We start from the raw sequence: 221,601 nt of genomic DNA, 5'->3' as shown, positions 1-221,601 counted from the left end.
TTTGTGGATGCGATGGAGGCCGGCGCCGCGAGCAAACAAGCCACAGCAAATCAGCAATCACATCCACCAGCCTGTACGAAACTATAAATTCGAACTTCCAGCTTCAGCGGTTAGGGTAACTGACCTTAGTAAATAGAAGGCAGACAAGCGTTCCTAGCCAGCGGTCCAATGCCTTCTAAACACTCTTTGCTTTCCCATCATCAGTGTAATAGTTATAGATCCAATCACTCAGGAAGTACTCACCTTTATAGTAACCAACATCCAAATGCTTTCTAAAACGCTTTCGACTAGTTTTCCAATAAATAAAGGCATGCGTTAACATCAGGATAGCTTCGGTAGGCTCCAAAAAGGCGTTTCTGAAAATGAGGATCACCCCGTGACCGAACAACAGCACGACGAAAGCAAGCTCGAGCGGGTCATCCGCAAGATCAAGCGCTGCCTGGCCCTATCCAAAAGCTCGAACGAAAACGAGGCCGCCACTGCTATGCACCAGGCCCAAGCGCTGATGCGCGAGTATCGTCTGACCGAGCTGGATGTGCGCCTGAGCGATGTGGATGAGGTCCAGTCGGAGAAGTCCAGAGCGAACCGCCGGCCTGGGACCGGCACCTGAGCAGCATAGTGGCCCAAGTGTTTGGGGTCAGGCCTCTGTCGTACCGGCACTGGTGCGAAACGTACGGCCGCAGAGTTGATCGGGCGCTGTTTGTTGGGGTTTCACCAGCCCCGCAGATGGCGATGTATGCCTACGAGGCTCTGCTGGTAAAGCTGACCTTAGCACGCCGTGAGTACGTGGCACTTGTCCGTTCAGGCAAGCGCCGCAGCGACTACTCGGCCGAGACCGCCGGTGATCATTTCGCTCTCGCCTGGGTGTCGGCGGTTCAAGGCAAGCTCCATGAGCTGCTACCTCGCGGAGAGGAAGATCCAGCCCTCACCCATTGCTCGGATGGTCGCAACCTAGTCGCTGTTGAGGCGCAGGACCAGGCATTAATAGAGCAGTACCTGGCAGGTCAGGAGATCGGCAAAGCCCGGAAGGCACTGAAGGTTGAGCTGGATCTAACCGCACAGATCGCCGGACTACTCGCTGGCCAGCGTGTTGAACTCAACCCCGGGCTTGCCACAGCTGGCCAGGATCAATTCAGGCTAGAAAGCGCATGACCATGAACCCCTAGGTATTAAGGAACATGGCGTTCACCGCGTTGATGCGATCCTTCACACCGGGGTTCTTTGAGTCGACCACAACGGTGAAACCAGCCTTCTTGAGCAGCGACAGGTCCGACTCGCTGGCGTTCTTGCTGCTGGTGTTCTGTCCGCTGGCGTCTGGGTACACGGAGACGCTGTGCCCTGAGAAACGCACCTTTATCTTCTCGATCATCTCAGGCGTGTCGCGCACCGAGTGGAACTCGTCCAGCGCCAGCGGCAAGCCGTCACGGACCACGTATACAACCGCGGCCATCTTCATGACGTTGAAGTCCATACCGATGTGTATGGCCTCACCCGGCTTGATGCGCTCGCTGGTGTGGCACTCAGCCCGGTCGAAGGTGGAGTAGACGACCCCGGCATAGTTCTCGAACCCGGCCTCATACTCCTGGCGGAACGTGCGCGGGTCCATCTTGCGCCGAGCGGCGTCCAGCTCAACGGCCGGAACGTTGCCGCCCTGCAGTGAGGTGTATTGCCAGCTCTTGTGGTCAGGCTCTCCGCCCGGCTGCCCGTCGCGGTAGGTGTCGTAGCAGTGGTTGAACCCTTTCGGCGTGCCGATGCGCAGCGCATGCCCGCCTTTACGCGACTCCCCGGTCTGGGGAATCGTGTATTGGCAGGTCGAGAGCATCGGCCTGAGCACTTCTTCCCAGGCTGCCCACGAGCAGTCTGCCCATTCATCCACCAGGACGAAGAACAGGCCGGAGCCCCGCAGGTTGTCGTAGTTGTCCAGGCCGACCACACGCATGATGTGGCCAGACTTTAGAGTGATCGAACACTCCGTCTCGTTCGGTCGGGCGGCGCGCCATGCCTCGGGGATGGCCTGCTTTAGCCGGCGCCAGAAGACCCGCTTGGCCTGCTTGAACGTCGGAGCGCCATACCAGATCTCATCCTCGACACTCACGCCCCACTCAGCAGCCAGCCGGGCCGCGCGGCGCATTTCTGCCTTGCCGAGGAAGGTTTTGCCGAATCGTCGCCCGCACACCGCATCACGGAAGCGCGCCTCAGGCTGGAAGCCCCAGACGTAAATGTTCGCCTGTTTCGGCGTCAACTTCACCGGTGGGTCAAAGGTACGGGGTAGTCGGGACACCTTCATCTGGCTCCAGCTTGTACTCAGCAACGGCGTGCTGCTGGTCCGCCTGGGAGCCCAGGGGCTTGTCGGGTTCGATCTTGCGGTTGACGTACATGTCGCCGCATTCCTTGGCCGCCTGCTCGTACAGCTGGGCAGTCAGCGCTAGGTTGCGCATGTTCTCGGCCTTCTCAGCCATTCGCCCTAGGCCGCGAAGCCGGAAAGCTCTGTTCGCGATGGGAATCTCGGCTGTTTCCTCGCGGAACCGCTTGCGTGTGTCCTCGAACAAGGCCACCCAGCGCTTGGCTAGGCCCTTGCCGGAGTACTTCGTGGGATCGTGCGTCTCCACCTGCTGGCGGGTCACTGCGATGCTGAATTCTTTCTGGACGGCCTCTACCACCTGTGAAGGCTGTCGAAGCACGCCAAGGCCTGAACAATAAAGGCCTTCACGTCGTTGCTGAGGGCTGCCATAGGCTTTCAGGGTTATGGATGCTGCCGGTGTCGGCAAGAATCTCGGCCTTAAGCCAAGCCCATATTTCAGGGGCAGGAGCCAAGCGGATACTGAAGTCGGATAGCTCGGACAGTTCAAGCAGTGACGATGGAGGATACGGCCTATCCATAGGTCACCTTGTGCTTGAAATGATGTTGCGGTGCCGGGACGGCAGCAGTCTATTCAGTGCAGGAGGGAGTACTAAGCCAAAAGGCGATTGGCTCAACGCAAGCTATGCATGGTGATTGCCCCATCTGCCTGCCATGCGGCATTCCACTTCAAGCGCTCGCACGAGAGGCCGACCCGATTAACTCTTATCATCATGCACAGTGACCCTCACTCCCGTAGCCACGATCTCGTACTCAGTTTCGGAAATCTTGTTCACGGCACCACCCATTTGCATTTCGAAATGCTTCAAGCCTTCATGTCGAACCATTCCGCTCGAAGAGCGCTCAACGGTCTCGTCTTGGTAGATGTAGATGACGTACTCCACATTATCCGTGCCAAGCCCAACTATTCTTCCAACATATTTATCTGCCATGTCCGGACTCCTCGCGTGAAGCCTCAAGGTAGCGGGTGCCAACAGATCAATCCACTGTATTGGAGCGTTAATCATGAATATGATGCTGGTCTGAGCGTGAGCACGCTCATGCAGCAAGGGGCGACCCGGCACGGTAGGCTCGTTCCATCGCCTCCCAGTCGGGTTGCTTGGTGGTCATGGATAGATCCTGATACTTGAAATGGTAGCGCGTTGAAGGTATTGGTTGAGATCAGCTCTCCCGAAAGGCCAATCATGCAGCTTCGCTTCAGGCATCTCAGCGACGTTTCCACCGAAGACATCATCGCGCTCAACAACAACCCAGATGTCTTACGCCAAATGCCCTTGGGGCGTCCCGACTTTGACGAAAGCAAGTGCAAGGCATGGGTCGCTCAAAAAGAGGCCCAATGGGCTCTTGATGGATACGGTCCCTGGGCTTTTTTCGTGGAAGATAAATTCGCCGGCTGGGGTGGCCTGCAGCAGGAAGACGGTGACGCTGATCTTGCTTTAGTGCTTCACCCAGATTACTGGGGGCTGGGCAGAGTAATTTTCGATGAGATAGTGCGGCGCGCTTTCCAAGAGTTGGGCCTGGACTCGATTACCATACTGCTCCCACCCACCAGAACTCGTATCAAAGGTGTACTTCGTCTAGGTTTTGTTCACGACGGAGACGTTGATATCGACGGTACGCCCTTCGCACGCTATCGACTCCTCGCAAGCACTAGCGCAAAAATCTCGTAACCTGTTTTACCTGGCGACCATCCTGTGCGTCTCGGCATGGGCATGACCGTGCAGCAGGCCGACCAACAGACCTTGGGGAAGGCCAGCTTCTTTGGCTGCGTCGATAGCCTTCACGATGGCCGTATCGAATTCGGCTACCGCATGGACGATATCCATGCTGGCCGGCAGCTCATGGCGTATGCGGGTTACGTTACTCATGTTCACTCCCGCGCCACGAAACGGCGCATCTCGAATTGGTGGCGCCCCTACCCCGGCTGGAACACATGGCCGCGCCGGGCAACCGCGTACAGGACGATCCCCAGCTTGAGGATCACGCCGTACAGGGTGGGAACATGGCCGTTCATGGCCAGGACGAACGAGCCGAACGCTCCAATGGCCACTAGGTAGAACGCGACGGCCAGTAGCGGCGCATCCGTTGGTCTGATCCGGCGCAGGTAGTCGCACGCAGCGATCACCACCAGCACGCTCAGAAAAGCATTCGCGCCGATCAGAACTGAAATCAGGGTCGAGCTCATCAGGTAGCTCCTTTGGCTCCGAACGACCCCACGAGCGACTTCAGCACCGGGATGATGTTCATTGCCAGAAGGCCTATCAGAAAGGCCACGCCGTATTGGGTTTCTCCGCTCGCGCCAAGGCTGAAATAGCTGATGGCGAGCGGGGTGCAGAAGACTGCCGAAGCGAAACCGGTGAAGAAGGCGGCGACCGCCTGGCCCCGGGTGAGGCCTCGCAGAAAGGTCAGCGAGAGGATCGCTCCTGCGAAGCCGCCAATGATCACGCCGTACTTACCAGCAGGACGCCGGCAGTCGTGCTTGCTGGTTCGGCCATGTGTGGATCCTAGAAGAAAAGGCCCGGCGAGGCCCTATTCAGGGACCGGGCAAACGTGCGGAGCAGCACATAACGAAAAGCCCCGGAAGTTCCGAAGCTTAGGATGGTAAGCGTACATCCGTTGATCTGATGGGGAGCTAATTCACCTGAACAAAAAACCGCCCGAAGGCGGCTAGCTAGTGATTATTAGCGCTATCCCAATCAATCGGGCGCGTCAATCAGCTCAAATGTTCTATTTCATGACTTTCGCGGATCACTTTTAAGATCTTTGTCAGCAACCTTGTCGTGCCGACTGTAGAGCTCTGCCTTTGAAGCCCGCTCGGTGTTGGCACCCTTACTTCCCTCCGCCCTTGAGCCTTGGGAAGATGTATTTGCACCAGAACTTCTTTCCCCCTGGCGCGATGTTTTATCTGTCATATAAACCTCTGATGAGCCCGATTATCCGAGCTCAGATAAATGAATTACTCAGCGAGTGATCCATCATTTGTACGCATCTGCCTACGGTCACTCTCCGGACCTTTTTCAAGGCCTAGCTCGTCATCATCTGGGTGTAGCCCAGTGGATCATCAGCTTCGAGGAGCGTATGTGGCGAAAGAGCCGTACTTGGTTGGGCGCTTCTACCAACGGCGCCCAGGATAAGTCCAGCCGGCCTGCTGACTACTGAACTTTTCCGAATTTGAAGCTTTTGGACGCTCATAAAACTCAGGTTCTAGTTCAGGCGTAGCGTCGGGATCGATATAGTCGTCTCTATCCTCTGGGCTAGATTTTTCCAACCCCTCACGCTTTTCTGTACCTGACCCGACTTCCAATTCAAGTCCCGGAGATCCATCTGGCTTGGAAATGTCACTAGACATAAGTACCTCTCATTAACTCAGAAATTCTGAGCTAAAGCGAGTATGCGCCCTAAGGTTGCCATAAGGTGGAATACCAGACCACCGGGGTAATTAAAAAGACCGGCGCAATTATGGAAATTTTGAGGGCCTATTTCGGGCAATAAAAAACCCGGCGCGGTGGCCGGGTTCTGTGTGTCACTCCTCAACACGCGCATGAATGACAGGATGAAGCAAAATTACGACATGGCGACATGATATTGCAAGCCCTTTTGAGGCCCTTTCACGCGGCCTCGTCGAATAGCACGCCAATCGCTTCAAGCATGTGCTGAGCCTCGGCCAGCGCCTCGTTTACCAGAGACTCCAGAGCGCCCTTGATGGCCCGATTCCAACGCTGATAGGTGCGCTCGGTCAGGCCCTGGGAATCCCAGTTAGTCATGTCGTAATTCGACTCGGCCAGGACGATCATCTCCCCCGGCTTCACCTCGGCCACGGCACGGGCGTGCTTGTTGGCGCGCTCAACGGCGGCGGCGGCAGCCTTGTTGCGCCAGTCCCACTGCCCTTCCTCCTCGTTCTCGCGTGGTTCGGGCGCCTTGAACTGAGGCACCTTGCGCTGAATCCCCTTCGTTTGCTGCGGAACCGCCCAGACCAGCACGGCCTGCTGAGTGAAGCGCTTAGGCGCCGGGGTTGGCACGATGGCAATGAGCCGTCCAATTGAATCGATCTTGCGCCCCTTGTGCGTGCTGTACTTCGCCACCAGCGCATTCCAGTGTCGCGGGCTGAGCTGACCGATCCCACCGTCAGGCCTGATGACAAGGTTAGCGCCACCACCCACGGCATCGACCGCATGGTCGACTGGGCCAACACCGCGCGCGGCGGCCGCCAGTTTGACATGGTTGATCTAATCGCTCGGACTGACAGCCAGAACAGATGCTCATCGGCCTACGGCCTCTGCGAATAACCCTTTCCATTTAAAACTTCACGCCGCTTTGGCGAGGACCACCCATGTCTGCGTATTACAACGAAATCGACCAATACGCTGCGCAGTGGCTCCGAAATCTGATCGCAGCGGGCCACATCGCGCCAGGTGACGTTGACGATCGATCGAGGATGTTCACCCAGATGACCTCAAGCCCTACACCCAATGCCACCTCTTCGCCGGCGTCGGCGTTTGGTCCTACGCCTGCGGGCGTCAGTGCTCCGCATATCCGAGACCGCACGTACTGGGTGGCCCACGCCAACAGCTATGGACGCAAATCGCGGGGCAAAGGACGCTCGACCGTGGGATACCGGGCGACCGCTGAATCAGATCGCAGCGCTGGCCGGCTGGGTCACCCCGACCACCAGGGACGGAAGGACACGCCGGGAAAGACAGCTCAGCGGAATGGAACGGACCGAGTGGACCAGCTTCCGCGGCAAGCGTACCTGTGCGGCTGGCCAACCCCTCTGGCAACGGATGGGGACAAAGCGGACGCAACTCTTCCTGTGGTTCTCAAGCGCATTGAGCAGATGGGCCACATGGCAGCTTTCATGCGCGCTGAATGCTCGGCGGAGCACATTTGTACTCCGCCAGGCATTGACCTCTCTTCCCACTAGTTCGAGCAGGCGACCTGGTCAAATTTTGGTTGGGGATCAGTGGCGATCCGGCGAGCCCGACCAACACCCCAGGCCAAAGCCCTGGTCATGGATTCACCGGGGCGGGAGTCGAACGCCTCTTCATGCAGAGCCATACCGCTTGCGGCATATACCCCAATGAACATCTGCGTGTTACCTGTCCGAGACAGTCGCACCTGTACATCTATAAGTGTTCCATCAACGAGCGTTTCGTCATGAGTCCTATGGTGAAGCGTCGGGTCAGCCCAAGACCAAAAAACATCACCGCGAATTCTCATGTCGACCTCCTACGACTTTGGTTGTATGTGATGGCGAACCTTCACCTTAGCGAAAGCGAGGCGAGACGCAATCGCGGTTCCCAAGATTGAGAACTGAATCGGACCACCGGCCGATTTTCTTGTACAAAAACAGAATGTTGTACAACTTACTGCCGCGATATGGCGGTCAAGGACGAAGTCATGCCCGTAGAAAAGAAACCGGCTTGGCCGGACCACTTCCGCTACATCGATTCCATCGGCCCCCGAAGGCGTCACGATCGCGTGCCGGCGCTACGTGGTGGTCCGCGAGAGGCAGCGAGGGTTATGCCATGGCGCGCCAGGAAGCCACCGGGAAAGTTTGGGGCAACGCCAAACGAGTATCGAAAAACTCCTGGCGCCGGTTCGCCTACCCCCGCAAAGAGGAGGCGCTGAGCAGTTACAAGGCCAGAAAACGCCAACAGCTAAGCCATGCCGAGCTGGCTCTAGAGCGGGCCAAGGCCGCCCTGGCAGACATCAAGGATCTGGAAGCGATCAACGACGAGCACCTGTGCGCCGGCGGCGATTACATCAGAGAACTCAACTGGGTGGACTGCTGATGACCCGCCTCGCCCTCTGCCTCCTGTTGCTGGCCACCGGCGCCAGCGCAGAACAGTTCACCCCCAATGTCGAGGTCATCCACGACGACAAGCGCGCCGTCACCTGCTGGGTCTACAGCGGCCACTACTACAAGGGCGGCATCAGTTGGATCCCCGACAGCCAGCTGCAGGCCGGCAACGAGCGCCAGCTCTCCCCGCACGAAACACAACCCGAACCTACACCCGCACTGGCGCCTGGGCGCTGGACTGATGAGAGGTATCAGCCATCGCAAGGTCTCGCCCCTTTTCCTTGAGCCGCCCGGATACAACGGGGTGCCCTGGCGCGTGTTCGCCCGGTACCAGGGCCAGGCCATCGAGCACACCAAACGCTACAACCCGTGGGAAGACTGGGCGCTGGGCGGGCCCCTGGCTGTGAAATATCAGGTCTCGCTCATCCCAGAAGCCCATGAAGGGCCCGAGGGCACTGAGATGTCGGAGCGCTGGCCGGCCAGTGTTTACTACAAGGCCGGCGAGCACTACGGCACGGACTATTGTGGCACGGCCCTGATTGCGGCGTGTCAGGCAGTGGTCGCAACTGAGTTCGGCGATACCGTCCAGGTGCCGAAGGAGCTGATGCCATGAGGAGGCTGGTCTATCGCATCAACCGCTGGCTGCCGTTCGGCGGCCTGCCGATCGCCCGCGTTTGCCAGGGCAGGAACACCTGCACCCTCTACAAGAACGGGTGGGTGCTGATCAGCGACGGAAAGAGCACCGACGCTCTCCCGATCAACTTCACCAGTCAGGCGCTGGTCGACGCGTTCGCCGCCGAATTCGCCTAACCCTCCCTCCACTACTCAAGCCCGCCGACCTGCGCGGGCGAGGATGACCTATGTCCGATATCACCGTGAAGTGCTGCCGTTGCCGCAACAAGCACAAGGAGAGCGAGCGGATTCCAGCCCCATGCAAATGGGCGGAAGGCCTCAGCACCATGGTCTGCCCGCGCTGCAGGGCAACCGAGTACTACCGCGTCGAGCCTGCGCCAGCAGCCTGACCACCAACCTACCGCCACCGGCGGTGTGGAGACACACATGGCGAATGCCACAGCAGCAAAGCCCACAAGCATTCAGCCGCGGTTCATCCGGTTCGGCGATGCACCTGGATATCTCGGCATGTGCCGGGATGAGTTCAACAAGACGGTCAGGCCGAACGTGCGGGAATTCCCTATCGGAAAACAGGGCGTGGCCTTTGACCGCCAGGAGCTTGATGAGTGGGCGGACGCCTACATCGAAGCCAAGGCGATTGAAAAAGCCACCGGACAGGACAACAATCGGCCCCGCAGCGAGCGCCGAGGAGATGATACATGGCGCGAAAAACGATCACTGGCCTCTACGAGAAGGGCGGTGTCTGGCAAATCGATAAAGTCTACAAAGGGGAGCGAATTCGAGAAAGTACTGGAACTGGTGACCGGGAAGAAGCAGAGCAGTACCTGATCCACAAGCTCGAGCAACTGCGTCAAAGGAAGGTGTATGGCGTTCGGCAGGTGCATACCTGGGAGGAGGCGGCATGCGCTACCTCCTTGAGGTCAAGGATCAGCCATCCATCCACCTGACTGCCTTGTGCATGAAGCAGCTTCATCCATACCTGGGCCATCTGCCGCTGACGCACATCGATGACCAGGCGCTGGAGCCGTTTATCAGGGACCGGCAGACAGAAAAGGTTCTGCCGGATGGGACCATTGAAAAGGCCGTAAGCAACCGGACGATTAACATCGCAATTGAGCGCGCGGTCCGGGTTTTGACGCTATGCGCCAGGAAGTGGCGAGACGACGATCGCCGGCCATGGCTGGACAGTGTGCCCATGCTGAGGAAGCTCGAAGAGAAGAAGTCGAGCCGTAAGCCCTACCCAATGTCATGGGAAGAGCAGTCGATCCTCTTCAACGAGTTACCGGGCCACCTACAAACGATGGCCCTGTTCAAGGTAAACACGGGCTGTCGGGAGCAAGAGGTGTGCAAGCTGAGGTGGGATTGGGAGATATCGGTGCCGGAACTGGGAACCAGTGTTTTCCTGATCCCTGCTGACTTCGGCGGGAGACACGCCCGGTCGGGCGTAAAGAATGGCGACGAGCGCCTGGTGGTGCTGAACAACGTAGCCAAGTCGATTATTGAATGGCAGCGTGGGATCAGCAAGGAATGGGTATTTCCATACAACGGCACCGCGATGCACCGGATGAACGACTCGGCATGGAAGAAGGCACGGGTGAGAGCGGCGAAACTCTGGCAGGAGGAAAACCTTCGCCCCGCTCACCCTAGATATGCCTCGATCAGGATTCACGACTTGAAGCACACCTTCGGTCGACGACTGCGGGCAGCAGGCGTTACTGAAGAGGATCGGAAGTCACTGCTCGGGCACAAGAACGGCAGCATCACCAGCCACTACTCCGGCGCTGAGCTGGGCAAGCTGATTGAGGCTGCGAACATGGTATCAACAACTGACTCTCGCGGGCCGGTGTTGACGATCTTGAAGAAGAAAAATCGGATGAAGTCCCGAAAAACTCCCCACATGCAAAAACGAAAAAGCCACCCGAAGGTGGCTAAGTCGTTGAAATATATGGTCGGGACGGAGTGATTCGAACACTCGACCCCTTGCACCCCATGCAAGTGCGCTACCGGGCTGCGCTACGCCCCGACTGGGCTTTGAAGCATGTTCTCAATCTTGCCGAGAACGTTGAAGAATGTACCCTAACCTCCTGATAAATGAAAGCTTTTTCTCAAAAAATTTTCCACTCATCAGAAACCCGGCTTACTTCTTCAAAACCACCAACACATCCTCCAATTCAACAATCATCTGCCGAATCAGCTGCTTGTACTGGCTGGATTCATCTTTAACCTCATCACTGGAGAGCCTCAACCGCGCCCCGCCAATGGTGAACCCCTGATCATACAGCAGCGCACGAATCTGGCGGATCATCAGCACATCCTGGCGCTGGTAATACCGCCGGTTCCCCCGCCGCTTCACAGGGTTCAGTTGGTCGAACTCCTGCTCCCAATACCGCAGCACGTGTGGCTTTACGGCACACAACTCGCTCACTTCACCAATGGTGAAGTAGCGCTTGCCCGGTATGGGGGGCAGTTCGTCGTTATGGCTTGGTTCCAGCATAGGCCTCAACCCGGGCCTTCAATTTCTGCCCTGGACGAAAGGTGACGACGCGCCGTGCGGTGATCGGGATCTCTTCCCCTGTCTTGGGGTTGCGGCCCGGCCGCTGGCGTTTGTCGCGAAGGTCGAAGTTGCCGAAACCGGACAGCTTGACCTGCTCGTTCTCTTCAAGTGCGTGCCGAATTTCTTCGAAAAACAGCTCGACCAGCTCCTTGGCCTCACGCTTGTTAAGCCCCAGCTCCTCGTACAGCCTTTCGGCCATCTCAGCTTTCGTCAGAGCACCCATGCCGTTATTTCCTTAACGTGGTGTTCAACCTTTGTTCGAGCGAGGTGAGGATGTTTTGCAGGGTAGTGTTCACCTCATCGTCGTTAAGAGTGCGCGATGGATGCTGCCAGGTCAAGCCGACGGCAAGGCTTTTTCTATCAGGATCAATGCCTTTACCTTGGTACACATCAAACAGCCTGAGGTCTGTGAGCCATTCGCCTGCATTGTCACGAATTAATTCAAGCACCGCGCTAGAAGCCACCTCACGTCCTGCGATCAAAGCCAGGTCGCGACGGGTTTCCGGGAACTTGGACAGTTCGCTGAATTTCGGCAGGCGGCCTTCGACCACGTCGCCCAGCACCAGCTCGAACAGGAACACCGGGCGGTCCAGGCCCAAGGCCTTGGCCAGCTCTGGGTGGATGGCGCCGAGGTAGCCGACCAGTTTGCCGTCACGCTCGATGGCAGCGGTCTGGCCTGGGTGCAGGGCTGGGTGTTTGCCGGCGCTGAAGGTGAAGTCGCTCAGGGCGCCGGAGTAACCCAGCAGGGCCTCCACGTCGGCTTTGACGTCGAAGAAGTCGACGCCGTCGCGGCCGTTGGCCCAGCCTTCTGGCAGGCGGCTGCCGGTGATTACGCCGGCAATCATTGGCTGCTGCTGCAGGTCACCCAGTTGGCCGACAAAGCGCAGGCCGCTTTCGAACAGGCGCACGCGGTCTTGCTGGCGGTTCAGGTTGTGCTGCAGTGCCTTGACCAGGCCCGGCCACAGCGAGGCGCGCATGGCGGCCATGTCGCTGGAGATGGGGTTGGCCAGCAGCAGCGGCTCTACGCCCGGGCTGAACAGTTCGAACAGTTTCGGATCGATGAAGCTGTAGGTGATGGCTTCCTGGTAGCCGCGGGCAACCAGCAGGCGGCGCAGGGTCGGCAGGTCACCGCGGGTTTCCGGCTTGCCCTGTGGGGCCAGGCGGGCTTGCGGGTAACGAACCGGCAGGTTGTTGTAGCCGTACAGACGGGCCAGCTCTTCGATCAGGTCCACTTCCAGGCTGATGTCGAAGCGGTGGCTTGGCACGCGGACGGTCCACTGCCCTTCCCCGCTCTTGGTCGTGGTCAGCTCGAGGGCGTTGAGCAGCTGCTCGACCTGGGCCGGCTCCATTTCCATGCCAAGCATCTGGGTGATGCGTTCGGCACGCAGGGTGACCGGGGCTACTTGTGGCAGGTGCTGTTCGCTGACCGCTTCGACCACAGGGCCGGCTTCGCCGCCAACGATGTCCAGCAGCAACTGGGTGGCGCGCTCCATGGCTTCGCGGGCCAGTTGCGAGTCGACGCCGCGCTCGTAGCGGTGCGAGGCATCGGTGTGCAGGCCGTAGGAACGGGCTTTACCGGCGACGGAAATCGGCTCGAAGAAGGCGCTTTCCAGGAACAGGTCGCGGGTTTTTTCGGTGTTCACACCGCTGTGCTCGCCACCCATGACGCCGGCGATGGCCAAGGCGCGGGTGTGGTCGGCAATGACCAGGGTGTCGGCACGCAGGGCAACTTCCTGGCCGTCGAGCAGGACGAGCTTTTCGCCCTCTTCGGCCATGCGCACGCGGATGCCACCGTTGATTTCTGCCAGGTCGAAGGCATGCATCGGCTGGCCGAGTTCGAGCATCACGTAGTTGGTGATGTCGACGGCGGCGTCGATGCTGCGAACGTCGCTGCGGCGCAGGCGTTCAACCATCCACAGTGGGGTTGGCTTGCTCAGGTCGACGTTACGGATAACGCGGCCCAGGTAGCGCGGGCAGGCAGCCGGGGCGCTGACTTCGACCGGGCGCACTTCGTCATGGGCGGCCGCTACGGCTGGCACCACCGGGCGGGTGACCGGGGTGTCGTACAGGGCGCTGACGTCGCGGGCCAGGCCGGCGATGGACAGGCAGTCGCCGCGGTTCGGGGTCAGGCCGATTTCGATGCTGGAATCATCCAGGCTCAGGTACGTGCGAATGTCTTCGCCAACCGGAGCGTCGGCAGCCAGTTCCAGCAGGCCGTCGTTTTCTTCGCTGATCTGCAGTTCGGCAGCCGAGCACAGCATGCCGAAGGACTCGACACCGCGCAGCTTGGCCTTCTTGATCTTGAAGTCGCCTGGCAGTTCGGCACCGATCATGGCGAACGGGATCTTGATGCCTGGGCGGGCGTTAGGGGCGCCGCACACAACCTGGAAGGTTTCCTGGCCGCTACTTACCTGGCAAACGCGCAGCTTGTCGGCGTCCGGGTGTTGCTCGGTGGCGAGAATTTCGCCCACGACGATGCCGCTGAACTGGCCGGCAGCGGGGGTAACGCTGTCAACTTCGAGGCCGGCCATGGACAGGCGGGCGACCAGTTCGTCACGGGAGACTTGCGGGTTGACCCAACCGCGCAGCCACTGTTCACTGAATTTCATGCTGTTCTCCTGAAAGTTGCGTCGATTGGGCCTAGCGGAATTGGGCTAGGAACCGCAGGTCGTTGTCGAAGAACAGACGCAAATCGTTGACGCCATAGCGCAGCATGGCCAGGCGCTCGGCACCCATGCCGAAGGCGAAGCCCTGGAACTCTTCTGGGTCGATGCCGGACATGCGCAACACATTCGGGTGCACCATGCCGCAGCCCATCACTTCCAGCCAGCCGGTTTGTTTGCACACACGGCAGCCGTTGCCGGAACACATCACGCACTGGATGTCGACTTCTGCAGACGGCTCGGTGAAGGGGAAGAACGATGGGCGGAAACGGACCGCCAGTTCTTTCTCGAAGAATACGCGCAGGAATTCTTCGATGGTGCCCTTGAGGTCGGCGAAGTTGATATCGCGATCGATCAGCAGGCCTTCGACCTGGTGGAACATCGGCGAGTGGGTGATATCCGAGTCGCAGCGGTATACGCGGCCCGGGCACACAATGCGGATGGGCGGCTGGGTGGACTCCATGGTCCGCACCTGCACCGGCGAGGTGTGGGTACGCAGCAGCATGTTGGCATTGAAGTAGAAGGTGTCGTGCATCGCCCGCGCCGGGTGGTGGCCAGGGATGTTGAGCGCTTCGAAGTTGTGGTAGTCGTCTTCCACCTCTGGGCCTTCGGCAATGCCGTAACCAATGTGGGTGAAGAACTGCTCGATGCGCTCGAGTGTACGGGTGATCGGGTGCAGGCCACCGGTGGCCTGGCCGCGGCCTGGCAGGGTGACGTCAATGCATTCGGCAGCCAGGCGAGCGCTGAGCTCAGCCTCTTCAAAGGCAGCCTTGCGGGCATTGAGCACAACGGTGACGCGCTCTTTGGCGTCGTTGATCAGCGCGCCGACTTTCGGCCGCTCTTCGGCTGGCAGGTTGCCCAGGGTCTTCATCACCTGGGTCAGTTCGCCCTTCTTGCCGAGATAATTAACCCGGATCTGTTCCAGGGCGTTGATGTCTTCAGCGCGTTCCACGGCCTCTAGGGCTTGGGAGACCAGCGCATCCAGGTTTTCCATGTACAGACTCCAGATACGAAAATAGGGGAAGAGCTTTGAAGGCTCTTCCCCTATCGATGACGTTCAATGCCCGGCAGCGCTAGCACCGCCGGGTGATTGTCGCGGGTACTTAAGCCAGAACGGCTTTAGCTTTCTCGACAATCGCAGCAAACGCCGCTTTTTCGTTCACTGCCAGATCAGCCAGAACCTTACGGTCGATTTCGATCGAAGCCTTTTTCAGGCCAGCAATCAGACGGCTGTAGGACAGACCGTTGGTGCGGGCACCGGCGTTGATACGAGCGATCCACAGTGCGCGGAACTGACGCTTCTTCTGGCGACGGTCGCGGTAGGCGTATTGGCCTGCCTTGATGACCGCTTGCTTGGCTACACGGAATACGCGCGAACGTGCACCGTAGTAACCTTTAGCCAGTTTCAGAATTTTTTTGTGACGCTTACGAGCGATAACGCCGCGCTTAACACGAGCCATGAGTAACTTCCTCTATCTTAACCAGAATTAACGAACGCGCAGCATGCGCTCGACTTTTGCGACGTCGGACGGGTGCAGCAAGCTGGCACCGCGCAGTTGACGCTTACGCTTGGTCGACATTTTGGTCAGGATGTGGCTCTTGAAAGCGTGCTTGTGCTTGAAGCCCGAAGCTGTCTTCAGGAAGCGCTTCGCAGCACCGCTCTTGGTTTTCATTTTTGGCATGTTGGAACTCCGCATTCGATAAAATTACACATAATCATCAGGCCTGCCGTGCCCGGGAGATTACTTCTTTTTCTTGGGGGCGATGACCATCATAAGCTGGCGTCCTTCCATCTTCGGATGCTGCTCAACGGTGCCGTATTCGGCGAGGTCGGCTTCGACCCGCTTCAACAGCTCCATGCCCAGCTCCTGGTGGGCCATCTCACGACCACGGAATCTCAGAGAGATCTTGGCCTTGTCCCCATCGGTAAGGAAACGTACCAGGTTGCGTAGTTTTACCTGGTAATCCCCATCCTCCGTCCCTGGACGAAACTTGATTTCTTTGATCTGGATCTGCTTCTGGTTTTTCTTGGCTTCGTTAGCCTGCTTCTTCTTCTCGAAGAGGTGCTTGCCGTAGTCCATGACCTTGCAAACGGGTGGTACCGCGTCTGCAGAGATTTCTACCAGGTCCAGCTTCGCTTCATCAGCGATACGCAGCGCTTCATCAATCGAGACGATGCCAACCTGCTCGCCGTCTGCGCCAATTAACCGAACCTCGCGGGCCGAGATATTCTCGTTGATCGGGGCCTTCGGTACAGCACGCTTATCGTTTCTCATTTCACGCTTAATAGTCATTACTCCGATTCTTGGCGACCACGCCGGGAAACCGCTTGTGTCAGCAGCTCAACGAATTGGGCGACGGGCATGGAGCCCAGGTCTGCGCCTTCGCGAGTACGCACAGCGACGGTTTGCGTTTCGACTTCGCGGTCCCCTATAACCAAAAGGTACGGGACCTTGAGCAAAGTATGCTCGCGGATTTTAAAGCCGATCTTCTCATTTCTCAAGTCCGACTTGGCACGGAAACCGCTTCCGTTCAGAGATTTCTCAACCTCAAGGGCGAAATCGGCCTGCTTGTCGGTGATATTCATGATCACCGCCTGGGTCGGCGCCAGCCACGCCGGGAATACGCCAGCGTAGTGCTCGATCAGCATGCCGATGAAGCGCTCGAACGAACCGAGGATAGCGCGGTGCAGCATGACCGGGCGAACTCGGCTGTTATCTTCGGCGATATAGCTGGCATCCAGACGCTCTGGCAGGTTCGGGTCGTACTGCAGGGTACCGCACTGCCAGTTACGGCCGAGGCAGTCGCGCAGGGTAAACTCGATTTTCGGGCCGTAGAAGGCCCCCTCGCCCGGCTGGTATTCCCACTCAAGGCCGGATTCGTTCAGGGCGTCGGCCAGTGCTGTTTCAGCACGGTCCCACAACTCTTCGGAACCGACACGCTTGGCCGGACGAGTGGACAGTTTCATGGCGATGTCGCTGAAACCGAAGTCCTTGTACACGTCCAAGGTCAGCTTGATGAAGTCGGCGGCTTCTTTCTTCACCTGATCTTCGGTGCAGAAAATGTGCGCATCGTCCTGTACGAAGCCACGCACGCGCATAATGCCGTGCAGTGCGCCGGACGGCTCGTTACGGTGGCAGGCACCGAACTCAGCCAGACGCAGTGGCAGGTCGCGGTAGCTTTTCAGGCCCTGGTTGAACACCTGCACGTGGCACGGGCAGTTCATCGGTTTTACCGCGTAGTCACGGCTTTCCGACGAAGTGGTGAACATGTTTTCGGCATAGTTGGACCAGTGGCCGGAACGCTCCCACAGGATGCGGTCGACAACCTGCGGGGTCTTGATTTCCTGGTAGCCGTTTTCGCGCTGCACGCCACGCATGTACTGCTCGAGTACCTGGTAGACGGTCCAGCCATTGGCGTGCCAGAACACCATGCCCGGGGCTTCTTCCTGCAGGTGGAACAGGTCGAGCTGCTTGCCGATCTTGCGGTGGTCGCGTTTTTCGGCTTCTTCGATGCGCTGGATGTACGCAGCCAGCTGCTTCTTGTCAGCCCAGGCCGTGCCGTACACACGCTGCAGTTGCTCGTTCTTGGCATCGCCACGCCAGTAGGCGCCGGACAGCTTGGTCAGCTTGAATGCCTTGAGGAAGCGGGTGTTCGGCACGTGCGGGCCGCGGCACATGTCGACGTATTCTTCGTGGTAGTACAGGCCCATGGCCTGTTCATCCGGCATATCTTCGACCAGACGCAGTTTGTAGTCTTCGCCACGGGCCTTGAACACATCGATGACTTCGGCGCGCGGGGTCATTTTCTTGACCACGTCGTAGTCTTTTTCGATCAGCTCCATCATGCGCTTTTCGATGGCGGCCATGTCTTCTGGGGTGAAGGGGCGTTCGTAGGCGATGTCGTAATAGAAGCCTTCGTCAATGACCGGGCCGATCACCATCTTGGCGGTCGGGTACAGCTGCTTCACGGCGTGGCCAACCAAGTGGGCGCACGAGTGACGAATGATCTCCAGTCCCTCTTCATCTTTAGGGGTGATGATCTGCAGGGTGGCGTCGTTGCTGATCAGGTCACACGCATCGACCAGCTTGCCGTCGACCTTGCCGGCAACGGTGGCCTTGGCCAGGCCAGCGCCGATGGAAGCGGCTACTTCGGCTACGGATACGGCGTGATCGAACGAACGTTGACTGCCATCGGGAAGAGTAATAACGGGCATGGCGCCTCCTCTCCTAGTGGTGACCCCTACCAAAGGTCACGTGGGTTGGGATGAGCCAGTACAAGATCCGACCTGCCTTCCGGTAAAAGGAAGCCTGCCCCACAGTGGCAGAAGCCTTTCGGCTTGTCAGGGACGAACCAGAGTGACTGGAAAGAAAAAGATAGCTGCAGCCGGCAACAGCGCGACCGCAAGCCGAGCATGCTAGCACGCGGGTTGCACCCCAGGCAGAAATATTTGGAAATTGCACCGCAGCGGTGAACTAACGCGGAAAAATACCGCTCAGACTTTGGGAAGCAACCTACTCTTGATGAGACCTAAACCCAAGGAGTAACTGGTGATGCGAGTTCCGTCTCTTCTGGCCCTGGCGGCCGCTGGCGCCCTGCTGCTGCCCGTGGCCGCGAACGCCGGCAACTTCCCAGCCGGGAAGGAGGCCGCCTACATGACCCAGTGCACGCAAGTGGCCAGCGGCCAGGGCGTTGACGCTGCCACCGCGAAAAAACACTGCGACTGCGGCGCGCAAGCCATCAAAAAGAACTTCACCGACGCCGAGATTGCCGACCTCGACAGCAAGGACGGCGTTGACGCCAAGCTGATGCAGAAGGCGCAGTCGGTGGTGAAACAGGCCTGCGCACCGAAGAGCTGAAACCTTAAAGCCGGTGATGGCCAGCCATTCTTTGAGCTGGATCAATATCCTGCGAAGGTAAAAGGCGCTAGATGCGCAGAATTAGACTATGATGTATCTCGTGCTCCGTAGCCTCGGCCGCATTGCACCACTGAAAAAACTAAATGTTCTGGAGATTCACCCATGTCCAATCGCCAACAAGGCACCGTCAAATGGTTCAATGATGAGAAAGGCTACGGCTTCATCACCCCAGCAGGCGGCGGCGACGACCTGTTCGTACATTTCAAAGCCATCGAATCTGACGGCTTCAAGAGCCTGAAAGAAGGCCAGACTGTTTCCTTCGTCGCCGAGCGCGGCCAGAAGGGCATGCAGGCTGCACAGGTTCGTCCGGAGTAATTCGGATAGCTGTAAAAAAACCCGCCCTTGTGGCGGGTTTTTTTATGGGTGATGCATCATCTGAGTGGGGCGGGATTGCCTGTGAAACAGATTGTAGGGTGAATGGCACGGGCTTTGCCCGGGTTCGCGGGCGAACCCGCTCCTACAGGCGACCGCGCAGGCTTTTCACATTTTGCGCAAGGCAGTTGCCCGCGCGTGCATCAACCGCAGTTGACGCGGGTTACCCTGCCCTGCTCGTCCACGTTCAGATTCAGGCGCTCGGAGCGGTACTCCAGGGTGACCACGTCGTGCGGCTTGAGAATGCGCGCCATCTGCGAGCCGCTGGCCTTGCGTGCCTGCTCCAGCAATTCAGCGCTGGCCTGCTTGCCCATGGCAAAGTCGGCACCACTGGCTTCGCAGCGGCCATCGTTGCCCACTGGCGCGGCCGGCGCAGCACCACCATCAGCATTGCCACCAGTGCTGCAACCCGCCAGGACAGCAGCCACAGCCAGAGTTGCCAGGTAAGCACGGGTACGGAACATGAAGCCTCCTAAATCGGTCCGGGAACTGCCTGATCCGACAGCTCCGCTCATCATTTGTTGCAAAACCGGTCAAGTCTGCCTGAACTGCAGCGGCGAGGCGAAAAGCAATCGTGACCGAATTTTGCACAACACGCTGCGTTTGCCATATGCTTAGCTCGCACGGTCACCGGCGCAAAGCCATGATTTGCTGCAAGAAGTGGAGCGCATCCCGCCTCCATCGAACACCAGGGTCAGGTGTTCCTCCTTCGTTCCGGGCCCCTAGCGAGAGCTTTTCATGAGCACCCACAGCATCGATGCCGATATCAAGGTCAAATGGGCCGAGGGCCAGAGCGCGTACAGCCCTGGCACACCGGAAGAGTTGCTGTTGATCGCCATCGACCTGTTGGTGCGCGACAACGGTGCCGAGGCGGCACGCAGCTTCATCGACCAGGTGTTCGAGCGCTACGCGCCGCACGCGGCTATTCCAATCGCGCCAGACGGTCACTGAGCAGGTCGAACAGCCCCTGGGCATCACCCTGCTCCACCCACAGCACATTTGCCGGCCGCTTGAGTACACCGTACCAGTCTGCGATTGTCTGGCCGAAAGTGGGCCCTTCGCGGCTGTCGATGCTCATGTGGATACGCCGGCCACTGAACAGTTCGGGCTTTAACAGGTAGGCGACGACGCTGGCGTCGTGAACGGGGCCGCCAGGTATGCCATACACGTCCATATCGTGGGTGATGTAGGCATTGAGGATATCCACCACGCGCTTGCTGGCCTGGTTGTTCACGGCTGCCAGTTGCTTCAGGCGGGCGTTACTGGTCAGCAGCTTGTGCGTGACATCCAGCGGCAGGTAGGTCAGCTGCACGCCGCTGGCCAGCACCACTTCGGCGGCGTGCGGGTCGGCGTAGAGGTTGAACTCCGCCACCGGGGTGATGTTGCCGCCGTTGAAATGCGCTCCCCCCATGACCACCACCTCCTTGATGCCTTTGGCGATGCTCGGGCGCTGGATCAGCGCCAGGGCCAGGTTGGTCTGCGGGCCGAGCATGGCGACGGTGATGCTGTGCGGTTTGGCTGCGCCGAGGGTATCGACCAGGTATTGCACGGCATTGCCCTGGGCCAGGGGCGCTTTCGGCTCGTGCACCTGTACGCCGGTGAGGCCTTCTTCGCCATGAACGTCGGCGGCGTAGATCGGCGTGCGCACCAATGGGCGGCCGGCACCAGCGTACACCGGGATGTCTTCACGCCCCGCCCATTCTCGGGCCAGGCGGGCATTGCGCGAGGTCTTGTCCAGGCGAACGTTGCCGGCCACGGTGGTGATGGCGCGGATACTGAGTTCGTTGGGCGAAGCCATGGCCAGAAACAGCGCCACCACATCGTCGGCGCCGGGATCGGTGTCGATGATCAGATCGATGGGTGCGGCCTGGAGGGTGGAGGCTGTGGCCATGAAGACGACTCCTTGTAGCAGGGACTTGAGCATGGGTGGCACTCCTGTTGCCTATGAATCATGCGTTTACACAGCCCGGCGTCCTTTGTGGAAGCGGCTAGAAGGTGACACCGGAGATGAGGGCGATATTGCTGTAGGGCTGGCACTCGCCTGTGCGCACCACCGCACGGGCACTGCGCGACAGCACTTTGAAATCCTCATGGGTCAGCCATTCGCGCTTGCCCAGCTTGCCCTTCAGTCGCTCGATTTCGACCAGCGCGGGTGGCACCACTTTCTGCATTTCTTCTGCCAGCACATGCCGCTCAACCTGCAGTTCGCTCAGCACCACCCGCAGCACGCTGGCGAAGTCCGGCAGGCCAGGCGTAATGGCCAGGTCGATCAGTTCCACACCCGGCGGCACCGGCAGCCCGGCATCGCCAATCACCAGGATATCGCCATGCCCCATACCGGCAATGACCCGCGACAGGGCAACGTTCAACAGCGGGGTTTTCTTCATGGCGTCAGCTCCGCCAGATAGGGAATCGACGGTTGGGCACCGGCACGGGTAACCGACAATGCTGCGGCACGCTGGCCAAAGGCGATCGCCTCCCCCTCCTCCAGCCCACGCACCAGGCCGGCAGCAAAGCCACCGATGAAGGTATCGCCGGCAGCGGTGGTGTCCAGCGGTTGCACGTGCGGCGCCGGATAGTGCTGATGACCTTGGGCAGTAACCAGCAAGGCACCTTGCGCACCCAAGGTGATGATCACTTTGCCTGCCCCCAGCTGCAGCAAGCGCTCGCCTGCGCGCCGGGCACTGTCCTGGTCGGTCACCGCCACACCGGTCAAGGCTTCGGCCTCACTTTCGTTAGGGGTAAGGTAATCGATATGCGCAAACCAGTCCGCTGGCAAGGGGCCGGTAGCGGGTGCCGGGTTCAGGATGACCTGCTTGCCCAGCTCACGCGCCCTGGCCAGTGTGCAAGCCACAGTCTCAGTGGGCACTTCCAGTTGGCAGATGACCACCTCGGCGGCCTGCAGCAGTGCATCGAAGTGCAGCACCGACTGCGGCGTAAGTAGGCCGTTGGCGCCGGGAATGATGACAATACAGTTCTGGCTGGCAGCATCCACCGTGATCAGCGCCACACCACTGGACGTGCCCGGGCAGGTGCTGACACCCTGACAGTCGATACCCTCGACATACAATGCCCGGTGCAGCTGCCGACCGTAATCATCATCCCCCACATTACCGATCATCGCCACGCTGCCCCCCAGCCGCGCTACCGCCACCGCCTGGTTGGCACCCTTGCCGCCCGGCACCGTGAAAAAGCTATCGCCGGGGAGGGTTTCGCCGGCCCGTGGCAGGCGCTGGGCGCGGACCACCAGGTCCATGTTGAGGCTGCCGACCACCACAACCTTGGCATTCATGACGTTTCCTTAGCGTTAGCGGTATTCATTGAACAGGTCCGGGCGCGGCCCGGTGGACTCACGCAAGACGATACGCGGGGCGACAATGCGCTGCTCCGCCGCGCCTTGCCGGGGCGTAGCGATACGCGTCAGCAGCAACGAGGCAGCGCTCTCGCCCAGTTCGCGGATCGACTGGCCCACGGTGGTCAGTGGTGGGTACACGTAGCGGCTCAGTTCGATGTCGTCGAAGCCGATCACCGACAGCTCGCCGGGTACGCTGATATTGCGTTCGGCTGCAGCGCGCAGCACACCAAAGCCGATCATGTCGTTGCCGGCAAAAATCGCCGAGGGCCGCTTGCCTTCCAGCACCTGCGCCGCCGCTGCATGGCCACCCGGGCTGGTGAAGTCGCAGTGCAGTACACGGCTGCCCGGTACGGGCGCACCGGCTTCGGCCATGGCACGGCGGAAGCCGCTCAGGCGCAGCTGGGTAACCCCGGTTTCGGCGGGGCCGCCGATATAGGCGACGTCGCGATGGCCAAGTTCCAGCAGATGCCGGGTGGCCAGGTACGCCCCCTGCTCGTGGTCAATGCGCACCAGGTCGGCATCGACGCCTTCCAGTTCACGGTCGACGATGACCATTGGCGTGCGCACACTGGCCAGGCTTTGCAGCAGGTCGTCGTCCTGGCCCACCGAGGCCACTACCAGGCCGTCGATGCGCTTTTCCAGCAGCACGCGCAGGTAGCTGCGCTGCTTCTGCGGGTTGTCGTCGGAGTTGCACAGGATTACGCAATAGCCGTTGCGCTCGCAGGCATCTTCGATACCCCGCGCCAGCTCGGCGAAGTACGGGTTGACGCTGTTGGGCACCAACAGGCCGATGGTGGCCGTGCTGCGCGCTTTCAGCGAGCGCGCCACCGCACTGGGCACGTAATCCAGTTCGATGATGGCGGCTTCCACTTTCAGCCGCACCTGCTCGCTGACCGGACGGGTCTTGTTGAGTACATGGGACACGGTGGTGTAGGAAATACCCGCCAGTGCCGCGACGTCTTTGATGGTTGCCATGTTGTCAGTTCCGCCGGCCTGCGCGCCGGCTACGGTAAGTGTCGAGCACCACGGCGATGACGATCACCGCCCCGGTGATGATGCGTTTGGTCGGCTCGCTGGCACCGATCTGCGCCAGCCCGGCGGCCAATACGGAAATGATCAGTACGCCAAAGAAGGTGCTGATGACCGAGCCACGCCCACCCATCAGGCTGGTGCCGCCGATCACGACGGCGGCAATGACCTGCAGCTCCAGGCCAGCGCCGGCATTGGGGTCGGCCGCTTCCAGCCGCGAGATCTGGAACAGCGCGGCCAGGCCGGCGAGCAGGCCCATCAGGGCGAACACCAGCACTTTGTAGGGGCGCGGATCGATACCGGCCAGGCGCACGGCCTCTTCGTTGGTGCCGATACCGATCAGGTAACGACCGAACACCGTGCGCGTCAGGACCAACTGGGCGAGCACGATCACCAGCAAGGCGATGATGAACGCTGGCGAAACACCAAAGGCGACCGGGTTGGAGAACCAGGCATAGGCGTCGCCGATATAGGCGGTGCGCGAGTCGGTGAACTGGTAGGCCAGGCCACGGGCCATCTCCAGCACACCAAGCGAAACGATGAACGACGGGATACGCCAGGCCACGGTGACGCCACCGGTAATGCTGCCGGCCAGTGCGGCCACAGCCATGCCCAGCAGCGCCGAGGGCAGCACGCCCCAGCCCCAGCCGAGTATCGCCACGCTCACCGTCGAGGCGGCCAGCGCCAGGACCGAGCCCACCGACAGGTCGATGCCGCCGATGATCAGCACGAAGGTCATGCCCACCGCCAGCACCATCAGGTCCGGGATCTGGTTGGCCAGCGTGCTGAAGGTGCCATACGACCAGAAGTGGCTGCTGAGGAACGAGAACAGCACGATCATCGCCAGCAAGGCGCCAGCCAGGCCCAGGTAGGTGCCCAGGCCAAAGTACGTACCGCTGCGGCGCACGGGGGCGGCTTCCTGATTGTTGAGCGGGGTGGTTTTCATGCATCCATCCTGGGGGCTGCATCATGCAGCAGCGCGTCACGTTTCTGATAACCAGCGAAGGCGGCGGCAAGCAACTGGTCCTGGCTCCAATGATCACGCGCGAAGGTGTCGATCAGGCGGCCGGCGGACAGCACGGCGATGCGGTCGCAAATCAGCATCAGTTCGCGCAGGTCACTGGACACCACTACCAAGGCTTTGCCTTGACGCGCCAGCTCGGCCAGCAGGCCATAAATGTCGAACTTGGCGCCCACGTCGATGCCACGCGTGGGTTCGTCGAACAGCAGCACCTGGCAATCGCGCTCCAGCCAGCGGCCAATCACCACCTTCTGCTGGTTACCGCCAGACAGCTCACCCACCACTTGCTGCGCGCCAGCACTGCGAATGCGCATGGCCTGGATCTGGCGTTCGGCCAAGGCCTTTTCCGCTTCGCCATCGAGCACACCGGCGCGCGATACCGCGCCCAGGTTGCCCAACGCAATGTTGGCGCTGATCGACTGCGTCAACAGCAGGCCCTCGCCTTTGCGGTCTTCGGTTATCAGCGCGATACCGGCCCGCACTGCAGCCTTGGGCGAGTCGATGTTTACCGCCTGCGGCGGCTGGCCCAGCGCGATACCGCCGCTGTCGGCGCGATCGGCACCGTAGATCAGGCGCAGCAGCTCGGTACGGCCGGCGCCGATCAGGCCGGAAATGCCAAAAATCTCCCCTGCCCTGACTTCGAACGACACCTCGCGCACCTTGTCGCCGCGGCACAACTTGTCGACCTTGAGCAGCGGTGCACCCAACTGCCGTCGGCCCAGGTCGATATGCTCGCCCAGCTCGCGGCCGACCATCAGGTTGACCAGCTCGGCGCTGCTGTAGCGTTGGATCGGCTCGTCGCACACCAGCTTGCCATCGCGCAGTACAACGATGCGTTGGGCCACACGCTGCAACTCTTCCAGGCGATGCGAGATATAGACGATGGCCACGCCGCGGGCGCGCAGGCGCTCGATCTGGGTGAACAGCAACGCCACCTCACGCGCAGTGAGCATGGCAGTGGGCTCGTCCAGGATCAGCACATGGCAGTCACCGATCAGGTTGCGGGCAATCTCGACCATTTGCTGATGGCCGATGCCCAGCTCGCCGACAGGGGTGTCCGGGTCGATGGCGTCGAGCCCGACCCGAGCCATCGCAGCCGTTGCCAGCTGGCGCAAGCGCTTGTGGCTGATCCAGCCGAAGCGGCTGGGCAGGTTGTCGAGAAACAGGTTTTCCGCCACGGTCAGCGTCGGCAGCAGGTTCAGCTCCTGCATGACCATGCGCACCCCAAGGCGTTCGGCCTCGCCGCGACTGCCGGGCGCGTAGGCCTGGCCGCGGTAGGTCATGTGCCCGGTGGTGGGCACCTCCAGGCCGCTGATGAGCTTGGACAACGTACTCTTGCCTGCGCCGTTCTCGCCGGTCAGGGCCAGCACTTCGCCGGCGCGCAGGTTCAGGCTGACCTCGCCGAGCACGGGCTGGGCGTAGGTCTTGCCCAGGCCGCTGGCGGCGAGCACCACTTCATTGGCCGATGCAGGCATGGCCGATTCTCCTGGCAGCATCAGGGCTTCTTGGTGATGAGTTCGACCGGGGTCTGAATGACGTTGTCGGCATTCACATCAGGCTTTTCGCCCTTGACCATTTTCAGCGCCGCCTGAATGCCATACACCGCCTGCTGGCTGGCCGCCTGGTCGAGGGTGGCAAGCACCCGACCGTCTTCAAGCATTGGCTTGATCGCATTGATGTTGTCATAGCCCACCACTTGCACCTGGCCGGTCTTGCCAGCGGCACGCACGGCGGACACAGCGCCCAGGGCCATGCTGTCGTTGCCGGCCAGCAAGGCCTTCAGGTCGGGGTATTCGTTGAGCATGGAAGCGGCGACGGCGTTGCCTTTGTCGATCTCCCAATTGCCGCTTTGTACCGAGACGATTTTCATCTGCGCGGCGTCCATGGCGTCCTTGAAGCCGGCGGTGCGCTGCTGGGCATTGGTGGTGGTCGACACGCCTTCGATAATGCCCACCTGGTCGCCGGCCTTGAGCTTCTGGCTGGCCAGGTAATCGCCAACCAGGCGCGCGCCCTTGCGGTTGTCGGGGCCGACGAAGGGAACGCTGATGCCTTTGCTCTTTAGCAGATCAGGGTCCAGACGGTTGTCGATGTTGATCACCACCACGCCCTGGTCCATGGCCTTCTTCACCGCCGACACAAGCGCCTTGGAATCAGCCGGGGCAATCACCAGCGCTTTGGCGCCGGCATTGACCATCTGCTCGACAATGCGGATCTGCTCGCCAGTGTCGGTTTCGTTCTTGATGCCGTTGGCGATCAGGTCGAACTCGTCGGCGTGGGTTTTCTGGTAGTCCTTGGCGCCGTCTTCCATGGTGCGGAAGAACTCGTTGGCCAGCGACTTCATGACAAGGGCGACCTTGGGCTTGTCTTCAGCGTGGGCGGCAGACAATGGCAAGGCGAGGCTAAGCGAGGAAATGACAGCGAGGGCCAGCAGACGACCGGCGAACGGCAGCTTCATGAACGATGACTCCGAATCTTGTGTTTTTTGTCGGATCGCAAACGTTTGCGTTGACCAACTATGGTAACAGGACCGTTGTTTGTCAAATCCGTTTGGCTTTCGGAGGCCAAAGTGCTGCTGGGGCCGATTATGCAGTCTTTTCCGAAAAACCGAACACCTTTTCCTTTATTTGTTCGGAATTACGAATGCAATGCCGCCTTTGGCAGGCGCGGCTCGGTGCAACATCACACATTGTCGGGGCTGCTACACAGCCCATTGCAACGCAAGGCCGCTCCAACCCGGGCAACGCGTGGTGCCTTGGTACGAAAAATGCCTATAGCCCTGCGCGACTCAATAACTAACTCACTAGGAAGCGAGAACAATAACGATGAATGCCGCACTGAAAACCTTCGCCCCAAGCGCACTCGCCCTGCTGCTGATCCTGCCATCCAGCGCCTCGGCCAAAGAAGCCGAAACCCAACAGAAGCTGGCCAATGTGGTCATCCTCGCCACCGGCGGCACCATTGCCGGCGCCGGTGCTAGCGCTGCCAACAGCGCCACTTACCAGGCTGCCAAGCTGGGCGTCGACAAGCTCATCGCCGGCGTGCCGGAACTGGCCGACATCGCCAACGTACGTGGCGAGCAAGTGATGCAGATCGCCTCCGAGAGCATCAGCAATGACGACCTGCTGAAGCTGGGCAAGCGCGTCGCCGAGCTGGCCGAAAGCAAGGATGTGGACGGCATCGTCATCACCCACGGCACCGACACCCTCGAAGAAACCGCCTACTTCCTCAACCTGGTAGAGAAGACCGACAAGCCAATCGTGGTGGTCGGCTCGATGCGCCCGGGCACCGCCATGTCCGCCGATGGCATGCTCAACCTGTACAACGCCGTGGCCGTAGCCAGCGACAAGCAGTCGCGTGGCAAGGGCGTGCTGGTGACCATGAACGACGAGATCCAGTCCGGCCGCGATGTGAGCAAGGCGGTCAACATCAAGACCGAAGCCTTCAAGAGCGCCTGGGGCCCGATGGGCATGGTAGTGGAAGGCAAATCGTACTGGTTCCGCCTGCCGGCAAAGCGCCATACGGTCAATTCCGAGTTCGATATCAAGCAGATCAGCAGCCTGCCGCAGGTGGACATTGCCTATGGCTATGGCAACGTCACGGACACCGCCTACAAGGCGTTGGCACAGAACGGCGCCAAGGCGCTGATCCATGCCGGTACCGGCAACGGTTCGGTATCGTCGCGGGTAGTCCCGGCGCTGCAAGAACTGCGCAAGAACGGCGTGCAGATCATCCGCTCGTCGCATGTCAACCAGGGTGGTTTCGTACTGCGTAACGCCGAACAGCCGGATGACAAGAATGACTGGGTCGTGGCTCACGACCTGAACCCGCAAAAAGCGCGGATCCTGGCGATGGTGGCAATGACCAAGACCCAGGACAGCAAAGAGCTGCAACGCATCTTCTGGGAGTACTGATCAACCACCCATGGCCGGTGCCCCACGTCACCGGCCATTCTTCCTTTCCAGATCAACCCCGCCCCGCCGCCACTCAACTGGTGCTCGCATCAGTGGGTTTCTTCTCAGGCTTGCACGAGTGGCTTTATTTGTAATCTCTCGGATCAACGCCCCACTTTTTGAGTCGAGACGCCAAGGTTGTGGGCTTCAACCCCAGCAATTGCGCAGCACCACCCTCGCCGGAGACTTTCCCCGCTGTTCGTTTGAGCACAGAGATCGCATTCAGCTTCATCTGCCGCTCCCAGTCTTTGTCGGCAGTCGGTTCAGGCTCGCATTGTGCAATTGAAGATACTGGGCCACTGGACGGAGCGCTTGGCGCCAGAACCTCATGAAAGCTCACGCGACCGTCTCGGGAGACTATGGTCTGTCGCTCAATCACATTTTGAAGCTCGCGAATGTTGCCTGGCCAGGCGTACTGCTGAAGCACCGCGACTTGGGTCAGCGACATGCGAATGCCCGGTTTGTTGAACGCCAGGCTAGCCCTTTCAAGAAAATGGCTGGCGAGCAACGGAATGTCCTCAAGTCGCTCCCGCAACGGCACCGAGCGTATAGGGAACACATTCAAACGGAAGTATAAATCTTCCCGGAACGCCCCTCGGGCGACCATATCGCGCAGGTCACGGTTCGTTGCGGCGATAACTCGCACATCAACGGCCCTGGTGCGATTGTCGCCTACAGGCTCAAACTGGCGGTCCTGTAGAACACGGAGCAACTTGCTTTGTAACTCCAGCGGAATCTCTCCCACCTCATCGAGAAACAAGGTTCCGCCGTCTGCCAATTCAAAGCGACCCACTCGGTTGCTGACCGCTCCGGTGAAGGCCCCTTTGAGGTGGCCGAAGAACTCGCTCTCGAACAATTCACGGGGCACCGCGGCGCAATTGACCCGAATCAGAGGGCGGTCGCGCCGGGGGCTGCTGGCATGAATAGCGCGAGCCACAAGCTCTTTACCCGTGCCTGACTCGCCGGTGACCAACACGTTGGCGTCGGTAGCTGCGACCAGCTCGATCTGCTGTAACAGATGCTTGACCGCTGGGCTTTCGCCGACGATCTCGTGGTGATTGCCGTGAGCGTTGATTTCCTCCTGCAGGTATTGGTTTTCCATCTCCAGCCGAGTCTTCAACTGCTCTACTTCACTTAGCGCATCGCGCAGGCGCGCTTCAGTGCGTTGTCGTTCGCGGATGTCCCGAAAAAGCACCACCGCCCCCACCAGCCTTCCCATCTCGAAGATTGGAGTGCTGGTGTACTCGACGGCGATTGGTTCGCCGCTCTTGTGCCAGAACACCTCGTGGTCCACGCGATGAACTTGTCCATCGCTGAACGAAGCATGGATGGGGCACTGATTGACCTCGAACGCACGTCCATCGCTATGGCTGTGGTGGAACAAATGGTGGGCATCCTGGCCAATCATGTCGACGGCACTCCACCCCAAGATACGCTCGGCGGCGGGGTTGATGAACGTGGTCTGGCCCCGGGTATCGAGCCCATAGATGCCCTCGCCAACTGCACCAAGAATCAGCCGGTTTTGCTGCTGGATGCGCTCGAACACCTGGCTGATCCGCTCCCACCCCACGTGGCCCAAACGGTGTTGCCGGCGCGCCTCAGCACGATTACGGCGCTGCTCCAGAAGATCCCGGCGCTGCACCGTCAGTACAATTTTCCCACCCTCAACCGCGCTAGCCGCAACCTCCACCGCTATTTGCCGCAGTTGCAGATCCACCAGCAGCAGGTCGTCCGACCACGCTTCGCCTTGAGTCAGTACCTCATCCGTAAAGCTCACCCACAGTGCGATTCCCCCTCGCAGAAAATGGCTAAAGGCATGACCGGGTAGCTCATTTACGGTGCAGCCCAGTAAATCAAGCGCGGCGTTGTTGGCTTGCAGTACCCGATCGTCTACCGGGTGGACTAACAGCATGGCAACGGCGGAGTCGGCCGCGAGTCCGAGGGCGACGGTGTCTGTCACTGATGCATATCCTTCAACCGTTTTTTACGAAATTTCGTAAACAATATTACGACAGTTCGTAATTCACGAAATTTCGTCAACCAAATTCGCTGTCAATAAAAAATAAACTAATAAAATCAGATAGTTAAAAAATAATGGAGGTTGGCACATCTCTCGCTATGGGTTTGTTCACTTTAAACCAACCTGCGGGAGCAGAAATAATGGACAAACTTGAAATGCATCACCTGATCATGGCCGCGAAAGCACGCAAGGGCCTGAGCTGGGATGATCTTGCCAACGCAGTGGGCAAGGCCCCGGTATGGCTTGCATCGGTCTGCTACGGCATGAACAGCGCGCCGCTGGAAGTGGCAACGCATCTTTGCGAGGTATTGGAGCTGGATGATCAAGTCGCCACCACCTTAACCGCTTTCCCAGTCAAGGGCTGGGACAAGTCCATCCCTCAAGACCCGCTGATCTATCGACTGTACGAAGTCGTGGGCGTCTATGGCCCGACCCTGAAAGACGTGATCCAGGAAAAATTTGGCGACGGCATCATGAGTGCCATCGACTTTTCCATGCATGTCGAGCGAATCGAAGATCCCAAAGGCGACCGGGTTCTGTTGACCCTCAATGGCAAGTTCTTGCCATACCGTTCCTGGTAAACCCATCCAACCCTCGGCATCCCTCCGGGGGTGCCGCCTATTACCCGCAGTTGAGGGAGCCGCCATGTCTTATCTGCTACCCACCGATTTTGTCACCAAGATGCTCGATGCCGGCGCATCAAAGGTCCACATGTCCACTCGCGACACGCTGATCCGCAGCTACATGGCCGGGGCAATTCTGGCCCTGGCAGCCGTCTTCGCAGTGACCATCGCAGTGCAGACAGGCTCAGCCCTGCTAGGCGCAGTCCTGTTTCCGGTTGGTTTTTCAATGCTCTACCTTATGGGCTTCGACCTGCTCACTGGGGTCTTCATGCTCACCCCGCTGGCATTACTGGACAAACGTCCCGGGGTCACCGTTAGGGGAATTCTGCGCAACTGGGGCCTGGTGTTCGTCGGCAACTTCGCCGGCGCCCTTACGGTCGCCTGCATGATGGCCTTCGTCTTTACCTATGGCTTCCATGCTTCCCCCGGTGCCGTGGGAGAGAAAATTGCCAGCATCGGTGAGGCCCGCACCTTGGGTTACGAGCAATACGGGCTGGCAGGCTGGCTGACGATCTTCCTGCGTGGCGTACTGTGCAACTGGATGGTGTCGATGGGCGTGGTCGGCGCGATGATCTCCACCTCTGTGAGCGGCAAGGTGATCGCCATGTGGATGCCGATCATGCTGTTTTTCTTCATGGGCTTCGAGCACTCGGTCGTGAATATGTTTCTGTTCCCTTCCGCAATGATCATGGGCGGCGATTTCTCGCTCATGGACTACCTGGTATGGAACGAAATCCCTACTGTACTGGGCAACTTGGTGGGCGGCCTGGCCTTTACAGGCCTGACGCTGTACGGCACCCACATCCGTACGGCCGCGAAGAAAGTTACCAGCGCAACAACCTGCTGAAGCGATAAAGAAGGCAGGCAACCTCAGTCGCCGCCTGTCTCCTTCATATCCAGGACAAAAAAGAGGTTTCGCTTTGCACTGCCTCTAACCCGAACATCGTTTACATTTCAGAACGGTGTCATGGCTTACAGACCAACGCTGGATTTCCCCTGACAAGCTGTTGCGAATTTACTTACAGTGAAATACTGTATGCACATACAGCAAAACAAGGAAACTCCTGTGTCCAGCACCGCCTCCGCCACCCCGAGCAGCTATGAACAGCTGGGTGTACGCATCCAGAAGATCATCAACAGCCCCACCGCCCAGCGCAGCCGTGCGGCGCTGATCTTCCGCCTGGAACAGGAAAGCCCGGATGACTGGGAGACCCTGCTTCAGGAGATCGCAGAAAACGACAACGTCACCCTCGCCCATCGCGACGATGGCGGTGTGCAGATTTTCTGGACCGTACCGAAAGAAGATTGACTGCGCATGAGAGTTTCGCTTTTCGCAGCAGCTTGCCTGTTACTGACCACTCCACTTGTTCAAGCCGACGCCCCGCGCACCTTCCAGGAGGCCAAGAAGGTCGCCTGGAAGCTCTATGCGCCGCAATCAACCGAATTTTATTGCGGCTGTAAATACAAAGGCAACAAGGTCGACCTGGCATCTTGCGGCTATACCCCACGCAAGAATGCCCAGCGCGCGTCGCGCATCGAGTGGGAGCACATCGTACCCGCCTGGCAGATCGGCCATCAGCGCCAGTGTTGGCAGAGCGGCGGGCGCAAGCAGTGCTCGCAGCATGACGAAGTGTACCAACGCGCCGAAGCCGACCTGCACAACCTGGTGCCAAGCATCGGCGAGGTCAACGGCGACCGCAGCAACTTCAGCTTCGGCTGGCTACCAGAACAACGCGGCCAGTATGGCCGCTGCCTGACCCAGGTCGACTTCAAGGCCAAGAAGGTAATGCCGCGGCCGTCGATCCGCGGCATGATCGCCCGCACCTACTTCTACATGAGCAAGCAGTACAACCTGCGCCTGTCCAAACAGGACCGCCAGCTTTTCGAGGCCTGGAACAAGACCTACCCGCCGCAAGCCTGGGAGCAGCAACGCAACCAACAGGTAGCCTGCGTGATGGGGCGGGGAAACGCGTTCGTGGGGCCGGTCAACCTCAAGGCGTGCGGTTGATCCTCAGGCCAGCGTTTGTAAGTAGGCGCTGGCTTCCCGGTAACGGGCCAGCCGCGCCAGGTCGGCGGGGCCCGGACAGGGGATGCGCGAGAGATCACTGTTGTCGGCCAGATCGGCCAGCTTGACGGTGCGCGCCAGCGGGTCGTCGCCCAGGCGCACTACGAAATCCTGGTAAGGCTCGCCTTCGCGGCGGCTAAGCGCCAGCAACGCAGCCAGGATTTTCAGCGCGAAACCCTCACGCGCCAGGTCGGACAGGGTCAGCGGGGTGTCTTCGATCACATCGTGAAGCACCGCCACAATCCGCTGTTCAGGTGTGGAAACCCGCATCATCACGCGTAACGGGTGGAGGATATAAGCCGCCCCACCCTTATCGTATTGCCCTTCATGCGCCCTGGCGGCCACGGCAATGGCCCGTTCCAGTGTAGACATGAGGCCCTCCCCGTTTGGCAGCTACCACCCCAAGCATAGCCAAACTTGTGTGAACGGCGCCTGACACAAGCCTTGGCTGCGGCGCCACTTTTACTGGTTTAGCGTGCTGCGCCGTGCTGGATGACCACCGAATCGGTACCCAGCTTGGCCATCACTTCGTCCCTGCGCGCCTGCGCTTCTTCACGGGTGGGGAACGGCCCCAGCAGCACCACCGGCTTGCCGTCGCGGTACTCCACCGAAGAGGGGATGCCCTTCTCGATCAGGCGCGCCGTCATGTCGCTGAGCGCGCCCATGTTGGCGCCCTGCACCACTTCCACGTCCCAACCCTGTGGCGCCGGCTGGTCTGCCAGCGCCTCGGCACGGCGCTGCAGGTCGGCCCCACCGCAGAGCTCACGGATACGCAGGTTGTTGCCGGTATCGTCGACGATGATGTCGTATTGGCCATCGCGCTTGATCGCCACGTAGCTGCGGTAGGCTTCGTACTGCCCGGCATCGTCCTTGCCGCGGACCTGACCGCAGATGGTGCCCTGGGTGTCGATCCGCACGTTGCCGAACTTGGCGGTCTTGGGGTTGTGCAGGTGTTCGGCCACCTGCTTGTGCACGCCTTCGACCTCGTTCTCACAGCCCGCCAGGGCGAGCACTGCCATTACCACAGCCAGTTTGCGCACGCGTGTACCTCCAGATTCGAAGGGGCGGATTCTAGCACGCCGGGGTATGCCCGAACCGCGACCAAACGTTACACGCTGCTTCGGGGGCAAATGCAAAAAGGGCGATCATTTCTGATCGCCCTTTTTCGATTTGGTAGGCACAATTGGACTCGAACCAACGACCCCCACCATGTCAAGGTGGTGCTCTAACCAACTGAGCTATGTGCCTGTCGTGTGGTGCGCATATTAGTGGTCCGATGCGTACCTGTAAAGCTTTTTTTTGAGAAAAATCAAAAACTTTCGAATGCAAGCGCTTCGCGTCCAGACCGCGGTTTTCCCGCACACGCGGCAATGGACAATGAAAAAAGGGGTGACCCTTTCGGATCACCCCTCTTTCGATTTGGTAGGCACAATTGGACTCGAACCAACGACCCCCACCATGTCAAGGTGGTGCTCTAACCAACTGAGCTATGTGCCTGTCGTGTGGTGCGCATTCTACGCATTACAAAAACCCTGTCAACACTTTTTTTCGCGCTAACCTACTGAATCTTAAACTCTTTATAGAGAGGCTGGCTGAGGGGGCCCCGTAAAGGATTTTCACCAGACGACTAGCGGGTGTTTATTATTATTGATAGCATCGGTACATTCGTTAAAAATATAAAACACGAGGTTCCTGCAGCATGGCTAACACCCCCTACCCCCAGTCCTACTACGCCGCCTCGGCCAACCCGGTGCCGCCACGTCCGGCGCTGCAGGGTGAGGTGGAAACCGATGTGTGCATCATCGGTGCTGGCTACACCGGCCTGTCCAGCGCCCTGTTCCTTCTGGAGAACGGCTTCAAGGTGAGCATCGTCGAAGCGGCCAAGGTCGGCTTCGGCGCATCGGGCCGCAACGGCGGCCAGATCGTCAACAGCTACAGCCGCGACATTGATGTCATCGAGCGCACCGTTGGCCCCAAGCAGGCACAGCTGCTGGGCCACATGGCCTTCGAGGGCGGGCGCATCATTCGTGAACGCGTAGCCAAGTACAACATTCAGTGCGACCTGAAAGATGGTGGCGTATTCGCCGCCCTTACCAGCAAGCAGATGGGCCACCTGGAATCGCAAAAGCGCCTGTGGGAACGCTTTGGCCATAATCAGCTGGAGCTGATGGACCAGAAGCGCATCCGCGAGGTGGTTGCCTGCGACAGCTACATCGGCGGCATGCTCGACATGAGCGGCGGCCACATCCACCCGCTGAACCTGGCCCTGGGCGAAGCTGCCGCGGTCGAGTCGCTGGGTGGCATCATCTATGAGCAAACCCCGGCCGTGCGCATCGAACGTGGTGCCAACCCGGTGGTGCATACCCCGCAGGGCAAGGTCCGCGCCAAGTTCATCATCGTTGCCGGCAACGCCTACCTGGGCAACCTGGTACCCGAGCTGGCCGCCAAGTCCATGCCATGCGGCACACAGGTGATCACCACCGAGCCACTGGGCGAAGAACTGGCTCGCACCCTGCTGCCGCAGGACTACTGCGTCGAGGACTGCAACTACCTGCTCGACTACTACCGCCTGACCAGCGACAAGCGCCTGATTTTCGGTGGCGGCGTGGTGTACGGCGCGCGTGACCCGGCCAACATTGAGGCGATCATCCGCCCGAAAATGCTCAAGGCCTTCCCGCAGCTGAAGAACGTGAAGATCGACTACGCCTGGACCGGTAACTTCCTGCTGACCCTGTCGCGACTGCCACAGGTTGGCCGGATCGGCGACAACATCTACTACTCGCAGGGTTGCTCGGGCCACGGCGTGACCTATACCCACCTGGCGGGCAAGGTGCTGGCCGAGGCCCTGCGTGGCCAGGCAGAGCGTTTCGACGCCTTTGCCGGCCTGCCGCACTACCCGTTCCCGGGTGGCCAGATGCTGCGCGTACCCTTCAGCGCCATCGGTGCCTGGTACTACAGCCTGCGCGATCGCCTGGGCTTCTGATTCAGGCGGCCCGCGCCCACAGGATTTGTGCTGCTTGCACAGTCCGTGTGGGCGCGGGCTTACCTGCGAAGGGCCGGCACTGGCAACGCTATTTGTTCAGGCTATTGACCGCCTGCTTCGCCGCACTCTCTTGCCCCGCCTTGGCCAGTTCATCCGCAGCGTGCAACCACCGCTGGCGATCAACCTGGGCCGGCAGTTGCCGAGGTGGCTGCACCAGCACCGCCCAACTCCCCTGCTTCTCCCACGCCGATGCAAATTCATCGAATGCCATCACCTGTCGCCGGTGCATGCCCGAGCGCAGCAGCACCCGCTGCTTGTAACGGTCATACCCCATCAACACCGCATAGCGCGGCTCGCTCCACCAGGCCGAACCTTCCTCGTAACGCAGCAGTACCGGGTTGCCCGCCGCCACCTGGGTCAGCAGCGCGTCCAGTTGCTTGTCCAGCGGGTACACCACCCTACCGTAATCCCGTGCCACACGGGGAATAGCGGTATCCAGCGTTTCGGCACCCTGAGGCAGGTTGAGCGGCTTATCCAGCAAGCCCGGCGTAATAGGCGCCCCCTGCTGCGACAGCACTGCCGCCAGCGCCATGGCCCCGCTGTGGTTGGCGTTGCCACGGTAGAACGGCACGCTGCTGATCTCGACTCGCTGCGGCAGGCCTTTGAGGTTGCCGGGCGGTGCGCTGGCGCAGCCGGCCAGGGTGGCAGCCAGCAGACAGGCAGCCAGTAGCCGCCGGGGGGCAGCCTTGAAGGAATGTTGCTCCATGGACACTCGCTTGTTCCAACGCCAGGCAGGCAGCGCCCGGCTCTGGCCACCGATCATAGGTCCGACAGCGGCGCGGGTATAGTCCGACAGCGCCTTGGAGCGAATCGGCCCTAGAGATAGACCATTGTTCGATGGAACGTCACAGACGAAGGGCTAGACTAAAGCAGTGTCTGGACGGTAAACGCGGCCCAATCAAGCGCTTGCCGCAAAGATGGAGGCACAGATGAGCCTGACCATGGCAATTCTCATGCTGGTAGGTATGTGGCTGAGCGTCGCAGCCGCCATGCTGTGGGGTGTACTGCGTATCGTGCGGCGTCATGCGCACCACCTGCCACCGCAGGCACCCGCCAAGCCACAGCCAGTAAGACGGCCGCGGCGGCATGCCGGGGTGAGCTAACCTCAGGATTTCCCGAAGCCCACTGACTGACAAGCCCGCTGCACAGGTATTCGCGTTGCCAGTGCCACGCGAATACCTGTGCAGCGGGCTTGTCCGCAAGAGGGGCGCGAAGCGCCCTTTTTTACATCAACCTTCAGCCGCCTCACGCTTCAAACGCGCTCGGCGGGCCAGGATGTTGAGGACCTCGATAGCCGTCGAGAACGCCATGGCCGCATATACATAGCCCTTGGGTACATGGGCGCCAAAGCCTTCGGCGATCAGCGTCATGCCGATCATGATGAGGAAGCCCAGCGCCAGCATGACCACAGTCGGGTTGTCGTTGATGAAATTGGCCAGCGGGTCGGCAGCCACCATCATCACGATCACAGCCGTGATAACGGCGATAATCATGATGGGCAGGTGCTCGGTCATGCCCACGGCGGTGATGATACTGTCGACCGAGAAGACGATGTCCAGCAGCAGGATCTGGAAGATCGCCGCAGCAAAGCCCAGGGTAACCGTGGAGGAGACTTTGGCTTCCTCCTTGGCGCCATGCGGGTCGACGTTTTCGTGAATTTCCTTGGTCGCCTTCCACAGCAGGAACAGACCACCGGCAATCAGGATCACATCCTTCCACGAGAAGGCGTTGCCGAACACTTCGAACACCGGGTCGGTCAACTGGACGATCCAGGCCACGGTGCTGAGCAAGGCCAGCCGCATGACCAAGGCCATGCTGATACCGATACGCCGCGCCTTGGAGCGGTACTCCACCGGCAATTTGTTGGTCAGGATCGAGATGAAGATCAGGTTGTCGATGCCCAGTACAACTTCCATGGCCACCAGCGTAGCCAGGGCAACCCAGGCGGTAGGGCTAGCGGCGAGTTCCAGCAAATATTCCATTGTTCAAATCCTGCAGCAGCGGTTGGGGTCAGATTTCCTGGGTTTCTTCTTTCTTCTCGGCATCCTTGGGCTTCTGCCCTTCGCCGCCGATGGCTTCGCTCAGCGCCTGCTGGGCAGCCTTGTTGGTGTCGTCGATGGCTTGTTTGGCCGACTGCGCGGCCTGGTCGAGCATCTGCTGGGCGGATTTCTCGGCCTGGTCGCAGCCTGCCAGGGTGAACAGGGCCAAAGCCAGCACCAATGGGGTGCCAATGGATTTGAGTTGCAGCATGGTGTCCTCGCTTGAAATAACCCGGCGGCGCATGGCGCCTGATAGCCGTGCATTCTAGAGACGGCAATAGTTCAGGAAAATTCGTATTTTCATGGCATATACTTCGGTTTTTACGAATCGGAACGACCGACGGTGCTTAATTATCGCCAGCTGCATTACTTCTGGGCCGTGGCCAAGACGGGCAGCATCACCCGCGCCAGCCAACAGCTGAACCTCACACCACAAACCATTAGCGGGCAGATCACCCTGTTCGAGCAAACCTACGGCCTGGAACTGTTCCAGCGCGCCGGCCGGCAGCTGGAACTGACAGAAACCGGCCGTCAGGCCCTGGTGTATGCAGAGCAGATGTTTCAGATCGGCAGCGAGCTTGAAGCCATGCTGCGTGCCGGCCCTCAAGAGCAGATCCTGTTCCGTGTGGGGGTGGCTGACGTGGTGCCCAAATCCATTGTCTACCGCCTGCTGGCACCGACCATGGACCTGGAGGAGGTGCTGCGCATCAACTGCCGCGAAGACAAACTTGAGCGGTTACTGGCAGACCTGGCTATTCAACGCCTGGACCTGGTGATTTCCGACAGCCCCATGCCTAACCACCTGGACATCAAGTGCTACAGCCAAAAGCTGGGCGAGTGCGGGCTGAGCTTCTTCGCCACCCCGGCGCTGGCACAACGGCTTGAAGGTCCTTTTCCAGCTTGCCTGCAGGATGCTCCGCTGCTGGTTCCCGGCCAGGAGACCGTGGTAAGCAGCCGCTTGCTGCGGTGGCTGGGCGAGCAGCAGGTGCAGCCACGGATCGTGGGGGAGTTCGATGACAGTGCCTTGATGCAAGCGTTCGGGCAGTCGGGCAGCGGCATTTTCGTTGCGCCCAGCGTAATCGCCGAGGAGGTGTGCCGTCAGTATGGCGTGCAACTGATCGGGCAGACCGAGGCCGTGCACGAGTCGTTCTATGCCATTTCGGTGGAGCGCAAGGTCAAGCACCCAGGGATCGTGGCGATTACCGAGGGGGCCCGGCGGGAGTTGTTTCACTGGTAGCCGCAAAAGCCTGATTGACAAAGAACACGGCCCGACATGCGCTATAGGTGCTCTATGGTAAAGTCCGCCCTTTCCAGATTCCGAGATACCGCTGCACATGACCCCTTTTCTCCGCTTCCTCAACCGCACCAGCCTGGTGACTCAGATCGTCATCGGCCTGCTCGCCGGCATCGCTCTCGCCCTGCTGGCACCTGCCATCGCCCGCGACCTGGCCTTTCTTGGCAAGGTGTTTGTCAGCGCCCTGAAGGCGGTTGCGCCCGTGCTGGTGTTCATCCTGGTCATGGCTTCGGTCGCCAACCATCGTCACGGCCAGGAAACCCACATTCGCCCGATCCTCTGGCTGTACCTGCTGGGCACCTTTGCCGCTGCAGTGGTGGCCGTGGTTGCCAGCATGCTGTTCCCCTCGCACCTGGCGCTAAGCACCAGCGAGGCCACGCTGAGCGCGCCAGGCGGCATCGCCGAAGTGCTGCAGAACCTGTTGCTGAACGCGGTAGACAACCCGGTCAATGCCCTGCTCAACGCCAACTTCATCGGCGTGCTGACATGGGCCATCGGCTTGGGCGTGGCCCTGCGCCATGCCGGCGAAACGACCCGTACCGTGGTCGAAGACCTGTCCAATGGTGTAACCCTGATCGTGCGCGTGGTCATCCGCTTCGCCCCGCTGGGCATCTTTGGCCTGGTCAGTTCCACCCTGGCCCAGTCGGGCCTGGACGCGCTGCTTGGCTACCTGCACCTGCTGGCGGTACTGATCGGCTGCATGCTGTTCGTGGCGCTGGTGATGAACCCACTGATCGTGTTCTGGAAGATTCGCCGCAACCCCTACCCGCTGACGCTGCTGTGCCTGCGCGAAAGCGGCATTACTGCGTTCTTCACCCGCAGCTCGGCCGCCAACATCCCGGTGAACCTGGCGTTGTCGGAACGCCTTGGCCTGCATGAAGACACCTACTCGGTGTCGATCCCGCTGGGCGCGACCATCAACATGGCCGGTGCGGCGATCACCATTACCGTGCTGACCCTGGCCGCAGTGCATACCCTGGGTATCCAGGTGGACCTGCCGACTGCCGTGCTGCTCAGCGTGGTGGCGGCAGTGTGCGCCTGCGGCGCCTCGGGCGTGGCCGGGGGTTCGCTGCTGCTGATTCCGCTGGCATGCAGCCTGTTTGGCATCCCAAGCGAAATTGCCATGCAGGTGGTTGCGGTGGGCTTCATCATCGGCGTGTTGCAGGATTCGGCCGAAACGGCGCTGAATTCTTCGACCGATGTGCTGTTCACTGCCGCGGCATGTCAGGCTCAAGAGCAGCGCCACGGCTAAGAGGGCCGGGGCCGCTTTGCGGCCCCAATTGCCTTACGCGATGGCATTACCTACCCTAGTGGCCTTTCCCCAGCCACGAGACAGGGCCATGTCAGAACACGAAACCGCAGGTGAAGGCCGCTTCAACAGCATCGAGATCCGCGTTCTCGGCTCGCTGATCGAAAAGCAGGCCACCAGCCCGGAAAGCTACCCGCTGACCCTCAATGCCCTGGTCCTGGCCTGCAACCAGAAGACCAGCCGCGAGCCGGTGATGAACCTCACCCAAGGCCAGGTCGGCCAAGCCTTGCGCGCCCTCGAAGGTCAGGGCATGACCCGCCTGCAGATGGGCAGCCGTGCCGACCGCTGGGAACATCGGGTAGACAAGGCACTGGAGCTGGTGCCAGCGCAGTTGGTGCTGATGGGCCTGATGTTCCTGCGAGGCCCGCAAACCCTCAACGAACTGTTGACCCGTAGCAACCGCCTGCACGACTTTGACGACACCGAGCAGATCCAGCATCAGCTGGAGCGCCTGATCACGCGGGACCTGGCCTTGCACCTGCCACGCCAGGCCGGCCAGCGTGAAGACCGCTACACCCATGCCTTGGGCGACCCGGCGGAAATCGAGGCGATTCTCGCTGCACGGCAGCAGGAAGGCGGCGTGCGCACCAGTGGCGGCAGTGTGTCAGAAGAACGCATCGAGGCCCTCGAAGCCCGCATTACGGCGCTGGAAGCACGCCTGGCCGAGCTGGAAGGCTGAGCCGTCACGGCTCGGGGTCAGGGAAATTGCGGCAGCTCTTGCGCTCGGCCAGCTCCCGGTCAGTGGGGCGCTGGTCGACGAACACAGCGCGACCGTCGGCGTAGATTTCCAGGTAGCCCCAGTGCAGGTCCTGCTCTTGCTGCCCGGGCTTTGGGGGGACTAGCCACCAGGGTTCGCGGCTGATCAGGGTCATGGGTGTGATTCCTGAGAGGTCTGCAGTAAGCATAGACACCTTCAGGTCCTGCTTTGCTTGCACCGGCCCTTTCGCGGGTAAACCCGCTCCTACGGCGGCCTGTGTCCAGCCTCCGATGTGTGTCTACCACCGATCTGTGCAGGAGCGGGTTTACCCGCGAATACGGTAGCGGCAGCAACGGTGAACGACTGGTGGAGATTGGCCAGCAGGCCCGGCCTCTTCGCGGGTGAACCCGCCCCTACGGCGGCCTGTGTCCAGCCTCCGATGTGTGTCTACCACCGATCTGCGTAGGAGCGGGTTTACCCGCGAATACGGTAGCGGCAGCAACGGTGAACGACTGGTGGAGATTGGCCAGCAGGCCCGGCCTCTTCGCGGGTGAACCCGCCCCTACGGGGATCTTCACAGTTTCAACAACTGCGCAGTCCTGTGAGAGCGGCTTCAACCGCGAAAGGGCCGTACAGGCTTACGCCGGTGCCGAAGTCCGAATCAGGTGGTCAAAGGCCGCGAGCGACGCCTTGGCCCCCTCACCCACCGCAATGACGATCTGCTTGTACGGCACGGTAGTCACGTCACCTGCGGCAAACACACCCGGGATACTGGTCTGGCCCTTGGCGTCGACAATGATTTCGCCACGCGGCGACAGCTCGACGGTGCCCTTCAGCCAGTCAGTGTTAGGCAGCAGGCCAATCTGTACGAAGATACCTTCCAGTGCCACTTCGTGCTGTTCATCCGTGGTGCGGTCCTTGTAGCGCAGGCCGGTCACCTTCTCGCCATTGCCCAGCACCTCGGTGGTCAGGGCGCTGGTGATCACGTTGACGTTCGGCAGGCTGCGCAGCTTGCGTTGCAACACCGCATCGGCACGCAACTGGCTGTCGAACTCGATCAGCGTCACCTGGGCGACGATACCGGCCAGGTCGATGGCCGCTTCCACACCCGAGTTGCCGCCGCCAATCACCGCCACGCGTTTGCCCTTGAACAGCGGGCCGTCACAGTGCGGGCAGTAGGCCACGCCGCGGCCACGGTACTCTTGCTCACCCGGCACGTTCATTTCGCGCCAGCGGGCGCCAGTGGCCAGGATCACGGTCTTGGCTTTCAGCGAAGCGCCCCCCGCCAGGCGCACTTCGTGCAGACCGCCCTCGGCGGCCGGAATCAGCGCTTCACCGCGCTGCAGGTTCATGATGTCGACGTCGTACTGTTTGACGTGCTCTTCCAGCGCCGTGGCCAGCTTCGGCCCTTCGGTTTCCTGCACCGAGATGAAGTTCTCGATGGCCAGAGTGTCCAGCACCTGGCCGCCGAAGCGCTCGGCGGCAACACCGGTGCGGATGCCCTTGCGGGCAGCGTAGATAGCAGCAGCGGCGCCAGCGGGGCCACCGCCGACAACCAGCACGTCAAAGGCTTCCTTGGCGTTGATCTTCTCGGCCTGGCGGGCGCCAGCGTTGGTGTCGATCTTGCCAATGATTTCTTCCAGGCCCATACGGCCCTGACCAAACACTTCACCGTTGAGGTAGATACTCGGTACCGCCATGATCTTGCGCGATTCCACTTCGTCCTGGAACAGCGCACCGTCGATGGCAACATGGCGCACGTTGGGGTTGAGTACCGCCATCAGGTTCAGTGCCTGGACGACGTCCGGGCAGTTCTGGCACGACAGCGAGAAGTAGGTTTCGAAGTTGAATTCACCTTCCAGGGCCTGGATCTGCTCGATCACTTCGGCACTGGCCTTGGACGGGTGGCCGCCGACTTGCAGCAGTGCCAGCACCAGCGAGGTGAACTCGTGGCCCATGGGGATGCCGGCGAAGCGCAGGCTGATATCGGCACCCGGGCGGTTCAGCGAGAACGAAGGACGACGGGCATCGGTACCGTCCGCGCTGAAGGTAATGAGGTTCGACAGGCCGGCAATCTCCACCAGCAGGTCGTGCAATTCGCGGGACTTCGCGCCGTCGTCGAGGGAGGCAACGATCTCGATCGGCTGGGTGACCCGCTCCAGGTAGGTTTTCAGTTGCGATTTAAGCGTGGCGTCCAACATACGGGCGATTCCTTTTTCAAAACTCGGATACAAAAACGCCCAGGCGAGGTCGCCCGGGCGCTTGACGGGGCGGTAGGTATTTCAGCTTTGGCGGCTGCTTACCGCCCGCGTTATGGGCATGACCTTAGATCTTGCCTACGAGGTCCAGCGACGGCGCCAGAGTGGCTTCGCCTTCTTTCCACTTGGCCGGGCACACTTCGCCTGGGTGAGCGGCAACGTACTGGGCAGCCTTGACCTTACGCAGCAGTTCAGCAGCATCACGGCCAACGCCACCGTCGTTCAGCTCGACAATCTTGATCTGGCCTTCCGGGTTGATCACGAAGGTACCGCGGTCGGCCAGGCCGGCTTCTTCGATCAGCACGTCGAAGTTGCGCGAAATGACGTGAGTCGGGTCACCGATCAGCGGGTATTCGATCTTGCCGATGGTGTCGGAAGTGTCGTGCCAGGCTTTGTGAGTGAAGTGGGTGTCAGTGGAAACACCGTAGATTTCCACGCCCAGTTTCTGGAACTCGGCGTAGTTGTCAGCAAGGTCACCCAGCTCGGTCGGGCAAACGAAGGTGAAGTCGGCCGGGTAGAAGAACACGACAGACCACTTGCCTTTCAGATCGGCTTCGCTGACCTGAACGAACTCGCCTTTGTGGTAGGCGGTGGCGTTGAAGGGTTTGACCTGGCTGTTGATGATTGGCATGAGAGACGCTCCTTCATGGGGTTGGAATCAGTTGATGGATAGAATCCTAACTAATCATCCCACTGAAGGCTCATTGGCAAAGCTCATGCTTTCGATTGGTTTTGGCTATAACCGGGGTTACTTAATAGAAGGGAACGGGCTGAGCAAAGGATTGCGGACCTGAGCTCTGCACTGGCAAAGAAATGTAACAGCTCCCCATTCGGCATCACGGGCAAACGGGTCTAGGCTCAAGCCCATGTGATACCGGGCCCCTCTGACGGCAGCCAAGCCGCCATGTCGGATCACTGTTGCCTTGCAACGTCGACATTCAAGGAGGGGCTCATGACAGCTCTGCAAGCATTCCTCACAACACCTGTCCTCGGTACCAGCGCCTGGTTGTGGCTGGTGTTCATGGCCATCGTCATCGGTTTGCTGGTGCTCGACCTGGGCGTGCTGCACCGCCACGACCGGGAAATTGAAATGCGCGAGAGCCTGCTGCTGTATTCAGGCTATTTCAGTGTCGGTGTGCTGTTCGGCGCGGGGGTCTGGTACCAGTTGGGCGCGCAGTCGGCACTGGAGTTCTACACCGGTTTTTTGGTCGAGCAATCGCTGTCCATGGACAACGTGTTCGTCATGGCGATGATCTTCAGCTACTTCGCCATACCCCGCCGCTACCAGCACCGCGTGCTGTTCTGGGGCATCCTGGGCGTGGTGTTCCTGCGGGCCATCATGATCGGCGTGGGCGCGGCGCTGGTACAGAACTTTGCCTGGGTGCTTTACATCTTCGGTGCCTTCCTGCTGTTTACCGGGGTGAAAATGGCGCTGTCGAAGGAAGACAGCCGCCCGGACCTGGCCAACAACCCGATCCTCAAGTTCGTGCGGCGGCACATGCGGGTTACCGACCAGATCCATGGCTCGCACTTCTTCGTACGCCACACCCCGGCCGGGCACAGCAAGGCGTTGCGTTATGCCACCCCGCTGTTCCTGGCGCTGGTACTGATCGAACTGGCCGACCTGGTGTTTGCCGTCGACAGCGTGCCGGCGATCTTCGCCATCACCCAGGACCCGTTCATCGTCTACACCTCCAACATCTTCGCCATCCTCGGCTTACGCTCGCTGTATTTCGCGCTGGCGGCGCTGATGCACCGGTTCGTTTATCTCAAGTACGCACTGGCGCTGGTGTTGATCTTCATTGGCTGCAAGATTTTCTACCACGGCATGGTGGGCAAGGTGCCGGCGCTGCTGTCGTTGGGCGTGACATTCGGGTTGTTGCTGGGTGGGGTGGTGATTTCGTTGATCAAGACGCGGGGGCAAAAAAAGGATGACATTGTGGATGGGCACCAGCCGCACGCCATTGGACAAGAACCCGCGTCCAAGAGGGAAAAAGACACGCAACTAGGTGCCTGAGTGAATCACTTGCACTGGCCACGTCGCGGGCAAGCTGAGTGCTGCCCGTGTAGGCGCGGGTTCACCCGCGAATGGGCCGGGGCAGGCTGACGCGTTCACCGCCCGCTGCGCAACATCTCCACCGGCACATACTTGCCAATCTCGTATTTGCCAATCGCGGCCCGGTGCACTTCATCCGGCCCGTCAGCCAGGCGCAAGGTGCGCTGCATGGCATACATGTAGGCCAGCGGGAAATCACCGCTTACCCCTGCCCCACCATATATCTGGATAGCCCGGTCGATCACTTTCAAGGCCACGTTCGGCGCCACCACCTTGATCTGGGCGATCTCGCTACGGGCCACCTTGTTGCCGACAGTGTCCATCATGTAGGCCGCTTTGAGCGTCAGCAGCCGGGCCATGTCGATTTCCATGCGCGAGTCAGCGATCTTGTCGACGTTGCCGCCCAAGCGTGCCAGTGGCCGACCAAAAGCAGTACGCTCCACCGAGCGCTTGCACATCAGCTCCAGTGCGCGCTCGGCCATGCCGATCGAGCGCATGCAGTGGTGGATACGCCCTGGGCCCAGGCGGCCCTGGGCAATTTCGAAGCCGCGGCCTTCGCCAAGGATCACGTTTTCGTACGGCACCCGCACATTCTCGAAAAGGACTTCGGCATGACCATGGGGCGCATCGTCATAACCGAACACCGGCAGCGGGCGGACGATCTTCACGCCTGGCGTGTCGGTCGGCACCAGCACCATGGAATGCTGCTGGTGGCGTGGCCCTTCAGGGTCAGACAGGCCCATGAAGATCATGACCTTGCAGCGCGGGTCGCAGGCGCCGGAAGTCCACCACTTGCGGCCGTTGATCACCCACTCGTCACCGTCCCGTATGGCGGTAGCAGCCATGTTGGTGGCGTCCGACGAGGCCACGTCTGGTTCGGTCATGGCAAACGCCGAGCGGATCTCGCCCCGCAGCAGCGGCTCCAGCCACTGGCGTTTCTGCGCCTCGCTGCCATAGCGCACCAGCACTTCCATGTTGCCGGTGTCCGGTGCCGAGCAGTTGAACGGCTCCGGCCCGAGCAACGAGCGGCCCATGATTTCTGCCAACGGTGCGTACTCCAGGTTACTCAGGCCAGCACCGTATTCCGACTCTGGCAGGAACAGGTTCCACAACCCTTCGGCGCGGGCCTTGGCCTTGAGCGCCTCCATGATTGCAGTGGGCTGCCAGCGGTCACCCTCGGCGACCTGGCGCTCGAACACGGCTTCGGCGGGGTAGACATGAGCGTCCATGAACGCAGTGACACGCTCGCGCAGTGCCTGGACCTTGGGCGAATAGGCGAAATCCATCTGGGCTACCTTCACAGTTCGGAATACTTGGGCCAGAGCCTAGAGCAGCATTGCTCCATCCACCTAGTCTATTTTCCGCGTGTATAAACATTCATAACCGATATATGATCGGCCGATAATTCCAACAAAGAGCGGCGCCCATGAACCTTAGCAAGGTCGACCTCAACCTGTTCATCGTGTTCGATGCGATCTACACCGAAGCCAACCTGACCCGCGCCGGGCAGATCGTCGGCATTACCCAGCCGGCAGTGTCCAATGCCCTGTCGCGCCTGCGCGAAACCTTCAATGACCCGCTGTTCGTGCGCACCGCGCAAGGCATGGTGCCCACACCCATGGCGCAGAACATCATCGGCCCGGTGCGCAACGCCCTGGCGCTGCTGCGGACCTCGGTGCAGGAAAGCCGCACGTTCAACCCGCAGCAGGCCAACAAGACCTTCCGCATCAGCATGACCGACCTGACCGAGGCGGTCATCTTGCCGCCGCTGTTCCAGCGCCTGCGCCGCCTGGCGCCGGCGGTAATGATCGAGAGCTTCCTGTGCAAGCGCCGCGAGACCACCAAGGAACTCGCGGCCGGCCGCCTGGACTTTGCCATCGACGCGCCACTGAACACCGACCCGCAGGTGCGCCACATCAAACTGATGCAAGACCGCTATGTCTGCGCCCTGCGCCAGGGCCACCCGCTGGCTGACAGCAAGCTGACCCTCGACAGCTACCTGGGCATGACCCACATCCATATCTCCAGCCGCCGCAACGGCCTGGGTTACGTCGACCTGGCGCTGGGCAAGATGGGGGTTCAACGCAAGGTCGCCCTGCGTTCGCAACACTACCTGATGGCGTCGCAGGTGTTGCAGCAGACCGACATGGCGATGACGGTTCCCGAGCGCTTCGCCCGTCGCCATCAGTTGCGTTATCAGGCGCTGCCGGTGGAGGTCCCTGCACTGGAAACGCACCTGTACTGGCATGAAAGCACCGACCAGGACCCGGCCAACCGCTGGATGCGCGAGCAGATCACGGAATTGTGCGAGCGCGTGGTTGCAGAGGAAGAGAAGGCTCTGGAGCCCACCTGACGGTACCGGCGAGAGACCCTTCATGGCCCTCACCAGGAAAAGTAGAAAATCCCATGAAAGATCTTCGATAGAGAATTTTTTTCTAAAATAATCGCGAATCGACCTGAGGGAAACGAAAAAAACACCGCTGCTGGCAGGTACGCTTACGTCAATGATCGCCGACTTCACGGCCACTGACACGGACCCGCCCTCAATGCCTAGCGCCCCACTCTACTTCGATTATGCCGCCACTACCCCAGTCGACGACCGGGTTATCGAAACCATGCTCGCCTACCTGGGTAACCAGGCCAACTTCGGCAACCCGGCGTCCAGCGGCCACGCCTTCGGCCAGGCTGCACGTCACGCCGTGGAGCAGGCGCGCCAACAAGTCGCCGAGTGCGTCGGCGCGCACGCCGAGCACCTGGTATGGACCTCGGGCGCGACCGAGTCCAACAACCTGGCGCTCAAGGGTATTGCCCAAGGCATCGGCCAGCCCGGGCACCTGATCACCAGCCAGCTGGAACACAAGGCCGTGCTCGACACCGTGGCCGAGCTGGAACGTCAGGGCTGGGCCGTTACGCGCCTGGCAGCGGATGCCGCTGGCCTGATTCAACCCGCGAGTGTGCAGGCAGCATTGCGCGCTGACACCCGCCTGGTATCGCTGATGGCGGTCAACAACGAACTGGGCACGGTCACCGATTTTGCCGCGATCGGCGAGCAGGTGCGTGCCCACGGTGCCCTGCTGCACGTGGATGCCGCGCAGGCCGTGGGCAAGCTGGCTATCGACCTGCGTACGATGGCCGTGGACCTGATGTCTTTTTCGGCGCACAAGGTCTACGGGCCGAAAGGCATCGGCGCGCTGTATGTCGGGCCGCGCGCCCGCGTGCTGATGCGTGCGCAGATGCACGGCGGCGGCCATGAGCAGGGCCTGCGTTCCGGCACCCTGGCGACCCATCAGATAGCGGGCATGGGCAGTGCCTTTGCCTTGGCCGGCCAACCTGGCGACAGCGAGCACCAGCGCCTTGAGCAACTGGCAAGACACCTGCGCACAGGCCTGCTGGCCATGCCTGGCGTTACCCTGAACGGCTGCGCCAAGCAACGCATTCCCCATACCTTGAACCTGTGCATCGACAGCAAGGGCTTCAACAGCACGGCGCTGGCCGGCGAGCTGGCCTTGTCGACCACCTCGGCCTGCAACTCGGCGAGCAACGCTGCCTCGCATGTGCTGCTGGCACTGGGGCTGGATGAGCGTCAGGCTCGCAACAGTGTGCGCTTGAGCATCGGCCGTTTCAGCACCGAGGCTGACGTGGACAAGGCGCTCGAAGTGTTTGGCCGAGTGCTGACGACAGCATCGGCCGCACTGTGGTGACCACCTCGGCTGTTTTCGCCTTGCCTGACCTGCGTCTCAAGACTTTTCGTACAGAGGCTAGAACAGGCGGCTGTCCGGCGTGAAATCCTCAACCTGGATTTTCGCGCTCTGCGCCTGTGGGTGCCGTGGGTTGAACAGGTAATTGGTGGTGCTGGGCATGATCGCGCTTGGCACCGGCAGCAGCAATGCCGAACCGTCATCCAGAAAGCGATTGCCCAGCGTACGGGTCAACTCAGGCTGAGCAGACCAGCCGGGCCGCAAAGCGGGCAACTGCGCCTGGGAAACCGTGTCGGGCAGTTCGATGCGAAGCAAGCGCATGGTGGTCGGGAAATCCTCGGGGTCGATCTCCAGGTGCACCAATACTTCCAGCATCGCCCCGGGAGGGCTGGTGGCGGCATACACCACTGGCCGACCCGCCTGGTGCCAGCGGCCACTTACACGCAAGCCCCCCGTACCGCTCAAGTCTGCATAGGCGCTGATTCGCCACAAAATCACAGGCCATAGCCCTCGGCAATCTGCAGCAGCATTTCTTCGACCTGCGTGGTGCCTTGCTGGGTGGTGAGCATCTGCATCGGCGTCAGCCCCGAGAAGCGTTCCTTAGGCTTGGAAAGCCAGCGCTTGGCCTTGCCCACTTCCCCGAACACAGCCTCGGCCATGGCGGTGATGTGGGCCGAGCGGAACAGCCGGTCGCTCTCATCCACGGTCAGCGGTTGGTCACGCTCGATACGGGATTTGAGGGTGCGCAGCGGAATGATCTGGTCGCGCTCCACCGGCGTGAGCACACCGCGTTCAGTCAGCTTTACCAACCAGGTGGCGGCAAAACCATCGGTGATGCGGGTGTGGATTTCGAAGTCGCTGGCAAGCTCGGGAATGTCCAGCAGCGCCTGCAAGCGCGCCCGGTACTCGTGGTAACCGTTGTCGCGTAGCACTTCGGCAAGCATGGCAGGCTCCTTTTCGGCATTTGCCGACAAGTATGCGGTATATGCCGGGTCATTGCCAGTTTGCCTGGTCGGGTGGTCGACGCCAGGGCTTTGCCGATTTACCGCCAGCATTGCCAGGGCCGCACAGCGGCCCCGCAAACCTCACAGGAAGGTGAACACTTGCGATGCCGGCAACCGCGACTTGTTCAGCCCGGCATTGAAGTCCGCCTCACTGCGATAACCCAGGCTCAGGATAACCACACTGGTGAACCCACGCTCACGCAAGCCCAGTTCGGCATCGAGGACCTTGCTGTCGAAGCCCTCGATCGGCGTGGCATCCAGCCCATGCGCCGCCGCACCCAGCAAGGCAGTACCCAGCGCCAAATAGGTTTGCTTTTCCATCCAGTGCTGCACATCCTTCTGGTCGAAGCGGTGCAGGTTGACGTAGTGACGGCGGCTCTGGTTTTGCCCGGCGCGCGCTTGCTCATCACGGAAACGGCCATCGGCGGCCTCTTGATCGAGCACGGCGTTCAGGTGTTCTTCAGTCATCTCGGTACGGGTGCAGAACACGATCACATGCGAGGCATCGAGAAGCTTCTGCGTGTTGTAGGCATAACCCTCAGCAGTGCTCTTGGCCAGGCGGGCCTTGCCTTCGGCCGTGTCGGCGACGATGAAATGCCAGGGCTGGGAATTGACCGACGACGGGCTGTGACGCAGTTGCTCGAGCAGGGCGTCGACAGTGGCCTGGGGAATGCGGCGTGAGGCATCGTAAGCTTTGGTGGTGTAACGGCGCTTGGCCAGCGATACGGTATCCATGCGACAACTCCGGAGTGAACAGTGGATTTGCCGGGCATCTTATCTTTCCAGCAAAAAAGAAAAAGCGGCACAATGTAACAACACTTTCATCCCTGGAATGAAAATGCTGCGCATCACCGACCTCGAACTGTTTGCCCGCAGCAGCGTGCTGGGTAGCTTCACTGCCGCTGCCCATGAAGCAGGCCTGCTGCCAGGCCAGGTGGCGGCCGCGATCAAACGCCTGGAGCGCGACCTGGATGTACGCCTGTTCGCCCGCACCACCCGCAGCCTGCGCCTGACCGCCGAGGGCGAGCGCTACCTGCCAACCGCACTGAATGTGCTGGAAAGCCTGCGCCAGGGCCATGAAGATCTGCATGGCAACCCAAATAGCCTGCGCGGCACCCTGCAGGTGTCGGCCCCTTCCGACATGGGCCGCAACATGTTGTTGCCCTGGCTCAGCGCCTTCCGCCACGACCACCCGGCATTGCAACTGCGCTTCTTGCTGTCCGACCAGATGGCCGACCTCAACCGCGACCCCGTGGATGTAGCCATCCGCTATGGCCTCAACCAGGATGCCAACTACATCGCCCTGCCACTGGCCGAGTGGAACCGCCGAGTGCTGGTGGCCTCGCCCGACTACCTGGCCCGTCACGGCCGCCCGCTCACCCCCGACGCGCTGCAACAGCATGCCTGCCTGCTGTATATGCAGCACAGCCGGGTGTACGACAAGTGGCAGTTGGGTAACCGCACCGTGCAGGTGCGTGGGCCGCTGGTCAGTGACGATGCCGACGTCATCCGCCGCCTGGCCATCCAGGGGGAAGGTATCGTCTACAAGTCGTGGCTGGATGTCAGCGCCAACATCGCGGCCGGTGAACTGGAAATGGTCCTGCCCGAATTGATCGGCGAGCCTACCCCGCTGACCTTGGTCTGCCCTCATCGCAAACAACTCACGCCTGCCGTGAAGCAATTGCACCTGTGGCTACGCGAACGCTTCGAGGCCCTGCGCGCCCGGGCCCTGACCAACGGCTGCACAATCGTTCCAGACTGAGCCGGGGGCATTGCGCTAAGGTAGCCATTTACCCCACGGTACACGTCCATGAGCAACTGGATCGACTTCAAACAAGACGCCGACACCGGCATCGAGTCGGTCCGTGCGCATTTTGTCGGCCATGCCTATGATCCCCACTGGCACGACAGCTTCCTGGTCGGCGTTACCGAGCAGGGCGTGCAGCAGTTCAACTGCCGCCGGGTGCGCCACCGCAGTACGCCGGGGCAGGTATTTTTACTTGAGCCTGGCGACATCCACGATGGCTTGGCACCCACCGAAGAAGGCTTCACCTATTCGACGCTGTACCTGGAGCCCGCCTGGCTCGACCAACAGCTGCGCGCGCTGTACGAGCACGCGCCGGGGGACAGCCTGCCCAGCTTTGCCGATACCCTGTGCCACGACGAACGCCTGGCGCGGGCCACCGCGCTGGCCTTCCGGGCCGTGCATGAGCAGGACTTGCGCATCGTCAGGCAAACGGCCATGGACGATCTGCTGGCCTGCCTGACCCGCCACCTGCACTGGCGCCGCCGCATCAACCCCGACCCGCGCCTGCCGCTGACCGCACAGCGCGCCCGGGACTTCCTGCATGCCAATCTGGAGCGCGACATCGGCCTGGAGGACCTGGCCCAAGCCTGCGGCATTGACCGCTTTCGCCTGACGCGTGCGTTCAAGGCGGCGTTCGGCATTGCACCCCATGCCTACCTGATCCAACTGCGCCTGGCCCGCGCGCGGCGCCTGCTTGCCCAAGGCCAGACACCTGCCGAAGTGGCTGTGGCGTTGGGCTTTGCCGACCAGAGCCACTTGGGGCGCTGGTTCCGCCGCGCTTACCAGTTGACCCCGGCCGACTACCGCAGGCGCTGCTCAAACCTTCCAGACTGAATGCCGGCGGGCAGCGAACATGGTGCTTCGATGTTACGGAGCCCTGAACCATGTCGCAGTCGCTGTTGCCCTTCATTCTGTTTGCCCTGGTGTCCAGCATCAGCCCGGGGCCGACCAACCTGTTGATCCTCGCCCATGGCGCCCGCCGGGGCCTGCGCGCAAGCCTGGTGCCGATCGTGGCGGCGTGTGGCGCGGCTGCAGCCATTGTGCTGCTCGTCGGGCTGGGGCTGGGCGAACTGCTGCTGCGCCACCCCCTGGCGCAACAGCTGATGAGCTGGGCCGGGGTGCTGTGGCTGAGCAGGCTGGCGTGGAAGATGCTACGCAGTGCCGCCGCCCCGCTCCACACGACCACGGCGCCAGGCTTCAGTGCGCTCAGCGCTGCCTCGTTGCAGGTGGTGAACCCCAAGGTGTGGTTGATGGCCGTGGCGGTGGTCGGGGTATTTGCCGCGCCATCGTTGCCAGTGTGGCAGCTGGCGCTGGTGTTCTTGCTGATCGCTCTGCCGAGCATGGCCGCGTGGGCGGTGTTGGGGGTGGGGAGCACCCGGTGGCTGCAGGCACCGGGGCGGTTGCGGGTGTTCAACCAAGTGTTGGCGGGGGTTTTGTTGATATCGGCATGGGCTGCAGTATTGGCCTGAGTCTCTACTTGACTGGCAAGGGGCCTGAGCGGCCCCGGCTCAGCGTGCCAACGCCTCGCGAAAGCGCCGGGTACTGGCAACGGCCAGTACCAGCCCGACCACTGCCACGCTGCCACCCACCAGGCCGATATCCGCCACATTCATCTGGCTGCTGACGATACTGCCCAGCAGCGCACCACCGCCAATACCGATGTTGTAGATACCCGAGAACAGCGCCATGGCCACATCGGTGGCGTCGGACGCCAGCTTCAGGGTCTTGGACTGCAACGCCAGGCTGAAGCTGAGAATGGCCACGCCCCAGAACATGCTCAGCACTGCGAACACATAGAAGTTGCCCGACAGCGGCAACATCAGCAACAGGCACGCGGCGAGTACCCCGATCGAACCCACCAGGAAGCCATGCGGGAAGCGGTCGCTGTAACGGCTGAACAACAACGAACCAAAAACCCCGGCACCGCCGAACAACAGCAGCAACAGTGTGGTGCGGTCGCCGCCGATCTGCGCTACGTGCAGGGCGAACGGCTCGATATAGCTGTAAGCCGTGAACTGCGCGGTAATGACCAGCGTCACCAACAAGTAGGTAATGACCAGTGCCGGGCGCTTGAACAGGACCGGCAGGCTGCGCAACGAACCGGAGTTCTGGCTGGGCAGCAGCGGCAGCGATTTCATCAGGCACAGCATGGTGGCTAGCGCTACCCCGGCAATGCTCAGGAACGTGATGCGCCAGCCCAGTGCCTCGCCCACCACTCGGCCCAGCGGGATGCCCAGGACCATGGCCAGGGTAGTGCCGGTGGCCAGCAGGCCCAGCGCCTTGGCCTGCTGACCCGGCGGCGCCACACGCACCGCCAGCGAGGCGGTGATGGACCAGAACACCGCATGCGCCAGGGCAATGCCGATACGGCTGACCAGCAGCATGGCGAAGCTCTGCGAAAGCCACGACAGCAAGTGGCTGACAATGAACACCAGGAACACGAACAGCAGCAGACGCCGCCGTTCGATGTTGCGGGTCAGCAACATCATGGGCAACGAGGCCAGCGCCACGATCCAGGCATAGATGGTCAGCATCAGGCCGACCTGGGCAGTGCTCATGTCGAAGCTGCGGCCAATGTCACTGAGCAGCGCCACCGGGACGAACTCGGTGGTGTTGAAAATGAAGGCCGCCAAGGCCAGGGCGATGACGCTCAGCCAGCTGCCGCTGCCCGTTGTGGGCGGCAGGTGTGAGGGTATGGGTCCGTTCATGGGTGGAAACCGCTTCTCCGCAGACAAAGCAACAGGTCGCACGCCAGCCACCCGCTTGCAGGGGTGCCAACGTACGTTTTGTTATGGATAGGAATGCCCGGCATGGTACGCGTCAAGCTGGGGCCTCACAACCGCAGGGCAGGCAGAAGGAGTACCATGCGCGCTTTGTGTGAAACGCGCGTGCAACAAGGAGCCCGATCCGCTCATGGACAAGCAGCACCCCCAGCAGCAGTGGCAGCAGGCAGTCATCGCCTATGCCCAGGCCGTCAACGACTACGTCGCGCAGGGCCGTGCGCACGGCTGGGACAACCTCGAAGAGCCGCAGGCACCCGCCACCGAACACCTGCTCGACGCTTGGCTGGCAGCCCTGCAGGCAGCCAACCGCCCTGGCATGGACGAACCGCAGCGTCAGGCATTTCGCGAGGCCTGGCCACCCGCACACCACCCCTTGATACCTATGCTCGAAGACCACGGCCAAGGCATCAGCCATGTCCTGCTGCTGGAAGATGGCAGCCTGCTGGCCCGCATCGGTATGCCTTACGACAAGGGCCAGGTGGTGCGTATCGATCACCATGGGGTAACCCCGGTCATCGGCATCGAACACTTTGGCCGTTGCCCGGCGCGGCGCTATTTCGCCCTGGCCAATGCCGAGGGCGTGCGTGTGACCGATGGCTGGGGCGGCCCGCAAGTGCAGCGCCTGGCCTGGCCTACGGGGCTGGAGGGGTTGCCGCCAGGTTACCCGTTCGAGCCGTTCGACCTGCCGCCCACACCGACCGCGCTGATCCCCTTCCCCGATGGCCAGCGAGTGCTGCTGGTGAGTGCCGAAGGTATCTTCGTGCTGGCCACTCAAGGTGCGACTCGCCTGCTGCCACAGCAGGCACGCGTGCTCGATGAGCTGGCCGAGGGCACCGACCCGGACGACATCAGCCTGGGGCTGAGCATGGAGCATGGTGCGGTGTCGGCGGATGGCCGGCTGATCGTCGTGGGTGAGCAAGGCAGCCGACACCTTGTTCTGGACGAACGACTCAAGCCGCTGGCGCACATCGGCCCGGGCAGTGAATACCCGCACTTTGCCTTGTTCAACCGCGCCGGTGACCAGTTGATCGTCAATGCCTGCCATTTCTACAGCGGTGCCACGCTGGCCGTGAGGGTGGCAGACCTGCACGGGCTGGATACCGATTACTACAGCCAGGACCCGCGTACCCCGCTGGTGCAGGATGGTGCAAGGGTGTATGCGGGGGTTGCGCGCGATGGCGAGTACATCGTAGGGGATGCCTATGGCTACCTGCGGGCGTTTGGCGAAGAGGGTACGGAGCATTGGCAGCATTACCTGGGATCGACCATCAGTGCGATGGATATCAGCGCCGACGGACAAACGCTGGTGGCGGCGAGCCATGCGGGGGTTATTTCGGTGATTGCGCTGGATAGCGGGCGGCCCGAGTGGCAGATCGGTACCGGGGCGCACGGCGAGGTGCGGCGATGGTTGTTCTGGAAGGGCTGGGACAAGCCGATGGCCTGGTAAAACGGCTGCATCGGTGCTGCCTGCACGGGCCCCTTCGCGGGCAAGCCCGCTCCTACACAGGGCGGCGTAGGAGCGGGCTTGCCCACGAAGAGGCCCGTGCAGGCAACCGATCCATCAGCCCTGTAACGTGGCCATGTCGATCACGAACCGGTACTTCACATCACCGGCAATCATCCGCTCGTAGGCCTGGTTGATGTTGCGGATATCCAGCATTTCGATATCGCAACGGATGTCGTGCTCGGCGCAGAAGTTCAGTACTTCCTGAGTCTCGGCAATGCCCCCGATCAACGACCCCGCCAGCACCCGGCGCTTCATCACCAGGTTGGCCGCATGCAATGCCGGGTCGATCGGTTCGATCAGGCCGACCAGGATGTGCACACCGTCGAACTTCAGCGTTTCCAGGTACGGGTTGAGGTCGTGCTGCACCGGAATGGTGTCGAGCAGGAAATCGAAACGGCCAGCAGCGGCGCGCATCTGCTCGGCATCGGTGGAGACGATCACATGGTCGGCCCCCTGGCGGCGCGCTTCCTCGGCCTTGGCCTGAGAGCGCGTGAACAGGGTCACTTCCGCCCCAAGGGCCTTGGCCAGTTTGATGCCCATGTGGCCCAGGCCGCCCATGCCGAGGATGCCGATCTTGTGACCCGGGCCAACGCCGTGGTGCTTGAGCGGCGAATAGGTGGTGATGCCGGCACACAGGATAGGTGCAGCGCTGGGCAGGTCCATGCCGGCCGGTATGCGCACCACGAAGTGCTCGCTGACCACGATGCTGCTGGAGTACCCCCCCATGGTGTTGCTGCCGTCGACCCGGTCCGGGGTGGCGTAGGTCATGGTCGGGCCCTCGAGGCAATACTGCTCCAGGTCCTTGGCGCAGGCTTCACAGGTACGGCACGAGTCGACCATGCAGCCGACGCCTACCAGGTCACCGACCTTGTGCGCGGTGACCTTGTCGCCCACCGCCGTGACCCGGCCGATGATCTCGTGGCCCGGCATCAGCGGGTACACTGCAATGCCCCATTCGTTGCGCGCCTGGTGGATGTCGGAGTGGCACACGCCGCAGTACAGGATGTCGATGGCGACGTCATCCGGGCGCGGGCTGCGGCGTTGGAACGTCATGGGGGCCAGGGGGCTGGTGGGGGTTTGAGCGGCGTAACCGATGGCGGTATACATGCAGGGCCTCGCAGTGAAGTGAAACGATTCAGGCGACGCATTCTGCGCGTCGTTCGCCGCCTCGCCCACGGCTGATTCTCCGGCATGCATGCCTGATTCTCCGAAGGAGTCATCTAACACCTGGCGCCACGCCCTCAATCTGCGATGATCAAACTGTCTGATTCTCTGCCCTTGGTCCACCATGCAACTGACCCGTCACGTCGACGCCAATGCGCCGCTTTGCGCACTGATCCGCAGCCTCGCCACGCGCCCAGGCTTTGTGCCCACGCACCTGCCCCAGGTACAGGTGCTGAGCTGGGACCACTATGTGGCCAGCAGCCCGCAGATCTACGAACCAAGCCTGATGATCCTGGCCCAAGGCAGCAAGCTGGCGCGCCTGGGGCCGCGCACCCTGGAGTACGGCGCCGGGCATTACCTGGTGCAGGCGTTGTCGGTGCCGTTCATGTGCGAAACCTTCGCCACCCCTGACGCGCCATTGCTGGGCGTGGCGGTGGACATCGACCGTGGCGTGCTAGGTGAACTGGTGCAGAGCATGGGCCTGGTGCCGGACGCTGCAGTACAGGCGCAAACACCGCAATCGATGACCTCCGCAGCACTGGATGCGCCAATGCGCGAAAGTGTGGAACGGCTGCTGCACTGCCTGCAGGACCCGCTTGACGCCAAGGTACTGGGCCCGGCGCGCGTACGCGAGGTGCTGTATACCGCGCTGCGCGGCCCGCAGGCCGGTGTGTTGCGAGCACTGGTGGAGCAACAGGGGCACTTCGCCCGCATCGGCGCCGCCCTCGCCCACCTGCGCGAGCACTACGCCGAGCCTCTGAGCGTGGAGGCACTGGCCGCGCGGGCCAACATGAGCGTTTCGACCTTCCATGAACACTTCAAGCGCTGCACCGACATGGCACCGATGCAGTACCTCAAGCGCTTGCGGCTACTCAAGGCGCAGCAGATGCTGATCGGCGAAGGCCTGGGAGTAGCGCAGGCAGCGCACCGGGTGGGCTATCAGAGCACCTCGCAGTTCAGTCGCGAGTACAAGCGCCAGTTCGAGCGCAGCCCGGGGGATGAACAGCCCTATCTGAGCTTGCCTGTGTAGCGAAGCCAGTTTATCAAGCATGCCCACACAGTGGTCGGCGCTTCATGTTTGCCGTTCGACCATGGCGATAATTGCGGCCTTGAGCTCAGCCTTGGCCTGCCCGGCCTCCAGTTCCCCTGCTGCAGCCGCCTGGGACAGTGCATCCGCTGCCCCCACCAGCAGGCGCATGCCGGCAACCCCTACATTGCCGCTGGGCGAAAACCCGGCCAAGGCTTCACGGCACTTGTCCAGGAACGGCTGCTCGTACGCCCGCTTCAGCGCCTCCATTTCCGGCGACCCGGCCAGCGCTGCCGACACCCCAGGTATCTCCCGGCCCTGGCTCATTACGCAGTCCACGTAGGCCTCGGCGATCACCCGGGCGCGGCTGGCCAGGCTGGCTTCACAGCTGGCCAACGCTCGCGCCAGCATCTGCGACTGACGCGCATCGTATTCCTGATACAGCGCCACCAGCAGCCCGTTGCGGGTCTCGAAATGGTCGTAGACCACCGGCTTGGTCACCCCCGCCTGTTCGGCCAGGCGGCCCAGGCTCAAGGCATCGGTACCCTCCTCCCGCACCAATTGCCAGGCCATATCCACCAACTGCCTGCGTCGGTCGTCGCGGCTCAGGCGCTTGCGGGAACGTGCTTGATCATCGCTTGACATCGATTACCTACCAAAAGTAACTTACTAATCGTAACTTACCTGGAGTATATAACGCTTCAGGCCACCCTGCATCCTTGAATGGAGAGCCACCATGCACGCTCTTATCGTCGTCGGTCACCATGACCCGCAATCCCTCACCCACGCGCTGGCCCGGCAGGTTGCCGACGGCCTGGCCAGCGTCGGCCACAGCAGCGAAATCGCCGACTTGGCCAGCGAAGGCTTCGACCCCCGCTTCAGCCTGGCAGACCATGCCGTGCACCGCCGGCTGGCAGCACCGCCGGCCGATGTACTCAACGAGCAGGTACGCATCGAGCGCGCCGATGCCCTGGTGCTGGTCTATCCGATCTACTGGTGGTCGCTGCCGGCCTTGCTCAAGGGCTGGGTCGAGCGGGTATTCAGCAACGGCTGGGCGTTCGACTATGAAGGGGGCACCACGGTCAAGAAATTGCGCGGCATGAAGGTTCACCTGGTCGGCATTGCAGGTGCCGATACAGGCACCTTCGAGCGGCATGGCTATGGCGAGGCGATGCGCGTGCAGATCGAGCACGGCATCTTCGACTATTGCGGCGCAGAAGTACTCAGTTCCACATTGCTGGATGACAGCGAAGGGTCTGACCAGCTTCCCCACTTGCACCACGCACACGCTTTGGGCAAAAAACTGTTTGCAGATTGCCAGGCCGCAGCCTGAACCGGCGCAGTGCCGCTACTCAAGTAGCGGCAGCCTCGGTTCTGCAAGCCACCCATTGCAGGAAATCAGACGACCCGGCTACCATTGAGAACGATTCACACTCACAGCCGGAAGCCAGGCGTTGGACAGCACATCGACCCGTAAACTGGGCTTTTTCTTCAGCGACCACCATCGCTGGTTGCTCCAGCACATCCAGAAACGCCTGCGCAACCACACCGACGCCGAGGACACCGCCGCCGAAACGTTCTGCCAGATGCTCAGCGCACGTGTCGACCCAGACAGCATTCAGCAGCCTCGCGCCTACCTCACCGTCATCGCCCGTCGGCTGATCTTCGATCGCCATCGCCGTCGCCAGCTCGAGCAGGCCTACCTGGAGCACCTGGCTCTGCTGCCTGAGGCCGTAGCGCCATCAGCCGAGGAGCAACTGCTGCTGATCGAGTCCCTGGTGAGCATCGATCAGGCACTGGACGGCTTGCCGGCAGTCGTCAAAGCCACCTTCCTATACAGCCAGCTCGACGGCATGCACTACGCCGACATCGCGGCAAAGCTGCAGATCAGTGAACGCTCTGTCAGCCGCTACATGAAACAGGCGCTGCGCCAATGTTACCTGTGCGAGGTGCAGGCATGAGCAGGCCTGCCTTGGACCGGGTCAGCGAGCAGGCCATCGACTGGATGGTCGAGCTCAGGGCCGCTACGCCTGACCCGGCGCTGCTGCAACGGGTCAGGCTGTGGCTGCAGCAAGACCCCGCTCACCAACAGGCCTGGAACCGCCTGGAGCAACGCCTTGGCCATCCGTTCGCGGCGTTGCTCGCCCTGGATCAGCGGTCCCCTGGCCAAGCAGCAGAGGCACGCCGATTGCTGATGCAGCCTACTCGCTCACGGCGTGACGTAGTTGGCGTCATGGCCAGTCTGGGGCTGTTCGGCGCGGCGCTGTGGGGTGGATGGCGCAGCGACACCACCCAAGGATGGCTGGCCGATTTGCACACGGGCCTTGGCGAGCGGCGCAACTTTACCTTGGCAGACGGCAGCCGCCTGAGCCTGAACAGCGCCAGTGCGGTCGACGTGCAGTTCGATGCCGGACAGCGCCTTCTGGTGCTGCGTCACGGCGAGTTGCTGATCCAGGTTGCGCGCGATCCGTTGCGCCCCTTGCGCGTGCGCACCGCGCAAGGGCAAGTGCAGGCGTTGGGGACGCGGTTTCTGGTCAGCCAGGAGCAGGACGCCACACGTGTTGTGGTACTGCAGCACAGCGTCCGCGCCAGTCTGGCCAATGGACAGTGGGCGGAGCTGCAGCAAGGGCAGGCTGCCCTGCTACGGAACAACACCATAGAACGCCTGACAGGCGAGCAACAGCAACGTGCTGCATGGCTGGAGGGCCGCCTGGAGGTCCTCGACCAGCCTCTGCATGTGGTGATCGACGCGCTGCGCCCCTACCAGCGCGGCTACATCCGGCTCGCCCCCGCGGCACGCGATCTGCGGGTGCAGGGCGTATTTCATCTGGACCAGCCACAGCAAGCGTTCAAGGCGTTGGCCGAGGCCCTTCCAATCAGCGTGCAGCGCTATGGCCAATGGCTGATGTTGATCGACCTGAAATCCGCCTGATAAAAATATTTATCAAAATCATTCGCAATCGTGGCAAGTTTTCTTTGCTCATCCCACATACCTCCTGACAGCCACTTCATTCGGGAGTAATCCGTGTACAACCCCTTGCCCCGCGCCCTGCCTCTGGTCGCTGCCCTGGCCAGCTTCAACGTGCTTGCCCAGGCGCAGACCCAAGTGTTCGACCTGCCACCCGCCAGCCTGGCTCACACGCTCAACCGCATCGCCAGCCAGAGCGGCCACATCATCGCGCTGGAGCCAGCACTGGTGCGCGGCAAGCAGGCACCTGCCGTGGTCGGCCACATGAGTGCCGAGCAGGCCATGCAAGCTGCGCTGGCCGGTAGCGGCTTGCAGTTGTGGGTTTCCGCCGAGGGCCATTTCAGTGTGGCGGCTGGCAATCTGGGCAGCGACGTCATGGAACTGGGCAGCACCAGCATCACCGACAACTATGTGGGTGCAACCAGCGAAGGCACCGGGTCGTATGCCGCCCGCGCGGTGACCCTGGGCAAAGGCACGCACACCCTCAAGGAGATTCCCCAGTCAGTCACCGTCATCACGCGCAAGCAACTGGATGACCAGGGCATCACCGACTTGCAGGACGCGCTTAACCACACCACGGGCATTGTCGGCGCGCAGGGCATTGGCCCTGGCGTGGTCGTGACCTCGCGTGGCTTTCAGATTGATGACTGGCAATACGACGGTGTGCCAATTACGCGAAACAACTATTCGCTGGGCAACTGGGCAACCCAGGACCTGGTGTTCTTCGACCGGGTGGAAGTGCTGCGCGGTGCTTCGGGCCTGTTGCAAGGCACCGGCAGCCCAGGTGGCGCAATCAACCTGGTGCGCAAGCGTGGCCAAACGGCGCCGGCCGTTACGCTGACAGGCAAAGCTGGCTCCTGGGACCACTATGGCCTGCAGCTGGATGCCGGCGGCCCGCTGACGACCGACGGCCGTGTGCGCGGGCGACTTGTCGCTGACGAGGACCAAAGCGACAGCTTCATCGATTATGTCTGGAGCAAAAACCATTCGCTGTACGGCTCGCTGGACATCGACCTGACCGATGCGACGACAGTGGGCGGCGGCATAAGCTACAACCGTCAGCAGTCCCGGCCGATGCTACGCGGCCTCCCACGCTACGCCAGTGGCAAACCGGTCGACCTGCCGCGTTCGACTTACACCGGCGCCCGCTGGAGCCGCGCAGAAACCGACGTCACCACGTACTACCTGGACCTTGAACACCGCTTCAACGATGACTGGACCTTCAAGGCCGCAGCCGTACGCATGGATGAAACCAACACATCCACCCACCAGCGCGTGCAAAGCACCCGCCAGGGCGTTGCGCCTGACGGCAGCGGCATCACCTACGCCGACTGGCTCACCGATTTTCACTCGACCAAGCTGGGCCTGGACATGAACGTGGTAGGCCACTTCAACACCGGTCCCCTGGCCCACGAAATCACCGTGGGAGGCAACTATTCCAAACTGACGTCGGATGACGCCTATTGGCGCAACTTCGACGCCGGCGGCAACATCTTCGACATCGACCATGACCGCCCGGAGCCCAGCCGCGACAGCGTATTCGATGGCGACGCTGCACGCTCCAACAGGGCCAGCTACGACATCCGCCAGAAGGGCCTGTATGGCGCCTGGCGCATCAAGCCTACCCAGGATCTGACCTTGATCCTCGGCACGCGTGTCAGCTGGTTCGACTACAGCTGGGATTCGATCGACTTCGAGAGCCTGACCGACACCGGTACCCGCTACCCCACCAGCCGCATGACCGAAACGGGCCAAGTCACCCCTTATGCCGGCTTTGTCTATGGCCTGACCCGCGAATGGGCCTGGTACGCTAGCTACACCGACGTGTTCGTACCGCAAACCGAACGCGCCGTGGGCAATGCGCCGCTCAAACCGGTGATCGGCAGCAACTACGAAACGGGTTTGAAGGGCGAACTGCTCGAAGGCCGGGTCAACGCCTCGATCGCACTGTTTCGCTACGACCAGGAAAACCGCGCCGTCACCGACGTAGCCTCGGGCTTCGCCTGCGATGACTGGTACTGCTCCACCGCAGCGGGCAAGGTGCGCAGCCAAGGCGTTGAAGCCGAAATCAGCGGCGAAGTGCTGAGTGGCCTGCAGCTGTTCGCAGGCTACACCTACAACACCACCAAGTTCCTCGATGACCCTGACGAGAAAGGCCGCACCTTCAGCCAGTGGACACCCAAGCACATGCTGCGTGCATGGACCGATTACACCCTGCCACTGGACGGCCAGCGCTGGAGCACCGGCCTGGGCTTCACCACCCAGAGCCACACCCTCGGCTACGAGCGTACCTACACCGTGCCTGGCTATACCGTGTGGAGCGCACGCCTGGCGTACCAGCTAACCCCCGAAGTGAACCTTGCCGTCAACGCCAACAACCTGTTCGACAAGAAGTACTGGGTTGCAGGCTTCAACCAGCTCAATGGCAGCAACAACTATGGCGAGCCACGCAACTTCATGCTGACGGTGAAATACACCCCGCAACTCTGACCCCGGGTCAGCCTGCCAGCGGCCACTGCGCCAAGGGCCGGTAAGCGCCCTTGCGCGACTCGTAAAGCGTGAAGTGGCGCGCGCTGAGGTAGAACTCCGGCGCGCTGCTGGCCTCGGGTGGTTGCCCGCGGTAATCCCTGGACAGGGTCAAGTGTGGCCGATACTCACGGTTGGCCGCCTCCCCCCCCAACGGCAGCAGTGCCTGCTGCAAGCCGTACACCAGTTGCAACAGGGCTGGCGGTGTCTGCTGTGGCTCCAGCACCAGCGCGCCGGCCCGCTGCCACACCTGCAAGCGGTCAAGCAGAAGCCGCGGTGCCATGGCCGGCAGCGCCAGTTGATCGACTGCCGCACAGATCGAAGGCACCTGGGCGGTATCTACATCGCCGAGGAACAACAGCGTGACGTGGAAGTTGGCCGCCGGCACCGGTTTGCCGCTGCGCAGGTTCAGCCCGCGCCGCCACTGGGCCAGGTCACGGCGCTGCGCGTCGCTGACCGGCAAGGCGAAGAACAGCCGCTTGAACGGGCTACCGCTGGGACGTATATCCTGAACCATACAAACTCCCTGACATGAAACGTTTGCGCAAGGCGGTAGGGTATTACACCAATGTCGCCCCGCAGTTTCATAACAATAAGTACAAACTACCCCCATGATTGTTTATGCTGGCGGGCTCATGCCTCGGAGCATGGCCATTTTTCGACAAGTAAACGTCCATGAAAATTGCACTCGTACTTATCTTCGTCTTCTCGATCGCCTATGTTCACCTGCGCGGTCGGGTTCGCCACAAGCTGACTCGCCAGCTGGGCGACCACTCCAGCTTCCTGGCCCCGATCAACACCTTCCTGTACCTGTTCTCCAAACACCCGGCCAAGCCCTACCTGCCGGTCGAGGCCTTCCCAGAACTGAAACCGCTGCAGGACCACTGGCAGGAGATCCGTGAGGAAGGCCGCCAGTTGCTGCACGTAGGCGAAATCAAGAAATCCGACAATTACGATGATGTCGGTTTCAACTCGTTCTTCAAGACCGGCTGGAAACGTTTTTACCTGAAGTGGTATGGCGAAAGCCACCCGTCGGCAATGGCCCTTTGCCCGCGCACGACCGAGCTGTTGCAAGGCATCGGCACGGTCAAGGCCGCCATGTTCGCTACCCTGCCTCCGGGAGCCAAGCTGGTGCGCCACCGTGACCCGTATGCCGGCTCGTACCGCTACCATCTGGGCCTGGACACGCCGAATGACGACGGCTGCTACATCGACGTGGACGGCGAGAAATACGCGTGGCGCGATGGTGAGGGGGTGATCTTCGATGAAACCTACATCCACTATGCGGCCAACACCACCGAGCACAACCGCATCATCCTGTTCTGCGACGTCGAGCGCCCGCTCAAGTACCGCTGGGCAACTGCGTTCAACCGCTGGTTCAGCCGCAACGTGATGGCCGCTGCCGCAGCGCCCAACGATGCCAGCGACAAGACCGGTGGCATCAACCGCCTGTTCACCCGCATCTACAAGATCCGCGAACGTGGCAAGGCGCTGAAAAAGCGCAACCGCATGCGCTACTACCTGGAAAAATGGGCAGTGGTCGCGGCGTTGGTGCTGGTGTTCATCTACATCTGAAGGCTCAACGCAGGCCACTGTACGAGTGGCCTGCGTTTACCCACCAAAGTACCGCCTCGCACGTGCCACGCTTCGACTAGCCTGAAAGCTCCACTCGCAACCCTCCAAGGTGAAGACGATGAGCATGATGGACTGGGACGCCTACCGTAAGCAGTTGATGGCCGGCATCGGCGATCTCAAGCAACTCTCCCCCGACACCGTAGCCGGCTACATGACCGCCAGCGGTGCAGGCGCCAAGACCAACCACCTGGATGCCAAGACCCGCGAGCTGATCTCCTTGGCCGTGGCTGTGACCACCCGCTGCGACGGCTGTATCGCCGTGCATTCGCAACAGGCCGTCAAAGCGGGTGCCAGCCGCGAGGAAATTGCCGAGGCCCTCGGCGTGGCCGTGGCCATGAACGCCGGTGCCGCGCTGGTGTACTCGGCCCGCGCAATGGACGCGGTGGGCAAGGCCAACGGTTGAGCACAAACGGCGTCGGCGCCCTTGCGCGACGGCGCCGCGCCACCCACACTGGGCGGCTCACCCCGCGCAGGAACCCGCATGATCCACATTCGCCCCATGACGCCGGAAGATTTCGATCGTTTCTGGCCCACCTTCCAGGCCATTGTCCAAGCCCGTGAAACCTACGCTTTCGACCCGGCGCTGAGCTTCGAGCAGGCCCGCCAGCTGTGGCTGGAGCTGCCCTTGCACACGCTGTTGGCCGAAGAAGATGGCGAGCTACTGGGGTCGTATTACCTCAAGCCCAATGCTGCCGGGCCTGGTGCGCATGTGGGCAATTGCGGCTACATGGTCTGCGAACAGGCGCGCGGCCGGGGCGTGGCGCGCTTGATGTGCGAGCACTCGCAAAAGCTGGCGCGCCAGGAAGGCTTTCTGGCATTGCAGTTCAACTCGGTGGTAGCCACCAACGCAGTGGCCGTGGCGCTATGGCACAAGCTGGGCTTTGAAACAGTCGGCCGTTTGCCCAAGGCCTACCGTCATGCCCGCCTGGGGCTGGTGGACTGCCTGGTGATGTACAAATGGCTGGCGGATGAGCCGGTGGTGGAGAAGCCGCCGCTGCTGATCGGGCGCAAGAACATCGAGGCACGGGTATCGCGGCGCCGCGGGCGCTAGCTTTTCAGGCAAGCCTGCCTCCCCAGCCAACTCATCACGCTGGGGCCTGATGTTCTTGCCGAATGGGGCTCCGGCGCCGAAAGAACGCACAACCTGTTGTTTTTTCTCAGCATTCACAGCACACCAACATTTGACGCCCCAGCCTTTCAATGGTCAGATGCGCGTCAGTTTCAGGTGCCCTGCGCCGCCGCGCGCAGGGTGAAACGGGAAACCGGTGCGTCGTGTTGCCCACGACAAGTCCGGTGCTGCCCCCGCAACGGTAAGCGAGTGAACCCTTCGAGATACCACTGTGCTCAAGCATGGGAAGGTGAAGGTTTCATGCCCCTCGCAAGCCCGGAGACCGGCCTGGAGCTTCACTTGGCAACCCGCGGTGGGCGGGCGCAGGCCGGAATCCGTGCGCGCGCCTGCCTGCATGGTTCGCCTTTGCGTGTTTTCCACCGGGATCCATTCATTCCTGCAGCAGTGGAACGACATGTCCCGTATGTTCAAGCTTCACCCCCTGGCGGCCTGCCTGGCCGTTGCCCTGCCGGCGCTGGCTGATGACCGCGACCCGCAGCCTCTGGCCCTGCCTTCCACGGCCATCACCGACACCCTGGACAGCCGCACCATCGACCTGGCCACGCCGACCCGGGCCGGCTCGCGCCTTGGCCTCAGCGCCATGGAAACACCGGCCAGCACCAGCAGTATCAGCGAACGGCAGATTCAGCAGCGCAACAACATCACGGTGCAGGATGCAGTGACCCGCTCGCCGGGCATCACCTTCGTCGGCTCCCCGGGGGACGGCGGTACAGGCCTGTCTGCCCGCGGCTTTGCCGGCCACAGCTCAGTGATGACCCTGTTCGACGGCGCGCGCCTGTACACCGGTGCCGGCACACAGACCTTCCCGGTCGACCCGTGGATGGTCGAACGCATCGAGGTGATTCGCGGCCCGGCCTCGGTAGTGCATGGCGAAGGCGCCACCGGCGCAGTGATCGACGTGATCCCGAAAAAACCTTTTGCCGGCGAGGTGCGCAACCACCTGCGCCTGGGTTACGGCTCGTGGGACCGCCAGCAGCTCGGCCTGGACAGCGGCGGCAGCCTCAGCGAGCGCCTGAGCTACCGCCTGACGCTGAACCAACAGGCCGGCAATGGCTGGGTCGACCGCACCGCTTCACGTAGCCTGGTCCTGAGCGCCGCGCTGCGTTTTGACGCCAGTGATGACCTCAGCTTCACGCTGGCCCATGACCGCGGCGATGCACAACCTGCCAACTACTACGGTACCCCGCTGATCGACGGCCACTACCACAGCAGCCTGCGCAAAAAGAACTACAACGTGCAGAATGACGTGCAGCAGTACGTTGATGAATGGACCCGGCTCACGACCGACTGGGCGTTGAACGACCAGCTCAGCGCCAGCAACCAGCTGTACTACATCAAAAGCCGCCGCCACTGGCGCAACGCCGAGGACTTCAGCTGGGACGCCGGGCGTCAGCAGTTGCTGCGCGGCAGCTACCTGGAAATCAAGCACAACCAGGAACAGTTCGGCGACCGTCAAACCTTCACCTTCGACCACACCCTGTTCGGCCTGGCCAGCAAGACCGTGCTCGGTGCCGAGTACAACAAGGTGCGATTCAACGTCGACAGCAATTCACCCTACAACGATGTGGGCGGCGACTACCTCGACCCGTGGCAGCCGCAGCCCGGCGGGTTCCATAGCGACTCGCCGTTGCGGCCGCAAACGCTCTCGACCACCCATACCTTTGCCCTGTTTGCCGAGAACCGCCTGCAATTGAGCGATCGCCTGTCTTTGGTTACCGGCGTGCGTCGCGACCAGAACCACATCGACCGCAACAACTTGACCAACGACAGCCGCAGCGATCGCAGCCTGCAAGGGGGCAACTGGCGCGTCGGGCTGGTGTACGCACTCAACGACGACCTGTCGTTGTACGGCCAGTACTCGACCAGTGAGGACGGGGTCAACAACCTCATCAGCCTCAGCCCCGCGCAGATGAACTATGACCTGACCGAGGCGAAGCAGACCGAGGCAGGTCTCAAGCAGCGCTTTTGGGAGGGACGTGGCGAATGGACGCTTGCCGCCTACCACATCGTCAAGAAAAAGCTGCTGGTGGACGACCCGATCACCCACGAGAAGCAACAAGCCGGGCAGCAGACCTCCGATGGCCTGGAAGCGACGCTGGAGCTGGCCCTGGCCCATCAGTGGCAGGTGTCGGCCAACGCATCGCTGGTACGCGCCAAGTACGACGACTTCGACGAAATGGTCGGCGGCCTGCCGCAGGACCGCGCAGGCAACCGGCCGGCCAACGTGCCACGGCGTACCGCCAACCTCTGGTTGAGTAAAGGCTTCGGCCAGCAGGTCGAGGCCGGCATTGGGGCGCGCTATGTGGATGAGCGTTATGCCGATACCGCCAATACCCAGAGCGCCCCCGGGTACACCGTGGTCGATGCCAACATCGCCTGGCAGGTGTTGCCGGATGTGAAATTGGGGTTGCAGTTGAACAACCTATTCGATCGCGAGTATGTGCAGTCGGCGTTCAGCGGGCAGCAGTGGTTGATGGGGATACCACGGTCGTACTTCGCGACGGTGGATTACAGCTTCTGATCTGGGTGGCTTGTGCCGCGAGAGCCCGGCACTGGCCACACAAAAACCCCTACCCCTCTTTCACCGCCTTGTTATACGATAACGTTTCACATGACATCAATTCCTATTAGATACCCCATGACAAGTGCCAGCGCCACGCCCACGCTGATCACCCAGCGCCTGCAGAGCATCGATGCCCTGCGCGGCCTGGTGATCCTGTTCATGCTCCTGGACCATGTCCGCGAGACTTTCCTCCTGCACCGCCAGGTCAGCGACCCCATGGCCATAGACACCACGGAACCGGCGCTTTTCTTCAGCCGCACCCTCGCCCACCTGTGTGCGCCTGTGTTCGTCCTGCTGACCGGTCTTTCGGCCTGGCTGTATGGCGAGAAGCATCAGGGCCGTGGCGACGTCTCGGCGTTCCTGTTCAAACGCGGGCTGTTCCTGGTGGTGCTGGAGTTCACCCTGGTCAACTTCGCCTGGACTTTCCAGTTGCCCCCGAGCGTGATCTATCTGCAAGTGATCTGGGCCATCGGCGTCAGCATGATCGCCCTGTCGCTGCTGGTGTGGCTGCCGCGAGCCGCGCTGCTCGCCCTTGGCGCCAGCATCGTCGCCGGCCACAACCTACTCGACGGCCTGCACTTTGGCGTGGATTCAGCCCTGCATGTGCCGTGGGCAATCCTGCATGATCGCGGCTGGCTGGCGTTTTCCGAAAACCTGCACTTGCGCACGTCTTACCCGGTACTGCCGTGGATCGGCGTCATTGCCTTGGGTTACGGCCTGGGGCCCTGGTTCGCCCGCGGCAGCGATGCCGGCCAGCGCCAGCAACACCTGCTGGTGGCTGGTTTGCTCGCGCTGCTTGGCTTTGTCCTGCTGCGCATGTTCAACGGTTACGGTGGGGCACCCTGGAGCGGTTACCCAACCTTCACGCAAACCCTGATGAGCTTCTTCAACATCACCAAATACCCACCGTCGCTGCTGTTCCTGACCCTGACCCTGGGCTGCGGCCTGCTGCTGTTACGCGCTTTCGAGCGGGCCGGCCAGGTGCGCTGGATCACTGCCCTGGCGGTGTTCGGTGCGGCACCGATGTTCTTCTATCTGCTGCACCTGTATGTGCTGAAGCTGCTGTACCTGGCCTGCGTGGCGCTGTTCGGGCTCAACCATGGCGACTACTTCGGTTTCGACGGTGTTGCAGCGATATGGCTGGGCGCAGTACTGCTGGCGGTTTCGCTGTACCTGCCGGTGCGCGGGTTCGCCCGCCTGAAGCAGCGTCGCCGTGACATCCGTTGGCTGAAGTACTTCTGAAAAGCGTTTTCACCTGGTGACGCGATGGTCTACCATGCGGGCCGCCGGTTTCCACCACGGAACTAACAGGGAATCCCAGGCCTGCCAATACGGGCCAAACGGAACTGCCCCCGCAACTGTAGGTGCCGAGCCTGCTCCATCGATGCCACTGGGCCTACCGCCCGGGAAGGCCGGAGCCGGGCCGTGACGCACCAGTCAGGAGACCTGCCGGCCTACATTCACCAACCGGCGGGGTGTCCGGGATTGGCCATCCGTGTTGCCCCAGCCACCCGCTGGGGCTCGGCGATGCCTGTCCGTGCGTTCCTCACCAGAACTGTCCGATAGGAGATCGCCCAGCATGCTGCCCCGTTTCGCCACCCTGCTCGCTGGCCTAGGCTTCACTGGCCTGGCCCAGGCCGCTGCCACCCACTATCCGCTGACGGTCGACAACTGCGGCAAGCCGCAGGTTTTTGCCCAGGCGCCGCAGCGCGCCGTCACCATCGGCCAGGCCGGTACCGAGCTGCTCTATGCCCTGGGGCTGGGTGACAAGCTGGCGGGCACCTCGCTGTGGTTCAACAACGTATTGCCGGAATACCAGGCGGTGAACGCCAAGGTGCCGCGCCTGGCCGACAACGACCCCAGCTTCGAGGCGGTGGTCGGCAAGCGCCCGCAGCTGGTCGCGGCGCAGTTCGAATGGATGGTCGGTGCCCAGGGCGTGGTCGCCACCCGTGAGCAGTTCGATGAGCTGAAGATCCCCACCTACGTGCTGCCATCGGACTGCGAGGGCAAGGACAACCTGGTCGGTGCAGACGGCACCCGCCTGCAAGCGTTCCAGGTAGACAGCATCTACAAGAGCGTCAGCCAACTGGCCGAGATCTTCGACGTTCAGGACCGCGGCGCGGCACTGAACGCCGAGTTGCAAGGGCGCCTCGACAGCGCCAGGGCACAACTGGCCGGCAAGGACCTGTCGGCAACTTCGGCGCTGTTCTGGTTCTCCAGCGCCGACCTGGACATCGACCCCTATGTGGCCGGCCGCCAGGGTGTCGCCGACTTCATGTTGCGCACCCTCGGTGTGCGCAACGTGGTCGAGTCCAGCGAAGAATGGCCAAGCGTAGGCTGGGAAACCCTGGCCAAGGCCAATCCGACCTGGCTGATCATCGCGCGCATGGACCGCCGCCGTTTCCCCGCCGACGACTACCAGAAAAAACTCGAATTCCTGCGCAGTGACCCGGTAACCCGCAACATGGACGCGGTAAAGCACGACCGCATCATTATCCTCGACGCCGACGCCATGCAGGCCGGCATCCGCCTGTTCCGCGGCGTGCAGACGCTGTCCACGGCCTTCGCCAGCGGTAAAGCAGCCCTGTGATGATCCGCCTTTTACCCTGCATCGCGGTTGCCCTGGCCGCCCTGCTGGCCGGTACCGCCATTGGCGAAACCAACCTGTCGCCCAGCGTGGTTGGCCAGGTGCTGGCCAACCACCTGTGGCAAGCCGCCTACCCGGTGGACCCGATCGACGCCGGCATCGTCTGGAACTACCGCCTGACCCGCACCCTGGTCGCGGCCGCTTGCGGCGCCGGGCTGGCCACCTGCGGTGTCATCCTGCAGGCGATGTTGCGCAACCCACTGGCCGAGCCCTACCTGCTAGGGCTGTCTGCCGGTGCCTCGACCGGCGCGGTGCTCGTCGGCCTGCTGGGCCTGGGTAGCCTGGCATTAAGCATGTCCGCAGGGGCTTTCATCGGTGCCGGTGCCGCATTCGCCCTGGTGCTGGTGCTGGCCCGCGCGGCCGGCCCCAGCAGCAACAATGCACAGGTCATCCTTGCCGGTATCGCCGGCTCGCAGCTGTTCAATGCACTGACAGCCTTCCTGATCACCAAGTCGGCCACCGCCGAACAGGCGCGCGGCATCCTGTTCTGGCTGCTGGGCAACCTGAGCGGCGTGCGCTGGCCTTCGGTGTGGCTGGCCGTACCGGTGGCGGTTTTCGGCTTGCTGGTGTGCCTGTGGCATCGCCGTGCGCTGGATGCCTTTACCTTCGGGGCCGATTCGGCCGCCTCGCTGGGCATCCCGGTGCGGCGCACCCAGTTGCTGCTGATCAGTTGTGCAGCGCTGGTGACGGCTGTGATGGTGTCCATTGTCGGCGCCATCGGTTTTGTCGGGCTGGTTATACCCCATGCCCTGCGCCTTCTGCTCGGCCCCGGGCACAGCCGTCTGTTGCCCGCCAGCGCACTGGGTGGTGCGCTGTTCCTGATTGCGGCAGACATTCTTTCGCGCACGCTGATCACCGGCCAGGTGATCCCGGTGGGCGTGGTTACGGCGCTGATCGGTGCCCCCGTATTCGCGCTGATTCTGGTCAGCCGTCGGGGGCGCCCATGACAGCCATGGCAACTGTTCGCATCTCTCCGCTGACCTGCCATGGGCTGGGGCTGCAACTGGCCGGCAATACCGTGCTCAGCGATATCGACCTTCGCGTTGTCGCCGGTGAAACCCTGGGCATCGTCGGCCCCAACGGCTCGGGGAAATCCTCGCTGTTGAAGTTGCTGGCAGGGCTGCGCACACCCGCCTGCGGCAGCGTGCAGCTCCTGGGTGAGCCATTGGCACAGATGCCCCGCCGACGTGTTGCCCAGGCGCTGGCGCTGGTCGAGCAGCAGGCCGACACCCTCGATGCGATCAGTGTGTTCGACGCGGTTGCCTTGGGCCGTACGCCGTGGCTCTCGGCCCTGGCACCGTTCTCCCGGCAAGACTGCGCCATCGTCGAGCAAGCCCTGGCCGACCTCGACGCCCTGCACCTGCGCACGCGCCAGTGGGGGTCGCTGTCCGGTGGCGAGCGCCAGCGTGTGCACATCGCCCGCGCGCTGGCCCAACGGCCGCAGGTGCTGCTGCTGGACGAACCGACCAACCACCTGGACATTCAGCATCAGCTAAGCCTGCTGCAACAAGTGCAGGCGCTGCCGGTCACCACCCTGGTGGCGCTGCATGACCTCAACCAGGCGCTGACCTGCGACCGTGTCGCGGTTCTCGACAAGGGCCGTCTGGTCGCCCTCGGCAAACCCTTCGAAGTGCTTACCCCAGAGCGCCTGCTGAGCACCTTCGGCGTCCACGCCCACTACCTCATCGACCCTTTCGACGGCGCGCGGATCCTGCGCTTTCGCGCCCCCTGAACCTGGTAGCCTGCCCATGCTCTTGCGTCATCGCCAACAGGCACGTTCCCACAGCTCAGCGTAATCGCAACTGCATGTGCGTGGTCTGCCACACCGGATCTTGCTCCACATCCACCACCGTGAACCCTTGCCGCTCCCAGAAGGCAATGGCACCCGGCAGAAACGGATGAGTATGCAAGTAAAGGCAGTCGAAGCCTGCCTGCATCGCCCGTTCGCGCAAGGCACCAAACAAGGCAGCAGCCAGGCCATGCCTGCGGTAGGCCGGCAACACGAACAGCCGCACCACCTCGACTACTCGCTCTGCGCAGTAATCAAGCTGGGCAAAGCGATGGTCATAGGGCAAGTAACCGATCACCGCAACAAGCCGCCCACCCTCACGGGCTTCCAGAAAGCAGCCGGCACCGTCCAGGTAAGTGTCGGCGAAATGCGCCAGGTCATGCGGCAAGGGTGCGTTGGCGAGCATCGGGAAAAGCGCGCGCCGGGCGCTGTCGACAAACGCCAGCACTTCGGCAATGGTTTCACGCGCTACAGGTTGCAGGGTCCAGTTCGGCATCGGGCTATTGCCAGTGTGGTTGGGAGCGCACGGTTCTACCGTAGCGTGCCGCTCAAGGCAAATCACAGGGCTCGTCGTGGCAAGGCGGACATCGGTATAATCATCAGTCTTCACTGCCCGACCAGGCCACACCATGCCTCGCCTCCCGAAGTTGCTGTTACCCCTGTTGCTGGCTGCTGCACTCACCGCCTGCGATCAGAAACCCTCCCGTGAAGATCAGATCCTCAGCCAGCTGCCGCTGCAGGACGCCTATAAGCACAACATCGAGCGCATGTCCGCGCTGTTGGGCCGCAGTCATCCGCAGTTGTCGCAAGCGACCATCCAGGCCGTACTGCGCAAGCACCTCACCGTCGAGGACCAGCGCCGGGACCTGTTCCGCCTGTACAGCGAAAAGAACTTCAGCGACGCCGAATTCGCCACCATCGTCGCCGCCACCCAGGACCCTGCCAAAGCTCGCGCCCTGGAAGACACCGAAGCCGGCAAACGCTTGAGCGAAAAACTCACCGCCCTGATGCGCGAAACCGCCCGCGATGTGAACGTACAGGCCGTGGTCGAGCAGCGCATGCAACAGGTGGAAGATGAGCTTGATGCGCTGGACAAGGCAGGCTCTTGAGCGCTGCCCGCCAAGGTAACTTCCGTTCAGCCGCCCTTTACGATCACCCGAGGTCAGGATTGCCACACACCAAGCATGGATTGCGCCTGGATCTACGTACACTCATTCTGGTGCTCTGCGCCCTTACCGCAGTGGTCATGCTGTGCGCCAGCTATTTCGCCAGCTACCGGGTGCAGCGCCAGCTACTGATCGACAATGCCCTGGAAGCCAACCGGGTGTATGCGACCAAGCTGGCCAGCATCACCGAAACCTTCATTGGCAACGCCTTGCAGCAACTGATGTTCAGCGCCAGCGTGCAAAGCCGGCAGTTGAGCGATCCCGCAGCGCTGCAGGTGGAAAGCGACCGCGTACTGGGCCAGAGCATGGCCTTCAACTCCACCTTCGTGATCGACGCCAACGGTGTACTGCTGGCAGTATCCCCCGCCCCGCTACGCCACCTTGTCGGCACCCACGTGCAGTCACCCGGCGCTCTGGAAGCCCTGCACGAACGCCGTCCACTGGTTTCCACGCCCTACCTGTCGGCGGCGGACAACCTGGTGGTGGCGCTGTCGCAACCCATTTTCGACCGCAACGGCCGCTACCTGGGGTATGTGGGTGGCAGCCTGTACCTGCGTGAACGCAACATCCTCAACAGCCTGCTGGGCGAGCATTTCTACAAGGACGGTTCGTACCTATATGTGGTCGACCGCAACCGACGCCTGCTGTACCACCCCAATAGCGAGCGGGTAGGCACAGTGGTGGAGGGCAATGCGCTGGTCGACCAGTTGGCGACACTGGACAGCGGTACCCGGCAGTTGACCAATAGCCTGGGCGTGGAAATGCTCGCCGGCTTCGCCACGGTCCCGAGCGCCGGCTGGGGCGTGGTAGCGCAGCAGCCATTGGCGCAGACGGTGGCACCGCTGCACCATCTGGTGCTGAACGTGATCGCCAGTTCGGCGCCCTTGGCGCTGGTTGGCAGCCTGCTGCTGTGGTGGCTGGCCCGTACCATCGCCCGCCCGCTGTGGAAACTCGCCGCCGGTGCCCGCACGATGGACCGCGCCGGTACCACCGAGCACTTGCATCAGGTGCGAGCCTGGTACTTCGAGGCGGCAGAGCTCAAGCGCGCGTTGCTGTTCAGCCTGAACTTGCTGCAAGAGCGTATCGGCCGGCTCAATCGGGACGCCCAGACCGATCCGCTGACCGGCCTGGGCAACCGCCGCAGCCTGGAAATCAGCCTGTCGTTACTGGAGGCTGAAAACCGGGAGTTTGCAGCCATTGCGCTGGATATCGACCATTTCAAACGGATAAATGACAGCCATGGACACGAAGTGGGCGACCAGGTACTGCGCCAACTGGCGGAGCTCATGCGCCGTTGTTGCCGCGAGGGTGACCTGTTGTGTCGCACCGGCGGCGAGGAGTTCCTGATACTGCTGCCTGGGGCCACCCTGAACGTGGCGGCCGCGGTGGCCGAACGGTTGCGGGTGACCGTACAGGAGATGCCAGTGGAATCGGTGGGCGCCGTGACGATTTCGCTGGGGGTGACGCACTGGGATGGCGAGACTCACGGCGAGCCCATGAATGCATTGGGCGAGGCTGACCGGGCGCTTTACCGGGCCAAGCAAGAGGGGCGCAACCGGGTCGCTTTTGCCTGAACGTCTTGTGTTGTACCCATCGGGCGGGCTTACCCGTGAAAATGCCGGTACAGGCAACGATGATTCGGTGGCTTGTAACAATTCCTGTCATAAAACTGCAGCGTTTCAGTCATAGGATTGACCCCGACCTGACATTTTTACTTCATGGATGAGCGTCTCATGCGTCGTGTGGTTTTCAATCAGAAAGGTGGCGTCGGCAAATCCAGCATCGCCTGCAACCTCGCCGCTGCCAGCGCCGCCGAGGGCTACCGAACCTTGCTGGTCGACCTCGACCCGCAGGCCAATGCCACCTTCTACCTCACCGGGCTGGTCAACGACACCATTCCACCCGGCATCGCCGACTTCTTCCGCCAGACCTTGTCGCCGGTTACCGCCGCCGGCAAGAAGCACCGTGTGGCAATCACCGAAACCCGCTACCGCAACCTGCACCTGGTCACCGCCAGCCCAGACCTCAGCGACCTGCAAAGCAAGCTGGAGAGCAAGTTCAAGATCAACAAGCTGCGCAAGTTGCTGGTGACGCTGGGCGAGGACTATGAGCGAATCTACATCGACACCCCACCCGCGCTGAACTTCTACACCTTCAGCGCGCTGGTGGCGGCCGAGCGTCTGTTGATTCCGTTCGACTGCGACAGTTTCTCGCGCCAGGCCCTGCACAGTGTCATGGCCGAGGTCGAAGAACTGCGCCAGGACCACAACCCCGCGCTGCAGGTGGAAGGTGTGGTGGTCAATCAGTTCGCCGGCCGCACCGCGCTGCACCAGACCCTGGTCGAGCAGCTGCGCAACGAAGGCATGCCGGTGCTGCCGGTGTACCTGAGCAGTTCGATCAAGATGCGTGAATCGCACCATGCCTCGGTGCCATTGGTGCATTTGGCGCCGCGGCATAAACTGGCCCTGGAATTCATCGATTTGCTGGATGTGCTTGAGCGTGCGGCCTGACAGGCCGTTGGGGCTGCTCCGGCTGTAACCTGCTGCACCGGTCGAATCAGGTATACCGAGGTCGCCCTCGACAAAGCGCCTTGCAGCGCTCGGCTATCTACTGGCAAGCACAATAACGATGGCGCGGCCCGACTGCGCCACTTTCAACATGGCTGCCAAAGGAAACCGGAGAGCACCCGCATGTCCGCACATCATGAGGTATCCCCCGCCACCCTGCGCAGGGTGATTGCCGCTTCGGCCATCGGCAATTTCGTCGAATGGTTCGACTTCGCCGTGTACGGCTTTCTCGCCACGCTGATCGCCAGCCAGTTCTTCGCCAGCGAAGACGCCAGCGTAGCCTTGCTCAAAACCTTCGCGGTGTTCGCCGTGGCCTTCGCCCTGCGCCCCTTGGGCGGCATCGTCTTCGGCGCCTTGGGCGACCGCCTGGGACGCAAGCGCATCCTGTCGCTGACCATCTTGCTGATGGCCGGCTCCACCACGTTGATCGGCCTGCTGCCGACCTACGCCAGTATCGGCCTGGCAGCCCCGGCGCTGCTGACCCTGGCCCGCTGCCTGCAGGGTTTTTCTGCCGGCGGCGAATATGCCGGGGCCTGCGCCTACCTGATGGAGCACGCGCCTGACGACAAGCGTGCCTTTTATGGCAGCTTCGTGCCTGTGTCGACCTTTTCCGCCTTTGCCTGTGCGGCAGTGATCGCTTATGGCCTGGAAGCCAGCCTGTCGACCGAGGCGATGAATGCCTGGGGTTGGCGCATTCCGTTCCTGATTGCCGCTCCGCTGGGACTGGTCGGCCTGTACCTGCGCTGGCGCATGGAAGAAACCCCGGCGTTCCGCGAAGCCGTCGCCCAGGGCAAGGAGCACGAGCATTCACCGCTGAAAGAAACCCTGCGCCACCATGGCCGGGTCATTCGCAACCTGGGGGCGTTCATTTCGCTGACCGCGTTGTCGTTCTACATGTTCACCACCTACTTCGCCACCTACCTGCAACTGGTCGGCAACCTGACCCGTGCGCAGTCACTGCTGGTAACCACCGTGGCCTTGCTGTTCGCTGCAGTCGGCTGCCCGCTGGCCGGGGCATTTTCGGACCGGGTGGGGCGGCGCAAGACCATCGGTTTTACCTGCCTGTGGGTGATGCTTTGCGTGTTCCCGGCGTACTGGCTGGCCAGCTCTGGCTCGATGTCGGGTGCGCTGCTGGGGGTGATCCTGCTAGCGGTGGGGGCATTGTGCAGCGGCGTGGTTACCGCAGCATTGCTGTCGGAAAGCTTCCCTACCCGTACCCGCTACACCGCTTCGGCGATTACCTACAACGTGGCCTACACGCTATTTGGCGGCACAGCGCCGCTGGTGGCAACCTGGCTCATCGGACAAACCGGCAGCAGCCTGGCACCGGCATTCTACCTGGTGGTGATTGCGCTGGTGGCGTTGGTAGGCGGGTTGGCGTTGCCGGAAACATCGCGGATTTCTTTGCATGATGACGTAGGCGTGGACGGTGTGCGAGCTGGAGTCCGAAGGACCGTTTAAGCTTTCTGGGGCTGCCTTGCAGCCCCACATTCACAAAGTCTTTCTGCTGCTTTTTTTTTTGCCAATCCCTTCTGAAGAAGTTCGATAATCGCCCACTTTCCCGGTGAGACGACCTTGTCCAATTGACGGAACTAACCAGTCAGTACAAAACTACGGGCATTCAACAACAACAAAGCGATGCCCGTCATGAAGCCCCTTATTCTCGTGCTCAACGGCCCCAACCTGAACATGCTGGGCACCCGCGAGCCTGCCCAGTACGGCCACGAAACCCTCGCTGACCTGGCTCAGGGATGCGCCGATACTGCCCAGGCCCACGGCCTGGAAATCGAATTCCGCCAGACCAACCACGAAGGCGAACTGATCGACTGGATCCACGCCGCCCGAGGCCGCTGCGCCGGCATCGTGATCAACCCTGGCGCCTGGACGCACACCTCGGTCGCCATCCGCGATGCCCTGGTGGCCAGCGAACTGCCGGTGATCGAGGTGCACCTGTCCAATGTGCACAAACGCGAGCCCTTCCGTCACTTGTCGTTCGTATCGTCCATCGCCGTCGGTGTCATCTGCGGCCTGGGCAGCCACGGCTACCGCATGGCGCTGAGCCACTTCGCCGAATTGTTGCAGGAGCGTGCGGCATGAGCCAGCAAGCCATCCTCGCCGGCCTGATCGGCCGCGGCATCCAACTGTCACGTACCCCGGCCCTGCACGAACACGAAGGCGACGCCCAGGCCCTGCGCTACCTGTACCGGCTGATCGACGCCGACCAGCTGCAACTGGACGACAGCGCCCTGCCCGGCCTGCTCGAAGCCGCGCAACATACCGGTTTCACCGGGCTGAACATTACTTACCCGTTCAAGCAGGCGATCCTGCCGTTGCTCGACGAACTGTCCGACGAGGCCCGAGGTATCGGCGCGGTAAACACCGTGGTGCTCAAGGACGGCAAGCGCGTCGGTCACAACACCGATTGCCTGGGCTTTGCCGAAGGCTTGCGCCGTGGCCTGCCCGACGTTGCACGGCGCCAGGTGGTGCAGATGGGTGCCGGTGGCGCTGGCTCGGCCGTGGCCCATGCCCTGCTGGGTGAAGGGGTAGAACGGCTGGTGCTGTTCGAAGTGGATGCGACCCGTGCGCAGGCGTTGGTGGACAACCTGAACACCCATTTCGGCGCGGAGCGCGCCGTGCTTGGCACCGACCTGGCCACAGCCTTGGCCGAAGCGGACGGGCTGGTCAACACCACGCCGGTGGGCATGGCCAAGCTACCGGGCACGCCACTGCCGGTGGCGTTGCTGCATCCCCGCCTGTGGGTGGCAGAGATCATCTACTTCCCGCTGGAGACCGAACTGCTGCGCGCGGCCCGGGCACTGGGCTGCCGCACGCTGGATGGCAGCAACATGGCGGTGTTCCAGGCGGTGAAGGCATTCGAGCTGTTCAGCGGGCGGCAGGCGGATGCGGCCCGGATGCAGGCGCACTTTGCCAGTTTCACCTGATAGAAAAGTGTTGGCTTCTTCGCGGGCACGCCCGCTCCCACAGGTACTGCGCAAACGTTACTGATTGCACTCTCCCTGTGGGGCATGCCCGCGAAGAGGCCGGTAGAGGAGAATCACCCTTTTTCATCCAGCAAAGCCTGTATCACCTGTTCCTGCCCACCATAATCCCCCTCGCCAAAGTGCACATGGCGCACCTGCCCCTTGCGGTCGACAAAGTAATGCGCCGGCCAGAACTGGTTGCGCCAGGCATTCCACACCTTGTAGTCATTATCTACCGCCACCGGATACCCGATACCCAACCGGGCTACCTTGTCCCGCAAAGTCGCCACATCATGCTCGTAGTCGAACTCGGGCGTGTGCACCCCCACCACCACCAGCCCTTGATCGGCATAGCGCCGCGCCCAATCATTCACATGCGGCAGGCTGCGCCGGCAGTTGATGCAGTCCCAGGTCCAGAAGTCCACCAGCACCACCTTGCCCTTGAGTCCCGGGGCATCCAGGGGCGGCGAATTCAACCACTGGCTGGCGCCCGACAGCGACGGCATGGCGCCGTAGCTGTCGCGTGCCTTCAGGTGCCCAGCCAACCCAAGCCCCGTCAGCGCCAGCGCAAAACCACCTGCCTTGAGCATCCTGCGCCGATCAGTTTTCATGGCAACCTTCCGTGGCATAGGTGAGGTACTGCACGCTTTGCCGCTGGCCATGGGAGTCAAGGTAGTCCATTCGGGTATTCACCAGGCCGCAGGCGTTGCTCTGATCGTCCTGCACCGACAGCACTTTCTTCACATCCAGAGTCTCACCGTAGCGGTACTGCATGACCCCGCCATCCTGCATCGGGGCAGTGGCGGCCTGGGCAGCGATGGCGCCGAAGCTGAGCACGGCGAACAGGCTGGCGTTGGCGATAGTCTTGACGTTCATGGCATCTCTCCTGGGTAACACTTGGGGGTGGGGAGTGTTGCTCCCCGGTCGAGAGCCATTTCACGTCAGCCAGGTATCCCGCATGTGTCGCCCAACGTTGTGATGTGCCTCCTGCTGTATCCCTACCCGTGCCAGATACACTGCAATACAAACTCCCGCAGGCAAGGGCGAACGCGCTCGGTACACTGCGCCCAACCCACTTTGCACAGGAACCCAGCGCATGGAACACGTCGATCACATCCTGATCGTCGACGACGACCGCGAAATCCGCGAACTGGTCGGCAATTACCTGAAGAAGAACGGCCTGCGCACCAGCATCGTTGCCGACGGCCGGCAGATGCGCGCCTTTCTCGAAGCCAACAGCGTCGACCTGATCGTGCTCGACATCATGATGCCTGGCGACGACGGCCTGCTGTTGTGCCGCGAGCTGCGCGCCGGCAAGCACCGCAATACGCCGGTGCTGATGCTGACCGCCCGCAATGACGAAACCGACCGCATCATCGGCCTGGAAATGGGCGCCGACGATTACCTGACCAAACCGTTCTCGGCCCGCGAACTGCTTGCCCGCATCAACGCCGTACTGCGCCGCACACGCATGTTGCCCCCCAACCTGACCATCAGCGAAAGCAGCCGCCTGCTGGGTTTCGGTCAGTGGCGCCTGGACACCACCGCGCGCCACCTGCTCGACAGCGAAGGAACCCTGGTGGCCTTGAGCGGCGCCGAATACCGCCTGCTGCGGGTGTTCCTCGACCACCCGCAGCGGGTGCTCAGCCGCGAACAACTGCTTAACCTGACCCAGGGCCGCGAAGCCGACATCTTCGACCGCTCCATCGACTTGCTGGTCAGCCGCCTGCGCCAGCGCCTGGGTGACGATGCCCGTGAGCCCAGCTGCATCAAGACCGTGCGTAGCGAGGGCTACGTGTTTTCGCTGCCGGTGCAGTTGCTCGAGACCCCTTCATGAAATGGCCGCGCACCCTGGCCTCGCGTCTGGCGCTGATCTTCTTCACCGGCCTGGTGTTGGCTTATGGTCTGTCGTTCGGCCTGCAGGCCTACGAGCGCTATATCAGCAGCCGCTCGATGATGCTCAGCAACCTCGAACAGGACGTGGCGACCTCGGTTGCCATCCTTGACCGCCTGCCCGCAGCCGAGCGTGCCGCCTGGCTGCCACGCCTGGAACGGCGCACCTACCGCTATCGCCTCGACCAGGGCCTGGCGGGCGAAGCGATGCCCAGCAGTGACCCACCGATGGCCGCCGCGTCGATCGTCAAGGCAATTGGCAGCGACTACCGCCTGACCTTCCTGGAAATCCCGGGGCCCAATGCGCACTTCCAGGCGCACCTGAACCTGGCCGACGGCGCGCCACTGACCATCGACGTGACACCAGCACCAGTCCCGGTAGCCCGTTGGTTGCCCGTGGTACTGCTGATTCAGCTGGCTGTGCTGTTGCTGTGTACCTGGCTGGCGGTACGCCTGGCCATCGGCCCGCTAACCCGTCTGGCCCGGGCAGTGGACAACCTCGACCCGGACCAGCCCGGCGTACAACTGGATGAAAGCGGCCCACGCGAGGTGCGCTACGCTGCCGTGGCCTTCAACGCCCTGCAGGCGCGCATTGCTGCCCACCTCAAGGAACGCATGCAGTTGCTGGCGGCCATTTCCCACGACCTGCAAACCCCGATCACTCGCATGAAGTTGCGGGTCGAAGTGATGGATGAGGGGGTCGAAAGGGACAAGTTCTGGAGCGACCTGAATGAAATGGAACACCTGGTGCGCGAAGGCGTGGCGTATGCCCGCAGCATGGACAGCAGCACCGAAGCGACCTGCCGGGTCAACCTTGATGCCTTTCTCGACAGCCTGGTATTCGACTACCAGGACAGCGGCGCCCAGGTCGAACGCCACGGCAGCAGCGGGACTCTGCTGGAGACCCGCCCGCATGCGCTGCGCCGGGTACTGGTGAACCTGGTCGACAACGCTCTGAAGTTTGCAGGTGCTGCCGAGCTGCAAGTATCCCGCGAGGGCAGTACCACCATCATCCGCGTGCTTGACAACGGGCCAGGGATACCCGGTGACGAGCTGGATGAAGTACTCAAGCCGTTCTACCGGGTGGAAGGTTCACGCAATCGCAGCACGGGTGGCACCGGTTTGGGACTGGCCATTGCCCACCAGCTGATCCAGGCCATGGGGGGGCGGCTGACCCTGAGCAACCGCGAACAGGGCGGGTTGTGCGCGCAGATCGAACTCACCTGAAGTGCGATCGTTGGCAGGAACGGCCTTGGATCTCGATCGGGCCGCTCCTGTAAAGCGCGAGGTCGCCTCTACAAACAGATACACAACTGCATCCCACTGACACACTGCAGATACCCCGCCTCGAGACACTCCCGGTCACACAACCACACCCCGGGAGTCCCTGATGAAAGCCCTCACCTTACCCTCCGGCTGGAAGCTGTTCGCCGCCCTCGCTGGCCTGACCTTGGCGATGACCGCCGTAGTCCTGGCCAGCCAACCTGACCCGGACGGCTTGCGCAGTGCCATTCGTGCCACCGCACGCAGCTCGTTCGCACTGTTCCTGCTAGCGTTCCTGGCCTCCTCGCTGGTGACCTTGCTGCCTGGCACATCAAGCCGCCGCATCCTGCAGGAGCGACGCTACCTGGGGTTGGCATTCGCGTTCTCCCACACCGTGCACGGCGTGCTGATCTATCGCTACGCCCAGCAATTCCCCGAGCTGTTCTGGGCCGGCCGCACACTTACTTCCAGCCTGCCCGGCACAGTCGGCTACCTGTTCTTGCTGCTGCTTACCGCCACCTCGTTCAAGGCCCCCATGCGGCTGTTGGGCGGCCGTGCCTGGCAAGCGCTGCACAGCAGCGGCATGTGGGTACTGGCTGCCGTGTTCTGCCTGTCGTTCTACAAGCGTATCCCCATGGGGGGGTGGTACCCGCTGGCGTTCGCCCTCATGTTCAGCGCCATCGCCATCAAGCTCACCGCCAAAGTGGCCCGTAAACAACGTCGCAGCACCCGCGCCCTTGCCTGAAGAGAGAACCGCAAATGACGACCTTGACCCGTACCCTGACCACCGTTGATCGCCTCGGCAGCTGGAGTGCCGACGTGCCATTACGGGTATTTCTGGCCTGGGAGTTTTTCGAATCCGGCCTGGAGAAATTCAACGGCAGCAACTGGTTCGCCGACCTGCAGTCCAGCTTCCCGTTCCCCTTCAACCTGCTGCCCGCGGAGCTGAACTGGCAGCTGTCGATGTGGGCCGAGTTGGTGCTGCCGTTGCTGCTGCTGTTGGGCCTGGGTACCCGGCTGGCATCGTTGGGTTTGATGGTGGTAACCGTTGTAGCGATAGCGGCAGTGCACTGGCCGGCGCACTGGTCGGGCCTGGCGGAGCTGGCCCAAGGCTATGCGATTACCGACCAGGGATTCGGCAATTACAAGTTGCCGCTGATCTACCTGGTGGCGTTGCTGCCACTGCTGCTCAAGGGCGCCGGGCGCCTCAGCCTCGATCATTGGCTTGGCATGCGGTTCGGCAGATGAGGGTTGGGGGCTGCTGCGCAGCCCCCTATGCCTTCAAACTGTTCCGACAATGACGCCCTGCTCGCGCAATGCCTCCAACAATGCCAACCCTTGCTGCACATCCCCGCCCAATGCCTGCAGCCGCTCTCTTCCAGTCCCCTGCTCCACCAGCAACCGATAGGCCATAGGTGCCAACCGGGCAAAGCGCACCTGCAACCGGGCATCGCGATAAACCAGCAGCAAGCTCGGCGATGCTGGGGTAGCCGTTGGCTGGTAGTCCACGCCAATGCGTTCCACCGGCCAACGATAGGCCAGGACCCGCGCCACACAAGACAACAACGGCTCTCCAGCCAACAGATCACCACCCGGGTCATGCGCCGGGTCCTCGGCATCGCTCAGGTACAGTTGCGCCTCGACCCACTCATAGTGCGCCAGCTCCAGCTGCCAAGGGGTGTCCAGCGCCACATGTTGCAAGTAGTCGACGAACGTCTCGGCAATTTCGGTAAACAACGGCGTCTGGCAACGGTAACTGGCGTAGAAATCACGTACTCGGGCATGCCAGCGCTGCTCGCCCAACGCCTGGCGCATCACCGGGAAGCTGCCAGCCAGCAAGCCTTCGATAGCGCCATAGAACAACTCACGGTAAACCTTCAGGCGCCGGGCCTCGACGCCGGGCGGCGGGGCATGGCGCTGTGGGTCGCGCAGGTGACGGGCCAAGGCATACTGCTGCGCACGCAGAGTCTCATTCATCTGCCTGCCCTCCGGCAGCGCATTGCACAGCACGCATACGCGCCGTCTCGGCCAACAGTTCGGCCAAGGGCGGGTAGTTGAAATCACGTTCAAGCACCGTCGGCTTGACACCAAAGCGCACGCAAGCGCTGGCGTACAACGCCCAGACATCCTCCTTCACGGCGGCCCCATGGGTATCCACTTTGAGGTCCGGCGCTTCATCGTAATGCCCGGCAACGTGCATCCCGGTCACGCGCGCCTGGGGCAAGCCTGCAAGGAATTGCTGGGCGTCGTAGCCATGGTTGCAGGCGTTGACATAGACATTGTTGACGTCCAGCAGCAGGTCACAATCCGCTTCTTCGAGCACCGCCTGGATGAAGTGGAGTTCGCTCATCGCCTGATACGGCGCGGCATAGTAGCTGATGTTCTCCACGGCAATGCGTCGCTCCAGCTGCTCCTGAGCCTGGCGTATGCGCGCGGCCACATGGTGTACGGCTTCATCGGTGAACGGGATGGGCATCAGGTCGTACAGGTGCCCGTCATCACTGCAGTAGCTCAGGTGCTCGCTGTACAGTCGCACCTGGTAGCGATCGAGAAACTGCCGGGTCTGCTCGAGGAAATGGCGGTCCAGCGGCGCACTGCCACCCAGCGATAAAGACAACCCATGACAGGTGACAGCAAAGCGCTCCGCCAACTGGGCCAAGCCCTTGCCATAGGCGCCGCCCACGGCAATCCAGTTTTCCGGCGCACACTCCAGAAAGTCCACTGCGCCGGCCTCCATGGCCAGCAGTTCCGGCAACAGGCCGCGACGCAAGCCTAGCCCGATGTTCAACATTGCAGGAAACATAAAAGTTCTCCAACAAGCACAACGCCCCACCTGGCCAGCAGGAGGAGCGTTGTGGCGTTTCATGGGGTAGAAAGTCAGGGCTTGCCGGTCAGGTGGCTGAACAAGCCATCCGGCATGGCCTTGCCATTGGCCTGGTAAATCGCCTTGAGGTGATCCGCCGCTTCCTGCTCGGAGATGAAACCGTCATGGTTGCGGTCGATCTTGTCGAAATCAGGGGCACGGTCCTTGGCCACCGCCAGAAACTCATCGCGCGAGACCTTGCCATCGTGATTGCTGTCGGTTTTGGCGAACGAGGCGTCACCGCACTTGCCTTCACCACACTTGCCCTCAGCCCCGGCCTTGGCGCCGGCGCCGCATTTACCCTCACCGCACTTGCCTTCGCTCTGGGAAGCCTTGCCGCTCCCCCCGCACTTGCCTTCACCACACTTGCCCTCGCCGGCCACTTTGGCCGAGGCCAGTTGGTAACCTTGAGCCAGCGGCTCGACGGCGAATGCACTGTTGCTCAATGCCATGCTGCCGATCAGGGCGGCGCCGAGCAGCCCGAGGGTGTTTCTTGCTTGAGTCATGATGCAGCTCCACTGGGGTTGGTAAGTGGAGCCATTAGGCAGTTGCGGTTTGTCGGGGATGTATCGTGCCAGGCGCACTTTTGTATGGCAGTAGGTCTGCAGCACAGGCAGATACAGTGCGATACACACCACCCGTCAACGGGCCCCAAGTTGGCTTGGGGCCATGAGGCGTGATCAGTCTTCCAGCGGTTTGGGCGGGGCCGCTGGCTTGGCGGGCTTGGCCGGCTTGCTGTCCTTGTCCTTGGCTTGCGGGGCCGCCGCTACGGGCTCGGGCGCCGCCACCGCCTTTTCGCTGGCAGGCAGTTCATCGACCGCTTTAAGGATCACCTGTGGGTCGATGGCCTCGCCGGTGTCGTCGTCCTTGAGCATGTGCCGCTCACCGTCCTTGCCCACCAGAATCACCTTGGTACCCTTGCTCGCCCCCAGCTTCAGCTCCCGAATCAGGGCCATTGTGGTCTGCTGCTCCAGGTTCTTGTCCTCTCGCTTGCCCATCATGTTGGCGACACTGTAAAGGACAAGGTTGCGCTCCTTGAACGCTGCCTGGGTGGCCGGGTCCTCAAGCGCCTTGTTCAGCCCTCGCAACGTCGGGTCGGCACTGCTGGGAGCGATAACCACCAATGGTCTGGCCTTGCCCAGTTCCTTGGCCAGAGGCGCATCACTGTCTGCGGCAAACAGGGGGCCGGCAACAGCAAGCAAGGTTGCGAGGGTCAGTGACCGGACAAGCATGCGTATCTCCTTATTGTCTCGATAAACCAATGACTACAGATCATGGAGAAAAATCCGACAGGGAGCCTAAACCAGTTCATTGCGGAACGGGGTGTGCAAAAGTAACTGTCGATTTCCGAGCCACCTGAAGCCAAGACTACGGCGCTGGTACAAACCACTGTCAGCACGATTGAGCATAGCCCAAAGCCGCTTTGGCAGGGCCAGGCAGCCCTTGATCTAAGCGCATGTCAACGCACATCGATAGATGGCCCCTTGGGTCCAACTTCCATCGCGTGAATCGTCATATCCAGCATCAGCCCTCTGCGTGCAGCGCGCTGAGCATCACGAATGGCATCCGCCTGGTCGATCCTGGCACCTTCGCTCAGCGCTTCGTCGTCAAGCACACTTTCAAGCTGCCTTCTGAACGGCAGGTCGACCGCAGCAAATCGCTCAGGATGGGAACGCTCCAGGTGCGCCTGCCAGAATCCACGGTCAACCATGGAGCGGGCAACCTCTTCCGGGGTTTCTGCATCTCGCACTGCAGCCTCTGCTTCTGCAAGGTCCGCATCCAGGACGCCTGAGATCGCAAGAAAGCTCATTTCTCCCACCTGCAATGGCAGGTCGAGACGCTCCCTCAGCCCGATCCTGAAAGCCAACCCCACCTCGCTTCCTTCCAGCGTCCTGCCATGCTGTAGCGCCCATCGGGTAGCGAACATGTCGACTGCATCCTGGCGCCATAAACGTCTGCCCAGGTCTAGCAAAGCGCGTTCGCTTTCTCCCTGAGCCGCGTGCTCAACCTGCCAAACCAGCAAATTCAGTTCAAGGTTGCTCAAGCACCAGGTTGCACCGTCCTGGCACCCCCACTCATCATTGGCCACTGACAACAAGTTCTGCCGCAGCTCTGGCGTAATGGCCATCGCTTGCAATACCGCCATTACCCGATTGCCCAGTGCACGCGCATTGACACGAAAGTCCTCGGACAGCAACAACTGGCGAAGCACGCGGAAAAAACGCTCGGCGTCCTGCCCCGCATCCAGCGTGTCCCAGGCAGCAAGCATCAAGCCGCGATGCTCCGGGGCCACCGCATCCCCCCATACTTCACGCGCGTGATTCATCCGCAGAAGCACTTGCTCTTCGTCGAGGGCAGGACCGTCGCTACTCAACGACGCCTGCAAGCGCAACGTTTGGGCCTCGCCCAAGGGGTTCGCATTCAAACGAAACCGCCGCCGCTGCCACACGGGCAACTGATAGAAACCCTCTGGAATGTACCTGATCCGGTTATCACGCAAGTCAACGGATACCAACTGAGCGTTGTCGAACACGCCCAGTGGAAACTGCGAGATCTGTGTGTCGCGCAAGTTCAGCCAACGCAATTCAGCCAAACCCGCCAAGGTGAACCGGCTCCCCAGGGGGTTGTGGGACAGGTCGAGAGACTGCAGGCTCGTGCAACTGGCCAATGTGGCGGTTTGTGCAATGTTCAGGACGATCCGGTTGTTGGTCAGGCTCAGATGCCGCAGCTGCGCTATCTGTAGCAACGGCTGCGGAAGGCGCGTCAACAGGTTCCCTCCCAGATCGAGGGTTTGCAGGTTAGGGAAAGCCAGCAATAGGCTGCTGGGCACCTCCAGAAGGTCAAGGTGCAGCAGCGACAGGCTGGTCACACCTCTGAAGCTGACCTGTGGGGGTATGTTGGGCAAGCCGCTCGATCTGAAATTGCAGAACATGACGTGGAGGTTTTCCTGTGCATTTATTTGCAGTTCCCCCACGCCCACCGACCGCCGCCAGCAATTGAACAACGTCTGGCGTAGAGCCTCTCGATCTTCCCTGACATCGCCCTGTCCTCGTGCCACCCAGGTATTCAGTGTCATGCGCAGGATGGCGAACTCATTGCGAAGGTCAGCCAGTACGTGTTCAATCTGCTGCCCTGAACGCCTGGCGTCATCGGCGAAGGTCTCGACCTGCTCATCACTCAACCACGGAAAGAGATCGCGCAGCGTGGCCCTCAGGGCACTACCCCTTGATGCGAAACCACCTACTCCGCCACCACCCAGCGGGTAGCCAATACGTCCATCGGCCAAGCGCATGGGCCCTCGGACAGCACCTGGGCGTACCGCGCCAAGCAAACGACTGATCTCATCACGATGGCGTGCCGCTTCGCGCGCCAGTATCACCCTGAGGTTGTGCGCAAATGGATCGCCGATCCCCATCGCCGCCCTCTGCGCTTCGGTATAGGCTGGCGCCATGACGTCAAACAACTCACCTGCCTCACCCAGCGCCGTGCCCTGGCTGCCATGCAGTTGAAACGTACCGTTCACGTGCACCAGATCGAACGCCCGCTGCCCTTGCTCGGTCTTCGCCAGTATCGGCCCGCCCAGGCAACCTTCGTACAAACGCCAGCACACACCTTGTTCGCCACCGGGTACATACCGCAGCAAGCCCAACACCACCCGTGCAAGGTCTGCATGCTGCGGCGTATCAAGGTAAAACGCCTCAAATACCCGAGCCTGACGGGTAGCCAGCACACTGCCCCTTGCCGCCTCGGCCAGCCCCAATGCAACCCTTCCGCTGGACCGCAGCCGCGTGCGATCCACGCTGCTGGCGGCCCGTACCAATGCTTGCGCAGTGCGCGCGCTCAGCCCCGGGAACACCCGGCGCAGCGCCGCACTGCCAGGGGTGTCGCTGGGCTGCAAGGCTTCGAAAAGGTGCTGCAGCAGTGTTCGGCGCTGCGTCCATGCCAGCGCGGCCAGTGCCTGATCTGTCAGGCCACTCGCACCTGGCAGGCGCCGAGCGTGATCGAGCACTGTTGTATCTGCTACCGGCTCGCCGCTGCGCAGACGGCCAATCATGCTGCGGATGCGTTGATCAAGCCTGACCCGTTCCACACTGTCGATCATGCCGGGGCTCGGTGCCTGGGCGTGTACATGCAGGCCACGCAGGTCGTCGCCATCAAGGCCGTGGAACAGCAGAACCTGATCGATCTGTTCGTCATTCAGCCCACTGAAGGGTTCGCCCAAACGCCGGAACATGCGGTATTTGTCGGTCCACCGTGCCGGTTGCTCGCTCCACAACCGCCAAGCACCTGCGCCATTGTGGCGCAGCAACGGCCCGTGGCCGTCGACCGGATGCAACTGCCATTGATCATCACCCGCCTCTGCCAAGCAATAGTGATGCCCGTCCATTTCGATCCAGGCCCGCCCGTCCTGACGCCGAATACCCAAGGCGTCCGGGCTCGAGGCTGCCACGGGGGCTTGGCTTTGAAACGGGGTCAAGTCGTGTTGCCAGAGTTTCTCAGTGCCGTCCTCCAGCCGAGCCGGCACCATGGCATCGACCTTCGCAGAGCGCGCCCAAACCCGTCGAGCCACACCCACCCCGGCGACCGCGGTCGCCAGCACGGCAAGGTCTGTCGCCACATGGGTCAAATGGTCGAGCGCCTCCTGACGATCGCCTTGCTGCCAGGCCTCGGCGCCATGATAGACCTCACCCAGTAGTTCGTAGGCCGTCACGGCCAGCAGCGCCAGGCCAAGCCCAGGCACAAAGAAACTGGCCAGGTTGAGCAGCGCCCATCCTTCGGCGGCAAGGCGCAGGTCATGCTGGCGCTGAACCTCACGATCCAGCCTGGCCACAGGGACCGCGATCATCGCCGCATCGTCCTTGATCTGGTGGATACGTGCCTGTGCCAGGCTGATGAACAACGGCTGCGGGTAAGCCTGCAAGCGCGGTTCGAGATCGCGAAAAGCCCAGCCCGGCAGGCCATCGAAGCGCTCCGCGACCTGGGCGAAAAAAGCCTGGCTGTCGCGCCGCAGCACGAAGCGGCTGAAAAAACGCTGGTAAGCCTTGTCTCGCAAGCGACGGCCCAGTTCGCGGTTCAGTTTGTCGAGGCTCTCGAACGCGCGCCAGGGCGAAAAAGGGTCTCCAGGCACGTAAAGCAACACCCGACGCGTCGTGTTGAACAGGACGCCCTGCTCGACCACCACGAACACGGTCACCTGCTCAATCTGGCAACCCAGCAATTTCAGTTGCCTGGCCTGCACAAGGTCGCCCGCCAAGCGCGGCAGCTTCCCCTTCTCGCACACAGCTACCATCACATTGAGTTCGCTGGCATCCAGCGTTCCCTCTTGCCTGGCTTTGTAGGCGTCCACAAGCATGGTGTAGCGCGTGGCATCCACAAGCAGTGATACCAGGCGCTCGGCACTGCCAGTGGGCGTGAGTATGGCATCCAGATGACGTTGATAGCGCTCACCCAGGTCCAGCTCACGACACAGTCCGGCAAACTCGATGCTCGTAGGGGGTTTGACCGTGCCGTGGCGTGGAAGAAGCAGGCGGTTACCGCGCGGCTGGCCACCTTCCTGCGCCTGCGCGGCCGTGAAGTTGCGCAATGCGACTTCGAGCAGCGGCTTTTCTTCATAGACCACGGTAGTCAGGTGTGCGCCCACTGGCTGACTGTTGATCACAGCTTCCCGGCGGCCCTCCAGAAACCTGAGCGAGTACGGGTTACGGCCAAGCCCATAACGCTGGTCGAGGGCCTTCCCCAGGGCTGATGCGACGAAACTGTCGATGCCCTCGATACCTCGCAGCACCGTGTTCACTTGCTCACAGCAGCGAAGGCTGTTTGACAATGCCTTGCCGATCTCAGGCAGTTGCTCAGCAGGTGCATGACGCAACCAGGGTGGCAGGCGCCTGCCGATGATGCCGTCCTGGAAGGCATCGATGGCGGCCTGCGCATCTGACGGCAAAGTGGTGTCCATAGCGGGGGCCTCCTCATGAAAAGAGGCCAGACTAAATTGCCTGCTCCCCGCCAGGCGCTATATAGCTAATGCCTGCGGCCAGACAACCGGCCACCCGCTAACTGAGCACACGCTGCACCGTATTCCGGTCCAGCGCCTCCAGCGTCAACTGCAGCAACACCGCATGCTCACGTTGCTGATTGCGGATCTGCAGCCGTGCGATTTCCTCATCCCGATTCCCCAGCGCCATCAGCCGTTCCAGCTCAGCGTGCATGGCTTGGGGCACTTGCAAGCGAACTGCGCAAGCCTTGCGCAGGTAATCCTGCCAGAACCACTGGCGTGACAGGTAATCAGCAATGCCCTCCCGGGTCTGTCGCGCCAGGACCCTTTCACGGGCCAGGAGAAGGTCCTGCTTACTCAAGGCAGGGATACCTGCATAGAGCATTTCATCGGGTTGGCCAGGCAAGTCCAGAGACTTGCGCAAGCCGATTCGATAGGCCAAGGCGAATTCGATCGATTCAGCGCCCGCCCCCACCCGATGAGCATGTTCAGCCGCAATTTGCTCAAGCACCGCCAACCGCCACATCCGGGCACCGAGCTTCAACAAGCCCCGTTCAGGCCGGGCAGATCCGCTGTGCCTCGTGCGCCATATCATCACTCGCAGTTCCAGGTCGGCGAAGCGCACGGTGGCGTTATCCTGGCAACCGGTCGCCGCAGCGTGCTCGAACAACTCCTGCCTGAGGGCATCATGCTCAGACATCGCCTGGAGCATGTCGAACACACGGGCCGCGAGCGCGGATGCAGTCGATGAGAAGCTGAAGGCGCCCGATTCCGTCAGCATCGACAGGGTATTGAAGAACTCTTCCGATTGCTCCTCGGCCTCCAGATGGGCCCACAGTGCAGCCATTTCATCTCGACGCTCGCCAGGCAACGCATCCAGGATGCGCAACCGGTAAGGCACGCGACTGCCCTCAAGCAAATGCCAGGTTGAAAACCCGTCCTGCGCGGCCCCCAGCCGATTGCCAGAAAGCTCGACCCTGCCCGAGCGCCACAACTGCGATTGATGAAAACCCTCGGGCAGTTCAGAAATACGGTTGTCGCTGAGGTTCAGGGTGTGCAGTTCTGGCGCGTCCATCAGCCCGTAGGGGCACTCGGGTAACTGGGTGTTCGACAGGTAGAGGGCATTCAGCTCGGTCATTGCCTGGACGGAAAATGCCCTGCGCAGCGGGTTGTCTGAAAGGTTCAGGTACACCAGGGACCGGCAATCTGCCAGGACCAACGCCTGGCCTTGGTCAAGGGCGATCTGGTTACCAGACAAGTCGAGCACCTCCAGCTTCTGGACAAGCATCAGCGGCAATGGCAAACGCGTGAGTCGGCAATGGGTGATTTCCAGGTTGCGCAAGTTGGGAAACGCCCGCAGAAACTCATCCGGAACGTGCTCCACGCGCATGTCGCGCAAGGCCAGGATCGAGACGTGGGGAAAGCCCACTTGCTCGGGCAGGGCCGGCAGATGGCGCAAGCGGCTGATGGTCTGGGTCAGCATGAAGCGCCCGTCGTCCAGTGCTGCTTGTCCTTGCAGTTCCGGCACAAGACAGCGCCAGCAGTTGATCAGCCCCTTTCTGAACTCACGCCGGGCGGCCAGTTCTGATGACAGCAAGGCACTGCGCGCCCACTGGGTCAAGTGTCTCTTGAGCATCCCATATTGCTGCTCCAGCATAGATAGCCTGGCCTGTGCGTCACTTGAGGCCAACCAGCGCCCGATCTGTTCGTCGCTAAAGGCCGGGTACAGGTCTCGCAACCGGGCCTGAAGCGCCCTTGGCCTGTTTAGCCCTAACGCCCCCCATAGCCTGCCACCCGCCATGGGGTAACCAATCCGGCCATCAGCAAGACGTTGCGGCGCGAGAAACGAGCCGCTCGGCTGTTCCAGCCTGAGCAGGTTCACCACGGTCTGGCGTTGGTCGAAAGCCACATTGGTCAGCGCCTGGCGCAGCGCAGGCACAAAGGGCTGGCCTTGGCCGATGGCCGCTTGCGATGCGTCGTCATAGGCTGCTGCCAAGGTCTCGAACAACTCGCCCCTCTCACCGGCAACCGTGTGCGTTCGGGCACGCAGGCGGAACAGCCCATGACGATGAAGCAGGTCAAACGTCTGCGCCGATCCCTCGACCGTCAGTAACGGCTCGCTGGCATCACCGTCGTACAATCGCCACCCCGGCCCGCCAGCCCCCGGCACATGCACCAGCAGGTTCAGGACCACACGCGCCAGGTCGAGGTTTTGCGGCGTATCGATGCACAGCGCCTCGTACACCCGCGCCATTCGAATCCGCGCAACCTGCAACCTTGCTGCCTCGGCCATCAGCAACGGCACACGCCCCGTCTCACGCAAACGCTGCAGGTCATCCTCGCTGGCATCGCGCAACACCTCATCCGCGGCCAAACGGTGCAGGCTGGCAAAATTCTGTCGTAAGAGGCGGCCAGTTTCCGTGTCGGGATTCTGCTCTTCGTACAACGCCTGAAGCAGTTCTCGTCGCCCGGCCCAAGCCACCTCGGCCAACGCTACTCCGTCCTTGCCGGCGGCCTGTGGAAGGTGCATGACCCGCTCCAGCAGTTGCGGGTCTGCGGTTACACCGCCCTCGCGCAACTGGTTGACCAACGTACCAATCCTGCCAGCGAGCCGCACGCGTGTGACGGTGTCGAGCAGCGCGGCCTCCGGCGGTCGGCCATACACATGCCATGCCCGCAGATGCTGATCATCCAGGCCATGAATCGCCAGCGACCGGTCGATGTGCGCGTCGTCGAGGTCGCTGAATGGCCCGCCCAGGCGGCGGAACAACAGGCGTGAGTCGCCCCACTCGGCGGGCTGTTCGCACCACAGCCGCCACGCACCGGCTCCATTGTGACGGAGCGGCGGCGCATAGCCCTGGTAAGGGAGCAATTGCCACTGTTCATCGTCGTTGTGCCAGGTCATCTCATACCAGTGCCCGTCCATGCTGATCCAGCGGCGCTCGCCCAGGCGGTGCATACCCTCCATGTCCGGCACCGCCGTGTCTGGCGGGCTTTCGCAGCGATAGGGGCCGAGGTCTGCGTTCCACAGTTTTTCCTCACCGTTTTCCAGCTGCGCCGGTACCAGGTTGTCCACCACACTCCAGGCGCGTCGGGCCGTGACGACTACGCCAACGGTTGCCCCGACAGCCAGCAGCCCTTTGCCTACATTCAGCAGGTGCGCCAGTGCTGCATTGCGTTCGTTTTCCTGCCAGTCCCCTACAGCCTGGAACGTCTGCTCAAGCAGTTCCCAGGCCATCACCCCCAACAACACCGCGCCGATGCCCGGAACGAAGAACCCTGCGACACCCAACAGGGTCCAGCCTTCAGCACGCAAACGGCGGGCGTGTTCGGCCTGGACCTCGCGATCAAGCAAGGCCACGGGCGGGGCGATGATCGCAGCATCGTCCTTGATCCGCGCAATCCAGTCGTCAGCAAGGTGTTCGAACAATGGCAGGCGATAGGCAAAGGTCTGCTCATCGAGGTCCCGGGTTGCCCAGCCGGGCACGTCATCGAGGCGCTCACTGACGGCCGAGAAGAATCGCTGGCTATCGCGTCGGCGCACGAAGCGGTTGAAGAAACGCCGGTAGTCATCTTCGCGCAGGCGTTTGCCAAGCACCCGGCGGGCATAATCTTCCAGGTCGCTGCGCACGCTCCAGGGGCCGTGCGGGTCACCCGGTACATAGACCAGCACGCGCTTGCTGGTGTTGAACAGCAAGCCCGCGTCGATCACGTCCAGCACGACGATTTGCTGCAAGCGGCAACCGAACAACGCCAACTGGCGCACGCGAACCGATGCGCCTTCGAGCTTACCGAGCGTGTCCTTCATGCACAGCGCCACCACCCACTGCAGTTCGTCTGCGCTCAATATGCCCTGCGCCCTGGCCTGCAGGGCATCCACCAGCATGCAGTAGCGTTGCCGTCGCGTCAGCAATCCCCTGACTTCGGGCTGAAGTACCGAATCCAGATGCGCCTGGTATTTCTGCCCAAGATCCAGCGCTCGACACAGCCTGGCAAAGCCCGGTGCAGACAGCTCACTGCGCCTTGCGCCGCGCACATCGACCAGGCAATTGCCCTGTGGCTGGTCGCGCTGCTGCTCTGCGGTGAAATTGCACAAAGCGGCCTCGAGCAGAGGGATGTCGTAGTAGTCGCTGCCGACAACCGGAAGCCGACTGGTTACATAATGGATCGTGTGTGAGGGAAAGGTGTACCACTGGCGAAAGTACAGGCGATCGACATCAAGGTCGCCGTGGGCACCGAGCGCTTGCTGCAGCAAGGGCCGGGCAAATGCATTCAGGTTGCTTAGCCGCGCCAGCGCTGACGACAAGCCTGCACGGCAGGCCAGCAGTTCATGCAGCGCCTCGCTCAGCAGGGTGAATTCGGCCATGCTCAGCCGCTTCATCCAGGCCGGCAACCGCTGTGCGATGTAGTGGTCCTGGCATGCTTGTGCCATGGCAAGGGTATCGACCGCAGCCGATGGTTGACTGCTATTGTTCTGCATCTCTGCCTCCGCGACGACATGGAAGGCCGAGTCTGAAGACTGTAGCGTCAGGCTGACGCCTAGCTATCTACCACCTGTTCAGAACAGCAGTAACTGATGGTCGGTAAGGCGCGCGAAATCATCGCCGACAAAGGGCAGGATGGCGTCGGCCACCGGCAGTAGCTGGCGGCTGATGTAGTGATCGTAGTCGATCGGTGCCTGCAGGTTTTCCAGCGGCTCAGGCCCGGCGGTGGTGATCACGTAGCTGATCCAGCCCCCACGCTGGTACTGCAGAGGGCGCTGCAGACGCTTGTTGTAGTCGTCGGCAAGGCGTGCGGCACGCACATGCGGCGGCACGTTGCGCTGGTAATCGGCCAGCGGGCGACGCAGGCGCTTGCGATAAACCAGCAGTTCGTCCTGCTCGCCCGCCAACGTGCGCCGTACATACTCGCGTACATAATCACGGTAGGGCTCGCTGCGGAACACACGGCCGTAGAGTTCCTGCTGGAACTGCCGGGCCAGCGGTGACCAGTCGGTGCGCACCGACTCCAGGCCCTTGTAAACCATTTCTTCAGCACCGTCGGCCCGCTGCACCAGGCCGGCATAGCGCTTTTTGCTGCCTTCATCGGTACCGCGGATGGTGGGCATCAGGAAGCGTCGGTAATGCACCTCGAACTGCAGTTCGAGGGCGCTCTGCAGGTTCATGGTCTCGTGCAGATGGGCTTGCCACCATTGGTTGACCTTTGCCACCAGCTCGCGGCCGATGCGCGCCGCGTCTTCCTCGGCGTGGGCACCCTTGAGCCAGACAAAGGTGGAGTCGGTGTCACCGTAGATCACATCGTAGCCACACGCCTCGATCAGGGACCTGGTCTGGCGCATGATCTGGTGGCCGCGCATGGTGATCGACGACGCCAGGCGCGGGTCGAAGAAACGGCAACCGCTGGAGCCAAGCACGCCATAAAAGGCATTCATGATGATTTTCAAGGCCTGCGACAGCGGCGCATTGCCCTCGCGCTTGGCCGCTTCCCTGCCCTGCCACACCCGTTCGACGATGGCTGGCAGGCAGTGCTGTGTGCGTGAAAAACGCCCACCGCGAAAACCCTCGACCGAATGTGCGTCGTCAGGCAGACGCAGGCCTTCGATCAGCCCGACCGGGTCGATGAGAAAGGTACGGATGATCGACGGGTACAGGCTCTTGTAGTCCAGCACCAGCACCGAGTCGTACAACCCCGGGCGCGAGTCCATGACAAAACCGCCGGGGCTGGCTTCGTCCGGGCGGCTGCCAAGGCTGGGCGCGACAAAGCCAAGGCGGTGCATCTGCGGAATGTACAAGTGACAGAACGCAGCTACCGACCCACCGCTGCGGTCCACGGCCAACCCCGTAACCGACGCACGTTCGAGCAGGAAGTCGAGCAGCCGGGTATGGGCGAAAATGCGCGTGACCAGTTCGCAGTCCTTCAGGTTGTAGCGCGCCAGGGCCGGTTTGTCTTCGGCGAAGCGGCGATTGATTTCGTCCATGCGTTGGTACGGCGTGTCGATGGCCTTGCCTTCACCCAGCAGGGTCTGGGCAACGTTCTCCAGGCTGAACGAGGCAAAGCTCCAGGTGGCCGAACGCAACGCCTCGATGCCATCGATCAGCAGCCGCCCCGGCGCATCGGCGAAGACGTGGCCGCCACCGGCATGGCTGCGCAGGGTCATGACCGCACCGTTGCGCCCCAGCGTCAGTGGCACCTGCAACGACTTGGCGTGCTCATGCAGCAGACGCAGGTCGAACTGCACCAGGTTCCAGCCAATGATCGCGTCCGGGTCATGCCTGGCCATCCACTGGTTGAGCCGCGTGATCAAGGCGGCGCGATCGGTGCAATATTCCAGGTCGAAGTCAAGCCCGCTGGCATCGCCGTTGGCCGGACCGAGCATGTACACCTGGCGCTGGCCACAGCCCTCCAGCGCGATGCTGTACAGCTCGCCACGCTCGCTGGTCTCGATGTCCAGCGACACCAGGCGCAGTGCCGGGCGATAGCCTGGCAGCGGCCTGAGCTGGGCTTCCCGGTAAACGCCCTGCGCATCAGGCTGGCCAGTGAACTGCACCGGCGCCGTGATGAAGCGCTCCATGAGGTAACGCTCCGGCGGGCGGATATCGGCCTCGAGCACGTCGATACCGGCCGTGCGCAGACGCTGCTCCAGTTGCATCAATTGGCGATGCTGGCGGGTATAGAGGCCAAGCATCGGGCGATGCTCGAAGTCCTTCAGGCGCAGTGGCTTGAGCTTCGTCCCGGGTTCGTTGGCCAGCAGCACACGGGCGTGCTCGGCCTGCGCCTGAGGAATGAAAGCCACCGACTCCTGCGCCGCCAGCCGCAACAGCCGCGGCCCGTCATCGGTGGCCAGCCAGAACTCCACGCAGGTGCCTTCCGGCGTATCGTGCCAGTGCCGGGTCAGGACAAAACCCTGCTGCAACTCCACTGCGTCGACCTCTGGATTGTCTGTAGATGGCGTTATTCTACCTGTGTCGTGCCTGGCATGAGTGTTTTAGCGCCTCCCCGCCACAAAACCGCTTCCTCGCCCCGCCCAGGCCAGCAGCCAGGCCAAGGCTATCAACACCAGCACCACCGCGCCAAACCACTCCACACCTGCCCCAGCCAGCAGCAATCCGCCAATGATCCCACCCAGGGCAATGGCACTGTTCCACACCGTCACCAGCATCGACTGCGCCACATCCCCACCCTCGCCTGCCGCGTCGGCGCAAGCTGTCTGCAGCAGGGTCGGAGCGCCGCCATAGGTCATTCCCCACAAGGCGATGCTCAAGTACATCAGCCACGACGATGCCTGCCCCAACACCAGTGTGGCCAGGGCAAAACCGGCCAGGCTCAGCAACACCAACTTGCGTAAATGTCGGTCGACCAGCAGCCCTACCAGGCCGATCCCGGCCAGGGCCGACAGGCCAAATACCATCAGCACCGGGCCAATGTCCGCAGCCATGCCGGCCGCCGCCAGCAATGGCACGATATAGGTGTAGAGAATGTTATGACCAAGGATCCAGGTGAGGATCACCAGCAATACAATCAACACCCCCGGCGTGCGCAGCACCTGCGTGGCCGCCGGCCGCTTTCCGGCAGCGTGCCCCGGGTAGTCCGGCACCGACCGCAACACCCACACCACCAACAGCAACGCCACCAGCGTGACGACCACGAACGTCGCGCGCCAGCCCAGCCCCGCTCCTAGCCAGGTCGCAATCGGCAAGCCGAGCGACAAGGCAATCGGCTGCCCGAGCATGGCCAGGGCCATGGCCCGGCCCTGCAACGGTACCGGCACCATGCGCCGGGCATGGCCAGCAATCAGGCCCCATGCGAGGCCGGCCGCAGCACCCGTGAAAAAGCGCAGCACCAGGGTCAGCGTGTTGGAGTCCGACAAGGCCGTCAGCCCGTTGAACAGCACGAAGCCGATGATCGCCAGCAACAGCGCCCGGCGCCGATACCAGCCTTGGGTCAACGTCACCAACGGGATGGCGGTCAGTAACGAGCCCAAGGCATACGCCGTGACCCATTGCCCAGCCATGGCCTGGCTGATGTGCATGCCATCGGCGATCTGGTCGAGCAGACCCGCCGGCAGGGTTTCGCTGAGGATGGCGATGAAACCGGTCATGGCCAGCGCCAGCAGTCCGCCAACGGGCAGACGTTCGTTGCTGGCAGCCAGCAACGGTGCGGAAGATGTCTGGGACATTGCAAATGCCTTGAGTGAGAAACGAGGCGAACAGTCTGCAAGACAAGGCCATTGCGGAAAAAGACGGTTACAATGCCGCTCACCCAGGACATCAGCGTCCGCAATCAGGAGTGCGACATGGACAGCCTCAGCGGCTTCGTGGTCTTCAACCGGGTGGCCGAAACCCGCAGCTTCGTTGCCGCCAGCCAGTCATTGGGGATCAGTGCCTCGGCAGTGGGCAAGCGCGTGGCGCGCCTGGAAAGCCGCTTGGGCGTGCGCCTGTTCCACCGCAGCACACGCAGCATCACCCTCACCGCCGAGGGCACGATGTTCCTCGAACGCAGCCGGCGCATCCTTGCCGAAATCGAAGCCACCGAGCAGGAGCTGTCGCAGGCCAGCGAAACGCCGCGCGGGCGCCTGCGGGTGAGCATGCCGCAGGTGACCAGACTGGTAATGCCGGCCCTGGCCGAGTTCATGGCACTGTACCCACAGGTTGAACTGGACCTGGACTTCTCCGACCGCATGGTGGATATCGTCGGCGAAGGCTTCGATGTGGTGATGCGCGGCGGGCAGCCGGTGGATTCCCGGCTCAGCGCCAAATTCCTCGGGCACTTTCAGCACCGCCTGGTAGCCTCGCCCGAGTACCTGCGCGAACGCGGCACTCCCTTGCACCCACGCGACCTGGCGGCGCATACCTGCCTGCATTATCGCTTCCCCAGCAACGGCAAGCTGGAAACCTGGCCGCTGCGCCAGGAGCATCCTGAGCAAGCCTATGACATCCCCATCTCGATGGTCTGCAACCACGTCGAAACACGCGTCTGCTTTGCCTTGAACCACCGCGGCATTACCTGTCTGCCGGACTTCAACGTGGGTCGCGAACTGGCCAATGGCTCACTGGTCAGTGTCCTTGACGACTTCATGGAACGGCGCGGCAGCTTCTATCTGCTGTGGCCGTCCGGGCGGCAGATGCCGCCAAAGTTGCGGGTATTCATCGACTTCATGCTCGCTCGGGTATTCAACCGTACAGGTAGTTGATGTCCTTGTAGGCCAGCGGTGGCACCTGGCCGAGCAGGAAGTCACGCAGCTTGTGCATCTGCCTCGCTTTTGGGCTGGCCTTGAGCCAGGTAATGTAGTAACCGTCGCCGGTGGCCACGGCATGCTTGAAAGGCGTGACCAGGCGTCCGGCGGCCAGGTCGGTGCTGGCCAGTACCAGATCGACCACTGAAATGCCCAAGCCTTGCTGGGCGGCCGATATGCCCTGGTCGAGGGTATCGAACACCTGCCCCTGGTCGATGCTGATGTCCAGCGCATCCATTCGCGCCAGCCAACGCCGCCAGTCACGCCGGTCGGGTGACGGGTGCAGGAACTCGCATCGGGGCAGGTCGGACAGTTGCGGTTGCACCTGTGACATGTAATCCGGGTGACATACCGGGATCAGCCATTCATCGAATAGCTTGAAACTCTCGATATCGGCGGGAAATCGCCCGCTGGCCAGGAGAATGGCGCAGTCGTAGGGCTCGGAATAGAAGTCCACGCTGTCGATATCCATCCACACACTGGAAAGCTGCACACTGCAGTTGTCCTCGACCTTCTTGAACGCATCCAGCGCCCGCAGCAGCCAGCGCACCGTGAGCGTGGACGGCGCCTTCAGGCGCAGGCCGTAGCGATCCTGCCGCAGCAGTGCGCAGGCATTCTCGATGATCTTGAAGCCGACCTTCAGTTCTTGCGCAAGCAGGCGGCCGTGCTCGGTCAGGCTCAGCTTCGGGCCCCGACGTTCGAACAGGTCGCAGCCGAACAGGGCTTCGAGGGTCTTGATGTGATGGCTGACGGCGCCCTGGGTCAGGGCCAGCTCCTCAGCAGCGCGGGTGAAAGAGCCATAGCGAGAGGCCACCTCGAAGGCACGCAGCGCGTGCAAGGCCTGAATCCGTTCCGACATGGCGGCGTCCCGAACATGAGTGAGACTAATAGTAGGTCATAACTCCACGCGTTTTACAACGGCAAGAGCGTCTCGGAAAATGCAGGTAAATAACAAACATAACCAAGATCCTGCCTGCATGTGACTGGAACGTTTACTTAAATCAACGCCTGGGGAAATCATGTTTACGGGATATGGAAATTGCTATCGCCTGGATGCGCTGGAGCTTGCCGCTGAACATGGTCACAACATGCAACACTGGACGTTCAAAACCATAGAACACTTTCGCAGTATTCTCGCCAACCCCGAATTCCCCTGCCTGTTTGGCCGCAAGGCGGTAAACGGCGAAACCTGCCACATTCTCTTCGCCCGCGCCGAGCAACTGGCCGATGATATCGCGCAGGGCCTGGCCAACTATGTGCGCACCGTCGCACCGATCGCACCCAAGCAGCGCATCGGCAGCCCTTTGGTGGTGTTTCTCGAAACCGCAGCCGGCAGTAGCCTGGCCGAGCAGCAGGCCTTGGCCTGGAAGGTACTGCGCGGCGTGCATGCGCGCGACCCACACCCTTGGCCTCAAGGCATCCCGGCCGATCCCGACGATACCGGCTGGTCGTTCTGCTATGCCGGCATGCCGCTGTTCATCAACATGAACTTCCCCGGCCATCAGCAGATGAAAAGCCGCAATCTGGGCCAGCACATCACCTTCGTCATCAACCCGCGGGAGAACTTCGACGAAGTGGCCAACGCCAACACCGAGAGTGGCAAGCGCATCCGCGAGCGCATTCGCGAGCGCGTGCACCACTACAACGACGGCGTTGTGCCCGACACCCTTGGCTTTTTCGGCGATACCGACAACTACGAGTGGAAGCAGTATCAACTGCAGGAGACAGGCTCGCTCAACCCGTCACGCTGCCCGTTCCACGCCCATGCCGCACACCAGCCGACACCCGACATACTGATCGAGAACTGACCGTGAATACCGCACTCACCGCCACCTACGCCCTCACCGTGCTGCTACTGATTGCCACTCCCGGTCCGGTGGTGGCACTGATCGTCAACACTGCGGCCGCCTCCGGCTCGCGCAAGGCCATGTTCACCGCCGTCGGCACCAACTGGGCATCACTGGTGCTGATCGGCGCGGCAGCGTGGATCATCCTCACCAGTGCCGCCATCGACAAGACATGGCTCAGCACCATGAGCCTGCTGGGCTGCCTGTTCATCGGCTACATTGCCATGGGCACGTTGAGGGACGCCCTGCAGGCACCCGCGTCAGACGCGGCGAGCGAGGCCCCCAAGGCTGGGCGCGGCGGGCTGATGCAAGGCTTCATGGTGGGTATTTCCAACCCGAAAGACATCATTTTCTTCATCGCCTTCTTCCCGCAGTTCATTCAGATCACCGAATCGTTCGGCAAGAGCATGGTGGTGCTGTCGCTACTGTGGGTGGCCATCGATTTCGCCGTGCTCAGCCTGTACATCTTCGCCATCGGCAAGATCGCCTCGCAGCGCAGCAACCGCATCATCAGCCTGGCCTCGGGCGTCGCCCTGCTGCTGATCGCCGCCGGCGGCCTGCTGTACAACCTCAAGGAACTGGCGGCCTGAATCTGCTGCAAAGTACCCGGCTTAAGCGAAGGAGAGACCATGACCACGACTGATACGCGCCCGTCTCCTTCGCCGCTGCAGCAGGACTACCAGCGCTTTCTCCTGCTGGGCAGTCGCCGTGCCCCCTATATGCTGCATGTGCACGAAACCGGCTACCGCTCCGGCACCATCAACACCGATGCACTTGGTTTGCGCTACAGCCATTGCGCCGGCAAGCGCTTTTCGGCGGCCGAGCACGGTGGTGCGTCGCGCATCAACCTGCTGGTCGGCGGCTCCACAGCCCTGGGCATCGGCGCCAGCTCCGACGAACACACGGTGGCCTCGCACCTGTCGATGCTCACGGGCGAAGTCTGGCTGAGCCTGGCCGGCTGCGGGCTCAACGCCACCCAGGAATTGATGATGTTCCTGACCCACCAGCACCGCCTTGGCCAACTCGGCCATGTGGTGGTGCTCAGTGGCCTCAACAGCCTGGCCCACGAAGCCCTGTGTGAAGTCCTCGCAGGTACCAACGACCCGCAGCACGCCAAGGCCTACCAGGCTTTTCTCAACAGTTTCAGCGAAGGCATGCAGCCCTGCGCACCACCCCGTCGGCAGTCGCTGTGGCGGCGCATCGGCCAGGCGCTGGCCCCTCCCGTGGTCACAGCCCCGGTCAGCTGGCCATTGTCCTCCCCGGAAAAACGACTGGCCCGTGCCGCCGACAACATTGGCCGCACCTTGCGCCAATGGGACCGTCTGCTGGCAGACAGCCACGCCACGCTCACCTTCATCCTGCAACCACTGCTGCCCTGGTGCCGGGATACCCTGCCCGCCGGCGAGCAAGCCATGCTGACCGCGCTGCAGCAACAACCGGCCAACTTCGACCGGCTACTGGAGGGGGCATTCGACAGACAGTTGCATTCGGCATTTTTCCGCCGTATCAAAAGCCAGGCCGACCCGGTGCCCTGCTACGACATGAACTGCATGCTCGACAGCTCGCCCGTGTTCGGCGCCGACCTGTTCATCGACCGCCTGCACCTGAACGATCTGGGCAACAATGCCTTGGCCAAGGTGATCACCGCCAAGCTTGGGTTGGCCCAGGAAAAACATGCCCAGCGCAAGGTCACGCCGATCAAGCTCGTCTGACAGTTGTCGAGTGGTCTTTCGGCCACCCCCTTTGGGTGGCTAGAATACGTCGTCGTTACGATTTGCCCGAGGCGCACGTTTGACCGCCATGAACACCGAAGCCGTCCATCCGTACTTGGCCACCCATGGGGTTTGCCTGTGAGCCTTGTGCGACGCCTGCCCCCGCTGTTGGCTGCGCTGATGCCACTGGCCGCGCAAGCGCTGGAGGTACGCATCGACCCTCATGCCGACCTGCTCTACCGTCAGGCCTTGCCGCTACTGGAGCAGGCCGACAACCAGGACGACGCTGCCAGCACGCTGCGCACCGCAGTGGGCGGCGACCCTGAGCTTAGCCGCCAGGGCCAGGCCATGGCTCACACCTTGCCGACAGCGGTTGCCCTGCTGAAAAAATCGGTAGAACTTGGCCACCCGGTCGCACAGTACCGTCTGGCGCTGTATTACATGACGTACCTGCCCGCCGCGCAAATCCCGGAGGCCGCCTGCCCGTTGCTCGAGGCCAGCCTCCAGCAGGGGTTTGCCGCACCGGCGCCCGCCATCGCCACCTGGTGCCGGCCCTACAACGTCAGCAGCGAGTACCGTACAGCGCTGGAGGCCATCCCCAGCATGGCCACCGTGTACGCCCCCTACTACCCGCAACCGGCCACACGCCTGGCTTGCAACCGCAGCCGGCCACAAGGCCTGGAAATGCTATGGGGGCGTCAGCGCGATTACCAGGCCGAGGTGTACCGCCTGCTTGGCGACCTCGACCCACAGCAGCGCACGAGCCTGCTGCAGAAAGCCGTAGACATCAATGGCTGCGCAACGGCGCAACAGCTGCTGACCAGCCGCCCATAACCCAGGGTCATTCGGGGCCGCCTTGCGGCCCTGTTGTCAGTTGGCCACTGAGGTTGAGGCGAACACGCCTCGACCAGCAAGATCGTTCAAGCCATCCCCTGCCCCGTCTGTCATGCTGGTCTGCCACGTAGCCGCCATGCAGCCATCATGCCCCACATCGCCCGCCAAGCCTTTCTTCACGGCGCCATTGCCATTCTCCCGTTGTCCCTGGCCGTTGCCCCTTGGGGCCTGCTGGCCGGTTCCATGGCCATCGAGGCCAACCTCAGCGCCTGGCAGGGGCAAGGGCTGTCGGCCATCGTCTTTGCCGGCGCCGCGCAGCTGGTGGCCATTGGCATGCTCAAGGGGGGGGCCAACCTGGCGTCGATCCTGCTCACCACCCTGCTGCTTACCTCGCAGCACCTGCTGTATGGCCTGTCGATGCGACCGGTACTGTCCAGCCAGCCGCTGCGCTGGCGCCTGGGCCTGGGCTTTCTGCTGACCGACGAATTCTTCGCCCTGACCAGCCAGTACGACCAGCAGCAATTCAACCGCTGGTATGCCTTAGGGGTTGGCCTGACCTTCTACATCGCCTGGAACCTGTTCACCCTGGCCGGCATACTGCTAGGCCAGAATATTCCACACCTGGACCAATTCGGTCTGGATTTCTCCATTGTCGCCACTTTTGTCGCCCTGATCGCGCCCCTGGTGCGCAACCTGGCCACCGTAGTGTGCGTAGCCGTGTCGCTGTTCTGTTCAGTGCTGTTCAGTTACTGGCACTGGGAAACCGCCCTGGTGGTCGCAGGCCTGCTGGGCATGAGCGCCGGGTTCATCTGCCAGAAATTCGCCGGAGCCCGCGCATGACCTGGATCCTGATATTCGCCATGGGCGCCATCGTGTTCCTCAACCGCTACGCATTCCTGGAGCCGCGCCTGCCCTTGCGCCTGAGCTCGAATGCCCGGCAGTTTCTCGGCTTTGCCGTGCCGGGCATGCTCACCGCCATCTGCGGCCCGATCGTCTTCATGGCTGACCACCAGCTCAACCTGAGCCTGCTCAACCCCTACCTGCTGGGCTCCCTTGTGGCCATCGCCCTGGTGCTGTTGACCCGCAGCGTGTTGCTGAGCATGCTGGTGAGCATGTTGATCTTCTTCCTTCTGCGCAGCTGGCTGGCATGAGCCCGCCCTTGCGCGAGCAGACACACCTCTGGCAGGCGCCAGCCCTTGGCGACGTCGAGATGCTGCACGCTCGCTACTATCAGCAGCGCTTCGCCCCGCATGTGCACGAGGGCTATGTATTCACCGTGATCGAGTCGGGCGCCCAGCGCTTCTGGCGCCGCGGCAGCGAGCACCTGGCACCGGTCGGCAGCATGGTGCTGATCAACCCCGACGAACTGCATACCGGCGCTACGGCCCATGAAGCCGGCTGGCGTTATCGCGGCTTCTATCCCGAGCACGAGCGGGTGACCGGTGTGCTCGACGAACTGGAACTGGGCCGCCACGGCATGCCCAGCTTCAAGGACAGCGTGATCCATGACCCGGCCCTGGCCATCGCTTTCAGCCAACTGCATCAGTTGTCCGAAGCCAGCGCCAGCGCCTTGCAGCAGCAGACGGCCTGGCGCCAGGCGGTGCTGGCCCTGGTGCAGCGGCACGGGCAGTGCGCCGAGCCTTCGGCCCCTGGCCACGAACCCCTGGCCGTAGCCCGCGCCCGCGAACTGCTGGAAAGCCAACTGGCCGACCCGCCCTCACTGGAAGCGCTGGCGGCAGCAGTCAACCTTTCGCCGTTCCACTTCGCCCGGGTGTTCCGCCAGGCCACCGGACTGCCGCCCCATGCCTGGTTAAAGCAACGCCGCTTGGCCCGTGCCCGCGAAATGCTGAAGCACGGCCTGGCCGCTTCGCAAGTGGCGTTCGACCTCGGCTTTGCTGACCAGAGCCATTTGAGCCGGCAGTTCAAGCAAGCCTATGGGGTGACCCCGGGGACGTATCGGCAAGCCTGCGTTCACTCTGCTCTACGCGCGTGAAAGGGCGGCAGCGCCCTCTCCAACTTGCGTCTATGCGCCAGGCCAAGCTATGTACGATTGTTGATATCTGGGCCACGTCCTTTCATGTTCCAGCGCACTGGCGCGATGAATAACATGAGCGTCATCCAGATAAAGGTTGCCGGCCCCGCAAGCACGAAGACCAAACTGGCAATCAACCCTGATACGGCATCACCCATCACGGCGGTGAAGTAATAGAGGGAAAAATTCCTGCCCACTTCATGTTCCCTCGACAGGCACTGGATGTTGGTCACGATTGCGATATCGACAAATGCACCAATGAAGCCAACCAGGAACAGAATCAACAGGAACAGCCAGTTATTGAATTGAAGCGCCACTGCTGCAGCAAAAAACAGCCCGCCATAGAGCATCCAGTAACGCAGCACCAATCCTGCGGTTGTACGCGGATTGAAGCGCGTGTAGAGCATGCCCCCCACCACCGTGCCTGCCGCAAGCAGTGAAAACACGTATCCAACCGCCGCTTCAGAGGCGAAGTGCTCCAGCACCGATGCTGGAAGGATAAAGCGAATCACCGACGTGGCGAACATCGCACAGAGTGTGGTGCAGCCAATGACAGCGAACAACGGCGCATTGCCGGCCCTCAACTGACTCACACTGCCCGCCGCATCCCTGATTATGGCGCACCCATCGAATGCCTGTTGGACACTACGCCTGGCAGGCGTCAGGGTAGCGATACAAATGGCCGACACGACAAGGCACATTGCAAAAAACAAGAAAGTGGCTTCTCGAGACAGCAGTAACACACAGGCCGAAAAGACCAGCGGCCCGAGGATCGAGGCGGCGTCCTCGATTACCTGGATACCGCTGTTCACCGTGGCTAACTCATCCTTTTCGACAAGGTCCGGAAAGTACGCGCGAAACGTAGGCACATAAAGGCATTCGAGCGCTGTCATGACCATTGCGAGGCCCACCAACGCAAGTAATACTGGCGTGAACACGCTGAACAAGGCAAAGAAGGAAAGTGCCAGCAGGCCTTTTGTCACCTCGATTGCTAACAGTGTGTGTTTCTTGTTGGTGTTATCTGCCAGCCAGCCACCCAATGGCGAAAACACCACACTTGGCAAGTAACGAAAAAAGTAGGCGATGCCGATCAAAAGCATATCCGCATGTGATGGACACGATCGCCACGGCAAATGCAGCCTCGAAGGCAAATTCACCACATTTGGAAAAGCTGTAGCCCAGCGACAGCGAACGCGTTCCGGGGTTAAGGCGCAATGCCAGCATTAGCGGGTACTTCCTGGCGACATCGCTCCTGAACACTCGGATTGCAGATTCATATGGGCACTCCTTTGAGCCGATTGAGATTGCCAAATATTGGCCAACTCAATCTAAGACTCGGCCAGGATTGAGCTCAACATGAAAGTTGTAACAACGCCGATGCTTTCTGTAAGCGAAAATCAGAAACCCGGAATTTTCCTACAACAACCATTCTTTGAATGCAGACCCGCCGGCATTTTCCCGACTGTGCAGTTGAGCACTTCAAAAGGTCACGTTCAGAAACCGAGCCCTGAATCCCTTGCACGGCATGAGCATCAAATTTAAACATGCTGTTTATAAGTAACGAGTTGTTACTGCGCCGCAAGAGCAGCCACTGGCAGCTGCCGCAGCGCACCTTGCAAAGGCCGCAAGACCCTGGCCAACCCTCTGCTACACTGACAAGGCTGAATGGAGGATCCTGCCATGTCCGAAAGAGAGCTCACCACCCTTCTGTCGTTGATGAACCAGCGCCAGGCCTGTCTGAGCAGTGCCTGCAAGGAGATTGCCGACTGGATCGACCGGCAGGGCGATGTGCCCGCCGCCGGCAAGATCCGCGCTAGCCTGAAGGCACTGGAGGCCGATGAGGCCCAGGTTCGCAAGACCCTGACGTCGCTGACCCTCGACAGACCGCTGCCGCGCTTTCGTAGCTGAAAGGCGCAGTTGAAAAAGAAAAGGGCCGCTGAACGCGGCCCTTTGATCTGTCAGTGGTTCATGTGCATGTGATCATGCCCACCACCCGCGTCGGCGTTGAGCGCACGCACTTGCGCCTGAACTTCCAGGGTTTCCTTGGCGCCCTTGGCATCCTCGATGATCAGGGTCAGTGGCACTTTGTCACCCTCCTTCACCTGATTGTTCAGGCCCATCAGCATGACATGCAGGCCATTCGGGTCCAGGGTCACTGCCTTGCCGGCTGGCAATTCGACAGCCTTGACCTCACGCATGCCCATCACGTCACCGTTCATGGTCATCTCGTGCACCTGCACGGTCTTGGCCACGGGCGAAGCCACGCCCACCAGCTTGCTGTCGCTGCTGGCAGTCAGGACCATGAAAGCACCGGTGGACTGCTGGTGCGGCACGCTGGCACGCACCCAGGCATCACTCACGGTGGTCTGGGCCAGGGCCGGCAGGGCCAGCCCCATCAGTACCAGGGCAGCCAAACCGCGTTTGATCGGTTGCATCGACATTCAGCAGATCTCCATCAGGGTGACCAGATCTTCGGCGCATTCCTTGGCGTTCAGGGAATGGCCCAGGCTCAGGCGCAGGGTGCCACGTGTATCGTAGACGTAGCTGGTGGACGAGTGAGAAATGGTGTAGGTGTCTCCGGCCGGAACCTTCTCGTAGAACACCTTGAATTCCTTGGCCACGGCGGCAATTTCCTCGGGGGTGCCGGTCAGCGCGGTGAACGTCGGGTCGAAGGCCTTGACGTAGGCATCGAGCACCTCGGGCGTGTCGCGCTCCGGGTCCAGGGTGATGAACACCACCTGGAACAGGTCGCGGTCGCGGCCCCTCAGCAGCTTGCGAATTTGCGCCGCCCGCGCCAGCGTGGTCGGGCAGACGGCCGGGCACTGGGTGAAGCCGAAGAAAACCATCGGCATGCTGCCGTAGAAGCTCGACAGGGTGCGCACGTTACCTTGCGGGTCTTTGAGGCTGAACTTGCGCCCGAGGATTTCGTTGCTCATGTTCTTGCCGTACTTGAACTCGAGCCCCCGGGCCGGGCTGCAGCCTGCCAGCAGGCCAAGCCCGAGAACGCCCATGCCGGCGACAACCGCACGCCGGGTCAAAAGATCATTCATGAAACCATCCTTTAAAGGGAAGGTGCCGGCCCTCGGGACGGGCCGGTCGAAAAACCGGGGCATTCTGGCATGACACCCAGAGGGGTTCTACCCGACCAACGCGGGGATGGCCTGCAGCCCTTTGAATACGGGCTGCGGCCTGTTGTCGCAGGGGTTGAAACCGTAACACTTTGTTGCTAAGGGAGCCGCCTTCAACTTAGTAGTAGGCGTTTTCTTTCTGGCTGTGGTCAGTCACGTCACGCACGCCCTTCAGCTCCGGAATACGCTCGAGCAGGGTGCGCTCGATGCCTTCCTTCAGGGTGACATCGGCCTGGCCGCAACCCTGGCAGCCACCACCGAACTGCAGCACGGCAATGCCGTCGTCGACCACGTCCACCAGGCTCACCTGGCCGCCATGGCTGGCCAGGCCGGGGTTGATCTCGGTCTGCAGGTAGTAGTTGATACGTTCGTTGATCGGGCTGTCTTCGTTGACCATCGGCACCTTGGCGTTTGGCGCCTTGATGGTCAGCTGGCCACCCATGCGGTCGGTGGCGTAGTCGACCAGCGCGTCTTCCAGGAACGGTACGCTGACGGCGTCCAGGTAAGCAGTGAAGCTTTTCAGACCCACGGCGGTGTCGTCAGGCTTCTCTTCGCCCGGCTTGCAGTAGGCGATGCACGTCTCGGCGTACTGGGTGCCCGGCTGGGTGATGAAAATGCGAATGCCGATGCCGGGCGTATTCTGCTTGGAGAGCAGATCGGCCAGGTAGTCATGGGCGGCGTCGGTAATGGTTATAGCGCTCATGTAGGTTCCTCACAGACTTGCGGCCAAGTGTACGCCAACCCAGCCTTCGAACAAAGTCCTAGCAATTGACTCGGGAAAGCGCATATTCAGGGGCCGGCCCCCGTTGCGCCGCCAGCCAGGCCTGCATTCGCCGGTACAGGCCGCGCTCCAGCCACTGGTAGCTGAACCACGACATTAGTCCAATGGACGGCACGCACAGGGCGAACGTCAGGAACGGGTTCAGCTGCAGCCGCTGGCTGGCGAACCAACCGGCATACAGCACCAGCACATGAATCAGGTACACCGAGTAGGAACAGTCGCCAAGGGCCTTGAGCAGTCGATTGCCCTGGAACAGCGGCTCCATGGCCACGAAGGCCAGGACGACCATCGCACTCGGTAACCCCCAGTGCAGTAAGCGCTGGGAAGCGTCCAGACAGTAGATCGCCATGCCCGCCACACCCAGCAACGCCAGCGGCAACCACCGCCCCTGGCGGATCAGCCCGCGGCGGTACAGGACGCCGACACCAATGCCCAGCAGAAACTCATAGATGATGTCGTTGTTGTAGAAGCGGCTGACCACGCCCATGCGCCCCAGTACCTCACTGACCAGCAACAGAGCGGCAGTCACCAGCAGCAGGTGATGCCGTTGGCGTACCAGGAAGGCCAGGCCGAACAGCAGGTAGAAGAACATCTCGAAGTTCAGCGTCCAGCCCACGTTCAGGGTCGGGTACAGGCCGTAGCCACCTGGGTTTTCCGCCGGGATGAACAGCAGCGACAGGAACAGGTGCCGCCAGTCAAACGCCTGATGTGGCATCCATTGGCTGAATGCCAGCAGCAACATGGCCATCAAGGCTGTGTAGAACCAGTAGGCAGGGACGATGCGCAGCGCCCGATTGAGCAGGAACTGGCGCGGTTCGATGGTTTTATCGCGGGTCGACAGGTAGATGACCAGCCCACTGATGACGAAGAAGATGTCGACGCCTACGGCGCCACGGTCGGTGAGCAGTTGGCCGATGGGGCCGGTGGCGTGGAAGTCGAAGAAGATCTGCATGAAATGGTGGCAGACCACCACCCAGGCGGCGAACGCCCGCAGTGCCTGAAGCGAATACAGCATGGAATACCCTGCGCTTGGCGGTGCATTGAGGCCCGTATCGAGTGCAGAGGCCAGCGCCAGCCTTGAGAGCAGCGCCGTACCTGTGTAGGAGCGGGTTCACCCGCGAAGGGCTGCAAAGCAGCCCCCTTTGCAATCGATCAAGACCACCCACCCGTTCCGACCGCAAGGTACTAGGAAAGGTCAGCCAACCCGATCAGAGGTTCTCGTAGCGGTTCATGTCCAGCACGCCCGCCTCGACCGGTTCGGTCTCCTTGATATAGCTGTTCAGGTCGTGGAAGTAGTGCCAGAACGCTGGGTGACTGCGGCGCACACCCCAGCGCATGACAATGCGCTCGAACTTCGCCTCGTCATCTTTGGCATACTCCATGTCCTCGACGAACTCCGGCACATCCGTGGTCGGGATGTTGAAGATGAAGTTCGGGTAGCTGCTGAGCACCCCCGGGTACAGGGTCAGGGTATCCAGCCCCGGCTGGTAGCGGTACGCCTCACCCAGCAGGAACGCCACGTTGCTGTGCGCGCGGTTGCGCAGCAGGCTGTACACCTGACGCTGGCCGCCCTGCCCTTCGATACGCAGCATGGTCGCCTCGGGCAACTGGTTGATCACCTTCAGCCCGGCCGCCGGGCGCGACACCAGACGGCTGAGCGACTGCTCGGCATTGCGGAACTCTTCGCTCATCTGCGGCCGTGAGCAGAACGCGCCCTGGCAGCGGTTGATCGGGTCCGGTGCGGCATTCAAGCTGCCGGTGCGCTGCAGCAGCTTCAGGCCAAAGTCGCGTTTGGGGTTGCGCGGGTCGAGCTTGATGCCGCTCGGGGTGTCGGTGTCGATGTCTTCATAATCCATCCACATCTTCACCTTGCCACTGTTCTGGTACCAGTCGCCAAGGATCGCCTTGCGCTGGTCGGCTGGCATCAGGCGCAGGAAGTTGACCTCGGCACCATTGCGGATCAGGTCGAAGTACAGGCGCGTCTGCAACTGGTGCGAAACGTTGCCATACACATCGAAGTTGACCGCCAGCTGGTAATAGGTGCGCTCGAACAACGGGTAGTCGAACAACCACACGGTCAGCGGCACATCCCCCACCAAGCCCTTGGTCACCGATGCGCTGTCGAAGTGGCGGAAGATGCTCAGCAGCGCGTTGTCGTTACCGGCCCACAGCGTCGACCATCTCGGTGCCGGCATTTCGGCATAGGCTTCACGGCGCAGTTTCTCGTAGTCGTTGCGCTTGTCACGATAGGCGTGCCACAGGCTCAGCACACTGCCCACGTCATCGATCTGACCAGGCATGGCCAGCAGCGGGGTAGCCTCGCCCCGGTACTCGGCATCGGTGACGTAGCGATCGAAGGCCGGCTCCTGGAACAGCGCCCAGAAGTTGTCGCGGATCACGTCAGTGGCAATCTGCCCGCGGCACACCGGGCCACGGATGAAGGTGCGCACGAAATACTCGGCGTTATCCAGCATGAACTGGTAGCGCGCCACTGCCGGGATCGCCTCGAAGGTTTCAAACGGATTGGCCCGGTGGCGCGGACCGTAGCCCGGAAGCGCGGCGGCATGCCAGTCGCCGGCATAGAACAGCTGCTTCACGCGCTTGAGCTTCTGCGGCCCCATCGGGTAGGTGATGTGCGTCTTGTGCACGATCACGCCCTGCACCGGGATCAACCGGTAGTAGAAGTCCGTGCCCGGCGGGTCGTTGGGGCGTCGGGTGGCAATGATATCGACCGGCTTGCCACTTGGCGTGCGCGAACGCACCCACTGGAAGAAGTGGCCCTGCTCGCCGCCAGCGAAATAGATGTGCGCCAAAAACAGGTGCTCGTACAGCCAGCGTCCCACCAGCGCCTCGGTGGAACCCGGGCGGTTGAGCAGTTCTTCCCACTCTGCGATCTGCCTGGCTTCGGCCGCGCTAGGCTGGATCGGCTGGTACTCCACCGGCGCACCGGCTGCCAGCCAGCGGCGCATGGTGTCGTATTCGTCGTCGGTCAGCCCGGTCACCGCCAGCGGCATGCCCTCCCTGGGGTGTGCGCCGGCATAGGCGTCGAACTCATGGGGCAACGGGCACATGTTGTTGCGGCTCAGGCCCAGGACGATCTCTTCGGGTAGCTTGGCGTTGGGCGTAAGCGGGGCCTTGTGGCCCAACTCCAGCATGCGCGCCATCAGCGCGGCCTGACCGCCCTGGTTGTCGAGCACCGAGTAGAAGCCCTTCTTGCGCCATTGCTCTTCGCTGTGGGCGTCGTAGAAAAGCCGCGTGGTGGGCACCGCCTTGCTCCGCTCGCCCTGGTACACCGGGACCTTGCTGGCCCCGCGTACCGCGCCTTCAGGGCTTTCCAGCTTGAGCTGGCAGGCGGCGTCGTTGCAGGCATGGCAGGCCACGCACTTCTCGGTAAAGATCGGTTGAATGTCCCGGGTGTAGGAAATAGCCGGGCTCGACTGGGGGGCCTGCCCGAAGACTGCGCCGCTGATGAGCAGGGCGAAGGCGCCGGCAAGGATACGATGCACCATGTGCGGAAAGTCCTGGTTCTTGAAAGCCATCACGATTTGTTGCCTGGTCGTCCTGGGTGCTTTGCGCTGCCTCCGCCGGCCCAACATGAGCAGTTTTCATGCAAATGGGCGACATGCCTAAAAACCGCGCAGCTTTGTTATGATTCGGCACCTTCTGATATTCGCCCGACCAGGTAGTTCCTATGTCCGACCGCAGCGCTCGTCTCCAAGCACTCCAGAACGCACTCAAAGAGCGCATCCTGATCCTCGACGGCGGCATGGGTACTATGATCCAAAGCTACCGTCTGGAGGAACACGACTATCGTGGCACGCGTTTTGCCGATTGGCCAAGCGATGTGAAGGGTAACAACGACTTGTTGCTGCTCAGCCGCCCCGACGTGATCGCCGCCATCGAGAAGGCCTACCTGGATGCCGGTGCCGATATTCTCGAAACCAACACCTTCAACGCCACGCAGATTTCCCAGGCCGACTACGGCATGGAGTCGTTGGTTTACGAGCTGAACGTCGAAGGCGCGCGCATCGCTCGCCAGGTTGCCGATGCCAAGACCCTGGAGACACCGGACAAGCCGCGCTTCGTTGCCGGCGTGCTCGGCCCTACCAGCCGAACCTGTTCGATTTCCCCAGACGTCAACGACCCTGGGTTCCGCAACGTCACCTTCGACGAGTTGGTCGAAAACTACATCGAGGCCACCCGCGGCCTGATCGAAGGCGGCGCCGACCTGATCCTGATCGAAACCATCTTCGACACCCTCAACGCCAAGGCGGCGATCTTCGCCGTGCAGCAAGTGTTCGAGGAGGACAACGTCGAACTGCCGATCATGATCTCCGGCACCATCACCGACGCCTCCGGCCGTACCCTGTCGGGGCAGACCACCGAAGCGTTCTGGAACTCGGTGCGTCACGCCAAACCGATTTCCGTGGGCCTGAACTGCGCCCTCGGCGCCAAGGACCTGCGCCCGTACCTGGAAGAACTGGCGACCAAGGCCGATACCCACGTGTCCGCCCACCCCAATGCCGGCCTGCCGAACGCCTTCGGTGAGTACGACGAAACCCCGGCCGAGATGGCCGTGGTGGTCGAGGAGTTCGCCGCCAGCGGTTTCCTCAACATCATCGGCGGTTGCTGCGGCACCACCCCAGGCCATATCCAGGCCATTGCCGAAGCCGTGGCCAAGTACAAGCCGCGCGAGATCCCGGAAATCGCCAAGGCCTGCCGCCTGTCGGGCCTGGAACCGTTCACCATCGACCGCCAGTCGCTGTTCGTCAACGTCGGTGAGCGCACCAACATCACCGGTTCCGCCAAATTCGCCCGGCTGATCCGCGAAGAGAACTATACCGAAGCCCTGGAAGTCGCCCTGCAGCAGGTCGAGGCCGGCGCCCAGGTAATCGACATCAACATGGACGAAGGGATGCTCGACTCCCAGGCAGCCATGGTCCGGTTCCTCAACCTGATCGCGGGTGAGCCGGACATCTCGCGCGTACCGATCATGATCGACTCGTCCAAGTGGGAAGTGATCGAAGCCGGCCTCAAGTGCATCCAGGGCAAGGGCATCGTCAACTCCATTTCCATGAAGGAAGGCGTCGAGCAGTTCAAGCACCACGCCCGCCTGTGCAAGCGCTATGGCGCTGCCGTGGTGGTCATGGCCTTCGACGAAGTCGGCCAGGCCGACACTGCCGCGCGCAAGAAGGAAATCTGCCAGCGCAGCTATGACATCCTGGTCAACGAAGTGGGCTTCCCGCCAGAAGACATCATCTTCGACCCGAACATCTTCGCCGTCGCCACCGGTATCGAAGAGCACAACAACTACGCCGTCGACTTCATCGAAGCCTGTGCCTATATCCGCGATCACCTGCCCCACGCCCTGAGCTCGGGTGGCGTGTCCAACGTGTCGTTCTCGTTCCGTGGCAACAACCCGGTGCGTGAGGCGATCCACTCGGTGTTCCTGTATCACGCGATCCAGAACGGCCTGACCATGGGTATCGTCAACGCCGGCCAGTTGGAGATCTACGACGAGATCCCGGCCCAGCTGCGTGAAAAGGTCGAGGACGTGGTGCTCAACCGCACCCCGCATGGCACCGATGCACTGCTGGCCATCGCCGACGACTACAAAGGTGGCGGCGCAACCAAGGAAGTGGAAAACGAAGAGTGGCGCTCGCTGCCGGTGGAAAAACGCCTGGAGCACGCGCTGGTCAAGGGCATCACCGCGTTCATCGTCGAAGACACCGAAGCATGCCGCCAGCAGTGCGCGCGCCCCATCGAAGTGATCGAAGGCCCGCTGATGAACGGCATGAACGTGGTCGGCGACCTGTTCGGCGCGGGCAAGATGTTCCTGCCGCAGGTGGTCAAGTCGGCCCGCGTCATGAAACAGGCCGTTGCTCACCTGATCCCCTTCATCGAAGCCGAAAAAGGCGACAAGCCGGAAGCCAAGGGCAAGATCCTGATGGCCACGGTGAAAGGCGACGTGCACGACATCGGCAAGAACATTGTCGGCGTGGTGCTGGGCTGTAACGGTTACGACATCGTCGACCTTGGCGTGATGGTGCCAGCGGAGAAGATCCTGCAGACAGCCCGCGAGCAGAAGTGCGACATCATCGGCCTGTCCGGCCTGATTACCCCGTCGCTGGACGAAATGGTCCACGTTGCCCGCGAAATGCAGCGCCAGGGCTTCGAACTGCCGCTGATGATCGGTGGCGCCACCACCTCCAAGGCGCACACGGCGGTCAAGATCGAGCCCAAGTACAGCAACGACGCAGTCATCTACGTCACCGACGCTTCGCGCGCGGTCGGCGTGGCCACCCAGTTGCTGTCCAAAGAACTCAAGCCGGGCTTCGTCGAGAAGACCCGCCTGGAATACGTGGACGTGCGCGAGCGCACCGCCAACCGCAGCGCCCGCACCGAGCGCCTCAACTACGCCCAGGCGATCGCTGCCAAGCCGCAGTACGACTGGGCCAGCTACCAGCCAGCGGTGCCCTCCTTCACCGGCGTCAAGGTGCTGGAAGACATCGATTTGCGCACCCTGGCCCAGTACATCGACTGGACCCCGTTCTTCATCTCCTGGGACCTGGCCGGCAAGTTCCCGCGCATCCTCACTGACGAGGTGGTTGGCGAGGCTGCTACGGCGCTGTACAAGGATGCCCGCGAGATGCTCGATAAACTGATCGACGAGAAGCTGATCAGCGCCCGCGCGGTATTCGGCTTCTGGCCGGCCAACCAGGTGGACGATGACGACATCGAAGTCTACGGCGAAGACGGCCAGGCACTGGCCACCCTGCACCACCTGCGCCAGCAGACCATCAAGCCGGACGGCAAGCCCAACTGGTCGCTGGCCGACTTCGTCGCACCGAAAGACAGCGGCGTGACCGACTACGTAGGTGGTTTCATCACCACCGCCGGCATCGGTGCCGAGGAAGTGGCCAAGGCTTATCAGGACAAGGGCGACGACTACAGCTCGATCATGGTCAAGGCCCTGGCCGACCGCCTGGCCGAAGCCTGCGCCGAATGGCTGCACGAGCAGGTGCGTAAAGAGCACTGGGGCTATGCCCGCGACGAGCACCTGGACAACGAGGCGCTGATCAAGGAACAGTACAGCGGCATCCGCCCTGCGCCGGGTTATCCGGCCTGCCCCGACCACACTGAAAAGGAAACCCTGTTCCGCCTGCTCGATGGCACCGCCATCGGTGAAACCGGGCCGAGCGGGGTGTACCTCACCGAGCACTTCGCGATGTTCCCGGCGGCGGCGGTCAGCGGCTGGTACTTCGCCCATCCGCAGGCGAAGTATTTTGCCGTAGGCAAGGTCGACAAGGACCAGATCGAGCGTTACAGCGCACGCAAAGGCCAGGATATCAGCGTGAGCGAGCGCTGGCTGGCGCCTAACCTGGGGTATGACAGCTAAACGACTGCGTTGGCTTCTTCGCGGGCTTGCCCACACAGGTATGAAACAGCCCTCAAGGGCATTCATTTACCTGTCGGAACGGGTTTCCCCGCGAAGAGGCCGGCACGGGCAACCTCACAACCATTGCCTACACTGTCCCTGATTGCCTCTGATTTTCCCAGGAGCCACCATGGATGATTCCAGCCAGGGCAAACCCCCGACCTTCTGGCAGATGCTGCACAGCATTCTCGCTGCCGCCTTCGGCGTGCAAAGCGGCAAAAACCGCGCACGCGACTTCACCCACGGCAAGGCCAGCCATTTCATTGCGCTGGGGGCGCTGTTCACCCTGGTGTTCATTGCGGTATTGATCGGCCTGGTGCAGTTGGCCCTGCACCTGACCCGCTAACCTGTGCCGGCCTCTTCGCGGGTGAACCCGCTCCTACAGCGGCCTGTGTCCACCCTCGATCAGGTGTAGGAGCGGGTTTACCCGCGAATACGGTAGCGGCGGCAACGGTGAACGGCAGGTGGAAATTGGCCAGCAGGCCCGGCCCTTTCGCGGGTGAACCCGCTCCTACGACGGCCTGTGTCCAACCACCGACCTGTGTCCACCACCGATCTGTGTAGGAGCGGTTTTACCCGCGAATACGGTCGCGGCCGCAACGGTGAACGGCAGGTGGAAATTGACCAGCAGGCCCGGCCCTTTCGCGGGTAAACCCGCTCCTACGACGGTCCTGCGCCATTCTCAAGGGATATGTTTTCACCGCGAAGAGGCGGCCACAGGCAATAATAAAGCGCCTGCGAGATTCCCTCCCGCAGACGCCCCTGCTACATCACGGTCTTGAGTTTCAAGTCACTGGTGGCTGACCCAATACACGGCAGTGACCACCACCAGAACGATCAGGCAGAGGATCGCCCAGGCATCGACACTGCTGTCAGCTTTGCGGACCTTGGTTGAGTTTCCCATTGCATTGCCTCTTGTAGTGGTTATGGGAATGCACTTCACCACCAGCAGTTAAGACGAGCAATGCCCTTCCCTCAAGCAGGGTCATTCAATATTCGACCGGAGACGCCAGAAACGGGTAACGGTACCCGGGCGGCCGCCCTTCGGCACTGTAACGCCGAAAATCGACGCCGTAGTCGTCCCTTTCCAACAGCTTCAGCCAGCGCCTGGCCTTGGCCTGATCGATTTCCTGCAATACCGGAACACGGCGCTCGCGCACGCCGTCGCGGTTCAACGCAAGCCCATGAGCGTCATCGTGCAACATCACCATGGCCCAACCGCCAAGGGTGAAATGCCCCCCCATCAGTACGCTCAAGCGCCCATCGATACGCGCGCGCAAGGCTTCGGGCGAGCTGTTGACGGCAGCGAACAGCACGTCACGCCCCGGCGTGTACCCCGCCTCCTCGAACGCCTGCATGGCACCAAAGGCCATCTGGTCATTGGCAGACCACACCAACCGGGTGGCCGGGTAACGCTCAAGCAACTGTTTCGCTTGCTCGTAGGCGCGCTGGCGGCTCCAGCCGCCGTATACCACTTGCCGCAAGCGCACCTGAGGGAAATCGGCCAGGGCGCGGCGCATGCCCTCAACGCGCAACTGCGAGGCCGGGGTGGTCTTGACCCCGGCAAAAGCCACCAGGTCCACCGGACCTGCGTCGTGAGGCAGCTGTGCGAGCAACAGGTGCAACATCTGGAAGCCTGCCTGCTCGTCGTTGCTCATCAAGGTACCCAGTGGCTCGGCGTACTTGTCGGGCTGGCCCTCGATGCTAAGGCGCTGGCTGGCGGTCAGGCCATTGTTGACCAGCAGCAGCTTCACCCCGGTGCCACGCGACAGCCGCAGGATTTCCGGTGCCACATACTGCTCGTTCACCAGCACCAGGTAATCCGGCCGCTGCGGCGCGCTCAGGATCGCCCGGGCCTGGGTCAGTGCCAGGTCGGCTCGGCGCTCGCTGTATTGCACCTGCAGGGTCATGCCCAGCTCGTCCGCGGCGGCCTGCATGAAGCGGGTATAGCTGGTCCAGAATGTCTCGTTGGACAGCCCCGGGTTGAGGAACACCACCGAAGCCGGTTGCGCATTTGCCACCAGTGGCAAGGCAAGGCACAAGCTTTGGCACAAGGCCTTGAGCATGGGGTCACATCTCTGCGAAGCAAACGCCGGATTATAAACGCATGGCGATGCTCAGCGCACAAATGGCAGTCAATCTCACATAGTCCATTTGGTTCTTTTCATATGCAAAAACATCACTTTAGCGCATAATCGCAACCTGCTATCGTTCCCCGGCTCCGTACCGGAGTGCGCGGCCGTGCGCGCGAATAGCTGCATGCCTGAGACAGGACTTTTATGTACGTATACGACGAGTACGATCAGCGGATCATCGAGGACCGCGTCAAGCAGTTCCGTGATCAGACCCGCCGCTACCTGGCCGGTGAGCTGAGCGAAGAAGAATTCCGCCCTCTGCGCCTGCAGAACGGCCTTTACATCCAACGTTTCGCGCCGATGCTGCGTGTCGCGGTGCCGTACGGCCAGCTGAACGCCAACCAGGTCCGCACCCTGGCAAAGATCGCTCGCGACTATGACAAGGGCTATGCCCACATTTCCACCCGCCAGAACGTGCAGTTCAACTGGCCGGCGCTGGAAGACATTCCGGACATCCTCGCCGAACTGGCCACCGTGCAGATGCACGCGATCCAGACCAGCGGCAACTGCCTGCGCAACACCACCACCGACCAGTTCGCCGGTGTGGCCGCTGACGAAATCGTCGACCCGCGCCCGTGGTGTGAAATCGTCCGTCAGTGGACCACCTTCCACCCGGAATTCGCCTACCTGCCACGCAAGTTCAAGATCGCCATCAACGGCTCGCAGGAAGACCGCGCAGCCATCGAAGTGCACGACATTGGCCTGGAGCCGGTGCGCAACGCTGCCGGCGAACTGGGCTTCCGTGTGCTGGTCGGTGGTGGCCTGGGCCGTACCCCGGTGGTGGGCTCGTTCATCAACGAATTCCTGCCATGGCAGGACCTGATCAGCTACCTCGACGCCATCCTGCGGGTGTACAACCGTTACGGTCGCCGTGACAACAAGTACAAGGCGCGGATCAAGATTCTGGTCAAGGCCCTTACCCCGGAAGTGTTCGCCGAAAAGGTCGAGGCCGAAATGGTCCACCTGCGTGGCGGCACCACCACCCTGACCGAAGCCGAAGTGCAGCGCGTATCGCGCCACTTCGTCGACCCCGAGTACCTCGCACTCGACAACGTCGACTACACCGCCCTGGATGCCGAGCACCCAGGGTTCGCCCGCTGGCGCTCGCGCAACACCCGCGCCCACAAACGCCCGGGCTACGTGGCTGTTACCCTGTCACTCAAGCCTACCGGTGTTGCCCCTGGCGACGTGACCGACAAGCAGCTGGACGCCGTGGCCGACCTGGCAGAACGCTACAGCTTCGGCTTCCTGCGCACCTCGCACGAGCAGAACATCATCCTCGCCGACGTCGAGCAGCGCCAACTGCACGCCCTGTGGCTGGAACTGCGCGAGGGCGGCTTCGCCACCCCGAACATCGGCCTGCTGACCGACATCATCTGCTGCCCGGGTGGCGACTACTGCTCGCTGGCCAACGCCAAGTCGATCCCGATTGCCGAGTCCATCCAGCGCCGCTTCGACGACCTGGACTACCTGTTCGACATCGGCGAAATCGACCTGAACATCTCCGGCTGCATGAACGCCTGCGGCCACCACCACGTGGGCCACATCGGCATCCTCGGCGTGGACAAGAAGGGTGAGGAGTTCTACCAGGTGTCGCTGGGCGGCAACGCCGCACGCGGCGCAAGCCTGGGCAAGATCCTTGGCCCGTCCTTCGCGCAGGATGACATGGCCGATGTGATCGAGAAGCTGATCGCCGTGTACGTCGAGCAACGTACCGAGGAAGAGCGTTTCATCGACACCTACCAGCGTATCGGCATCGACCCCTTCAAGGAACGCGTCTATGCAGCGAATCATTAAGAACAACCAGATCGTCGACGAAACCTGGCACCTGCTGCCCAAGGAAACCTCGTTCGACGAGCTGACCAACTGCGACGACTACATCGTGCCGCTGCAAATGTGGCGCGACCATGCCCACGTGCTCAAGGCCCGCGATGGCGGCCTGGGTGTATGGCTGGATAGCGACCAGGAAGCAGAGGAAATCGGTGAAGACGTGCACCACTTCCAGGTCATCGCGCTGAACTTCCCGGCATTCACCGACGGCCGCAGCTACTCCAATGCGCGCCTGCTGCGTGACCGCTACAAGTTCAAAGGCGAACTGCGCGCCATCGGCGATGTGCTGCGCGACCAGCTGTTCTTCATGGCCCGCTGCGGCTTCGACGCATTCGCCATCCGTGCCGACAAGGACCCGGAAGACGCGCTGCAAAGCCTGAAGGACTTCTCGGTGACCTACCAGGCCGCCACCGACGAACCGCTGCCGCTGTTCCGCCGCCGCTGATCGTCCCGCCCCAGCGAACAGCCCGCCTCTCGGCGGGCTGTTTCGTTCAGAGGCCGTGGCGCTGGATTGCCTCACGGCTCAATTCAAGCAAAAGTTGCCGTTTCGCGACCTCACGCGCTGCGCAGATATGCTCGGTTTGGGCAAAGTAGTCGCCATCGCTCAACGTCTTCGACTGTTCGAGCAACGCATCCAGGCGCTGCTGAAAAGGCTCGTCCAAGCGGCTGAAGCGCGCTGCCTGCTGCTCGTGCAGGTAGTCCTGCCAGAAGGATCGATCTGCCAGCGCCTGCGCCAAGGCTTGTGGCGTTTCCTCCCGCAGCACCTCGTTGCGCGCGGCGTCCAGGTCTTCACGGCCAACCCCACTGAAACTCTCGTGCGACAGATAGCTGGGTTGGGCAGGAAGATCGAGGCTATCTGCCAGCCTGACGCGATAGGTCAGGTAAACCTCGATGGGATCGTTCGAAAAGTAATCGGCAATATGCCGCGCCGCAATCGCGTTGACTTTGTCCAGGCGGTACAACGAACGCCCCAGCCTGACCAGCGCTCGCTCCTTCTGCAACCCAGTACCGGCTGTTCCGGCCCTGACGACCATCGCGCCAATCTCCAGCTCGCTGAGCGTCAGCAGCAACTCGTCGCTGCAACTGCGCGGTCGGGCAACTTGCTCGAACAGGCTCGCCCGTACTTCAGCGTGCTGCTCGCAGGCTTCGAGGATATGCCACACACGCGCCTGAAGGTCGCGGGGTTGTGCGTGGTATTCACGCAGGACGCGTAAATCAGAGAAAAAGCGAAACAGATCCTGCGCCCCGGCTTCCTGGCTCAAGCGGTTCCAGATCGCCAATCGCACCTCGCGCTGGGCTGGCGTGAATCCTGAAAACCAAGGGGCTGCAGCGTTCGGGATCGAAGTGGCATGAGCTGCACGTCGACGCTCAGCGGCCCCTGCCGACGCCCTGGCCAACTGCAAGCGCTGCAGGGTTTCGTCCGAGAGTGGATTGTCGTGCAGCTCCAGGCCCCGCAACAAGCGAAGCGGCACTAAAGACAGCGCTTCAGGCAGCGTCTGGATCTGGTTGTCACGCATGTCCAGCAACTCCAGATTACCGTGCCTGGCCAGATCAGCGGGTAGATCGCCCAGCCCGGTGTTGCGCAAGGACAGCCGGCGCAGCAGGGGCAAAGACGCCAAGGGTGGCAGCAAACCGACCGGGTTACCGTTGAGCTCCAGGCGGCGCAGCTCCACAAGCTGGCTCAAACGCAGGTTATCCTCGCTGGAAAGCACGATCTGATTGCCACCAAGGCGCAGGTTTTTCAATTCGGTCAGTTGCTCGATACCTGCAGGAAGGCGCGTCAGCCGGTTGTTCCGCAAGTCCAGGTTGCGCACCTTGCTGAAGCGACCAAGAAAGCCCACATCAAGGCTCGTCACCTGCATATCGCGCAGGGTCAGGTGCGTGATGTGGTCAAAACTCACATTATCAGGCAGGGCCGGCAGGTCACCCACCCGCTCACCCACGAGGGTCAGGTGGTGGTCACCCGCCACCTCCCCTGGGGTAAAACGCTGCCAGCTTGCCGTAATGCGCCTGGCAACCTTGATACGACGCAGGCGGCGAACAATGTTCAGCTCTGCGTCATTTCGCCAGGCTAGCAATGCCTGCTTGAGGCTGACCTTGGCCTGTAACAGTTGGCTGACATGGTTCCACGGGTCCACCCCCCGCTGCGCCAAGTCTTGCAGGTAGACCTCCAGCTGCTCACTGCTCATCACCGGGAACACGTGGCTCAACGTGCGCCGCAGTGCCTGGTGGGTCCCTGTCAGGCGGCCACTGAGCGGGTAGCCCAAACGCCCATCGAACAACCGCACAGGTGGGCGAATCCCCTGCCCCACGCGGGCCAGCCCAATCATTCGGGCCGCCGCTTCACGGTCAGCGAGTGCCTCACGCCCAAGCCGCTCACCCAGTGCCTCATCCGTCATCTGGCTAATACCGAGCAACTGTCGCTGGCGACTGTCCAGCTGCCGTCTCAACGTCTGCAGCAACCCACCCCTCCCCGCGGCAGGCAGCTCAACGTTGACCCCAGCTGACCAAGGGGCGATGGCATCGATCAGGCCGAGCGCGAGCTTACCGGTATCGTCATTTTCTGCCGCAGCCTGGCGCAACCCTGCGCAGGCACGGTCTATCCGACTGTCGCGTATTGCCCAGCGTGCACGTTCCGCCAAGGCCAAGGGCACCCGGCCTGCGCCCGTCAGGCTCTCCATCTCGACACTGCTGGCCCCCTCGACGATTTCCCGTGCGCAGCGGTGGGAAAGGCCTGGGAAGTCCCGCATCAAGACCCGGTCTGCTGCTTGCGGGCTGATCTGTCGCTCGTTGAAGACCTCCTCGAAAGCCTCACCTCGCAACGCCGGGAAATCATGGTGCAATTGCTGGCGCTCGATGGCATCGAGCAAGCGTGCCGGCGGAGGCGCATTTTCCAGTAACAAACGGCGCAGGCAGTCAGCATCGAAACCGGTGGTCTGCAACGCCACGGATACCACCTCATCGGGCACCTGCGCCGTGCGACTGGCAAGGCGGCGCACCATGTAGGCGGCGTCATGCCAGCGCTGCGGTTGTTCGAACTCATGCACCCATCCCCCGGCACCATTGTGCTCAAGTGCCGGTACGTAGGCCTGTGGCCTCGATGGGTGATGAATACGCCATGCGCCATCGTCCCCTTCGCTCACTTCATAGACAGCATCGTGCAGGCGCCTCAGCGAGCGACCAGTTTCATTCACGGCCTGTCCTACCATCAGATCGACGCCCTCACGCTGATAGCCCGACAAGGACGGATCACACAGGCGCAACTGACCATCGCCCAGGCTTACCGGCACCAAGGCATCCACCTGGGCCACTCGCTGGGCCAGCTTGCCAAGTGCCTTCGCCCCGGCCGTCGTAACCGCCGCCATCACAACCGTGTCGGCCACGTTGAACAAGTGGCCCAATGCGGCGTCGCGATCACCCAACTGCCAGTCCTGGTAGCCTTCGTACACCTCCCCCGCCAATTGCACGACCGTAAGCCCCAGCAGGGCCTGCCCCAACACAGGCACAAACAGCGCTGCCAGGCCTGCCACGCTCAACCCCAAGTCCAGATAGCCCTGCAAACGTGCGCGACGGTCGGCGACATCTTCATCCTCTGTCGAAACCGCCAATACCCGTGCGTCATCCAGCATTTTGTCGATCCGGGCTTGGCGCAGCGCGACGAACACATCGCCCTCGATCGCAAAACAGCGGCCATCCAGCTCAAGCGGAAGAACAGTATTACCGTGGCTGAGCAGCGCACTCAGGGCCACACAGAAGGCGACGCGATCACGCTCTGCGATGAAGCGCTGGAAGTAACGCCGATAGGCTTCATTACGCAAGCGTATGCCAAGGGTCATGTACAGCAGTTCCCAGCTGGTGTGCCAACTCACCGGGGCATACGGGTCCTCAGGCAACCACGCGATAACGCCAAGCAGGCGGGCGTTCTGACGCACTTCGATCACCACTGCGCCAATAACCTTCTTGCCCAACAGCCGCAGGCTGTGACACTTCAACACGGTGTTGTCGGCTGGCAGGAAAGACCCTGTGCCCACAACCTGGGTGATCCACTGACAGGTCTGCTCATCGATTTCACCCTTGATCCTTGCGGCGATTGCAGCAAGCGCCAGGTTGGCGCTCATCGCGTCCTCCAGGTTGCTCTCGACGGCCGCCCCCTCGCCTTCAAGCTTCGCTTGCAAATGGCTTTGATAACGCCTGCCGATATCAAGGTCTCTGCAAAGGCGGACAAAGGCTTGCGCACTTAGCGGCAGCAGGTGCCCGCTAGCAGTGACCAACTGCGACCCGGCCGCGAACCAGCCAGGCTGCATTTCCTTTTCGTGGAAGTTATGCAGTGCCGCCGATAGCAGGGTCTGGGTGCTGACGATGCGTGTCGATGTGCTTGGCAAAGCAGGAGATATCGACGGTTTTGGCTGCAGGGTCACCAGCCTGAGCTGTGCCTGGCGTAGGTCTACCTGCCTGATCGAATGGGCCTCAAGTGCTCTTTTGAGCAACGAATCGGCAAACTCATCCAGGGGGGTTATGGCCCCTAGCCAGGCGTCGACTTGGTCCTGCGCCTGCTGTTGGCGCAAAGCAGCGGCGCGCAGCCTTGTCAGCTCTTGGGCAGACGCGCGCTTGAGCCAGCCTGGCAGCTGACGGGCAATCAGCGCATCGATGGAATCGGCAGGTATTACGGAACGGGTCATGGGCAGCCTCAACGCTTGATAAAAAAGCGCTAGCTGAACAAGGTTCCAATCCCGTCTGGCCCTATTTATGTAGTGAATGCACAGCTTGAAAATGTATTTGTGCCTACAGGTCAAATGACTTTGGCGCCGTAGTGGCTTATTCGCTGCCGTTCAAACCTGCACACTGGGCACGACATGATCCTCCCCCTATTCAGGAGCAACCCCATGAGCGTTCCTTCCTTCGGCCTCGGCACCTTCCGCCTCACCGGCCAAACCGTCATCGACTCGGTCAAGTCTGCCCTGGCAGTCGGCTACCGCGTCATCGATACCGCCCAGATCTACAAGAACGAAGCCGAAGTGGGCCAGGCCATCGCCGAAAGCGGCGTACCGCGCAGCGAGCTGTTCATCACCACCAAGATCTGGGTCGACAACTACGCCGCCGACAAGCTGATCCCCAGCCTGCGTGACAGCTTGCAGAAACTGCGCACCGACTACGTCGACCTGCTGCTGATCCACTGGCCAGCGCCGGGCAATGGCGTAGAACTGCCCGAGTACATGAAGGCCCTGGCCGACGCCAAGCAGCAAGGCCTGGCTCGCCAGATCGGCGTTTCCAACTTCAACATCGAGCTGACCAGGCAAGCCATTGCCGTGGTCGGCAAAGGGGAAATCGCCACCAACCAGATCGAGCTCAGCCCCTACCTGCAGAACAGCAAGCTGACCGCGTTCCTCAAGGAACAAGGGATCACCGTGACCTCGTACATGACCCTGGCCTACGGCAAAGTGCTGAAAGACCCGGTGCTGGCCCAGATCGCCGCCAAGCACAAGGCTACCGTCGCCCAGGTTGCCCTGGCCTGGGCCCTGCAACTGGGCTATGCAGTGATCCCGTCGTCGACCAAGCGTGAAAACCTTGCCAGCAACCTCCTTGCCTGTGGCCTGACGCTGGACACCGACGACATGGCACGTATCGCCAAGCTGGAGCGCAATGGCCGCGAGGTCAGCCCTGACGGCCTGGCGCCAACCTGGGACTGACACCGATGACGGCTCAAACAATGACACCCGGCCGCGTGCTCTTCGCGTTGGCCATTGGCGCCTTTGGCATCGGTACTACCGAGTTCACCCCGATGGGGCTACTGCCAGTCATCGCCCAGGGCGTGGAGGTGAGCATCCCCAGCGCCGGCATGCTGATAACCGCCTATGCCATTGGCGTGATGGTCGGCGCGCCGATCATGACCTTGCTGTTCAGCCGCTTTGGGAAACGCGCTGCGCTGATGGCGCTGATGGCCATCTTCACCCTTGGCAACCTGCTGTCGTCACTGTCGCCGGACTACTACACCCTGCTCGCCTCGCGACTGGTCACCAGCCTCAACCATGGTGCGTTCTTCGGCCTGGGAGCCGTGGTGGCAGCCAGCGTGGTGCCCAAGGAGAAACAGGCCAGCGCCGTGGCCACCATGTTCATGGGCCTGACCATCGCCAATATCGGCGGCGTGCCGGCCGCCACCTGGATCGGCCAGCAGATTGGCTGGCGCATGGCATTTGCCGGTACCGCCGTACTCGGCCTGCTGGCCATGGCCGCGCTGTGGTACGCCCTGCCCAAGGGTGAACGCGGCAGCGTGCCGCATGTGCGCAAGGAACTGGCGGTCATTGCCCGCCCCAGCGTGCTGCTGGCAATGGCCACCACCGTGCTCGGTGCCGGCGCCATGTTCACCTTGTACACCTACGTGGCGCCAGTGCTGGCCGAACTGACCGGTGCCTCGGACAGCTTCGTAACCTTGGCGCTGGTACTGATCGGGGTTGGCTTCACCCTTGGCAACAGCCTGGGTGGCCGCCTGGCCGACTGGTCGCTGGATGGCGCGGCGAAGATCTTCCTCGCCGTGCTGGCGCTGATCATGCTGGCGATGCCCCTGGTACTGGGTAGCCACATCGGCGCTGCCATCGCCCTGCTGGTCTGGGGCATGTTCACCTTCGCCGTGGTACCGCCGCTGCAAATGCGCGTAATGACTGCCGCCATCGAGGCGCCAGGCCTGGCATCGTCGATCAACGTGGGTGCGTTCAACCTGGGTAACGCCGTGGGCGCGGCGCTGGGTGGTGCGGTTATCAGCCTGAACCTGGGCTACGCCGCCGTGCCAATGGCCGGAGGTGTGCTGGCGGCTTCGGGGCTATTGCTGGTATGGCTGGGCGGGCGCAACAAGGTCGCCGGCAAGACCGCAGCCGATATGGCCTGAAGGCAATAAGCTGCAGGAGCGACCCATCGCGACACCAGGCCGCTCCTGCACACGGGCTGTAATGATGAAAGGCCGGCCGCCTGCGTGCTCTGTCAGGCTGCGGGCACGGATGCCCGAAACGCGATATTGGCTGCCTGTTCGGCGTGAGACAGGCAACCTCGGCACTGGATAACCTGCTGCGGCAACGCCTTGTTCCCTTGCCCTAGAAGAACCTTGCCCATGACAACCTCCGCCGCCTCCGTAGCCGCCGCCACGCCTGCCGACCAGCCTCAGGGCTTTGTCGTGCGCATCGTCGGTGCTGCTGCATTCGCCCACCTGCTCAATGACCTGATTCAAGCCGTACTGCCATCGATCTACCCCATGCTGAAAAGCGATTTCGCGCTGAGCTTTGCCCAGATCGGCTGGATCGCCTTGGTGTATCAGGTGACCGCTTCCCTGCTGCAACCTTGGGTCGGCATGTTCACCGACAAGCACCCGCAGCCGTACCTGCTGCCTGCCGGCATGCTGGTGACGCTGGTGGGCATCGCCCTGCTCGCCTTTGCCGGCAGCTATGAAATGCTGCTGGTGGCCGCCGCCGTGGTCGGCGTGGGTTCGGCCACCTTCCACCCAGAGGCCTCGCGGGTGGCCAGAATGGCCTCCGGCGGGCGCTTCGGGACCGCGCAATCCACCTTCCAGGTCGGCGGCAATACCGGCTCGGCCCTCGGCCCGCTGCTCACTGCTGCCATCATCATTCCGCACGGCCAACCGGCCATTGCCTGGTTCATGCTGGCCGCTGCGCTGGCTGTTCTGGTGCTGCTGCGGGTGACAGGCTGGAGCGTGCGCCACGGCCAGGCCCGGCTCAAGACCTTCGCTGGCCAACAGGCCCCCGGCCTGTCGCGGGGTGCCATGTGGCGCGCTGTGGCGGTGATCGCCGTGCTGATGTTCGCCAAGTTCGTCTACATCGCTTCGTTCACCAACTTCTTCACCTTCTACCTGATCGAGCATTTCGGCCTGAGTGTGCAGCACAGCCAGCTGTACCTGTTCGTGTTCCTCGCAGCCGTTGCGCTGGGCACCTTTGCCGGTGGCCCGGTGGGTGATCGCATCGGGCGCAAGGCCGTGATCTGGGTCTCGTTCCTCGGTGTGGCGCCCTTCGCCCTGGCCCTGCCCCATGCCAACCTGGCCTGGACAGCCGTGCTGGCGGTGGCCATCGGCCTGGTGATGTCCTCGGCATTCGCTGCCCTGGTGGTGTATGCCCAGGAGGCGGTGCCAGGCCGGGTCGGCATGGTTTCGGGGGTGATGTTCGGGCTGATGTTCGGCATCAGCGGCGTGGGCGCAGCCGGCCTGGGCGCACTGGCCGACCGGCATGGCATCGAGTGGGTGTACCAGGCCATTGCGTTCCTGCCGCTGCTCGGGCTGGCCACCGCCTTGCTACCGGCCACCCGCTCGCAGGCCCGTCCTGGCCGTTGCTGCTAAAGTGGCGCTGCCAGGCTGCTTCGATACGAGGTCACGATGGTAAAGCCGCAGCGTGAATTGCTGGTGGAGGTCGATGAGTGGACCTGGGAAGTGGGTAGCCGTGCGACAGACTACCCAAGCGACTGGTTCATCGAGCCCCATAGCCATACCAAGCATCAACTGATCTATGCCATCAAAGGCCTGATGATCGTCGAGTCCGGAAACGAATGCTGGACAGTGCCACCCAGCCGAGGTGTGTGGATGCCTTGCGGCCAGGTGCATGCCATTCGCTGTGTCGGCGACGTGAAGATGCGCAGTGTGTTCGTGCGCATCGACGCGGCAACCGGCCTGCCCCTGCAGAGCAAGGCCATCAGCATCTCGCCGCTGCTCAGCGAACTGATCAAGGCCTCGGTGGGCTTCACCGCACCCTTTGCCGAGGACTCGCGCGAAGCCCGGGTCATGCGCCTGATCCTCGACGAAATCTGCGTACTGCCGACCTTGCCGCTGAAGCTGTCGCAGCCCAGCGACCAGCGCCTGCGGGTGATCTGTACGGCATTGCATGAACGGCCCGAGGATAACGCCACGGTTGCCGACTGGGGCCTGCGACTGGGGGTGGACGAAAAGACCATCCAGCGGTTGTTCCGCAAGGAAACCGGCATGACCTTCGGCCAGTGGCGCCAGCAGGCGCGGCTGATGCAGGCACTGGAGCGGATTGCCCTGGGCGAGCGAATCATCGATGTGGCAGGGGCCTTGGGCTATGACAGCCCAAGTGCCTTCGCCAGCATGTTCAAACGCCAGTTCGGTACCACGCCCAGTCAGTTCTTCAAATAACCTGACGTTCACACCTTTGCCGGCCGTTGGCTCGCGGCATACCAGCTGCCCGCCAACGGCTCGCCCTGCCTGATCTTGCACAGCATCCCTGCCAAGCCGTATACAGTACCCCTACAACAATGCCCGCAAAGGAGCCCGGCACATGACCGTGACGCTGTCCCCCCTGCAGATCGACTGCGCATTCGATTCCGGCAACATCCAGGTACTGGATGCCAGCAACCCGGCCCAGGTACACCTGGCCATCCGCCCGGACACCCACAGCGGCCACTACCAGTGGTTCCACTTCAAGGTCAGCGGGCTCACACCGGGGCAGGTCCATCGCTTCAGCCTGGACAACGCTTCTGGCTCCTCGTACAAGAACGCGTGGAGCGGCTACAACGCTGTGGCCAGCTACGACCAGCAGCGCTGGTTCCGCGTGCCAAGCCAGTTCGACGGTACGGCGCTATCGTTCGAGGTCAAGGCTGAACAGGACCAGATCTGGTTCGCTTACTTCGAGCCCTACCCGCGGGCCCGCCACAACCAGCTGATCGAGCGTGCCCGCGAACTCCCGGGGATCGAGTTGCTGGCCAGCGGCCGCAGTATCCAGGGCCGCGATATCCCGCTGCTGCGGGCAGGTGACGGTGCCGAAGGCAAGCGCAAGCTGTGGCTGATTGCCCAGCAGCACCCGGGCGAGCACATGGCCGAATGGTTCATGGAAGGCGTGATCGACCGCCTGCAGGCCAACGACGCAGTGATCCAGCGATTGCTGGCCAAGGCCGACCTTTACCTGATCCCCAACATGAACCCCGACGGCGCCTTCCTTGGCCACCTGCGCACCAACTTCAAGGGCAAGGACCTCAACCGCGCCTGGCAGGACGCCAGCGTCGAATTCAGCCCGGAAGTGTTCTTTGCACAAGCGCAGATGAAGCAGTACGGTGTGGATGCCTTCATCGACGTGCACGGTGACGAAGAGATCCCCCACGTGTTCACGGCCGCATGCGAGGGCAACCCGGGTTACACCCCTCGGCTGGCCAAACTCGAAGAGCAGTTCCGTAGCACCTTGTGCAGCCTGACCCGCGACTTCCAGACGGTGCATGGCTATACCCGTGACGAGCCCGGACAGGCGAATACGACGCTGGCCTGCAATGCGGTGGGCATGGCCCATGACTGCCTGTCACTGACGCTGGAGATGCCGTTCAAGGACCATGACGACGCGCCCGATGCAGTCACCGGGTGGTCGGGGGCGCGCTCGAAGGCACTGGCCGGCGCGGTGCTGGAGACCCTGGCAAGCATGGTTGGCGATTTGCGCTGAACCTCGTCTTGCGCAGCCCCTGCAGGAGCAGCCCGTCGCGACACGCGGCGGCTGCTTCGGGGGTATTGACCGCCGTTCAGAACTGCACATCCAGTATCACACTGTCGGTATAGGTCGCAGCCGGCGGTGTCGCCTGATCGGTATAGACCTTGGCGTTGTAGTTGAACACCTGGCTACCCGTGCCGGTACCCACGCCGGGGTTGATGTCGGCATCTGTACTGGAACGCCTGGCAGCCCCTGACGCCCCCCAGCGCACGGTGCCGGCACTTTTGAAAATGTCATAGGCCAGGTAGTTGTTGACCGAAGACTTCATCCGCCGCCGCCCACCGGACACGTTCTGCCCGTCACCCAGCCCTACCGTGTAGCTGCTGCCCTTGGTGCATGACACGTTTATGCCCTGGCTCACCGTGCCGAACCCCGCCACCACCGGCGCACTGGCGAAGCTGATGTCAGGCGTGGTGATCTGGCAATCGTTGGTCACCGTCAGGCTCACGTTCAAGAGCTGGCTACCCGAGCCGATGTCGCGCCCAAGGCATATCCCTAACGCGCCAATCCCCGAGCAATAATCCCAGCTCCAGGCCACGGTCAGGGCCTCTTGATACAACCCGGCCGCGACATTGCTGCCAATCTGGGTGCGCATGTAGATCGGCACCGCCTTGGGCGTGGTACCGCCGAGCAGCCCCAGCAAGTCGAGGATGCCGTTGCGGGCGAAGTCGTAGGCCACACCCCGGGTAATCGGGTAGCGGGTGGTGTTATCGGCATACAGCGTGTAGGGAATGACATCGCCTGTCGGGCCGACCAGCCCGCCCGAGGCGGGCGTGATCGTGGCGTAGAAGTGATCACCGCTGCTGAGCACGGTCAGTAGTGAACCGGTGCACTGCAACCCGGAGTTGAGGCTGGAAGCCGTCTGTACCGTGTTGCGAACCTGCGTTGAATTAAGGCTGCCAAACGCTGCCGGCAACGTGGCCACCGATGAGCAAAGCGCCCAGGCCGTACTGCTCGGCAACAGCAGCACGCTCGCCACCAGGCCCCGCCGCCAGGCATTCATCGGCACACCAACGGACCAATCAAAGGGACCGAGCCTTGCGCTTCGGGCAGGTCGAACGCCACTTCGCAATGCCCACCCCCTTCAAGCGCCACCTGAAGGCGGTTATGCAACGACAGGTTCTCCAGGTATACCAGCCCGTCCCATCCCACCACCGCCTGGGTGCCACTCTCTGCGTGGGTAACACGGCTACCCAGTTTGAGCACCTGCTGATTGCCATCCACCAATTCAACACTGGCCGCCATGACGCGCTTGAGGGGGAATTCCAGCAAGTAGCCACTGCCCCGTCGTACCGCCACACGCTGCTCAACGTCCGGCGCGAGGACATCCGGTGGTAGGTTCATGGGATCGATCTCGTACTTACCCCGGTAGTAACCGCTGCTGTAAGGCACCAGCAAGTGCCCCTTGGCATCGGTACGGCCGATTTCCTGGTTTTCATAACGCACCGGCACATCCGCGTAACCTGCGGTGCTGACCACCACGAAGGCATCATCGATACGGTTGGCGGCGAACACGCCGGCATCCATCCACACCAGAGAACCACTGGCGTCGGCCCAGCGGGTCATCTCGCCGCTGCTGCCATACACACCGGCCTGCAATTGCACCGATTGCAGGCGCCAGGTGACGTCGGCCTGGCGATAGGCATCACGGTCGCTGCCTGCGGCATACCCAAGGTTGTAACCGACGCCGACACCCGCTGGCACCGCACGGCTGTAGTTGACCCGTTGCAGGGTCTCGCCTTCATTGCTGCGTTCCATGCTCAGCGCCAAGGTGCCGTGCAAGTCGAACGGGATCACCAGTTGCGCCTGCACCGCCCACTGGCTGTCACCCACTTCACGGTTGGCCGACAGGTACACACTGCTGCTGCCCCACAGCGGCTTGCTGTAGCTCAGGTTGATCAACCGGGTACGCGTACCGTCACCGGCGCGCACGTCGAAGTAGCCAGCGCCAATGCTGCCGTACTCGTTAAGGTTGACACTGAGGGTGACCTGTTCGCTGCTTTTGCTCAGTTGCATCTCCGCAGAGCCCACCCGGCTCAGGTCGGCATAGTCGCCGTGGCGTTGCAGGCGCTGGTAACCGAAGCCGATGCGCTGGCTGTTGTACTGGTAGCCAAGGGCGACCTGGTGCCCCTTTTCGCCATCGAACCGGCTTTGCGCCAAGGCGGCGTTGAGCACGCCGAAGTTGCCCATGCGCATGTTGCCACCCAGCCCACCCAGCATCAGCGACTCAGCCGTTTCGGCGTGGGTTTCCAGGGTGAAGATGTCACTGAGCCCATAGCGCAGGCTGCCCGAGGCGATACCCGGTCCATAGCTGAAATCACGTACGCCGTAATCACGGCGCAGGCTCCCGGCGGCCACCGAGTAGTCCGACAGGCCCTTCTGCAGCAGGCTGCTGGTGACATAGAACGGCAAGGTGGTCGACACCTGCCGGCCAAGGGCATCAGTGGTGACCACCACCGCCTCCCCGGCACCGTTGATGAACGGCACATTGGTCAGGGTGTAGGGGCCTGGCTGCAGTTCGGTGGTACTGGACTTGAAACCGTTGATGAACAGGTCAAGCGACGTCGGCACCGCCGCTTCACCGGCGAACGCAGGCAACGGGTAAGTGACAAGATCAGGACGCGCAGCGAAGTCGCGTGACAGCTGCACCCCACCCACTCGCACCGAACTGCTCCAGGGCAAGGCACCCGTCACGAAGTCACCGGCTTCGTAGGTCAGCAGGCGCTGCTCGTCGGTGAAGCGCCAGGTGGTGTCATAACGCATGAAGCCACGGCGGGTATCGTCCGCCTGTGCGCCATTGAAAGACTGACGCCACTGCCCGGTGCTGGAAAAGGTACCCCAGCTGTCGAACAGGCGCAGCTCGTTCCAGGCGGCCAGGTAGGTACCGCCTTCATCGGTGTCGTTGAGATACAGGTCGTAGTTGAACAAGGCGCCGAAACTGCTGCGCGCATCGCTGGCCGGGTAAAGGTTGCGATCACCCACTTGCTGTTCTGGCAACCAGGCTGGCGGCACTTGCAGCAGCAGGCGCTGGTTCTGACTGTCGTAGTCGGTGTGCAGCCCCGCGATGCTGTCCAGGGCCACCTCCCCCTGGGGATTGCCCGGCAGCGAGACGCCGGCTGCACGCAATACGTCGCTGTCCAGATACAACCGCCCGGCCCGCTGCTGCACCGGTATCAGGTCAACCCTGGGCATCTGGTTCACCACCAGGTCGAGGTAAAGGGTGGCCTCGGCGATGGCGGACATCTCCGTGGGCGGTGGGGGCAAGTCGTCGGCCAGCACCAGCGCGGGGCTGACCATGGCCAGCCCCAGGCACCAGCGGCACGTCGTCGCCGGGAGCCACTTCACACACGGTTTCCAACCATTGCCGGGTCCTCCTTGGCCCCTGCACTTCATTCAGCCGTTGGCTCATTGGCCTTGGCGGATGGCGTCCGCCGAGCGCTGACCATTGACCCTGCCCTTGAGCACGCTGCCGTTGCCGGATGCGACGGGAGCCGGCCAGCGCATGCTTGCCCCCGGCAGCACATAACCCAGCAGGCCTTCAGCCAGTGGCTTGCTCTGGCTGCCTTGCTGCACGACCACATCGGTCAGCCGCGCATGTACCGGGCCCGTGTTACGCAGTTCAATATAGGGCTTGCCCTGCACCGTCACCGGGCGCCAGCTGAGCTGCGGCTTGCCCACGCCCTCGGCATTGCGTCTGCCTTCAGGGTCGGCCTTGCCCCACAGCCCTTCGCCATAGACGAACAGCGGCACCGAATAGCGCATCTGCAATCGAATGGCCGCCGTCGCGCCGGGCTCGGCCTTGTCGACCGCAATGGCGGGCGGAATCTCGTCGATGATGATGCGGTAAGCCTGCTCCTGGCCGGCCGGTGAAGGGCCGGTACGGGTCAGGCGGATCAGTTGCTTCTGCCCGGGTGCAATGTTGGCGACCGGCGGGCTGCCGATAATCTCGCGCTGCGCCTGGAACTGCTCCTGGTAATCACCCTGGCGCCAGGCGAATACCCGCACCTGCAGGTTTGCCGGCGCAGTGCCACGGTTTTCCAGCCACAACGCACCTGCCTTCTGGTCGGCCTCCAGCACCGGGTCGATCGGCCAGATCAGCACCGAAGTGGCCGCCCAGGCCGGCAGGCTTGCCAGCGACAATAATCCAGTCAATCCACGCGTCCACTTCGCGCCTGCCCGCATGCAGCTCTCCTTAGACACTTGTCATGGGTGGCGCTGGCCGTTACCAGGTCACCGTCACTTGCACCACATCGGTGTAGGTCCCTGCCGGCTGCGTGCCGGTCAGCTGAACCCGTCCGTACACCGGTAACTTGATCGCCGTCGGGTCGGAATAGCTCACCGCCACGCTCTGGCCGATCCCCAAGGCCTGGCTATAGGCGGCGTCCCGGTACAACTGGTAGGCCAGCATTTGCGTGCCACTGGTGCGCTTCAGGTTGCGTGTGCCACTGGCACTGTTTTGCCCGCCGTCCAGGCTCATACTCATGGCCACGCCCGGCGTGCACTGGAACGTCACGGTAGAACCACCCAGCGATGTGCTGAGCAGCCCCGTGGACAGCGCCGACTGCGAGCCATAATCGAGCGTGCCGTAGCTGGTGACACCCCCCACCACCAGGCACCCGGCGACAACCTGCGCCGTCACCGTGAAGGTACTGGTGGTCACTGCCCCCAACGGAGCGGCCAACAACATGCTGACGCCAGTCAGGCCTCCTGCCAGCCAGCCGCGCATGGGTCAGAACGACAGCTCGACCGAGATCGTGTCGCTGTAGACCCCTGCGGGCAGGCCCGCCTTGCCGACGGCCTTGCCATAAAGGTTGACCGTCTGAGCGGCGCCGGTACTGGTCGGCAGGGTGATGGTGTCGTCGACCGCCAGCAACGCCGTACGCCCCGCGTCGGTATAGAGGTCATACGGCACAAAGTTGCCAGAACCATCAGCGAGCGCACGGGTGCCACCGCTCGACTGGCCATCATGCAGGCCTGCACTCACTTTGATCACAGGCACCGTACCTGCAGAGCACAGGATGCTCATGGCGCCTCCCCCGCCTCCCAGCACCTGGGCATCGGCGGTGACGAACAAGGCATCCTCGGTACCGAAGTCCAGGGCACCGAAGTCAAGCCCCGACGTGCCCGACGTGCCATTGACCTGGCACGCCGCAGTCAGCGTCAGGGTCGAGCTGATACTCCCCGTCACCGTGGCCGCCTGGGCCTGGGAAGCCAACGCCAGGCCCAGGCCTGCGAGGAAGCAATATGAAAGGTTCGTTCGCATCGGAGTCTCCTTGCGTGGTTACCAGTCCAGGGTCACTCTGAGGGTGTCGCGGTAAAGCCCGGCCGGCAGCGCCCGCGGTTGCGCCACTACCACACCGTAGATGGGAATCGGCACTTGCTGGCTGCTGCGAATGGTGAAGGCCCGCGCCTGGCCGACGCCGTAGCGGCTGTTACCGCCTGGGTCGACCGCCAGCTGATAAGGAATCAGTTCACGGCCGTTGCTCAGGCGGCGAATGCCATCGTCGCCATTGAGACCACCATTGATACGCACGTTGAAGGCCCGAACCTCAGGTGTGCAACTGATTTGCAGGCTACCCTGACCGCCCACTTCGTCCACCTGGCTGCGCAACGGCTGATCCCAGTTCGGACCGCGCTCGCCAAAGTCCAGTACGCCTGGGTCACCCAACACAGCCGGTTGCGTCTCGTTGCTGCTGATCTGGCAAGACGCGCTGATGACCAGCCGCGCCTGTATGAAACCGGTGGTGCTGCCATGCACCGCACCGCCGGGGACCAGTAGCGGGCCGAGGGTGAGCAACAGGATCGAAGTGCGGCTCATGGCATGGCGTCCTTGTGCATGGTGGCGTCCCTACCAGGTGACGGTGACTTTCAGCAGGTCGGCATAAACCCCTGCATCTGGCACCCAGGCCAATTTGTCGATACGTGCGTACAACGGCAATTCAACCGAACCGCTGCCCGGTACACGCGCCGATTGGGCTACCCCCACTGCCAGCGGCTCACGCCAGGCAGCGTCACGGTACAAGCGGTAAGGAATGGGCCGCGCCAGGCGATCGTCGCTCGCCAGGTAGCGCAGTTCGCCAACACCACCATGCTGGCCACCATCGACGCGCACCTGATAGGGCGTATCCGGGTTGCACTCCAGGCGCGGCGGGCGCTGGCTCAGCAGCACACCACTCAAGGGCGCGCCAGGGCCATCCAGGCGCGCCGTAGCACCCAGGTCGATCCGTCCCAGGGCCTGGGCTCCCGCATCGCGGGTCTGGTTGACCAGCATGCAGCCACGCTGCACCAGTACCCGCACCTCCACGAGAAAATCCGCAGCAACGGTAGTGCCGCTGAACAACAGGCCGAACAGCGCGGCCAGCATACGCTCCGTCACCTTGTTATCCTTATCGAAACGTCTTGAACTGAGCGTAGCAGTGAGGCGGCGCAGCCGATGTGGCATAAAGCCATTTTTTTGTATTAGCGACAAAGCGATACCGTGGCATCAAAAAAAGCCTGTACCGCACAGAACCCGTGGCCACCCCGTGCCTCCAATGGCCAGGAGCCGGTAAATTCACCGGGATTCTGTTAGGGTGAATCGTATTCGTCCCGCGCCAGACACCTGTGCCGTACACGGACGGACATGACAGGAGCTTTTTCAATCATGACTGCAGACAACTCACTGGCAGACGCCATGGAGCGCTGTGCCCAAGAACCGATTCAGGTTCCGGGCAGCATCCAGCCTCACGGCTTTCTGCTGGTGCTGGATGCCACCGACCTGTGCGTGCTGCAGGCCAGTGAAAATGTCGAGCACTGGTTGGGCTTGCCAGCCCGCGAACTGATCGGTTGCCACTTCGCCGACCTGGTTCACGAGGGCTTTGACCTGCACGCGCACCTCACACGGCTTCCCGAAGACGAAGTCTTCCCCTTCCACATTGGCGACGTGCGCTTGCGCCAGGGCACCCCCATCAGTGCCCTGCTGCACATGCTGGTCCATTGCCACGATCAGGTACTGATTGCCGAGTTCGAACCACCCCGCCTGCCAGCAGACCTGGTCGGGCAAGGCGACTACTACCCGTTGGTGCGCAGCTTTGTCGCCAGTCTGCAACTGGCCGGCAGTATCGAAGACCTGCTGCAACAAGCGGTGCTGCAGCTCAAGCGCATCACCGGCTTTGGGCGGGTCAAGGCGTACCGTTTCGATGCCGAAGGCAATGGCCAGGTGCTGGCCGAGGTGGCCGACCCGGACTACCCCAGCTACGCAGGCCTGTGTTTCCCGGCTGCAGACATCCCGCGCCAGGCGCGCGAGCTTTACCGGGTCAACCGTATCCGCGTGATCGAAGATGCCAACTATCAGCCCTCGCCACTGCTGCCCGCAACCAACCCGCGCACCGGCAAGGCGCTGGACATGAGTTTTGCTGTACTGCGCAGCGTGTCACCTGTGCACCTGCAGTACATGCGCAACATGGGCACGCTGGCCTCGATGTCGCTGTCGATCGTGGTCGACGGCGAGCTGTGGGGGCTGATTTCCTGCCACCATCAGCAGCCACGCCCGGTGGACCTGCGCACCCGCACGGCCTGCGAGCTGTTGGCCAGCGTACTGTCGTTGCAGATAGAGTCCCGCGAGTCCCATGCCAGTACGCGCAAGCTGTTGGCGCTGCGCCAGCACATTGTACGCATGATCTCGTCCATGGCCGACCACGACAGCGTCAGTGACGGTTTGCGCGACCTGCCTCACGTGCTGCTGGCCTTCGCCGACGCCCAGGGCGCGGCAGTGATCTCGGCCGAGCGCTGTGACCTGATCGGCCAGACCCCGCCTGAGGCCCAGGTGACGGCGCTGGTACACTGGCTAAGCCAACGTGACGAAGACAAGGTGTTCCATAGCGACAACCTGCGCCGCGACATCACTGAGCTGCCCGAGCTGGCAAACCATGCTGGCGGGGTGCTGGCGGTGGCCATCTCGCAGATCCACTCGCACTACCTGCTGTGGTTCCGCCCCGAGCAGATACGCACGGTCAACTGGGCCGGCCAGCCGACCAAGCAGGTCGGGCCACAGGGCAACCTCGACCCGCGGAACAGTTTTGAACGCTGGCAGGAAGAACTGCGCGGCTATTGTCAGGCGTGGGACCCACTGGTGATCGAGGGCGTGATGGAGCTGCGCGCCGCGGTACTGGGCATTGTCCTGCGCAAGGCCGAAGAGCTGGCACAACTGGCTGGCGAATTGCGCCGCTCCAACAAGGAGCTCGAAGCGTTTTCCTACAGTGTTTCCCACGACCTGCGCGCCCCGCTGCGGCACATCGCCGGCTATACCGAACTGCTTGGCGAGATCGAAGGCCAAGGCTTGAGCGAACGCGGCAAACGCTTCCTGCAGCATATCGGTGAGGCGGCGCACTTTGCCGGCAGCCTGGTCGACAACCTGCTCAACTTCTCGCAGATGGGCCGCTCGGCCTTGCGCCTGTCCGACGTCGACCTCAACGCCCTGGTCGAGGCCATTCGCAGCGAGCTAGCCCCCGATTACGAAGGCCGCGCAATCGTTTGGGACATCGCCCCGCTGCCCAAGGTGATCGGCGACCCGGCATTCATCAACATGGCCTTGCACAACCTGATAGCCAATGCCATCAAGTACACTCGCGGCCGTACGCCTGCTCGCATCGAGATCAGTGCCGTACAGCACCCTGACGAAACCGAGGTCTGCATCCGCGACAATGGCGTGGGCTTCGACATGGCCTACGCCAACAAGCTGTTCGGCGTCTTCCAGCGCCTGCACCGCATGGAAGATTTCGAAGGCACCGGCATTGGCCTGGCGAGCGTACGCCGCATCATCGAGCGCCATGACGGTCGAGTCTGGGCCACTGGCCAGGTCGACCAGGGCGCCAGCTTCCACTTCACCCTACCCCGAAACACTGCTACCTGAGGCATCGCTACCATCATGCTCAAGCCCATTCTGCTGGTCGAAGACAATCCCCGAGACCTGGAGCTGACCCTGCTGGCCCTGGAGCGCAGCCAGTTGGCCAACGAGGTCATCGTGCTGCGTGACGGCGCTGATGCGCTCGACTACTTGCTGCGCCGCAACGCCTATGCCGAGCGCGATGACGGCAACCCTGCCGTGCTGTTACTCGACCTGAAACTGCCCAAGGTCGACGGCCTCGAAGTGCTCAAGGAAGTGCGCGCCACTGCCGAACTGCGCAGCATCCCCACCGTGATGCTCACCTCTTCGCGCGAAGAGCCCGACCTGTTGCGTGCCTACGAGCTGGGGGTAAACGCTTATGTGGTCAAACCCGTGGAGTTCAAGGAATTCGTCACCGCCATCTCCGACCTCGGGGTATTCTGGGCAGTGCTAAACGAACCGCCACCCGGCTCACTGCGACTGAACCGTCGCGGTAGCAACTGAGGCCGCCGCAACGATGCAGCAAACGCCGTTGAAACTACTGATGGTCGAAGACAGCTCGATGGACGCTGAGCTTACCCTGATGCGCCTGGAGCGCAGCGGGCTGCATGTGCAGTCGCAGCTGGTGTTCGACCATGCGGGTGTCGAACATGCCCTGCGCCAGGCCTGCTACGACCTGATCTTGTGTGACTGCGTGCTACCAGGCTCGTCCGGCACCGAAGTGCTGGCCATCGCCCAACGCCTGGCACCCGACATCCCGTTCATATTCCTGTCCGGCATTTATGGCGAAGAGCACGCGGTGGAAATGATCCGCCTGGGCGCGACCGACTATGTGCTGAAGAAGAACCTGCCACTGCTGCCCAAAGCCGTGCGCCGGGCCCTCAGCGAAGTACAGGAACGCCAGCGCCGTCGCCGCGCCGAAGAGGCCTTGGCGGACGTCGAAGCACGTGCTCGCATCGCCATCGACGCCGCCGGCATGGGCACCTGGGACCTGCGCCCGCAAGAGGGCCTGTTGCTGTGGGATGACCGCTGCAAGACCTTGTTCGGCCTGCCCACCAGCACCGAAATGAGCCTTGAAGTGTTCTACGCCGGCATCTACCCCGACGACCTGCCACTGGTGCGCGAGGCGGTGGAACATGCCATGCGCCCGGAAAGTGACGGTCATTACCGCGTGGAGTTTCGGATCGCGCAACCCAATGGCCTGGAGCCCCGCTGGTTGCTGAGCAGCGGCCAAAGCCAGTTCGTCGATGATCAGTGCGTTCGCTTCTCAGGCGTACTGCAGGACATCCACGCGCAACGCCAGGCCACCCAGGCGCTGCGTCAGCTGAACGAGATGCTTGGCGAGCGGGTCGAGCGCCGTACCCGCGAACGCGATCGTGCCTGGGAGCTGTCGCAGGATTTGCTGGCCGTGCTGAACAAAGACCTGACCCCGGTCGCACTGAACCCCGCCTGGGAAGCCAGCCTGGGCTTCTCACGCGAACGCCTGAGCCAGTCGTCCTTGCTGCACCTGCTGCCTGAGCAGGACCAGGAACAGTTACTCACCGAACTGGCCGCCCTCGCCCACGGCCGCACCAGCGCACGCTTTGTCGGTCGCATCCTGCATGCCGGCGGCCAACAGCGCTGGCTGTCGTGGGTGGTGGTGCCGGAGGACACCTTGCTGTACGTGGTGGCACGCGACATCACCAGCGAGCGCGAAGCCGCCCTGAGCCTGGCAGACGCCAACGCGCGGCTGCGCGAACAGATCAACGAGCGCGAGCGCATCGAGGCCGCTCTGCAGCAGATGCAGCGGCTGGAAGCGGTTGGGCAACTAACGGCTGGCGTGGCGCATGACTTCAATAACCTGCTGACGGTGATACTCACCGGTGCCAGCTTTCTGGAGCGCGATCTGGCCAAGGCCGACCTGGACAAGGCCCGCACTCGCCTCACCCATATCCGCGAAGCAGGCGAGCGTGGTGCCAAGCTGACCTCGCAGTTGCTGGCCTTCTCCCGCCGCCAGCGTCTGGAGCCGGTGCCGCTGAACCTCAACCGTACCCTGGCCGGTCTGGAAGAGCTGCTGCGCCGCACGCTGGGTGGCAACGTCTCGGTACGTCTGGACCTTGACCTGGCCCTGTGGCAGGCACTGACCGACCCCACCCAGACCGAGATGATCATCCTCAACCTTGCGATCAATGCCCGCGATGCCATGCCCGACGGCGGCCAGCTGACCCTGACAACGCGCAACACCCATATCGACAAGCGCCCGCAACGCCCGGAAGACCCGGACCCGGGCGAGTACGTGATGCTGAGCATCCGCGATACGGGTTGCGGCATGAGCGAAGAGGTGCTGGCCAAGGTATTCGAGCCTTTCTTTACCACCAAGGACATTGGCAAAGGTTCGGGCCTGGGCCTGGCCCAGGTGTTCGGCTTTGCCAAGCAGTCCGGTGGCGGCGTGCGCATCGACACCACACTCGGTCGCGGTACCGAGGTGGCGGTATACCTGCCGGCGGTAAAAGAGGAGATGGTGAACGAACCCGTAGCAGCAGTGCTCAGTCAGTCAATCAGCGAAAGCGGCCATAACCGCACGGTGCTGCTGGTGGACGACGACCACCTGGTGCGCGACATGCTTGGCGATGTGTTACGCCAATACGGCTACCAGGTGCGCCAGGCGCACAGCGGCGAGCAGGCATTGGCATTGCTGGATGACGACATTGACCTGCTGCTGACTGATTTCGCCATGCCCGAGTTCAATGGTGCTCAACTGGCGCTGGCTGCCCGCGAACGGTACCCCCGCCTGCCGGTGGTGTTTCTTACCGGTTATGCGGAGTTGCAGGGGCTGGACCTGCCGGGCAGCCTGGTGATCCAGAAGCCGGTGCAGGCTGATGAACTGGCCAGGGCGCTGAACGAAATGCTGGGGATTTCCGGGTAACCCGGTAAGGCACGCCCCGCGCTCAGAAGGTGCGGAGGCGCGCAAAATCACAAAAACGCGAAAACGCGAAAACGCGAAAACCCAGTGCTCATCTTTCCTGGCGCCGGGTTAAATACGTTTGAATCTTGAAAAATGGCAGGGGCGGCTGGATTCGAACCAACGCATGGCAGGATCAAAACCTGCTGCCTTACCGCTTGGCGACGCCCCTGTATCGGATGCAGCGTTTGCTGCTCTGACAATTCCAACTGAGTGACAACCGGGTTGTTGTCTTGGAATGCGCGGCACTTTAACAACAAACTTTCGGTCTGTGAACCCCCCTGATCAAAAAAATTGCCAAAAAACAGCGAGTTAGTCATTTGGGCGCTGGTGTAGCGACCGTCCGTCGGTTTCCGCCCGCCTCGCTTCAACACAATCGCATTCCACACTTCCAATCAGGTAAGCCCATTGCATTGACCAAGGAGGACCCCATGCCTGTCTCTCACGATCTCTACCAGGACCTGCACTACCCGCGCGAAATCGTCCAGCAGCGCCGCCAGCAGGACAAGGCGCTGGACCGCTTGCTGGACGAATATATGGACATCGATAACCAGGTGCTCGCTGCCGAATCGATATCGGCCGGTAACTTCGTCGACGAAGACCTGCGCCACCTCAAGGAGCGTCGCCTGGCGGTGAAGTACATGATCGAGCGCCAGCTGGAGCGAAAGGCATAGCCCGTACAGGCACAAGAGGCGGCCAGACCTATCGCAAGAAGTGATGATTGCCCGGCACTTTCTCTATTAGTCAAAATGGCCGCTCTCGGGCAAGCTGCAGGCTGCCCCGCCATCGCCCAAGGAGCGTTGCTTTTGTCTGCCTGGATCCCTACCCCGCTGCGCCAGCTTGGCCAACGCTTGCGCGGCACCGCCAATCAACAGAGCGAGCTGCTCGGCTGGTTCGAGGACAAGGCGCACAGCCGTGGTTATCAGCTGAGTGACGGTCAGCGGCGGGTAATCCACTGCATGGCCGAACAACTGACGCAGCTTGAACAAGGTCAACCGCGCAGTCTGTACCTGTACGGCTCGGTCGGCCGGGGTAAAAGCTGGCTGCTCGATGGCTTTTTCCAGGCCGTGCCGATAGCCGCCAAGCTGCGCCTGCATTTTCATGATTTCTTTGCACGCCTGCACCAGGGCATGCACCGCCACCGGGCGCTGGACGACGCGCTGGGCGCAACGCTGGACGAGCTGGTGGGTGATTGCCAGGTGCTGTGCTTCGACGAATTCCACGTGCATGACATAGGCGATGCCATGCTGCTCACCCGGCTGTTCAACGCCTTGTTCGCCCGTGGCGTGTACCTGCTGGTGACCTCTAACTACGCGCCCGAAGGGCTGTTGCCCAACCCGCTGTATCACGAACGTTTTCTGCCGGTCATTCGCCTGATCAACAGCTCGATGCAAGTGCTCGAAGTCGGTGGCGACACGGATTTTCGCAGTTTGCCGGCCAACCGCGAGCATCAGCGTTTTACCCAGGGCCATTATATCTGGCCGGGTGATGCGGCGCAGCGCCAGGCGCTGAATGTGCCGAGCGAACAACCGGTGATACTGGACGTGAACAAGCGCCCGCTGCGAGCGCTGGCCATCGATGGCCGGCGGGTGGTGCTTGGCTTTGACGATCTGTGCGAGAAGGCCACCGCGGTCATCGACTACCTGGTGCTGGCCAGGGAGTATGACGAGTGGGTCATCGATGGGCTGGATGACCTCTCGGCGTGTTCGCTGGCGGCTCAGCAGCGCTTCGTCAACCTGGTGGATGTGCTGTATGACCAGGATCGGCGGGTGATTGTCATAGGTAAACGTCCGCTGGAAGAGAGCCTGGGCGGCCCGCTGGCCGACCTGATGCGTACCCGCAGCCGGTTGGGGCAACTGCACCAGATTGCCCCCTGAGCCTGCAGTGCCTGAGCCGGCCCATTCGCGGGTGAACCCGCTCCTACGACCACCGATGCGTCTGTAGGAGCGGGTTTACCCGCGAATACGGTAGCGGCCGCAACGGTGAACGGCGGGTGGAGATTGGTCAGCAGGCCCGGCCCTTTCGCGGGTGAACCCGCGCCTACGACGGCCTCTGCCGAGCCACCGATGCGCGTCCCGCCCGCGAAGGGGCCATCGAGGACAAACCATCAACCCGCCCTGGGCAAATCCGCCAGCACCGCTTCGATCTCACCCAGCACCGCAGGGTCATCCAGGGTCGAAGGCGGCACATAATCCTGCCCATCGGCAATCTTGCGCAGCACCGCCCGCAGAATCTTGCCGGAACGGGTCTTGGGCAGGCGCTTCACCAGCCGGACCCGGTTGAAACAGGCCAGCGGGCCAATTTCCTCGCGCACACTGCCCACCAGCTCCACCAGCAACTGCGCCTCGGCAATGCCCTCGCCATCCTTGAGTACCACCAGCGCCAACGGTACCTGACCCTTGATCTCGTCATGCACACCGATCACAGCACACTCCGCTACCGCCGGGTGGCGGGCGACCAGGTCTTCCATTTCACCGGTGGACAAACGATGACCGGAAACGTTGATCACATCATCGGTGCGCCCCATGATGTAGACGAAGCCATCATCGTCCAGATAGCCGCCGTCACCCGTGTGGTAGTACCCCGGATACGTGCGCAGGTAGGCCTGCAGGTAGCGCTCGTGATCCCCCCACAGCGTCTGGCTGCAGCCGGGGGGCAGTGGCAGTGCAATCACGATCGAACCCTGATGGTTGGCCCCGAGCAAGTGGCCTTCGTCATCCAGTACGCGAACGTTGTAACCCGGCACCGCCCGGTTGCTCGACCCTGGCTTCGCCGCGCTGCCCTCCAGCCCGACGCAAGGCGCGGTGACCGGCCAGCCGGTCTCGGTCTGCCACCAGTGGTCGTGCACCGGCTTGCCACTCACCCGTTCCAGCCATTCATGGGTGCTGGAATCCAGCTTTTCCCCCGCCAGGAACAGTTGCCGCAGCGAGCTGAGGTCATGTTTGCGAATCAGGTCGCCCTCCGGGTCTTCCTTGCGGATGGCGCGCATGGCCGTAGGTGCACAGAACAGCGCGTTGACCTGGTACTGCTCCACCACCCGCCAATAGGCCGAAGCATCCGGGGTGCGGATTGGCTTGCCTTCGTAGAACACGGTGGTACAGCCGCTCATCAACGGCCCGTAGACGATCAGTGAGTGGCCGACCACCCAACCGACGTCGGAAATGCCCCACCACACATCGCCGGCCTGCATGCCATAGATATGGCGCATGGCGTAACACAGCGCCACGGCATTGCCGCCGTTTTCCCGGACGATACCCTTGGGTTTACCGGTGGTGCCTGAGGTATACATGATATACAGCGGGTCGCCGGCATCCAGCTCGACGGGCGCCACCGGTTCGGCGCCGGCCAAGGCCGCCTGCCAGTCCAGGTCGCGGCCTGGCAGCAGTTCAGCGTGCGCCTGTGGCCGCTGCAGCACCAGCACATTGCGCGGCTGGTGCCGGGCCAGTTGCAGGGCACGGTCAACCAGCGGCTTGTATGCAATGACCCGGTCGAACTCCAGCCCGCACGATGCCGTCAGCAACAAGGTGGGCCGAGCGTCATCGATGCGCAGGGCCAACTCGTTGGCGGCAAAGCCACCGAACACGACCGAATGCACCGCGCCGATCCGCGCGCAGGCCAGCATCGCCATGGCCGCTTGCGGCACCATGGGCATGTAGATGATCACGCCATCGCCCTTGTTCACCCCCAGCTGGCGCAGCAAACCGGCCAGGCGTGCTACCTCGTCGCGCAACTGGTTGTAGGTGTAGGTCTGCTGCACACCGGTCACGGGCGAATCGTAGATCAGCGCCAACTGCTCGCCCCGGCCCTGCTCGATCTGGTGATCGAGGGCCAGGTAACAGCTGTTGAGGCGGCCATCCGCGAACCAGCGGTGGGTACCGTCGGCGTTGTCTTGCAGGGTCAAGGCAGGCTTGCGGTGCCAGGCCAGGTCTGCGGCCTGTTCCGCCCAGAACGCGGCAGGGTCGGAAATGGAATGGGCGTAGCTGTGCTGGTAGCTCATGTCGTTAAAAACCCGGTACTTGTTGTTATTGAAGGGCGAAACCTGAGTATGGACCGCTCTACCCACGCCGCCATGGGACTAAAGTCACAACCGACCTGCAAATTTGCAGACAACGCAATAACGCCCCATAACAGTGCAAAGCCTCTAGAATAGGCCACCCCTTCAACCACCGAGCAGCCCATGGACATCGAGCAGGCCCGTACCTTCCTGGAAATTGTGCGTTGCGGCAGCCTGGTCGCCGCGGCCGAACGCCTGTTCGTGTCACAAACCGCGATCACCGCGCGCGTGCAGCGCCTGGAACAGCAACTGGGTTGCCAGCTGTTCGTGCGTAGCCGCAGCGGCGCCAGCCTGACCAGCGATGGCGAAGCGTTCGTCAGTTATGCCAACCAGTTGGTGCAAACCTGGGAAGCCGCGCGCCGCGACCTGCCGTTGCCTGAAGGTTGCCAGCAGGTGCTGCATGTGGGCGGCGAGGTGAGCCTGGGCAACCCGATGATGCTCGACTGGGTAAGTGCCCTGCACCGTGAACTGCCCAGCCATGCCATCCGCAGCGAGGTCAGCGATGGAGAGTCGCTGCTGCGCAAGGTCGAGATGGGCTTGCTGGACGCCGCGCTGGTCTACCAGCCGACCTACGGTCCAGGCCTGCAGGTGGAGCAGTTGATGGAAGAGAAGCTGATTCGCGTGCGCCGGGTCGAGCGGCCCGAGCCGTACATCTACATCGACTGGGGCGAGGCCTTCCGCCGCCAGCATGATGCGGCCCTGCCCGACTGCGCGCGCCCGGCGCTTAGCTTCAACCTTGGCCCGTTGGCCCTGCAGTTCATACTCGACCAAGGCGGCAGTGGCTACTTCCGCACGCGGGTGGTGCAGGCCTATCTGGACAGCGGCGTGTTCGAGCGGGTACCTCAGGCTCCGGAGTTCACCTACCCGACCTTTCTGGTGTACCCGCGTAAACGTGACAGCGAAGCCCTGCAACAGGCCTTCGCGATCCTGCGCCGGCTGGTAGCTGCCGGCGCCAGCGACTGGTCACAACGCTGGGACCCGGTTATCTGAAGCCTCGGTCTTGCTGAGCAACTGACGCTTGAGGCCGGCAATCAGGTCGGTCTGGGTGATCACCCCCACCAGCTTGTCGCCATCAAGCACCGGCAAGCAGTGCAGGCCTTGTTCGCACAACAAGGGCAGCAGGCGTTCCAACGGGTGCTGGCTGCTGACACTGACAACCCGCCTGCTCATCACTTGCGCCATGCGCACCGCCTGGCGGCCGAACAGACCGCGCCAGCTGAAACGCCCACGCTGCATCGCCGGGCCAACCAGGTCGCTGAGGCTGACGATGCCCACAAGCTTGCCGTGCTGCAGGACAGGCAGGGTGTTCAGGTGATGGCTGGCGAGCATTTTCCAGGCCTGCTCCAGCGTGGTATCAGGCGTGACGAACTGCACATCGCGGGACATCACCGAGGCCGCGGTGATACCGCCAAGGCTGCGCTGCAGGGCGTGCTGCTCGGTGGCGAGGATGATGCGCTCCAGCTCGTCACGGGTGACGTCGACGAACTCGCCCAGCTCTTCCAGGGCCTGGTCCAGGTCTTCACTGCGGATGCCGACCCGCTCGCCGGGCAGTGGGTCATGGGTGTGGTGCAGGTCTTTGCGTGGCACCGCGCCTTTCGGGTAGCGCACACCCGTCAAACGGTTGTAGGCGATTGCCACTGTCACCAGGATCAGCGCATTGAGCAGCACCGGCTCCAGCAGGTGATCGCCCATGGCGGTCAACCCCGGGTCGGCCAGCACCGCGCTCACTGCCACACCGCCACCCGGCGGGTGCAGGCAGCGCAACAGGCACATGACCAGGATCGAGATGCCGAGTGCCGCAGCAGCCACCCACAGCTCGGGGCCGAAGCCTTCGCGCATGGCCAGCCCCACTGCACCCGCCAGGGCGTAGCTGCCCAACACCGGCCAAGGTTGGGCCAAGGGGCCGGAATGCACCGCAAACACCAGTACCGCCGAAGCAGCCAGCGGGCCGAGCAAGTGCAGGGCGATGTTCGGGCCATAGGCCATGCTGGTCAGCCAGCCCGCGAGGAAAAGGCCAAATAGCGCACCGATACCGGCACGCAACCATTCTTTTGGGGGGATGTTGAGAGGGGCCGGCAACAGCCGCTGCAGACGACTTTCGGAATGCGAGGCAGACATTTGGGCAATCGGGATCTTTGGTTTTTCTGTTCAAAAAGAAAGCCCAGCCGAGTTGGCCTGGGCCTCGTATTGCGCATGCAATACCACAAGGGGCTCCGTCCGTGGAGAGATGGAAACCACAGGGTTTCGTGGGAGGATTTTGCCGGGTGGGGGGAATTTGGGCTAATTCAAAAAACTGCGGCTGTACTGCAATTTTTTTGCAGTACTGATAGGGCCAAAGGGGATTGCGTACACCTGTGCGAGCGGCCTTGTGTCGCGATGGGCCGCACAGCGGCCCCGGCATCACCGAGCCTTGCGCGGCAGGTCGATGCTCACCCGCAACCCGCCCAGCGGGCTCTCCAGCAAGGCCAGGCGGCCGCCCCATGCGTCAACGATATCGCGCACGATGCCCAACCCCAGCCCATGCCCAGCCACCTGTTCGTCCAGCCGTGAACCTCGCTCCAGCACCTGCTGCCGCTGGTCTTGCGCAATACCCGGGCCATCGTCATCAACCCACAGCCGGTAGCCCTCGGCGTTCGACGCGATACCCACGCGCACTTCGCTGTCTGCCCACTTGCAGGCGTTGTCCAGCAGATTACCCAACAGTTCCAGAACGTCCTCGCGGTCCCATGGCAACAACAGCCCGGGCGACACATCACTTGCCAGCAGCAGGCCCTCGCCATGAATCATGCCCAAGGTCCCGAGCAGGCCCGGCAGTTCGGCATCACAATCGAACTGCGCACCCGGCAGCGCATCCCCTGCCAGGCGCGCACGGTTCAGCTCGCGCGCCAGGCGTTCCTGAATCTGCTGCAACTGCTCGCGCATTTGCGCGCGCACCTCCGGCAGACCCTGCAGGCGTTCACTGGAAGCCAGGCTCAGCAGCACCGCCAGCGGCGTCTTCAGCGCATGGCCGAGGTTACCGAGGGCATTGCGTGAACGGCGCAGGCTGTCTTCGGTATGGCTGAGCAAGTGGTTGATCTGCCCCACCAGCGGTACCAACTCACTGGGCACCTCGGCATCCAGCTGCGAGCGCCGCCCCTGCTGCAGTTGGGCGATCTGCTGGCGCGCCCGCTCCAGCGGCCGCAGCGAGCGGGTAACCGTGATGCGCTGCAGCACCAGAATCAGGATCAGCGCCACCAGGCCCATGCCCAGGCCGATCTGCTGCAAGCGTCGGAAACCTTCGCGCACCGGTGAATAGTCCTGAGCCACACTGATCGAAATGTCCTGGCCCAGCCGCCGGTAGTCGGCACGCAGGGCCAGCAGCTGCTGGCCTTCGGGGCCGAGTTCATGGCTATCGGAAAGCCCGGGCGCTGCGGGCTTGGGCATGTCCAGGTCCCACAGCGAACGAGACCTCCAGGTACCTTGGTCGAAATCGATGCGGAAGTAGTAACCGGAAAACGGCCGCTGATAGGCAGGCGAGATACGCCGCTCATCCAGCTGTAGGCCCGAAGGCCCGCGCACCAATGCCACCAGAAGGTTCTCGCTTTCGTTGCGCAGGCCGTTTTCCAGATAACGCTGCAGCCCGGCTTCGAATAGCCACAAGGTCAGTTGCGCCAGCACCACGCCGACTACCACCAGTACCGCCACCAGGCCCAGGCTCAGGCGCGCCTGGATCGACTTCACTCGCCGCTCCCGGCATAGATGTAGCCTTGCCCGCGACGGGTTTCGATCACACTGCGGCCCAGCTTGCGGCGCAAATGGTTGACGTGGACCTCCAGCACGTTCGAGTCGCGCTCGGTTTCACCGTCGTAGAGGTGCTCGGCCAGGTGGCTTTTGGACAGGATCTGCTGCGGGTGCAGCATGAAGTAGCGCAGCAGGCGGAACTCGGCGGCGGTCAGTTGCACATCCACCCCGTCGCGGCTCACGCACTGACGGCTTTCGTCAAGGTGCAGGCCGGCCGCTTCCAGCTTCGGCTGATTGGCCAGACCACGGGCGCGGCGCAGCAACGCCTGGATGCGCAGTTGCAGCTCTTCGGGGTGGAAGGGCTTGCTCAGGTAATCGTCAGCCCCTGCCTTCAGCCCTTCAATGCGCTCGGCCCAGGAGCCGCGGGCAGTGAGGATCAATACCGGTGTGGCCAGGCCGGCGGCGCGCCACTGGGCCAGCACGTCCAGGCCGGGCAAGCCAGGCAGGCCGAGGTCCAGGATGATCAGGTCGTAAGGCTCGCTTTGTCCCTGGTAAACCGCGTCACGGCCATCAGCCAGCCAGTCCACGGCATAGCCCTGGCGCTGCAGGCCGGTGGTCAGTTCATCGGCCAACGGTACGTTGTCCTCGACAAGCAACAGGCGCATTCAGTCATCTTCCTCGTCTTTGAGCAGGGCGCCGGTGCTGGCATCGAGCTTGATCTCGCGCACCACACCTTCAGTCGTCAGCAACTCGACTTCATATTCGTAGCGATCATCGTCTTCTTCCAGCTCGGCTTCCAGCAGACGCGCCCCGGGGTGACGCCCCAGGGCGGTCTCGAGCAGCTGTTCGAGCGGCAGGATGATGCCCTTCTGACGGAGCTTCAGGGCTTCATCCTGGTCCAGGTCGCGGGCAACAGCCAGGGAGCAGACGGCAAGCAGCGAGAGCGCCAGGTAACGTGCCGTCCGGGATACATGGATCATCAGCTGTCTCGTTCGTCCTTGAGCACCTCACCGGTCTTGGCATCCATGTCGACGTCCCATTCGACGTTCTGCGTATCACGCAGCTCGACCTTGTAGATGTAGCGGCCGTACTCGTCTTCAAGTTCCGAGTCAGTGACGGTGGCGCCTGGGTGCTTGGCCACGGCAGCGGCCTTGAGCTCGTCCAGCGACTTGATGGTCTTGGCGTTGACCAGTTTGACCACTTCGTCAGGCTGAACGTCCTTGGCGAAGGCGGCATTGGCGCCCAGGGCGAGGGCAGCGGCGGTGATCAGGGCAGTCATGGTTTTCATCGTTCTTCTCTCCTGAGAACTGTGCAAGTTGTCTACGGGGTTAAGATTAACCAGCGGTCCTTAATTCAACCTGAAAACAACTGGCGGCATGATAGCGCAGTTACGCCGCCAACCCGACTTGGCCTCGTGCAAGGTGCGGCCTTGCGCTGCGAAAGGGCCAATACAGGCACACACAGGTGTGTTATCTGTAACGGCTGCTTTGAGCCCAAGAGACCCGCCATGAGCGCCATCCACATCAAATACCCCGCCCTCACCTTCAAGGCCGGCCAGCGTGCCTTGCGACACATCCGCGAGCGCGGCCTGCAAGCGGCCGATGTCGGGGTATTGCCGGGCGCGGCGGGTGGGCCGAAGCCGCTGGGCATCCAGGGCCTGGACCTGGCGCTGTTCGGCGAGTTGCTACCCTCGGCACCCCGTCAGCGTGCCCTGATCGGCGCATCGATCGGTGCCTGGCGCTTCGCCAGCGCCTGCCTCGACGACCCGGTCGCCGGCATCCGCCGCCTGGGCGAGCTATACACCGAGCAGGATTTCGCCAAGGGCGTCACCCCGGCCGAAATCAGCCGCAGTTGCCAACGCATGCTCGATGACCTGCTGGAGGGCCGCGACGGCCAGCTGCTGGCCAACCCGCACTACCGCCTGAACATCCTGGTGGTGAAAAGCCATGGCCAGCTCGCTCACGACCATCGCGGCCGCCTGGGGCTGGGCCTGGGCTCGGTGGTTGCCAGTAACCTCCTGGGCCGTTCGCGCCTGGCCCGACACTTCGAGCGCATCATTCTGCACGATGGGCGCGCCGCGCCTCCGCTCGACACGCTGACCGACTTCCCCTCACGCTACCTGCTGCTGGACTTGACCAACCTGCGCCACGCCCTGCTCGCTTCCGGGTCGATACCGATGGTCATGCAGGGCGTGAAAGACATCCCCGGTGCCGGCGCCGGCACCTACCGCGACGGCGGCCTGCTCGACTATCACCTCGACCTGCCCTATCGCGGCGACGAGCTGGTGCTGTACCCGCACTTCACCGACAAGGTGGTACCCGGCTGGTTCGACAAGGCCCTGCCCTGGCGCAAGGGCGATGCCACCCGCCTGCAAAACGTGCTGCTGATGACGCCTTCGCCGCAATACCTGGCAGCCCTGCCCTACGGCAAACTGCCCGACCGCAACGACTTCAAGCGCTTCATGGGCGATGCGCCAGGGCGCAAGCGCTATTGGTACAAGGCCATTGCCGAGAGCCAGCGCCTGGGGGATGAACTTCTGGAACTGACCGCCACCGGGCGGCTGCATGAACGCCTGCAAGCCTTGTAGCGGCCATGCTGGTAGACTGCGCGCATTATTGATTCACACAGAGTTATGACAGCGTGGAAATTTTCAAGGATTCCACAGTGGATTCCCGCCTAAAACCGGACAATCCCGAAAGAACGAAAGGCGCCCGTATATGGGCGCTTTTCTGTCCTTAATCGTCCCGGTATGACTCTCCACATCCTGCGATAATTAGTACATCATCCAGTACATCGACCAACCAACCAGAGGCAATGTACTAGTGGCGCTCACGGACACTGCGGCCAGGCAGGCCAAGACCCGGGAAAAGGGCTACACCTTGGCGGACTCGCTGGGGCTCACTCTCTACGTGGCTGAGACCGGCGTGAAGAGCTGGCACTTCAGGTTCACCTGGCTTGGTAAACAGGCCAGGATTTCGCTTGGGACTTACCCAGAGATCGGATTAAAGGAAGCGCGTGCGCGGCGAGATGAGGCGCGCGAAGACGTTGCGCAGGGCAAAGACCCGCGCGAATCAAGGAGGGAAAAGAAGGTTGAGCGCCTGGGCGCCAAAGAGAGGACTTTCCGCCGCGTCTACGAAGAGTGGCTGGAATTCAGGAAGGGAGGCCTGACCGAGTCAACGGTCAAGGTGATTTCTAACGCGATGGAGCTGGATGTACTACCGGCTTTCGGCCTGCGCCAGATAGACAGCATCAAGCGCGCGGACGTGATCACACTGATCCGCAGGATTGAGCGGCGCGGCTCAATCACCACAGCAGTTAAAACAAGGCAGTGGATCGGCCAGGTGTTCCGCTATGCCGTCGCGATCGGGATGATTGAGATCAACCCCACGGCGGAAATGCACGCTGTGACTGAAAAAATGGCTCCGCACAAGAACCGGCCCTTCCTCGCATTCACGGAGATGCCGGCCATCATAAAGGCCATTGAGGAAAGTCAGTCTGGCCTACAGCTGCAGTGCGCCACCAAGCTGCTCATCCTAACCGCCTGCCGGCCGGCAGAGGTGCGCAAGGCTGAATGGTCGGAGATTGACCTGGATACAGCGACCTGGTCCATCCCTGCCAGCAAGATGAAGATGCGGCGCGACCATGTGGTACCGCTGTCGCGCCAGGCTGTCGAGTTACTGCGATCGATGCTGCCGATCTCCGGCGGTTTGAAATACGTGTTTCCGAACCGAACCGATGCCGTGCGCCCGATCGGCATCAACTATGCGGTGAACCTGCTGGACCGGTGCGGCTATACCGGCCGGCAATCTCCGCACGGTTTCCGACATCTGTTTTCCACGGAGATGAACAGCCGCGGCTACAACAAGGACTGGATCGAGCGGCAACTGGCCCACGCCGACAGCAGTGCCATCCGGGACGTGTACAACCACGCAAGCTATCTAGACCATCGTAGAGTAATGATGCAAGATTGGGCCGACCTAGTTTTCAATATTCAAAACAACATCCGCATAGACACGAATGACAAATGATCCTCTACAAATACATGAGTGCCGAAGGTCTTTCGGCAACAATTTCCGGGCTTACAGTTAGATTTACCGCGCCATACTTCTTCAACGACCCATTTGACTGTGCAATTTCAAATTATCGAACTGAAGAAAAGCATGATTTCGTAAATCTGAATAACTCACTTCGAATCATGCAAAATAGATATAGATTAGGGGCGCTCTGCCTAACTAGAGCTCCATTTAATTTGCTAATGTGGGCTCATTACGCTGACAACCATAAGGGCGCAGTTGTAGGAATCGACACATCACGTGCTGGACTAGAGTGCAATGAGTCAAACATTATCACTGCACAGTCAGGCTCGGTTATATATACCTCAGTACGCCCATCCACTGCCGGAATAGAGCTACCTTCCGAGGTCAATTCTACTAGCGACAGGTCAACATTGGAAAAAATGTTCCTCCAAAAATCCATTCACTGGGCTTATGAAGAAGAAGTACGAATTCTGAGGGTCATACACAAAGAATATGATGAGTTCACTATTTTTGACAACAGCATGGCTCACCGAGACGTAACAATACCAAAAGAGGCAATCAAGGAAATATATCTTGGCTCAAGATTCGAAGCAACAGCTACTAACAAGGAGTTAGTCAGAACAATCTCCGAAGAATTCCAACTGGAAAGATTCGCGAAATGCTATTTAGACAACGTAAAGTGGGATATAAAAGCCAAAGCAATCACCAAGTCATTAGCCGCATTAGGGATTTACTTTTTTTAGGGCATTAACCTTGGATCGGAACAAGGTATTCTATATATCCTATCCCAGATCGACACCTACCAACGCCCACAGCCTGGCCGACTCGACGATCTCAAGCATGTCGACCAGGTCGCCCTCATCAACTTCCTGTCGCCGGTGAGCTGCATAGGCCATTTCACTGAGCACAGTCGCTCGTCCATCAGGGTCATTTATCAGGGCCGTCTGGTCGTCCAGTTCCGCCAACCAGGCCTGTGGTAATCCCACCATCATTCCACCCTGCACCACCAGGACTGCGCGTAGAGCACACCGTCGATCTCCTCCACCCCGTTGATGTTGATGCCGAGCTGGGCCATGCCGTTGACCTTGGCATCGTGAAGCCGCGGGATGATGTCCGGCCCAGGCGAAGGGTTGAACACCCAAGCCTGTGTCGATACCCGGCCCAGCGGCTCGCTGTGGTGGTCGCCAATGTGGATGTCGGCCCGAATGGGTGTGATCTTGCCGAGCTGATTCGTAGGGATGGCCACGCCATTCACGCGGCGACGAACGAGGAGGAAGTACATAGAACACCAATACTGTATGGATAAACAGTATCGTATAGGCGGACGCCGTCGCGGGCAATTGCCGATCAGCGGATCAGTGAAGAGGTGGCAAATCCTTGCCGCGCATCGCGGCAATCACCCGGAGCTGGTAATCGGACACCACCTGAAACAGCGACTCGGCCAAAAGGCGCAACCGCTCGATCTCCTCCGCCGGCGCGCCCCGATCCTGGGCCTGGTGATACTCCCGCATGGCGTCGATAGCCTGCTGAATAAGCGGCTCACCGGCCTCAACCATCCCTATAAAGGTGCGCTTGTCCACTTCCCTGCCCCGATCACTTGATCAGGGCATTATAGGACGCCTCGCATAGATCACCTGCTATTCGGGCTTGGTCATAAGCTTTCGCCAGCTCTCCCGCTCGAGCATCAGCCCGTGTGAGCAGGTCGGAGAGCACCATGGCGGCGCGGGTGGCTGCCTCGCCTCTGGCGACAGCGGCGGTATCCGTGCCGGGGCAACTGACGGAGGCGGCAAGCTTTCCGGCTTCGTCGCGCAGCCGCTGGCCAGCAGCATCGGCGTCAACAGCGCCAGCATCAGCAATCGTTCTTTCTTCATGCCCTTTTACCCTCGCCTCTTGCTGCGCATCTACGCTCCTGTGTTCTTCCAGGCGCGCCGAGCGCTCACCAATCACTTCGGCGAGTCGGTCGCCGCTGTCACGCTTCGCTGATTGCTGCTCGGCCTTGGCAAGTTCCACTGAACGGCCGTGCTCATAGGTCGTCCAGTGGGAGACCAACAGTACCAGCACTGCAGCGCACCCAACCCAAGGGCTCATGAAGCCAGGGCCCGCCGCACGCCCTCGTCGATCACCTCGGCCTTGTAGGGGTTGCTGCCAATCTCGTGGACGATGATGCCCACCACAGCCTCACGCAGCACCTGCGGCTTGGAGATGTCGATCGAATCGCGAACGCCTACGCCGAGGCGCTTCGCGATGGCCTGGGCATAGGCCAGGGTGTTGTTCTCACTGGCCGGCGCCCAGCGACTGATGAACTCGAGTGGGGTATCGATGCCAGGGCGGCCTACGCCGGGCATGCCGTCCTTGCCTCGATAGTTGAGCAGCAGCTTGCCCAAGGCTCGGATGCCGTTCTCGGCCTGGTCAAAGCGGGCGAAGCGCGGGCTGGCCACGCCCACCTCCAAGCCAAGCTGGCCCTGCCAAGCGTTGCGGGGGTTGAAATCGATGTTGCCCGGGTTGTTATTGCGAACGCCGCGCGGTGTGGACATGGTTTCTCCAGACGAAAGAAAGCCCGCGCATGGCGGGCTGCATGAATCTCAGGCGCAAAAAAACCGCTCAAGGCGGTCGTGTGAAATGATCAGGCTTAGACGGTAATCCCGCGTCTCGCGGCATAGGCCCGCAGGTCAGCTACGGTGGTCTGAATTTCCGTCTCGGTGAGGGCAACGCTATGCCCTTGGAACGCAGCAACGTCACATGCGCCGAGAAGGTTGGTCTGACCGCTACCGATCCTGATCTTGCCAGTCGCCAGCCGTCGCGGCAGCGATGCCGAGGTGGTTTGGGTCAGCCCGCTGGTGAAGTCGCGCATGACAACAGCCGTAGGGGTAACCTGGATCATGTACAGGCCCCACAGGTTCGCCACCGCCGGTTTGGTCACGCCAGCCAGGACGTTGGTGTTGGTTCCGGCGTCCGAGCCATAACCTGCAGTTGCGGTGATGCGGTTCAAGGCCGAGAGGTAAATGCTCACACCGTAAGCGGCGCCGCCATCACCGGCCTGGCCTTGATAGTTACCTAGGAACATGGGGCGATCGGCCACCACCGAACCGTCTGCGGCGGTCCTGGCGATGACGAACATCGTCATGGACTCGGTCTCGGACATGGCAGTTTCGATGAGATTCACCGTGCCCTTGCAGCTCAAGTAAGCCGCTTGAGGGACTGGGGCCCCCACCACTTTGCTCTGCCCCTTGCCCGGGGCGAAATTCCGCGCAGCCTTGGTCAGGCTGGAGTTCAAGAAATGCACGGCCTCAAGCCCTCGCCGTACAGGCGCGGCGTACTCAGTTGCCACACTCTCGGCATCAACGCCCTTTGCAACCAATCGGACACCCATTGTTAACTCCTTAAAACCCAGTACTACGATTGAACTCGAACATCACACAGGCGTTGTGCAATGCGAACGTGTTGCCAAGCGGGGACTGAACCTGGTCGTACAGGCCGTGCGTGTCCCGCAGGTTGCCCCGGGCACCGGTGGCTGGGCCGGATGCCTTTGGATCGGTAGGTCGGCCTCGCCCGTAGCTCAATGTGCTGTCCGGGGCGGCGGCGCGCGAAAGCGAGATGCGAACAGTATCGAAAGCCGTAACGCTGACCGAGCTGATGAGATCGGTGACCAGGCTACCGTTCTCGCGAATGTCGAAGCCGAAGTTCGCCGTCAACGCGGCCAGAGCGTTATCCAGGACCAGCTCCCCACGAGGAACATGGAACTTGATGTCGATAGCCTGGGATCTCCAATCGACACTAACAGGCTCCAACGGCCGCCACTTTCCAGAGCGGCGAACCATCGTTTCGTACATGGCGCGCGATCGATACTCGCCAAGTAGCCAGGAGGCCTCGTTGGTGAGGTGCAGCACGTCCTCGACAGTGGGGAAGATGTAGGCCGGCGCTGCAAGCACCACGTCAGGCCGCTTCCTGCTCAACCGCCACTGGGCCAGGGCGATACTCATATTGTCCAGGTCGTACTTTCTGTGAGCCGCTACCTGATAAGTGAAGAGGTACGGTCGGAACTTCTTTCCGGTTATGCCGACGATTTCCCTGGTCATCCCATCGAAGATCGCCATCATGTACTCAGCGTACTGGTACGCCGACTTGGTGGAGACTGTGGTGGTGTAGTTGCTTTCACCCTGGTCCCAGGTGTACGCCCACACCGAGTAGGTCTTACCCAGCTTCGTTGCAGCGGCCAGGCCATCACGAACCGTTTGGATGGTTTTCTCGTAATAGCCTTCACCAAGGGGGGCGGCTGACAACTGCTCAACCGACCGGCCGCCGCGGCCGGTGGCGGCCCCAACCATGATCCAGTCAGCCTCCGATTCACCATCAGCTACAGCACGGCGGACCAGGCCGTTACACAGGGCTGACACAGGCGTTTCGCCCTCATCACCAAAGTCCGATTCAACCAAGGGAGCAAAGGTGTCAGGGGTATAGCCAGGATCACCAGGTCTCGATTTCACACCGCTGGCCATCATGACGTTCTGATATTCCTGAACGGTCGAGATGGCAGGCTTTGCAAAATACCCGCGAGCGAGCGACTGCCCATAGCCCAGCACCTGCTTGAAGTCGGTCCGGATCTGTTGATCCAGCAGTGCCTCAGCAATCGGTGTCAGCGTGGCTTGAGGCGCCGGCAACCCAAAGTAGGCGGTACCGGGCGCAATCCGACCGACAATGAAGCGGTTCTCGTCAGAGAACTCGATGCCTTCCTCTTCCGTGGGCTGGAAAGTCAGGCCATTCACGAAGCTGCTCAGAGAGCCGAAACGAGCGACGATAAAGCCGTTAGGGTCGCTCACTTCCAGGCCGTCACCATTGTTCCTCAACTGGCCGCCGAGCAGATCAAGTGTGCCGTCGCGAAGCAAGCGCATCAGGATGTAACGGAACTCATCCTCGAAGCTAAAGGCATCGGATTCTTCCGCCTCGATCTGCCGGATCACGTCCTGCACCTCGGACAGCGCCTGCGATGAGGGGTAGCGCTTCTTCTCTACAGCGACCCCAGCCTCATTTCGGTAAAGGATCAGGTAGTCCGAGGCGTCAGCGGCCAACACACTGAAATACCCGCCGGACACCGTGCCAGCGAGACCAAGCGCAGTGCTGGTGTAGATGAGCGCTCCACTCATCTGCGTCGAAAGATCGGCCAACACCTTGGCGTTGGTCGGCCGCAGGGTTCCGCCGCCAACGTCCACCATCTTGATCTCTTCCGACAAGAGCAACTCATTTGTCGTGTCGATCGTTTGTGTCAAGCGTGCGAGATCTTCTGCTCCGCTCATGTTTACTCCAGGCGAAAAAAAGCCCACCGAAGTGGGCAGAGAATTAGGTAGCCGTGGCGCCTGGCCACGACTTGGTGTACCAGCGCTCCAGCAAGGCTCGCAGCTGGGCCGTCATTACCGTGATCGACATACCGGCGAGCAGCGAGGTGAACTCTGCCTCGTCAACGATGGGCAGTTCGAACAGCTCCAGTTCTGCAGTGTAGCGCCAGAGGTCGACACCCACTAGCTCCGGCACCACTGGCGTATCCGTGAACCGAGCCCGGGTCGGCTGCAGGCCCAGCGGTGTTTTGAGCGGACAGAGAAACCAGTCCGCCCACTTGATTCCCCACTTGCGCCAACCGTCGAACAGCTTTGCCTCGGTGGCCGTGAACATCCAAGAGACGTTCACCAGGGTGGGAACCGTCCGGTAGCGCCGGCGCTGCATTGCTCTGCCGGTAACCAGAGGCGTTCGCTCGATGGGGCTCACCGGTGCGAACCCATAGCCCTCGCGCAACGGCAGCGGAAGGTTGTCAGGTATCGAATGCATCAGGCCCTTCCTCAGGTCGGTGCAAAGTTGTCATCGTCCGCATAGACCCGCGCGTCATAGTTCACGGCCTCGACATCGGCGGTGAAGTCATTCTGCTTGATGGATTCGATCAGGATCGGGTAGCTCCACCGGGTAGTCGTTCCGAACTGCAGGTGAGGCGGCTCGATGTCCCACGACAGATCCGGAACGAAGTCGAGCTGAGGAACCGTCAGCCTGGTCTCGTCGACCCGGGTTGCCGGCCATGGGCCGCTTAACGTGCCATCTGGGCGGCGAAGGCCAACAACGTGGTTGGCCCCCTCCTCCCACGGCAGCGGCTCCGAACTCTCCAAAAGGGTCAGGTCATTGCCCTCCTGAAGGTCGATCAGCAATGAGCTCTGCCCGTATCCAGGTATGTCGTCGGAGGCGGCGCAGTAGCTCTTGTACCGGCTGTTCATCGCGGCGAGCTCCGTAGAGAACGTATAGCCGTGACGTTGGTACTTGTACCGCCGACGCTGCCGCATCCCGATCCGCCAAGCCCGATCCCGGTTAATCACCCCTCTCAGCGTGATCTTCTCTGTCTTCAGTCCTTGGTCACCAGGTAGACGGCACTTCACTGTTTCCTTCTGCCAGGTGTCCTCGTCCATGTACTCGACATCTACCCCGTCGTAATCGTCTGGCCGCACCGTAGTGAACTTACGGATCAGTCTCGCCACCATGCTCTGCGGCGTGTACAGGTGCTCGTACACCGACCGAGGTTCGTCACGCACTGGGCGTATCAGCCCACGGTCTATGGTCAACTCAGCAAAGCCGGCCATCAGTGCAGTGTTTAGCGCCTCAAGCACCGTTTCTTGGCCATTCACCTCAAGGTCGAATTTGTCACCACGCGCCCGCCATATAGCATCCAGGCGGTCCAGTTCGGCCAGGTCAAGGTCGTCGTCGGTATAACCAATGCTGCGAGCGACGTGAGCGAGCCATGGCACGATGTCCCTGGTGGGCGTTTCGACAGCCCAAGCGCCTCCGCTGCGCACCGGCAGCACCCGGGTTGAGCGCACCGAGACCATCGTCTGGGATTGAGCCGAAAGCCGGTTGCTGCCCTTGATGTAAACCACCATGACCGTGACGCCTTCATAGCGCCGTGGCGCTCGCTCGATTCGGGCGCGCAGGCCAAACCACTGGACCCGGTCCTGCTTGTTGGAACTGGTCGACTCCTCGCCGATCCGACGCACGCGCACTTCCGGGCGCATGAAGGTTGGCAGCGAGATTTTGCGGGTGTAGCCCATCTGGTCCGGTGATGTGGCTGTGTAGGTCGTAGTCACGGATGTCCAATCGCCCGCTGTCGCGATGTCGCGGTACTGGATCTCGACCTTGACGCTGACCTGGCGTGGGTTGCCGTTCTTGTCCGTGTAACGGATCAGCCCCTGCGGGAAGAAGAAGTCCACCTCAAGCCGGCGGGTGACCTCCCCAGGGGGCAGCGCAGCGATCGGGCCTGACCAGTCACCTTCGGTGGTAGAGCCATCGAGGACAATGTTCACGTCATTGGTTTCAATAGGGTCGAAACCGCCCCAGCTACCGTCCTCGGCGCCGGTGTCAGTCAAGCGTGCGACGGTGATGGCGGACGGCCCGTGCGCTTCGTTTTCCGGAGTGTCTTCATCATCATCCTCAGAGTCGTCGGAAACGGCAGTGATGCGATACCGAAGGTCGCGGTAGCCGATGGTCGATAGCAACTCCCCGACCTGCAGGCCGACAACCGGCGCACCGCCGTCGTATGCCAGGGTCATCTTCGCGAACTGGCCATCAGTCGCAGCTTCCGACTTGGTGCCGGTTACGAACACCGGACTGGCCCCGAAAATGTCCGAAGTCGTTCCAGTAAGGCCCAGCCCAACGCCGCTGAAAGGCGCGGCTTGCTCGGCAATACGCAGCAGACCAGCAGAAGCACTGGCCACCAGCGGCGTACCAGCCAATGCACTGTTCACCGCCGACACCAAGCCGGCCAGGTTGGTGGTGGCCGTATTCAGCGTCACAGGAAACGTGCTCGCGCCGCGAGTCACGGTGAAGCTCAGCGGCACAACATCGAAGTTGAAGCGGTTCGGCGCCGTGCTGCCGGTCACCATGGACGCGCTACCGGGCACTTCCGGAGAGCCAGGCACTGCCGGGTCGTAGGTGGCCACCACATACTCCCCAGCGTTGGCACCGGCAATTTCGATCTTCATGCCAACAAAGGGCAGCAGCATAGGCAGGTGTTTGCCGCTGATCACCGTTGCGCTGCCATCGGCGGGTGCGGTGAAAGTGTACGGGTAAGGCACCTCAATGCGAGCGATCATTCCGCCAGCCCAGCCAACCGGGAACCACCCAGCGCCATCCGGGACGGTGATCACAAAGTCACTCGCCTGGACGGCATTGCCAGAGAACTGCTGCTGGATTGCGACCGTGGTAGTCAGTGTCAGCCCAGCATTGCCGGTGTTGGTCGCCCCAACCTCGGTTGCGCTATGCCACCACTGGGCGGCTGTCTCGCTGGCCAAGTCTTCGCCAGGGCCATAAATCGCGTAGCTGGCGGTACCGCCAAGGGAAGCGATCGGCGTGTCACCGACCAGAATATCGCTGGGCAACACCTGATATTTGCCCCTGCCGATGCACAACAGCAATTCCGCCCATTGCTCGGTGGGATCACCGAAGTATCGATGAACCGGCGCCAGCAGGTCCGGGAACCGTTTCGGCGAGCCTGCCAGTTCTGGTATCACATCATTCAGTGCGGGCAGGTTACCCTTCACCGTCGACAGGTTCAGCTCCTTCGAGCTCCGGTTCTGCATGTTGGGCGTGGCCGGCTTAACCGGGTCGAAAGGGTTGCCCAGGCCAAACAGCTTGGCCAGCGGACCAGGCTTGAAGATAGTCTTGAGAGAGCTGCCCTTTGGTTCGATGTAGATTGCCACTTGGTCATCCGGCCCAACCTCAGTTTCACACCAGGCGGACGGCTCAACCAGTTCGCCGTTCACCAGGATGCTGATCGGCGGTACCGGCCTTGGCTCGTAACCCTTGACCTTGGCCTTCAGCCACGCCTCGAGGGTAGTGGCCTGCTCCAACGGATGGCGCTCAAGCGGCCCGCCTTCAAGCTTGCTCGGGAAGATCTCGATCACGATGGTATTTGACCTTTGGGTAGGATCGCTCGAAGTCGATCAAGCGCATGTTGGTCACCCCTGCAACGGGGTTGGTCTCGAAGACCCGCAGCTCGCCGTCAATCAAGACGACGACACCGACGTGTGTGCACAGCCCGCCATGAATCACGGCGGCAATTGCCCCCGGAACTGGTGGCCCAACTGGCATCAGGTCGGAGTACTTGGCATAGGCCTTGGCTGATGAGCGAAGGTCCCGGCGGTCGATTGGCCCGAAAGAAGGCAGAGGCGGCAGGCCGAGCACCTCCTCGCGGATAGCCAGGACCAGGCCCCAGCAGTCGAGCAGATATCGGCCGCCCACGACCTCACCCCGCGCCCCGTCTTCATACGTCGCGGTGAAATATTTGTCGTACATGGCTACTGGTAGGTCAGTGCTGGAGCGAAATCGGTGGTGTAGCGGAACCTGTTCCACATCATGTTGATCAGGTCGTAATAGCCGGCCTCGATCTGGATCGTAGGTCCATCCATGGTCCCGCCGAACGATGTCATCCGGTATGGCCTGTCAGCGGGCTCGCCGGGAATGCTGTACAGGTACTCGCGGTAAACGATGGTGACCCTGGCCTCGGCTTCGAGTGATGCATCGATCAGTTGCTGCGCTTCACCCGTTACGTTGTCGATAACGAAGGTCAGCGTCTGTGCACCGCTGTTGTCCTTGGCTGGCAACGCCACGTCGATGGCCGAGGCCAGGAACGTGACTGTTTTGCCAGCTTCGGTCGTGGCCCGGAAGTCTTCGAAGTCCTGCACTAGGTAAAGCGTCTTGTCCCAGGCAGGGCAGGAAATCTCCAGCGTTGGAACTATGTCATCCCCGCCCGAGGCATAAACAACTTCAAGCGCCGTCATTTTGGGTCCCTCCTCAAGCCGTAGGCAGCCCCGGCGGCGCGACTCACCTTGCCGGTGCCGCGGGCGAACCCGCTGGCGATCCTGTCCTCAGCAGCGTCAAGGATTACTGCCAATTCGCCTTCGGACATCTCCCGGCGAGCACGAACCGGCGGAGCGTTGTTGATGATCTTCAGCGCCCCAGGCTGGGTCGAGTTTTTCGCCACGCTATCCAATGTGCGGTCAAGCTTCGCGCTGGTTTCGGCGGTCGTAACCCGTTCGCCCTTCTTCAAGTTCCAGGTGCCATCAGCCGGCACATAATCGATGCCGTCGTGCGCCTGGCCATCCAGTGAGGCGCCAACAGCGGACATCAGCACACCAGCGGCGCCGGCGGCGGCAATTGCAGCACCAGGTGCAATCGCTGGCCCCACGAAGGGAACACCGATCATGGAAACGAAGGCGTTCAGGGCAGCCATGGCTACCTGCGCGGCGGCGAAGGATAGAAGCGCGTTGCCCATGGATTGAATGAACGTTGAGGCGAAGCCCTCGATATCGAGCTTTCCGGTCTCAGCCCACTCGGTGACAGCATCCGTCAGGTTGGCCAAGGTATCGGCGCCGACCTGCTGCATGCTGCCGTACAGGTCCATCGCTGCTTCGGCCTGAGTGGCAAAGCCGCTGAGGAAGCCGGCCGTACCGTTGAGCTGAAGTTTGTCGATGTCCTCGTAGTACTTCTCCTGCATGGCCCGGCGCTCTTCCAGCGCATCATTGAGAATTTTCGTCTCGCGCTCATACGCCGAATCCGAAACGTCGCCGGCTTCGTGCCGCTGCCGTAAGTCCTCAAGCTGGTCCTGGTAGTCCTGCTCGATCGCCAGCAGATCCAGCGCCCGCTGCTTCATCTCGTCGCTGCTATAGGCGTTCAGCAATGGCGCGTCCAGAGCGCGCTGGTCGATGTCCAGTTGCCGCTTCACGCTTGCGCCAAACTCGCTGACCGCCTTGTCATCCTCCTTGGCCTGCTTCAGCTTTTTCAGCTGGTCCAGTTCGGCGGCCAGACCTTTTAGGCGCTCCTGCTGCTTGACGCTCAGCCCCGTGAGATTTCCCGACTCCAGTTCGAATTGAAGCTTGGCGACCTCGGTGGCCACCTTGCGCTTGTCGGTCTCCGTGTTGATCAGCGCGATCTGCCGCTTGTAGCCCTCCTCGGCCGTGTCGAACTGGCCCTGCAGCTTTTTGGCGGCCGCTTCGGCTGCTTTGGCGGCTGCTTGCTGATCAGGAGTTGTTGGCGTAAACGTCCCCGGGGGTGTAATTGTTCCAAGCTCAACTGCTGCTTTTTTTGCATCAATGACGTACTGGCGGATTGCGTCACCAGCCCAAGGCTTGTCGAACTCTTTCATCAAATCTATGACGATTGAGTTCGCCGTAGTCATGTTGCCCACAGCATCGCTAGTTAATTTCGCAGCATCTGCTTTGAAATTCTTTGACATGTCTCCGAACGTGATAGCGCCAAGAATCTTGTTACCAGCGGCGCCGAGTTGCTGAATATAACTGAAAGTAGTTGCGAACCCTGAAGCAATAACTCCAGCAACAACTTTAAATGTTCTTCCAAGACCGTCTGCCAAAGTTGCGGTAACCGCGACAGCTTCAACTAGGTCGTTGGCGAGCTCCTTGACCTTTTTCTGAAGCCCTCCAGCATTAGCGGTGGTATCAGTCAGATCTTTAGAGAACTGCGCCAAAACGGGCATCAGCTCAGCAGCAAGAGCGGTTTTAACCGATCCTAGATATGTCCCTAAAACAGTAAGCTCTGTGCTGAACTGCTTCGCCGCCAGAATGGTTTTTTCGTCCATTACAGCGCCGGCTGCCTCAGCTGCGTCACCATACTTCCTGAATCCCTCAGCATTATTCCGCAGCAGCGGCAGCAGGGCCGTTGCATCACTAGCGATCGCTTCGAGGTAGAAGGTCATGTCAGACTGACTGACTTTTGCTTTCTCTAGGCTGGACACGTAAAGACCCAGAGCCTGGCTACCGCTGAGGTTCTTGAACTGATCCGCCGTGACTCCGACTTTAGGAGCAATCTGCTCAAAAAAATCAGCCATGCCACCGCCGCCGGTGTTTAAAAAGTCACCGACCTTGTCATTCACATCCTTGAGAATGTCAGCAAGCTTGTCTTGTTCAATCCCTACAGTCTTGGCGCCCACCGCCATCTTCTGGAAATCAGTGACGCTGACGTTTGCGACTGCTGCCAGATTAACTATTTCAGACGCCGAATTGACAGCAGAAATGGTCATTGCCGTCAAAGCCGTAATGCCAGTGGCGATTCCAGTACCTATGGCAGTACCAACTGCCTTTGCACTATTCTCAACCTCTCTTCGCCATTTTGCGGAACTGCGCTCCGCCTTGTCCATGCCGGCAACAAAACCGCCTACCTGCGCAATGACGTCCAGAGTCAAAGTGCCTAATGATCTTGAGGCCATCTTTTTCTCCGGGCAAAAAAAAGCCCGCAGAGCGGGCGCATTGTCAATTGTGTGTCTATCGACTGAGTAGCTTAGTTTTCTCCGCTTCAAACTCTTCAGCGGTGAGAAGCCCGCGCTCTCTCAGTTCGGCTAATTTTTCAAGCTTCTGGTATGGGTCTGCTGTTTCAGAGCGAGGTGCCGTCAAATCGCTCGATTCGACGGGGGCCTGCCTTCTTATCGAAGAGACCGACCAAATTAAAGCCGCAAGCCAACCGATGCCAGTCCACCCAAGAAACAGGTTCAGCAGAAAGACTGGTGCTTTGTTGTGATGGCCCCGCAACCAGGCAACGATGAACGGCAGAAAGTACAACGCTACCACCATGCCCTTCATTACGTTGCTCTGCAATGCACCTGCATCGACGACCATGATCCCGAACTCCGTGTAAATCTGGACAATCTAACATATCACCGAAGTGACAAGCCTGATGCGGGATGCAAGGCTATGCCCACGAAGCAATGGCCTCTTCCAGGGAGATCGGTTCGTCCTCATCCTCATGCAGCGCGAAATCCTTCCATGTGTACGGCGCCGGACGCTTCTGCTGGTCACGGTGAAGGTTGGCTGTCAGCGCCGCCAGCATGGCTACCGAGCGCTCAACCCGCATCCCGAGATGCAGCGAGCCGCGGCGCCTACGGTACTTCACCCAGGACCTGAACTCGCTGAGGCTCAGGTTTTCCTTGGCTTGCGCGATCGTCGAGCCCCCGACGCCGGAGAGGACGAGTTCGTGCCAGACTTCGTCTCGCTCGGTGAGCTCTTCGTCTTTCCCAGGTCGTTGACCTCTTGGATGGCGAACAGCAGAGCAACGGACAGGGCGCCGTCAAGCGAACCCAAGCGCTTGGTACTCTCCGGGTCCTTTTCCAGCTCAACTGGATCAAGCGGCCCGTGAGTGATGTCCATCGGGCTGCTGAACACCGGGTTGCCGTGCTCGTCGCAGATAGACGCGGCAATACGGCCCGCAATGCTGTCCTGCCTGCCAGTAGCCGAAAGCACGTCGCTCACCGCCGTCTGGTAGCCCATCGGCCGTACGTAGACGGTGGCGGTGTAATCCGTACCATCCTGGCGCCACTTGATTTCCTTTTCCACCGGCCTGCCAGTGAACGAGCCGGTGCCCTTGAGCGCGTCGAGTGTCAACTTCATGGGTTACTCCTTGATGACCCAGCTGAGCTTGCCGGAGCGCTGAATGGTTGCTGCAGTGCTCACCGAGGTGTTGCTGGCAAAGTCGAACGGGAAATCGGCGACGTAGCCGGCGAACAGGCACCAGGTGCGGGTGGTGGGTAGCTCGAAGTCATCGCCAGCGGCGTTGACCGTGGGAGGGATGTCCTTGCCGTCAGACCAGCCGAGCGCCCAAAGAATGTCCTCATCGTCGTCATCCTGAGACAACTGGAACATGCGAACGTGGCTGGCATTGCGCGGGTCAGCCAAGATGGTGGCCGTCGCCTGGCCAGGGGTGCGCAGCCCCTTCTTGTACTTCCGCTCGGTATCGGCCAGGCAGGTATCGTCAATTTGGTCTGCCGGCGAACCGCCAGGGTTGAACGCGGTGAGGCATTCAACCTCCATCACGGTCCTTGGGCCTGTGCCACTCAAAGGCCGCACCAAAGCATAGAGCTGAGCGCCCTGGGCTTTCATCGACATGGGTTATCTCCAGTCAGAAATAAAAAAACCCGCACTCGGCGGGTATGGGTCAAATGGATACTTCAGCGGGAAACCATCCAGTCCACGTCAAAGCTGGCTCGGTAATTCTCGGTCTCAGGATCGCGACCTTCAACGCCCCAGCGAGTGACGTAGGCATCCAGCTCAATCGCATCTCGGATTACATCCCGGACCTTTCGGGCGGAATCGCCAGTGGCGGCGTACACGTCGACCTGCAGCGTGACGCTGTCTACATCTGGGCGGCCGGCCAGGTAGTTCTCTGGGCTGCCACTGACGATCTGCCAGACAGCGTATGGCTTGGCCACGCCTTCCGGCGCCTCACCGAACGAGTAAAGGCGCATGGCAACGCCGGCACCGAGAAGCGCAGTTACGGCTGTGCTCTCCAAGCAGGCCTGGACGATCGGTGGAGTCATGGGCGTGTAGCCTTCTTCGCGGCGCGCCGGATGGCGCGGTCGATTGCCTTCTCGTACTCGGTGACGAAGGTGTTGGTCACCAGGCTGATGTTGTCGGCCAAGGCCGGTCGCATGAACGGAACTGCTGCCATATTCTCGGTACCGAACTCGATAAGGCGCCAATGTGGCGTAGGCGAATTGGCGGTGGTGTCGACCGTCTCGCCCTTCTTCGCCAGCACTGCGCCATGTTGCACGCCGATCCGAAAGCCGAGGTCGCCGGTGCGCTTGAACAGCCTGCCATTCCAGCGCAGGACGATGTTGTCCGCAATAGAACGGCCGGTAGCGGTATCGTCGATCCTGGCAGCCCCTTCCTTGGCTTTATCGGCCACCACCTGCGCAGCCTTGCGCAGGGCAGCGCGACCACCCTTGCGGCGAACGTCGAAGCTGACCGATTCCAGCTTGCCGAGCAGACTTTCCAAGCCGGTGATGCTGAACTCGACGCCGTCAGCCATCTTTCACCCCTTTCGAGACCAGAATGGTCAGGTATTCACGGCCAGATTCTGGATCTTCCAGCGGCGGACCTTCGATGCTGTAAATCTCGTCGCGATAGACGATGCGCATGGCGGGAAGTACGCCGTGGCGGTACCGGATCACCATCCTGGCTGTTGCCTCGGACTGAGCAGCCTGAGCGGCAATCAGATCGCGTGCCGACAGAGGGGAGACCTGGGCCCATACCTGGGTAAACAACTGCCACTCCGGCTCTCCGAATTCCAACGTCACAGGGTCTCGTGGCGTCACCTTGTGCTGGATCTCGATCCGGTGTCTCAGGTCGCCCGCCCTCATACGTTCACCCAGCGATGCGGTAGCCAAAGAGCATTGGTGGCGAGCGGCAGTTCAGTCGCGATGGTGCCAGTGGCCACCGCCTCGCGGTTTGCGTACCAGTGGCCGATCAGCAGAAGCGCTCCCTGGCGAATCGCCTTGGTGATCGTAAGCGCATTACCTACCGGATCAGGCAGCGGATCGCCTTCTGCAACCAACGATCGGTTGGTCCAGAGTTCAAAGGAGCTGATGGCAGCGTCGGTGTACCCCTGAATCAGAGTGTCTTCGTCGTCGCCATCGACTTTCAAATGCTCCTTGACCAGGTCAAGATCAATCATTTTTCGGGACCAAGGCCTGCAAGGCAGGCTTTAGCAGGCCGGCATCGAATTCGATTTTGTTGGCGGTTAGCCATTCCTTGAGCTTCGGCACTGTCATTTTGAGGGGGTCGGTTTCGTTCTCGGCATCCTTCTGCAGCAGGATCGCTGCGTCGATTTCCTCCTGCGAACTACGCGAGGCATAACCCGCAGGCGGGTAACTCGCCGCCGGATAACCCGATTCCACCCACTCGGCCACGGTCGGACCATCTTCGCGCGGCACCGGCGCGGCCTGGCGGTTCAGATACTCGGCAACGCCCAGATGCTCGACAGCTACAAGCGCACAGCGCTCCGAGACGTCCTGCTCGCCTGCCTTGATTTCCACCACTTGATTGCCGTCTACGGCGAACGGAAACGGTTTCTTCACAAGAATGCTTGGCATAGATCCTCCGAGGAATGGGCGCCACGGCGCCCATCCGATCAGGCTGCGCTCAGGGTCAGAACCTTGATCGCCTGGGAGTCGACGAGCATGCCGCCGACGCGCTTGGTGGTGTAGAAGCCCACGTATGGCTTGTTGGTGTAGGGATCGCGCAGGACGCGGGTGCCGATTCGATCCACGATGGTGTAGCCGCGCTGGAAGTCACCGAACGAGATGGCATTGGCGTCAGCGGCAACATCCGGCACGTCCTCGTTCTCCACAATGCCGTATCCCAGCAGGGTGGATGGCTTGTCAGCCTCGAGGCCTGGTCGCCACAGGTAATTGCCCTGGCTGTCCCTCAGCTTGCGCGCATAGGCGACGGTCAGGTTGGTCATCATGAAGCGGGCGTTGGCCCGATAACCTGCTTTCAGCGAGTGGATCAGGTCGATCAGGTTGTCACCGGTGAAGGCCCCTGCAGCACCGGAAATCAACTTCTGGAGCTTTCCGAAAGCACGAGTCTTGTCGCTGTCCAGAACCAAGTCGTAGGCCAGATAGCCTTTTGGCTTGTTGACACCATCGCCGCTGGTGAAGGCGGCACCTTCCTTCTCCGAGAACTCGCGGGCCACTTCGCCATTCAGCCAAGCCTCGGCATTGAAGAAGATATCGTCCAGGCTGGTCTGGGTAGCCTGAGGGTTGGCGTAGATTTCGCCCATGAAGGCAGCGATCTGACCCAAGGTCGGAGTGCCAGTAGCAGGGCGTGGGGCAGTTTCGCCAACCCAGCCGGAGCCGGCGCCACCCAGGCTTACCAGGCGCTTGTAGTCCGGGGTGCCAACAGTGATCTGGTTACACACCTGGCGCATGGGCGAGGTGTCCTTCAGCAACTCGATGATGCTGCGGTCCAACTCTTCCGGCACCGCGTAGCCGCCGTCCGCATCGTTGCCGATTTGCAGCGCCTTGGCCTGCAGGTCGCCCAGACCTGTATCGATGCCCTTGCGCACGAATTGCATGAATGCGGTCTTGTGTTCGCTGGCGGCCTTAGTGCCGGTGCCGTCAGGACGTTTCAGATCGGCCAGTTCCTTTTCCAGCGAGGATTTCAGCTCGTCGAGCTCACCCAGTTTTTCGTTCAGGGTGTCGACCTGGCCGGACAGCTTGCCTTTCTCTTCTTCCAGACCCTCGATGCGCTTGTCGTTGGTCTTCTTGAATTCGTCGAACTTTTTGCCCAAGGCTTCAGCGACGTCATCGATGTCTTTCTTTTCCACAGCCATGAGAGGCTCCTTACATTTTGTCCAAAAGGGATTTCAGGGATTGAAGTGCTTCGTCGGCACCCGCCTCTCGCGGTGAAACTGCGCCGTAGCCTTTGGCCATGAAGGCCTTGGCCTGGGAGCCGGAGAACCCTACCTCTCGCAGGGCCCGCTCCACTTTGCTGGGCGGCGGGGTTTCGCCGCGGGCCAGCAGAGATTTCACGTCGGTGATCCGGGCCTCGTCGTTGGCTGGGAAGGTGACCAGGGAGACTTCCCATAGGTCGATCGCCTTCAGCAGCCAGATACCCTTTTCCTTGTCGTACTCGTAGTCATCGAGCATGTAGCCGATCGACATACCAGTCAGGCTGCCGGCCTTCATATGACCGTGCGCTCGCTTGGCCAGTGGGTCGGCCTCGGTCAGCAGTTGCCCCTTCACATACAGGCCAATGTCGTCTTCGCGCATCTCGGTGTACACACCGATCGGCTCGCTCATGTTGTGCTGCCAGAGCATCGCCGGCAGGCGACCCTTCTCCTTCCACTTGGCCAGGCTGGCCGCAAAGGCGCCGCGGACAACCACATCGCCGTAGCTGTCCTCTACACCGAAAACCGAGCCATAGCCCTCGAACTCGCCACTATCGCTGACTGACTTGATGGTCAGCGGCAGGTCAAGGCGCTGTTTTGTCTGCATCGTCGTCAGCCTCTGGTTTGGTGGTCATGTTCAGTGGAGTCAGATACACATCGCCGCCTTCTCGCGGGTTCATGTCCTCAAGGTCCCGGCATTCGTTGGGGCACAAAATGCTCCACTGAATGCCCTTCGCGTACGCATCGAATCGCCCCTTCATGTCGCCGCGCATCAGCGCGCCGGCATTGAACTTGGCGTAATGGGTTAGGCGGTCTTTCTCATTGAGCAGGCCGACCTGAATCCGGTGCTCGACGCGAGTGATGATCGGCACCAGCGAGTAGTTCACGAAGTTCATGCCCATCTGCTCAACGTTGTTGAGCGTCATCTTGTCCATGTTCGCAACTAGGTGGGGCGGTACGCGGAAGAGGCCGCACAACTGCGCCTCGGTCATGCGCTTGGATTCAATGAATTGGGCGTCCTGGGCGTTCAGACTGATGGGCTTCCAGTCCAAGCCCATCTCCAGGATCATGGGTTTGTAGGCGTTAGCCACCCCCATGTGTTCGCCCTGGAACTCCCCCTTCAGTCGCGCGAATGCTTCATCGGTAAGCGTCTGTTCTGTGCGCAGTACTCCGCTGGTGACGGCGCCGTTTGTGAACAGCTTGCCGGCATGGGCATCCATTGCCTGACCAAGCCCTAAAGTCTGGCGGGCGTAGGCGATCGGGTTCAGGCCGTTCAGCCCATCCAGCGTGAAAAGCCGGACGTGCCAGATCTCTTTTTGCGAGAGCGTTTTCTGCCCTGTCTTGAAATCGACCTTGTACTCAACTGTCCAGTCGTCGTTCAGCTTCGGCTGGACGATGTCGGGATTGAGCGGAAGAAGCTCGACAACATTTCCTAGGGCTTCGACCTTGTAGGCGTAGAAGTTGCCGCGCAGACACAAGCACGCAACCAGCATCTCCCAGAATTCCTGGGAGGTCATGTAGCCGTTCGGCGCCATGCTCAGCAGTGGGTAAAGCCGGTGGCCAGTCGCAGGCAGACGAACCTTTTCCGTCTGCTTCATCAGTCGGCATGGAAGCATGCCTATCGATTCCGCCAGCACCCGCACACAGTTGAATACCACCAACTGCTGCATAGCGCTGGTGGTGGTCACGCGCTGCCCTGACGATGTTTCGTAGCCAGCTCCAAGCGCCAGCGCCAGTTTCTCCGGAGTGTCGATAGCCAGCGGGTTGCTCTTTCTCCCAAGAAGGGCCTTAAACATCAGCTCCCTCCTCGAATGATTGCGTACGCGGACAGCGACATGAGGATCACACCACACACCGACAGCGCCGCCGCCTCACCAAAGCCAACCCACAGACCGCGCGCAAGCAGGCCGAAGCCGACCATTCCGACCAGATCCGGCAGGCTTTCTCGGAGGCGAGCGAGAGCAGACGCCCCGTCTTCGCGAGGTGCCTCTTGTTCAGGGGTCATAGAGTTCTGATTCCGTGCTTTGTGATGTGGTCGGAGAGCGTTTCCTCCGGGTTTGCGTTAGCCAGCACCCGGCCAACCGTCATAATCAGGGCCACTGCCCCGTCGATCTTGTTGTCTTCGCCCTGCTTGATTGGTCGCACAACGTCATCGTTGCCGGGCAGGTTCTTGCCTATGACGTTTCCGATACACCAGGTCATGATCGGATTGCCGTCGTGATGGAACCTGCCCGCCTCGATTGCAGCTTCCAGCTCCTTCATGCCGTCGGACATGTTGGTGTAGTTCTGGGTGATGGTGATCGGGTTGAAACCCTCATCGTCCAGGTCATGGCTCAGGCCAGTAGCGCCGTGCGGGTCGATCGGGCTCTCCCTGATCGGTGCCAGCTTGTTGGCTTCCTTGGTGTCCTCGAGGATCTCGCGGTAGTCCACCTCGGCGCCAGGCGTGGCGGTTAGGTGACCGGTATTAATCCAGGCCTGGAAGCGCTCGGCCATGCGCTTGTTGTCCACGTCGTTCGCGGTGTCCTCGGGAACCCAGAACGCCGGAGCCACGCTGTAGTAATGGACCTTCCCATCGATTTCTCGCCAGAACAGCCTTGCCCTGGAGTTCATGTCGAGCTTTCGCGCCAGGTCGAACCCCGCCATCCACTCTTGCCCCTCGAACTGCTCAAGCGTGAGCGTCTTGTCCTCGCAGGCCTTCCAGCTCTCCATATTGAAGAATCCGGACTTGGCGCTCACCCACAGGTTCAAGTGTTTGGTCTTGAACGTGTTGGTGAAGCGCGCCGAGCGGATCGCCCTGGCCAGCTGGCTCTCCAGGTACTCCTGAAACACGGACACGCCCATGCAGGGGTTGGCCTTGGCCAGGTTCTTCGGATCGGTCCAGTCATCGCCCTCGTCCAGGGTCCAGATGTAGCCGAACAGCTCGTCGTCAGGGACGGTGCCATTCAGCATCTCGATGACCTGGCGGCGCTTGTCGTAGCACGGCCCCTCGATGTTCGCGCCGGCGGTGGTGATGATGAACATCAACGGCTGCCGGCGTGCACCCATGCCGGTAAGCATCGTGTCGTACTGGGCCGCGCTGTCGTGCTCGTGGTATTCGTCGATGATCGCGCAGGACGGCGACGCACCATCACCTGGGTTACCGATCAGCGGCTCGAATCGGCTGCCGTTCGACGGAATGTTCAAGTTCGAGGCGTTGACCTCGATGCCAGCTGCCTCGATCAGCATGGGCGACCGGCTGACCATCAGCCTTGCAGGCCGGAACACCTCCCACGCCTGCTTCTCGGTGGTCGCACCCGAGTAGACCTCGGCGCCGAACTCGTTGTCGGCGGTGAACATGCTGATGCCGACGCCGGCGGCGATCACCGATTTGCCGTTCTTGCGCGGCACCTCCCAGTAACTCTCGCGGAAGCGCCGGTACCCGCCCTTCTTCCGTACCCACCCGAAGGTGCAGGCCAGGCCGAAGAGCTGCCATGGCTCCAGGGTGATCAGCTGTCGCTTGAACGCCCATTCACCCTTGGTGTGGGGCAGCAGCTGCATGAGGCGCAGCTTCTTCTCGCCCTTGGCTGGGTCGAACTTGTACGGGTAGTCCTTCGAGCGGCTGGCCGCTACGTCATCGAAGTGCCGCTCGATCGCCTGGTGGATGAAGCGGCAAGCGGGAAACTTTCCTTTGAGGACGGACTTTGCCCACGCCATCGCCTTGTCGACGTTGGTGTACTTGGCTCTGGCCATCAGGAACTCAGTAGGGCTGCGAACTCGTTGGTGGATTTCTGCTTGTTGCCGCCGATGATCCGCGTGCGGCTGGCCGGGTCCAGACCCAGCATGGAACCGAAGGTGACCATCTGGCGCATCGCTTCGTTAGCTGCAGTGAGCGCCGGGTTTTTCACCGGCCCGCCGGTGGCTCCAGCCACCACGATGCCGTGGGCGATAACCGATTCCTGTGCTCTTCGCCAGTTTCCGTAGGCAGAACAGAACGCCTCGACGTTGTGCATGTCGGTCAAGGCAAGAACCTTTGCCCGGAGCAATTCCGGAACCAGCATTTCCCATACCCGGGTGGCGTGTTCACACAGCCATTCGGGCGCGTCAACGTTGGTCACGAGGGCAAAATCTGGTTCGTCCTTGTTCAGCTTGCGCTTGCCGGGATTGCCGGCCAACGCCTTCTGGGCCGTGGGTTTTGGGCGACGGCCGGAGCGCCCGGCAACCCCTGGCATCGGCGCCTCCACTAAACTTTATATTTCGCGGGTGTAAAAAAACGATTGAGGGCGCGGTGTCCGAGCGAAAGGCCCTGAACTTTTGACCCTCCCCCTCCCCGCCAACGAGATTTCCTCTCATTTGCGTCGTTTTTCGATCATTTTTTGACCGTTTTCGACTCACGCTGCGTCTTGGCCTTGTGGCAATCGCGGTTGATCGCTCGAAGGTTGTCGTCATCGTCGGTACCGCCGTGGGCAAGGGCCACGATGTGGTCAACCTCATGCGCTTCGCGGATGCGACCAAGCTGGGTGCAGTCATCGCACCGACAGAGGTACTGATCTCGCTTCAGGATTCGCTCACGCTTTCGGCGCCAGGGGCGACCACCACGGCCCGATCCCTTACGTGTCGCCCAGGCCTTGGCCTGCTCGGCGGCCAGGTCGGCATGACCATCGCAGTAGCCATTGGCGTTGCGGTGTAATGATCGGCAGCCCTGCGCCCGGCATGGTCGTTGTGGTCTCAGCGGCATGGCGCACCACTCAGGTAAGTCAGTGGCAGTGCATCGGGATCAGGGACAACGTCATCCGCCAGAGCTTCGACCAGAGCCAGGTTCTGCGTCGCGATCTGCTCCAGCAGGCCGGTCTGCTTCTGCTGCTCGGCCAGTAGCTGCTCCAGCAACGAGATCACGCGCTCGCTCATACGCCACCTTTGTCCACTTGTTGATCCATTCGCGCCGGGCCGCGCATCCGCCGCATGCCATCACTCGCCCTGCAGGCGCACATGGCGGCCGTCGCAGTTGAACTCAACAATCAGCCTGGTTATCTCGCCGGCTTCCTGAATGAGCTGAACCTTGGTCTGCCCTGCCAGAACCTCACCGCTGAATGCGTCATGGAGGCAAACATGGATTCCGTCGCGCTTAACCACCAGAGGTCGAGAGGACAACAGATAGCTGAGGCGGGATTGCTCTTCGTTCTTCATGGTCACCCCTGGGCTTTACGCGTCATGAACAAGTCCGAATAGCCACGCAACTTCTCTACTCCCATGAAGCCAACAGCACCGCCTGCGAAAGTGGCCATGCCCTGCGGCAATCCCATCCACTCGAGCAGAGGCACCAGGGCGAGGGTAATGAGGCCGCAGAGCGCGCCTTCCAGAAACATCTGCCGTCTGGTTCCTCCGCCATAAACCACCCGGAGGGCAGCTATCGCGACCGACAGGCCAGCGGCATACAGCTGAGGCTGGTGAGCCAACACCCAGGCGAGTACAGCGGCCCACAGGCCAGGATCCTTCTCGGGCATGTTTGGCATCTCGGTTCCTCCCTTTTCGGGGAGCAGAAAAGAAAAAGCCCCGGCGTTCACCAGGGCTCAAGTAAGAAAAAACCCCGCTTCTGCGGGGCTTTGTGAGGCCATGCCTCGAATAAAAAGGGAACGTTGCCATTTGCTACGCATCCCGCCAGGACGGCGACGACACAATAAGATATTGCACTAGCGACTGCAGCTGCGAAATTTTTCACCATCTCTTACTCCTTATCCGCAATCTTGGCTGTTGCGGTCAGCGATCCAAAAAAGTTACCAAGCAATGTCAAAACGACCATCAGCATAAATAGGATCGCCATCAAGGCAGTCTGCGTTATCGGAATCGAACCGATTAGTCCCCTCAAGTCTGTTGGCAGGCAGTTGCGCTGCTCGTGCATGCATCATAACAGGCGAGGACCTGCCACCTAAACATTGGGCACAAAAAAACCCGACACAATGGCCGGGCTTTCGATGGTCAGTCCTCAACGTGCGCAGGAATGACAGGATGGGGTTAATTTCTCTCACTCTCTCACTGATGTCAATAGGCAATTATGCAGCGTCTTTGATCAGCAGGCCTTCCGCCTCAAGAATCACCCGGACCTCGCTTAAGGAGTCGTTGATTATGCCGTCGAGCTTCTCCTTGATCCCGGCACGCCAGCGGTAGCGCGTAGGCTCCGATGTGGCGTCCAGATCCCAGGTGTTCATGTCGTAGAAGCTGTCAGGGAGAATGATCAGATCCTCGGCCAGCGCCTCTGCCTTTTTGCGGTCAGCGTGGCCAGCGGCCAAGGCAGCGTTGACCAGGCTCTCGCGACGCCATTCAGGCGCGTCCAGCGGGATATCAACCGCGACCGAGCGAGGCCCCTTCCGTCGCGCCCCTTTGAGCTTCGGGATGGCCCAGGTGGTGACAGCCTTGTAGATGAACAGTTGAGGCGCCGGGCTGGCAATCAGCGGCGCGATGGCCGTGATCCCCTGCAGCCGCTTTGCCTTGTTGGTGGCGTACTTCGCATTTAGGGCGTTCCAATGGCGGGGAATGAGCAGGTGGCGGAGGCGCGCAGCCAGCCAGTAATCAACCTGAGCCCGATCAAACCCGCCTGACTGTCCGCCAAGCGAAGCCAGGCAACCACCCTCCTCCTCCGCCGATTTGTAGAGCTTCTGCCATGCCTGGCCTTTTGCAACGCCTTTCTCCCCTGCCGCCAGAGCGGCAACTACTGCACCCGATACGCTGTTGTAGATCATGTCCTTCCCCCTCAATCACCGGTGTAGTTGGTGCCGCCGGCGCCGCGCCGGTTGCTTCCCTGATATGTAGCCTCAGGCCCGGATGCCTGAGGGTTCTTCAACTGCTCAATCTGTCGGAGTGCTGCCCGAAGGCTCATGCCGAGCTGGGTCGCCAGTTCATCCAGGGCTAGGGCCTCGCCAGTTGCAGCCGCTACCCAGCCAGAAGCGTTGCAGTGGTCGCATGGCAGTTCGTGAAACACGCCCTGAGTGACCGCTCTCCCACGGCACAAAGGACACTTGTCCAGCTCGATCACGGCCTTCTTGAAGGCTGGACCGTGGTTCTTCATCAGCCGACCACCTTGAAGCCCTGGGCGCGCAACGACTTTTCGGCCATCTCGTGTGCCCACTGCCCATCAGGGTCACCGATGATCAGATCGAAAGGGTTTTTGACACATATCGACTTGCGAGAGGCTTCCCACCCCTTCTGGAACGACTCCCAATCAGCCTGGGCCATCGGGTCGCTGTAGTTATTGCCCTTAGGAGGCTCCCGGCGATGATCGCGGGCATTGGAGCGCTCGAATTCGGCGCGGATTGTGTCGATATTCGTCATTTCGAATCCTCGCTAATTACAAATGCGGTAAGGTCGCTCGGCGCCACGGCTGCTGTGGCCTCTGGCGATTTCTGCGAAATTTCAAATAAGGCCTTGGTAAGGCCGTGAATGGCTGCAAAGCCGATCCGATCAAGCCAGACGTGCCACTTCTCCAGCGCGGCGCGACGCTGCTGCATGGCCTGAGTGTGGATGTAGGTGCTGGCGATCTTGCCCAGCTTGTGGTTAAGCAGCATCTCGCCGATGTGTCCGTCGATGCCGAGGTCGGTCCAGGTACTGCGGGAGACCTTGCGCAGGTCGTGGCTGGTCCACTCGCCCTGCCCCAGGCGCTTGAACACGTTGCTGGCTTGCGTCTCGCTCAGACACAGGCCCCGGCGATTCGGGAACAGGTAGACCCCCTCATAGCCATCGGCCTGCTGAATGGCCCGGTACCGCGTCAGCAGCGCTTGCACCTGGGCGGTGAGCGGCAGGCGGTGCTCGGTACGGGTCTTGGCGTTGGCAGCGGGGATGAACCACTCGGCAGCCGCCAGCGAGATCTCGTTCCAGCGGGCCATACGGGTCTCACCGATCCGTGTGCCGTGGGTCAGCATCATCAGCGCCAGCATGGCGTCACCCGGCTCCTGCTGGAATGCCTGGGCAAGCTGCTGCATCAGTTCCGGCAACTGCACGTCACGCAGGCGGGCTGCCTTGGGCAGGATCTTGGCCTTGGTGAAGTCATTGAAGCGCATCCCGGCCATGGGGTTACTGTCGATCAGGCCCAGTTGCAGGGCCTGGCGGAAGGCGGTCAGCAGCAGCGCGAACATCTGCCGCAGGTAGGACAGCGACACCTCGGCCTGGCACGGCCACATCAGGTGCTTGTCCAACGCATCGGCAGTCACGTCAGCTAGGGCCAGGTCATCCAGGCGCGGCTTGAGGTGCTGGGTAATGGCAGACTTGGCGCCGGCCTTGCGCTTGGCCGACAGCGAGCGGTCACGCGCCATCCGATCGCCGTACCAGTCCAGCAGCTGACCCACGGTAGCCATGCCAGAGACCACCGGGGCAGTGGCCGGGTCACGCAGCAGGCGCTGACGCAGCGCAGGCAGCTCGGCAATCACCGCCGCCACGCTCAGGTCAGGCCATCGGGCGACCGGCACCCACTTCTTGCCGCGCACCAGGTGCCAAGTCCCGCGCTCTCGGTTGCTCCAGAAACGCAGGTACAGGCCGGGATGACGCGGGTCGCGCAGGTCGCGTACCGACTTGTCGGCAGCCTGCCGGCGCACTTCGGCCTCACTCAGCTTCACTTCTCGGGTCGCGGTCATGCAGCCACCGTGGCAGGCAGCAGCAGATAGGCGCGGATGGCCTCGACGGCGTCGATATTGCCCCGACATACGATGGCCAGATAGCCCTGATCGGCGAGCGCCTGCAGGTAGGCGTCCTGGCTCGGGGATACCGGCGCGTCATAGGGCGGCATGGCCTTGAACTCGATGTACAGGCCGAAATAGCCACCGCGCGCCATCGGCAGCACCAGGTCGGGCACACCAGCCTTGACGCCCTGCCCCTTCAGTTTGGCGGCCACGGCCTTGACCCGGTGCCCGCCGTTCGGGACGTGATAGATCAGCTTGTAGGCTTGCGGGTAGCGCAGCTGCAGCTCCTGCATCAGCGCGGCCTGCTCCTGCCCTTCCCGGTCGACGGGCTTGGCGCGAGTCGGCTTGGCCTTGAACGTGCGAATGGCGGGCGAATTCATGCGATCAGCACCCCCTCATTGAGCAGCAGCGCCTGGGTGCGCATGACGCCCTCGGCGTGGTACTGGCGTGCGGTGTCGCGGTCCACTGCCCGGCTGCGCCCGTCGCAGGCGTCGTGACAAGCGCTGCAGCACCAGGCGCCTTGCAGGTCGTGCGGCTTCTTGCCGACGCCACAGGTGCCGGCAAGACGGTAGTGCGCAAGGACAGTCGTCTCGGGATTGCCGTTGCATACGCCTGGGATGCGCACCTGGCACTCACGCCCGCGCGCGGCTTTGGTCAGCTTGGACTGGCGCATTAGATCGCCTCCCGGCCACGGTGGGACGCCCAGTCGAACGGCAGGACGATCCCACCGCCCTCACGCAACCGATCCGCCGAGCGCTCTCCCATGGCTGCGGGCAGCTCTTTCGCGCCCAGGTTGGAAATCACAATGGTCGGCAGCATCCGTTCGTAGCGACCGTTTATAATCGAGAACAGCCGGCTCAGCTCGAAATCGCTCGGGGCCTCCTTGCTCGCTCCGACCTCATCGAGAACCAGCAGTGACGGGCGAATCAGCGCGTCAAGGATGCTCCCCTCGGTCTGGCCGGAACTGCCATCGAACGTGGCGCGGATGGCCTGCAGAATTCCACCGAGGGTCCGATAGGCTGCCGTATGCGTGGTGGTGGCCATGACGGCCTGGGCGATCGACACCCCCAGGTGGGTTTTTCCGGTGCCGGGGTTTCCTACCAGGATCAGGCAGCGCCCGGCGGCCAGATTGGCATCGAACTCGGCGGCGTAACGCTCGCAGCGCGCCTTGGCCTTGTGCTGGCCTTCGCAGGTCGCCGCATAGCTGTCGAACGTCTTGTCCTTGAACCGCTTTGGGATCAGCGAGTCTCCGAGCTTGTACGCCAGATCCACGCGCTGACGCTTGGTGTCTTCGGCCTGGGTTTTAGCGACCTGCGCCGCCTTGCAGCCCGGGCAAGGCGAGCGGAAGGTGTGGCTGAGCACCTGGTGGGTGGTCGCCTCATACGGGCCATGCTCTTCGCATATCGCCATGGAGGTCACCTGCGGACCGGCAATGCTGGACAGGTGGACCACTTTTTCAGAACGCATAGGAGCCATCCTCCCGTGGAATGAGGCCATCGTGGTAGTCGCGGTCGTTGAAGCCGTGATGACGGCTGTTTGGCTTGTCCTGGGCGGGCGATTTGGCGAGGAATCGCTTGGTGATCCACTCAACTTCGAAGCTGCGCCACCCGCTGTCGATTACGATTTCCATCACTTGGGCTGGCTGAATACCCAAAGCCAGACACTGGCGGAGCTTCTCGTTCAGACGGGCCCAGACCCGTTCGCTCATCTGGGCGCCCTTCGACTTCCGAACCGCCAGGTAATCAGCGATCAGGGATTCATCGAGGCCGTGCGGGTTGTCCGCCAGCATGGCGACCTTCCCGAATGGCGCCTTGCGATCTTCCTTCGCCCGAGTCGGCTCAGGCTCGCTGGGGGGGCATGTAACATCTTCCGAAGGAAGATTTACATAGGGGGTTTCTTTCTTAGAATAAAGAAGGGAGTCGGCGGTTTTGGTCTGTTTCGACTCTGAGCCGATTCGGACCACTTCAGCCGAGTCGGCTGTTTTGGTCTGTTTCGGATCAACGTAGATCCAGTCCTTCGGGTCATTCACACCGATGTCGCCTCGGGCACCACCGTCACGGAACAACACGCGACGGCGCAGCAGGCTGGAAACCGCCTTGGACACGGTGTCTGGGTGAGCGTGGATAGCTTTCGCGATGTCGGTAGCCGGGATGCGCTGGGCACCCGCACCGAAGTTGATAGTGGCCTTGGCCACGTACAGCACAATCTTCATCTCCCGAGCGGGGAGATCGATAGCCAGCAGGCCATCCATGAGCTGGTTGTCCATCCGGGTGAACCCCCTGGACTTGTCAAGTGGGACGATGTTTGTCATGCTTAAACCCGTTCTAAAGCTGTAGAGAAAGCCGCCCTGCCAGGCGGTTTTTTTTCGTCTGCTGTATGGCTACTGGATGCCTGAACAGCTGGACGGCCCCACTACTGGCGCAAGGCCAGATAACTCACAATTCACCTCGTCAATCGGAACCTTTCACCGGGCATGCGACGGGAACGTCTTGGCGTTGAGCAACAAGCGCCCCACCTGACTCCTTCTCCAGAACGCACTGCATCGGATAAGAGAAACCGCCAGCAGCACGGCATTGCGAGACCCTGCTGCTGGACACGCCGAGAGCGTTACCGATGGCGCGGCCGGTGCGGAAATGTTTCAGGGCTTCGTCAAAGGTCATTGATGTCTCTCCGAGGTCTTCGGCGAGTTTAGAGTTCTTAACACTACAAGGCAAGTTATCTAAACACTCAAAGGTTTAGAATCCTAAATATGGAATTCAAAGACCGCGTCATCGCGCGCATGAAGGAGCTCAACCTGAGCTCAACCGACCTCAGCAAATTGTCTGGCGTGTCCAAGGCAACCGTGAGTTTCTGGATTAACGGGACGAACGGTGCTAAGGGCAAGAATCTACTCGCCTTGGCCAAAGCACTTGAGTGCTCAGCAGAATGGCTTTCTGACGGCACCGGCCAACCAACCGACGAGAACTCTCCTTCCGGAGCCGCATCCAGCACTGCCGAACTGGTAGCACAGATGCTTGCCTCCAAGGCTGGGAAGAACCTTTCGGAGAAAGCGCGCGAAGTGATGCTTGCCGCTGCTGCCGAAGCAGACAGCCCAGATCGCGGACAAGAATACCTGCCCTCTGCATATTCCAGCCTGAAGCCGACCCAAGAGGAAATTCTGATTCCTCAGTACGACGTGCGAGCGGCAATGGGCCACGGACAAGTGCCTGCCGACTACAGCGAGGCGGTACGTAACCTTGTAGTACGCGAGGAAATTTTGCGGGAGAAGGGAGTTACGTATACCTCACCTTCAGCACTGGCGATGATCACCGGTTGGGGCCAGAGCATGGAGGGGACCATCAATGACAAGGACCTGGTCATTGTTGATCGCGGCATCAGCGAGTTTATCGGTGAAGGGATTTACGTCATCACCTGGCACCAGGAACTGTACATCAAGCGGATGATGCGTTTGGATGAGGACCATTTTCGGCTGATCTCTGACAACCAGCATTACGAAAATCAGACGGCTCGCATCGATGATGTCACAGTGCACGCCAAGGTACTGCTGATCTGGAACGCGAAAAAGGCCTAGCACTCAGCCTCAAGAAGCCCGCGTAATAGCGGGCTTTTCGTACCGTCAAAACGGCGCCGCCTCCTCTAACGCTATAAATTCATCCTGAGTTTCTGCCTGAGGATCATCGTCGGAGAAGGCCTCCCAGCGCAGCGTTACAGAAACATCCTCCTCATTGAATTCCATTTCGATCCCATCAGTCTCCTTGAGGATCCCCATCACCTCCTCCCACTCTCTGTCCCCATCAGTATCTAGCCGGTGAATGGTCACCCACCTTTGCTGTCGAGCCGTAGGATGATTGATCATCGATGACACCCGAAGACCCAGGCGCTCCACGCCTGACATAACCGATCTTTCCTGCTGCTTCTGGGGCTTTGCCATCTGATCCTCCGATAACTGTATATCCATACAGTGACTACACAAGACTAGCTGATCTCCTACAAAGCCGGAAGTCTTGACTTTCAATGCTCGCCGGGAGTACCCGTTCGCCCGCACTGTTTAGATTTCTAAAATTCTTCTTGACGCTTTCTGTTTAGTTTTCTAAATTTACATCAAGCAGTCGCGCCATGGGCTGCCGGCATACAAGCCACCGCTCTTTAAAAACCAGTAGATGAGCCACCAGGCGCCGAGTTAAGCCGGCCGTTGAGCCCTGGTGGACAGTACGCAACACAGCAAGCTTCCTCGCTCGACATGTCGGCCCGCAGGTTTGCTGAGCAATACCGATTTCACTGGCTGGCCTTGGCAACAGGGCCAGACGGGAAATCAACCCCACGGAGCAAAACCCCATGCTTGGAAAACTGTTCGGCAAGAAAGGTCGTGAAGCCCGCGCTGCAATGCAGGTGGTTCAGAACCGCGACCTGATGCAGGCGATCGTGTACGGCGCCTTCTACGTCGCAGCCGCCGACGGCGATATCGGCGAGGACGAGATCAAGAAGACCGAAAAGCTGATCGCAAACACCCCTCAGCTCAAGGGCTTCGGGCCGGAGCTGTCCAACACCATGGACCGCGCCGAGAAGGACTTCCACGACGGCGGTCACCGCATCCTGAGGATGAACGCCGAAAAGGAACTGAAGGACCTAGCTCACTCGCCGGAAGAAGCGGCCATCGTCATCAACGTCATGCTGACCATCGCCGAGGCCTCAGGCGACATCGACGACAAGGAAATGGCCGTCCTTGAGAAGTCGGCGAAGCTGATGGGCCTCAGCCTCAAGGACTTCCTGTGATCCGAATCGGATCCTTCGCGATCATGGCCGTTGCCGTCGCATGGTTGATCATGCGCGGAATCGACTACGGCACCTGCGCTTTGTACGGCCACCAGACAGAGCGCGACACCCGCTACGCCGCATTCGTCGGCTGCATGGTGAAGACCAGCAGCGGATGGGTGCCTCGCAACGAACTGCGCACCCAGCAGTAGCACCGCGTCAGCCTGACGAAAACTGCCCGGTTCACCTGGTTCCCCATCACCAGGCTGCATCGGTGTGTGATCTGAATGCGCAGGCTGATGCGCGAACCGCACCTCGTTTGGCAGCTACTGGGGCACATCGAGTTAGGCGCCAAAGCCGGAGATCAGCACCGGCCAGATCACACACCAATGCAGAACTTAAAGCGCACGCCCGTGCGGTTTACGCCATATAACGTTTACCACCATCAATCTTAAATCGGCTCCATCGATCGTGACGTTCGCCCTCCCCTTGGTCCGGGAGGTAGACGGCAGCGAGCGTCACGACCAATGCAGCCACCCCGCAAGAGCAAATCATGGACACGATCACTATCGGCGCATGGATAGGCCACCTTGGCCGAGGCCTGGCGCCTCGCGAATTGCAGTGTCTCCTAGAGGTTGCCCGAGGACTGACCACAAAAGAGATCGCCAGGAGCTTCGGCATCAGCGAGAGCGGCGTAGAAAAACGCCTCGGTGACGCAATGTTGAAACTGAAGGTCCGCCGCCGAACTGCCCTTGTGGCTGAGGCGGCATACCAGAAGATCATCACTCCGCTCTGCCTCGCCCTGGTCTGTCTTGTGGCAATGCATGCCGCCATCAACGACAGCGACCCGATGCGCCGCGACCGCCGAGCCCCCGAGCGCCGCACCGCCCAAGTTCGAATCGTTCGCAAGGCCGAGGCCTTCGAATACCACGCCTGACCCACCCGAGGATCACCCCATGCAGACAGCAATGCACCCTGCTTTCGAGCAGAAGCTTGCCGTGCTCGCGGCACTGCTCGAGCGCAGCAAGTCAGCCAGGACCGAGGCGCACGCCAAGGTCGGCAAGCAGACCCCGCGCTACCAGGCATCAGGCAAGGGCGGCATGTGGGATGTGGTTGAGATTGCCACGGGCGCGGTACATGGCTTCGCCTTTAGCTACCGGGCCGCGCTGCGGTTCGTGGATGCGATGGAGGCCGGCGCGGCGAGCAAGCAAGGTGGAATGCAATGAGCAAGCGCAAGCCGCACAACATGCGCGCCAGGCTGGAGCGCACCTGCAGGGCCCTGGTATCGGCCAACCACGCGGCCGTGGTCAACATCGACCCCAGCGGCCAGCAGGTGCTGATCAACTGGAAGAACCTCAAACAGATCTGCGTGCGGCAAGTCGTCGATGCCGTCTGCGATATCCCGCACCGCTGGACCATCTACCTCAGCGTGCTCTGCCGCACGGAGTTTGGGGATCGGTATCACAAGTCGGTCGAGGTCGCAGCCCAGGGTAACTACCGCGCTGAGCATCTGACCGACGTGATCGAGTCGACCTACATGGACCTCCGGGCCACCGCCAACCCTAATCATCTGGTGGCGGCCGGCTGGATCGCCATACCCACAGACACAACGCTCGACGAAGCAGAGGCCGCAAAGATCTTTGCCGCTGTCGGCGCCTGGGATCAGAAGATGGAGGCGTGTAGCAATTCAGCGACTTGAGCCGCCGATTCGTTGCCAAGTTAGTGTTGCGATTCCAACTTCTAGATTTAATCGTCACCTTCCTTCTTGTCCGGATTGCTAGGTCTCCCTTCTTCGGACATTGCTTGCTTAGCCAGTTTTACGATTTCATCTGCCGAGTAACTTTCGCGGAGTAGTCGATTAAGAGTTGAATTCGCAGGGTAGGTCATAAAGTGCTCCAACCCTTTAGGTCCTTCAAGGGATGATTTCGAGTGCAAACGCTGGCCTGACTCAAGCTTAGATATCCGTCGAGTAAGCTCTCGGGTTGCGCCCAAAATCTCTGTTAAAACATCTTGCTGCGACCGAGGTTTAGTGACTTTGTCTGGCTCGTTGTTAGCCAGTGCCAGCGCAAATTCCGTTTCGAACTGAGGCCAGTAAACCAGAAATGCCTTTTCGAGGACTCTTTCATCCAAGGCTCTGTCGACCAAACATGCATTGAGAGTCCTCACCAGCTCCCAAACACTTTCTTTATCAGGTTTTGTGTGGTTGAACTGAGCAAGTGGATCCGTGAGGTCATGGGGCTGAAGATCTACAAGAAACGTACAGACCCGATTACCGCTCAACCCTTTAGCAAGCGCACCAGACTCGAAAAGAATCCATGGCTTATCTTTATTATCTTGGGTTAAGCACACGATACCTACCGAGATATCTCGTAATTTTTCGTTGATTTCGGAGAACCACAACGACCCGCGATCAATGTGCCGTGTCGAAATCCAAGGTTCCGACGCTTGTAGGACACATTTAATCCAGTCACTTAGAACTTCTGCTACTGCTCGACTTCGGTTGCCAGACCAACTAATAAAGACTTTCATCCTTCGCTCTCTCACTCGGCCCCATGCCGGTCACCCGTAATACCCCATCCAAAAACAAATTGCCACCATGCCGCATCCGGCCACGGAGGGCGGCGCATGCATGGAGAAAGCCATGAGCAACTACAACTGCGACTACGTTCGCCGCCACTACGACGTGCCAGCCGAGATTGGGCGTCGCGTAATCGCCAACGGCGAGCCGGGAGTGATCATGGCCGATCGCGGGCATTACATCGGCGTCATCCTCGACAGCGATCCGAAGAAACGCATTCGCAATTACCACCCGACCTGGGAAATGCAGTACGGCGAGATGGCCGAGACGCTGCCGCTGAAGCGCTACCAGGTGCTGGTTAGTGGCTGGGACTGGTGGGACATCACCAATCGAACAATCGTCGATGTGTTCGCCAGCACGCCCTCGCAGGCCAAGTACAAGGCCTACGAGCGGTGCGAGTACCACGACATCGAGTGCATGTTCGGCTTCAAGGTCCGCCGGGCCTGACTATCCGGCGCCCCCCTCGCATCACGGTGCAGGCTTGTAGTTTTTCAGCATCGCCTTGGCGCGATCGATAAGGCCAGGCGTGAGCACTTCTCCGTGCGTATCGACAAGGACCGGGGTGCACGAACAGCGACAGCCTTTGCCGTTGCCATCGGCCGACCACCAACTCAGCATTTCTTCGCCCGTGAACAACTCACCGTGTCGAGCTACATGTGTGGGGCGGCTGTCTGGGGCCAGTGCAGACATGTGCATGAAACGAACATCAATACCGGCTCTCCGAGACTCAGCAATGTCTGCCTGAAGTTTCCTAATCCGCATCGCATGAAGCTCGTCATCTCGCATTTTACTGAACACTGATAACCCTCTCCCTTCTGACTAAGGCGCCATACAGAATACTCCAACCCGCGCTGCCCGCCAGCGCCTTCCCCTATTCAACGATAACGCCTCCCGGCGTCAGGTCAGGTCGAGGATCAGAAGCAACAGCAAAGCATCCTCGATCGTGTTGACCCGCACCGCCCAGTGCTCATCCTGGGGGAGTGTGAAGCTGTCCGGGAATTGTGCTCGAACATGAGCCGCGCTGTGCCTTTTTGCCCTAGTCACAGGCGGCCGCCATTGGAATGTCAGCCAATCCTGGGTCGGCATGAGCGCAAACCAGCACTCTCCATCAACTTCGATTCCTACTGAGCGCACTTCACCCTGACGCTTCCGGTAGCAGGTGACCGATTTCATGCAGATGAGGGTTCCGATCAGCAATGCGTACGCCTCTTTTGCGCACCCGTCACGGATGTAGTCGTAGTAATCGCCTATCCAGGCTGTGTCTTCACCGATCTTCAGCATCAGTTGCCCTCCAATCAACAGCTCAACTGTAGCCCAATCAGAATTGCGCCTCCTCGGCGAGGGCGGCGCCTGCACGCAAGGACAAAGACATGACCGAACAACAGAACGACGAAAGCAAGCTCGAGCGGGTCATCCGCAAGATCAAGCGCTGCCTGGCCCTATCCAAAAGCTCGAACGAAAACGAGGCCGCCACTGCTATGCGCCAGGCCCAAGCGCTGATGCGCGAGTATCGCCTGACCGAGCTGGATGTGCGCCTGAGCGATGTGGATGAGGTCCAGTCGGAGAAGTCCAGAGCGAACCGCCGGCCCACCTGGGACCGGTACCTGAGCAGCATAGTGGCCCAAGTGTTTGGGGTCAGGCCTCTGTCGTACCGGCACTGGTGCGAAACATCCGGCCGCAGGGTTGATCGGGCGCTGTTTGTTGGGGTTTCACCAGCCCCGCAGATGGCGATGTATGCCTACGAGGCTCTGCTGGTAAAGCTGACCTTAGCACGCCGTGAGTACGTGGCACTTGTCCGTTCAGGCAAGCGCCGCAGCGACTACTCGCCCGAGACCGCCGGTGATCATTTCGCTCTCGCCTGGGTGTCAGCGGTTCAAGGCAAGCTCCATGAACTGCTTCCTCGCGGAGAGGAAGATCCAGCCCTCACCCATTGCTCGGATGGTCGCGACCTGGTCGCTGTTGAGGCGCAGGATCAGGCATTAATAGAGCAGTACCTGGCAGGTCAGGAGATCGGCAAAGCCCGGAAGGCACCGAAGGTTGAGCTGGATCTAACCGCACAGATCGCCGGACTACTCGCTGGCCAGCGTGTTGAACTCAACCCCGGGCTTGCGACAGCTGGCCAGGATCAATTCAGGCTAGAAAGCGCATGACCATGAACCCCTACCAGATCACTGGGCCAGCGCAGATCGGCTTCAGTGGCGGACGCAGTTCCGGGTACATGCTGTACCACATCCTCGAAGCGCACGGCGGCCAGGTGCCCGAAGGGGTTCACGTCACCTTCCAAAACACCGGCAAAGAGCGGGACGAAACGCTCGACTTCATCCGCGAATGCCAGCGCCACTGGAATGTGCCAATCACCTGGTTGGAGTTCGATGGGGTGTACGGCCAAGGCCTGAGCTGGAAGATCGTCAGCCACGAGACAGCTAGCCGAAACGGCGAGCCTTTCGACCTGATGCTGCATTACTACACCGACTATCGGCGCGAGGAAAAGGGCGAGCCACCCATCCTGCCGAACCCGGTAAATCGGATGTGCACGGACCGGATGAAGATCAAGGCCAGCACCTGGTACATGCGTGATGTTGTGGGCCTTGATTCGTGGGACGCGATAATCGGCATCCGAGCAGACGAACCGCGGCGCTACCACCGCATGATGGCTGCCAACGAGAAAGGCGGTAACCGGTGGGAGAACGTGACACCCATGTTTCACGCGGGCGTGCTGAAGGCCGACGTGAACAGCTTCTGGGCGCGCCAGCTGTTCGACCTTGGTATCGACTCCGACCTAGGCAACTGCGATCTCTGCTTCCTCAAGTCACCCGAGAAGATCATCCGGGCCATCATCGAGAACCCCGACGCGGCCCGCTGGTGGATCGAGGCGGAAGAGCGCACCGGCCAGGTGTTCCGCCGCGACCGTCCCAATTACAAGGCTCTGGCGTGGATGGCTGATCAGCTAGGCCGTCAGATGCCGCTGGACCTGGACTTCGCTGAAGGCGAAGACCTCATTGATTGTATGTGCGGAGACTGACTACTTCGGCCAAACCGAGATTACTCCAATGAGAACACCGCCAAGACCAGTGATCCAGGTAAGCCAAAATGCCTTTACCTCACGGCGGTGCTTTTGCTCCTCCCGCAACGCTGCCCTTGCAGCCAACTCTCCATCCTCGGTCAGGCACCAAACCGAATCGCCTTCGGCAGTGGAAACACGCTCCCAAAGTTGCAAGTTTTTTTGTGAAGGCATTGGTACAGAGAGATTATCAAGCTTTCTCTGATATTCCCTGGTTACTAGATCTCGACGCCACTGATGCAGTTGCGAGACCTCGCATTGGAAATCAAAAACTGCCCCGCTCTCGTTGGCCTCTGGAGTCTTAGGTGGTGCGCGCCTCCAGGCGCGCTCCTCATCAGTGCGACAACGTCTCATGTCGAGTTTGAACCTGAGCGCGGCAGGAATGTACTTCCTGATCTTCCAATAAATCTTCATCCCTGAACCTCCCATTAGCAGCCGATTAATATATCTGCAAGGTATCCCCATGCCCACAGAAACCCGATCCAGCAACACCGAGATGGTCAGCTTCCCCCGCGAGCTGTCCGATGACCTGGCGGAACTGATCGCCACGCGCGCCCGTGTATGCGGAGGCCGTGCCTTCGATATCTGGGAGGCCATTTGCGAGGGTTTCGCAGCGCCATCCCAGCAGCCCCACCCAGAGCCTATAGCCTGGATGGTTGGTACTGCCATCTGGTGGACCAAAGAAGAGGCAGAGCGGGATGCAGCGGCGACTGGGCTGCCGATTGTTGGCCTGGGGCCGATGACCGATCGCACCGCTACCGAACTCGCCGAGAGCGAAACGATGGCGGCGATAGCCGAACTTGCCGAGTGCGAGGCCATGGCCGATATGGTTGCTGAGCGAGAATGGGCGGAGCATGTCGGTACCGGCGATGTGTCCAACAAGGTCGAGGCGGCTTTTACCCAACTGCACAACGACCTGCATGAGGCCGGCGAGAAGCTGGCCGAGCGGGATACGCTGCTGCGCGACAACTCAGGCAAGCTGATCCGGATGGCTGCTCACCTGATCAGCGCGCCGCTATTCGCCCTGCAAGACCTGCAGGACGAAGACAAGAAAATGAGCAGGGCCCGAGTGGACAAGGCTGTCGACACAGCAGACGCCAGGCTGGAGGATGCGGCCTACGAACTCCGCCGAATCGCTGACGCCCTATCCGCCAGCGCAGAGCCGAGCGCCGCCTTGGAGCCCAAGCCATGACGCATACCTGCTACCGCCGCGACCCGAACATCAACGCCGTCACCGACCTGGTGACCGATGAGCAGATGCAGGCCTGCTTCAACGGCACAAACTTCGGCCATACCGACTTTCGGGGTCTGTTGGCTCAGGGCTGCATCAAGGCTCTGGCCGGCTGGCACCAGGGCCACACCATCACCTGCATTCTAGAGGCGCTCCGGCTAATCAGCTGGAACCGCCAGGCCGACAAAATCAAGGTCACCGCCAAGGGTCGCCACTACATCTATCTGGCATTCAAGAGCCGACCCAGCACGTAGAGCACATTTGTACTCCACTCAGCTGTAACCCTCTCTGCCCGCTACTTCGAGGCAACGAGAAGATCGGCAGCTGGAGCACCTTCAGTAGCCATTCGGCGGGCCCGGCCGACACCCCACGCCAGCGCTCTAGTCATCGACTCACCTGGGCGAGAATCGAAAGCCTCTTCATGGAGCGCAGAACCGCTCGGGGCGTATACACCGATGAACATCTGCGTGTTACCCGTTCGCGACAGCCTCACCTGAACATTGATAAACGTGCCGTCATCGAGAGTTTCGTCATGCTCCCGGTGGTGGAGTGTGGGATCCACCCACTGCCAGTAAACGTCTCCGCGAATACGCATGCCGCCTCCTACGACTCAAGTCTTTTGTGTATGGCAAAGACCACGATAGCGAAGCGGTGCAGCTGCACAACCGGAAAAGGCCGAACTGTGAACTAAATCGGACTATCGGCCAAATAACTTCTACAAATTCAATAATTTGTACAACTTACTGCCGCGATATGGCGGCCAAGGAATCGACATGCTCGAAAGGACACCGATCAAGACGGAGGCCGAACTGTGCGCGGCCTTCATCCAGTCGATGAACAGGCAGGCCGATTGGACCTGCTACCCCGAAGCTGCGGGCTTCGACATCTTGGCCGTGCACACCAGCGGTCGACAGATCGGCGTCGAGGCGAAGATGAGCCTGAACGCCAAGGTGGCCGACCAGATCCTGCCGAAGGACTACGAGAACTTCTACGGCAGGCCTGGCCCCGACCATCGCCTGGTGATCGTCGGCAAGGCCAGCGAAGCCAGTCACGGAATCTGCCGCATGTTGGGTCTGCTCGGTGTTCCTGTTGTGCTCCCCCGCTGGATGTCTCGTGGCGGCGACAAGTCAGGATGGGAATTTGATGTGCGCTGCGTGGACAACCGGGACTGGATGTCGTTCTTCGTAAACGAAGAGTACCTGCACCTGTTCGACTGGAACCCGGCAGAGCGATGTCGGGTGCCAATGGTGGTTGGTGCACACCAGGCCGGCGTCCCCTCCCCGGTTAGCCTCACGCCTTGGAAGGAAGCGGCGCTGCGGGTGATCGCCTTGATGCGCTCGCAGGGTCACATCGCGGCAAAGCAGATTCAGGAACTCGGCATCAGCCCGACCGCCTGGACGCGACCGAAGGGCACAGACCCTGGTTGGCTCGATCGCGGTCCGGTCCGTGGAACCTGGATCGAAACCGAAAACATGCCGCCATTCGACAAGCAGCACCCCGAGGCCTACGCCATCGTCGTCGCTGAACTGGCCGCCAAAGCCGAACCCCAACTGGAGCTCACCGCATGACCCGTCTCGCCCTCTGCCTCCTGCTGCTGGCCACCGGCGCCAGCGCAGACCCAGTCATGCTCGAGCGCTTCATCCCGAGCGGCCTGTCCCGGTATGACGACGTTGAGCGTGGCGTCACCTGCTGGATCACCGGCATGGGTTCAGGCATCAGCTGCCTGCCAATGCAGGATCGGCAGGCCGGCAACCAGCGCCAGCTCTCCCCGCACGAAACACAACCCGAACCTACACCCGCACTGGCGCCTGGGCGCTGGATTGATGAGAGGTATCAGCTGTGAGCGAATGGATCAAATGTAGCGACAGGCTGCCTCAGCAACTTTCGGGCACGGCCAAGGAGTACATCGTCTGCGCCGTGGCCGATGGCGTGCAGTACGTGTTCTCCGCTCAGTGGCTCGAAGGGTTTGCCCTGTATAACCCCGATGATGACTGCGGTGAAGAAGATGGCTTCACCGAGGCTCGCGGGTGGTACGACGTGAAGGAGAGCGCCGAATACGCGGGATGGTACGAGCCAATCAAAGCCCAAGAGGTCACCCACTGGCAACCACTACCGGCGCCACCAGGGGATCAGCCATGACCGACCTGATCGAAGTGAGGGTATACAACCTGGTCGGCGCTCCACTGGACTGGGCAGTGGCCATGGCAGAGGGCTTCGGTACGGACCCAGAGTGCCGCACGACAATATGGCGCAGCAGGACCGACCCTACTAGCGTCAGCATCCGCGGCGCTGCCGAGGGCTTCGGCTATCGCCCATCCAGCAACTGGGAGCACGGCGGGCCGCTGCTCGAAAAGCACCAAGCAGGGTTGAGCCATGACCGGTATTTGTCAGGCGGACCATGTGGCTGGAGCGCAGGCCCGCTCAATTCGACCTGGCTTTCAGGCCCCACACCCCTTATCGCCTTCTGCCGAGCACTAGTACACGCGAAGCTCGGCCCATCCGTACAGGTACCTAAGGAGCTGATCTCGTGATCATCGATAAGGAAAAGCTGAAGGCCTTGGCCGACCGTATTGTGACTGATCGGCGGTTTTGCGCTGACGAACACCATCGTGAGCTTGCGGCCGGAGTTTCAAGCCTTCTGGCCGAAGTCGAGGAGTTGAAAGGCCTTCGACCTGAATGGCCGCCACGGCCTCCTGATGGCGAAGGTCTTCCTCGCTACGGCCTCCGCTGGAACGGCCCGCAGCAGCCTCTTGCCGTGCCAATGGAGGATGGCTATTGGACGCCTTGGCATCTGGCCGAACGGCTGCGAGAAGACCGCGACGGCCTGCTGGAAGCCGGCGATCACCTGCTGTAACCCCTACCCCTTCAAATCAAGCCCGCCGAAATGCGCGGGCGAGGATGATCTATGTCCGCAACAGAACGATTCCACCACACCGCGAACGACTGCCTGGAGCGCCTGGCGGCCGATCTCTGGCCGGAAGCCAAGCTGGCTCTGGTCATCTACACCCCGGAAAAGCCCGAGCTCGACATCGTCCTGAAGGACAGCGGCCTCGACGTCGATGAGGTTGTGAGCACGTTGCGCCGGCGCGGAGGCCTCAGCCTCGACGGTCAAAACGTCTACAAGCGCTCGCTCTGCGACGTCATCATCGGCGCCCTTGCCATGGGCAAGATGAACACCAACCCGCCACCGGCTGACCATTGGTGCCAGGAATTCTGGGATGCCGGGCGCGCCGAGGGCGTCCTGCAAGAAGAACTTGTGCAGGCCCTGCGCCTGACGCGTAAAGAGCTCGACGCCTGCCAGCGAGTTATCCACTACGCCGGCGGATTTACGCCCGCCTACGTCGACGACGCCCAGGCCGCCATCAAGGTGGCTGACGCGGTGCTCTCAAAAATCCCGGCCTGACCACCAACCAGCCGCCACCGGCGGCGTGGAGACTATGTCCCCCAACCGAGGCGACGGCACGGGCCAGCGCAGTCGGTTACCACTTCTAGGCCTGAGGAGGCTATATGGCACAGTTAGATGGAATTGATCGCCTGCTTCGCCTGCCCGATGTGCTCCGCATCACGGGCATGGGACGCAACACCGTGTACACACGAATTAAGGAAGGAACATTCCCAAAACAGGTTAAGATAGGCCCAAAATCGGTCGCCTGGCGCCAGTCAGACATCAACCAGTGGATGGCCTCACTCAACCCCAGCGACGACCAATCAGTACATTGAGCAGTACACTGAAACGTCAGATTCCGCTCAAGCCCATATCCCATCAGCTTTACAGGTCCACCAGTGGAAATTTTCAAGGAATTCACATTCGAATCGGCCCACCGCCTGCCCCACGTCCCTGAAGGGCACAAATGCGGCCGTTTGCATGGCCACTCGTTCAAGGTCGGCCTGCACCTGACCGGCCCGCTCGACCCGCACACGGGCTGGATCCGCGACTTCGCCGAGGTCAAGGCGATCTTCAAGCCGATCTATGATCAGCTGGACCACAACTACCTGAACGACATCCCCGGGCTGGAAAACCCCACCAGCGAAGTGATCGCCAAGTGGATCTGGGACCAGGTCAAGCCGCTGATGCCCGAGCTGTCCAAGGTTCGCATCCACGAAACCTGCACAAGCGGTTGCGAATACACCGGCGACTGATTCGCCCGGCTCACTGGCCCTGCGCGCTGCCCATGGCATCGCGCAGGAAGCTGGGGGCGATGTAGCGCTGGTAGTGCGCCTCTGAAAGCAGAAAGAACTCGCGATCGATCGCATCGCGCAATTGGGGCAGTTCCCAGTCACGGAACTCCGGCAGCAACACCATGCCATAGGCCTCCAGGTCACGGATCATCCGCGCCCCGCGGGCAATCAGCTGGTAAGCCCAGCAATACACCGACTGCTGCTCGACAAAGCGGATGGAGCGCTGCTCCAGTTGCTGGCGCAGCAGGCCTTTGTCGAACACCTCAAGCTTGGCCATCATCACCTGCACCAGCAACTGCTCAAGGCGCAACCACACGGCGCGCTTCTGCGTGTCGTCGTAGCCGTTCCAGTTGATCACTTCGTGGTGAAAACGCTTGCAGCCACGGCACACCGTGTCTCCGTACACCGTGGAGCACAGGCCGACGCAAGGGGTTTTGATGGACTTGTTGGACATGAAAAACAACAGCTTGGCGATGGAACACAGGCCCATGTTAGCCCTTTGTCTAACCAGGGTCACTCGTTAAAGTCATGTACACCGCCTTACCTTCGGGCTTTTTTTGCCGTAGAATCATCCGGCCTTTTCAAAGGCAACAATGTCCGTTGGAAGCTGTTTTCAAAGCGTCACGAGCACAGTTGATCCGGTAGAACGGCGTTGGCCCGGGCCATGCATCCCTCGCATGCCCGCGCCAGCCCTCATCAGTCCCCGTTCTGCAGGCGTAAAACTTTGAAAGCAGCTTCTGTAAGGATTCCTTGCGACCCTGGTTGGGCGGCCCACAAAGCCGCGGCAGCGCATGGGTGCATTGAATGCTGGATAAGCGTCCCGGACCCCCTTTAGGGACCACTGATGAGGGAAATAACTGTGCTTGAAGCCTACCGCAAACACATCGAAGAGCGCGCCGCCCTGGGTATCGTTCCCCAGCCGCTGAACGCCGAACAAACTGCAGGCCTGGTCGAGCTGCTGAAAAACCCGCCGGCCGGCGAAGAAGCCTTCCTCGTAGACTTGATCACCAACCGCGTACCGCCAGGGGTCGACGAAGCTGCCTACGTCAAGGCCGCTTTCCTCTCCGCCGTCGCCAAGGGCGAAGCCAAGTCGCCACTGATCGACCGCAAGCACGCCACCGAACTGCTGGGCACCATGCAGGGCGGCTACAACATCGAAACGCTGGTCGCACTGCTGGATGACGCCGAACTGGGCGCCGTCGCGGCCGAACAGCTCAAGCACACCCTGCTGATGTTCGATGCTTTCCACGACGTGGCCGAAAAAGCCAAGGCCGGCAACACGCACGCCAAGGCCGTCCTGGACTCCTGGGCTGCCGGCGAGTGGTTCACCTCGCGCCCGGCCATCGCCGACAAGTACACCCTGACCGTGTTCAAGGTGCCTGGCGAAACCAACACCGACGACCTGTCGCCTGCCCCGGACGCCTGGTCGCGCCCTGACATTCCGCTGCACGCCCTGGCCATGCTGAAAATGGCCCGCGACGGCATCGAACCGCAGCAGCCTGGTTCGGTCGGCCCGCTGGCCCAGATCGAAGCCGTCAAGGCCAAGGGCTTCCCGGTTGCCTATGTCGGCGACGTGGTCGGTACCGGTTCCTCGCGTAAATCCGCTACCAACTCGGTACTGTGGTTCTTCGGCGACGACATCCCTTACGTGCCGAACAAGCGCGCCGGTGGCTTCTGCTTCGGCACCAAGATCGCCCCGATCTTCTACAACACCATGGAAGACGCCGGCGCCCTGCCGATCGAATTCGACTGCACCAACCTGGGCATGGGCGACGTCATCGACGTTTACCCATACAAAGGTGAAGTACGCCGTCACGACAGCGACGAGCTGGTCACCACCTTCGAGCTGAAAACCGAAGTGCTGCTGGATGAAGTCCGCGCTGGCGGCCGTATCCCGCTGATCGTCGGCCGTGGCCTGACCGAAAAAGCCCGTGCCGAGCTGGGCCTGGGTGCTTCCGACCTGTTCAAGAAACCAGAGCAGCCTGCCGATTCCGGCAAGGGCTTCACCCTGGCGCAGAAAATGGTCGGCCGTGCCTGTGGCCTGCCAGAAGGCCAGGGCGTGCGCCCAGGCGCCTACTGCGAGCCAAAAATGACCACCGTCGGCTCCCAGGACACCACTGGCCCGATGACGCGCGACGAGCTGAAAGACCTGGCATGCCTGGGCTTCTCTGCTGACCTGGTCATGCAGTCGTTCTGCCACACCGCGGCCTATCCGAAGCCGATCGACGTCACCACCCACCACACCCTGCCAGACTTCATCCGCACCCGTGGCGGCGTGTCGCTGCGCCCGGGCGACGGCATCATCCACAGCTGGCTGAACCGCATGCTGATGCCTGACACCGTAGGTACCGGTGGCGACTCGCACACCCGCTTCCCGATCGGCATCTCGTTCCCGGCCGGTTCCGGCCTGGTGGCCTTCGCTGCCGCCACCGGCGTCATGCCACTGGACATGCCAGAATCGATCCTGGTGCGCTTCAAGGGCAAACTGCAGCCAGGCATCACCCTGCGTGACCTGGTTCATGCCATCCCTTACTACGCCATCCAGAAGGGTCTGCTGACCGTCGAGAAGAAAGGCAAGAAAAACGCCTTCTCCGGCCGCATCCTGGAAATCGAAGGCCTGGACGAACTGACCGTCGAGCAAGCCTTCGAGCTGTCCGACGCCTCGGCCGAGCGTTCCGCTGCCGGTTGCACCATCAAGCTGCCGGAAAAGGCCATCGCCGAGTACCTGCAGTCCAACATCACCCTGCTGCGCTGGATGATCGGCGAAGGCTACGGCGATGCCCGCACCCTGGAGCGCCGTGCCCAGGCCATGGAAGCCTGGCTGGCCAAGCCTGAGCTGCTGTCGGCCGACGCCGATGCCGAATACGCCGAAATCATCGAAATCGACCTGGCCGACGTCAAAGAGCCTGTGCTCTGCGCGCCGAACGACCCGGACGATGCGCGCCTGCTGTCTTCGGTACAAGGCGAGAAGATCGACGAAGTGTTCATCGGTTCGTGCATGACCAACATCGGTCACTTCCGCGCTGCCGGCAAGCTGCTGGAGAAGGTCAAGGGTGGCATTCCGACCCGTCTGTGGCTGGCTCCGCCAACCAAGATGGACGCTCACCAGCTGACCGAAGAAGGCTACTACGGCATCTACGGCAAGGCCGGTGCACGCATGGAAATGCCAGGCTGCTCGCTGTGCATGGGCAACCAGGCACGTGTGCAGACCGGTTCGACCGTGGTCTCCACCTCGACCCGTAACTTCCCGAACCGTCTGGGCGACGCGACCAACGTGTACCTGGCATCGGCCGAGCTGGCCGCTGTCGCTTCGATCATCGGCAAACTGCCGACCGTCGAAGAGTACATGCAGTACGCGAAAGACATCGACAGCATGGCTGCCGACGTTTACCGCTACCTGAGCTTCGACCAGATCGCCGAGTTCCGCGAAGCGGCAGCCAACGCCAAGATCCCGGTGGTCCAAGCGTAAGCTGAGTTACAGGTTGTAAACAAAGCCCCGGCAGCGATGCCGGGGCTTTGTTGTTTTGGCCTGTGCCGGCCGCTTCGCGGCTAAAGCCGCTCCTACAGGGCTCCCACGGTGTTCGAGACCTGCACATGCCCTTGTAGGAGCGGCTTTAGCCGCGAAGCGACCGGCACAGGCCACCTCATATCACAAACAAGTCGACGAACCTGTGCACAGCCGTGCCTTCCAGCTTCTGCTGGTCCTTGCACAGTTCGAAAACCTGCTGACACCGCTGCCGGGCAAAGCGGGTCGCCAGGTTGGCCCTGAACTTGGCCTCCAGCAACGGTATCCCCTCCCCCCGCCGCCGCCGATGCCCGATCGGGTATTCCACCACCACTTGCTCGGTGCTGCTGCCATCCTTGAAGAACACCTGCAGCGCGTTGGCGATCGAACGCTTGTCCGGCTCCAGGTACTCGCGACTGAAGCGCGGGTCTTCCACCACCTCCATCTTCTCGCGCAAGCGATCGATACTTGGGTGGTTGGCATGGAAGGCGTCCTCATAATGCTCGGCCACCAAATGGCCAAAGATCAGCGGCACGGCCACCATGTATTGCAGACAGTGGTCACGGTCGGCGGCATTGGCCAACGGGCCGCTCTTGGAGATGATGCGGATCGCCGATTCCTGGGTGGTGATGACGATGCGGTCGACTTCATGCAGACGATTACGCACAAGTGGATGCAGGGTTACTGCTGCCTCACAGGCAGTCTGGGCGTGGAACTCTGCAGGGAAACTGACCTTGAACAGCACGTTTTCCATCACATAGCTGCCCAACGCCTGGGGCAGGCGCAGCTCGTACTGCCCGGCGGGCTTGAGCGCCAGGTCTTTGTTGGTATGGCTGAACGAAACATCGTAGAACCCCCACTGCGACGCCGTGAGCACGCCCGGCACGCCCATCTCCCCACGCAAGGCGATGTCGGCCAGGCGTACACCTCGGCTGGAGGCATCGCCCGCAGCCCAGGATTTGCGCGAACCGGCGTTGGGCGCGTGGCGATAGGTTCGAAGGGCCTGGCCGTCAACGAAGGCGTGGGACAAGGCCGAGAGCATCTGCTCACGATTGGCCCCCATCAGCCTGGCGCATACGGCGGTCGAGGCGACCTTCACCAGGATCACGTGATCGAGACCGACACGGTTGAAGGCGTTTTCCAGCGCCAGCACGCCCTGGATCTCATGCGCCATGACCATGGCCTTGAGCACCTCACGCATCAGCAGTGGCTTTTCACCCGCGGCAACACGCTTCTGTGACAGGTGGTCAGCCACTGCCAGGATGCCGCCAAGGTTGTCCGAGGGATGAGCCCATTCGGCGGCCAGCCAGGTGTCGTTGTAGTCCAGCCAGCGCACCGTGCAGCCAATGTCCCAGGCGGCCTTGACCGGGTCGAGGCGATAGGAGGTACCGGGGACGCGAGCACCATTCGGGACCAGCGTGCCTTCCACCTGGGGGCCAAGGAGCTTGGTGCACTCAGGGAAGCGCAAGGCGAGAAGGCCGCAACCGAGGGTGTCCATCAGGCAGTTGCGCGCGGTGTCCAGGGCCTCGCGGGATTCGACCCGGTAGCCGAGGGCGTAATCGGCCAGGGTTTGTAGCACCCGGTCGTAATCCGGGCGGTCGTTGAGGTCTACGTTGGCGCTCATATCCAGCTCCCTTCAGAATTGCCGGGGCTGCCGTGCAGCCCTTCGCGGGCTTGCCCGCTCCCACAGGTTGACCACAGCATTCAGAACCTGTGGTTACCCTGTGGGAGCGGGCAAGCCCGCGAAGGGCCGCTTGGCGGCCCCAACGAACTAAAGCCGAGCGCCAGTGGTGCGTTAGAAGCTGTCGCCAGGCACGCGAACCCAGCCCTCCATCAGCACGCGAGCACTACGGCTCATGATTGCCTTGGTTACCGTCCACTCACCATTCACCTGGCGTGCCTCGGCCCCGACCCGCAGGGTGCCCGAAGGATGACCGAAACGCACAGCGCTGCGCTCGCCCCCGCCAGCGGCGAGGTTGACCAGCGTGCCCGGAATGGCCGCCGCAGTGCCAATTGCCACCGCAGCCGTACCCATCATGGCATGGTGCAACTTGCCCATCGACAAGGCCCGCACCAGCAGGTCGATCTCACCGGCCTGCACCGCCTTGCCACTGGAGGCAGTGTAGGTGCTCGGCGGCGCGACGAACGCCACTTTCGGCGTGTGCTGACGCCCGGCAGCCTGGTCGACGTTGTCGATAAGCCCCATGCGCACGGCGCCGTAGGCGCGAATGGTCTCGAAGCGCAACAGCGCCTGCGGATCGCCGTTGATGGCGTCCTGCAGTTCGGTACCGGTGTAGCCGATATCGGCAGCATTGACAAAAATGGTCGGGATACCGGCATTGATCAGGGTCGCCTTGAACGTACCGACCCCCGGCACTTCCAGGTCATCGACCAGATTGCCGGTGGGGAACATGGCACCGCCACCGCCGTCTTCATCGGCTGCAGGGTCAAGAAACTCCAGCTGCACCTCGGCCGCCGGGAAGGTCACCCCGTCCAGCTCGAAGTCGCCGGTTTCCTGCACTTCACCTTCAGTGATCGGGACATGGGCGATGATGGTCTTGCCGATATTCGCCTGCCAGATACGCACGGTAGCGATACCGTTGCGCGGAATACGCGCCGGGTCGACCAGGCCACTGCTGATGGCAAACGAACCGACCGCAGCGGACAGGTTGCCGCAGTTGCCGCTCCAGTCGACGAAAGCCTTGTCGATGCTGACCTGGCCGAACAGGTAGTCGACATCGTGCTCGGGTTTGATGCTTTGCGACAGGATCACCGTCTTGCTGGTGCTCGACGTGGCGCCGCCCATGCCATCGATCTGCTTGCCGTAAGGGTCGGGGCTGCCGATTGCCCGCAGCAGCAGCGCATCGCGAGCGGGACCTGGAATTTGCGCCTGCTCGGGCAGGTCTTGCAGGCGGAAGAACACGCCTTTGCTGGTGCCGCCGCGGATGTAGGTGGCGGGGATTTTGATCTGGGGTACATGTGCCATTTTCTTGGGCATCCTGATAGTCCGGTGAAATACCCTGGGGCTGCCTTGCAGCCCTTTCGCGACACAAGGCCGCTCCCACAGGTACTGCGCCGCCCGTTGTGGGAGCGGCCTTGTGTCGCGAAAGGGCCGCACAGCGGCCCCCGATTCATGCTCAGGCGGTCGCTTCGAGGAAGTCCTGGGCAAAGCGCTGCAGCACCCCGCCCGCTTCGTAGATCGACACTTCCTCGGCGGTGTCCAGACGGCAGGTCACCGGTACTTCCAGGCGCTCGCCATTGGCACGGGTAACCACCAGGGTCAGGGTCGCCCGTGGCGTACGCGCACCCAGCACATCATAGGTTTCGCTGCCATCCAGGCCCAGGGTCTTGCGGTCGGTCCCCGGCTTGAACTCCAGCGGCAATACCCCCATGCCTACCAGGTTGGTGCGGTGAATACGCTCGAAGCCTTCGGCCACGATCGCCTCGACACCGGCCAGCCGCACGCCCTTGGCCGCCCAGTCACGGGACGAACCTTGGCCGTAGTCGGCACCGGCGACAATGATCAGCGGCTGCTTTCGCTGCATGTAGGTCTCGATCGCCTCCCACATGCGGGTAACCTTGCCTTCCGGCTCGATACGCGCCAGCGAGCCCTGCTTCACGCTGCCATCTTCATTGCGCACCATTTCGTTGAACAGCTTGGGGTTGGCGAAGGTGGCGCGCTGGGCGGTCAGGTGGTCGCCACGGTGGGTAGCGTAGGAGTTGAAGTCTTCTTCCGGCAGGCCCATTTTCGCCAGGTATTCGCCGGCGGCGCTGTCGAGCATGATGGCGTTGGACGGCGACAGGTGGTCGGTGGTGATGTTGTCCGGCAGCACCGCCAGCGGGCGCATGCCACGCAACGTGCGCTCGCCGGCCAGGGCACCTTCCCAGTAGGGAGGGCGGCGGATGTAGGTGCTCATCGGGCGCCAATCATACAGCGGCGCAACTTTCGGCCCGCGGTCTTCCTCGATGGCGAACATCGGGATGTACACCTTGCGGAATTGCTCCGGCTTGACCGCTGCACGTACCACCGCATCAATTTCTTCGTCGCTGGGCCAGATGTCCTTGAGGCGGATTTCCTTGCCATTGACCACGCCCAGCACATCCTTCTCGATGTCGAAACGAATGGTACCGGCAATGGCATAGGCCACCACCAGTGGTGGCGAGGCCAGGAAGGCCTGCTTGGCGTACGGGTGGATACGCCCGTCGAAGTTGCGGTTACCCGACAACACGGCAGTGGCGTACAGGTCGCGGTCGATGATTTCTTGCTGGATCACCGGATCCAGGGCGCCGGACATACCGTTGCAGGTGGTGCAGGCGAAGGCGACGATGCCGAAGCCAAGTTGCTCCAGCTCCTTCTCCAGCCCTGCTTCCTCCAGGTACAGCTGCACGGCCTTGGAGCCGGGTGCCAGCGACGACTTGACCCACGGCTTGCGGGTCAGGCCCAGCTTGTTGGCATTGCGCGCAATCAGGCCTGCGGCAATCACGTTGCGCGGGTTGCTGGTGTTGGTGCAACTGGTGATGGCAGCGATGATTACCGCGCCGTCCGGCATCTGCCCCGGCACTTCTTCCCAGCTGCCGGCGATGCCTTTGGCTGCCAGGTCGCTGGTGGCGACGCGGGCATGCGGGTTGGACGGGCCGGCCATGTTGCGTACCACGCTCGACAGGTCGAAGCTCAGGGTACGCTCGTAGACCGCGCCGCCCAGGCTGTCAGCCCACAGGCCGGTGGCCTTGGCGTAGGCTTCCACAAGTTTGACCTGCTGCTCTTCACGGCCGGTCAGGCGCAGGTAGTCGATGGTCTGCTGGTCGATGGCGAACATCGCCGCCGTGGCGCCGTATTCCGGGGCCATGTTGGAAATGGTGGCGCGGTCGCCCAAGGTCAGGGCGCGGGCACCTTCACCATGGAACTCCAGGTAAGCGCCGACCACTTTCTGCTTGCGCAGGAACTCGGTCAGGGCCAGTACCAGGTCAGTGGCGGTGATGTTAGGGGCCAGCTTGCCAGTCAGCTCGACGCCGACGATTTCCGGCAGGCGCATCCAGGAGGCGCGGCCGAGCATCACGTTTTCGGCTTCCAGGCCACCTACGCCGATGGCGATCACACCCAGTGCATCGACATGCGGCGTGTGGCTGTCGGTGCCGACGCAGGTGTCCGGGTAGGCGACGCCACGGTCGCTGTGGACCACCGGTGACATCTTCTCCAGGTTGATCTGGTGCATGATGCCGTTGCCCGGCTGGATCACGTCGACGTTCTTGAACGCCTTCTTGGTCCAGTTGATGAAGTGGAAGCGGTCTTCGTTGCGGCGGTCTTCGATGGCACGGTTCTTTTCGAAGGCCTGCGGGTCGAAACCACCGCACTCGACGGCCAGCGAGTGGTCGACGATCAGTTGCACCGGCACCACCGGGTTGACCTGGGCCGGGTCGCCGCCTTTGTCGGCAATGGCGTCACGCAGGCCGGCAAGGTCGACCAGCGCAGTCTGGCCGAGGATGTCATGGCACACCACGCGGGCCGGGAACCACGGGAAGTCGAGGTCGCGCTTGCGTTCGATCAGCTGGCTCAGCGAGGCGTCGAGCGTAGCAGGGTCGCAGCGGCGCACCAGGTTCTCGGCGAGCACGCGGGACGTGTAAGGCAAGCCGTCGTAGGCGCCGGGCTTGATCGCCTCGACCGCCGCGCGGGCATCGAAGTAGTCCAGGTCGGTGCCTGGCAGGTGCTTGCGGTATGCAGTGTTCATCATGGAATCAGGCTCGGTCACAGGATTCGGAAGGTTTCACCGTACCTGTGGGAGCGGGCGTGCCCGCGAATGCGTCAGCAGGTGCACAGTGGTTGCAAGGCCGGGTGCATTCGCGGGCACGCCCGCTCCCACAAGGGGAACGGGTTGCCTCTCTATAGCTATTCAGCGCTGCTCGATCGGCACGAACTGGCGCTGTTCGACGCCGACATACTCGGCGCTCGGGCGGATGATGCGGTTGTTGGCGCGCTGCTCGAAGACGTGCGCCGCCCAGCCGGTCAGCCGCGAGCAGACGAAGATCGGGGTGAACAGCTTGGTCGGAATGCCCATGAAGTGGTACGCCGAGGCATGGTAGAAGTCGGCATTGGGGAACAGGCGCTTCTGCTCCCACATGGTCTTGTCGATGGCTTCGGAAACCGGGTACAGCACCTTGTCACCCACTTCGTCAGCCAACTGCTTCGACCAGCCCTTGATCACCTCGTTGCGCGGGTCGGACTCTTTGTAGATGGCATGGCCAAAGCCCATGATCTTGTCTTTGCGCTCGAGCATGCGCAGCAGCTCGGCGGTGGCTTCCTGCGGGCTCTGGAAGCGTTCGATCAGCTCCATCGCAGCCTCGTTGGCACCGCCGTGCAGCGGGCCACGCAGCGAGCCGATGGCTGCGGTAACGCAGGAGTACAAATCAGACAGGGTCGAGGCGCAGACGCGGGCAGTGAAGGTCGAGGCGTTGAATTCGTGTTCAGCGTAGAGAATCAGCGACACGTTCATGACCTTGACGTGCAGCTCGCTCGGTTTCTTGCCGTGCAGCAGGTGCAGGAAGTGGCCACCCAAGGTGTCTTCATCAGTGGTGCAGTCGATGCGTACGCCATGATGAGTGAAGCGGTACCAGTAGCACATCACGGCCGGGAACAGCGCCAGCAGGCGGTCGGTCTTGTCGCGCTGGGCTTCGAAGGTCAGTTCTGGTTCGAGGGTGCCCAGTACCGAGCAACCGGTGCGCATCACGTCCATCGGGTGGGCATCGCGCGGGATGCGCTCAAGCACTTCCTTCAAGGCTTGCGGCAGGTCACGCAGGCCCTTGAGCTTGCGCTTGTAGTCGGCCAGCTCGGCCTGGGTTGGCAGCTCGCCATACAGCAGCAGGTAGGCGACTTCTTCGAACTCGGCACCGGCGGCCAGGTCACGCACATCATAACCACGGTAGGTCAGCCCGGCACCGGCCTGGCCCACGGTCGACAGTGCAGTCTGGCCGGCCACCTGGCCACGCAGGCCTGCGCCACTGAGTACTTTTGCTTCGGCCATGGTGTTTCTCCTTTCTTGAATTTGTTATGGATGCTTTCTGGCTAATTCGGGCGCTAGCGCTTAGCCCTTCTTCTGGGCAAACAGTGCATCGAGGCTCTGCTCGAAGGCGTGATAACCAATGGCATCGTAAAGCTCCATGCGGGTCTGCATGGTGTCGATCACGTTCTTTTGCGTGCCATCACGGCGCAGCGCGGTATACACGTTCTCGGCTGCTTTGTTCATGGCGCGGAACGCCGACAGCGGGTACAGCACCAACGACACGTCGACCGAGGCCAACTCTTCGGTTGTGTACAGCGGCGTGGCACCGAACTCGGTGATGTTGGCCAGGATCGGTGCCTTCACCCGATCAGCGAAAGTCTTGTACATCTGCAGTTCGGTAATGGCTTCCGGGAAGATCATGTCGGCGCCGGCTTCGACACACGCCTCGGCACGGTCCAGGGCGGCGTTCAGGCCTTCGACGGCCAGCGCGTCGGTACGCGCCATGATCACGAAACTGTCATCGCTGCGGGCGTCCACGGCAGCTTTGATACGGTCAACCATTTCCTGCTGGCTGACAATTTCCTTGTTGGGACGGTGGCCGCAACGCTTGGCGCCAACCTGATCCTCGATATGGATGGCCGCAGCGCCGAACTTGCTCATCGAACGCACGGTACGGGCAACGTTGAAGGCCGAAGCGCCGAAGCCGGTGTCGACATCCACCAGCAGCGGCAGGTCGCACACGTCGGTGATACGACGCACGTCGGTGAGCACGTCATCCAGGCCAGTGATGCCCAGGTCTGGCAGGCCCAGGGAGCCGGCGGCCACGCCGCCACCTGACAGGTAGATGGCCTTGAAGCCGGCGCGCTTGGCCAGCAGGGCATGGTTGGCGTTGATGGCGCCAACCACCTGCAGCGGATGTTCAGCGGCAACGGCCTCACGGAAACGCTGACCGGGGGTGCTCTTGACTGTCATTTCTCACCTCGTGTGCTGTTGTTGTGGGCGTCCAGGTAGTGACGCTCGATATTGCGCTTGGACGCGCCGATGTGGCGACGCATCAGGAGTTCGGCCAGTTCGCCGTCACGGTCGGCGATGGCATCAAGAATGCGATGGTGCTCGGCAAAGGCCTGGCGTGGCCGGTTAGGCGTGGCAGAGAACTGGATACGGTACATGCGCACCAGCTGGTACAGCTCGCCGCAGAGCATCTTGACCAGGGTCTGGTTGCCGCTACCCTGAATAATCCGGTAATGGAAGTCGTAGTCGCCTTCCTGCTGGTAGTAGCCCAGGCCGGCCTGGAACGCGGCATCGCGCTCATGGGTGTCGAGCACCCGGCGCAGTTCGTCGATGTCGGCCTGGCTCATGCGTTCGGCGGCCAGGCGGCAGGCCATGCCTTCCAGCGACTCGCGAATTTCGTACAGCTCGATCAGCTCGGCGTGGTTGAGCGATACCACCCGCGCGCCCACATGCGGCACGCGCACCAGCAGGCGCTGGCCTTCAAGGCGGTGGATAGCCTCGCGTAGCGGCCCGCGGCTAATGCCATAGGTGCGCGCCAACTCCGGCTCGGAAATCTTGCTGCCGGGGGCGATATCACCCTTGACAATGGCCGCCTGGATGCGTCGGAAGACGTTTTCGGAGAGGGTTTCCGTTTCGTCTGTCAGCGCCGGGCCGGGGGTGGGAAGGTCCTGCATATTGTCGACACCTTTTAAAACTCTTGGCCAGAAACTAGCGAAACAAGACCCGCAAGTCAAAGACAAAATGAATATTGTCGACAATCGTCTAATCGCGAACTATCACCACTTCAACGCTGTCAGATCGCGCACCGCTGGCGTCAAGACGTCGTCGTGATAGAATGCCGCGCCTCCGATGGGGTATGGATAGCCTGTCTGTCATGCATTCGTGCCTGTTGGCAGATAAACGAGGAAGCTTGCGCAGTAATTGCCAGTCACCTTGACCTGAACCTTGCCTAGAACCTTGCAATGCACCGCGCCAGGAATATGAGACTTACACCCGTTTTATTGCTGCTATGCCTCACCCTGCTGCCGGCCCTTGGCCAGGCTGCGGGCAAGACCGTGTATGGTCTCAACGAATACGCACATCTGGGCGACCTGGACCTGGAAGTTGCCGCCAAGCTCGACACCGGTGCCAAGACCGCGTCGCTCAGCGCCCGCGACATCAAGCGGTTCAAGCGCAATGGCGAAAGCTGGGTGCGCTTCTACCTCGCCATCGATGCGGCCCATTCGCACCCGATCGAACGCCCACTGGCACGCGTCAGCAAGATCAAGCGCCGGGCCGGCGACTATGATGCCGAATCGGGCAAGGCCTATACGGCCCGCCCGGTCATCGAACTCGAAATCTGCATGGGCCAGACCAGGCGCACCATCGAAGTCAACCTCACCGACCGCAGCGCGTTCCAGTTCCCGCTGCTGATCGGTTCCGAGGCGCTCAAGCACTTCGACGCACTGGTTGACCCAAGCCTTAAATATGCGGCCGGCAAACCTGCCTGTGCCACCGACGCTCCCAAAGCAGAGTAATCCCGATGCGCTCTCTTACCCTCCATCTGAAAGTCCTGATCACCGTGCTGGTGCTATTGGGCGTGGCGGTCACGGCTTATCAGATCTTCGTGCTCGGCATCCCGGTGACCGAGGATGAAACCGACGACCTGTGGAACATCGACGCCAAGGTCGAGTTCGTGGCCAGCAGCAAGGACCCGGTCAAGGTGCAGATGTTCGTGCCACCGCTGAACCGCGACTACGTCAGCCTCAACGAGAGCTTCATCTCCAACAACTACGGGGTCAGCATCAACCGTGCCGACGGCAACCGCAAGGTTACCTGGTCGGCACGTCGCGCCAGTGGCAACCAGACCCTCTACTACCGCCTGGTACTGACCAAGCGCTACAGCAACGAGAAGACCAAGGTCAAAGGCCCGACCTTCCGTGACAGCCTGGCCGTCGAGGGTCCCGAGAAGATCGCCGCTGAAGCGCTGATGGCGCCTATACGTCAGCACTCGGCCGACGTCGAGACCTTTGTCAGCGAGACCATCAAGCGGGTCAACAACCTCAACGACGACAACGTCAAGCTGCTGCTGGCCGGCGACACTTCGGCGATGAAGAAGGCCCAGGTCATCGACCTGCTGCTGTCGATCGCCCACGTGCCGATGGAAAAGGTGCACACCATCCGCCTGCTGGCCGACACCCCGCAAACCCCAGAGCTGTGGCTGCGCAGCTTCAACGGCGACGACTGGCTGTACTTCAACCCGGACACCGGTGAGCAAGGCCTGCCGAGCGACCGCCTGCTGTGGTGGACCGGTGACGACAACCTGATCACCGTCGATGGCGGCAAGAAGGCCACCGTCACCTTCAGCATGAACAACAGCGAGATGAACGCCATCCGCCTGGCCAAGCTGACCGACGAGAACACCGACGCCGACTTCCTCGAATACTCACTGTACGGCCTGCCGCTGCAAACCCAGCAAACATTCATGATCATGGTCATGATCCCGATCGGCGTGCTGGTGATCCTGGTGCTGCGCAACCTGATCGGCATCCAGACCCTGGGCACATTCACCCCGGTGCTGATCGCCCTGGCGTTCCGCGAAACCCAGCTGGGCTTCGGTATCATGCTGTTCACGGTGATCACAGCCCTGGGCCTGTCGCTGCGCTCGTATCTGGAACACCTCAAACTGCAGATGCTGCCACGCCTGTCGGTGGTATTGACCTTCGTCGTGGTGCTGATTGCCGCCATCAGCCTGTTCAGCCACAAGCTGGGCCTTGAACGCGGGCTGTCGGTAGCACTGTTCCCGATGGTGATCCTGACCATGACCATCGAACGCCTGTCGATCACCTGGGAGGAGCGTGGTGGCGGCCATGCCATGAAAGTGGCCATCGGCACCCTGTTCGCCGCCTCCCTGGCACACCTGCTGATGATGGTGCCGGAGCTGGTGTACTTCGTGTTCACCTTCCCGGCGGTCCTGCTGATCCTGGTGGGCTTCATGCTGGCGATGGGCCGTTATCGCGGCTACCGCCTGACCGAGCTCGTGCGCTTCAAAGCCTTCCTGAACAAGGCAGACACCTGATGTTTGGCCTCATCAAGACGTGGAAAGCCCTGGAGGCCCGGGGCATCATGGGGATCAACCGGCGCAACGCGGACTATGTGCTGAAGTACAACAAGCGCAACCTGTACCCGATCGTCGACGACAAGATCATCACCAAGGAGCGCGCACTGGCGGCCGGCATCCATGTGCCGGAAATGTACGGCATCATCGAGACCGAAAAAGAGATCGAGAAGCTCGACCAGATCATCGGCGGTCGCAGCGATTTCGTCATCAAGCCAGCGCAAGGCGCCGGTGGTGACGGCATCCTGGTAATCGCCGACCGCTTCGAGGACCGCTACCGCACAGTGTCGGGCAAGATCATCAGCCATGAGGAAATCGAGCACCAGATTTCCAGCATCCTCACTGGGCTGTACTCCCTCGGCGGGCACCGCGACCGCGCGCTGATCGAGTACCGCGTGACCCCGGACCAGATATTCAAGAGCATCAGTTACGAAGGCGTACCGGACATCCGCATCATCGTGCTGATGGGCTACCCGGTGATGGCCATGCTGCGCCTTCCGACTCGCCAGTCTGGCGGCAAGGCCAACCTGCACCAGGGCGCCATCGGTGTGGGTGTCGACCTGGCCACTGGCGTGACCCTGCGCGGCACCTGGCTGAACAACATCATCAGCAAGCACCCGGACACCACCAACGCGGTGGACGGCGTGCAACTGCCGAACTGGGACGGTTTCATGAAGCTGGCCGCTGGCTGCTATGAACTGTGCGGCCTGGGCTATATCGGCGTGGACATGGTGCTTGACCAGGACAAGGGCCCGCTGATTCTGGAGCTCAACGCCCGCCCGGGGCTGAACATCCAGATTGCCAACGACTGCGGCCTGACTCAGCGCACTCATGCCATCGAGGCGCACATCGAAGCACTGGCCAAGGAGGGTGTGACCGAAGACGCCGAGCAGCGGGTACGGGTAGCACAGGGTCTGTTCGGGCATGTGCCCAACCGCTGAAATACAGGGGCTGCCTTGCAGCCCATTCGCAGCACAAGGTTGCTCTTGCAAGCACTGCAGTTGATTCATGCGCTTCGCTCAACCTGCAGGAACTGCCTTGTGCTGCGTGTGGGCCAAACACAATGTTGAATGTCGTACCCAGCGCTAGGCGCTTTTCCTGCACAGGTCTACAATCGCCCTCCTCGCTTTTACATCGCCGTCCATACTGATGCCGACCTGCACGCTACACCCCCTGCCCTACCAGCCCGACCCTGCCGCCTATTTCGCCCACCTGCGCCAGGCCCCCGGTGCGATCCTGCTCGACAGCGCCCGCCCCGGCGCCGAACGCGGGCGTTTCGACCTGCTCAGCGCCTGGCCGCTGCAACAACTGCAGGCGCAGCCCGATGAAGATGGCCGCGTCTTCCTCCAGCGCCTGCGCGCTGGCCTGGCACAACTGGGCCACGCCGACTTGCCCAACGGTGTAGAACTGCCCTTTGCCGGGGGCCTGATCGGCTACCTGAGCTACGACTTCGGCCGCCGCCTGGAACACCTGCCAAGCCTGGCCGTGGACGACCTCGGCCTGCCAGACGCACAACTGGGCCTGTATGACTGGGCACTGGTCAGCGATCACCTGCTCGGCACCAGCCAGCTGGTGTTCCACCCGAGCCTGGCCGGCGACAAACGCGAACGCCTGATCAGCCTGTTCCAGAACACTAGCGCCACCACCGGCGACTTCCGGCTGCTCGCGCCGATGGCCGGCGACCTGGAGCCGGAGCAGTACAAAACAGCGTTCGACCAGGTACAACGCTACATCCAGGCCGGTGACTGCTACCAGATCAACCTCACCCAACGCTTTCGCGCGCCCTGCCAAGGTGATCCATGGCGGGCCTATCAGGCCCTGCGCCAGGCCTGCCCGACCCCCTTCTCCGGCTACCAGCAACTGGCCGACGGCAGTACCCTGCTGAGCTTTTCGCCCGAGCGCTTCATCCGCGTCAGCCAGGGCCAGGTGGAAACCCGGCCGATCAAGGGCACCCGCCCACGTGCCAGCGACCCGGTGGAAGACCAGCGTAATGCCCAAGAGCTGCTGCACAGCCCGAAGGACCGCTCGGAAAACCTGATGATCGTCGACCTGCTGCGCAACGACTTGGGGCGCACGTGCGAGATTGGCTCAGTGAAGGTACCGGAACTGTTCAGCCTGGAGAGTTACCCCAACGTGCACCATCTGGTCAGCAGCATCACCGGCCAGCTGGCCAGCAACAAGGATGCGCTGGACCTGATCGGCGACAGCTTCCCTGGCGGCTCGATCACCGGCGCACCGAAGATCCGCGCCATGCAGATCATCGACGAACTGGAACCCGCGCGCCGCGCACTGTACTGCGGCTCGCTGCTGTATGTGGATGTGCGCGGCGAAATGGACAGTTCGATCGCCATTCGCAGCTTGCTGATCAAAGATGGCCAGGTCAGTTGCTGGGGCGGCGGCGCGGTGGTAGCCGACTCGCAGTGGCAGGCCGAGTATGAAGAGTCGATAGCCAAAGTGCGGGTGCTGATGCAGACCCTGCAGGGCTTGTGAGCCCATCTAGACCACGTTTTTTTGTTACCATCCCCCTACTACGAGCGCACAGCGCCACAGCCAAGATGGAAACCGCCTGATGAGCCAACCCTTCGACGTCGCCGCCCTGGCCGCGACCTATGCCAACAAGTCCCCGCAGGACATCCTCAAGCTTGCCTTCGAGCACTTCGGTGATGACCTGTGGATCTCCTTCAGCGGCGCCGAGGATGTGGTGCTGGTCGACATGGCCTGGAAGCTGAACAAGCAGGTAAAGGTATTCAGCCTCGACACTGGGCGCCTGCACCCGGAGACCTACCGGTTCATCGACCAGGTACGCGAACAGTACAACCTGCCGATCGAAATCCTCAGCCCCGACCGCGCCAAGCTCGACCCGTTCGTCAAGGAAAAGGGCCTGTTCAGCTTCTACAAGGACGGCCATGGCGAGTGCTGCGGCATTCGCAAGATCGAGCCGCTGCGACGCAAGCTGGCCACCGTCAGCGCCTGGGCCACCGGCCAGCGCCGCGACCAAAGCCCGGGCACCCGAAGCCAGGTGGCGGCACTGGAAATCGACAGCGCCTTTTCCACGCCTGAGCGCACGCTGTACAAGTTCAACCCACTGGCGCAGATGAGCAGTGAAGAGGTATGGGGTTATATCCGCATGCTCGAGCTGCCGTACAACAGCCTGCACGAGCGTGGCTTCATCAGCATTGGCTGCGAGCCATGCACCCGCCCGGTGCTGCCAAACCAGCATGAGCGTGAAGGGCGCTGGTGGTGGGAAGAGTCGACGCAGAAGGAATGCGGGTTGCATGCGGGCAACCTGATCAGCAAGGCTTGAGATAGCTAGGGCGGCCTGTAGGAGCGGGTTTACCCGCGAAGAAGACACCGCGGTGGATGGCACGGGCTTCGCCCGTGTTCGCGGGCAAGCCCGCTCCCACAGGGATCGCGCCAGCTTTTAGACATTGAGCAAGGGCCGTTACTCCCACAGCGACCCCATCACCCCCGAATCAGTGCACCGGCAGTTCGACGCCTTCGAACAATTCTTCCAGCTCTTGCTTGTTATGGCACTGAATGGCCTTGGCCATCACTTCACGGGTCAGGTGCGGGGCGAACTTCTCGATGAAGTCGCACATGAAGCCGCGCAGGAAGGTGCCACGACGGAAGCCGATCTTGGTGATGCTGGCTTCGAACAGCTCACTGGCATCCAGCGCCACCAAGTCACTGTCGAGCTTGGCGTCCACAGCCATGCCGGCAACGATACCCACGCCCAGCCCCAGGCGCACATAAGTCTTGATGACGTCGGCGTCAGCCGCGGTGAAGACCACTTTTGGCGTGAGGCCGCGGTGATTGAACGCCTCATCCAGCTTTGAGCGCCCGGTGAAGCCGAACACGTAGGTGACGATCGGATATTCGGCGACGGCTTCCAGGGTCAGTTTCGGCAGCTTGGCCAGCGGGTGCCCCTGTGGCACTACAACGCAACGGTTCCACTTGTAGCACGGCATCATGATCAGGTCGCCGAACAGCTCCAGCGCCTCGGTGGCGATGGCGAAATCGACCGTACCGTCCGCAGCCATCTCGGCAATCTGCATGGGCGAACCCTGATGCATGTGCAGGGACACTTCCGGATACTGCTTGATAAAGCTGCTGATAACCGGCGGCAACGCATAGCGCGCCTGGGTGTGGGTGGTGGCGATGGACAGCGTGCCCTTCTTCTCGTTGGAGAACTCCTGGGCAATCTGCTTGATGCTCTCGACCTTGCGCAGGATTTCGCCTGCGGTATTGATGATGCGCTCACCGGCCGGGGTCACGCGGGTCAGATGCTTGCCGCTGCGGGCAAAGACTTCAACACCCAATTCGTCTTCGAGCAGGCGGATCTGCTTGCTGATACCTGGCTGGGAGGTATACAGGCTCTGCGCCGTCGCGGAGACGTTGAGGTCATGGTGCGCCACTTCCCAGATGTAGCGCAGTTGTTGAAGCTTCATAGGTTTCCCTCGGTTCAGCGGTGAGTCCGCGGCAGCAGGCAGCGACGATATATAACTATATTAGTGGTTCTGGAAATAAATCTAGAACTATTTTGTTACATGCCCACGGAAATGGACTGCACCTGTCTTCACGTTTTCCTACGCCCCAGATGCTGCGCCAAGGGCACCATGTACACCGGCACCGGCGACAGCTGCAGCAGCCGCACCGCCGTGCGCCCCAGCGGTACATCCACCCCGGCACCGGCACTGTGGCTACCGAATATCAACAGGTCGACGCTTAGCCGCTGGGCCTGGTCGAGAATCACCTGCGCCGGGTCACCCTGACGCACACGCACGGCCTTGATCACCGCCAGGTCAGCCTCTTCGCCCAGCTCGTCGCGAAAGTTTTCCAGCACACGCTGCTCTATGTTCGCCATCACTGTGTTCACCCCCTGGCTGTGCAATTGATCGAGCGTCTGCTCATCGAGGTAACTTTGCAGGAGGGATTCGGCGAACTGGCCCATCGGCTCGACCGCGTGGATCACATACAACTCGGCACCGAACGTGCGCGCCAGGGCAAGTGCGTGTTGCATCACGAAAGGGGCGTAGACACCGAGGTCGGTGGCGTACAGCATGGAGCGGATCATTCGACCTCCTCGACTGCCGCAGCGGCAGAGCAAGCTTCAGCTTAGCAGCGCGCCGGACGCTCGCTTTGCCGTCCGGCGCGCTGCTGCCGTGGGCTGGAGGGCCCTGCCGAAGCCTCGGCCACCCTCAGGCCGGCCGGCCGCTGCTGTCGATGAAACTCAGCGCTTGGTACAGCATTTCAATGCGCGGCATGCTGCAGCCTGCCGCCCGTGCGCGTGCCAGCGGCTCGGCGTAAATGGCCTCCAGCTCCAGCGGGCGTTTGTGGACATGGTCGTGATACATGCTCGGCCAGTAGTCGGGCATGCGCTCGGTCACCTGGAACAAGTGCTCGGCATAGCCCGCGGGCAGTACATGGCCACAGGCTGCCGCCCCCTGCACCACCTCGGCCATCAAGGCCTGTATCAGCTCGCGGCTATTGCTGTCGGCCATCAGTGGCGAAGTGCTGGCCCCCAGTAGCACCGACAGCCCGTTGTAAGGCACGTTCCACACCAGCTTCTGCCAGCGCGCCAAGGCCAGGTTCGGCATGGCCTGCGAGTCGATCCCCGCAGCCTGGAACAACCCGGCGCCTTCATTCACCAGCGCGACACCGCAATCGGTGGCCGGCCCACTGTGATACCCCAGGTTGACCGCCCCCAGCGCCTGGTGGCGGATTACACCTGGCGCCTGACGGTTGACGCAGATGAAGCACAGGCCGCCGAGCAGGTGCATGTCGCTGCGCAAGGCCGGACGCAACTGCTCCTCGACACCCAGGCCATTCTGCAACAGCACCACCTTGGCGCCGGGCGCAGCAGCCTGGACGATCAACGGTGCCAACTGCTCGTTGCTGGTGGCCTTGGCCCCGATCAGGAGCCAGTCACAGGGCGGCATGTCGGCGGCACTGACGTAAGCCTGCACATTCATGTGCAGTGCGCCATGCACGGCACTGTCCAGGCTCAGTCCGCGCTCACAAACGGCCTGGTACTCGCTGCGCAACAGAAAATGCACATCGAAACCGGCCCGGGCCAGCATCAATCCATAAAAGCCGCCGATGGCGCCACTGCCGATGATGCCGATGCGAGGGGGGTGCGAATGCATGACAATCTCCAGGTAAAGGGTCAGCACTCTTTTTACACAGGTTACGTAGCGCTGGGCAGTCCATACGCGCGCAACACCCTCGCTCAGGTAAAAACCCCACAATGACTGGGTTCAGCCCATTGTCGTGCCATCTGTAACGCGCTAAGGTTCGGCTCCCCGCTGCGATTATTCTTGCTGCTGGGCCGCACGGGGATAGTTGGCGGCCGGCACCCGTGACCTGACGAGTAACACGATGGCTGATTTACCGATCGATGACTTGAACGTTGCCTCCAACGAGACCCTGATCACCCCTGATCAGCTCAAGAAGGAAATCCCCCTCAGCGCCAAGGCCCTGCAGACCGTGACTGCCGGCCGTGAAGTGGTGCGCAATATTCTCGACGGCAAGGACCATCGCCTGTTCGTCGTGGTCGGCCCTTGCTCCATCCACGACATCAAGGCAGCCCACGAATACGCCGAGCGCCTGAAAGTGCTGGCCGAAGAAGTGTCCGATACGCTGTACCTGGTCATGCGCGTGTACTTCGAAAAGCCGCGCACCACCGTCGGCTGGAAAGGCCTGATCAACGATCCGTACCTGGATGACTCGTTCAAGATCCAGGACGGCCTGCACATCGGCCGCAAGCTGCTGCTGGACTTGGCCGAAATGGGCCTGCCGACCGCCACCGAAGCGCTCGACCCGATTTCGCCGCAGTACCTGCAAGACCTGATCAGCTGGTCGGCCATCGGTGCCCGCACCACCGAATCGCAAACACACCGCGAGATGGCCTCGGGCCTGTCCTCGGCGGTGGGTTTCAAGAACGGCACCGACGGCGGCCTGACCGTTGCCATCAATGCCCTGCAGTCGGTGTCCAAGCCGCACCGCTTCCTGGGCATCAACCAGGAAGGCGGCGTGTCGATCGTCACCACCAAGGGCAACCCATACGGCCACGTGGTACTGCGCGGCGGCAATGGCAAGCCGAACTACGACTCGGTCAGCGTCGCCCTGTGCGAACAGGACCTGGCCAAGGCCAAGATCAAGGCCAACATCATGGTCGACTGCAGCCATGCCAACTCCAACAAGGACCCGGCCCTGCAACCGCTGGTGATGGAGAACGTCGCCAACCAGATTCTGGAAGGCA

At 61.6% G+C, this 221,601-nt stretch carries 229 protein-coding genes, 4 tRNA genes, 5 pseudogenes and 2 riboswitches (1 of these 240 cut by a window edge); of the genes and pseudogenes, 106 read left to right on the top strand and 132 right to left on the bottom strand.

The genetic code is table 11. The features are described 5' to 3' along the window. Positions 1–376 precede the first annotated feature (376 nt). Positions 377–1,152 (top strand): annotated as a pseudogene (locus QYE47_RS03610) (DUF2786 domain-containing protein). 10 nt (positions 1,153–1,162) lie between these two features. Here the strand turns inward: QYE47_RS03610 and QYE47_RS03605 are convergent. The 3 genes and pseudogenes from QYE47_RS03605 to QYE47_RS03595 all read right to left on the bottom strand — a co-directional run bounded on the left by QYE47_RS03605 (position 1,163) and on the right by QYE47_RS03595 (position 3,291). Further along, positions 1,163–2,281 carry a terminase gene (locus QYE47_RS03605; RefSeq protein ID WP_237141824.1) on the bottom strand — a complete coding sequence of 373 codons (1,119 nt, stop codon included), beginning with the start codon at positions 2,279–2,281 and terminating at the stop codon, positions 1,163–1,165. Beyond that, a pseudogene (locus QYE47_RS03600) lies at positions 2,256–2,731 on the bottom strand (DUF2280 domain-containing protein). Before QYE47_RS03600 ends, QYE47_RS03605 begins: the two are co-directional and overlap by 26 nt. A gap of 326 nt (positions 2,732–3,057) precedes the next feature. Continuing rightward, positions 3,058–3,291 (bottom strand): hypothetical protein, encoded by a 234-nt coding sequence (locus QYE47_RS03595; RefSeq protein WP_026031959.1) that lies wholly within the window; start codon positions 3,289–3,291, stop codon positions 3,058–3,060. Positions 3,292–3,543: 252 nt separating this feature from the next. Here QYE47_RS03595 and QYE47_RS03590 point away from each other — a divergent pair, with 252 nt between their 5' ends. After that, the gene (locus QYE47_RS03590) at positions 3,544–4,029 is read left to right on the top strand and encodes a GNAT family N-acetyltransferase (RefSeq protein ID WP_019438797.1); all 486 of its coding nucleotides are present in this window, start codon (positions 3,544–3,546) and stop codon (positions 4,027–4,029) included. Between the two features lie 6 nt (positions 4,030–4,035). Here the strand turns inward: QYE47_RS03590 and QYE47_RS03585 are convergent, their stop codons facing one another. From QYE47_RS03585 to QYE47_RS03565, 5 genes and pseudogenes are all read right to left on the bottom strand, one after another. After that, a complete protein-coding gene (locus QYE47_RS03585) occupies positions 4,036–4,227 on the bottom strand; it encodes a hypothetical protein (protein ID WP_019438796.1) in 192 nt (63 codons plus the stop codon). Between the two features lie 47 nt (positions 4,228–4,274). Next, the gene (locus tag QYE47_RS03580) at positions 4,275–4,544 is read right to left on the bottom strand and encodes a hypothetical protein (protein ID WP_014591546.1); all 270 of its coding nucleotides are present in this window, start codon (positions 4,542–4,544) and stop codon (positions 4,275–4,277) included. Next, positions 4,544–4,854, bottom strand: a pseudogene (locus tag QYE47_RS03575) (peptidase M48, Ste24p). Before QYE47_RS03575 ends, QYE47_RS03580 begins: the two are co-directional and overlap by 1 nt. Before the next feature lie 1,113 nt (positions 4,855–5,967). Further along, positions 5,968–6,441, bottom strand: coding sequence for a hypothetical protein (locus tag QYE47_RS03570; RefSeq protein ID WP_014591547.1), 474 nt, complete (start codon positions 6,439–6,441; stop codon positions 5,968–5,970). A gap of 835 nt (positions 6,442–7,276) precedes the next feature. Beyond that, positions 7,277–7,576, bottom strand: coding sequence for a hypothetical protein (locus tag QYE47_RS03565; protein WP_019438790.1), 300 nt, complete (start codon positions 7,574–7,576; stop codon positions 7,277–7,279). A gap of 308 nt (positions 7,577–7,884) precedes the next feature. On the opposite strand from QYE47_RS03565, the gene QYE47_RS27260 reads away from it, so the two are divergent. The 7 genes and pseudogenes from QYE47_RS27260 to QYE47_RS03530 all read left to right on the top strand — a co-directional run. After that, a complete protein-coding gene (locus QYE47_RS27260; protein ID WP_317616991.1) occupies positions 7,885–8,151 on the top strand; it encodes a hypothetical protein in 267 nt (88 codons plus the stop codon). Next, positions 8,151–8,444, top strand: a complete 294-nt coding sequence (locus QYE47_RS03555; RefSeq protein WP_070384029.1) for a hypothetical protein — start codon at positions 8,151–8,153, stop codon at positions 8,442–8,444. The genes QYE47_RS27260 and QYE47_RS03555 overlap by 1 nt, the downstream gene beginning before the upstream one ends. Before the next feature lie 19 nt (positions 8,445–8,463). After that, the gene (locus QYE47_RS03550; protein WP_070384030.1) at positions 8,464–8,772 is read left to right on the top strand and encodes a phage protein NinX family protein; all 309 of its coding nucleotides are present in this window, start codon (positions 8,464–8,466) and stop codon (positions 8,770–8,772) included. Further along, a complete protein-coding gene (locus tag QYE47_RS03545) occupies positions 8,769–8,969 on the top strand; it encodes a hypothetical protein (RefSeq protein WP_019438788.1) in 201 nt (66 codons plus the stop codon). Before QYE47_RS03550 ends, QYE47_RS03545 begins: the two co-directional genes overlap by 4 nt. Positions 8,970–9,019: 50 nt before the next feature. Further along, a complete protein-coding gene (locus QYE47_RS03540) occupies positions 9,020–9,181 on the top strand; it encodes a hypothetical protein (protein WP_019438787.1) in 162 nt (53 codons plus the stop codon). A gap of 37 nt (positions 9,182–9,218) precedes the next feature. Then, entirely contained in the window at positions 9,219–9,620 is a 402-nt protein-coding gene (locus tag QYE47_RS03535) for a hypothetical protein (RefSeq protein ID WP_237141825.1), read from the top strand. Continuing rightward, a pseudogene (locus tag QYE47_RS03530) lies at positions 9,506–10,659 on the top strand (tyrosine-type recombinase/integrase); the annotation flags it as partial. The gene QYE47_RS03535 and the pseudogene QYE47_RS03530, both read left to right, overlap by 115 nt. A gap of 79 nt (positions 10,660–10,738) precedes the next feature. On the opposite strand, the gene QYE47_RS03525 reads toward QYE47_RS03530, so the two are convergent. The 9 genes from QYE47_RS03525 to thrS all read right to left on the bottom strand — a co-directional run bounded on the left by QYE47_RS03525 (position 10,739) and on the right by thrS (position 18,225). Beyond that, positions 10,739–10,815: transfer RNA gene (locus tag QYE47_RS03525), tRNA-Pro, on the bottom strand. 114 nt (positions 10,816–10,929) lie between these two features. Beyond that, a complete protein-coding gene (locus QYE47_RS03520; RefSeq protein ID WP_014591553.1) occupies positions 10,930–11,286 on the bottom strand; it encodes a MerR family transcriptional regulator in 357 nt (118 codons plus the stop codon). Beyond that, positions 11,267–11,569, bottom strand: a complete 303-nt coding sequence (ihfA, locus tag QYE47_RS03515; RefSeq protein ID WP_003250679.1) for an integration host factor subunit alpha — start codon at positions 11,567–11,569, stop codon at positions 11,267–11,269. The genes QYE47_RS03520 and ihfA overlap by 20 nt, the downstream gene beginning before the upstream one ends. 4 nt (positions 11,570–11,573) lie before the next feature. After that, on the bottom strand, positions 11,574–13,955 hold the full coding sequence (gene pheT, locus QYE47_RS03510) for a phenylalanine--tRNA ligase subunit beta (protein ID WP_070384031.1): 2,382 nt from the start codon (positions 13,953–13,955) through the stop codon (positions 11,574–11,576). 31 nt (positions 13,956–13,986) lie between these two features. Further along, a complete protein-coding gene (pheS, locus tag QYE47_RS03505) occupies positions 13,987–15,003 on the bottom strand; it encodes a phenylalanine--tRNA ligase subunit alpha (protein WP_003250674.1) in 1,017 nt (338 codons plus the stop codon). 109 nt (positions 15,004–15,112) lie between these two features. Then, positions 15,113–15,469: a 50S ribosomal protein L20 gene (gene rplT, locus QYE47_RS03500; protein WP_003250671.1), complete on the bottom strand. Its 357-nt coding sequence runs from the start codon at positions 15,467–15,469 to the stop codon at positions 15,113–15,115. 27 nt (positions 15,470–15,496) lie between these two features. Continuing rightward, positions 15,497–15,691 carry a 50S ribosomal protein L35 gene (gene rpmI / locus QYE47_RS03495; RefSeq protein WP_003250667.1) on the bottom strand — a complete coding sequence of 65 codons (195 nt, stop codon included), beginning with the start codon at positions 15,689–15,691 and terminating at the stop codon, positions 15,497–15,499. 60 nt (positions 15,692–15,751) lie between these two features. Beyond that, positions 15,752–16,303: a translation initiation factor IF-3 gene (gene infC / locus QYE47_RS03490; RefSeq protein WP_012052879.1), complete on the bottom strand. Its 552-nt coding sequence runs from the start codon at positions 16,301–16,303 to the stop codon at positions 15,752–15,754. Next, positions 16,303–18,225, bottom strand: coding sequence for a threonine--tRNA ligase (thrS, locus tag QYE47_RS03485; RefSeq protein WP_010953409.1), 1,923 nt, complete (start codon positions 18,223–18,225; stop codon positions 16,303–16,305). Before thrS ends, infC begins: the two co-directional genes overlap by 1 nt. A gap of 337 nt (positions 18,226–18,562) precedes the next feature. Between thrS and QYE47_RS03480 the strand changes: the two genes are divergently transcribed. Both QYE47_RS03480 and QYE47_RS03475 read left to right on the top strand, forming a co-directional pair. Then, complete coding sequence (locus tag QYE47_RS03480; protein WP_012052881.1) at positions 18,563–18,868, top strand: hypothetical protein; 306 nt, start codon at positions 18,563–18,565, stop codon at positions 18,866–18,868. 162 nt (positions 18,869–19,030) lie between these two features. Continuing rightward, positions 19,031–19,243 carry a cold-shock protein gene (locus tag QYE47_RS03475; RefSeq protein WP_003250656.1) on the top strand — a complete coding sequence of 71 codons (213 nt, stop codon included), beginning with the start codon at positions 19,031–19,033 and terminating at the stop codon, positions 19,241–19,243. A gap of 200 nt (positions 19,244–19,443) precedes the next feature. Here QYE47_RS03475 and QYE47_RS03470 read toward each other — a convergent pair whose 3' ends face one another. Then, entirely contained in the window at positions 19,444–19,764 is a 321-nt protein-coding gene (locus QYE47_RS03470; RefSeq protein ID WP_014591556.1) for an I78 family peptidase inhibitor, read from the bottom strand. A 274-nt stretch (positions 19,765–20,038) separates the two neighbouring features. Between QYE47_RS03470 and QYE47_RS03465 the strand changes: the two genes are divergently transcribed. After that, positions 20,039–20,251, top strand: a complete 213-nt coding sequence (locus QYE47_RS03465) for a hypothetical protein (RefSeq protein ID WP_003250649.1) — start codon at positions 20,039–20,041, stop codon at positions 20,249–20,251. Here the strand turns inward: QYE47_RS03465 and QYE47_RS03460 are convergent. The 7 genes from QYE47_RS03460 to QYE47_RS03430 form a co-directional block, all read right to left on the bottom strand. Further along, positions 20,223–21,224, bottom strand: coding sequence for a nucleoside hydrolase (locus QYE47_RS03460; RefSeq protein WP_070384032.1), 1,002 nt, complete (start codon positions 21,222–21,224; stop codon positions 20,223–20,225). The two genes, QYE47_RS03465 and QYE47_RS03460, sit on opposite strands and share 29 nt — an antisense overlap. Before the next feature lie 64 nt (positions 21,225–21,288). Then, entirely contained in the window at positions 21,289–21,687 is a 399-nt protein-coding gene (gene rbsD, locus QYE47_RS03455; protein ID WP_003250646.1) for a D-ribose pyranase, read from the bottom strand. Continuing rightward, a complete protein-coding gene (rbsK, locus tag QYE47_RS03450) occupies positions 21,684–22,592 on the bottom strand; it encodes a ribokinase (protein ID WP_014591558.1) in 909 nt (302 codons plus the stop codon). Before rbsK ends, rbsD begins: the two co-directional genes overlap by 4 nt. A 15-nt stretch (positions 22,593–22,607) precedes the next feature. Further along, complete coding sequence (locus QYE47_RS03445) at positions 22,608–23,630, bottom strand: LacI family DNA-binding transcriptional regulator (protein ID WP_014591559.1); 1,023 nt, start codon at positions 23,628–23,630, stop codon at positions 22,608–22,610. Between the two features lie 4 nt (positions 23,631–23,634). Further along, positions 23,635–24,630, bottom strand: coding sequence for an ABC transporter permease (locus QYE47_RS03440; protein WP_014591560.1), 996 nt, complete (start codon positions 24,628–24,630; stop codon positions 23,635–23,637). Next, positions 24,627–26,180, bottom strand: coding sequence for a sugar ABC transporter ATP-binding protein (locus tag QYE47_RS03435; protein ID WP_070384033.1), 1,554 nt, complete (start codon positions 26,178–26,180; stop codon positions 24,627–24,629). Before QYE47_RS03435 ends, QYE47_RS03440 begins: the two co-directional genes overlap by 4 nt. A 20-nt stretch (positions 26,181–26,200) precedes the next feature. Then, the gene (locus QYE47_RS03430) at positions 26,201–27,160 is read right to left on the bottom strand and encodes a sugar ABC transporter substrate-binding protein (RefSeq protein ID WP_070384034.1); all 960 of its coding nucleotides are present in this window, start codon (positions 27,158–27,160) and stop codon (positions 26,201–26,203) included. 367 nt (positions 27,161–27,527) lie between these two features. On the opposite strand from QYE47_RS03430, the gene QYE47_RS03425 reads away from it, so the two are divergent. Then, positions 27,528–28,616: an asparaginase gene (locus QYE47_RS03425; RefSeq protein WP_003250634.1), complete on the top strand. Its 1,089-nt coding sequence runs from the start codon at positions 27,528–27,530 to the stop codon at positions 28,614–28,616. Between the two features lie 124 nt (positions 28,617–28,740). Here QYE47_RS03425 and QYE47_RS03420 read toward each other — a convergent pair whose 3' ends face one another. Then, positions 28,741–30,615, bottom strand: coding sequence for a sigma 54-interacting transcriptional regulator (locus QYE47_RS03420; RefSeq protein WP_014591563.1), 1,875 nt, complete (start codon positions 30,613–30,615; stop codon positions 28,741–28,743). 200 nt (positions 30,616–30,815) lie between these two features. On the opposite strand from QYE47_RS03420, the gene cynS reads away from it, so the two are divergent. The 4 genes from cynS to QYE47_RS03400 all read left to right on the top strand — a co-directional run bounded on the left by cynS (position 30,816) and on the right by QYE47_RS03400 (position 33,306). After that, positions 30,816–31,256, top strand: coding sequence for a cyanase (gene cynS, locus QYE47_RS03415; RefSeq protein WP_014591564.1), 441 nt, complete (start codon positions 30,816–30,818; stop codon positions 31,254–31,256). A 64-nt stretch (positions 31,257–31,320) separates the two neighbouring features. Further along, on the top strand, positions 31,321–32,145 hold the full coding sequence (locus tag QYE47_RS03410; protein ID WP_014591565.1) for a formate/nitrite transporter family protein: 825 nt from the start codon (positions 31,321–31,323) through the stop codon (positions 32,143–32,145). A 219-nt stretch (positions 32,146–32,364) separates the two neighbouring features. Next, a complete protein-coding gene (locus tag QYE47_RS03405; RefSeq protein ID WP_004574330.1) occupies positions 32,365–32,607 on the top strand; it encodes a DUF1654 domain-containing protein in 243 nt (80 codons plus the stop codon). 6 nt (positions 32,608–32,613) lie between these two features. After that, positions 32,614–33,306: an endonuclease gene (locus QYE47_RS03400; protein WP_014591566.1), complete on the top strand. Its 693-nt coding sequence runs from the start codon at positions 32,614–32,616 to the stop codon at positions 33,304–33,306. A gap of 3 nt (positions 33,307–33,309) precedes the next feature. Here the strand turns inward: QYE47_RS03400 and QYE47_RS03395 are convergent, their stop codons facing one another. The 4 genes from QYE47_RS03395 to QYE47_RS03380 all read right to left on the bottom strand — a co-directional run bounded on the left by QYE47_RS03395 (position 33,310) and on the right by QYE47_RS03380 (position 34,860). Continuing rightward, entirely contained in the window at positions 33,310–33,735 is a 426-nt protein-coding gene (locus tag QYE47_RS03395; RefSeq protein WP_014591567.1) for a hypothetical protein, read from the bottom strand. A 98-nt stretch (positions 33,736–33,833) separates the two neighbouring features. Next, positions 33,834–34,403: an SPOR domain-containing protein gene (locus tag QYE47_RS03390; protein ID WP_014591568.1), complete on the bottom strand. Its 570-nt coding sequence runs from the start codon at positions 34,401–34,403 to the stop codon at positions 33,834–33,836. A 131-nt stretch (positions 34,404–34,534) separates the two neighbouring features. Continuing rightward, positions 34,535–34,611, bottom strand: a tRNA-Val gene (locus tag QYE47_RS03385). Positions 34,612–34,783: 172 nt separating this feature from the next. Then, a tRNA-Val gene (locus QYE47_RS03380) sits at positions 34,784–34,860 on the bottom strand. 202 nt (positions 34,861–35,062) lie between these two features. On the opposite strand from QYE47_RS03380, the gene QYE47_RS03375 reads away from it, so the two are divergent. Next, entirely contained in the window at positions 35,063–36,346 is a 1,284-nt protein-coding gene (locus QYE47_RS03375) for an FAD-binding oxidoreductase (protein WP_003250557.1), read from the top strand. Between the two features lie 88 nt (positions 36,347–36,434). Here the strand turns inward: QYE47_RS03375 and QYE47_RS03370 are convergent, their stop codons facing one another. Then, on the bottom strand, positions 36,435–37,169 hold the full coding sequence (locus tag QYE47_RS03370; protein ID WP_070384035.1) for a peptidase C39 family protein: 735 nt from the start codon (positions 37,167–37,169) through the stop codon (positions 36,435–36,437). A 166-nt stretch (positions 37,170–37,335) separates the two neighbouring features. On the opposite strand from QYE47_RS03370, the gene QYE47_RS03365 reads away from it, so the two are divergent. Further along, complete coding sequence (locus QYE47_RS03365; protein WP_003250553.1) at positions 37,336–37,509, top strand: hypothetical protein; 174 nt, start codon at positions 37,336–37,338, stop codon at positions 37,507–37,509. A gap of 126 nt (positions 37,510–37,635) precedes the next feature. On the opposite strand, the gene QYE47_RS03360 is transcribed toward QYE47_RS03365, so the two are convergent. Both QYE47_RS03360 and QYE47_RS03355 read right to left on the bottom strand, forming a co-directional pair. Beyond that, positions 37,636–38,388 (bottom strand): TerC family protein, encoded by a 753-nt coding sequence (locus tag QYE47_RS03360; protein WP_003250551.1) that lies wholly within the window; start codon positions 38,386–38,388, stop codon positions 37,636–37,638. Between the two features lie 28 nt (positions 38,389–38,416). After that, entirely contained in the window at positions 38,417–38,656 is a 240-nt protein-coding gene (locus tag QYE47_RS03355) for a hypothetical protein (RefSeq protein WP_003250549.1), read from the bottom strand. 132 nt (positions 38,657–38,788) lie between these two features. Here QYE47_RS03355 and nhaR point away from each other — a divergent pair, with 132 nt between their 5' ends. The 3 genes from nhaR to QYE47_RS03340 all read left to right on the top strand — a co-directional run bounded on the left by nhaR (position 38,789) and on the right by QYE47_RS03340 (position 41,727). Beyond that, the gene (gene nhaR / locus QYE47_RS03350) at positions 38,789–39,682 is read left to right on the top strand and encodes a transcriptional activator NhaR (RefSeq protein ID WP_004573709.1); all 894 of its coding nucleotides are present in this window, start codon (positions 38,789–38,791) and stop codon (positions 39,680–39,682) included. Between the two features lie 97 nt (positions 39,683–39,779). Continuing rightward, complete coding sequence (sstT, locus tag QYE47_RS03345) at positions 39,780–40,991, top strand: serine/threonine transporter SstT (RefSeq protein ID WP_070384036.1); 1,212 nt, start codon at positions 39,780–39,782, stop codon at positions 40,989–40,991. A gap of 88 nt (positions 40,992–41,079) precedes the next feature. Continuing rightward, positions 41,080–41,727, top strand: coding sequence for a YceH family protein (locus QYE47_RS03340; RefSeq protein ID WP_014591571.1), 648 nt, complete (start codon positions 41,080–41,082; stop codon positions 41,725–41,727). A gap of 4 nt (positions 41,728–41,731) precedes the next feature. Here the strand turns inward: QYE47_RS03340 and QYE47_RS03335 are convergent, their stop codons facing one another. The 3 genes from QYE47_RS03335 to ahpC all read right to left on the bottom strand — a co-directional run bounded on the left by QYE47_RS03335 (position 41,732) and on the right by ahpC (position 44,634). Next, the gene (locus tag QYE47_RS03335) at positions 41,732–41,920 is read right to left on the bottom strand and encodes a hypothetical protein (protein WP_003250541.1); all 189 of its coding nucleotides are present in this window, start codon (positions 41,918–41,920) and stop codon (positions 41,732–41,734) included. Between the two features lie 463 nt (positions 41,921–42,383). Then, positions 42,384–43,946: an alkyl hydroperoxide reductase subunit F gene (gene ahpF / locus QYE47_RS03330; RefSeq protein ID WP_014591572.1), complete on the bottom strand. Its 1,563-nt coding sequence runs from the start codon at positions 43,944–43,946 to the stop codon at positions 42,384–42,386. Between the two features lie 124 nt (positions 43,947–44,070). Then, positions 44,071–44,634 (bottom strand): alkyl hydroperoxide reductase subunit C, encoded by a 564-nt coding sequence (ahpC, locus tag QYE47_RS03325; protein ID WP_003250537.1) that lies wholly within the window; start codon positions 44,632–44,634, stop codon positions 44,071–44,073. A 321-nt stretch (positions 44,635–44,955) separates the two neighbouring features. Between ahpC and QYE47_RS03320 the strand changes: the two genes are divergently transcribed. Continuing rightward, positions 44,956–46,020, top strand: coding sequence for a TerC family protein (locus QYE47_RS03320; RefSeq protein WP_014591573.1), 1,065 nt, complete (start codon positions 44,956–44,958; stop codon positions 46,018–46,020). 95 nt (positions 46,021–46,115) lie between these two features. Here QYE47_RS03320 and QYE47_RS03315 read toward each other — a convergent pair whose 3' ends face one another. Next, positions 46,116–47,345: an acyl-CoA dehydrogenase gene (locus QYE47_RS03315; RefSeq protein WP_070384037.1), complete on the bottom strand. Its 1,230-nt coding sequence runs from the start codon at positions 47,343–47,345 to the stop codon at positions 46,116–46,118. Positions 47,346–47,485: 140 nt separating this feature from the next. Here QYE47_RS03315 and QYE47_RS03310 point away from each other — a divergent pair, with 140 nt between their 5' ends. Then, a complete protein-coding gene (locus QYE47_RS03310) occupies positions 47,486–48,412 on the top strand; it encodes a LysR family transcriptional regulator (protein WP_014591574.1) in 927 nt (308 codons plus the stop codon). A gap of 193 nt (positions 48,413–48,605) precedes the next feature. After that, positions 48,606–49,760: a cysteine desulfurase family protein gene (locus QYE47_RS03305; RefSeq protein ID WP_070384484.1), complete on the top strand. Its 1,155-nt coding sequence runs from the start codon at positions 48,606–48,608 to the stop codon at positions 49,758–49,760. Between the two features lie 57 nt (positions 49,761–49,817). Here QYE47_RS03305 and QYE47_RS03300 read toward each other — a convergent pair whose 3' ends face one another. The 3 genes from QYE47_RS03300 to QYE47_RS03290 all read right to left on the bottom strand — a co-directional run bounded on the left by QYE47_RS03300 (position 49,818) and on the right by QYE47_RS03290 (position 51,496). After that, entirely contained in the window at positions 49,818–50,255 is a 438-nt protein-coding gene (locus tag QYE47_RS03300) for an RES family NAD+ phosphorylase (RefSeq protein WP_070384038.1), read from the bottom strand. Beyond that, positions 50,252–50,701 (bottom strand): antitoxin Xre/MbcA/ParS toxin-binding domain-containing protein, encoded by a 450-nt coding sequence (locus QYE47_RS03295; RefSeq protein WP_014591577.1) that lies wholly within the window; start codon positions 50,699–50,701, stop codon positions 50,252–50,254. Before QYE47_RS03295 ends, QYE47_RS03300 begins: the two co-directional genes overlap by 4 nt. Before the next feature lie 141 nt (positions 50,702–50,842). After that, positions 50,843–51,496: an oxygen-insensitive NAD(P)H-dependent nitroreductase NfsB gene (locus QYE47_RS03290; RefSeq protein ID WP_014591578.1), complete on the bottom strand. Its 654-nt coding sequence runs from the start codon at positions 51,494–51,496 to the stop codon at positions 50,843–50,845. 103 nt (positions 51,497–51,599) lie between these two features. Between QYE47_RS03290 and QYE47_RS03285 the strand changes: the two genes are divergently transcribed. From QYE47_RS03285 to QYE47_RS03275, 3 genes are read left to right on the top strand one after another with little or no spacing between them, the layout of a single operon-like run. Then, on the top strand, positions 51,600–52,523 hold the full coding sequence (locus tag QYE47_RS03285; protein WP_014591579.1) for a LysR family transcriptional regulator: 924 nt from the start codon (positions 51,600–51,602) through the stop codon (positions 52,521–52,523). 48 nt (positions 52,524–52,571) lie between these two features. Beyond that, positions 52,572–53,402, top strand: a complete 831-nt coding sequence (locus QYE47_RS03280; protein WP_070384039.1) for an AraC family transcriptional regulator — start codon at positions 52,572–52,574, stop codon at positions 53,400–53,402. Between the two features lie 50 nt (positions 53,403–53,452). Then, positions 53,453–54,037 (top strand): LysE family translocator, encoded by a 585-nt coding sequence (locus QYE47_RS03275; RefSeq protein WP_014591580.1) that lies wholly within the window; start codon positions 53,453–53,455, stop codon positions 54,035–54,037. A gap of 39 nt (positions 54,038–54,076) precedes the next feature. On the opposite strand, the gene QYE47_RS03270 is transcribed toward QYE47_RS03275, so the two are convergent. Beyond that, complete coding sequence (locus QYE47_RS03270; protein WP_014591581.1) at positions 54,077–55,276, bottom strand: sugar transporter; 1,200 nt, start codon at positions 55,274–55,276, stop codon at positions 54,077–54,079. A 205-nt stretch (positions 55,277–55,481) separates the two neighbouring features. Here QYE47_RS03270 and QYE47_RS03265 point away from each other — a divergent pair, with 205 nt between their 5' ends. Further along, positions 55,482–56,798: a hypothetical protein gene (locus QYE47_RS03265; protein WP_014591582.1), complete on the top strand. Its 1,317-nt coding sequence runs from the start codon at positions 55,482–55,484 to the stop codon at positions 56,796–56,798. 114 nt (positions 56,799–56,912) lie between these two features. Here QYE47_RS03265 and calA read toward each other — a convergent pair whose 3' ends face one another. Next, positions 56,913–57,965 carry a vanillin reductase gene (calA, locus tag QYE47_RS03260; protein ID WP_014591583.1) on the bottom strand — a complete coding sequence of 351 codons (1,053 nt, stop codon included), beginning with the start codon at positions 57,963–57,965 and terminating at the stop codon, positions 56,913–56,915. Positions 57,966–58,146: 181 nt separating this feature from the next. On the opposite strand from calA, the gene QYE47_RS03255 reads away from it, so the two are divergent. Further along, a complete protein-coding gene (locus QYE47_RS03255; RefSeq protein WP_070384040.1) occupies positions 58,147–59,052 on the top strand; it encodes an AraC family transcriptional regulator in 906 nt (301 codons plus the stop codon). A gap of 42 nt (positions 59,053–59,094) precedes the next feature. Here the strand turns inward: QYE47_RS03255 and QYE47_RS03250 are convergent, their stop codons facing one another. Then, positions 59,095–59,694 (bottom strand): TetR/AcrR family transcriptional regulator, encoded by a 600-nt coding sequence (locus QYE47_RS03250; RefSeq protein WP_070384041.1) that lies wholly within the window; start codon positions 59,692–59,694, stop codon positions 59,095–59,097. 91 nt (positions 59,695–59,785) lie between these two features. On the opposite strand from QYE47_RS03250, the gene QYE47_RS03245 reads away from it, so the two are divergent. The 4 genes from QYE47_RS03245 to QYE47_RS03230 all read left to right on the top strand — a co-directional run bounded on the left by QYE47_RS03245 (position 59,786) and on the right by QYE47_RS03230 (position 64,507). Beyond that, the gene (locus QYE47_RS03245) at positions 59,786–60,382 is read left to right on the top strand and encodes an NAD(P)H-dependent oxidoreductase (RefSeq protein WP_070384042.1); all 597 of its coding nucleotides are present in this window, start codon (positions 59,786–59,788) and stop codon (positions 60,380–60,382) included. Positions 60,383–60,503: 121 nt separating this feature from the next. Next, the gene (locus QYE47_RS03240) at positions 60,504–61,010 is read left to right on the top strand and encodes a sigma-70 family RNA polymerase sigma factor (protein ID WP_070384043.1); all 507 of its coding nucleotides are present in this window, start codon (positions 60,504–60,506) and stop codon (positions 61,008–61,010) included. Then, positions 61,007–61,981 carry a FecR family protein gene (locus tag QYE47_RS03235; RefSeq protein WP_070384044.1) on the top strand — a complete coding sequence of 325 codons (975 nt, stop codon included), beginning with the start codon at positions 61,007–61,009 and terminating at the stop codon, positions 61,979–61,981. Before QYE47_RS03240 ends, QYE47_RS03235 begins: the two co-directional genes overlap by 4 nt. A 93-nt stretch (positions 61,982–62,074) precedes the next feature. Continuing rightward, complete coding sequence (locus tag QYE47_RS03230) at positions 62,075–64,507, top strand: TonB-dependent receptor (RefSeq protein ID WP_301158886.1); 2,433 nt, start codon at positions 62,075–62,077, stop codon at positions 64,505–64,507. A gap of 7 nt (positions 64,508–64,514) precedes the next feature. On the opposite strand, the gene thpR is transcribed toward QYE47_RS03230, so the two are convergent. Then, entirely contained in the window at positions 64,515–65,060 is a 546-nt protein-coding gene (gene thpR / locus QYE47_RS03225; RefSeq protein WP_014591590.1) for an RNA 2',3'-cyclic phosphodiesterase, read from the bottom strand. 158 nt (positions 65,061–65,218) lie between these two features. Between thpR and lpxO the strand changes: the two genes are divergently transcribed. From lpxO to QYE47_RS03185, 8 genes are all read left to right on the top strand, one after another. Beyond that, entirely contained in the window at positions 65,219–66,118 is a 900-nt protein-coding gene (gene lpxO, locus QYE47_RS03220; protein ID WP_014591591.1) for a lipid A hydroxylase LpxO, read from the top strand. Between the two features lie 118 nt (positions 66,119–66,236). Continuing rightward, on the top strand, positions 66,237–66,581 hold the full coding sequence (locus tag QYE47_RS03215; protein ID WP_014591592.1) for a carboxymuconolactone decarboxylase family protein: 345 nt from the start codon (positions 66,237–66,239) through the stop codon (positions 66,579–66,581). A 78-nt stretch (positions 66,582–66,659) separates the two neighbouring features. Beyond that, a complete protein-coding gene (locus QYE47_RS03210) occupies positions 66,660–67,229 on the top strand; it encodes a GNAT family N-acetyltransferase (RefSeq protein WP_003250500.1) in 570 nt (189 codons plus the stop codon). A 155-nt stretch (positions 67,230–67,384) separates the two neighbouring features. Then, positions 67,385–67,593, top strand: a riboswitch (cobalamin riboswitch). A 108-nt stretch (positions 67,594–67,701) separates the two neighbouring features. Beyond that, positions 67,702–69,828 (top strand): TonB-dependent siderophore receptor, encoded by a 2,127-nt coding sequence (locus tag QYE47_RS03205; protein ID WP_070384485.1) that lies wholly within the window; start codon positions 67,702–67,704, stop codon positions 69,826–69,828. A gap of 117 nt (positions 69,829–69,945) precedes the next feature. Next, positions 69,946–71,112, top strand: coding sequence for a DUF1624 domain-containing protein (locus QYE47_RS03200; RefSeq protein WP_070384046.1), 1,167 nt, complete (start codon positions 69,946–69,948; stop codon positions 71,110–71,112). 28 nt (positions 71,113–71,140) lie between these two features. Then, positions 71,141–71,339: riboswitch (cobalamin riboswitch) on the top strand. Between the two features lie 110 nt (positions 71,340–71,449). Continuing rightward, positions 71,450–72,460 (top strand): ABC transporter substrate-binding protein, encoded by a 1,011-nt coding sequence (locus QYE47_RS03195; RefSeq protein WP_019437466.1) that lies wholly within the window; start codon positions 71,450–71,452, stop codon positions 72,458–72,460. Beyond that, a complete protein-coding gene (locus tag QYE47_RS03190) occupies positions 72,460–73,464 on the top strand; it encodes an iron ABC transporter permease (protein ID WP_110159759.1) in 1,005 nt (334 codons plus the stop codon). The genes QYE47_RS03195 and QYE47_RS03190 overlap by 1 nt, the downstream gene beginning before the upstream one ends. Continuing rightward, entirely contained in the window at positions 73,461–74,249 is a 789-nt protein-coding gene (locus QYE47_RS03185) for an ABC transporter ATP-binding protein (protein WP_019437464.1), read from the top strand. The genes QYE47_RS03190 and QYE47_RS03185 overlap by 4 nt, the downstream gene beginning before the upstream one ends. 55 nt (positions 74,250–74,304) lie before the next feature. Here QYE47_RS03185 and QYE47_RS03180 read toward each other — a convergent pair whose 3' ends face one another. Next, positions 74,305–74,802: a GNAT family N-acetyltransferase gene (locus QYE47_RS03180; RefSeq protein ID WP_014591598.1), complete on the bottom strand. Its 498-nt coding sequence runs from the start codon at positions 74,800–74,802 to the stop codon at positions 74,305–74,307. A gap of 133 nt (positions 74,803–74,935) precedes the next feature. Here QYE47_RS03180 and QYE47_RS03175 point away from each other — a divergent pair, with 133 nt between their 5' ends. The 6 genes from QYE47_RS03175 (at position 74,936) to QYE47_RS03150 (ending at position 80,981) form a co-directional block, all read left to right on the top strand. Beyond that, positions 74,936–75,415: a hypothetical protein gene (locus tag QYE47_RS03175; protein WP_019437463.1), complete on the top strand. Its 480-nt coding sequence runs from the start codon at positions 74,936–74,938 to the stop codon at positions 75,413–75,415. A gap of 59 nt (positions 75,416–75,474) precedes the next feature. Beyond that, positions 75,475–77,046 (top strand): sensor domain-containing diguanylate cyclase, encoded by a 1,572-nt coding sequence (locus tag QYE47_RS03170; protein ID WP_070384048.1) that lies wholly within the window; start codon positions 75,475–75,477, stop codon positions 77,044–77,046. Between the two features lie 159 nt (positions 77,047–77,205). Continuing rightward, a complete protein-coding gene (locus tag QYE47_RS03165; RefSeq protein ID WP_014591601.1) occupies positions 77,206–77,982 on the top strand; it encodes a ParA family protein in 777 nt (258 codons plus the stop codon). Positions 77,983–78,162: 180 nt separating this feature from the next. Next, complete coding sequence (locus QYE47_RS03160) at positions 78,163–79,500, top strand: MFS transporter (RefSeq protein ID WP_014591602.1); 1,338 nt, start codon at positions 78,163–78,165, stop codon at positions 79,498–79,500. A 186-nt stretch (positions 79,501–79,686) separates the two neighbouring features. Beyond that, a complete protein-coding gene (gene aroQ / locus QYE47_RS03155) occupies positions 79,687–80,136 on the top strand; it encodes a type II 3-dehydroquinate dehydratase (protein ID WP_014591603.1) in 450 nt (149 codons plus the stop codon). Next, positions 80,133–80,981, top strand: coding sequence for a shikimate dehydrogenase (locus tag QYE47_RS03150; RefSeq protein WP_014591604.1), 849 nt, complete (start codon positions 80,133–80,135; stop codon positions 80,979–80,981). Before aroQ ends, QYE47_RS03150 begins: the two co-directional genes overlap by 4 nt. Before the next feature lie 113 nt (positions 80,982–81,094). On the opposite strand, the gene QYE47_RS03145 is transcribed toward QYE47_RS03150, so the two are convergent. Together QYE47_RS03145 and QYE47_RS03140 are read right to left on the bottom strand one after the other, a co-directional pair. Then, positions 81,095–81,610 carry a thioredoxin family protein gene (locus tag QYE47_RS03145; protein ID WP_070384049.1) on the bottom strand — a complete coding sequence of 172 codons (516 nt, stop codon included), beginning with the start codon at positions 81,608–81,610 and terminating at the stop codon, positions 81,095–81,097. Positions 81,611–81,620: 10 nt separating this feature from the next. Further along, positions 81,621–81,896 carry a DUF2790 domain-containing protein gene (locus QYE47_RS03140; protein ID WP_014591606.1) on the bottom strand — a complete coding sequence of 92 codons (276 nt, stop codon included), beginning with the start codon at positions 81,894–81,896 and terminating at the stop codon, positions 81,621–81,623. A gap of 220 nt (positions 81,897–82,116) precedes the next feature. Between QYE47_RS03140 and QYE47_RS03135 the strand changes: the two genes are divergently transcribed. The 4 genes from QYE47_RS03135 to QYE47_RS03120 all read left to right on the top strand — a co-directional run bounded on the left by QYE47_RS03135 (position 82,117) and on the right by QYE47_RS03120 (position 85,424). Then, on the top strand, positions 82,117–82,857 hold the full coding sequence (locus tag QYE47_RS03135) for a response regulator (RefSeq protein ID WP_014591607.1): 741 nt from the start codon (positions 82,117–82,119) through the stop codon (positions 82,855–82,857). Then, a complete protein-coding gene (locus tag QYE47_RS03130; protein ID WP_070384050.1) occupies positions 82,854–84,140 on the top strand; it encodes a HAMP domain-containing sensor histidine kinase in 1,287 nt (428 codons plus the stop codon). The genes QYE47_RS03135 and QYE47_RS03130 overlap by 4 nt, the downstream gene beginning before the upstream one ends. Positions 84,141–84,303: 163 nt before the next feature. Then, complete coding sequence (locus QYE47_RS03125) at positions 84,304–84,921, top strand: ferric reductase-like transmembrane domain-containing protein (protein ID WP_014591609.1); 618 nt, start codon at positions 84,304–84,306, stop codon at positions 84,919–84,921. Between the two features lie 14 nt (positions 84,922–84,935). After that, positions 84,936–85,424 carry a DoxX family protein gene (locus QYE47_RS03120; RefSeq protein WP_012052933.1) on the top strand — a complete coding sequence of 163 codons (489 nt, stop codon included), beginning with the start codon at positions 84,936–84,938 and terminating at the stop codon, positions 85,422–85,424. Positions 85,425–85,457: 33 nt separating this feature from the next. Here QYE47_RS03120 and QYE47_RS03115 read toward each other — a convergent pair whose 3' ends face one another. The 8 genes from QYE47_RS03115 to QYE47_RS03080 all read right to left on the bottom strand — a co-directional run bounded on the left by QYE47_RS03115 (position 85,458) and on the right by QYE47_RS03080 (position 101,207). After that, a complete protein-coding gene (locus QYE47_RS03115; RefSeq protein ID WP_014591611.1) occupies positions 85,458–86,153 on the bottom strand; it encodes a DUF2063 domain-containing protein in 696 nt (231 codons plus the stop codon). Further along, complete coding sequence (locus QYE47_RS03110; protein WP_070384051.1) at positions 86,146–86,979, bottom strand: DUF692 domain-containing protein; 834 nt, start codon at positions 86,977–86,979, stop codon at positions 86,146–86,148. Before QYE47_RS03110 ends, QYE47_RS03115 begins: the two co-directional genes overlap by 8 nt. A gap of 74 nt (positions 86,980–87,053) precedes the next feature. Continuing rightward, positions 87,054–87,545: a hypothetical protein gene (locus QYE47_RS03105; protein ID WP_019437461.1), complete on the bottom strand. Its 492-nt coding sequence runs from the start codon at positions 87,543–87,545 to the stop codon at positions 87,054–87,056. A 174-nt stretch (positions 87,546–87,719) separates the two neighbouring features. Next, positions 87,720–88,271 carry a DUF4174 domain-containing protein gene (locus QYE47_RS03100; protein WP_003250449.1) on the bottom strand — a complete coding sequence of 184 codons (552 nt, stop codon included), beginning with the start codon at positions 88,269–88,271 and terminating at the stop codon, positions 87,720–87,722. 227 nt (positions 88,272–88,498) lie between these two features. After that, entirely contained in the window at positions 88,499–92,992 is a 4,494-nt protein-coding gene (locus tag QYE47_RS03095; RefSeq protein WP_070384052.1) for an NEL-type E3 ubiquitin ligase domain-containing protein, read from the bottom strand. A 97-nt stretch (positions 92,993–93,089) separates the two neighbouring features. Next, positions 93,090–97,511, bottom strand: coding sequence for an NEL-type E3 ubiquitin ligase domain-containing protein (locus tag QYE47_RS03090; RefSeq protein WP_014591615.1), 4,422 nt, complete (start codon positions 97,509–97,511; stop codon positions 93,090–93,092). 78 nt (positions 97,512–97,589) lie between these two features. Then, positions 97,590–99,950: a DNA polymerase II gene (locus QYE47_RS03085; protein WP_014591616.1), complete on the bottom strand. Its 2,361-nt coding sequence runs from the start codon at positions 99,948–99,950 to the stop codon at positions 97,590–97,592. Between the two features lie 66 nt (positions 99,951–100,016). Next, a complete protein-coding gene (locus QYE47_RS03080) occupies positions 100,017–101,207 on the bottom strand; it encodes an MFS transporter (protein ID WP_014591617.1) in 1,191 nt (396 codons plus the stop codon). Between the two features lie 117 nt (positions 101,208–101,324). Here QYE47_RS03080 and QYE47_RS03075 point away from each other — a divergent pair, with 117 nt between their 5' ends. Further along, on the top strand, positions 101,325–102,221 hold the full coding sequence (locus QYE47_RS03075; RefSeq protein WP_014591618.1) for a LysR family transcriptional regulator: 897 nt from the start codon (positions 101,325–101,327) through the stop codon (positions 102,219–102,221). Here QYE47_RS03075 and QYE47_RS03070 read toward each other — a convergent pair. Continuing rightward, positions 102,202–103,122: a LysR substrate-binding domain-containing protein gene (locus tag QYE47_RS03070; protein ID WP_014591619.1), complete on the bottom strand. Its 921-nt coding sequence runs from the start codon at positions 103,120–103,122 to the stop codon at positions 102,202–102,204. The two genes, QYE47_RS03075 and QYE47_RS03070, sit on opposite strands and share 20 nt — an antisense overlap. A gap of 160 nt (positions 103,123–103,282) precedes the next feature. On the opposite strand from QYE47_RS03070, the gene QYE47_RS03065 reads away from it, so the two are divergent. The 7 genes from QYE47_RS03065 (at position 103,283) to QYE47_RS03035 (ending at position 108,649) form a co-directional block, all read left to right on the top strand. Continuing rightward, complete coding sequence (locus tag QYE47_RS03065) at positions 103,283–104,071, top strand: YqcI/YcgG family protein (protein ID WP_014591620.1); 789 nt, start codon at positions 103,283–103,285, stop codon at positions 104,069–104,071. Positions 104,072–104,073: 2 nt separating this feature from the next. Next, positions 104,074–104,700: a LysE family translocator gene (locus tag QYE47_RS03060; RefSeq protein ID WP_003250434.1), complete on the top strand. Its 627-nt coding sequence runs from the start codon at positions 104,074–104,076 to the stop codon at positions 104,698–104,700. A 39-nt stretch (positions 104,701–104,739) separates the two neighbouring features. Next, positions 104,740–105,822: a hypothetical protein gene (locus QYE47_RS03055; RefSeq protein ID WP_014591621.1), complete on the top strand. Its 1,083-nt coding sequence runs from the start codon at positions 104,740–104,742 to the stop codon at positions 105,820–105,822. A gap of 138 nt (positions 105,823–105,960) precedes the next feature. Continuing rightward, positions 105,961–106,656 (top strand): sel1 repeat family protein, encoded by a 696-nt coding sequence (locus tag QYE47_RS03050; RefSeq protein WP_014591622.1) that lies wholly within the window; start codon positions 105,961–105,963, stop codon positions 106,654–106,656. A 147-nt stretch (positions 106,657–106,803) separates the two neighbouring features. Further along, positions 106,804–107,496, top strand: coding sequence for an AzlC family ABC transporter permease (locus QYE47_RS03045; protein ID WP_004573762.1), 693 nt, complete (start codon positions 106,804–106,806; stop codon positions 107,494–107,496). Continuing rightward, positions 107,493–107,807, top strand: a complete 315-nt coding sequence (locus QYE47_RS03040; RefSeq protein WP_014591623.1) for an AzlD domain-containing protein — start codon at positions 107,493–107,495, stop codon at positions 107,805–107,807. The genes QYE47_RS03045 and QYE47_RS03040 overlap by 4 nt, the downstream gene beginning before the upstream one ends. After that, the gene (locus QYE47_RS03035) at positions 107,804–108,649 is read left to right on the top strand and encodes an AraC family transcriptional regulator (RefSeq protein ID WP_070384053.1); all 846 of its coding nucleotides are present in this window, start codon (positions 107,804–107,806) and stop codon (positions 108,647–108,649) included. The genes QYE47_RS03040 and QYE47_RS03035 overlap by 4 nt, the downstream gene beginning before the upstream one ends. Before the next feature lie 47 nt (positions 108,650–108,696). Here QYE47_RS03035 and QYE47_RS03030 read toward each other — a convergent pair. Then, a pseudogene (locus QYE47_RS03030) lies at positions 108,697–109,912 on the bottom strand (MFS transporter). Positions 109,913–110,368: 456 nt separating this feature from the next. On the opposite strand from QYE47_RS03030, the gene QYE47_RS03025 reads away from it, so the two are divergent. Further along, positions 110,369–110,596 (top strand): hypothetical protein, encoded by a 228-nt coding sequence (locus QYE47_RS03025; RefSeq protein WP_003250422.1) that lies wholly within the window; start codon positions 110,369–110,371, stop codon positions 110,594–110,596. A 50-nt stretch (positions 110,597–110,646) separates the two neighbouring features. On the opposite strand, the gene QYE47_RS03020 is transcribed toward QYE47_RS03025, so the two are convergent. From QYE47_RS03020 to QYE47_RS03000, 5 genes are all read right to left on the bottom strand, one after another. Then, positions 110,647–111,129: a copper chaperone PCu(A)C gene (locus tag QYE47_RS03020; protein ID WP_014591627.1), complete on the bottom strand. Its 483-nt coding sequence runs from the start codon at positions 111,127–111,129 to the stop codon at positions 110,647–110,649. Beyond that, positions 111,130–111,738 (bottom strand): SCO family protein, encoded by a 609-nt coding sequence (locus QYE47_RS03015; protein ID WP_003250418.1) that lies wholly within the window; start codon positions 111,736–111,738, stop codon positions 111,130–111,132. 196 nt (positions 111,739–111,934) lie between these two features. Beyond that, on the bottom strand, positions 111,935–112,519 hold the full coding sequence (gene nfuA, locus QYE47_RS03010; protein WP_003250416.1) for a Fe-S biogenesis protein NfuA: 585 nt from the start codon (positions 112,517–112,519) through the stop codon (positions 111,935–111,937). Between the two features lie 58 nt (positions 112,520–112,577). After that, on the bottom strand, positions 112,578–113,612 hold the full coding sequence (locus QYE47_RS03005) for an acyltransferase (RefSeq protein ID WP_014591628.1): 1,035 nt from the start codon (positions 113,610–113,612) through the stop codon (positions 112,578–112,580). 193 nt (positions 113,613–113,805) lie between these two features. After that, positions 113,806–116,106, bottom strand: coding sequence for a fatty acid cis/trans isomerase (locus QYE47_RS03000; RefSeq protein WP_026031868.1), 2,301 nt, complete (start codon positions 116,104–116,106; stop codon positions 113,806–113,808). A gap of 182 nt (positions 116,107–116,288) precedes the next feature. On the opposite strand from QYE47_RS03000, the gene metH reads away from it, so the two are divergent. Next, positions 116,289–119,996 carry a methionine synthase gene (gene metH, locus QYE47_RS02995; protein WP_070384054.1) on the top strand — a complete coding sequence of 1,236 codons (3,708 nt, stop codon included), beginning with the start codon at positions 116,289–116,291 and terminating at the stop codon, positions 119,994–119,996. A gap of 169 nt (positions 119,997–120,165) precedes the next feature. After that, the gene (locus tag QYE47_RS02990) at positions 120,166–120,381 is read left to right on the top strand and encodes a DUF2970 domain-containing protein (RefSeq protein WP_004573790.1); all 216 of its coding nucleotides are present in this window, start codon (positions 120,166–120,168) and stop codon (positions 120,379–120,381) included. A 643-nt stretch (positions 120,382–121,024) separates the two neighbouring features. On the opposite strand, the gene QYE47_RS02985 is transcribed toward QYE47_RS02990, so the two are convergent. Further along, positions 121,025–122,101 (bottom strand): ABC transporter substrate-binding protein, encoded by a 1,077-nt coding sequence (locus tag QYE47_RS02985; protein WP_014591632.1) that lies wholly within the window; start codon positions 122,099–122,101, stop codon positions 121,025–121,027. Positions 122,102–122,314: 213 nt separating this feature from the next. Between QYE47_RS02985 and QYE47_RS02980 the strand changes: the two genes are divergently transcribed. Both QYE47_RS02980 and QYE47_RS02975 read left to right on the top strand, forming a co-directional pair. Beyond that, positions 122,315–123,967: a nitrite/sulfite reductase gene (locus QYE47_RS02980; RefSeq protein ID WP_012052949.1), complete on the top strand. Its 1,653-nt coding sequence runs from the start codon at positions 122,315–122,317 to the stop codon at positions 123,965–123,967. Beyond that, positions 123,951–124,445 carry a DUF934 domain-containing protein gene (locus QYE47_RS02975; RefSeq protein ID WP_003250391.1) on the top strand — a complete coding sequence of 165 codons (495 nt, stop codon included), beginning with the start codon at positions 123,951–123,953 and terminating at the stop codon, positions 124,443–124,445. The genes QYE47_RS02980 and QYE47_RS02975 overlap by 17 nt, the downstream gene beginning before the upstream one ends. A gap of 46 nt (positions 124,446–124,491) precedes the next feature. On the opposite strand, the gene QYE47_RS02970 is transcribed toward QYE47_RS02975, so the two are convergent. Further along, complete coding sequence (locus tag QYE47_RS02970; protein ID WP_301158884.1) at positions 124,492–128,679, bottom strand: NEL-type E3 ubiquitin ligase domain-containing protein; 4,188 nt, start codon at positions 128,677–128,679, stop codon at positions 124,492–124,494. A gap of 204 nt (positions 128,680–128,883) precedes the next feature. On the opposite strand from QYE47_RS02970, the gene dkgB reads away from it, so the two are divergent. From dkgB to QYE47_RS02945, 5 genes are all read left to right on the top strand, one after another. Then, on the top strand, positions 128,884–129,687 hold the full coding sequence (gene dkgB, locus QYE47_RS02965; protein WP_014591634.1) for a 2,5-didehydrogluconate reductase DkgB: 804 nt from the start codon (positions 128,884–128,886) through the stop codon (positions 129,685–129,687). Positions 129,688–129,692: 5 nt separating this feature from the next. Then, complete coding sequence (locus tag QYE47_RS02960; RefSeq protein WP_172830927.1) at positions 129,693–130,880, top strand: MFS transporter; 1,188 nt, start codon at positions 129,693–129,695, stop codon at positions 130,878–130,880. A gap of 219 nt (positions 130,881–131,099) precedes the next feature. Continuing rightward, positions 131,100–132,332 carry an MFS transporter gene (locus tag QYE47_RS02955; RefSeq protein ID WP_070384057.1) on the top strand — a complete coding sequence of 411 codons (1,233 nt, stop codon included), beginning with the start codon at positions 131,100–131,102 and terminating at the stop codon, positions 132,330–132,332. Between the two features lie 36 nt (positions 132,333–132,368). Next, positions 132,369–133,142 (top strand): helix-turn-helix domain-containing protein, encoded by a 774-nt coding sequence (locus QYE47_RS02950; RefSeq protein WP_019437447.1) that lies wholly within the window; start codon positions 132,369–132,371, stop codon positions 133,140–133,142. Between the two features lie 142 nt (positions 133,143–133,284). After that, on the top strand, positions 133,285–134,433 hold the full coding sequence (locus tag QYE47_RS02945) for a M14-type cytosolic carboxypeptidase (RefSeq protein ID WP_070384058.1): 1,149 nt from the start codon (positions 133,285–133,287) through the stop codon (positions 134,431–134,433). Positions 134,434–134,509: 76 nt separating this feature from the next. Here the strand turns inward: QYE47_RS02945 and QYE47_RS02940 are convergent, their stop codons facing one another. The 7 genes from QYE47_RS02940 to QYE47_RS02910 form a co-directional block, all read right to left on the bottom strand. Further along, positions 134,510–135,481, bottom strand: coding sequence for a spore coat U domain-containing protein (locus QYE47_RS02940; RefSeq protein ID WP_070384059.1), 972 nt, complete (start codon positions 135,479–135,481; stop codon positions 134,510–134,512). Continuing rightward, positions 135,478–137,775: a fimbria/pilus outer membrane usher protein gene (locus QYE47_RS02935; protein WP_070384060.1), complete on the bottom strand. Its 2,298-nt coding sequence runs from the start codon at positions 137,773–137,775 to the stop codon at positions 135,478–135,480. The genes QYE47_RS02940 and QYE47_RS02935 overlap by 4 nt, the downstream gene beginning before the upstream one ends. Positions 137,776–137,883: 108 nt before the next feature. Further along, positions 137,884–138,660, bottom strand: coding sequence for a molecular chaperone (locus QYE47_RS02930; RefSeq protein WP_014591641.1), 777 nt, complete (start codon positions 138,658–138,660; stop codon positions 137,884–137,886). Positions 138,661–138,700: 40 nt separating this feature from the next. Then, entirely contained in the window at positions 138,701–139,204 is a 504-nt protein-coding gene (locus QYE47_RS02925) for a spore coat U domain-containing protein (protein WP_014591642.1), read from the bottom strand. 3 nt (positions 139,205–139,207) lie between these two features. Further along, positions 139,208–139,741: a spore coat U domain-containing protein gene (locus tag QYE47_RS02920; protein ID WP_014591643.1), complete on the bottom strand. Its 534-nt coding sequence runs from the start codon at positions 139,739–139,741 to the stop codon at positions 139,208–139,210. A gap of 18 nt (positions 139,742–139,759) precedes the next feature. After that, entirely contained in the window at positions 139,760–140,296 is a 537-nt protein-coding gene (locus QYE47_RS02915) for a spore coat U domain-containing protein (protein WP_012052961.1), read from the bottom strand. Between the two features lie 30 nt (positions 140,297–140,326). Beyond that, positions 140,327–140,854 (bottom strand): spore coat U domain-containing protein, encoded by a 528-nt coding sequence (locus QYE47_RS02910; RefSeq protein ID WP_020191522.1) that lies wholly within the window; start codon positions 140,852–140,854, stop codon positions 140,327–140,329. A gap of 267 nt (positions 140,855–141,121) precedes the next feature. On the opposite strand from QYE47_RS02910, the gene QYE47_RS02905 reads away from it, so the two are divergent. Genes QYE47_RS02905 through QYE47_RS02895 form a run of 3 tightly spaced genes read left to right on the top strand, consistent with a single transcriptional unit; the run spans position 141,122 to position 146,246 of the window. Continuing rightward, the gene (locus tag QYE47_RS02905; protein ID WP_070384061.1) at positions 141,122–143,368 is read left to right on the top strand and encodes an ATP-binding protein; all 2,247 of its coding nucleotides are present in this window, start codon (positions 141,122–141,124) and stop codon (positions 143,366–143,368) included. A 15-nt stretch (positions 143,369–143,383) separates the two neighbouring features. Further along, on the top strand, positions 143,384–143,845 hold the full coding sequence (locus tag QYE47_RS02900; protein WP_003250360.1) for a response regulator: 462 nt from the start codon (positions 143,384–143,386) through the stop codon (positions 143,843–143,845). A gap of 13 nt (positions 143,846–143,858) precedes the next feature. Next, positions 143,859–146,246: a response regulator gene (locus tag QYE47_RS02895; RefSeq protein ID WP_014591646.1), complete on the top strand. Its 2,388-nt coding sequence runs from the start codon at positions 143,859–143,861 to the stop codon at positions 146,244–146,246. 133 nt (positions 146,247–146,379) lie between these two features. Here QYE47_RS02895 and QYE47_RS02890 read toward each other — a convergent pair. Continuing rightward, positions 146,380–146,454: transfer RNA gene (locus QYE47_RS02890), tRNA-Gln, on the bottom strand. Between the two features lie 259 nt (positions 146,455–146,713). On the opposite strand from QYE47_RS02890, the gene QYE47_RS02885 reads away from it, so the two are divergent. Then, positions 146,714–146,956 (top strand): hypothetical protein, encoded by a 243-nt coding sequence (locus QYE47_RS02885; RefSeq protein WP_012271609.1) that lies wholly within the window; start codon positions 146,714–146,716, stop codon positions 146,954–146,956. A 132-nt stretch (positions 146,957–147,088) separates the two neighbouring features. Continuing rightward, positions 147,089–148,159, top strand: a complete 1,071-nt coding sequence (gene zapE / locus QYE47_RS02880) for a cell division protein ZapE (protein ID WP_070384062.1) — start codon at positions 147,089–147,091, stop codon at positions 148,157–148,159. Positions 148,160–148,389: 230 nt separating this feature from the next. Here zapE and QYE47_RS02875 read toward each other — a convergent pair whose 3' ends face one another. Beyond that, complete coding sequence (locus tag QYE47_RS02875) at positions 148,390–150,279, bottom strand: propionyl-CoA synthetase (protein ID WP_070384063.1); 1,890 nt, start codon at positions 150,277–150,279, stop codon at positions 148,390–148,392. 180 nt (positions 150,280–150,459) lie between these two features. Here QYE47_RS02875 and QYE47_RS02870 point away from each other — a divergent pair, with 180 nt between their 5' ends. Then, positions 150,460–151,326: a LysR family transcriptional regulator gene (locus QYE47_RS02870; protein ID WP_010953310.1), complete on the top strand. Its 867-nt coding sequence runs from the start codon at positions 150,460–150,462 to the stop codon at positions 151,324–151,326. Here QYE47_RS02870 and QYE47_RS02865 read toward each other — a convergent pair. The 5 genes from QYE47_RS02865 to QYE47_RS02845 form a co-directional block, all read right to left on the bottom strand. Beyond that, a complete protein-coding gene (locus QYE47_RS02865; RefSeq protein ID WP_070384064.1) occupies positions 151,300–152,454 on the bottom strand; it encodes an HPP family protein in 1,155 nt (384 codons plus the stop codon). The two genes, QYE47_RS02870 and QYE47_RS02865, sit on opposite strands and share 27 nt — an antisense overlap. Before the next feature lie 282 nt (positions 152,455–152,736). Further along, complete coding sequence (locus QYE47_RS02860) at positions 152,737–154,056, bottom strand: sensor histidine kinase (protein ID WP_070384065.1); 1,320 nt, start codon at positions 154,054–154,056, stop codon at positions 152,737–152,739. Next, positions 154,053–154,721, bottom strand: coding sequence for a response regulator transcription factor (locus tag QYE47_RS02855; protein ID WP_014591651.1), 669 nt, complete (start codon positions 154,719–154,721; stop codon positions 154,053–154,055). Before QYE47_RS02855 ends, QYE47_RS02860 begins: the two co-directional genes overlap by 4 nt. Further along, complete coding sequence (locus QYE47_RS02850; RefSeq protein WP_003250344.1) at positions 154,722–155,036, bottom strand: PepSY domain-containing protein; 315 nt, start codon at positions 155,034–155,036, stop codon at positions 154,722–154,724. After that, positions 155,036–155,344 (bottom strand): PepSY domain-containing protein, encoded by a 309-nt coding sequence (locus QYE47_RS02845; RefSeq protein WP_010953306.1) that lies wholly within the window; start codon positions 155,342–155,344, stop codon positions 155,036–155,038. The genes QYE47_RS02850 and QYE47_RS02845 overlap by 1 nt, the downstream gene beginning before the upstream one ends. Before the next feature lie 219 nt (positions 155,345–155,563). Here QYE47_RS02845 and QYE47_RS02840 point away from each other — a divergent pair, with 219 nt between their 5' ends. From QYE47_RS02840 to QYE47_RS02830, 3 genes are all read left to right on the top strand, one after another. Then, on the top strand, positions 155,564–156,643 hold the full coding sequence (locus QYE47_RS02840; protein ID WP_241791668.1) for a patatin-like phospholipase family protein: 1,080 nt from the start codon (positions 155,564–155,566) through the stop codon (positions 156,641–156,643). A gap of 235 nt (positions 156,644–156,878) precedes the next feature. Continuing rightward, on the top strand, positions 156,879–158,084 hold the full coding sequence (locus tag QYE47_RS02835) for a tyrosine-type recombinase/integrase (RefSeq protein ID WP_301158882.1): 1,206 nt from the start codon (positions 156,879–156,881) through the stop codon (positions 158,082–158,084). Continuing rightward, positions 158,081–158,836, top strand: a complete 756-nt coding sequence (locus QYE47_RS02830; protein ID WP_144180255.1) for a DUF2971 domain-containing protein — start codon at positions 158,081–158,083, stop codon at positions 158,834–158,836. The genes QYE47_RS02835 and QYE47_RS02830 overlap by 4 nt, the downstream gene beginning before the upstream one ends. 39 nt (positions 158,837–158,875) lie before the next feature. On the opposite strand, the gene QYE47_RS02825 is transcribed toward QYE47_RS02830, so the two are convergent. From QYE47_RS02825 to QYE47_RS02635, 39 genes are all read right to left on the bottom strand, one after another. Next, entirely contained in the window at positions 158,876–159,085 is a 210-nt protein-coding gene (locus tag QYE47_RS02825; RefSeq protein ID WP_301158880.1) for a hypothetical protein, read from the bottom strand. Beyond that, positions 159,082–159,375, bottom strand: coding sequence for a hypothetical protein (locus QYE47_RS02820; RefSeq protein ID WP_301158879.1), 294 nt, complete (start codon positions 159,373–159,375; stop codon positions 159,082–159,084). Before QYE47_RS02820 ends, QYE47_RS02825 begins: the two co-directional genes overlap by 4 nt. A 73-nt stretch (positions 159,376–159,448) precedes the next feature. Further along, positions 159,449–159,673: a hypothetical protein gene (locus QYE47_RS02815; RefSeq protein WP_301158878.1), complete on the bottom strand. Its 225-nt coding sequence runs from the start codon at positions 159,671–159,673 to the stop codon at positions 159,449–159,451. A 13-nt stretch (positions 159,674–159,686) separates the two neighbouring features. Continuing rightward, on the bottom strand, positions 159,687–160,181 hold the full coding sequence (locus QYE47_RS02810) for a DUF2514 domain-containing protein (protein WP_301158876.1): 495 nt from the start codon (positions 160,179–160,181) through the stop codon (positions 159,687–159,689). Next, a complete protein-coding gene (locus QYE47_RS02805; protein WP_301158875.1) occupies positions 160,178–160,627 on the bottom strand; it encodes a structural protein P5 in 450 nt (149 codons plus the stop codon). The genes QYE47_RS02810 and QYE47_RS02805 overlap by 4 nt, the downstream gene beginning before the upstream one ends. Before the next feature lie 95 nt (positions 160,628–160,722). Further along, on the bottom strand, positions 160,723–161,463 hold the full coding sequence (locus QYE47_RS02800) for a hypothetical protein (RefSeq protein ID WP_301158874.1): 741 nt from the start codon (positions 161,461–161,463) through the stop codon (positions 160,723–160,725). 10 nt (positions 161,464–161,473) lie between these two features. Further along, complete coding sequence (locus tag QYE47_RS02795) at positions 161,474–163,384, bottom strand: hypothetical protein (protein WP_301158873.1); 1,911 nt, start codon at positions 163,382–163,384, stop codon at positions 161,474–161,476. A 43-nt stretch (positions 163,385–163,427) separates the two neighbouring features. Continuing rightward, positions 163,428–163,910: a hypothetical protein gene (locus QYE47_RS02790; RefSeq protein ID WP_129932366.1), complete on the bottom strand. Its 483-nt coding sequence runs from the start codon at positions 163,908–163,910 to the stop codon at positions 163,428–163,430. An 11-nt stretch (positions 163,911–163,921) separates the two neighbouring features. Further along, positions 163,922–167,020 (bottom strand): host specificity factor TipJ family phage tail protein, encoded by a 3,099-nt coding sequence (locus QYE47_RS02785; protein WP_301158872.1) that lies wholly within the window; start codon positions 167,018–167,020, stop codon positions 163,922–163,924. Beyond that, the gene (locus tag QYE47_RS02780; protein WP_129932368.1) at positions 166,992–167,411 is read right to left on the bottom strand and encodes a hypothetical protein; all 420 of its coding nucleotides are present in this window, start codon (positions 167,409–167,411) and stop codon (positions 166,992–166,994) included. Before QYE47_RS02780 ends, QYE47_RS02785 begins: the two co-directional genes overlap by 29 nt. 2 nt (positions 167,412–167,413) lie before the next feature. Next, complete coding sequence (locus QYE47_RS02775; RefSeq protein WP_129932369.1) at positions 167,414–167,896, bottom strand: DUF1833 family protein; 483 nt, start codon at positions 167,894–167,896, stop codon at positions 167,414–167,416. Continuing rightward, positions 167,893–170,313 carry a phage tail tape measure protein gene (locus tag QYE47_RS02770; protein ID WP_301158871.1) on the bottom strand — a complete coding sequence of 807 codons (2,421 nt, stop codon included), beginning with the start codon at positions 170,311–170,313 and terminating at the stop codon, positions 167,893–167,895. The genes QYE47_RS02775 and QYE47_RS02770 overlap by 4 nt, the downstream gene beginning before the upstream one ends. 79 nt (positions 170,314–170,392) lie before the next feature. After that, positions 170,393–170,743 carry a superinfection immunity protein gene (locus tag QYE47_RS02765; protein WP_301158870.1) on the bottom strand — a complete coding sequence of 117 codons (351 nt, stop codon included), beginning with the start codon at positions 170,741–170,743 and terminating at the stop codon, positions 170,393–170,395. A 297-nt stretch (positions 170,744–171,040) separates the two neighbouring features. Next, positions 171,041–171,511, bottom strand: coding sequence for a phage tail assembly chaperone family protein, TAC (locus tag QYE47_RS02760; protein WP_301158869.1), 471 nt, complete (start codon positions 171,509–171,511; stop codon positions 171,041–171,043). Positions 171,512–171,514: 3 nt separating this feature from the next. Beyond that, positions 171,515–172,006 (bottom strand): phage tail tube protein, encoded by a 492-nt coding sequence (locus tag QYE47_RS02755; protein WP_232862692.1) that lies wholly within the window; start codon positions 172,004–172,006, stop codon positions 171,515–171,517. Positions 172,007–172,068: 62 nt separating this feature from the next. Further along, the gene (locus tag QYE47_RS02750) at positions 172,069–172,437 is read right to left on the bottom strand and encodes a DUF3168 domain-containing protein (RefSeq protein WP_301158868.1); all 369 of its coding nucleotides are present in this window, start codon (positions 172,435–172,437) and stop codon (positions 172,069–172,071) included. Further along, positions 172,434–172,928, bottom strand: a complete 495-nt coding sequence (locus tag QYE47_RS02745) for an HK97-gp10 family putative phage morphogenesis protein (protein ID WP_301158867.1) — start codon at positions 172,926–172,928, stop codon at positions 172,434–172,436. Before QYE47_RS02745 ends, QYE47_RS02750 begins: the two co-directional genes overlap by 4 nt. Then, positions 172,921–173,259, bottom strand: a complete 339-nt coding sequence (locus QYE47_RS02740; protein WP_301158866.1) for a phage head closure protein — start codon at positions 173,257–173,259, stop codon at positions 172,921–172,923. The genes QYE47_RS02745 and QYE47_RS02740 overlap by 8 nt, the downstream gene beginning before the upstream one ends. Next, a complete protein-coding gene (locus tag QYE47_RS02735; RefSeq protein WP_301158865.1) occupies positions 173,256–173,573 on the bottom strand; it encodes a head-tail connector protein in 318 nt (105 codons plus the stop codon). Before QYE47_RS02735 ends, QYE47_RS02740 begins: the two co-directional genes overlap by 4 nt. Beyond that, positions 173,566–173,991 (bottom strand): HeH/LEM domain-containing protein, encoded by a 426-nt coding sequence (locus QYE47_RS02730; RefSeq protein ID WP_301158864.1) that lies wholly within the window; start codon positions 173,989–173,991, stop codon positions 173,566–173,568. Before QYE47_RS02730 ends, QYE47_RS02735 begins: the two co-directional genes overlap by 8 nt. A gap of 38 nt (positions 173,992–174,029) precedes the next feature. Continuing rightward, positions 174,030–175,232: a phage major capsid protein gene (locus tag QYE47_RS02725; protein ID WP_301158863.1), complete on the bottom strand. Its 1,203-nt coding sequence runs from the start codon at positions 175,230–175,232 to the stop codon at positions 174,030–174,032. A gap of 10 nt (positions 175,233–175,242) precedes the next feature. Further along, positions 175,243–175,896, bottom strand: coding sequence for an HK97 family phage prohead protease (locus tag QYE47_RS02720; protein ID WP_301158861.1), 654 nt, complete (start codon positions 175,894–175,896; stop codon positions 175,243–175,245). After that, positions 175,874–177,085: a phage portal protein gene (locus QYE47_RS02715; RefSeq protein ID WP_301158860.1), complete on the bottom strand. Its 1,212-nt coding sequence runs from the start codon at positions 177,083–177,085 to the stop codon at positions 175,874–175,876. Before QYE47_RS02715 ends, QYE47_RS02720 begins: the two co-directional genes overlap by 23 nt. Further along, on the bottom strand, positions 177,085–177,294 hold the full coding sequence (locus tag QYE47_RS02710; RefSeq protein WP_301158859.1) for a hypothetical protein: 210 nt from the start codon (positions 177,292–177,294) through the stop codon (positions 177,085–177,087). The genes QYE47_RS02715 and QYE47_RS02710 overlap by 1 nt, the downstream gene beginning before the upstream one ends. Beyond that, entirely contained in the window at positions 177,291–179,018 is a 1,728-nt protein-coding gene (locus QYE47_RS02705) for a terminase large subunit (RefSeq protein ID WP_301158858.1), read from the bottom strand. The genes QYE47_RS02710 and QYE47_RS02705 overlap by 4 nt, the downstream gene beginning before the upstream one ends. Further along, complete coding sequence (locus QYE47_RS02700) at positions 179,018–179,497, bottom strand: phage terminase small subunit P27 family (RefSeq protein WP_108078152.1); 480 nt, start codon at positions 179,495–179,497, stop codon at positions 179,018–179,020. The genes QYE47_RS02705 and QYE47_RS02700 overlap by 1 nt, the downstream gene beginning before the upstream one ends. A 137-nt stretch (positions 179,498–179,634) precedes the next feature. Then, the gene (locus QYE47_RS02695; RefSeq protein ID WP_301158857.1) at positions 179,635–180,003 is read right to left on the bottom strand and encodes an HNH endonuclease; all 369 of its coding nucleotides are present in this window, start codon (positions 180,001–180,003) and stop codon (positions 179,635–179,637) included. Beyond that, the gene (locus QYE47_RS02690; protein WP_301158856.1) at positions 179,994–180,173 is read right to left on the bottom strand and encodes a hypothetical protein; all 180 of its coding nucleotides are present in this window, start codon (positions 180,171–180,173) and stop codon (positions 179,994–179,996) included. The genes QYE47_RS02695 and QYE47_RS02690 overlap by 10 nt, the downstream gene beginning before the upstream one ends. A gap of 60 nt (positions 180,174–180,233) precedes the next feature. Beyond that, on the bottom strand, positions 180,234–180,452 hold the full coding sequence (locus QYE47_RS02685; RefSeq protein WP_301158855.1) for a hypothetical protein: 219 nt from the start codon (positions 180,450–180,452) through the stop codon (positions 180,234–180,236). Between the two features lie 2 nt (positions 180,453–180,454). Then, positions 180,455–180,778, bottom strand: coding sequence for a phage holin, lambda family (locus tag QYE47_RS02680; protein ID WP_274101674.1), 324 nt, complete (start codon positions 180,776–180,778; stop codon positions 180,455–180,457). Between the two features lie 537 nt (positions 180,779–181,315). Beyond that, positions 181,316–182,002 carry a hypothetical protein gene (locus tag QYE47_RS02675; RefSeq protein ID WP_301158854.1) on the bottom strand — a complete coding sequence of 229 codons (687 nt, stop codon included), beginning with the start codon at positions 182,000–182,002 and terminating at the stop codon, positions 181,316–181,318. Between the two features lie 11 nt (positions 182,003–182,013). After that, positions 182,014–182,328, bottom strand: a complete 315-nt coding sequence (locus QYE47_RS02670) for a hypothetical protein (protein ID WP_301158853.1) — start codon at positions 182,326–182,328, stop codon at positions 182,014–182,016. Then, a complete protein-coding gene (locus QYE47_RS02665; protein WP_301158852.1) occupies positions 182,328–182,591 on the bottom strand; it encodes a hypothetical protein in 264 nt (87 codons plus the stop codon). Before QYE47_RS02665 ends, QYE47_RS02670 begins: the two co-directional genes overlap by 1 nt. Beyond that, positions 182,588–183,886 carry a site-specific integrase gene (locus QYE47_RS02660; RefSeq protein ID WP_301158851.1) on the bottom strand — a complete coding sequence of 433 codons (1,299 nt, stop codon included), beginning with the start codon at positions 183,884–183,886 and terminating at the stop codon, positions 182,588–182,590. Before QYE47_RS02660 ends, QYE47_RS02665 begins: the two co-directional genes overlap by 4 nt. Beyond that, complete coding sequence (locus tag QYE47_RS02655; protein ID WP_301158850.1) at positions 183,883–184,311, bottom strand: VRR-NUC domain-containing protein; 429 nt, start codon at positions 184,309–184,311, stop codon at positions 183,883–183,885. The genes QYE47_RS02660 and QYE47_RS02655 overlap by 4 nt, the downstream gene beginning before the upstream one ends. After that, positions 184,308–184,604 (bottom strand): DUF1364 domain-containing protein, encoded by a 297-nt coding sequence (locus QYE47_RS02650; protein ID WP_301158849.1) that lies wholly within the window; start codon positions 184,602–184,604, stop codon positions 184,308–184,310. The genes QYE47_RS02655 and QYE47_RS02650 overlap by 4 nt, the downstream gene beginning before the upstream one ends. Then, positions 184,604–185,398, bottom strand: coding sequence for an ATP-binding protein (locus QYE47_RS02645; protein ID WP_301158848.1), 795 nt, complete (start codon positions 185,396–185,398; stop codon positions 184,604–184,606). Before QYE47_RS02645 ends, QYE47_RS02650 begins: the two co-directional genes overlap by 1 nt. After that, entirely contained in the window at positions 185,388–186,242 is an 855-nt protein-coding gene (locus QYE47_RS02640; RefSeq protein ID WP_301158847.1) for a replication protein, read from the bottom strand. The genes QYE47_RS02645 and QYE47_RS02640 overlap by 11 nt, the downstream gene beginning before the upstream one ends. A gap of 139 nt (positions 186,243–186,381) precedes the next feature. After that, the gene (locus tag QYE47_RS02635; protein ID WP_108191422.1) at positions 186,382–186,591 is read right to left on the bottom strand and encodes a hypothetical protein; all 210 of its coding nucleotides are present in this window, start codon (positions 186,589–186,591) and stop codon (positions 186,382–186,384) included. An 89-nt stretch (positions 186,592–186,680) separates the two neighbouring features. Here QYE47_RS02635 and QYE47_RS02630 point away from each other — a divergent pair, with 89 nt between their 5' ends. Continuing rightward, on the top strand, positions 186,681–187,502 hold the full coding sequence (locus tag QYE47_RS02630) for a S24 family peptidase (RefSeq protein ID WP_108191421.1): 822 nt from the start codon (positions 186,681–186,683) through the stop codon (positions 187,500–187,502). Between the two features lie 45 nt (positions 187,503–187,547). Here QYE47_RS02630 and QYE47_RS02625 read toward each other — a convergent pair whose 3' ends face one another. Continuing rightward, positions 187,548–187,862, bottom strand: a complete 315-nt coding sequence (locus tag QYE47_RS02625) for a DUF1654 domain-containing protein (protein WP_108191469.1) — start codon at positions 187,860–187,862, stop codon at positions 187,548–187,550. Between the two features lie 404 nt (positions 187,863–188,266). Here QYE47_RS02625 and QYE47_RS02620 point away from each other — a divergent pair, with 404 nt between their 5' ends. The 5 genes from QYE47_RS02620 to QYE47_RS02600 all read left to right on the top strand — a co-directional run bounded on the left by QYE47_RS02620 (position 188,267) and on the right by QYE47_RS02600 (position 190,382). Then, a complete protein-coding gene (locus QYE47_RS02620; RefSeq protein WP_301158846.1) occupies positions 188,267–188,704 on the top strand; it encodes a tellurite resistance TerB family protein in 438 nt (145 codons plus the stop codon). Beyond that, positions 188,701–188,895 (top strand): hypothetical protein, encoded by a 195-nt coding sequence (locus QYE47_RS02615; RefSeq protein WP_301158845.1) that lies wholly within the window; start codon positions 188,701–188,703, stop codon positions 188,893–188,895. The genes QYE47_RS02620 and QYE47_RS02615 overlap by 4 nt, the downstream gene beginning before the upstream one ends. 341 nt (positions 188,896–189,236) lie before the next feature. Then, the gene (locus QYE47_RS02610; RefSeq protein WP_049587408.1) at positions 189,237–189,620 is read left to right on the top strand and encodes a helix-turn-helix transcriptional regulator; all 384 of its coding nucleotides are present in this window, start codon (positions 189,237–189,239) and stop codon (positions 189,618–189,620) included. Positions 189,621–189,639: 19 nt separating this feature from the next. Then, positions 189,640–189,909, top strand: coding sequence for a hypothetical protein (locus QYE47_RS02605; protein WP_301158844.1), 270 nt, complete (start codon positions 189,640–189,642; stop codon positions 189,907–189,909). Beyond that, positions 189,906–190,382, top strand: a complete 477-nt coding sequence (locus QYE47_RS02600; protein WP_301158843.1) for a hypothetical protein — start codon at positions 189,906–189,908, stop codon at positions 190,380–190,382. The genes QYE47_RS02605 and QYE47_RS02600 overlap by 4 nt, the downstream gene beginning before the upstream one ends. A gap of 47 nt (positions 190,383–190,429) precedes the next feature. Here the strand turns inward: QYE47_RS02600 and QYE47_RS02595 are convergent, their stop codons facing one another. Beyond that, positions 190,430–191,212, bottom strand: a complete 783-nt coding sequence (locus QYE47_RS02595; RefSeq protein ID WP_301158842.1) for a hypothetical protein — start codon at positions 191,210–191,212, stop codon at positions 190,430–190,432. Between the two features lie 112 nt (positions 191,213–191,324). Between QYE47_RS02595 and QYE47_RS02590 the strand changes: the two genes are divergently transcribed. Further along, positions 191,325–191,708 carry a hypothetical protein gene (locus QYE47_RS02590; RefSeq protein WP_301158841.1) on the top strand — a complete coding sequence of 128 codons (384 nt, stop codon included), beginning with the start codon at positions 191,325–191,327 and terminating at the stop codon, positions 191,706–191,708. A gap of 93 nt (positions 191,709–191,801) precedes the next feature. After that, the gene (locus tag QYE47_RS02585; protein WP_301158840.1) at positions 191,802–192,062 is read left to right on the top strand and encodes a hypothetical protein; all 261 of its coding nucleotides are present in this window, start codon (positions 191,802–191,804) and stop codon (positions 192,060–192,062) included. A gap of 96 nt (positions 192,063–192,158) precedes the next feature. Here QYE47_RS02585 and QYE47_RS02580 read toward each other — a convergent pair whose 3' ends face one another. Continuing rightward, a complete protein-coding gene (locus QYE47_RS02580) occupies positions 192,159–192,542 on the bottom strand; it encodes a hypothetical protein (protein WP_301158839.1) in 384 nt (127 codons plus the stop codon). A gap of 89 nt (positions 192,543–192,631) precedes the next feature. Here QYE47_RS02580 and QYE47_RS02575 point away from each other — a divergent pair, with 89 nt between their 5' ends. Both QYE47_RS02575 and QYE47_RS02570 read left to right on the top strand, forming a co-directional pair. After that, entirely contained in the window at positions 192,632–193,411 is a 780-nt protein-coding gene (locus QYE47_RS02575) for a DUF2786 domain-containing protein (RefSeq protein WP_301158838.1), read from the top strand. Beyond that, on the top strand, positions 193,408–194,283 hold the full coding sequence (locus tag QYE47_RS02570; RefSeq protein WP_301158837.1) for a hypothetical protein: 876 nt from the start codon (positions 193,408–193,410) through the stop codon (positions 194,281–194,283). The genes QYE47_RS02575 and QYE47_RS02570 overlap by 4 nt, the downstream gene beginning before the upstream one ends. Here QYE47_RS02570 and QYE47_RS02565 read toward each other — a convergent pair whose 3' ends face one another. Then, positions 194,284–194,736: a hypothetical protein gene (locus QYE47_RS02565; protein ID WP_301158836.1), complete on the bottom strand. Its 453-nt coding sequence runs from the start codon at positions 194,734–194,736 to the stop codon at positions 194,284–194,286. 49 nt (positions 194,737–194,785) lie between these two features. Between QYE47_RS02565 and QYE47_RS02560 the strand changes: the two genes are divergently transcribed. Together QYE47_RS02560 and QYE47_RS02555 are read left to right on the top strand one after the other, a co-directional pair. Next, the gene (locus tag QYE47_RS02560) at positions 194,786–195,514 is read left to right on the top strand and encodes a hypothetical protein (RefSeq protein ID WP_301158835.1); all 729 of its coding nucleotides are present in this window, start codon (positions 194,786–194,788) and stop codon (positions 195,512–195,514) included. Next, positions 195,511–195,807: a hypothetical protein gene (locus QYE47_RS02555; protein ID WP_301158834.1), complete on the top strand. Its 297-nt coding sequence runs from the start codon at positions 195,511–195,513 to the stop codon at positions 195,805–195,807. Before QYE47_RS02560 ends, QYE47_RS02555 begins: the two co-directional genes overlap by 4 nt. Positions 195,808–195,848: 41 nt before the next feature. Here QYE47_RS02555 and QYE47_RS02550 read toward each other — a convergent pair whose 3' ends face one another. Further along, on the bottom strand, positions 195,849–196,148 hold the full coding sequence (locus tag QYE47_RS02550; protein ID WP_301158833.1) for a hypothetical protein: 300 nt from the start codon (positions 196,146–196,148) through the stop codon (positions 195,849–195,851). Positions 196,149–196,326: 178 nt separating this feature from the next. Here QYE47_RS02550 and QYE47_RS02545 point away from each other — a divergent pair, with 178 nt between their 5' ends. From QYE47_RS02545 to queD, 8 genes are all read left to right on the top strand, one after another. Beyond that, entirely contained in the window at positions 196,327–197,121 is a 795-nt protein-coding gene (locus tag QYE47_RS02545) for a hypothetical protein (RefSeq protein ID WP_301158832.1), read from the top strand. Then, complete coding sequence (locus QYE47_RS02540) at positions 197,118–197,396, top strand: hypothetical protein (RefSeq protein ID WP_301158831.1); 279 nt, start codon at positions 197,118–197,120, stop codon at positions 197,394–197,396. Before QYE47_RS02545 ends, QYE47_RS02540 begins: the two co-directional genes overlap by 4 nt. Then, positions 197,393–197,692: a DUF551 domain-containing protein gene (locus QYE47_RS02535; protein WP_301158830.1), complete on the top strand. Its 300-nt coding sequence runs from the start codon at positions 197,393–197,395 to the stop codon at positions 197,690–197,692. The genes QYE47_RS02540 and QYE47_RS02535 overlap by 4 nt, the downstream gene beginning before the upstream one ends. Next, a complete protein-coding gene (locus QYE47_RS02530; protein WP_301158829.1) occupies positions 197,689–198,084 on the top strand; it encodes a phage protein NinX family protein in 396 nt (131 codons plus the stop codon). Before QYE47_RS02535 ends, QYE47_RS02530 begins: the two co-directional genes overlap by 4 nt. Continuing rightward, a complete protein-coding gene (locus tag QYE47_RS02525; RefSeq protein ID WP_301158828.1) occupies positions 198,081–198,407 on the top strand; it encodes a hypothetical protein in 327 nt (108 codons plus the stop codon). Before QYE47_RS02530 ends, QYE47_RS02525 begins: the two co-directional genes overlap by 4 nt. A gap of 51 nt (positions 198,408–198,458) precedes the next feature. After that, positions 198,459–198,956 (top strand): hypothetical protein, encoded by a 498-nt coding sequence (locus QYE47_RS02520; protein ID WP_108191407.1) that lies wholly within the window; start codon positions 198,459–198,461, stop codon positions 198,954–198,956. A 104-nt stretch (positions 198,957–199,060) separates the two neighbouring features. After that, positions 199,061–199,273: an AlpA family transcriptional regulator gene (locus tag QYE47_RS02515; RefSeq protein WP_012053046.1), complete on the top strand. Its 213-nt coding sequence runs from the start codon at positions 199,061–199,063 to the stop codon at positions 199,271–199,273. 63 nt (positions 199,274–199,336) lie between these two features. Beyond that, complete coding sequence (gene queD / locus QYE47_RS02510; RefSeq protein WP_003250327.1) at positions 199,337–199,693, top strand: 6-carboxytetrahydropterin synthase QueD; 357 nt, start codon at positions 199,337–199,339, stop codon at positions 199,691–199,693. 10 nt (positions 199,694–199,703) lie between these two features. On the opposite strand, the gene QYE47_RS02505 is transcribed toward queD, so the two are convergent. Continuing rightward, the gene (locus QYE47_RS02505; RefSeq protein ID WP_003250325.1) at positions 199,704–200,186 is read right to left on the bottom strand and encodes a DUF1289 domain-containing protein; all 483 of its coding nucleotides are present in this window, start codon (positions 200,184–200,186) and stop codon (positions 199,704–199,706) included. 405 nt (positions 200,187–200,591) lie between these two features. Here QYE47_RS02505 and acnB point away from each other — a divergent pair, with 405 nt between their 5' ends. Continuing rightward, positions 200,592–203,201: a bifunctional aconitate hydratase 2/2-methylisocitrate dehydratase gene (gene acnB, locus QYE47_RS02500; protein WP_019437438.1), complete on the top strand. Its 2,610-nt coding sequence runs from the start codon at positions 200,592–200,594 to the stop codon at positions 203,199–203,201. A 175-nt stretch (positions 203,202–203,376) separates the two neighbouring features. Here acnB and prpD read toward each other — a convergent pair whose 3' ends face one another. The 6 genes from prpD to QYE47_RS02470 all read right to left on the bottom strand — a co-directional run bounded on the left by prpD (position 203,377) and on the right by QYE47_RS02470 (position 211,917). Next, positions 203,377–204,861, bottom strand: coding sequence for a 2-methylcitrate dehydratase (gene prpD, locus QYE47_RS02495; RefSeq protein WP_014591655.1), 1,485 nt, complete (start codon positions 204,859–204,861; stop codon positions 203,377–203,379). Between the two features lie 171 nt (positions 204,862–205,032). Continuing rightward, entirely contained in the window at positions 205,033–206,223 is a 1,191-nt protein-coding gene (gene prpF / locus QYE47_RS02490; protein ID WP_070384129.1) for a 2-methylaconitate cis-trans isomerase PrpF, read from the bottom strand. A gap of 151 nt (positions 206,224–206,374) precedes the next feature. Then, a complete protein-coding gene (gene acnD, locus QYE47_RS02485; protein WP_070384130.1) occupies positions 206,375–208,963 on the bottom strand; it encodes a Fe/S-dependent 2-methylisocitrate dehydratase AcnD in 2,589 nt (862 codons plus the stop codon). 162 nt (positions 208,964–209,125) lie between these two features. Next, complete coding sequence (prpC, locus tag QYE47_RS02480; protein WP_003250313.1) at positions 209,126–210,253, bottom strand: 2-methylcitrate synthase; 1,128 nt, start codon at positions 210,251–210,253, stop codon at positions 209,126–209,128. Between the two features lie 60 nt (positions 210,254–210,313). Then, positions 210,314–211,204 carry a methylisocitrate lyase gene (gene prpB / locus QYE47_RS02475; protein ID WP_014591658.1) on the bottom strand — a complete coding sequence of 297 codons (891 nt, stop codon included), beginning with the start codon at positions 211,202–211,204 and terminating at the stop codon, positions 210,314–210,316. Beyond that, complete coding sequence (locus QYE47_RS02470) at positions 211,201–211,917, bottom strand: GntR family transcriptional regulator (protein WP_070384131.1); 717 nt, start codon at positions 211,915–211,917, stop codon at positions 211,201–211,203. Before QYE47_RS02470 ends, prpB begins: the two co-directional genes overlap by 4 nt. A gap of 306 nt (positions 211,918–212,223) precedes the next feature. Here QYE47_RS02470 and QYE47_RS02465 point away from each other — a divergent pair, with 306 nt between their 5' ends. The 5 genes from QYE47_RS02465 to QYE47_RS02445 all read left to right on the top strand — a co-directional run bounded on the left by QYE47_RS02465 (position 212,224) and on the right by QYE47_RS02445 (position 217,644). Further along, on the top strand, positions 212,224–212,760 hold the full coding sequence (locus tag QYE47_RS02465) for an ATP-dependent zinc protease (protein ID WP_010953297.1): 537 nt from the start codon (positions 212,224–212,226) through the stop codon (positions 212,758–212,760). A 5-nt stretch (positions 212,761–212,765) separates the two neighbouring features. Then, positions 212,766–214,301, top strand: a complete 1,536-nt coding sequence (locus QYE47_RS02460; protein WP_014591660.1) for an inactive transglutaminase family protein — start codon at positions 212,766–212,768, stop codon at positions 214,299–214,301. Next, positions 214,301–215,281 (top strand): alpha-L-glutamate ligase-like protein, encoded by a 981-nt coding sequence (locus tag QYE47_RS02455; RefSeq protein WP_010953295.1) that lies wholly within the window; start codon positions 214,301–214,303, stop codon positions 215,279–215,281. Before QYE47_RS02460 ends, QYE47_RS02455 begins: the two co-directional genes overlap by 1 nt. Before the next feature lie 208 nt (positions 215,282–215,489). Next, positions 215,490–216,830 carry an aminodeoxychorismate synthase component I gene (gene pabB / locus QYE47_RS02450; protein WP_070384132.1) on the top strand — a complete coding sequence of 447 codons (1,341 nt, stop codon included), beginning with the start codon at positions 215,490–215,492 and terminating at the stop codon, positions 216,828–216,830. 79 nt (positions 216,831–216,909) lie between these two features. Then, positions 216,910–217,644: a phosphoadenylyl-sulfate reductase gene (locus QYE47_RS02445; RefSeq protein ID WP_003250299.1), complete on the top strand. Its 735-nt coding sequence runs from the start codon at positions 216,910–216,912 to the stop codon at positions 217,642–217,644. Positions 217,645–217,813: 169 nt separating this feature from the next. Here QYE47_RS02445 and cysB read toward each other — a convergent pair whose 3' ends face one another. From cysB to QYE47_RS02430, 3 genes are all read right to left on the bottom strand, one after another. Beyond that, entirely contained in the window at positions 217,814–218,788 is a 975-nt protein-coding gene (cysB, locus tag QYE47_RS02440) for an HTH-type transcriptional regulator CysB (RefSeq protein ID WP_010953293.1), read from the bottom strand. 128 nt (positions 218,789–218,916) lie between these two features. Next, entirely contained in the window at positions 218,917–219,414 is a 498-nt protein-coding gene (locus QYE47_RS02435) for a universal stress protein (protein WP_003250295.1), read from the bottom strand. A 124-nt stretch (positions 219,415–219,538) separates the two neighbouring features. Beyond that, positions 219,539–220,486, bottom strand: a complete 948-nt coding sequence (locus QYE47_RS02430) for a putative 2-dehydropantoate 2-reductase (protein WP_019438670.1) — start codon at positions 220,484–220,486, stop codon at positions 219,539–219,541. Between the two features lie 232 nt (positions 220,487–220,718). On the opposite strand from QYE47_RS02430, the gene QYE47_RS02425 reads away from it, so the two are divergent. Beyond that, positions 220,719–221,601, top strand: the 5' portion of a protein-coding gene (locus QYE47_RS02425) for a 3-deoxy-7-phosphoheptulonate synthase (RefSeq protein WP_070384133.1). The gene runs 194 nt beyond the window's last position; only the first 883 of its 1,077 coding nucleotides appear in the window; the start codon lies at positions 220,719–220,721; its stop codon lies off the right edge, out of view.

The sequence above is a fragment of the Pseudomonas sp. 2,4-D genome, from assembly GCF_030418155.1.
In the GTDB taxonomy this organism is placed as follows: Bacteria; Pseudomonadota; Gammaproteobacteria; order Pseudomonadales; family Pseudomonadaceae; genus Aquipseudomonas; species Aquipseudomonas alloputida.
The sequence above is the reverse complement of the archived record's forward strand: the minus strand, read 5'-3'. Positions and strand labels throughout refer to the sequence as shown.

Excerpts from the sequence above, each read along its gene's own strand:
- QYE47_RS02635 (WP_108191422.1), bottom strand. The coding sequence starts at position 186,591 with ATGACCTTTGACGAAGCCCTGAAACATTTCCGCACCGGCCGCGCCATC.
- QYE47_RS02945 (WP_070384058.1), top strand. The coding sequence starts at position 133,285 with ATGACCGTGACGCTGTCCCCCCTGCAGATCGACTGCGCATTCGATTCC.
- QYE47_RS02575 (WP_301158838.1), top strand. The coding sequence starts at position 192,632 with ATGACCGAACAACAGAACGACGAAAGCAAGCTCGAGCGGGTCATCCGC.
- pabB (WP_070384132.1), top strand. The coding sequence starts at position 215,490 with ATGCCGACCTGCACGCTACACCCCCTGCCCTACCAGCCCGACCCTGCC.
- QYE47_RS03410 (WP_014591565.1), top strand. The coding sequence starts at position 31,321 with ATGTCTTATCTGCTACCCACCGATTTTGTCACCAAGATGCTCGATGCC.
- QYE47_RS03205 (WP_070384485.1), top strand. The coding sequence starts at position 67,702 with ATGTCCCGTATGTTCAAGCTTCACCCCCTGGCGGCCTGCCTGGCCGTT.
- QYE47_RS02645 (WP_301158848.1), bottom strand. The coding sequence starts at position 185,398 with ATGCGTTCTGAAAAAGTGGTCCACCTGTCCAGCATTGCCGGTCCGCAG.
- QYE47_RS03250 (WP_070384041.1), bottom strand. The coding sequence starts at position 59,694 with ATGTCAAGCGATGATCAAGCACGTTCCCGCAAGCGCCTGAGCCGCGAC.
- QYE47_RS03185 (WP_019437464.1), top strand. The coding sequence starts at position 73,461 with ATGACAGCCATGGCAACTGTTCGCATCTCTCCGCTGACCTGCCATGGG.
- QYE47_RS03000 (WP_026031868.1), bottom strand. The coding sequence starts at position 116,106 with ATGGTGCATCGTATCCTTGCCGGCGCCTTCGCCCTGCTCATCAGCGGC.
- QYE47_RS03210 (WP_003250500.1), top strand. The coding sequence starts at position 66,660 with ATGATCCACATTCGCCCCATGACGCCGGAAGATTTCGATCGTTTCTGG.
- rpmI (WP_003250667.1), bottom strand. The coding sequence starts at position 15,691 with ATGCCAAAAATGAAAACCAAGAGCGGTGCTGCGAAGCGCTTCCTGAAG.
- QYE47_RS02935 (WP_070384060.1), bottom strand. The coding sequence starts at position 137,775 with ATGGTCAGCCCCGCGCTGGTGCTGGCCGACGACTTGCCCCCACCGCCC.
- QYE47_RS02685 (WP_301158855.1), bottom strand. The coding sequence starts at position 180,452 with ATGAAGAACGAAGAGCAATCCCGCCTCAGCTATCTGTTGTCCTCTCGA.
- QYE47_RS02875 (WP_070384063.1), bottom strand. The coding sequence starts at position 150,279 with ATGAGCTACCAGCACAGCTACGCCCATTCCATTTCCGACCCTGCCGCG.
- QYE47_RS02460 (WP_014591660.1), top strand. The coding sequence starts at position 212,766 with ATGCGCTCTCTTACCCTCCATCTGAAAGTCCTGATCACCGTGCTGGTG.
- QYE47_RS03095 (WP_070384052.1), bottom strand. The coding sequence starts at position 92,992 with ATGGACACCACTTTGCCGTCAGATGCGCAGGCCGCCATCGATGCCTTC.
- QYE47_RS03090 (WP_014591615.1), bottom strand. The coding sequence starts at position 97,511 with ATGCAGAACAATAGCAGTCAACCATCGGCTGCGGTCGATACCCTTGCC.
- QYE47_RS03140 (WP_014591606.1), bottom strand. The coding sequence starts at position 81,896 with ATGAACGTCAAGACTATCGCCAACGCCAGCCTGTTCGCCGTGCTCAGC.
- QYE47_RS02750 (WP_301158868.1), bottom strand. The coding sequence starts at position 172,437 with ATGACTCCACCGATCGTCCAGGCCTGCTTGGAGAGCACAGCCGTAACT.
- QYE47_RS02505 (WP_003250325.1), bottom strand. The coding sequence starts at position 200,186 with ATGTCCAACAAGTCCATCAAAACCCCTTGCGTCGGCCTGTGCTCCACG.
- acnD (WP_070384130.1), bottom strand. The coding sequence starts at position 208,963 with ATGAACACTGCATACCGCAAGCACCTGCCAGGCACCGACCTGGACTAC.
- QYE47_RS03565 (WP_019438790.1), bottom strand. The coding sequence starts at position 7,576 with ATGAGAATTCGCGGTGATGTTTTTTGGTCTTGGGCTGACCCGACGCTT.
- QYE47_RS03115 (WP_014591611.1), bottom strand. The coding sequence starts at position 86,153 with ATGAATGAGACTCTGCGTGCGCAGCAGTATGCCTTGGCCCGTCACCTG.
- QYE47_RS02730 (WP_301158864.1), bottom strand. The coding sequence starts at position 173,991 with ATGCCAAGCATTCTTGTGAAGAAACCGTTTCCGTTCGCCGTAGACGGC.
- QYE47_RS02660 (WP_301158851.1), bottom strand. The coding sequence starts at position 183,886 with ATGACCGCGACCCGAGAAGTGAAGCTGAGTGAGGCCGAAGTGCGCCGG.
- QYE47_RS02640 (WP_301158847.1), bottom strand. The coding sequence starts at position 186,242 with ATGACAAACATCGTCCCACTTGACAAGTCCAGGGGGTTCACCCGGATG.
- QYE47_RS02990 (WP_004573790.1), top strand. The coding sequence starts at position 120,166 with ATGGATGATTCCAGCCAGGGCAAACCCCCGACCTTCTGGCAGATGCTG.
- prpD (WP_014591655.1), bottom strand. The coding sequence starts at position 204,861 with ATGAGCGCCAACGTAGACCTCAACGACCGCCCGGATTACGACCGGGTG.
- calA (WP_014591583.1), bottom strand. The coding sequence starts at position 57,965 with ATGTATACCGCCATCGGTTACGCCGCTCAAACCCCCACCAGCCCCCTG.
- QYE47_RS02795 (WP_301158873.1), bottom strand. The coding sequence starts at position 163,384 with ATGAGCGGAGCAGAAGATCTCGCACGCTTGACACAAACGATCGACACG.
- QYE47_RS03070 (WP_014591619.1), bottom strand. The coding sequence starts at position 103,122 with ATGTCGGAACGGATTCAGGCCTTGCACGCGCTGCGTGCCTTCGAGGTG.
- QYE47_RS03120 (WP_012052933.1), top strand. The coding sequence starts at position 84,936 with ATGACGACCTTGACCCGTACCCTGACCACCGTTGATCGCCTCGGCAGC.
- QYE47_RS03440 (WP_014591560.1), bottom strand. The coding sequence starts at position 24,630 with ATGAAAACCACCCCGCTCAACAATCAGGAAGCCGCCCCCGTGCGCCGC.
- QYE47_RS02825 (WP_301158880.1), bottom strand. The coding sequence starts at position 159,085 with ATGATGGTGGGATTACCACAGGCCTGGTTGGCGGAACTGGACGACCAG.
- cynS (WP_014591564.1), top strand. The coding sequence starts at position 30,816 with ATGGACAAACTTGAAATGCATCACCTGATCATGGCCGCGAAAGCACGC.
- metH (WP_070384054.1), top strand. The coding sequence starts at position 116,289 with ATGTCCGACCGCAGCGCTCGTCTCCAAGCACTCCAGAACGCACTCAAA.
- QYE47_RS02670 (WP_301158853.1), bottom strand. The coding sequence starts at position 182,328 with ATGAAGAACCACGGTCCAGCCTTCAAGAAGGCCGTGATCGAGCTGGAC.
- QYE47_RS03130 (WP_070384050.1), top strand. The coding sequence starts at position 82,854 with ATGAAATGGCCGCGCACCCTGGCCTCGCGTCTGGCGCTGATCTTCTTC.
- infC (WP_012052879.1), bottom strand. The coding sequence starts at position 16,303 with ATGACTATTAAGCGTGAAATGAGAAACGATAAGCGTGCTGTACCGAAG.
- QYE47_RS02655 (WP_301158850.1), bottom strand. The coding sequence starts at position 184,311 with ATGAATTCGCCCGCCATTCGCACGTTCAAGGCCAAGCCGACTCGCGCC.
- prpC (WP_003250313.1), bottom strand. The coding sequence starts at position 210,253 with ATGGCCGAAGCAAAAGTACTCAGTGGCGCAGGCCTGCGTGGCCAGGTG.
- rplT (WP_003250671.1), bottom strand. The coding sequence starts at position 15,469 with ATGGCTCGTGTTAAGCGCGGCGTTATCGCTCGTAAGCGTCACAAAAAA.
- QYE47_RS03395 (WP_014591567.1), bottom strand. The coding sequence starts at position 33,735 with ATGTCTACACTGGAACGGGCCATTGCCGTGGCCGCCAGGGCGCATGAA.
- QYE47_RS03585 (WP_019438796.1), bottom strand. The coding sequence starts at position 4,227 with ATGAGTAACGTAACCCGCATACGCCATGAGCTGCCGGCCAGCATGGAT.
- QYE47_RS02605 (WP_301158844.1), top strand. The coding sequence starts at position 189,640 with ATGCAGACAGCAATGCACCCTGCTTTCGAGCAGAAGCTTGCCGTGCTC.
- QYE47_RS03590 (WP_019438797.1), top strand. The coding sequence starts at position 3,544 with ATGCAGCTTCGCTTCAGGCATCTCAGCGACGTTTCCACCGAAGACATC.
- QYE47_RS03355 (WP_003250549.1), bottom strand. The coding sequence starts at position 38,656 with ATGCTGCAACTCAAATCCATTGGCACCCCATTGGTGCTGGCTTTGGCC.
- QYE47_RS02675 (WP_301158854.1), bottom strand. The coding sequence starts at position 182,002 with ATGATCTACAACAGCGTATCGGGTGCAGTAGTTGCCGCTCTGGCGGCA.
- QYE47_RS03160 (WP_014591602.1), top strand. The coding sequence starts at position 78,163 with ATGTCCGCACATCATGAGGTATCCCCCGCCACCCTGCGCAGGGTGATT.
- QYE47_RS03080 (WP_014591617.1), bottom strand. The coding sequence starts at position 101,207 with ATGTCCCAGACATCTTCCGCACCGTTGCTGGCTGCCAGCAACGAACGT.
- QYE47_RS02630 (WP_108191421.1), top strand. The coding sequence starts at position 186,681 with ATGGAATTCAAAGACCGCGTCATCGCGCGCATGAAGGAGCTCAACCTG.
- QYE47_RS02430 (WP_019438670.1), bottom strand. The coding sequence starts at position 220,486 with ATGCATTCGCACCCCCCTCGCATCGGCATCATCGGCAGTGGCGCCATC.
- QYE47_RS02540 (WP_301158831.1), top strand. The coding sequence starts at position 197,118 with ATGACCCGTCTCGCCCTCTGCCTCCTGCTGCTGGCCACCGGCGCCAGC.
- QYE47_RS02850 (WP_003250344.1), bottom strand. The coding sequence starts at position 155,036 with ATGATCCATGTATCCCGGACGGCACGTTACCTGGCGCTCTCGCTGCTT.
- QYE47_RS03175 (WP_019437463.1), top strand. The coding sequence starts at position 74,936 with ATGCCTCGCCTCCCGAAGTTGCTGTTACCCCTGTTGCTGGCTGCTGCA.
- QYE47_RS02735 (WP_301158865.1), bottom strand. The coding sequence starts at position 173,573 with ATGATTGATCTTGACCTGGTCAAGGAGCATTTGAAAGTCGATGGCGAC.
- pheS (WP_003250674.1), bottom strand. The coding sequence starts at position 15,003 with ATGGAAAACCTGGATGCGCTGGTCTCCCAAGCCCTAGAGGCCGTGGAA.
- QYE47_RS02975 (WP_003250391.1), top strand. The coding sequence starts at position 123,951 with ATGCAGCGAATCATTAAGAACAACCAGATCGTCGACGAAACCTGGCAC.
- QYE47_RS02760 (WP_301158869.1), bottom strand. The coding sequence starts at position 171,511 with ATGAAGTTGACACTCGACGCGCTCAAGGGCACCGGCTCGTTCACTGGC.
- ahpF (WP_014591572.1), bottom strand. The coding sequence starts at position 43,946 with ATGTTGGACGCCACGCTTAAATCGCAACTGAAAACCTACCTGGAGCGG.
- QYE47_RS02810 (WP_301158876.1), bottom strand. The coding sequence starts at position 160,181 with ATGAGCCCTTGGGTTGGGTGCGCTGCAGTGCTGGTACTGTTGGTCTCC.
- QYE47_RS03555 (WP_070384029.1), top strand. The coding sequence starts at position 8,151 with ATGACCCGCCTCGCCCTCTGCCTCCTGTTGCTGGCCACCGGCGCCAGC.
- QYE47_RS02805 (WP_301158875.1), bottom strand. The coding sequence starts at position 160,627 with ATGTCCACACCGCGCGGCGTTCGCAATAACAACCCGGGCAACATCGAT.
- QYE47_RS03005 (WP_014591628.1), bottom strand. The coding sequence starts at position 113,612 with ATGCTGTATTCGCTTCAGGCACTGCGGGCGTTCGCCGCCTGGGTGGTG.
- QYE47_RS03580 (WP_014591546.1), bottom strand. The coding sequence starts at position 4,544 with ATGAGCTCGACCCTGATTTCAGTTCTGATCGGCGCGAATGCTTTTCTG.
- QYE47_RS02720 (WP_301158861.1), bottom strand. The coding sequence starts at position 175,896 with ATGCAGACAAAACAGCGCCTTGACCTGCCGCTGACCATCAAGTCAGTC.
- QYE47_RS02565 (WP_301158836.1), bottom strand. The coding sequence starts at position 194,736 with ATGAAGATTTATTGGAAGATCAGGAAGTACATTCCTGCCGCGCTCAGG.
- QYE47_RS03365 (WP_003250553.1), top strand. The coding sequence starts at position 37,336 with ATGAGCCTGACCATGGCAATTCTCATGCTGGTAGGTATGTGGCTGAGC.
- QYE47_RS03145 (WP_070384049.1), bottom strand. The coding sequence starts at position 81,610 with ATGCTCAAGGCAGGTGGTTTTGCGCTGGCGCTGACGGGGCTTGGGTTG.
- prpB (WP_014591658.1), bottom strand. The coding sequence starts at position 211,204 with ATGACAGTCAAGAGCACCCCCGGTCAGCGTTTCCGTGAGGCCGTTGCC.
- QYE47_RS02435 (WP_003250295.1), bottom strand. The coding sequence starts at position 219,414 with ATGATCCGCTCCATGCTGTACGCCACCGACCTCGGTGTCTACGCCCCT.
- QYE47_RS03275 (WP_014591580.1), top strand. The coding sequence starts at position 53,453 with ATGTCGCAGTCGCTGTTGCCCTTCATTCTGTTTGCCCTGGTGTCCAGC.
- QYE47_RS03400 (WP_014591566.1), top strand. The coding sequence starts at position 32,614 with ATGAGAGTTTCGCTTTTCGCAGCAGCTTGCCTGTTACTGACCACTCCA.
- QYE47_RS03310 (WP_014591574.1), top strand. The coding sequence starts at position 47,486 with ATGAACCTTAGCAAGGTCGACCTCAACCTGTTCATCGTGTTCGATGCG.
- QYE47_RS03075 (WP_014591618.1), top strand. The coding sequence starts at position 101,325 with ATGGACAGCCTCAGCGGCTTCGTGGTCTTCAACCGGGTGGCCGAAACC.
- cysB (WP_010953293.1), bottom strand. The coding sequence starts at position 218,788 with ATGAAGCTTCAACAACTGCGCTACATCTGGGAAGTGGCGCACCATGAC.
- QYE47_RS03125 (WP_014591609.1), top strand. The coding sequence starts at position 84,304 with ATGAAAGCCCTCACCTTACCCTCCGGCTGGAAGCTGTTCGCCGCCCTC.
- QYE47_RS03520 (WP_014591553.1), bottom strand. The coding sequence starts at position 11,286 with ATGCTGGAACCAAGCCATAACGACGAACTGCCCCCCATACCGGGCAAG.
- rbsK (WP_014591558.1), bottom strand. The coding sequence starts at position 22,592 with ATGAATGCCAAGGTTGTGGTGGTCGGCAGCCTCAACATGGACCTGGTG.
- QYE47_RS03035 (WP_070384053.1), top strand. The coding sequence starts at position 107,804 with ATGAGCCCGCCCTTGCGCGAGCAGACACACCTCTGGCAGGCGCCAGCC.
- QYE47_RS02840 (WP_241791668.1), top strand. The coding sequence starts at position 155,564 with ATGAGCGCCATCCACATCAAATACCCCGCCCTCACCTTCAAGGCCGGC.
- QYE47_RS02560 (WP_301158835.1), top strand. The coding sequence starts at position 194,786 with ATGCCCACAGAAACCCGATCCAGCAACACCGAGATGGTCAGCTTCCCC.
- QYE47_RS02845 (WP_010953306.1), bottom strand. The coding sequence starts at position 155,344 with ATGAAAACCATGACTGCCCTGATCACCGCCGCTGCCCTCGCCCTGGGC.
- QYE47_RS03135 (WP_014591607.1), top strand. The coding sequence starts at position 82,117 with ATGGAACACGTCGATCACATCCTGATCGTCGACGACGACCGCGAAATC.
- QYE47_RS03190 (WP_110159759.1), top strand. The coding sequence starts at position 72,460 with ATGATCCGCCTTTTACCCTGCATCGCGGTTGCCCTGGCCGCCCTGCTG.
- QYE47_RS03100 (WP_003250449.1), bottom strand. The coding sequence starts at position 88,271 with ATGCTTGTCCGGTCACTGACCCTCGCAACCTTGCTTGCTGTTGCCGGC.
- QYE47_RS02470 (WP_070384131.1), bottom strand. The coding sequence starts at position 211,917 with ATGCAGGACCTTCCCACCCCCGGCCCGGCGCTGACAGACGAAACGGAA.
- QYE47_RS02925 (WP_014591642.1), bottom strand. The coding sequence starts at position 139,204 with ATGCGCGGCTGGCTGGCAGGAGGCCTGACTGGCGTCAGCATGTTGTTG.
- QYE47_RS03015 (WP_003250418.1), bottom strand. The coding sequence starts at position 111,738 with ATGAATGATCTTTTGACCCGGCGTGCGGTTGTCGCCGGCATGGGCGTT.
- QYE47_RS02665 (WP_301158852.1), bottom strand. The coding sequence starts at position 182,591 with ATGACGAATATCGACACAATCCGCGCCGAATTCGAGCGCTCCAATGCC.
- QYE47_RS03320 (WP_014591573.1), top strand. The coding sequence starts at position 44,956 with ATGACAGCTCTGCAAGCATTCCTCACAACACCTGTCCTCGGTACCAGC.
- QYE47_RS03475 (WP_003250656.1), top strand. The coding sequence starts at position 19,031 with ATGTCCAATCGCCAACAAGGCACCGTCAAATGGTTCAATGATGAGAAA.
- pheT (WP_070384031.1), bottom strand. The coding sequence starts at position 13,955 with ATGAAATTCAGTGAACAGTGGCTGCGCGGTTGGGTCAACCCGCAAGTC.
- QYE47_RS02940 (WP_070384059.1), bottom strand. The coding sequence starts at position 135,481 with ATGAATGCCTGGCGGCGGGGCCTGGTGGCGAGCGTGCTGCTGTTGCCG.
- QYE47_RS03315 (WP_070384037.1), bottom strand. The coding sequence starts at position 47,345 with ATGGATTTCGCCTATTCGCCCAAGGTCCAGGCACTGCGCGAGCGTGTC.
- QYE47_RS03040 (WP_014591623.1), top strand. The coding sequence starts at position 107,493 with ATGACCTGGATCCTGATATTCGCCATGGGCGCCATCGTGTTCCTCAAC.
- QYE47_RS02755 (WP_232862692.1), bottom strand. The coding sequence starts at position 172,006 with ATGTCGATGAAAGCCCAGGGCGCTCAGCTCTATGCTTTGGTGCGGCCT.
- QYE47_RS02740 (WP_301158866.1), bottom strand. The coding sequence starts at position 173,259 with ATGAGGGCGGGCGACCTGAGACACCGGATCGAGATCCAGCACAAGGTG.
- QYE47_RS02710 (WP_301158859.1), bottom strand. The coding sequence starts at position 177,294 with ATGACCCCTGAACAAGAGGCACCTCGCGAAGACGGGGCGTCTGCTCTC.
- QYE47_RS03370 (WP_070384035.1), bottom strand. The coding sequence starts at position 37,169 with ATGATCGGTGGCCAGAGCCGGGCGCTGCCTGCCTGGCGTTGGAACAAG.
- QYE47_RS03215 (WP_014591592.1), top strand. The coding sequence starts at position 66,237 with ATGAGCATGATGGACTGGGACGCCTACCGTAAGCAGTTGATGGCCGGC.
- QYE47_RS03430 (WP_070384034.1), bottom strand. The coding sequence starts at position 27,160 with ATGAAGCTGCCGTTCGCCGGTCGTCTGCTGGCCCTCGCTGTCATTTCC.
- QYE47_RS03360 (WP_003250551.1), bottom strand. The coding sequence starts at position 38,388 with ATGGAATATTTGCTGGAACTCGCCGCTAGCCCTACCGCCTGGGTTGCC.
- QYE47_RS02725 (WP_301158863.1), bottom strand. The coding sequence starts at position 175,232 with ATGGCTGTGGAAAAGAAAGACATCGATGACGTCGCTGAAGCCTTGGGC.
- QYE47_RS03255 (WP_070384040.1), top strand. The coding sequence starts at position 58,147 with ATGCAACTGACCCGTCACGTCGACGCCAATGCGCCGCTTTGCGCACTG.
- QYE47_RS02950 (WP_019437447.1), top strand. The coding sequence starts at position 132,369 with ATGGTAAAGCCGCAGCGTGAATTGCTGGTGGAGGTCGATGAGTGGACC.
- QYE47_RS02610 (WP_049587408.1), top strand. The coding sequence starts at position 189,237 with ATGGACACGATCACTATCGGCGCATGGATAGGCCACCTTGGCCGAGGC.
- QYE47_RS02550 (WP_301158833.1), bottom strand. The coding sequence starts at position 196,148 with ATGCGTATTCGCGGAGACGTTTACTGGCAGTGGGTGGATCCCACACTC.
- QYE47_RS03340 (WP_014591571.1), top strand. The coding sequence starts at position 41,080 with ATGTCAGAACACGAAACCGCAGGTGAAGGCCGCTTCAACAGCATCGAG.
- QYE47_RS02600 (WP_301158843.1), top strand. The coding sequence starts at position 189,906 with ATGAGCAAGCGCAAGCCGCACAACATGCGCGCCAGGCTGGAGCGCACC.
- QYE47_RS03165 (WP_014591601.1), top strand. The coding sequence starts at position 77,206 with ATGCGTCGTGTGGTTTTCAATCAGAAAGGTGGCGTCGGCAAATCCAGC.
- QYE47_RS02885 (WP_012271609.1), top strand. The coding sequence starts at position 146,714 with ATGCCTGTCTCTCACGATCTCTACCAGGACCTGCACTACCCGCGCGAA.
- thpR (WP_014591590.1), bottom strand. The coding sequence starts at position 65,060 with ATGGTTCAGGATATACGTCCCAGCGGTAGCCCGTTCAAGCGGCTGTTC.
- QYE47_RS02780 (WP_129932368.1), bottom strand. The coding sequence starts at position 167,411 with ATGTACGACAAATATTTCACCGCGACGTATGAAGACGGGGCGCGGGGT.
- ahpC (WP_003250537.1), bottom strand. The coding sequence starts at position 44,634 with ATGCCAATCATCAACAGCCAGGTCAAACCCTTCAACGCCACCGCCTAC.
- QYE47_RS02775 (WP_129932369.1), bottom strand. The coding sequence starts at position 167,896 with ATGACGGCGCTTGAAGTTGTTTATGCCTCGGGCGGGGATGACATAGTT.
- lpxO (WP_014591591.1), top strand. The coding sequence starts at position 65,219 with ATGAAAATTGCACTCGTACTTATCTTCGTCTTCTCGATCGCCTATGTT.
- QYE47_RS03595 (WP_026031959.1), bottom strand. The coding sequence starts at position 3,291 with ATGGCAGATAAATATGTTGGAAGAATAGTTGGGCTTGGCACGGATAAT.
- QYE47_RS02705 (WP_301158858.1), bottom strand. The coding sequence starts at position 179,018 with ATGGCCAGAGCCAAGTACACCAACGTCGACAAGGCGATGGCGTGGGCA.
- QYE47_RS03460 (WP_070384032.1), bottom strand. The coding sequence starts at position 21,224 with ATGCTCAAGTCCCTGCTACAAGGAGTCGTCTTCATGGCCACAGCCTCC.
- QYE47_RS03055 (WP_014591621.1), top strand. The coding sequence starts at position 104,740 with ATGACCACGACTGATACGCGCCCGTCTCCTTCGCCGCTGCAGCAGGAC.
- QYE47_RS02790 (WP_129932366.1), bottom strand. The coding sequence starts at position 163,910 with ATGCATTCGATACCTGACAACCTTCCGCTGCCGTTGCGCGAGGGCTAT.
- QYE47_RS02700 (WP_108078152.1), bottom strand. The coding sequence starts at position 179,497 with ATGCCAGGGGTTGCCGGGCGCTCCGGCCGTCGCCCAAAACCCACGGCC.
- QYE47_RS02970 (WP_301158884.1), bottom strand. The coding sequence starts at position 128,679 with ATGACCCGTTCCGTAATACCTGCCGATTCCATCGATGCGCTGATTGCC.
- aroQ (WP_014591603.1), top strand. The coding sequence starts at position 79,687 with ATGAAGCCCCTTATTCTCGTGCTCAACGGCCCCAACCTGAACATGCTG.
- QYE47_RS03545 (WP_019438788.1), top strand. The coding sequence starts at position 8,769 with ATGAGGAGGCTGGTCTATCGCATCAACCGCTGGCTGCCGTTCGGCGGC.
- QYE47_RS03445 (WP_014591559.1), bottom strand. The coding sequence starts at position 23,630 with ATGGCAACCATCAAAGACGTCGCGGCACTGGCGGGTATTTCCTACACC.
- QYE47_RS03295 (WP_014591577.1), bottom strand. The coding sequence starts at position 50,701 with ATGCTTGCCGAAGTGCTACGCGACAACGGTTACCACGAGTACCGGGCG.
- QYE47_RS02830 (WP_144180255.1), top strand. The coding sequence starts at position 158,081 with ATGATCCTCTACAAATACATGAGTGCCGAAGGTCTTTCGGCAACAATT.
- QYE47_RS02520 (WP_108191407.1), top strand. The coding sequence starts at position 198,459 with ATGTCCGCAACAGAACGATTCCACCACACCGCGAACGACTGCCTGGAG.
- QYE47_RS02900 (WP_003250360.1), top strand. The coding sequence starts at position 143,384 with ATGCTCAAGCCCATTCTGCTGGTCGAAGACAATCCCCGAGACCTGGAG.
- QYE47_RS03425 (WP_003250634.1), top strand. The coding sequence starts at position 27,528 with ATGAATGCCGCACTGAAAACCTTCGCCCCAAGCGCACTCGCCCTGCTG.
- QYE47_RS03465 (WP_003250649.1), top strand. The coding sequence starts at position 20,039 with ATGAGCACCCACAGCATCGATGCCGATATCAAGGTCAAATGGGCCGAG.
- QYE47_RS02530 (WP_301158829.1), top strand. The coding sequence starts at position 197,689 with ATGACCGACCTGATCGAAGTGAGGGTATACAACCTGGTCGGCGCTCCA.
- QYE47_RS03200 (WP_070384046.1), top strand. The coding sequence starts at position 69,946 with ATGACAAGTGCCAGCGCCACGCCCACGCTGATCACCCAGCGCCTGCAG.
- QYE47_RS03235 (WP_070384044.1), top strand. The coding sequence starts at position 61,007 with ATGAGCAGGCCTGCCTTGGACCGGGTCAGCGAGCAGGCCATCGACTGG.
- QYE47_RS02955 (WP_070384057.1), top strand. The coding sequence starts at position 131,100 with ATGACAACCTCCGCCGCCTCCGTAGCCGCCGCCACGCCTGCCGACCAG.
- thrS (WP_010953409.1), bottom strand. The coding sequence starts at position 18,225 with ATGCCCGTTATTACTCTTCCCGATGGCAGTCAACGTTCGTTCGATCAC.
- sstT (WP_070384036.1), top strand. The coding sequence starts at position 39,780 with ATGACCCCTTTTCTCCGCTTCCTCAACCGCACCAGCCTGGTGACTCAG.
- QYE47_RS02715 (WP_301158860.1), bottom strand. The coding sequence starts at position 177,085 with ATGTTTAAGGCCCTTCTTGGGAGAAAGAGCAACCCGCTGGCTATCGAC.
- QYE47_RS02865 (WP_070384064.1), bottom strand. The coding sequence starts at position 152,454 with ATGTCTGCCTCGCATTCCGAAAGTCGTCTGCAGCGGCTGTTGCCGGCC.
- QYE47_RS03245 (WP_070384042.1), top strand. The coding sequence starts at position 59,786 with ATGCACGCTCTTATCGTCGTCGGTCACCATGACCCGCAATCCCTCACC.
- QYE47_RS02625 (WP_108191469.1), bottom strand. The coding sequence starts at position 187,862 with ATGGCAAAGCCCCAGAAGCAGCAGGAAAGATCGGTTATGTCAGGCGTG.
- QYE47_RS02695 (WP_301158857.1), bottom strand. The coding sequence starts at position 180,003 with ATGCCGCTGAGACCACAACGACCATGCCGGGCGCAGGGCTGCCGATCA.
- QYE47_RS02895 (WP_014591646.1), top strand. The coding sequence starts at position 143,859 with ATGCAGCAAACGCCGTTGAAACTACTGATGGTCGAAGACAGCTCGATG.
- QYE47_RS03180 (WP_014591598.1), bottom strand. The coding sequence starts at position 74,802 with ATGCCGAACTGGACCCTGCAACCTGTAGCGCGTGAAACCATTGCCGAA.
- QYE47_RS03025 (WP_003250422.1), top strand. The coding sequence starts at position 110,369 with ATGTCCGAAAGAGAGCTCACCACCCTTCTGTCGTTGATGAACCAGCGC.
- QYE47_RS02985 (WP_014591632.1), bottom strand. The coding sequence starts at position 122,101 with ATGCTCAAGGCCTTGTGCCAAAGCTTGTGCCTTGCCTTGCCACTGGTG.
- QYE47_RS02580 (WP_301158839.1), bottom strand. The coding sequence starts at position 192,542 with ATGCTGAAGATCGGTGAAGACACAGCCTGGATAGGCGATTACTACGAC.
- QYE47_RS02690 (WP_301158856.1), bottom strand. The coding sequence starts at position 180,173 with ATGAGCGAGCGCGTGATCTCGTTGCTGGAGCAGCTACTGGCCGAGCAG.
- QYE47_RS02515 (WP_012053046.1), top strand. The coding sequence starts at position 199,061 with ATGGCACAGTTAGATGGAATTGATCGCCTGCTTCGCCTGCCCGATGTG.
- QYE47_RS03020 (WP_014591627.1), bottom strand. The coding sequence starts at position 111,129 with ATGTCGATGCAACCGATCAAACGCGGTTTGGCTGCCCTGGTACTGATG.
- QYE47_RS03540 (WP_019438787.1), top strand. The coding sequence starts at position 9,020 with ATGTCCGATATCACCGTGAAGTGCTGCCGTTGCCGCAACAAGCACAAG.
- QYE47_RS02545 (WP_301158832.1), top strand. The coding sequence starts at position 196,327 with ATGCTCGAAAGGACACCGATCAAGACGGAGGCCGAACTGTGCGCGGCC.
- QYE47_RS02465 (WP_010953297.1), top strand. The coding sequence starts at position 212,224 with ATGAGACTTACACCCGTTTTATTGCTGCTATGCCTCACCCTGCTGCCG.
- QYE47_RS03110 (WP_070384051.1), bottom strand. The coding sequence starts at position 86,979 with ATGTTTCCTGCAATGTTGAACATCGGGCTAGGCTTGCGTCGCGGCCTG.
- QYE47_RS02745 (WP_301158867.1), bottom strand. The coding sequence starts at position 172,928 with ATGGCTGACGGCGTCGAGTTCAGCATCACCGGCTTGGAAAGTCTGCTC.
- QYE47_RS02870 (WP_010953310.1), top strand. The coding sequence starts at position 150,460 with ATGGACATCGAGCAGGCCCGTACCTTCCTGGAAATTGTGCGTTGCGGC.
- prpF (WP_070384129.1), bottom strand. The coding sequence starts at position 206,223 with ATGGCACATGTACCCCAGATCAAAATCCCCGCCACCTACATCCGCGGC.
- QYE47_RS02455 (WP_010953295.1), top strand. The coding sequence starts at position 214,301 with ATGTTTGGCCTCATCAAGACGTGGAAAGCCCTGGAGGCCCGGGGCATC.
- QYE47_RS02595 (WP_301158842.1), bottom strand. The coding sequence starts at position 191,212 with ATGAAAGTCTTTATTAGTTGGTCTGGCAACCGAAGTCGAGCAGTAGCA.
- QYE47_RS02555 (WP_301158834.1), top strand. The coding sequence starts at position 195,511 with ATGACGCATACCTGCTACCGCCGCGACCCGAACATCAACGCCGTCACC.
- QYE47_RS02980 (WP_012052949.1), top strand. The coding sequence starts at position 122,315 with ATGTACGTATACGACGAGTACGATCAGCGGATCATCGAGGACCGCGTC.
- QYE47_RS02765 (WP_301158870.1), bottom strand. The coding sequence starts at position 170,743 with ATGGTCGTCGATGCAGGTGCATTGCAGAGCAACGTAATGAAGGGCATG.
- QYE47_RS03265 (WP_014591582.1), top strand. The coding sequence starts at position 55,482 with ATGGACAAGCAGCACCCCCAGCAGCAGTGGCAGCAGGCAGTCATCGCC.
- nfuA (WP_003250416.1), bottom strand. The coding sequence starts at position 112,519 with ATGAGCGCTATAACCATTACCGACGCCGCCCATGACTACCTGGCCGAT.
- QYE47_RS03270 (WP_014591581.1), bottom strand. The coding sequence starts at position 55,276 with ATGAACGGACCCATACCCTCACACCTGCCGCCCACAACGGGCAGCGGC.
- QYE47_RS03470 (WP_014591556.1), bottom strand. The coding sequence starts at position 19,764 with ATGTTCCGTACCCGTGCTTACCTGGCAACTCTGGCTGTGGCTGCTGTC.
- QYE47_RS02650 (WP_301158849.1), bottom strand. The coding sequence starts at position 184,604 with ATGCGCCAGTCCAAGCTGACCAAAGCCGCGCGCGGGCGTGAGTGCCAG.
- QYE47_RS02800 (WP_301158874.1), bottom strand. The coding sequence starts at position 161,463 with ATGGGTGTCCGATTGGTTGCAAAGGGCGTTGATGCCGAGAGTGTGGCA.
- rbsD (WP_003250646.1), bottom strand. The coding sequence starts at position 21,687 with ATGAAGAAAACCCCGCTGTTGAACGTTGCCCTGTCGCGGGTCATTGCC.
- QYE47_RS27260 (WP_317616991.1), top strand. The coding sequence starts at position 7,885 with ATGGCGCGCCAGGAAGCCACCGGGAAAGTTTGGGGCAACGCCAAACGA.
- QYE47_RS03290 (WP_014591578.1), bottom strand. The coding sequence starts at position 51,496 with ATGGATACCGTATCGCTGGCCAAGCGCCGTTACACCACCAAAGCTTAC.
- QYE47_RS02620 (WP_301158846.1), top strand. The coding sequence starts at position 188,267 with ATGCTTGGAAAACTGTTCGGCAAGAAAGGTCGTGAAGCCCGCGCTGCA.
- QYE47_RS03335 (WP_003250541.1), bottom strand. The coding sequence starts at position 41,920 with ATGACCCTGATCAGCCGCGAACCCTGGTGGCTAGTCCCCCCAAAGCCC.
- QYE47_RS03435 (WP_070384033.1), bottom strand. The coding sequence starts at position 26,180 with ATGCCTGCATCGGCCAATGAAGTGGTGCTCGCCGCCAGCGGCCTGGGC.
- QYE47_RS02820 (WP_301158879.1), bottom strand. The coding sequence starts at position 159,375 with ATGTACTTCCTCCTCGTTCGTCGCCGCGTGAATGGCGTGGCCATCCCT.
- QYE47_RS02920 (WP_014591643.1), bottom strand. The coding sequence starts at position 139,741 with ATGCGAACGAACCTTTCATATTGCTTCCTCGCAGGCCTGGGCCTGGCG.
- QYE47_RS03285 (WP_014591579.1), top strand. The coding sequence starts at position 51,600 with ATGCTGCGCATCACCGACCTCGAACTGTTTGCCCGCAGCAGCGTGCTG.
- QYE47_RS03150 (WP_014591604.1), top strand. The coding sequence starts at position 80,133 with ATGAGCCAGCAAGCCATCCTCGCCGGCCTGATCGGCCGCGGCATCCAA.
- dkgB (WP_014591634.1), top strand. The coding sequence starts at position 128,884 with ATGAGCGTTCCTTCCTTCGGCCTCGGCACCTTCCGCCTCACCGGCCAA.
- QYE47_RS02960 (WP_172830927.1), top strand. The coding sequence starts at position 129,693 with ATGACGGCTCAAACAATGACACCCGGCCGCGTGCTCTTCGCGTTGGCC.
- QYE47_RS02590 (WP_301158841.1), top strand. The coding sequence starts at position 191,325 with ATGAGCAACTACAACTGCGACTACGTTCGCCGCCACTACGACGTGCCA.
- ihfA (WP_003250679.1), bottom strand. The coding sequence starts at position 11,569 with ATGGGTGCTCTGACGAAAGCTGAGATGGCCGAAAGGCTGTACGAGGAG.
- QYE47_RS03305 (WP_070384484.1), top strand. The coding sequence starts at position 48,606 with ATGCCTAGCGCCCCACTCTACTTCGATTATGCCGCCACTACCCCAGTC.
- QYE47_RS02930 (WP_014591641.1), bottom strand. The coding sequence starts at position 138,660 with ATGCGGGCAGGCGCGAAGTGGACGCGTGGATTGACTGGATTATTGTCG.
- QYE47_RS03535 (WP_237141825.1), top strand. The coding sequence starts at position 9,219 with ATGGCGAATGCCACAGCAGCAAAGCCCACAAGCATTCAGCCGCGGTTC.
- QYE47_RS03105 (WP_019437461.1), bottom strand. The coding sequence starts at position 87,545 with ATGACTCAAGCAAGAAACACCCTCGGGCTGCTCGGCGCCGCCCTGATC.
- QYE47_RS03045 (WP_004573762.1), top strand. The coding sequence starts at position 106,804 with ATGCCCCACATCGCCCGCCAAGCCTTTCTTCACGGCGCCATTGCCATT.
- QYE47_RS03375 (WP_003250557.1), top strand. The coding sequence starts at position 35,063 with ATGGCTAACACCCCCTACCCCCAGTCCTACTACGCCGCCTCGGCCAAC.
- QYE47_RS03280 (WP_070384039.1), top strand. The coding sequence starts at position 52,572 with ATGAGCAACTGGATCGACTTCAAACAAGACGCCGACACCGGCATCGAG.
- QYE47_RS02905 (WP_070384061.1), top strand. The coding sequence starts at position 141,122 with ATGACTGCAGACAACTCACTGGCAGACGCCATGGAGCGCTGTGCCCAA.
- QYE47_RS03065 (WP_014591620.1), top strand. The coding sequence starts at position 103,283 with ATGTTTACGGGATATGGAAATTGCTATCGCCTGGATGCGCTGGAGCTT.
- QYE47_RS02680 (WP_274101674.1), bottom strand. The coding sequence starts at position 180,778 with ATGCCAAACATGCCCGAGAAGGATCCTGGCCTGTGGGCCGCTGTACTC.
- QYE47_RS03480 (WP_012052881.1), top strand. The coding sequence starts at position 18,563 with ATGCGAGTTCCGTCTCTTCTGGCCCTGGCGGCCGCTGGCGCCCTGCTG.
- QYE47_RS03195 (WP_019437466.1), top strand. The coding sequence starts at position 71,450 with ATGCTGCCCCGTTTCGCCACCCTGCTCGCTGGCCTAGGCTTCACTGGC.
- QYE47_RS02855 (WP_014591651.1), bottom strand. The coding sequence starts at position 154,721 with ATGCGCCTGTTGCTTGTCGAGGACAACGTACCGTTGGCCGATGAACTG.
- QYE47_RS02570 (WP_301158837.1), top strand. The coding sequence starts at position 193,408 with ATGACCATGAACCCCTACCAGATCACTGGGCCAGCGCAGATCGGCTTC.
- QYE47_RS02915 (WP_012052961.1), bottom strand. The coding sequence starts at position 140,296 with ATGAGCCGCACTTCGATCCTGTTGCTCACCCTCGGCCCGCTACTGGTC.
- QYE47_RS02445 (WP_003250299.1), top strand. The coding sequence starts at position 216,910 with ATGAGCCAACCCTTCGACGTCGCCGCCCTGGCCGCGACCTATGCCAAC.